Source organism: Saccharopolyspora sp. NPDC050642 (assembly GCF_040654735.1).
GTDB lineage: Bacteria > Actinomycetota > Actinomycetes > Mycobacteriales > Pseudonocardiaceae > Saccharopolyspora > Saccharopolyspora elongata.
In genome coordinates this window covers 56357-283363 of the sequence record NZ_JBFAIN010000004.1, presented here as the reverse complement: position 1 = coordinate 283363, position 227007 = coordinate 56357, and the positions used below count along the sequence as shown (strand labels likewise).

Genomic DNA, 227007 nt, shown 5'->3' with positions numbered 1-227007 from the left:
GCGCGGCCGGGGCAGAAACCGGGCGCCGGGTGGTCCACGTCCCGGGCGGTACCGTCGAGGTGGAGGTCACCGCGACGACCTCCACGCTCACCGGCCCCGCCGTGCTGGTGGCCCGCGGGAACCTCGATCCCACCTGGTGGCAGCGGCCGTAAGGTGGGCGTCACAACAGTGCAAACGGGTAATGGCGGGCGCGACACGTGAAAATCGGTCGCGGACCGTGGGACAATGGTTTCGATATGAAAAATTCCCTGACCTGGTCCGCCGAGCCCGACCGCGACGCGGTCGAACCCGACGAATACGACCCCATCCTCACTGCGGAACCGTCCACGGGCGAGATGGAGCGCGCAGACCGTGCGTCGCTGCGGCGGATCGCCGGGCTGTCCACCGAGCTCGCGGACATCACCGAGGTCGAATACCGCCAGCTCCGCCTGGAACGCGTGGTGCTGGTCGGAGTCTGGACCGACGGCGACGCGGCGCACGCCGACGCGTCGCTGGACGAGCTCGCGCGGCTCGCCGAGACCGCAGGCTCGCAGGTGCTGGAAGGCATCATCCAGCGTCGCGACCGCCCGGACCCCGGCACCTACGTCGGCTCCGGCAAGGTGCGCGAGCTGCGCGACATCGTCGTCGCGACCGGGGCGGACACCGTCATCTGCGACGGTGAGCTCTCGCCCGGCCAGCTGCGGCAGCTGGAGGAGAAGCTCAAGGTCAAGGTGGTCGACCGGACCGCCCTGATCCTGGACATCTTCGCCCAGCACGCCCGGTCCAAGGAGGGCAAGGCGCAAGTCGAGCTCGCGCAGCTCCAGTACTTCCTGCCGCGCCTGCGCGGTTGGGGTGAGGCGATGTCCCGGCAGGCCGGTGGCCGGGCCGGGGCGAACGGCGGCGTCGGCACCCGCGGTCCCGGTGAGACCAAGCTGGAGACCGACCGGCGGCGCATCCACAAGCGCATCGCCAAGCTCCGCAAGGAACTCGCCGCCATGCGCACGGTGCGCGGCACCAAGCGCGGTCGGCGCGAATCCAACGAGGTCCCCAGCGTGGCCATCGCCGGCTACACCAACGCCGGGAAGTCCAGCCTGCTCAACGCGTTGACGGGCGCCGGGGTGCTGGTGGAGGACGCGCTGTTCGCCACCCTGGACCCGACGACCCGCAGGGCGGGCACGCCGGACGGCCGCGAATACACGCTGACCGACACGGTCGGTTTCGTCCGGCACCTGCCGCACCAGCTGGTCGAGGCGTTCCGCTCGACCCTCGAAGAGGTCGGCGGCGCGGACCTGCTGGTGCACGTCGTGGACGGCTCCGAGGCCTCGCCGCACGAGCAGGTCGCCGCGGTGCGCGAGGTGCTGAACGAGATCTCCGAGGACCACGAGACGGCGATGCCGCCGGAACTGCTGGTCGTAAACAAGATCGACTCGGTCGACGCCACCCGGATGGCCGAGCTTCGGCGGCTGTTGCCCGCCGCGGTGTTCGTCTCCGCGCGAAGCGGCAAGGGCATCGAGGAGCTGCGCGAGTCCATCGCCGAGCGGCTGCCCCGACCGGACGTCTTCGTCGACGCGCTGGTGCCGTACACCCGCGGCGAACTCGTGGCGCGGGTGCACGCGGACGGCGAAGTGGTCGACGAGGAGCACACCCCGGAGGGCACCAGGATCCGCGCGAAGGTCCGGCCGGACCTGGCCAGCGCGCTCCAGCCGTTCGTGGGAATCGGGTGAGCACTGCCGGTGCGGGTGGTGCGGCCGCCGCCGCGCTGCTGCTGTCGGTGGCGTCGGGCGTGGTTCCGGCCGCCGCCGCTGAGCAACCGCTCGCACCGGTCGAGAAGTGCCGTGTCGGGGACAAGCGCCTAGCCGAGCTGTCCGGCCTCGCGTCGGACGGTTCCGCCTGGTACGCCATCAGCGATGGCGGCAGCTCGCTGCGGGTGTTCGTGCTCGACCCGGCCGACTGCTCGGTCCGCGGAGTCCGGACGGCCTCCAACGATCCGTACGACGTCGAAGACCTCGCGCTGGGGCCCGACGGATCGCTCTGGCTGGCCGACACCGGGGACAACCGCCGCCGCCGGGACAACATCGGATTGCACGTGATGCCGCCGGGCGGCGGTGCGACGCTGTACCACCTCACCTACCCGGACGGGCCGCATGACGCGGAAGCGCTGCTGCTCGACCGGGCCGGCGTGCCGCACATCGTCACGAAGGAACCGCTCGGTACTGCCGGGGTATACCGCCCGAGCGCTCCCTTGGCGGCGGACCGCACCGTGCCGCTGGAGCGGGTCGGTTCGATCTCGCTGCGCTCCACCCAAACCCCGGGCGGTCCGGTGCGCGGTGCGTTCGGTTCGGTGCTGGTAACGGGCGGGTCCGTGAGCCACGACGGCACGCTGGTCGCCATCCGCACCTACACCGAGGCGTACGTGTACAACGCGCCGGACGGCGACCTGGTCGCGGCGTTCCAGCGCGAACCGCTGCGCATCCCGTTGCCGAACGAGCAGCAGGGCGAGGCGATCGCTTGGGAACCGGACGGTGCGTTGCTGTCCGGGTCCGAAGGAAACCAGCCGGTCCGCCACATCCCCGGAGTCGCGGCGGCCGCGCGAACGTCCGGTGCGCAGGGCGAAGACACTGCGGCTCCGCCGCCGGGCGGCCACGCGGACCAGGCCCAGCCGCCAGCCGCCCCGGGCGGTACCGGGATGTCCACGGGGCAGGCCCTGCTCCTCGCGGCCGCGCTGTCCGGACTGCTCATCTTCGTGACCCGTCGGATGCGCCGCCGCACCCGCTAGAACCGCCGACCCGAGCGGCCTTCACGGGCGCTTCCATCAATTGCGAGGTGGCCACCAGAGTGCACTCGCCGTCGCCGCTGCGGGATTCTCGGCTCATGTCGAGCCAGGGAATCCCGCAGCGAGCGTCCGGCGGGGGCGCCGGTTGGCCTGAAGCTCAGAGGCGTCGCAGCACCGCGACGACCTTGCCCAGGATCGCCGCGTCATCGCCGAGGATCGGCTCGTAAGCCGGGTTGTGCGGCATCAGCCACACGTGGTCGTCGGTTCGCTTGAACGTCTTCACGGTCGCTTCGCCGTCGATCATCGCGGCCACGACGTCGCCGTTGTCCGCGTCGGGCTGCTGGCGCACGGCGACCCAGTCACCGTCGGTGATGGCGAGGTCCACCATCGAGTCACCGACGACCTTGAGCAGGAAGAGCGTGCCGTCGCCGACGATCTCCTTCGGCAGCGGGAAGACGTCCTCGATGGACTCCTCCGCCAGGATCGGGCCACCGGCCGCGATCCGGCCCACCACCGGCACGTACGCGGGCTTGGCCTGCCCGGCCATCTCGGGGGAGTCGGGCTCGCCGCCGACGAGCACGCCGACGGTGCGTGGTCGGTGCGGATCTCGGCGCAGGTAGCCCTTTCGCTCCAGCACGCGGAGCTGGTACGCCACCGAGGACGTCGAGGTGAGCCCGACGGCGTCGCCGATCTCGCGGACGCTTGGCGGATACCCGTGCTCGCGCATCCACTTCCTAATGGCCTCCAGCACCTTCAGCTGGCGGTCGCTGAGCTCGTCGGTCCCGCTGGGCTGCTCGGGCAGGGTGTGCACGTCGGCCCGGGAGTCGTCGTCCTTGACGTCCTGTACGCGGCCCTTGATCGAGCCGGTCGCATTCCTCGCCACCGCTGCCTCCTGTCCGTGTGAACTGCTCCGTGTGAACTGCGGTGCTGATCGCGGGGGGAGTGTCGGTCCGCCCGATTTCCACAGTAGACGCGAGAAACCCAGAGATCAAACACCTGTTCGAGTTAATTTTGGGCCTTAAGTCTCGCCTTGCGGTGTGCTCGTGGTACACAATCGCACGCAGGTTCGATCGAACATTCATTCGATCATGAATTCAGGTGCGGGAGGCGTCATGACCACGTTCATCGATGCGGCGAGGCGGGCGCGTCCTGCCGAGCGGGAGGTCGCCGACCGGCGGCAGGTGGGCGAGTCGGTCGCGGCGCCGCGACCGCGCCACGGCGCCCGTCGGGCGCCCGGTCGCATCGTCTTCCGCGCGCCGGATGCGCCGGCCGAGGAGTCCGTCGCGGCGTGCGGCCGGGCTCGCCGGAGCGGCGAGTGGCTTTGGCTGACCTCGGTGGCGATCTTCACTTTCCTCATTGTCATGCTGGTGGGGTTCTTCGGGCTCGGCGACGCGCCGGTGGCGGGCGGCAACGCGGTCGTCGAAGTGCACGCCGGGGACACGTTGTGGGGGATCGCGGGCCGGGTGGCGCCGGACAGCGACCCGCGCGCCGTGGTCGCGAAGATCGTCGAGCTCAACGGGCTGGACGAGGCCGCCCTCGAGGCAGGTCGCCTGCTGGTGGTCCCGGTCGGCGATTGATCGGTGTCTGGGCCGGTGCCGGGGGTGGCGCCGACCGGTGATCGATCGACTGCCGGGCGTCGTCGGGTGGGAGTCGGTGTGATGCCGGCCGGTGGCGGCCCGGCGTCCGGGGGTCCGAGGCCGCGGCTTCGGCGGCGACCAGCGGGTTCTCGCGGTCGGTGTCGATCGACGTCGACCGGGCGTGCCGGAAGGGCGTGTCGAGTTTGCGTCGCGGTACGCCGCGGATTAGAGTCGACCACAACATCTAGTAGTTACGTCCGTGTATTTAGTCCATAGGTTGGGCTTGTAGGGTGTTCGAGCGCCCACGGACGGTGAGTTGGTCGACGGTCGCCGAGGTGTGGTCGCGGCCAAGCTGGGGAAGGGGGGTGAGGGCCGGTGCGGTGCCCGTTCTGTCGCGGCGAGGACTCCCGGGTCGTCGATTCGCGCGAGGTCGAGGAAGGCCAGGCGATCCGGCGCAGGCGATCGTGCTCGACGTGTGGTCGGCGGTTCACGACCATCGAGGAGCTGGTGCTTTCGGTGGTCAAGCGTTCCGGCGTCACCGAGCCCTTCAGCCGCGAGAAAGTGGTCCGCGGCGTGCGGCGCGCCTGCCAGGGGCGCCCCGTCGAAGAGGACGCGCTGCAGCAGCTCGCGCACCAGGTGGAGGACACGGTCCGGTCCCTCGGGGTCTCCGAGCTGCCCAGCCACGAGGTGGGGCTGGCGATCCTGGGGCCGCTGCGGGAACTGGACGAGGTCGCCTACCTGCGGTTCGCGAGCGTGTACCGGGCGTACTCCTCGGTGGAGGACTTCGAGAAGGAGATCGCCGACCTGCGCGCGGCGCGCCGCGCCGCGCAGGCCGGTGCGGAGCAGAACGCGGAGACCGGCCGTGAGTAAGCCGCGTCGGCGGACGCCCCGCCGAGGGGGCGGAAACGCAAAGCGTCAGCCGGCGGCCCAGGGTGGGGCGCCGCTGAGGATTGAGGCACGACCGAACCGGACGGGGAGCCCGGACGGGGCCGACGAAGCACGACGAGCGAGCGACACGCGCGCGATCAAGAAGGAAGAGGGTCAGGTCATGACAGAGACCGTCGGTAGCCCGGCCGGCGCATCGGGGGAGTCGGCAACAGGTGCCCGCGAGGGCATCCGGGTGCAGCGCGTCTACACCACGGAGGGGGTGCACCCCTACGACGAGGTCAAGTGGGAGCGCCGCGATGTGGTGATGACCAACTGGCGGGACGGGTCGGTCAACTTCGAACAGCGCGGGGTCGAGTTCCCCGACTTCTGGTCGCTGAACGCCGTCAACATCGTCACCAGCAAGTACTTCCGCGGCGCGGTGGGCAGCGACGAGCGGGAGAGCAGCCTCCGGCAGCTCATCGACCGCGTCGTGCTGACCTACGTCGCGGCGGGCGTCGAGCACGGTTACTTCGCGACCGACGCCGACGCCGAGATCTTCGAGCACGAGCTGACCTGGATGCTCATGCACCAGGTGTTCAGCTTCAACTCGCCGGTGTGGTTCAACGTCGGCACGAACTCCCGGCAGCAGGTGTCGGCCTGCTTCATCCTGTCCGTCGACGACACGATGGAGTCGATCCTCGACTGGTACAAGGAAGAGGGCCTGATCTTCAAGGGCGGTTCGGGCGCTGGCCTGAACCTGTCCCGCATCCGCTCCTCGCGGGAGCTGCTGTCCTCCGGCGGCACCGCGTCCGGCCCGGTGTCGTTCATGCGCGGCGCGGACGCGTCCGCGGGCACCATCAAGTCCGGCGGTGCGACCCGCCGCGCGGCGAAGATGGTGGTCCTGGACGTCGACCACCCGGACATCGAGGAGTTCATCGAGACCAAGGCGCGCGAGGAGCACAAGATCCGCGCGCTGCGCGACGCCGGTTTCGACATGGACCTCGGCGGCGCGGACTCCAACTCGGTGCAGTACCAGAACGCCAACAACTCGGTGCGCGTCTCCGACGAGTTCATGCGCGCGGTGGAGAGCGACGGCCGGTTCGGCCTGCGGGCCCGGATGACCGGCGAGGTGCTGGACACGGTGCAGGCCCGCGACCTGTTCCACAAGATGGCGAAGGCCGCCTGGGACTGCGCGGACCCGGGCATCCAGTACGACGACACGATCAACGACTGGCACACCTCGCCGGAGACGGGCCGGATCACCGCGTCCAACCCGTGCTCGGAATACATGCACCTGGACAACTCCAGCTGCAACCTGGCCTCGCTGAACCTGCTGAAGTTCCTGCGCGATGACCTGACCTTCGACGCCGAGCTGTTCGAGAAGGCCGTCGAGTTCGTCATCACCGCGATGGACATCTCGATCTGCTTCGCGGACTTCCCGACCGAGGCGATCGGCGACACCACCCGCAAGTTCCGGCAGCTGGGCATCGGCTACGCCAACCTGGGCGCGCTGCTGATGGCGACCGGCCACGCCTACGACTCCGACGGCGGCCGCGCGCTGGCGGCGGCGATCACCTCGCTGATGACCGGCACCGCGTACAAGCGGTCGGCGGAGCTGGCCGGCGTGGTCGGCCCGTACGACGGTTACGCCCGCAACGCCGAGGCTCACCAGCGCGTGATGCGCAAGCACGCGGCGGCCAACGACCTGGTCCGCACCTACCACCGCAACGACGCCGCCGTGCACAAGCTGGCGACGAAGGTGTGGCAGGAGGGCCTGGAGGTCGGCGCCCGCAACGGCTGGCGCAACGCGCAGGCCTCCGTGCTGGCCCCGACCGGGACCATCGGCCTGATGATGGACTGCGACACCACCGGCATCGAGCCGGACCTGGCGCTGGTCAAGTTCAAGAAGCTGGTCGGCGGCGGCTCCATGCAGATCGTCAACCAGACGGTGCCGCGCGCGCTGCAGGCGCTGAGCTACCAGGACGAGCAGATCGAGGCCATCGTCGAGTACATCGCCGAGCACGGCCACGTGGTCGACGCGCCGGGCCTGCGGCAGGAGCACTACGAGGTCTTCGACTGCGCGATGGGCGAGCGCTCGATCGCGCCGATGGGCCACGTGCGGATGATGGCCGCGGTGCAGCCGTTCATCTCCGGCGCGATCTCCAAGACGGTGAACATGCCGGAGTCGGCGACCATCGAAGAGGTCGAGCAGCTGTACTTCGAGGGCTGGAAGCTGGGCCTGAAGGCGCTCGCGATCTACCGCGACAACTGCAAGGTCGGCCAGCCGCTGTCGGCGGGCAAGGGCGACAAGGGCGAGTCGGAGAAGGCGGTCGAGAAGCAGATCGAGTACCGCCCGGTCCGCAAGCGCCTGCCGAAGAAGCGCCCGAGCCAGACGGTGTCGTTCACCGTCGGCGGCGCCGAGGGCTACCTGCACGCCGGTTCGTACCCGGACGACGGGCTGGGCGAGATCTTCGTCAAGCTGGGCAAGCAGGGTTCGACGCTGGCCGGTGTCATGGACGCCTTCTCGATGTCGATCTCGGTGGGTCTGCAGTACGGCATCCCGCTGGAGTTCTACGTCTCGAAGTTCCAGAACCTGCGCTTCGAGCCGGCCGGGATGACCGACGACCCGGACATCCGGATGGCCAGCAGCGTGCTGGACTACCTGTTCCGCCGGCTCGCGCTGGACTACCTGCCCTACGAGAAGCGGGCCCAGCTGGGCGTCTTCACCGTCGACGAGCGGGAGGCGCAGGTCAACGGCACCGATGTGGCGCCGGCCGGGCAGGACGCGGCCGTCGAGCTGGACACGATGCGTTCCACTGTGGACTACTCGAAGAAGTCCGCGGAGTCGAAGGCCGAGGAGCAGCGGGCGGGCAGCTCGACCGAGCTGCTGGAGCTGCGCCTGGGCAAGGCCGCGGACGCGCCGCTGTGCATGACCTGCGGCACCAAGATGCGTCCGTCGGGCTCCTGCTACCTCTGCGAGGGCTGCGGTTCGACCTCCGGCTGCAGCTGAGGCCGGGATTCATCGCGAATAGCACAACATCGGGCATCTGAAGCCAAGGCGTGAAGGTGCTGCTGGAAGGGGAGTCGGCCGATTCGGCCGGCTCCCCTTTCGCGTGCGTGGGGACTGGGCTCAACCGACCGCAAGGTGACCGCGAACCTGGCTCTCACACTCGACGGGCGTTGCAAAAGCCCGGGCGGGCAAGGCGATTTCGGAGCGATCGCCCCGTACACGACCACCGAGGTCGCGCGGATACCGCTGGCTGCGGTGACCGTTCCGCCTTCTCTTGATCAGCCTCGACGTGCTGCAGCGGCCGAACTCAACGCGCCCTGCAGCGCGCCGAGGCACGTATCCCGCAGTTCTGCGCGGGAGAACGCCTCGTTGGCCAGCCATTCCACGCAGATCGTGCGGACGAACACCAGCCACGCGTGCAGCGCTGCCGATGCGACCTCGCGGCTCAGGCCGTCGAGTTCGGCCGAATTGAGGATGCGTTGCCGGAGCTGTCCCATCTCGTCGGCGATGATCGCCTGGATCACCGGGTCGCCCGACAGCGTCCGGTTCGCGGCCAGCACGGTCTGCCGGTTCGCGACGAAGTAGTCGATGTGCGCGTCCAGGCCGGCCGACACCTGTTCGGCCATCGGGCGGGCAGGGTCGACCTTCGCCGCGTCCAGCAGTTCGTCGGCCGCGCGCTGGTAGATCGCGGCGAACAGGTCTCGTTTGCTCGCGAAGTAGCGGTACAGGTTGGCCCGGGAAATCCCGGCCAGCTCCGCTACCTCCTCCATCAGCACGTCGTCGTAGGGCCGCGTCGCGAACAGTTGCGCGCCGATATCGAGCAGCTCGCCGCGGCGCTGGTCCGGTGGCAGTCGTCGTCGTGCTCCCATGCCGGAAACATTAATTGACGCGTGTCTCGTACGGGTCGTACGCTCTTCTCGTTACGAGACATGTGTCTAGTAAGGCGGGTGCGGTGACCGGTACCGAAACAGCGAGCGGCAGGGTGAAGGCGATCGCCGTCCCCATCGACGTCAGATCGCGCGCCTCACTGCTGAACCCCGACTACCAGGACGCGTTCGCCGTCGAGACCGGCGAGGAGGTTCCTCGGGACGCCGAACGCTGGATCCGGGAGGTTTTCGAATCGGCCCCGGCGCTCGTCCGCGCCTTCCTCCGGACCGGCTGGTCGCTGTTCGGAGCGCAACTCGGCCCGTCGGGATCCCCAGCGCACGTCCTGGGTTGGCAGATCGGCGAGAACCACCCGGACTGGATTCGCCTGGAGGTCTTCTGGAAGCTCGGATTGCGGGCGAACCTGGTGTTGCGCGCGCAATCCTCCTCGATCGTTCTGGCGACCTTCGTCGAGCACCAGCGCAGGGCCGCTCGAATCCTCTGGCCCACGCTGATTCTCGTCCACCGCTGCACCCTTCGCTATCTGCTCTCCCGCGCTGCGCGGCCCACCGTCATCCGCAAGACCAGGGGCTGAGGAGTCGTTTCAGAGAGCTCCGGGAATGCCCATCCGAAGGCGACCGATGGGCGATTTCGCGCGAAATCGGCGCCTGCGCCCAGGCGGCCACGGCCCACACACCCATTCTCCAATCACCTCTAAACTGGGGGCGGGTCGTGACTGGCGTTCGGGTGGAGCACCACCGGGGAACGGCCCGGGTCGGCTGGTCGTCGGCTCGCAGCCGCGCGCCTGGGTGCCATCGGAAGACCGACGCCCGAGGAGCGAACGTGGCCGAAACCCTTGATGTCCCCCTGATGTCCGGTACCGAACCGGCACGCGAGATCATGGCTCGCGCCGCCGAGCGCGCAGCGCGATTCGAGCAGCAGACGGGCGAAAAGCCTTGCCTGGCGACAGTTCTGGTCGGCGATGACCCGGCATCGGCTACTTACGTGCGGATGAAGCGGAACCGGTGCGCGAAGCTCGGCATCGAGTCGCGGCACGTTCCCCTTCCGGCTTCCACCACGACGGAAGCGTTGGTCGCCGCGATCACCGAGTTGGCCGATGATCCTGCTGTGCACGGGATTCTGCTCCAGCACCCGGTTCCCGGGCACATCGACGAGCGCGCGGCGTTCGACGCCATCCCGGTCGGCAAGGACGTCGACGGCGTCGGCTCGTCGTCGTTCGCCGCGATGGCGTTCGGCCGGGACGGCTTCGCTTCGTGCACGCCGGCGGGGATCATGCGTCTCCTCGGCGCCTACAGCGTGGATCCGAGTGGCAAGCATGCCGTCGTGATCGGGCGCAGTCCCATCCTGGGGAAGCCGATGGCCATGTTGTTGCTGGCGCGCGGTGCCACCGTCACGGTCTGCCATTCGAAGACCGGCGATCTGGCGTCCATCGTGCGGACCGCGGACATCGTCGTCGCCGCGGTGGGAAAGCCGGAGTTCGTGCGGGGCGAGTGGCTCAAACCCGGCGCGGTCGTGGTCGATGCGGGTTACAACGAAGGCAACGTCGGGGACGTGGCGTTCGACGAGGCCGGTAACCGGGCGGGACTGCTCACCCCAGTCCCGGGCGGAGTGGGGCCGATGACGATCTCGCTGCTGATGGAGCAGACCGTCGAGGCAGCCTTCCGGCAGGCGGGACTTCTCTGACGTTCAGCGAAGGTGCCCGTACCGCTCGTTCAGGTCTTCGGCCGTGTCCGGGCTCTCCTCGCTGTCGGTGTAGCCGGACTCCCACGGCACCGCGCAGGGCGAGTTGTGCTCGGGGTCCGAGCAGATGACGCGGGTGAGCTCGTCCCTGAGGACGTCCATCTGCGGGCGGGAGGTGAGCAGGCCGACCCGGACCTGGTGGATGCGCCGGGATCCGGGGTCGGCTTCAGGGTGCCCGAACCCCCATTGCCGGGGGAGGTCCTCGTAGAACTCGGCGAGCGGCATGGCCGCCGAGTTCTCCTGGCGCGCAACGGAGAGCTGGTACGGCACTGCGCGGCCGTCCAGCAGCCGGGTCCATCCTTCGGTGAGCCGCGCTGTGTCTTCTTCGGTCGCGTAGAAGCCGATTTGGATCTCGAAGAGGCGTTCAGGCGGCACGGGTTCTCCAGGACGGGCAGCGGTTGGCGGTGCACTCGACGGTAGCGCGGAGCACGGGGCTACCGCTCGCCATTTGTTCGTTGCCCGGGTTCTCCGCCGGTTGGTGCGGTGAGGCCGAACTTCCCGCGGTACGCAGTGGGCGTGAGGCCGGTCCGGCGACGCATCTGGGCCCGCAGGTTGGCTGCCGTCCCCAACCCGCTCGCTGCGGCCACGCGGTCGAGCCGGAGCTCGCCGCGCTCGATCAACCGGCAGGCCAGCGCCACGCGCTCGGAGGTGAGCCACTCCAGCGGCGTGGTTCCCAACTCGACCTGGAACCTGCGGTGCAGCGTCGCCGGGCTCACCGCGGCTCGTTCGGCCAGGTCGGCCACCGCCATCGGCTGGTCGAGCCGTCGCTGTGCCCAGGCCAGCACCGGGCCCAGGGATGCGTCCGGCACGGCCGCGACCGGCCGTTCGATGAACTGCTGCTGGCCGCCATCGCGGTGCGCGGCGAACACCAGTCGGCGGCTCACCGCATTCGCGATCTCGGCGCCGTGGTCGCGGCGGATGAGGTGCAGGCCGAGGTCCAGCGCGGCAGCGCTGCCCGCTGCGGTCAGGACATCGCCATCGTCCACGTACAGAACATCCGGCTCCAGCCGGACTGCCGGGTAGCGGGCGGCGAACAACTCGGCCCACCGCCAGTGCGTCGTCGCCCGGCGACCGTCGAGAACGCCTGCCGCGGCCAGCGCGAAGGTCCCGGTGCAGAAGCTCACCAACCGGGCTCCCCGCTCGGCGGCCCGCCGGATGGCCTGCAGCACCGCAGGTGCCGGCGTCACCTCGGGATCGGGCCTGTTCGGGACGATCACGGTGTCGGCCGCCTCGACCGCTTCCAGGGTCGCCACCCCGGACATCGTGAACAGCCCACGGTGCATGCGCACCACCGGTTCGGCCGCGCAAAGCGTGCACTCATACCACGGTCGGTCCAGCTCGGGGCGGCGCAATCCGAACAGTTCCGTGGCCACGCCCAGCTCGAACGGGTTCGAGCCCTCGTCGACGATCACGGCCACCCGGTGCGAGGATCCTTGCGGCATGTGCAATTCCTAGCACTCCCGCAGCGACTCGCCGCCGGACAGGATCGCGTCGTGAGTGATGAACCGATCGACCTGCAAGCCGCGCTGGGGGCCTTCGATGCCCTGTGGAGCCCCAGGATCGTCACGCAGGTCAACGATTACGACGTCCGGATCGCCAAGGTGGCCGGCGAGTTCGTTTGGCACAGCCATGACCACACCGACGAGTTCTTCCTCGTCCTGGAAGGAGAACTGGGCATCGGGCTGCGTGACGCCGGCGGCGAGCGTGTCGTCACCCTGCCCCGAGGATCGGTCTTCGTCGTCCCCCGCGGCGTCGAGCACCGCCCGTTCTCGACCGGCGGTGCGTCCATCCTGATGCTCGAGCCGACCGGGACGTCGAACGTCGGCGACCGGCACGACCGGATCCCTGGCCACATCACGGCGACCACCGGACACGCGCTCGCCTGATCGGGGGAGCGGGGAGCCGTTCGGTTCCCCGCTCCCACTGGTGATCCCGTAGCCGAGGCCCGCGCGAGTCAGCGAGTTCCGGCTCATGCGAACCCCCGTCCAGCGGAGGGCGGTTCGGGTCAGGCGGCTACCGACCGCAGGCCTTCCCGGTACGTCGGGAACTGCGGCGCCCAGCCCAGCTCGCGCTTGGCCTTGCCGTTGTCCAGCCGGATGTGCGTGCCGACCAGCAGGGAATGCAGGTAGGGGGTGACGCGCAGCAGCCAGCCGGGAATCCGCCGCGGAACGGGTGCGCCGACGGCGGCCGCCACGGCGTCGAGGTAGTCGTCCATGCCGACGGGCTCGTCGTCGACGATGTTGTAGGCATGGCCGGCGCGGCCGCGTTCGAGCGCGGCGATCGTCGCGGAGGCCGCGTCGGCGATGTGGATGAGGTGCATGGTCCCCGCCGGGCGGGGCACCGGAAGCCGGCGTCGGCGGGCCATGTCCATCATCGAGAGGGTGGACCGCTCGGGGCCGTAGAACAAGCCGTAGCGCAGCGCGATGCCGTCGATGCCCGCCGCGCCGAGCGCCTGGTCCTCATTGGACCGAAGCGATCGCAGGTGGCGGTCGAATGCGCCGCGACCGGGCTGCCCGTACGGGTGCTCCTCGGTGAGGCGGGCCGGGCCGTGGTCGCGCCAGCCGTAGCCGAGGAAGAACGACTGCGTGATGAAACGGGTTGCGCCCAGGCTCCTCGCCGCGCGCAGCAGGTTGCGTGTGCCTTCCTCGCGCAGTGCATCGGTGGCGTAGAGATCGCGGTGGAACGTCGGCGTGCGGGTGATCGCCGTGGCCTGGTGGATCACCGCGTCGGCGGTTCGCCCATCGAGGGCGGTGAGCAGCGCGTCCGCATCCATCACGTCTGCGACCACGGGTTGGACCCCGGCGGCGCGCAGGCGTTCGGCTCCGCTGGTCGTGCGGGTGAGTCCGAGCACGGTATGGCCCGCGGAGAGAAGCAGGGGGAGCAGCTCGGAGCTGATCGTCGCCGTTGCACCGGCGAGCACGATTCTCATGTCAGATCTCCGTTCTGGTCGTCGAGCGGCGCAGGCTGCGCACCCGGGCCACGAGCGCGACCGCGGCGATGGCCGAAACGGCCAGCAGGGACCACCCGTCGGACGGGTGGCCGCCGCCCGTGTCGAGCATGTGGTTGATCGCATGCAGGATGTTGGTGAGCGCGAAGCCCGCTAGCACGACGGCGAGGACGTCGCGCCACCACAGCGCAGCGAGCATCATCAGACCGATGCCGATCTGGAAGACCCCGGCGTCGTGGAGGAAGTGCTCGTGGTTGGGCCAGTTGGCCCACTGCGCGAAGCTCGCGGGCGCGAAGCGGCACCAGGCGCCGAGGATCACCATCATGGCCGCCCCCAGGACGGTGATCGTCGTGATGAAGGCGTGTCTGCGGGTTCTCATCTGCTGCCCTCCCGAGTCGGGCGAAATCCGGCGTTCGTGCAACAGACGAGATCGGCCGGGCGGATGTGACAGGGCCGCGTTCCGCCTCTCGCCGAGCGGACCGGGTGTCCCGCCCGACCAGTATTGGACAGAGCGTTCCAAAAATTGATAGGGTCTCCGCATGGCACGACCGAGGTTGTTCGACGAGGAGCGAGCGCTGGAAGCGGCGATGCGCACCTTCTGGGCGAATGGCTACGAGGCCACCTCCACGCAGGACCTGTGCGAGGCGACCGGTCTCGGGCGCAGCAGCATCTACAACACCTTCAGCAGCAAGCACGACCTGTTCATGCGCGCGCTGACCCGCTACATCAACACGACCTCGGCCGTTCAGCTCGCGATCCTGGAGGATTCCGGGCGATCCGAGGTGGATCGCATCCGCGCGCTGCTCGCCGTGATCGTCGATACCGAGCTGGAGAACCGCCGCGACGGGCGCAGCTTCGGTTGCCTGACGGTCAACTCCACCGTTGAGCTCGCCGGGCGCGATCCGGAGACCGCGAAGCTGCTCGATCGCGACACCGAGGCGCGGCTGGCCGCCCTGCGGGCCGTGATCGAGGCGGGGCAGCGGGATGGCGGGATCGCGTCCGCGCGCGATGCCGATTCGCTGGCCCGCTTCCTCAACGCGGTGATCGGCGGCATGCGGATCGCCGGGCAGGCCGGTGCCGATCGGGCCGTCCTCGAGTCCATCGCCGAAACCGCCATGGACGCGTTGGCCCGCTGAAATCGCGTTCGTCCACCGCGAGTCTTTTCATGCCCAAATTTTGAACTGATCAATCCAAAATATGGAGAGCGTCATGCCACGCGCCGTCTACATACTCGCCCTTGGCATCTTCGCCATGGTGACCAGCGAATTCGTGGTCGCCGGGCTGATGCCGCAGATGGCCGAGGGACTTTCGGCCACCATCCCGCAGATCGGCTATCTCATCACGGCCTTCGCGGCGGCGATGGCCTTCGGCGGACCGTTCCTGACCGTCGCGCTGCTGAAGACGAGCCCGAAACTCGCACTGCTGGCCCTGTTCGCGATCTTCCTCGCGGGCAACCTGCTCGCGGCCACCGCCACCGGCTACAGCCTCATGCTGGTGGCCCGCATCGTGACCGGCGTGGCTTCCCAGGCGTTCTTCGGGATCGCCATCTCGCTCAGCGCGCAGCTGACCCGCCCGGAGGTGCGCGGTCGGGCCATCGCGGTCGTGATGAACGGCCTGATGCTCGGCACCTTGCTGGGCATGCCGCTGTCCACATTGGTCGGTGAGCGGTTCGGCTGGCGGGCGGCGTTCTGGGCCATCGCCGCGCTCGCCGTCATCGCCGCGCTGTGCACCGCGCTCGGCGTGCCGAAGCTGGGGCGAGCCGGCGATGAGGGGAACTTCCGGCAGGAGCTCGTCGCGTTCCGCAAGCCGAAGCTGTGGCTGGTGCTGACCACCAGCACGCTCATCATCGGCGCCACCTTCGCCGCCTTCAGCTATTTCAACCCGATCCTCACCCAGGTCACCGGGTTCAGCACCGGCGCCGTCCCGCTGCTGCTCGTCGCCTACGGCGCCGCCACGGTGGTCGGCAACACGATCGTCGGACGCCTCGCCGACCGGTACACGATCCCGGTCCTGCTCGGCGGGCTGGTCCTGAACGCGGGCTTCCTCATCGGCTTCGCGCTGCTGGCGCACCTCAGCGTGCCCGCGGTCGTCTTCATGCTCGGCATCGGCCTGGTCGGGGTCACCATGAACCCGGCGATGATCACCCGAGTGCAGCGCACCGGCAACGCCCGGCCGCTGGTCAACACGGTGCACTCGTCCTTCATCACGCTCGGCGTGATCATCGGGTCCTGGATCGGCGGGCTGGTCATCGACGGATTCGGCCTGCGAGCGCCGCTCTGGCTGGGCGCTGCCCTGGCTGCGCTCGGCATCGTCACGCTCCTGCCCGACCTCGCCCGTCGGCGGCGGCCCGCGGCGCAACCTGCCGCGGAGCCGAGCCTCGCGAGCCAGTAGTCCGCGGTCGTGAGTGGCGGTGGCCGCCCTGGCGAGCCACTGCCACTCATGCCGTCCGGCTAGACTCCGTGGCGTGATGACACCCGTTCATGCTGCTGTGGTCGGTTAGTTCCGGGCTGCTGCCCCACCGGCCGATCGACGTGCCCGTGCCCGTTGGCCGGGATGTTCGTGCTGATCCAGCGACTCCGCTGTTGCTCGCCGGGTGCTGGGGCGCAAGCCGTCCACTTCTCACCTTTCGCAGGTCACTGACCTGCGCTCGGCCGCATCAGCAGGAGCGGTTCATGAATCTTTCCCCTAGCAGTGCTGCGCGCCCGCAGCACGTCGTTTCCGAAAGCGGTGTCCTCCGCTGGCTTTCGGCGAACGGTTCCCGCCCACCGGCGCGGATCGTCGACGCGGATGACCGGATGTTCGCGAACGAGGCGCACCGGTTGGTCTCGCGAGGAACGGGCTTGCTGTGGCACGGCGACTTCCACAACGCGCGCCAACTGCTCAGCGCCGTGTCTCGCCGCCTCCAGCGGAATCGGCGAGGCGGCTCGTCCGCTGCCGAGTCGTTCCGGCTGCATCGACAGCAGCAGGCGCGCCGAGCACACGCGCTGGCGCTGGTTCTGGTGCGACTCGATCCCGGCCATGCGTTGAACCTGCGGCGCGCGCCGGATGTCCGGACGGCGTGCCAGGAGGCGTACGGCCCGGCGGACACCCCGTACGTGGTCCCGCTGCGGGAGTTGCTCGGCGTGATCGGGGCTAGCGAATGGCGCCGGAAGGGTGTTCCGGTCCCGGCGCTCGGCGCGCGAATCCACCCGCACTACGGCGTTTTCGCCCCCACCCGAAGCGAGTACGTGGACCTGGTCGCTGAAATCCCGATGCCCCCGGCGGAACTCGCCTTCGACATCGGCACCGGGACGGGTGTGCTGGCCGCGGTGCTCGCCCGCCGCGGCGTCGAACGCGTCGTGGCCACGGACACCTCGGCGCGGGCGGTCCGGTGCGCCGAGGACAACGCCGGGCGGCTGGGCCTCGCCGGGCGGATCGAGCCGGTGCAGGCCGACCTGTTCCCGCCCGGGCGCGCGGAACTTGTCGTGTGCAACCCGCCGTGGCTGCCGGCGAAACCCCATTCGCTGCTCGACCACGCCGTTTACGACCCAGGAGGACGGATGCTCCTGGAATTCCTCGCCGGGGTGCCGGGACACCTGAAACCGGGCGGCGAGGCTTGGCTGATCCTCTCGGATCTCGCCGAACGCCTCGGACTGCGCACCCGAGACGACCTGCTCGAGGCCATCAGCGGGGCCGGGCTCCGCGTCGTCGGGAGATCGGAAGCCCGGCCGAGCCATCCGAAGGCCGGGGACCCCACCGATCCGCTGCACGCCGCCCGAGCCGCCGAAGTCACGACGTTGTGGCGGCTCGCGCCGGTTGGGGACGACATCATCCGGACGTAGCCTCGGGGCAGTCGTCTTGCTGCACGCGGTTCTGAGCTGGTTGTTCGTCGCAGCGTTCGTGCGCTGGCGAGAGGCATCGGCGATTCGGTGCGGACCGCGTCGGTTCCGGCGAGGGTGCTGCAGCCGTGGCACCCTCGCCGGGCGGATGACCTGTCACATCCGGCGGGGCCGTCTCGTCCTACCGGTGACCAGCTCAGGAAGGACGGGTAAATGCAGAAGCCGATCCTGGTGACAGGCGGGACGGGCACGTTGGGCAGGGCAGTGGTGCGGCAGCTGCTCGACGCCGAGCACGAAGTGCGGGTGCTCAGCCGCGGCCCGCGCCCCGCGAACGTCCAGCACCGGTGGGCGACCGGGGATCTGCGCACGGGAGCGGGCATCGACGCGGCGACCTCCGATGTGGACGCGATCGTGCATTGCGCCACCACGTTGGGGCGCAAGGACGTGGCGGCGACCCAATGCCTGATCGATGCCGCGCGCCGCAACGACGTTCCGCACCTGGTCTACATCTCGATCGTCGGCGTGGACCGGGTGCCGATCCCGTACTACCGCGCCAAGCTCGAAGCGGAGGAGCGGGTGACGAACTCGGGGCTGCCGTGGACGATCCTGCGGACCACCCAGTTCCACGACCTGATCGCCCGCATCACCTCGGCGCAGCGCCGGTCCCCGGTGGTCGCGATGCTCGCCGGGGTGAGCTTCCAGCCCATCGACGTCCGCGACGTCGCGGAGCGCCTGGCCGAGCTCGCGGCCGGGTCACCGGCCGGCCGGGTAGCGGACATGGGCGGGCCGGAGGTCCGCAGTCATCGCGACCTGACCCGAGCCTACCTGGATTCGACCGGGCGCCGCCGAATCCTGCTGCCGGTGAAGTTGCCGGTCGCGGCGTTCGACGCCTACCGCCGAGGGGGTCACCTCGCCCCGGACAACGCCGTCGGCCGCATCACCTTCGACGACTTCCTGGCCGGGCGGTGACGGTTCGCGCGTGGCTGCGGACAGGCTTGATCTTCCTGACGTTCGTGCACGTCGCAGTGGGTTCCTGGACGTTGTTCTTCCCGCATTCGTTCTACGGCCGGGTGCCGACGGTGGGCGACTACCCGCCGTTCAACGAGCACCTCTTCCGCGATTTCGGCGCGATGAACCTCGCCATGGCCGTGGTGCTCGGCACGGGTGCGGTGCTCCTGGAACGGACACTGGTCTACGTCGCGTTGACGTCGAACCTCGTTTGGGCGGTTCCGCACCTGGCGTTCCACGCCGTGCATCCGCCGCACACCGCGGGGACGTTGCTGGTGGTGGCGCTCGTCGTGATCGCGACGATCCCGGTGGTGCTGCTGGTGCTCACCCGCGGCGCTTTGCCAGCAGGTGAGCGGCGACGGCTGTCGCGCCGGTGACGGCGAACACCGACGGCCAGGCACCGACCTTCTTGGCCAGCGGGTGCGAGCCGGCCAACGCCGCCGTGTAGGTTGCGCCCAGCGCGAGGGCCGGCGCCACTCCGGTCCGGCGGCGGCACACCTCCATCGCGCCCAGGCCGGCGCCCGCGGCCACCACACCGCCCCAGTGCCGGTGCTTGGTCGCGCGGGCGACCGCGAAGCCGCCGATCAATCCGGCCGAGGTCAACAGGCTGGACGGAATGGACATGCTCGCTCCTCGCGGGTTCGGTTCCGGCTCCCCGCTCCGACTCTACTGGGCGGCACGCGGTGGGTTCTGGCGTAAACCCGCCGGGGGAGTGTTTGACTTCGCGTTCCGCTGTAAGAAAAGTGCTGGTGTCGATTTCCCTCCGGTCCCCGGGAGCCTGCATGCGACGCGTTCGGATGGGTCTGCTGGCGGCGGTTTGCGTCCTGCCGCTCACCGGGATGCCGGCTCTCGCGGAACCACCGCAGGGCCCGGTGTTCCAGGACGGCGAGGCACAACCGGTGTTCGACCCGGCGCAGGCGGTGCGCGAGGACCTGTTCGTCACCGCGCCGGTGGACAGCGATCGCGACGGGCAGGACGACGTCGTGCACGTCCAGGTGGTGCGGCCGGCGGAAACGGCGCAAGGCCTGCGGGTGCCGGTCGTCTACCAGGCCAGTCCGTACTTCTCCGGCGGGAACGACGTCCCGAACCACAACGTCGACACCGAGCTGCACGTGCCCGAGAAACCGGGCAACCGGACCATCCGCACCGCCGGCGGTGACGAACGCGTCGCGGCGGCAGCCGACATCAGCTGGGCCTACGAGGAATACCTGCTGGCCAGGGGATATGCGGTGGTGTACGGGGAATCGCTGGGCACCGGGCTGTCCACCGGTTGCCCGACCACCGGTGCCGAGAACGAGACGATCGGCGCCAAGTCGGTGGTCGACTGGCTGAACTCCCGCGCACCCGGGCACGACGCCTCCGGCGCGCCGGTCGAGGCGGCCTGGGCGACCGGCAAGGTCGGCATGATGGGCGTCTCCTACAACGGAACCCTGCCGAACGCGGTGGCCAGCACGGGCGTCGAAGGGCTGGAGGCGATCGTGCCGATCGGCGCGATCTCGAACTGGTACGACTACTACCGCTCCGACGGAGCGGTGGTGGCGCCCGGCGGCTACCAGGGCGAGGACGCCGACGTGCTGGCCAAGTACGTGCACACCCGGGCGGACCGGGAGCCGTGCCGGACGGTGCTCGACCAGCTCACGGCGGACCAGGACCGGATCACCGGCGACTACAGCCCGTTCTGGGACGAGCGGAACTACCTCGACGACGTCGACAAGGTCCATGCCGCGGTGCTGTCCGTGCACGGGCTCAACGACTGGAACGTCAAGACCCGGCAGGCCGCGCAGTGGTACGCGGCGCTGCGGGAACACGATGTGCCGCACAAGATCTGGTGGCACCAGTCGGGGCACACCGATCCGCTCCGGCTGCGGGAGCAGGAGTGGCTTCGCACGTTGAACCGGTGGTTCACCCGGTACCTGTACGACGTGCCCAACGGCGTCGAGGGCGAGCCGAGGGCCACCGTGCAGCGGGAGGACGGCAGCTGGGCGGACGAGGCAGAGTGGCCTGCGCCGGACGCCCGCGAGGTGACCTTGCGGCCCGCCCCGGGTGGCCCCGAGCGAGGCGGGCTCACGGCCGCGCGGGTTCCGGGCCGGGTTTCGGAGGGTCTGCGCGACGACGCGGGCCAGTTGGCGGAAGACCTGGCGGCGGCGCCGAGTTCGCCGGACCGGCTCGCCTACTTCGGCTCCCCGTTGGCGGCTCCGGCCCGGGTCAGCGGCACGGTTCGGGCCGAGCTGGCGCTGACCTTCGACCGGCCGGCCGCCAACGTGACGGCGCTGCTGGTGGACCAGGCGCCGGACGGCGCGGTCACGGTGGTCACCCGGGGCTGGGCGGATCCGCAGAACCGGCACGCGATCGACCGGACGTCGCCGATCGAGCCGGGGAAGAACTACTCGATCAACGTGGTGATGCAGCCCGACGACTACGTGTTCGCGCCGGGGCACCGGCTCGGGATCGTCGTGCTGTCCAGCGACCACGACTTCACGTTGCGCCCGAAGCCGGGTGCCGGGCTGGAGCTCGACCTGTCCCGCACTCGGTTCCGGCTGCCGATCGTCGGGTCGGTCGAGTAGGCCGATCGCGACGAAGATTCGCGATTGAGGCGTGGAAACGGAGAGTTAGCGTCGAAGTAGTGATGCGATTGGCCCGGCTGATCGTCACTCCATAGTGGATATTTCGGCCTATGTCGGCCGAGTTGTCCACAGCGGACGGATCTGTCCACAAATTCCGAAAATGCCCTTTCGTCGACGCGGGTTCGGCGTCGATCGTTGCGGCATGACAACACGACTCAACGCCACCATCGCGCTGACCGAGCCCGCCGACCTGATCGCCGCCGTGCCGCACATGCTCGGGTTCCACCCGGCGCATTCGCTGGTCGTGCTGACCCTGCACGACGTGGCGGAAACGCCGACGTTCGGCGTGACGCTGCGCACCGATCTGCCATGCCCGATGGGTGTTTGCGGCTTCGGCGAGCACCTGCTCGACGGGCCATTGGGCCAGCGGCGGATAGAAGCCGTGATCCTGGTCGTCGTCGGGGAGAAAACCAGCACCGCGGCCTGCGGCGACGCCTGCGGCGGGCGGTGCGAAAGCCTCGAACGATCCACAGTGGATGATCGCGATACCGGTCCGCCGCACGCCGACCTGATCGAAGTGATCCGCGACGCGTTCCACCGCGCCGGGGTCGTGACGGCCCACGCGTTGTGGGTGCCGGAGATCCGAGCCGGTGCCGAGTGGGAGTGCTACGCCGATCCGGGCTGCTCCGGTGTGATCGCCGATCCGAGGGGTTCCGCGGTCGGCGCGGCGCTGGCCGCGGAGGGGGCGGTGACCTTCGGCAGCCGCGATGAGCTGCGGACGCTCGTCGCGCCGGAGTCCGACGAGGTCTTGGCGCGCTGGTCGGCGAAGCTCGACCTGCTGGCCGAGGAACGCGCCGAGGGCTACGACCCGGGAAAGGTCGCCCGCGACGTCCGGACCGTCTTCGCGGCGATCGAGCGCGTCGGCGCCGGTGCCGCGCTCACCGAGGACGACCTGCTGCGCGTGCTGGTCGCGGTGTCCGACACCAGGGTCCGCGACATCGCCCTGGGCACAGCGCTGGGCGATGCGGCCAGGGCAGCCGAAGAGCTGTGGCTGACCCTGGTCCGCAAGGCCCCCGACCCGGAACTGCCCGAGGTCGCCGCGTTGCTGGCGTTCTCCGCCTACCTGCGGGGCGAAGGGGTGCTGGCCGGTGCCGCATTGGAGCGGATCGAGCGGGCCCAACCCGACCACCGGCTCGGGATCCTGCTGCGGCAGGCCATCGAAGCCGGCATCTCACCGGCCGACCTGGCGGTCATCGCCCGCGACGCCGCCGAAGATGCCCAGATCATGCTTGAAGAGGACGGAGCCTGGTGATGAATCACGATGAGACGATCCGAAGCGAAATGCCTTGGCGGCGTTCAGGATCCCTGGCGCTGCCGGGTGAACTCCCAAGCGTCCCGCACGATCACCTCGAGGTCGGCGCGCCGCGGCGTCCAGCCCAGTTCCTCCCGCGCGCGCTGGCTCGACGCCACCAGCGTCGCCGGGTCACCGGCCCGGCGCGGCGCGACCTTCGCCGGGATCGGGTGGCCGGTCACCTCGCGACAGGTGTCGATCACCTGCTTGACGGAGAAGCCGGTGCCGTTGCCGAGGTTGTAGATCCGGTGCCGGCCCGGGGCTGCGCTCTCCAGCGCCAGCAGGTGGGCGTCGGCGAGGTCGGTGACGTGGATGTAGTCGCGGACGCAGGTGCCGTCGGCGGTGGGCCAGTCCTCGCCGAAGATCTGCACCTGCTCCCGCTGGCCGAGCGCGACCTGCAGCACGATCGGGATCAGGTGCGTCTCGACCGTGTGCCGCTCGCCGAACGCCCCGTGCGCGCCGGCGACGTTGAAGTACCGCAGGCTGACCGCGCCGATGCCGTGGGCGGCGGCGTAGGACGTGATCGCGTGGTCGATCGCCAGCTTCGTCGCGCCGTAGGTGTTCGTCGGGCGCGTCGCGGTGTCCTCGGTGATCGGCGTGACCTCCGGCTCGCCGTAGGTCGCGGCGGTGGAGGAGAACACCAGCCGCGGCGTGCCGTGCTCGCGCATCGCGTCCAGCAGCCGCAGCGAGGTGACCACGTTGCCCTGCCAGTACTTCTGCGGATCCTGCATGGATTCGCCGACCAGCGACTTCGCCGCGAAGTGCAGCACGCCGTCGAACGGCTCCGAGAGCAGCTCGCTCGCCGCCGTCGAGATGTCGGCCTCGACGAACTTGCAGCCGTCCGGGATCGCGTCGGCGTGCCCGGTGGACAGGTCGTCGACCACGACGACCTCGTGGCCGGCTTCCACCAAGCGCGCCGCGCACACGCTTCCGACGTAGCCTGCGCCGCCTGTGACGAGGAGCTTCACCTGCGTACTGCCTTCCGTGGGAGATCTTCTGAGGGCGCCGTCAACCGGCAGGCGGGAGCGGTCGCCCGGTGGTCACCGGTCCCGCCCCGCACCGGCGGAGGGTACCGCTGTGAACAAGCGGGGCGCCGCGAGGTGCCGCCCCTCGAAAGCGTCCCGGACAGCGCGCTCGATGCGGTGCCTGTCGTCGACCCGCACCAGCGCGATCGCCGAGCCGCCGAAGCCGCCGCCGATCATCCGGGAGCCCAGCGCACCGGCGGCCAACGCGCTGTCCACCACGAGGTCCAGCTCGGGGCTGGAAACCCGGTAGTCGTCGCGGAGGCTGGTGTGGGAGGCGATCAGCAGCGGGCCGATCTCGGCGTACCGCCCGGCGCGGAGTTCGTCCACAGTGGCCAGCACCCGGCCGTTCTCGGTGACGACGTGCCGGACAAGCGGTCGGAGTTCTTCCGGAAGCTTCGGCAGGGTCGTCGCGAGGTCATCGCCGGGCACGTCGCGAAGTGCTTTGATCCCCAGCAGTTCCGCCGCGCGTTCGCAGCCCTGCCGCCGCTGTCCGTAACCGGACTCGCTGTGCGAGTGCTTCACGCGAGTGTCGATCACCAGCAGCTCCAGGCCGGCGCTGCGGGGATCGAACGGGATCTGCTCGGAGTCGCCGGAGCGGACGTCGTAGAACAGCGCATGTTCCGCGGTGCAGGCCAGCGACGCGGTCTGGTCGAGCAGGCCGGTCGGCGCCCCGGCGAAATCGTTCTCCGCACGCTGGACCAGGCGCGCGATCTCGCCCAGGCTAGGGGCGTTCGGCTCGCCAGGCGCCAGCCGCGCGGTGTCGAGCAGCGCCAGCGCCACCGCGCATTCCAGGGCGTGGGAGGACGACAGGCCGGCACCGGTCGGCACCTCGCCGACGATCACCAGGTCGGCGCCGCCGAGCGGGAACCCGGCCTCGCGCAGGGCCCATGCGACGCCGGCCGGGTAGGCGACCCAGCCGGTGGTGGTGCCGGGGCTCAGCTCGTCGATCGACACGACGGGCGCGCGGTGCACTCGTCCGTCGCTGCCGAGAGTGGCGACGGAGAGGAGCCGGTCGGGACGGGGACGGATCGCGACGGCGGTGCGGTGCGGCAGGGCGAAGGGGAGCACGAACCCGTCGTTGTAGTCGGTGTGCTCCCCGATCAGGTTCACCCGCCCAGGGGCGGACCAGACCGCGCTCGCCGCGCCGCCGTGCTCGTCGGCGAACAACGCCGCCGCGCGGTCCGCCGGATTCACTTGGTGCGCACCATGACCGCGTGCGCGATGCTGACCGACAGCTCGGTGCTGCCGTTCTGGCCGCGGACCTCGATCGGCTTGTTCGGCCCGACCACCGACATGATCTCCACCTCGTTGCCCGGCACGACGCCGACGTCCTTCAGTTCGGTCATCAGGTCGGGGTCGAGCTGGACGTGCTCGGCGATGCGGCGGATGACTGCGCGGCCCCCGCCGTTGCGGGCGATCTCGTCGACCCGCTGCAGGTCGCCGTCGGCCGGCGCCTCGACGTGGTCCACGCCGAGCTCGTCGAGCCCCGGGATCGGGTTGCCGTAGGGAGAGGTCGTGGGACCACCGAGCAGCTTGACGAGCTTGCGCTCGACGGCTTCGCTCATCACGTGCTCCCAGCGGCACGCTTCATTGTGGACGTGCTCCCACTCGAGGCCGATCACGTCGACGAGAAGCCGTTCGGCGAGGCGGTGCTTGCGCATCACGCTGATCGCGCGGGCGCGGCCGGCCTTGGTGAGCTCGAGGTGGCGGTCCTCGGCGACGGTCAGCAGCCCGTCGCGTTCCATGCGGGCGACCGTCTGGCTCACCGTGGGGCCGCTCTGCTCCAACCGTTCGGCGATGCGGGCCCGGAGCGGAACCACGCCCTCTTCTTCGAGGTCGTAGATGGTGCGGAGGTACATCTCAGTGGTATCGATGAGATCGTTCACGTCGGCTCCCCATTCAGTCCCAACCACGATGCTAGTCGCCCCGGGCGACAGCGGTCAGTGGTCCGGGAGTTGACTTCCAGGATTTCCGACAGACCTCGTCGCCGGGCTACGAAAGGGCCGTCATGCATCCTTTGATCAGTACTGATGATCTCATGGCCGCGTTGCGGCGGCAGCCGCCCCCGACGCTCCTCGACGTCCGGTGGTCGCTGCTCGGGCCGCCGGGCCGGGAGGACTACGAAAAGGGGCATCTGCCCGGTGCGGTGTTCGTCGATCTGGACGCCGAGCTCGCGGCCGAACCAGGCCCCGAGGGGCGCCACCCGCTGCCCGACCCGGCCGACCTGGAGGCGGTGTTCCGCAGGGCGGGCGTCGACGCCGAGCGCCCGGTGGTCGTCTACGACGCGGACAACGGTTCGGTGGCGGCCCGCGCTTGGTGGCTGCTGCGTTGGGCGGGGCACGAGTCGGTGGCGGTGCTCGACGGCGGCTACGCGGCCTGGGTGGCGGCGGGGCGAACCACGACGACGGACCTGCCGCAGCCCGCGGAGGGCGACTTCCGGGTCCGGCCGGGCTCGATGCCGGTGGTGGACGCGGACGCCGCTGCCCGGCTCGCCAGGGAAGGCACGCTGCTGGACGCCCGTGCGCCGGAGCGCTACCGCGGCGACGTCGAGCCGGTGGATCCGCGGGCCGGGCACATTCCGGGCGCGCTGAACGCGCCGTTCGCGGCGCACGTGGCGGAGTCCGGCCGGTGGCGGTCCCCTGCGGAGCTGGCGAAGCACTTCGCCGACCTGGGCGTCGATGCGGCAGGCCCGGTCGGGGCGTACTGCGGGTCGGGCGTGACCGCATGTTCGGTCCTGCTCGCGTTGGAGCACGCGGGCCTGTCCGACCGGCGGCGTCCGGCGGTGCTGTACGCCGGCTCGTGGTCGAACTGGTCGGCGGACCCGGAGAGGCCGGCCGCGACCGGATCGGAGGCCGGATGACAGATCGTTCCGCCGGTGCGCGCGGGTGACTCGGAACACTGTGTTGGTCGACACAGGGCAGGTAGCGTCCGGGGCATGGGTTCTCAGTGCGCGGTCGTGTGGGACGAGTCGGTGCTCGGCTACGACCTGGGTGGGCAACACCCGCTGCATCCGATCAGGCTGGAGCTGACGATGCGGCTGGCCCGTGCGCTCGGGGTGCTCGACGGCGTCGAGACGATCAAGCCCGAACCGGCCACCGACGCGGACCTGGAGCGCGTGCACACCGCCGAATACATGGCGGCGGTGCGCTCGGCGCCGATGGCGGGCTGGGAGGTCGGCCACGGGCTGGGCACCGACGACAACCCGATCTTCGACCGGATGCACGAGGCATCGGCGCTGATCGCGGGCGCCTCGATCCGGGCGGCCGAGCAGATCGTGTCGGGCAAGGCAGACCGGGCGGTCAACATCGCCGGCGGACTGCACCACGCGATGGCCGACCGTGCGGCGGGCTTCTGCGTCTACAACGACTGCTCGGTGGCCATCGCGTGGATGCTGGAGCAGGGCGTGGAGCGCATCGCCTACCTCGACGTCGACGTGCACCACGGGGACGGCGTGCAGGCGTCGTTCTACGACGACCCGCGGGTCATGACCATCTCGTTGCACCAGCACCCGCTGACGCTCTGGCCGGGCACCGGGTTCTCCACGGAGATCGGCTCCGGCGGGGCCGACGGCACCGCCGTCAACATCCCGCTGCCGCCGGGCACGGGTGACGCCGACTGGCGACGGGCCTTCCACGCCGTGGTGCCGTCGGTGCTCGACGCGTTCCGGCCGCAGGTGCTGGTGACGCAGTGCGGCGCGGACGCGCACCGGGAAGACCCGCTGGCGGACCTGTCGATGAGCGTCGACGGGCAGCGCGCGACCTACCAGGACCTGCGGGAACTCGCCGACAGCTACGCTGGCGGCAAGTGGCTGGCGCTGGGCGGCGGTGGCTACTCGCTGTTCCGGGTGGTGCCGCGCGCCTGGACGCACCTGCTGGCGACGCTGCTGGACCGCGACCTCGCCCCGGAGACGACCATCCCGGAGGACTGGATCGCGCACACCGTGCGCGTCGCGGACAACGTTCCGCTGCCGACTTCGATGACCGACGGGGCCGACCCGGCCTTCCAGCGGTGGTCGGGGGTCACCGCGTCCGCGGTGGACACCTCGATTCGCGACACCCGGCACGCGGTGTTTCCGTTGCATGGTCTCGACCCGGTCGACAGCCGCGACTGAGGAGTCCGAAGTGGACGGAGTAGTGGAGCAGCAGGAAGCAGCCACCCCGCGGGCGGACTACCCCCGCCGGTGGGAGGCGGACGTGGTGCTGTCCGACGGCGGCACCGTGCACCTGCGGCCGATAACCGAAGCCGATGCCGAGAAGCTGGTGGCCTTCCACGGGCGGCTCAGCGACCGGACCAGGTACTACCGCTACTTCGGCCCGTACCCGCGGATGCCCCAGCGCGACGTGGAGCGGTTCACCCGCGTCGACTACGTCGACCGCGTCGCGCTGGTGGCGCTGCTCGGCGACGACATCGTGGCGGTGGGCCGCTACGACAGGCTCGGCGAGCAGCAGTCGGCCGAGGTCGCGTTCGTGGTGCAGGACCAGCACCAGGGGCGCGGCTTGGGTTCGATCCTGCTGGAGCACCTGGCCGCCGCGGCGCGGGAACGCGGGCTGCGGCGCTTCGTGGCCGAGGTGCTCGCCGAGAACTCGACCATGGTCCGGGTCTTCCGCGACGCCGGTTACCAGGTGAGCCGGGCCATGGAAGAGGGCGTGGTGCACCTGGAGTTCGACATCGACCCGACCGAGGAGTCGGTGGCCGTGGCCCGCGCCCGCGAGCAGGCGGCCGAGGCCCGCAGCGTGCACAACCTGCTGCGGCCGCGTTCGGTGGCGGTGATCGGGGCGTCCACCGATCACGCCAAGATCGGTCACGCGGTGCTGACCAACCTGCTCACGGCGGACTTCACCGGCCCGGTCTACCCGGTCAACCCGGAGCACCGCTCGGTGCGCGGCGTGCGCGCCTACGCCTCGGTGCTCGACATCCCCGACGAGGTCGACCTGGCGGTGGTGGCGATTCCGGCCGCCGGCGTGACCGGGGTGCTCGACGACTGCCTGGCCAAGGGCGTGAAGGCCCTGGTCATCGTCAGCGCCGGGTTCAGCGAGGCCGGCCCGGACGGCCGCGAGGTGGAACGCGAGATGGTGCGGGCTGCGCGCGTGCACGGCATGCGCGTGGTCGGCCCCAACGCGCTGGGGGTGGTCAACACCGACCCTGAGTTCCGGCTGAACGCGAGCCTGGCGCCGCAGCTGCCCGGCCGCGGCCGCACCGGCTTCTTCTGCCAGTCCGGTGCGCTCGGGGTGGCGATCCTGGCCACCGCGACCGAGCGCGGCCTCGGGCTGTCGACGTTCGTCTCGGCGGGCAACCGCGCCGACGTGTCCGGCAACGACCTGCTGCAGTACTGGCAGACCGACCCGGCCACCGATGTCGTGCTGCTGTACCTGGAGTCCTTCGGCAACCCGCGCAAGTTCGGCCGGTTGGCGCGGCGGCTGGCCCGCAGCAAGCCGGTCGTGGTGGTGAAGTCGGGTCGCAACGCGGTGCGTCCCGGCTTGGCGGCCACGTCGGTGCAGATCGACGAGACCAGCGTGCAGGCGTTGTTCGAGCAGTCCGGCGTCATCCGGGTCGAGTCGGTTGCGCAGATGTTCGACACGGCGCTGCTGCTGGCGCACCAGCCGCTGCCGCAGGGCGACCGGGTCGCGATCGTGGGCAACTCCTCGGCGCTGGGCATGATCGCCGCCGACGTGGCGCAGGCGCAGCAGCTGGAGCTGGCCTGCGACCCGGTCGACGTGGGGGCGTCGGCGGGGCCGGAGGAGTTCGCGGGGGCGGTCCGCGACGCCGCCCTGCGCCCGGACGTCGACGCGTTGGTGACGGTGTTCGCCCCGCCGGTGGCGGTTCCCGGCACCGCGTACGCCCGCGCCTTGCGGGAGGCGTTGCAGGAAGCCGGTGTCGCGCGTTCGAAGCCGGTGGTGACCACGTTCCTGGCGGCCGAAGGCGTGCCCGACGAGCTCGTGGTTCCCGGCCCGGACGGATTGACCGGCAAGGGCTCGGTGCCGTCCTATCCGAGCCCGGAGCGGTCGGTGCTGGCGCTCGCGCGGGTCACCAGGTACGCGCAGTGGCGCGCCGCGCCGAAGGGGCATTTCGTGCGGCCGCCGGAGATCGACGAGGACCGGGCGCGGGCACTGGTCGAGGGCTGGCTCGCGGAGGGCATCACCGACCTCGACGACGACCAGGCGGTGCGGCTGCTCGGCTGCTACGGCATCGACCTGGTGCCGTTCCGCCTGGTCACCGGAGTCGAAGAGGCCGTGGCGGTGGCGGAGGAGCTGGGCTACCCGGTGGCGCTGAAGTCGGCGAGCGATCAACTGCGGCACCGCAACGACCTGGTCGGCGTCCGCCTCGACCTGGGCAGCGCCCATGCCGTGCGATCGGCGTACGCCGATATCCGGCAGGTTTCGGGGATCGACGAGGTCTACGTGCAACGCATGGCGGCCCGGGGCACTTCGTGCGTCATCGACCTGACCGAGGACCCGTCGTTCGGCACCCTGGTGTCGTTCGGCCTTTCCGGGGTGGCCAGCGAATTGCTCGGGGACAAGGCGTACCGCGCGCTGCCGCTGTCCGATGTGGACGTCTCCGCACTGGTGCGTGCGCCGCGGGCGGCGCCGCTGCTGGCCGGGTACCGGGGCACCGAACCGGCCGATCTCGCGGCGCTGGAGGACCTCGTGCTGCGGGTGGCGACCCTGGCCGAGGACTTGCCGGAAGTCCGCGACCTGGCGTTGCAGCCGGTGCTCGCTTCGCCGACCGGTGCCGTGGTCGCCGGGGCCAGGGTCGGCATCCGGGCGTCGCCGGCGGCGCTGGACGACGGGCCGCGGCGGCTCCGCTGACGGCTTGCCACGTGGCGCACTGCCCGAAACTGGCTGGTTCCGTTAATCTGGCGGCGTGGACGAGCAGACCGTCGAGAACAACGCCGAGAACGGTTCGGGCGACCAGGCTTCCCTGGTGCTCGGGCAGGTTTCGGCCGGCGCGCACCGGCTGACCGTGCGCGCCGCCAAGCAGGACGATTCCGCCAGCCCGGTGGTCGTCCTGCTCCCCGCGATGGGCGTGCCCGCCAGGTACTACCGCCCGTTCGTCGCCGATCTCCACGCCCAGGGCCTGGCGGTGGTGACCTTCGACGTGCGCGGGCAGGGCGAGAGCAAGCCGTCGGCCGCCCGCGGCGTGCGTTTCGGCTACCAGAGCATGATCGACGACGTGGATGGCGTGCTCGATCTCGTCGACGCTGCTTTCCCGCAGGCGCCGCGGTTCCTGCTCGGGCACAGCCTGGGTGGCCAGATCGCGCTGCTGCACGCGGCATGCCGCCCGGACCGGGTGCAGGGCGTGGCACTGGTGGCTTCCGGTTCGGTGTGGTTCGGGAGCTTCCCCGGGATGTACAAGCTCCGCACCCTGTTCGGCACGCAGCTGGTGGCGGCCACGTCGGCGCTGCTCGGCTACTGGCCCGGCCACCGGTTCGGCTTCGGCGGCCGCCAGGCGACCGACCTGATGCAGGACTGGGCGCGGCAGGCCCGCACCGGCCGTTACCGGCTCAACGGCTCGACGACCGAGTACGAGGCGGCGCTGCGGGAACTCCGGCAGCCGCTGCTGACCGTCAGCGTCGCGGGCGACCGGCTGGCCCCGAAGTCCTCAGTGGACCACCTGGCGGCGAAAGCGGGGCGGGCGCCGCGCACTGACAAGCACTACACCCGGGCGGCGTCTGGCGCGGAGAACCTCGGCCACTTCAACTGGGTGCGCAACGGCGGCGAACTGTCCCGCTGGGTCCGGGACTGGATCGCCGCCGTCGATTCCTCGGTCCGCGCCTAGCGAGGTCGCGGAAGCCGATCGCTTCGGTGGGGCGGGAAATCCGCCCCACCGGGCGTCAGCAGACCGAGTCGGTCGGCTTGGGGACGTCGAGCCCGAACAGCGGGCGCAGCTTCAGCCCGACCCAGGTGCCGACCAGCGCCAGCAGGCCCCAGGCCCAGCCGTGCAACGAGAACGAGGCGATCCCGGAGAAGTAGGCGCCGATGTTGCAGCCGTACGCCAGCCGCGCGCCGTAGCCCATCAGCAAGCCGCCGATCACGGCAGCGAGCACGACCTTCGCGGGCAACCGCTTGGCCAGCACGAAAGCGCCCGACGCCGCCGACGCCACGAGTGCGCCGACGATGATCCCGAAGTCCAGCACCGAGGTGGAGTCGGCCAGCACCGGACCGGTCAGGGCCGCTGCGCGTTCCCCTTGCCAGTACGGCCAACTCGCCACGTCCACGCCCACCGCCTGGAGAGCCTTCGAGCCCCACAGCACGAACGCCGAGGTGATGCCCCACGGGCTGCCGCGGGTCAGCAGCACGACCGCGTTGAGCCCGGCCAGCACGATCGCCCCGACCCAAAGCGGCCACGAGCCGCGCAGCACGCGCCAAAGCCCGCGCGACGTCGGCGGGCGGCCCGCCGGAGGCGCGTTGTGCCGCCGAGCCCATCGCGTTGCGGCGTAGCCGATCGCGCCGAGCACGGCGAGCTGAACCACCAGTGCGCCGAAGTAACCGAGCCCGGTGTCCTCGGCGAGGGAGAACGATCCGAGGGTGATCGCGTCCGAGGTCCACAGTGGAAGGTGCAGTGCGCCGAGCACCGAACCGCAGATGAAGAAGAAGAGCGTGACCACCAGCAAGGTGTTCCCGCCGCCGACGGCGAACAAGGTGCCCGATGCGCACGCGCCCCCGAGCTGCATCCCGATGCCGAACAGGACCGCGCCGACGACCAGTCCGAGCCCGAGCGGTTCGACGTTTCCCTTCGGCGTGGCGCCGAAGAACGTCACACCGCCGGCCAGGATCGGGGCGAACAAGATCGACGCCGCGCCGAGCATCAGCAGGTGAGCCCGGACTCCCGACGTCTGTCCAACCGAGACGAGTTGCCGCCAGGCCGAGGTGAAACCGAAGCGGGAGTGGAAAAGCGTCAGCCCGAGCGCGAGGCCCAGTCCGGCCAGCACGGCGGACTTCACGCCGACCACAACGGCCGCAGCGGTCACGAGCGCCACGGCCGCGATCACCCCGACGGTCAGCGGAACCCACTGCGGCTTGCCCTGCGGTGCTGGGCCCGCGTCGGCGGATGTGGCAGGTGTGGCGGTGGTGGACATTCCTCACTCCCGAATGTGAAGCGGATTCGTCGACGAAACCACGCGCAGGCCGTCGACCACCAGCCGTTTCGAAATGTGGGAAAGATGTGGATCCAACTCGGTGCGGATTTCGCGCAACCGGCCACGCGGGGCGCTCCGTCCTTAGGGCATGAGACGCCTACAAACCGCAGTGGGCGCGGGTGTTCTGCTCGTAGCGTTGGCAGCCTGCGCCCAACAGCCATCCAATGAAGTTGGTTTCGGTGGCCAGCCCCCGGCTCCGCCCGGCCCGGTGCTGCCGAAACCCGAACAGGAACGCACGCAGGTCGCCGAGACCGCGGTCGACGTGTCGTTGCTACCCAAGGGATATCCGAAGAAGGTCTGGACCCAGGACGGCGGAGCGGTCGTCGTGGCCACCGGTCAGGAAGGCGGCTGCAGCAAGGTGCACGCCGAGCTGGCCGAACAGACCGCCGACCACGTGAAGGTGGTGCTGGTCGAAGAAACCCCGGAACCGCCGGGAATGTGCACGATGGACCTTCGCTACCCGCCGGTGGCGGTGCAGCTCGACGCACCGCTGGACGCGCGGAAGGTCGTTCTGGAACAACGAGATGTCAAGGTTCCCCGCTGATCGGTGACCGCGTGATACCTGCCAATCGCGTCGATCGGCTGAGCTGAAACCGGTACTCCCGCAGGAGGTGGGGCTCCTGCGGGAGTACCGGTGTGTGGTCAGCGGCCGAAGGAGATCTGCAGGGTCGGCTTGGTGGAGTTGGCGAAGAAGTCGTTGCCCTTGTCGTCGACCACGACGAACGCGGGGAAGTCCTCGACCTCGATGCGCCACACCGCTTCCATGCCGAGCTCGGGGTACTCCAGCACCTCGACCTTGCGGATGCAGTCCTGGGCCAGGCGCGCGGCGGGGCCGCCGATGGAACCGAGGTAGAAGCCGCCGTGGGTGTGGCAGGACTCGGTCACCTTCGCCGACCGGTTTCCCTTGGCGAGCATGACCAGCGAGCCGCCCGCGGCCTGGAACTGCTCGACGTAGGCGTCCATGCGACCGGCGGTGGTGGGGCCGAACGAGCCGGAGGCGTAGCCCTCCGGCGTCTTGGCCGGGCCCGCGTAGTACACGGGGTGGTCGCGCAGGTATTCGGGCATCGGCTCGCCGGCGTCCAGCCGCTCGGCGATCTTGGCGTGCGCGATGTCGCGGGCGACCACCAGCGGTCCGGTCAGCGACACGCGCGTCTTGACCGGGAGCTTGGACAGCTCCGCGCGGATCTCCGCCATCGGCCGGTTCAGGTCGATCTTGACGACCTCGTCGGAGAGCTGCTCGTCGACCACGTCCGGCAGGTAGCGGGCCGGGTCGCGCTCCAACTGCTCCAGGAACACGCCCTCCGGGGTGATCTTGGCCTTGGCCTGGCGATCCGCGGAGCAGGACACCGCGACACCCACCGGCAGCGAGGCGCCGTGCCGCGGCAACCGGATGACCCGCACGTCGTGGCAGAAGTACTTGCCGCCGAACTGCGCGCCGATGCCGAACTGCCTGGTCATCTCCAGCACCTGCTGCTCCATCTCGACGTCGCGCAGGGCGTGCCCGGAGGCCGAGCCCTCCCGCGGCAGCTCGTCGAGGTAGCGGGCCGAGGCGAGCTTCGCGACCTTGAGGTTGAACTCGGCGGACATGCCGCCCACCACGATCGCCAGGTGGTACGGCGGGCAGGCCGCGGTGCCCAGCGAGCGCAGCTTCTCCTCCAGGAACCGGCCGAGCCGCGTCGGGTTCAGCAGCGCCTTGGTCTCTTGGTACAGGAACGTCTTGTTGGCGCTGCCGCCGCCCTTGGCCATGAACAGGAACTCGTAGGCCGGGTCGGTGCCGGGCTTGTTGTACAGCTCGATCTGCGCGGGCAGGTTGCTGCCGGTGTTGCGCTCGTCCCAGAAGTTCAGCGGCGCCATCTGCGAGTACCGCAGGTTGAGGTCCTGGTAGGCGTCGAAGACGCCCCTGGCGATCGCCTCTTCGTCGCGACCGCCGGTGAGCACGGTCTCGGTGCGCTTGCCGATGACGATCGCGGTGCCGGTGTCCTGGCACATCGGCAGCACGCCGCCGGCGGACACGCACGCGTTGCGCAGCAGGTCGGTGGCCACGAACCGGTCGTTGGGGCTGGCCTCCGGGTCTTCGACGATCGCGCGCAGCTGCGCCAGGTGGGACGGGCGCAGCAGGTGCTGGATGTCCTTGATCGCCTCGGTTGCCAGGGCGGTGAGCGTGGTCGGCTCGACTTCGAGGAATCGTCGCCCGGCCGCCTCGACGACTCGGATGCCTTCGGTGGTCACCAGGCGGTAGTCGGTGTTGTCGGGGCCGAGGGGGAGCACCTCGGTGAAATCGAACGTGGTGGGCACGTCGCGGCTCCTTTGCGCGCGTTCGGGTTACGCGATGACCAATAAAACCGCGCGGTCGATCAGCGCGTCCACGGGGGTAGCCCAGGTGTGACGGATCGCCTGCCCTGGTGGCGCGGCGGAGCACCTGCGAGGCTGGCGGTCGAACGTCTCATCGCACCCCGGAAGCGGGGCCGGAGCAACGGAGGTCGCCTTGCCGACGACAGATCCCCTCGATGCGCTGGTCAACCTTCGTGACCTGGGCGGGCAGCCCGCCGGTGACGGCGTGGTGACGAGGGCCGGCGTGGTGTTCCGGAGTGACGCTCCGCACAGCGGCGACCGGGTGCCGGAGGGAGCGTCGCCGTGGCCGCCGAAGGTCGTGGTGGACCTGCGGGATTCGGTGGAGACCCGTGACCAGGAACACCCGCTCGCGTCGGTGGCCACCGTGCACCACGTGCCGCTGCTGGAGGAGGCGCGGGACGCGGACATCGATGTCGACGAGGCGGCCCACGAGCTGACGGCGCTGTACCAGTCGATCCTGCAGGGCGCCCCGAAGAAGCTGGTCGAGGTGTTCCGCATCGTTCTGGAGGCGGACGGCCCGGTGCTGATCCACTGCGCGGCGGGCAAGGACCGCACGGGAGTGGTCTCGGCGATGCTGCTGGGCGCGGTGGGAGTCCGCCGCGACGCGATCGTGGCGGACTACGTGCGCACGGACCGGAACATGTTCCGCGTCCTGCAGCGCCTGAACGTGGCGCCGGAGCTGCCGCCGGGCGTGGACGAGGAGATGGTCCACGAGCTCCTGTCGACGCCGACGGAGGCGATCGAGAGCGTCCTGAGCGCCTTCGAGACCCACGAGGAGGGTGCGAGGGGCTGGCTGCGGACGCACGGGGCCACGAACGAAGAACTGGACCGCTGGCAGGCCAAGTTCATCGGCTGAGCCAAGGCGGCGAGAAGCCTGCAGCGAACGGCCTGTTCACCTCGGAAGAAGAGGTGAACAGGCCGTTCGCGTAGAAGCGGTGCGTGGATCGGGAAAAGAGGTCGGGAGGCCGGACCCGCCCCGACGACGAGTCCGCCCTCCCGTGGCGAGCGGCGAACCCGCCGCTAAGACCGAAGCGGAAGAACAAAAAAGGGGGGAAGAACGATGTTCCCGCCGAAACCCAACAAGGTCAACAAGCCATCCGGGTGTACAAAACCCCGAACAACAAAAGAACGAACTCCCCAACCCGAAGGCCCGACCCAGACGCCCACAAGATCGAGAACCGAACGCAAAGCCCCGAACCTCGAACCAGAACCCGGAAGCTCAGAACCCCGAAAACCCAGAACCCAAAAGGTTCAGAACTACGAAGGTTCAGAGCGAGGAAGGTTTGGAGCGAGGAAGGTTCAGAACCCCCGAAGACGACCACCGCACCGTGGGGGTCTGCGGGGGCTCGGCCCCCGCAAAATCATCCTGACCGCGCCGTGGTCCGCGCTTTCCGCGGACACACGACGCCCAAAAATCGCGCGGTCAGCTCGCGTACGCGCGCAGGCGGTCGGCGCGGTCGCCCTGGCGGAGCTTCGCCATGACTTCCCGCTCGATCTGCCGGACCCGCTCGCGGGACAGCCCGAACGACTTGCCGATCTGGTCCAGGGTGCGCGGCTGGCCGTCGTCGAGGCCGTAGCGCATCCGGATCACCGCCTGCTCGCGCTCCTCGAGCGTGGCCAGCACGCGGCGCAGGTCGTCCTGCAGGAACCCGGAGATCACCGCGTTCTCGGCGTCGGCCGATTCGGCGTCCTCGATGAAGTCGCCGAGCGGCGCGTCCTCCTCGGCCCCGACCGGCATGTCCAGGCTGACCGGGTCGCGGGAGTGGTCCATCAGGTCGAGGATCTTCTCCACCGGGATGCCGGCCTCTTCGGAGAGCTCCTCGTCGGTGGCCTCGCGGCCGAGTTTCTGGTGCAGGTCGCGCTTGATCCGGGCCAGCTTGTTGACCTGCTCGACCAGGTGGACGGGCAGCCGGATGGTGCGGCTCTGGTCGGCCATGCCGCGGGTGATGGCCTGCCGGATCCACCAGGTCGCGTAGGTGGAGAACTTGAAGCCCTTGGTGTAGTCGAACTTCTCCACCGCGCGGATCAGGCCGAGGTTGCCCTCCTGGATGAGGTCCAGCAGCGGCATGCCGCGGCCGGTGTAGCGCTTGGCCAGGCTGACCACCAGGCGGAGGTTGGCCTCCATGAGGTGGTTCTTCGCCCGGCGGCCGTCTCGGACCACGGCGCCGAGGTCGGAGCGCCGCTCGGGGGAGAGGTTCTTGCTGGTCTCCAGCAGGTGCTTGGCGAAAACCCCGGCCTCGATCCGCTTGGCGAGGTCGACCTCTTCCTGTGCGGTGAGCAGCGCGGTGCGCCCGATGCCGTTGAGGTAGACGCGCACCAGGTCGGCCGATGGGCCCTGGGTGTCCAGGTCTTCGGTGACGGTGACGTCTGGCTTGGTGGTCTGCGGGACGGTCATTGAGCTCCCTCCCTGGCGGGCTGGCTTGGCGGGCGCAAATCACACTCGCGCGCCGTTGCGCGGTGTGGAGGACGCGTACGCTCGGTTGTACGGGCTCCGCGTCGACGTCTTCTCCGGCGCTGCCGATGGGTTCGTTGGTGGCCTGTCGGCATGGCCGTCGAAGCTTCGTTACCTGGAAAACGACCGGCGTGCCGAATTCGTTCCCGAAGTTCTAGACGAAGAGACGTCATGGCGGTCACATCCGTTGCGCCGCCAAGCCTGAGGATTTCCTGAGAGCCCTCGTTACATTTAGACCTCAACCAAAAGTGTGAATGGCCCGTCGTTCAGGCTCTCCACCGCCATCATCGCCCCGAACACCCCGGTGGCCACTCGCGCACCCCGCTCGCGCAGCGCCGCCACAACCCCGTCCACCAGCGGTTCGGCCTGTTCCGGGCGGGCCGCCTCGGTCCACGACGGACGGCGTCCCTTCTTGGTCGACCCGTAGAGCGTGAACTGGCTGACGACGAGCAGCGGTGCCCCGGTCGTGGCGCAGGACTCCTCGTCCCGCAGCGCCCGAATCTCGTGCAGTTTGCGCGCCATATTGACGACTTCTTGAGGCCCGTCGGAATGCGTCACACCCAATAGCACTAACAGCCCGGGTTCTTCGATCTTGCCGACCACGACGCCGTCGACAGTTACCGAGGCGCGAGTGACTCGGGTGACGATTGCTCTCATTGGTCGCCGCCCGCCCATTCCGCCGGCAGCAGCATTCCGTGCCGAACGAGTTCGCGCACCATCGGGATCGCGGCCCGGGTCAGGTCTTCGGAGTCCTCGCCATAGCCCATCGCGAGCAGTTCGAGGAGTTCGCCGAGCGGCAGCGCCCCGCGGCACCCGGCGAGCAGCCGCACGCCCAGCTCGTCGATCTCGTGCTGCCAGCCCGGTCCGTCGGTGCGGTGCAGCCGGTGCACGAGCGGCTGCCAGCCTTCGTCGCCGGGCTCGGAGACCGCTTCCAGCACGGTGCTGTCGGCGGTGACCAGGCGGGCCGCCAGCAGGGCCTCGGCGGACTCGTGGGCGCGCAGCCAGTCGACGCGGCGCAGCCACTGGTCCGATTCCGGGCCCAGCGGGTCGTCGAAGGCGTGCCGGAGGTCCTCGCAGACGACCTCGCCGCGCGCGTCGGTGCGGCGCAGCGTGACGAACCCGAAGCCGATGCCGATCACGTCGTTGGCCTCGAACCAGTCCAGCCACTCGGCCGCCTTCTGCAGGCCCTGCGGGGACCGCAGGTCGTACCCGGCGTCGCGCAGCCAGGTGCCCACGTAGAGGGCTGGGTCGGCGACGTCGCGCTGCACGAACCAGGCATCGACCCCGGCGCCGGGCGGCAGCCAGCGAGACACCCGGTCCTGCCAGTCCTCGCCGTCCCGGTGCACCCAGGAGGCCAGCAGCTGCCCGGTGCCGCCCTCGGCGAGGAAGCCGGGCAGCTGCCGCACGACCAGCGCGCTCGCGTCGTCCCCGGCCAGCCCCGAGTCGCGGTAGGTGAAGTCGGTGCGCGGCGGGCCGACGACGAACGGCGGGTTGCACACGACCTGGTCGAACTTGCGTCCCCGGACCGGGTCGAACCACTCGCCCTCGGCGAGCTCGACGTCGACGCGGTTGAGCCGGAACGTCGCCTCGGCCAGCGCCAGCGCCCGCTTGGACACGTCGGTCGCGGTGATCCGTTGCGCGTGCGTGCTCGCGTGCAGAGCTTGCACGCCGCAACCGGTGCCGAGGTCGAGCACCGAGCCCACCGGTCGCCGCGAGGTCGCCCGGACCAGGCTCAGCGACGCGTGCCCGACGCCGAGCACGTGGTCGGCCTCCACCGGGCGGCCGCCGCGCAGGTCCGAATCCAGGTCCGAGACGACCCACCACGATTCGTCGTCGACGCCGTGCGGGCGGACGTCGAGCCCGGCGCGCAGCCGGTCGCCGTCGTCGACGAGCAGCCCAGCGGCCTTCGCCTCGGTCAACGGCAGCGGGGCGAGCGCGGCTTCGACGGCGGCCTGCGACTCGGCCTGGCCGAGCAGGAACAAGCGGACCAAGGTGCCGAGCGCGCCGGCGTCGCTGGTGGCGCGCAGCGCCGGAACGGGCTCGCCTCGGCCCAGTGCGGCGTGCGCTTCGGGACCGAGGAGCTCCACGACGCCGTCGGCGTCGTAACCGGCGGTTTGGAAGGCGTCGCGAAGTCGATCGATGCGGTCATGGGACAGGTCTGGAATCACGATCCCGATCCTCACACGGCCACCCGTTCGCGCATCTGGGCGCACCCGCGGCGCGGAGCTCCGGAAAACCGATCGCGCCCCGTGCTCGCCCTGCACGAACATGGGTGGATGAGACCTGTGATCGGTGCCGCCCTCGTCCGGTGCGGCGAATGCGGCGGGCACGAATACAGCGGCGCGCCCGATTGCACCCGCTGCCGGACGCTGGTGGACGACGTCGTCGAAGAGGAATGGCGGCGCTTCCGCGCCGAGTGGGCGGAGGAACCGGAGGCGGAGGTCGCCGGGCTGGTGGTGGCCGAGCCGGACCGGCACGACTGGCGGGTGGTGGACGCCGCGCTCGACCGGATCGCCTGCGACGAATGCGGAGGCCGGCTCGGCCGCGGACCGATGGACTGCGCCGCGTGCAACCTCGCCCACGGCTTCCGGTACGCCGCCGTCGAGACCGATCGTCCCGGTGCTTCGCCGCTCAACGAGCACGCGGTTCGCGTGAACGTCTCGGTCGTCCGCAGACCGCAGATGACGTCGGCGCAGGAACTGCTCGTCAGGCGGCTGCTGCTGCCTGCGCTGCTGGTCGGCTTCCTGCCGACGACCGCGGAGGCCCAGCGCGTGAGCGCCTTGGTCAAAGGAGGAGCCACACAGGACCGGGTTGTCGAGCTGATCGACGACTGGCTCGGAGCGTGGCGCCCAGGAGGGCCGAGCGCGACTCACCCGTGAGGCAAGAAGCCTGGGGAATCAGCAGATCGCGAGAAGGCTTCGCCCGGCACCGATGGGGGCCTGCCCCATTCGCTTGGCTGAGCACCTCGTCTCCGAGGTCGATTGGCGACGGCATCCATTGCTGCGCCGATACCGCATCGATCATTTACGCCTACTTACTTTTTGGTGCGTACCGCACTAAGTAGTGGGTACTTGTCGGCCCCGTGCCCGGAGGTGACGATCTGCAGGCTTGCTGGAAGTGGAATTGAAGGAGCGATTCACGATGACCAAGTCCTCGCCGGTTCCGATCGCGGTCCTCGGTCTCGGCGCCATGGGGCGAGCTCTGGCGAATGCGTTCTTGCGCGGCGGCCACCCCACCGCGGTGTGGAACCGCACGCCGGGCAGGGACGCCGAACTCGTCGCCGCCGGAGCCACCACCGCCGCGACGGTCGACGAGGCGGTCGCCGCCGGTGGCCTGATCGTCGCCTGCCTGCTGGACCACGGATCGGTGCACGACGTCCTCGACCCGGTGGCCGGTGACCTCGCCGGGCGAACCGTCATCAGCCTGACCTCCACCGCGCCGAGCGATGCGCGGGAACTTGCCGCCTGGGCGGAGCGCCACGGCATCGACTACCTCGACGGCGGCATCATGGCCAGTCCGGCCATGATCGGCCGGCCGGAGTCGTTCCTGCTGTACAGCGGCGCGAAAGAGGTGTTCGACGAGAACAGGGCGGTACTGGAGCTGCTGGGTTCGGCCGAGTACTTCGGTGCGGACGCGGGTATGGCCTCGCTCTACGATTTCGCATTGCTGACCGCGATGTACACCATGTTCGCCGGGTTCTCCCACGGTGCGGCCATGGTGCGCACCGAAGGCGTCCCGGCCACCGAGTTCGCGAAGTACGCGCAGCAGTGGCTCTCGGCGATGGTGCAGGTCATCCCGCTGAGCGGGGAAGCCATCGAGGCCGGTGCGGAGGCCGATGGGCAGAGCCTCGACTTCACCAAGGCAGCCCTCGACGCCATCGTCCGGGCGAGCCGGGAAGCCGGGGTGGGGCTGGACGTGGTCGGTCCGCTCAAAGCCCTGGTCGACCGCCAGGTCGCCGACGGACACGGCGCGAAGGCCTTCGACGCGGTGTTCGAAGGGGTCAAGGCGCCCGGTTCCGAGTGAGCCGCCGCGGCGACCGCCGTCGCGCCTGACGTTCGAAAATGAGGCGCATGTCCAACATGCTGCACCTCACCGGCGACGCCGACGCCGACAAGCTGCTCAGCGACGACTCGTTCGCCCTGCTCACGGGCATGCTTCTGGATCAGCAGGTCGCGACACCCCGAAGGTGAATCGGGTGCCTGATCACCTGGCCGATCTCGACGTGCCCGTGCAGCGGCGTGCGCGTCATGACTGCGTCCGGAAACTGGTGTCTCCTCCGGAGTCGGCAGCCAGTGCGGTGGCCAGGGTGTTGAGTCGACCGAAGGCGCGGGCCATACCCACATGGTCGGCGTAGTCGCGTGATTCGACGATGACTCCGTCACGTACCCGTGCCACGAAGATGCACGGCACCGTGAACGGATGGCCGTTCGCCGAACCGACGTAGCTGAACTCGAAGATGACCACTTCGGGATCCGCGGTTTCGTGGACGTGGCCCACGGGCTCGAACCGGTCGACTCCTGGCGCTCGGGCTGGTCCTTCGGCGAAGTGCTGGCGAAGTTCGGCACGGGTTCGCAGTGGTGTGTCGCCCGTTGGCGCGAATGGGTGTCGGACGTCGGTGTGTTCGGCGTACAAGCCGGCCAGGTGGTCGAGCTGTCCCTGTGTCTCCTGCTCGGTGAGATTGCCGGCGATCAGCCGGCTGACTCCCGTCGCGACGGTGCGGACAACATCGGCTGGTGATGACGGCACTACACCCTCCAAAGAGCTAATCGGAGTCTGAACTCCGGAAGCGTATCGAAGTCTGGACTCCGGTTAAAGTGGTCCGCACCGAGTCTTGAAGGGGGCTGGATGCGGCAGGACGCGCGGGAGAACCGGGAACGGATCCTGGCGGCGGCCGAGGAGGTTTTCGGCTCGCGCGGGGCCGCCGGGTCGACCGAGGAGGTGGCCCAGCGGGCCGGCGTCGGCATCGCCACGGTCTTTCGCCACTTCCCGACCAAGGAGGAGCTGATCGAGGCAGCGCTGCTGCGGCATTTCGATCAGCTCACCGAACGGGCCTACGCTCTTGCCGCCGGGGAGGACCCGGCCACAGCGTGGTGCGGCCTCGTGCGGGCGATGATCGAAACCGGCGCCACGAAACTGACGCTCGCCTCAGTGCTGGCCGATCGCGAGGGAGTTCCGGACAGTGCCGGCGCAGCGTCGAACCGGTTGAAGGTTGCCGTCAGCGAGATCCTCAGTCGGGCGCAGGACGCCGGAACCGTCCGACCCTCGGTCACGATCGAGGAGGTCTACCTGCTCATCCGCGGGCTCGCTCAAGCGTCAGCGACGATGCGGCCTCGGTCCGACGTTCTGGAACGCGCCATCGACGTCGTGCTCACCGGACTGTCGCAGTCCGGTCGCCTGCCTGTGGACGACGGCTGACCGGCCGGATCGAAACGAACGCACTCGGCCAACGGTGGTTCGGCCGAAACCCAGGATGTACGCCCCTCGGCACCGGACATCGGTGGGTTCGGTTGCGTGCCAGGATGGTGGCATGTCCAACATGCTGCACCTCACCGGCGACGCCGACGCCGACAAGCTGCTCAGCGACGACTCGTTCGCCCTGCTCACGGGCATGCTTCTGGATCAGCAGGTCGCGATGGAGGTCGCGTTCGCGGGGCCGAAGAAGATCGCCGACCGGATGGGCGGGTTCGGCGTCACCAAGATCGCGGAATCCGATCTGGACGAGTTCGTCGAGCTGTGCGTGCAGAAGCCGGCGATCCACCGGTACGGCGGGTCGATGGGGCGGCGGGTGCACGCGCTGGCCCAGTACGTCGTCGAGCACTACGACGGCCGGACCGAAGCGATCTGGACCGAGGGCGACCCGGACGGCAAGGAGGTGCTGAAGCGGCTCAAGACGCTGCCCGGTTACGGCGACCAGAAGGCGCGGATCTTCCTCGCCCTGCTGGGCAAGCAGCGGGGTGTCCAGCCCACCGGGTGGCGCGAGGCCGCCGGGGCCTACGGCGAGGACGGGTCGAGGCGCTCGATCGCCGACGTCGTCGACGAGCAGACCCTGAACGAGGTCCGGTCCTGGAAGAAGGAGCAGAAGGCCGCGGCCAAGGCCGCCAAGGGCTGACTCCCGGAATTCGCTCTCACCGCGATGCGCCCCCGCGCTAGTGTCCGGCTGGGGAGGCGTTCATGGACGAGCGAAGGCTGGTGCGGGTCTCGAAGTACCTGGCCAAGCACCTGCGCCACCAGCCCGAGCGGATCGGGATCGAGCTCGACGAGCACGGTTGGGTGGCGGTCGACGAGCTGCTGGCGGCGGCAGGGTCGCACGGGTTCCCGATTTCGCGGGCGGAGCTGGTGCGGGTCGTCGAGGACAACGACAAGCAGCGGTACGTGATCGACGGCGACCGCATCAGGGCCAGTCAGGGGCATTCGGTCGCGGTGGATCTCGACCTGCCGGTGGCGCAGCCGCCCGCGTGGCTGTTCCACGGCACGGTCGCGCGCAGCCTGACCGGCATCCGCGCCGAGGGGCTGCGGCCGATGAACCGGCATCACGTTCACCTGTCGGTCGATCGCGAGACCGCGAAGCGCGTCGGCGGGCGGCGGGGGAGGCCGGTCGTGCTGACCGTGGACGCTGCCGGGATGCACGCGGCCGGGCACGAGTTCCGGGTCAGCGCCAACGGCGTCTGGCTGGTGGACCACGTCCGGCCCGGGTTCATCCGCTACCCGGACTGACTCGGCGGCGGCACTACGGGTGGTAACCGGATAACGCCCGGCAACGTCAACGCGGAAGCCAAGGCAGGGCCTGCGAACGCGCGGGCCTTCGCACTGGGGGATCGCCTATGACTCGCTACGCCGTTGCCGCCGCATTGTCCGGACTGATGCTCGCGATAGGGGCGTGCAGTGCTCCGCCGCCGCGTTTGCTGCCGCCCCGAGTTGCACCGTCGTCGATGCCGTTGCCGACCAAGATGTCGGCTCGGCCGGTCGCACCCGTGGCCGCTCGCGCTCCGGAGCTGACCTGCGAGCCGGACGCCGCACCGCGCTTCGACGACCCGGACAACCCGAACGCCATCACGAACAAGGCGTGCGGCTCGGTCGACGGGAACGGCACCGCACGCTCCGCAGATCCGTGGATCGACGACCAGCTGACGGCGACGCGCGATGCGCCGCCGGCCCCGTCGACCACCTCAGACCCGTGCGCCGGGCTGACCTACGAGCAGTGCCACGGCATTCCGGATCCGCCCGCGAGCTCCACGCCCGACGAACCGTCCACCGCGCCGGTCACGACGACCGCAGTGCCGACGACGAGCCACCCGCCGATCAGCTCGGCACCTGCGGAGGCGAGGACCGGTTCGCCGACCACTTCCGGATCGGCGCCCACCACGACCGGATGAGTCAGGCCGCCGCAGCGGCGCCGGGGCTCTGGTAGCGGTCGACGTACTCCTGCTCGGAAAGCTCGGCGATCGCGTACATGATCTCGTCGGTGATCGAGCGCAGCACCGGCAGCGACGACTCCATCCCGGCGTAGCGGGAGAAGTCCAGCGGGTCGCCGAAGCGGACCGTCACCGGGTGCGGCCGGGGGATCTTCTTGCCGCGCGGCTGGAGCTTGTCCGTGCCGGTCAACCCGACCGGCACCACCGGCGCGCCGGCGGCCAGTGCCAGCCGGGCCACGCCGGTCCGCCCCCGGTACAGCCGCCCGTCGGGCGAGCGGGTGCCTTCCGGGTGGATGCCGAACGCGCCGCCGTCGAGCAGCACCTGTTCGGCGGTGTCCAGGGCCTCCTTCGCGGCGCGCCCGCGGCCGCGCTCCACCGGGATCGCGCCGAGCGAGCCGAACAGCCACTTGACCAGCGCGCCCTTCGTGCCGGTGCCGTTGAAGTACTCGGCCTTGGCCAGGAACGACACCGGCCGCGGCAGCACCAGCGGCACGATGAAGCTGTCGAGCACGGCGAGGTGGTTCGGGGCGAGGATCACCGGGCCGGTCGCCGGCACCTTGTCGGCATCGATCACGGTCGGCCGGTAGATCGTCCGCGCCACCGCGCCCACGACCCGCTTGCTCACCGAGTACAGCATTCGCCCTCCCGCGCCGTTGATCCCGGTCGAATCTAACCCGGCGAGGTTTCGGCGGTGCGTCCTGCCGGTCAACCTCTGGGTCAGGCCGGTCGGCCCGGCGCCCGGGGTCGCGGGACACGCGAACCCGGGGTATCCGAGGACGCGATCGGGTGGCAGCATGGGAGGCGGAGGTAGCGTCGTGAACAGCTCACATCGTGACGACACCCCGGTGCTGATCACCGAGGCACAGCCGTCCTACGACGATCAGCAGGCGCAGCGGCGCCGCAGGTACGCGATCATGATGGCCAGCCGGATTCCGTGTCTGGTGATCGCCGCAGTGGTGTTCCAGCTGTGGCAATTGTGGTGGTTGTCACTGATCATCCTGGCGATTTCCATCCCGCTGCCGTGGATGGCGGTGCTCATCGCCAACGACCGCCCGGCCAAGAAGAGCGAGCACGTGAACCGGTTCCGCCGTTCACCGCACTCGATCGAATCCCGCAGCCACCAGGTCATCGAGGGCGCCTGACGGGGAACACCCGGCCGGATGCGGACATGCGTCGATGCCGTGCGGCATCATTGGGGGCATGAGCACGATGACGATGCCGGAGACCGATACCCGGACCGAGACCACTGATCAGACCAGTGACGACCGTCCGGAGATGTTCCACTACGTGCAGAAGGACAAGATCGCGGAGAGCGCGGTCATGGGCACGTTCGTGGTCGCGCTGTGCGGCGAGGTCTTCCCGGTCACCAAGTCGCCGAAGCCGGGCTCGCCCGTCTGCCCGGACTGCAAGGAGATCTTCGCGTCCCTCCCCCCAGGCGGCAAGGACTGACCTTCCGGACCCGCGCGGCGGCCCTCAGCCGCCGTGCGGTTCGGCCTGCTTGTCGGTCGGTTTCTTCGGTAGCGGCGCGCCGTTGCGCGGCCGCTCCGCGGGCGGGCTCGGCTCCTCGCCCTCCTCGGCCTGGCCGTTGCGCCACGCGCGGTAGCCCTCTTCGGTGTGCATCCGCTGCGCGAGCCGCTTCATCTCCAGGCGCCGCCACCTCCGGCGCTCCCGGCGGGTCATCTTCGCCGGCCACATCTCCTGGATCGCGTTGTTGAACTGCGCGCCCATGATGATCGCCAGCCCGATGAAGAACGCGAACAGCAGGAACGCGATCGGGGTGGCCAGCGCGCCGTAGGTGTAGCCGGTGCCGGTCACCCACGTGATGTAGAGCCGCAGGCCGATGCTGGCGCACAGGAAGATCGCCATCGCCAGCAGCGCCCCGGGCAGGCCGCGATGCCACGGCAGCTTCCTGGGCAGCGCCACCTTGTACAGCGTCGCCAGCGCGACCGCCAGGCCGATCCCGGTCGCCGGGTAGTAGAACGCCTGGATCAGCCAGGCGATGTCGTCCTGGAAGTCCTGCGGGAAGAGAGTCGGCAGCCAGTCCGGGCCCAGCGCGACCACCGGCAGCCCGACCACCGCGAGGATCAGGCACACCAGGTACAGCAGCAGCGCGAAGATCCGCTGCCAGACGCTGTTGCGCACCAGGTACTGGTCGTAGGCGAGCGTGATCGAGTCGACCAGCGACGCCAGCGCCGACGAACCCGCCCACAGCGAGATCAGGAAGCCGACCGAGACTATCTCGCTGCGCCCCTTGGTGAGGATGTCGGCGACGGTCGGGCCGATGATCTGGTCCACCACGTTCGCCGTGAACACCGAGCGGGAGAACGCGAGGATCTTGTCGTGCACGGCGTCGACGACCTCGGGGCCGAACCAGTCGCCGACGAAGCCCAGGCTGCCCAGCAGCCCGAGCAGCAACGGCGGCATGGACAACGTCTGCCAGAACGCGGCGGCTGCCGATTCCGAGAAGATGTTGTCCCACCACGCCTTGTCGAGCGTGCGCATGACCAGGCGCAGTGGCCCGCGCCGCACCGGAGCTTCCCGTGGTGCGACGGTCGCACTGCGCCCCTGGCGGTCTGGTGGACTCGGCTGACCCATGGCACCCATAAGGATGCTGCATCGGCTGGCGCCGCGGGCGTCGGCCCGTCAAAACCGCCGGGAACACGGAGTGTCGCGCACCTCTCGTCCGGGCAAGCCGGTGCCCGCCGGACTCGAAAGGTAGGCTGCACGACGGCCCGCTTCGAGTCGATCGACGCTGAACGCGCGTGCGGGCGGTCGCGGGGCAGCGCAGGGCGCGCCCTCACCATCCAGCAGGGGAGCAAGAAGGAAGGGGCGGCGACCCGGCGTGTCCGAAGCGCAACTCGACCATTCCGTTCGATCCGTGCTCAGCGACCCCTCGCAGGCTCCATCCCGGCCACTGCGCGCCTGGCAGCGCCGGGCGCTCACCAAGTACCTGTCGAGCAAGCCCCAGGACTTCCTGGCGGTGGCGACGCCGGGCGCGGGCAAGACGACGTTCGGCCTGCGGGTCGCCGCGGAGCTGCTTGCCGACCGCACGGTCGAGGCGGTGACCGTGGTTGCGCCCACCGAGCACCTCAAGCACCAGTGGGCCATGGCCGCCGGCGGCGCGGGCATCCCGCTGGACTCCAACTTCCGCAACAGCGACGGCATCACCTCCAGCGACTACCGCGGCGTCGTGGTCACCTACGCGCAGGTCGCGGCGCACCCGACGCTGCACCGGGTGCGCACCGAGCGCCGCAAGACGCTGGTGATCCTCGACGAGGTGCACCACGCGGGCGACGCGAAGTCCTGGGGCGACGCGATCCGGGAGGCGTTCACCCCGGCCGTGCGGCGCCTGTCGCTGACCGGAACGCCGTTCCGCAGCGACGACTCGCCGATCCCGTTCATCGGCTACGAGCCCGACGCCGACGGCTCGCTGCGCAGCCGGGCGGACCACTCCTACGGCTACTCCGACGCCCTCAACGACGGCGTCGTCCGGCCGGTGCTGTTCCTGGCGTACTCCGGTGAGGCCCGGTGGCGGACGAACGCCGGCGACGAGTTCAGCGCCCGCCTCGGCGAGCCGCTGACCGCCGAGCAGACCGCGCGGGCCTGGCGCACCGCGCTGGACCCGTCGGGCGAATGGATCCCGGCGGTGCTGCAGGCCGCCGACACCCGGCTGACGCAGCTGCGCAACGGCGGCCTCCCGGACGCCGGCGGCCTGGTGATCGCCACCGACCACGTCACGGCCAAGGCCTACGCGAAGGCCCTGCACCGGATCACCGGGCACGATCCGGTGGTGGTGCTCTCCGACGATCCGCAGGCGTCCGGCCGCATCGCCGACTTCGCCGAGTCCGAGGACCGCTGGATGGTCGCGGTCCGAATGGTGAGCGAAGGCGTCGACGTGCCGCGGCTGGCCGTCGGCGTCTACGCCACGAGCGCCTCGACCCCGCTGTTCTTCGCCCAGGCCATCGGCCGCTTCGTGCGGTCCCGGCGGCCCGGCGAGACGGCGAGCATCTTCCTGCCGAGCGTCCCGGTGCTGCTGGAGCTGGCCAGCCAGCTGGAGGCGCAGCGCGACCACGTGCTCGGCAAGCCGCACCGGGAGAAGGACGGCTGGGACGACGAGCTGCTGGCCGCGGCCAACAGCAAGCGCGACGAGCCCGGCGAGGATGAGAAGGCGTTCACCTCGCTGGGTGCCGAGGCCGAGCTGGACCAGGTGATCTACGACGGCTCGTCGTTCGGCACCGCGGCGTTCAGCACCTCCGAGGAGGAGCAGGACTACCTCGGCCTGCCCGGCTTGCTGGAACCGGACCAGGTGCGGGCGCTGCTGAGGCAGCGCCAGGAGCAGCAGCTGGAGGACGTGGGCAAGCGCGAAGCGGTCGCGAAGGCGGCGAAGGCCGCCGAGCAGGCGGAGCAGCGCGCGCGGCCGCAGACCGTGCAGGAGCGGCTGCAGAAGCTCCGCAAGGAGCTGAACACGCTCGTGTCGCTGCACCACCACCGCACCCGGAAGCCGCACGGCAAGATCTACAACGAGCTGCAGAAGTCCTGCGGCGGCCCGCCCACCGCGATGGCCACCGTGGAACAGCTCGAGGAGCGCATCGCCACCCTGCGCTCCTGGTGATATCGGCCCCGAACGGCGCAGCGCGATCGGTTTGGTCGCCGATCCGGGTCTCATAGGGTCGGGGCATGGCTTTCGACGTGGAGAAGATCCGGGCCCAGTACCCGGCGCTGGCGGACGGTCGGGCGTGGTTGGACGGCGCGGCGGGCACCCAGGTCCCGCAGTCGGTGATCGACGCGGTGAGCGACGCCTACCGGGTGGGCGCGTCCAACGTGGGCGGCCCGTACGAGTCCAGCCGCCGCTCCGCCGGGATCGTCGCCGAGGCGCGGGCGGCCGTCGCCGACCTGGTCGGCGCCCCGGAGCCCAGGTGCGTGGCGTTCGGCCCGAGCATGACCGCCCTGACCTATCGGTTCGCCGGCGTGTTCGCGGCGGGCTGGCGGCCCGGCGACGAGATCGTGGTGACCCAGCTGGACCACGACGCCAACGTGCGGCCGTGGGTTCAGCACGCGCGGCGGGCGGGCGCCGCCGTGCGGATGGCGGAGCTCGACCCGGCGACGGGCGAACTGCCCGTCGAGAACGTCACCGGACTCATCGGCGAGCGCACCAAGCTGGTCGCCGTCACGGCGGCCTCCAACGTGCTGGGCATCATGCCCGACCTGCGGGCGATCACCGACCGGGCCCGGCAGGTCGGCGCCGTGTCCTACGTCGACGGGGTGCAGCACTGCCCGCACGCCCACGTGCGGCTGGATGAGCTGGGCGCGGACCTCTACGCGACCAGCGCCTACAAGTGGGCCGGCCCGCACCTGGCCGCGGTGGTGGCCGCCGACCCGTGGTCGCTGGAGAACCTGCACCCGGACAAGCTGGCGCCGTCGCCGGACACCTCGCCGGAGCGGTTCGAGCTCGGCACCAACCCGTTCGCCGCGATGGCCGGTGCGGTGGCCGCGGTGGAGCACCTGGCCGGCCTGGACAGCGACGCCGACGGCAGCCGCGCCGAGCGGCTGGCGACCTCCCGCCGGTCCGTGCAGGCCCACGAGGACGAACTGGCCAGGGAGCTGTTCGACGGTCTCGCGGCTCTGGACGGCGTAGTGCGCTACGGCGCTCCGCAGGGCTCGTGCACTCCTACGGCGTTCTTCGGGCTTCCGGGCAAGGAACCCTCGGATGTGGCAGAGCAGCTGGCTGAGCGCGGTCTGAACGTCTCTCACGGCCATTCCTACGCCTGGGAGACGGTGCACGCCCTCGGCATCGGCCCGAAGGGCGGCGTGCGCGCCAGCCTCTCGCACTACACGAGCCAGGCGGAGGTGCGGCGGCTGCTCGACGCCTTGGCGGAGATCAGCGGATGACCGGACGCCCCTAGTCGGAAAACGACCGTGCCCCCGCAGGGCTCCTGCGGGGGCACGGTCTTCTCGGTCTGACGGGTGTTTACTGCTCGTCCTGCTGGAGGTCGGCCTGCGCGTCGCGCAGCCCCGCCTCGTACGCACGGGCGTGGTGCCCGCAGAACAGAAGCTCGCTACCGGATGGCAGTACGGCGCGAAGCTTCGCAGCGGCCCCGCAGCGGTCGCAGCGGTCGGCGGCGGTCAGCTCGGGGCGGGTGAGCGTTCCCGGCATCGTGATCTCCCTCCGTCCCGGCGTCGGAATCACCCGACGCCCTCGATCCTGCTACGACCACCGTTGGCCCACTGGCTGCGGGAGCGGTGCTCGTTGGCTCCACTCTTCCAGACGCTCGGGCCCGAGTCAGTGTTCCCGCGCCGGGTGGCGACGGTCGTCACGATGAAGCACCCGGTTGCAGCAGCGCCGGGTGCGGAGCGTGATCAACACCGTGAAAAGCCTTGTGACATGGGGAAATAAGCCATCGCGGGCCGGGCGGCGGGAAAGCGGAGTCGATCGACAACCGGACATTCAGTGGTTCAGATCACAGATCGGGCGCCGTTGCGGGCCCGTCATTTCCGCTGGAAGCGAACAGGAAATCCCACCAGGCGGACCGATTTTCGGCGTTTTCCGGCCCGAAAGCGCTGTCGCGGACGCGAAGAGGGCCGCCGACCGGATCGGTCGGCGGCCCTCTTCGGTGCCGTGTTCGTCAGTCCAGGTAGTCGCGGAGCACCTGGGACCGGGACGGGTGGCGCAGCTTCGACATCGTCTTGGACTCGATCTGCCGGATCCGCTCCCGGGTCACCCCGTAGACCTGGCCGATCTCGTCCAGCGTCCGCGGCTGGCCGTCGGTGAGCCCGAACCGCAGCCGGACCACGCCGGCCTCGCGCTCGGACAGCGTCGCCAGCACCGACTGCAGCTGGTCCTGCAGCAGCGTGAAGGACACCGCGTCGACCGCGACGACCGCCTCGGAGTCCTCGATGAAGTCGCCGAGCTGGCTGTCGCCCTCATCGCCGATCGTCTGGTCCAGGGAGATGGGTTCCCGGGCGTACTGCTGGATCTCCAGCACCTTCTCCGGGGTGATGTCCATTTCCTTGGCGAGCTCTTCGGGCGTGGGCTCGCGGCCCAGGTCCTGCAGCAGTTCGCGCTGGATGCGGCCGAGCTTGTTGATGACCTCGACCATGTGCACCGGGATGCGGATGGTGCGGGCCTGGTCGGCCATGGCGCGGGTGATGGCCTGCCGGATCCACCAGGTCGCGTAGGTGGAGAACTTGTAACCCTTGGTGTAGTCGAACTTCTCCACCGCGCGGATCAGGCCGAGGTTGCCCTCCTGGATGAGGTCCAGGAACGCCATGCCGCGGCCGGTGTAGCGCTTGGCGAGGCTGACGACCAGGCGGAGGTTGGCCTCCAGCAGGTGGTTCTTCGCCCGCTCACCGTCGCGCACGATCCAGCGCAGGTCGCGGCGCATCTGGGTGGTCAGCTGCTCGCCGGCCTCCTCGACCTGCCGCAGCCGCTCCGCGCCGTAGAGCCCGGCCTCGATGCGCTTGGCGAGCTCGACCTCTTCCTCGGCGTTGAGCAGCGCGACCTTGCCGATCTGCTTCAAGTAGGCGCGGACCGAGTCGGCGGAGGCCGTCAGCTCGGCGTCCTTGCGAGCCTGCCGGAGCGCCTCGGATTCCTCTTCGTCCCAGACGAAGTCGCCGGACTCCTTGGTCTCCTCCTCCGGAACGGGCTCTTCCGGGATTTCCACCTCGACGTCGGCGAGGTCGCCGACGTCCGGGGACGTCAGGTCGGTCTCGATCGGTTCATCGATCTCCATGCCCTCGCCGCTGCCCTTGGCGGAGGCCGACTTCGTCGACTTCTTCGCCGGGGCCTTGGCGCCCTTCTTGGCCCCCGCCGACTTCGCGGCGGCGGTCTTGCGGGCCGTCGGCTTAGCCCCCGTCGAGCTCTTGCGCGCGGCGGTGGACTTCGTCTGCTCGGTGTCAGACGAAGCAGCCGCCTCCGAAGCTGGGGTGGCCTGGGACTGGCCCGACTGGGACTGGGCACCGCCGGTTGTTGCAGCGGAGCGTCGGGTTGCTGTTTCTGCGGCTGCCACGTACGCCCTTTCGCGACGGTCGATCAGGGCAGGCCGGAGGGCGCGAAACCTCGGCCGCCGAAGGTCGGGGAACAAACCCACTGGATCCAGCCCTGCGGCTGATGAGGAATCACCCGGTGCCTGCCTCGGTGTTTCCTCGACGAGGACTTCGAATCAAGTGGGCCGCGTTCCATTGTAGCCGCGATGCGGGGGTGCGGTTCCGCTGCAAGGCGGAGTCCGCGCGTCCCGCGATGTGCTAGGAGGCCGGAAGATCAGGCGTTGTGCCTGGTCGCGGCCGCCGTCGCGGCACCGACGATGCCCGCGTCGTTGCGGAGCGCCGCGGCGACGACCGGCGTGCGTGTCTCCAGCCGCGGAATCCACTTGTGCCCCTTCTTGCTGACCCCGCCACCGGCGATGATCAGGTCGGGCCAGAGGAACTTCTCCAGCCCCTGGATGTAGTTGCTGACCCGCGGCGCCCACTCCTCGTAGGTCAGCTCCAGGTCGTCCTTGACCGAGGCCGCGGCCTGCGTCTCCGCGTCGTGGCCGTCCACCTCGATGTGCCCGAACTCGGTGTTGGGCACCAGCTTTCCGTCGATGAACATCGCGCTGCCGATGCCGGTGCCGAAGGTCAGCACCACCACCAGGCCGCGGTGCCCGGCGCCGGCCCCGGAGCGCATCTCGGCGGTGCCGGCCGCGTCCGCGTCGTTGAGCACCAGCACGTCGTCCCGGGTGCGGCCGAGCCGCTCGGCGAACAGCTCCTGGGCGTCGGTACCGATCCAGCCCTTGTCGACGTTCGCCGCGGTGAGCGCGGTGCCGTCCTTGATCACGCAGGGCAGGGTGATGCCGACCGGACCGGTCCAGGCGAACTTCTCGACGATCTCCGCCACGGCGTCCGCCACGGCGGACGGGGTCGAGGGCTGCGGGGTGGGGATCCGCATCCGCTCCTCGGCCAGCACACCACCGTCGATGTCGACCGGACATCCCTTGATGCCGGACCCGCCGATGTCCACGCCGAAACCGCGGGCAGTCGCCATGGCTGAATCCTTCCTATTCGATTCAGATGAAGGTGTGCAGACCTTAACCGGGTTGTGTTGCGATGTGTACGTGGGATTGGCAGCAGAAGTAGATGCGAAAGCCTTGTGCCAGGTAGCGGTGCGGATCGCCCGCGAAGCCGCGGAACTGGCGCGCACGGTGCGTGACGAAGCAGTCACCGATGGTGCGGTAGACACGAAGAGTACCGAGACCGACGTCGTCACCGCAGGTGATCGCGCGGTGGAGCGGCTCGTGCGGGAACGGCTGGCGGAGTTGCGCCCCGGCGAATCGGTGCTGGGGGAGGAGGAAGGCGGCGAAGGCGCGCTGGACGGGCTGCGCTGGGTCGTGGACCCGATCGACGGCACGGTCAACTACCTGTACGGCTTCCCCTGGTACTCGGTCTCGCTGGCCGCGCAGCTCGACGGGGTTTCGGTGGCGGGCGCGGTGGTGGAACCGGTGTCCGGCCGGGTGTGGAGCGCCGCGGCCGGGCACGGCGCGTTCCTGGACGGCCGCCGGCTCCGGGTCTCGTCCGCCGACCGGCTCGACCTGTCGCTGATCGGCACCGGATTCGCCTACGCGGTGGAGCGCCGCACGGCGCAGGCCGAGGTGCTCGGCCGGCTGCTGGGCCAGGTGCGCGACATCCGGCGGGCCGGGGTGGCGTCGCTGGACCTGTGCGCGGTCGGCGCGGGCTGGCTGGACGGCATGTTCGAGGTCGGGCTCAACCGGTGGGACTGGGCGGCGGGCGCGCTCGTCGCCGCCGAGGCCGGTGCCCACCTGCGGCTGCCCCAGCAAGGGTCGTCGGACGGGCTGGGCGACGGGATGATCGTCTGCGCCGCACCGGGCATCGCCGGTGAGCTGACCGAGGCGCTGCTCCGCGCCGACGCCGGCCGCGTCTGAGAGTGGCCCTGAGACGCGAAGGGCGCCTGCGACCGGTGTGGCCGCAGGCGCCCTTCGGACGGTCGTCAGCAGTGCACTTCGCGGGCCTTGTTGAGGAGATCGTTGCTGATCTGCGGCGGGGTCACCTCTTGGTGGGCGCCGTCCTGGTGGTCCCGCTGGGGCACCCAGTTCTCCAGCTCCTGGAGCACCTGCTTGGCCTCCGAGGTGGTCTTGATGTCCTTGAAGTCCGCCCCCAGCGCGAGATCGACGGAGGCGTCCTGGCGTTCGTCGCGCACCAGCTGGGCGCACGGCGCGATCAGGCTCAGCGTCCGCGCCGCGCTCACCCCGGCGCCGCCGAAGCGGATCTGGCCGTGGCACTTCAGGTCGTAGTTGACGTAGACCGGGTCGTTGTCCGCGCCGCCCTTGGCGAAGCCGAGGCTGGCGAGCTCGTCGCTGACCAGCGACGCCTGCCGGGCCTCGCCGTTGCCGTTGAGCACCCGCACCTGCACGTCCTGCTGCGGGATCGGGTTGGTCGAGTCGAGCGCGTTGCGCGGCAGCATCGACCCCAGCGGAACCGGCTCCGGCGCGGCGCCGCCCTGCGGCGCGGCCGTCGGCGTGCTGGGCGGATTGCAGGTCGTCGCCGCCTCGATGTCCTTCACCGAGTCGAAGACCCGGGTCCACAGCAGGCCCGACAGCAGCACGAGCGCGACCAGCACCACCAGGGCGGGCACCGGCCGACGCCGTCGGTACCGGGCTCGTCGACCCGACCTTGCACTCACGGCTGACACGTCCCGCCCCTCCCTGGATCCTTCGACCAGCCCGGCTTCACTAGATCAGCCTAGGCGCACAACCGGCGCCGTGCGGCGCTGGACGCCCCCGCCATGTCGGAGCCGTCCGCGACGGGCCGCTGAATCGATGCCGAGCGGCGAACTTCCTGGGCACCGCTTCGCGAGGCGAGGTGCCGGGCAACCGAAGAAGGCGACCGGGCGGCATCCGGGGATTGATCTTCGGCGGTCGGCGGATGCAGCGAACACCACACCTATGGGTGACCTGATGCGTGCGCGCACTCGGCATGAGCTACCCTCTCGGCGCCTCACGGAGTGCCGGATGAGGCGAGTCGCTCATTACGGGGGAACTGAACGCGTTGCAGGGCGAGACCACGATCACTGCGCCAACGGGCACAAATCCTGGTCCTGGAACGTTTACCAGCGGCACACCATTGCAGTCTCCACTAACGCAGGGGTGAATCACGATGGCGACCGACTACGACGCTCCGCGCCGCGAGTCCGAAGACTTGGCAGAGGACTCGTTGGAGGAGCTGAAGGCGCGACGCAACGATGCGCAATCCGGCGTCGTCGACGAGGACGAAGGGGCGATCGCGGAGAACTTCGAATTGCCGGGCGCGGACCTGTCCGGCGAGGAGATGACCGTCAAGGTGCTCCCGAAGCAGGCTGACGAGTTCACCTGCTCGAGCTGCTTCCTCGTCCACCACCGCAGCCGGCTGGCCGAAACCCGCAACGGCCAGTTCGTCTGCCGCGACTGCGCCGCCTGATCCAGGCGGCCAGGAGTCGACGAGACCGGGAAGTGGCTGGGCACACGCTGACGGCGTGTGCCCAGTTGTTTTCGGCGGTTGTACTCGCCTTGCGTGGCGGAACCTCAGGTGCCTTCTCGGCGCCGGGATCCCCGGCACACGTATGTCCTGATACGTCGTGGCGGGGCTGTCCTCGCGAGAAGGCACCTGAGAACCCGCGGCGGTGCAAGTGGCGAGGGTGGGCTGAGCGGCTGCGCCGTTTCGAAGACCTCATGCGCAGGCGGCAGGACCTGCTCTCCGGCCCGGATCGGTCAGGACTTCTTCAGGGCGGCGATGAGCAGTTCGGGGCGGCGCGTGCTGATCACCCAGTACGGCGTGGGGTCGTCCGGGTCGTTCAGCCAGATCCGCACCGAGGTTCGGATCGACGACCGGTGCACCATGAACGCCGCCGGGTCCAGGTCCGGGCCGAGCGCCCGGCGCTGCTCGGCGGGGGTGATGACCTCCGCGTCCTCGACGAACCGCAGCGGCAGGTGCGCGTCGCCCACCCAGAGCTCGCCGTCGACGACCTCGATCTTGGTGCGACCCAGCCAGAGCGGGATCGCGATGGCCAGCGGGATGAGCACGGCGTAAGGCAGCCATGCGCGCACGCCCGGGTAGCCCATGTGCACCGTGGCGGCCATGATCGCGGCTCCGATGACCGGCAGCGGCCACGCCCACCAGGACGTGTACAACCGCTCGCGGAACACCGGACGCCCCTTCGAATTCGCCTGACCGGGCACGTCCCCGGCGATGCTGGCCGCTTCTACGCTTTCCGACACGTCTTCAGGGTAGTCTCGCCGCCCGTGTCGAACGTGAAGGTCCTGCTGACCCGACTTGACCCCGATGTGCCGCTGCCCGCGTACGCGAAACCAGGCGACGCCGGCGCGGATCTGGTGACCACCAGCGACGTGGTGCTCGAACCCGGCGAACGCGTCGTGGTGGGCACGGGGATCGCGCTGGCCCTGCCGGAGGGCTACGCGGGCTTCGTGCACCCGCGTTCGGGCCTGGCGGCCAAGGCGGGGTTGAGCGTGGTCAACGCACCCGGCACGGTGGATTCCGGGTACCGCGGTGAGGTCAAGGTCTGCCTGATCAATCATGATCGTGCACAACCGCTGTCGCTGCGGCGCGGCGACCGGATCGCCCAGCTCGTGGTGCAGAAGGTCGAGCACGCGGTGTTCGAGGAGGTCGACGAGCTGCCGGCGTCGCAGCGGGGTGCCGGGGGCTACGGGTCCACCGGCGGGCACGAGGTGCTGGCGGTCTCGGGGGCCGAGGCCGGTCACAGGACGGAGGTCTGAGGGGATGTTCGGGTGGGGCCGGAAACGGGACGAACGTGAGGCCGCGGACGAGGCGCTGAACGCCGAGGAAGCGGAAGTCGTGGAGGGCGGCCCGTTCGACTCGAACGAGGCGCCCGACGACGAGGTCGAGCGGCTCGACCTCGGTTCGGTGCGGGTGCCGGTGCCCGAGGGCGGCCAGCTGCAGGTCGAGGTCGACCCGGCCGGGCCGGTGCGCGCCGTGCACCTGGTCACACCGGTCGGCCGGCTGACCGTCAGCGCGTTCGCGGCGCCGCGCAGCAGCGGGCTGTGGACCGAGGTCAGCGCCGAGCTCGCCGAGCAGCTGCGCAAGGACGGCGCCCGGGTGTACGCCGAAGAGGGCGACTGGGGCTCTGAACTGGTTGCGGACTCGCCGAACGCGGCGCTGCGGTTCGTCGGGGTCGACGGGCCGCGCTGGCTGCTGCGCGGCGTCGCGGCCGGGCCGGCGGAGCACGCCGAGGAGTGCGCGAAGCTGCTGTACGCGGTCCTCGACGAGACCATCGTGGTCCGCGGCGACGACCCGCTGCCGGTGCGCACGCCGCTGCCTATCCAGCTGCCGGAAGCGATCCTGCGCCACATCCAGCAGGCCCAGAACAACGGCCAGCAGGGCTAGGGGAGTCGGCCTCGGGTGCCGCCGGAGAACCGGGACGGCGCCCGAGGCGACTTCGGCGCAGCCGAGACCGGATCGGTTCGGGTGCGGGAATTTTTCGCTTTTCACCGGAAAGAACCAGTGCGAAGCCGAACACCCAGCGTGGCCGTGTTGATCAAGGTTTAGCCGATCGGGCGGGTCAAGTCGGTTATCCCGCCGGGTCCGCGACTGCGCCGTTCTGGACGGCTACGCTGGGGGTGCACGGGCTTCGAGTCGAGCCCCGGAAGCGCACGGGAGCGCTAGATGAGCAAGACCGACGGCGGCTACTGGCGTCGCCTCGTACGCCGCTTGACCAGCGACGTCGCCGAGTTGGACGCCGATGACCTCTCGGAACGGTCCCAAGCCGGCGGAGCCCAGCGCGCCAGCGACTGCCAGTGCGGGCAGGAGGCCGTGGTGCTCGGCCGGGTGCGCAGCGTGGGCCTGTGCCCGAAGGCGTCGGCACCGACGCTGGAGGCCGAGTTGTACGACGGCACCGAGGACGTGACCCTGGTCTGGCTCGGGCGCCGCCGGATCGCCGGCATCGAACCCGGGCGGATCATCAAGGCCCGGGGCCGGATCGCGGTCCGCGACGGCCGCAAGGTGCTTTACAACCCCTACTACGAGTTGCAGAACACCGCATGAGCGAACGCGACGCATCCGCCGCCGGGACACCAGCCCAGGACGCGGCCGACAACCAGCAGGACCCGACCGCGCAGCGGGCCGGCGATCCCGAGAAGACCCTGCTCGAGCAGATGGGCGGCGTCGGCGGGCTGGCCTACTCCGCGGTCCCGATCGTGGTCTTCGTGCTGGTCAGCTCCTTCACCTCGCTGATGCCGGCGATCTGGTCGGCGATCGGTGTCGCGATCGCGATCGCGATCTTCCGGCTGGTGCGCAAGGAGCCGCTGCAGCCCGCCATCTCCGGCGTGCTCGGGGTGGCGGTGTGCTCGTTCATCGCCTACCGCTCGGGCGATGCCAAGGGCTTCTTCCTGCTGGGCATCTGGACGAGCCTGATCTACGGCGGCGTGTTCCTGGTGTCGGTGCTGGCCCGCTGGCCGCTGGTGGGCGTGGCCTGGTCGGCGCTGAACGGGCTGGGCTTCTCCTGGCGCAAGCAGCGCCGGGCGCTGCGCGGCTACGACCTGGCGACGCTGGCCTGGACCGTGGTGTTCGCCGCGAAGTACGTGGTGCAGCAGTGGCTGTACGACTCCGACCAGACCGGCTGGCTGGCGTTCGCGCGGATCGCGATGGGCTACCCGCTGACCGGCCTGGCGCTGATCGTCACGGTGTGGGCGATCCGCCGCGCTTCGAAGGTCGCCGAGCAGGAGAAGGCCGAAACTCTGCCGGAGCCCGGAGCCATCGATTCCAAGCCTTCGCTGGGCTGACCCGCCCGGTTCGTCGATCCAATCGGCAGGGCCGCCGGTCTCGCGCGAGACCGGCGGCCCTGCCGATTGCATCCCGTCAGTCGGTGGGTTGGCGGTCGTGGATGATCGCCCGGATCTGCTGCTCGACGTCCGCGATGGCCACGAACAGCATCTCGTCGCCGGCTTCCAGCGGGTCGTCGGCCTGCGGCACGATCACCCGGCCGCCGCGCAGGATGGTGACCAGTGCCGCGTCGGACGGCAGCTTCAGGTCGCGGACCCGGCGGCCCGCCAGCGGCGTGGAATCCGGCAGCGTCACCTCGACCAGGTTGGCCTGGCCCTGCCGCAGCGTCATCAGCCGCACCAGGTCGCCGACGTTGACCGCTTCCTCCACCATCGCGGCCAGCATCCGCGGCGTGGACACCGCGACGTCGACGCCCCAGGCCTCGGTGAACAGCCATTCGTTGAGCGGGTCGTTGACGCGGGCCACCACGCGACGCACCGCGAACTCCGTCTTCGACAGCAGCGACACCACCAGGTTGACCTTGTCGTCCCCGGTGGCGGCGATGACCACGTCGCAGGACTCCAGCCCGGCTTCCTCCAGCGACGCCAGCTCGCAGGCGTCGGCGAGCATCCATTCGGCGCCGGGGATGTTCTTCGGGTGGTAGTTCTGGATGCTCCGCTCGATCAGCAGGACCTCGTGGTCGCCTTCGAGCAGCTCCCGTGCGATGGACTGGCCGACCGCGCCGGCGCCCGCGATCGCGATGCGCATTACTCGCTCTCCTCGGGGGTGCGGCGGGCCGCCGCCGTGACGTCGGTGACGGTGCCCGACAGCGCCGCCACGTAGACGGTGTCGTCGGCTTGGATGACGGTCTTGGCGTCCGGCAGCACGCCGTTGCCGAACCGCATGATGAACGCGACCCGGGCACCGGTGGCGGACTCCAGCTCGGCGACCCGGCGGCCGACCCAGCCGTCGTCCAGCGGCAGCTGCAGGACCGCGACGGTGCCGGAGGGCTCGCGCCACGCCGTGGCGACTCCCTCGGGTAGCAGCATGCGCAGGAACCGGTCGGTCGTCCACGGCACGGTGGCCACCGTCGGGATGCCCAGCCGCTGGTAGACCTCGGCGCGCTTGGGGTCGTAGATGCGTGCCACGACGTGCTCGATGCCGAAGGTCTCGCGGGCGACCCTGGCCGAGACGATGTTGGAGTTGTCCCCGTTGGACACCGCGGCGAACGCGGCCGCCCGTTCGATCCCCGCCTCGACCAGGATGTCCCGGTCGAAGCCGTTGCCGGTGACCTGCTGGCCGCGGAAGTCCTTGCCCAGGCGGTGGAACGACTGGGGGTTCTTGTCGACCACGGCCACGGTGTGATCGAGCCGTTGCAGGGCCGTGGCCAGGGAGGCCCCGACCCGGCCGCAGCCCATGATCACCACGTGCACGACCTTGTCTCCTCGCTGCGGGGGGTGTGGGGTTGTCGGCCACGACCTCGCGATCGTCTGCCGACCGTACCGGCACGGGCGCTGATCCGGTCCGGTTCGCGCCCATCGGTTCCGGGCTGGTGCACCGTACCGGGTGAGACGCCCCCGGGGGCAGGGCGGCGCGCAGGATGTGACCTGAGAGCAATTCCGGCAGCCAGGGTCGCCAGCCGACCCGCCTTTGCGCTTACGCTCTGTGCCGTGTCCAAGCTCGCAACCGCGGCGAAACGGTTGATCGTAGGTCGGCCGTTCCGCAGCGACCGCCTTTCGCACACGCTGCTGCCCAAGCGCATCGCCCTGCCGATTTTCTCGTCGGATGCGATGTCCAGCGTTGCTTACGCGCCTGAAGAGATCCTGCTGGTGCTCTCGGCGGCCGGTGTGTCGGCGTTCGCGGTGAGCCCGTGGATCGGGATCGTCGTCGCGCTCGTGATGATCACGGTCGTCGCCTCCTACCGGCAGAACGTGCGCGCCTACCCCTCCGGTGGCGGCGACTACGAGGTCGCCACCGTCAACCACGGCCGCCGGTTCGGCCTGGTGGTGGCCAGCGCCCTGCTGGTCGACTACATCCTCACCGTCGCGGTGTCGATCTCCTCGGCCGCGGCGAACATCGGATCGGTCATCCCGTTCGTGGCCGAGCACAAGGTGCTGTTCGCGGTCGGGGCGATCGCGCTGCTGACCGCGATGAACCTGCGCGGCGTCCGGGAGTCCGGATCGCTGTTCGCGGTCCCGGTCTACGCCTTCCTCATCGGTGTGCTCGGCATGATCGCCTGGGGGTTCTTCCAGGCGTTCGTGCTCGGCCGCGAGCTGCGCGCCGAGAGCGCGAGCTTCCAGATCCTGCCCGACGAGACGCAGATGGCCGGCGTGGCGTTCGTGTTCCTGGTGTTGCGGGCGTTCTCCTCCGGTAGCGCTGCGCTGACCGGTGTCGAGGCGATCAGCAACGGGGTGCCCGCGTTCCGCAAGCCGAAGTCCCGCAACGCGGCCACCACGCTGGCGCTGATGGGCGGCTTCGCCATCGCGATGTTCCTCGGCCTGATCGTGCTGGCCCAGCTGACCGGCGCGGTGATCGCGGAGAACCCGGCGCACCAGCTGATCGGCGCGCCGCCGGGCTACGAGCAGAAGACGCTGGTCGCCCAGCTCGCCAACGCGGTGTTCATGGGCTTCCCGCCCGGCGTCTGGTACCTGGTGTTCTTCACCGGCCTGATCCTGGTGCTGGCCGCCAACACGGCGTTCAACGGCTTCCCCGTGCTGGGTTCGATCCTGGCGCAGGACCGGTTCCTGCCGCGCCAGCTGCACACCCGCGGCGACCGGCTGGCGTTCTCCAACGGCATCCTGTTCCTGGCCGCCGGGGCGATCATCCTGGTGTTCGCCTTCGAGGCCGAGGTGACCCGGCTGATCCAGCTCTACATCGTCGGCGTGTTCGTGTCGTTCGTGCTCAGCCAGAGCGGCATGATCCGGCACTGGAACAGGTTGCTGCGCAAGGAAACCGATCCGCAGGCCCGGCGGCGGATGCGGCGCGCGCAGGCGATCAACTCCTTCGGCCTGTTCATGACGGCCAGCGTGCTGGTGATCGTGCTGATCACCAAGTTCACCCACGGCGCCTGGATCGCGATCGCCGCGATGGCCGCGATCTACGTGCTGATGACCGCGATCCGCCGCCACTACGACCGCGTCGCCGACGAGCTCAAGCAGCAGGAGGCGGACGCGGTGCTGCCGTCGCGCAACCACGCGCTGATCCTGGTCTCCAAGCTGCACCTGCCGACCATGCGCGCGATCGCCTACGCCCGCGCCACCCGGCCGGACGTGCTCGAAGGCGTCACCGTCAACGTGGACGACGAGGACACCCGCGAGCTGACGAAGCGGTGGGAGGCGGAGAATCTCCCGGTGCCGTTGAAGGTGCTGGAGTCGCCGTACCGGGAGATCACCCGGCCGGTGCTCGAATACGTCAAGCGGATCCGGCGGGACAGCCCCCGCGACGTGGTCACCGTGTTCATCCCCGAATACGTCGTCGGCCACTGGTGGGAGCAGCTGCTGCACAACCAGAGCGCGCTGCGGCTGAAGAGCCGCCTGCTGTTCCAGCCGGGCGTGATGGTCACCAGCGTGCCGTGGCAGCTGGAGTCGTCCGCGCGGGTCCGCCAGAAGCAGCTCACCTCGATGCCGGGCGCGGCCCGGCGCGGGCTGGGTACGAACGGGAAGGTGAACAGTGACCGAAAGGCCGGACTGGACAGGTAGGCGGCTGGAGGTCGAGATCGGGCCGGTCGCGCACGGCGGCCACTGCGTGGCCCGGCACGAGGGCCGGGTGATGTTCGTCCGCCACGCGCTGCCCGGCGAGGTCGTCGTCGCGGAGGTCACGGAGGACGCCGGCGGCGGTTTCTGCCGCGCGGACGCGGTCGAGGTGCTGACCGCGGCGCCGGGGCGGGTCAGCCCGCCGTGCCCGATGGCGGACATGGCGCTCGGCCGCGACCGGTGCGGCGGCTGCGACTGGCAGCACGCCTCCGGCGAGGCGCAGCGGGAATTGAAGGCCGCGGTGATCGCCGAGCAGCTGCAGCGGATCGCCGGGCTCGACTGGCCGGTCCGGGTGCAGGAACTGCCCGGCGGGCTGCTGCGCTGGCGCAGCCGGGCGCGGCTGGCGGTGGACCGCAAGGGCCGGGCGGGGTTCCGCGCGCACCGCAGCCACCGGGTGATCCCGGTGGAGGACTGCCCGATCACCGTCGAGGGCGCGCTGGACGAGGTCACGAACCGCCGGTGGCGTCCGGGCGCGGAGCTGACGGTGGCCGCCGATGCCACCGGTGAAGTGCACGTCACGGCCGTGGACCACAAGCCGCAGCGGCGGCACGGGCGGGCCGTCGCCCGGCAGGTGCAGGGTGGCGGGGTGGCCCGCGAATCCGCCGGCGGGCGGTCCTTCGACGTCGCGGTGCAGGGCTTCTGGCAGGTGCACAAGGCCGCCCCGGACGTCTTCACCGAGGTCGTCGCGCGGCTGGCGGCCGCGCCGGTGGGTGGCGTGGCGTGGGACCTCTACGGCGGGGTCGGCCTGTTCGCGGCCGTGCTCGCCGAGCAGGTCGGCCCGGCGGGTTCGGTGGTGCTGGTCGAGTCGTCGAAGCGCGCGGTGGAGGACGCGGTGGCGAACCTGCGGGACCTGCCGCAGGTGTCGTTCCGGGCGGGCACGGTCGAGGCGGTGGCCACCGACGAGGGCCTGCAGGCGCCGGACGTCGTGGTGCTGGACCCGCCGCGCAAGGGCGCGGGCCGGGACGTGGTGGAGTCGGTGACCGCGCGCCGCCCGGCGCGGATCGTGCACGTCGCGTGCGATCCGGCGGCGCTGGCGCGGGACGTCGGCCTGTTCGCGGAGCGCGGCTACCGGATGACCGAGCTGGAGGCCTTCGACGCCTTCCCGATGACGCACCACATCGAATGCATCGCACTGCTGGAGCCGGATCCGCGCTGAGCCGGGCCGGGGCCGGGAACGGGATCATGAGATGACGCAACGCGAACACGTGCCGGAGGTCCTCCCGGCCCCGCCCGCTACCGGGACCGCGGTGCAGCCCGTCCCGGCACCGGGGACGACGGCGCCGGACGCCGTGCCAGGGCGTCGGGCGACCGCGTTTCTGTTGGCGGCGCTGGGAATCGTGCTGGTCCCGGCCGGTCTGCTGCTGCTCGGTTCGTCCACTGTGCCCGGTTATTTCACCGGGTGGGCCGTGGGCTGGATCGTGGTCGCCGCGGCGGCGTGGCTGGCCGACTCCCGCACGCCGCGCCGCTGGCCGGGCTGGGCGCTGCTCGCAGCCGTGCCGCAGGCGATCGTCAACGTCATGTTCGCCGCGCCGATCGGCCTGGTCTCGCTGGTCGCCGTGATCGCCTCGCCCGCCCTGGCGGTGCTGGCGCACCGCCGGCTCGTCAGGCTCGCGGAGGATCTCGCGGAGCTGGACGTCGAGATCGCGGTGCCGCTCGACGCGCTCGGCAGCGGGCGGCTGTTGATCGGCCGGGACCGGATCGTGCTCGACCGGACCGGCAGCGCCGGACGGGTCCGGCAGGCGCTGCCCCTGGCCGAGCTGGCCTTCGCACAGGCAGGGGAGATCAGCGGGGAATCGGGCGGCTGGTGGCCGCTGCCCGGCGGCGCCGGCATCCGCCTGCGCAGCGGCCCGGCGCTCCGACTGGTCGCCGGGCCGCAGCAGTGGGTGGTCCACGTCGCCGATCCGCAACTGGTCGCCGCGATCGTCCGGCGGCGCGCCACCGCGGCGTGGCCGCTGCGCACCGGCCCGCAGGACCTCGCCGCCTGGCACCGGCTGCGCGGCTGGGCCGCCGCTCGCACCACGACGGTGCGGGGCGGCAGCCGGGCGCAGGCCTACCCGGGGTTCCGGATCCTGCTCGGCGGCGTGCTGGCGGTGTTCGGCTCGATGCTGCTGACCACCGCGATCGGCCGGGGCATCGGCGACCCGGCGTTGTGGATCATCGCAGTGGCCGTGCTGGGCGCGGGCGCGTTCCTGGCCGTCGACTGGCTCCGGGTGCGGCGCCGCCTCGACCAGGCCGAACTGCACCAGCTGCCGCCCGGCAGCCCGCCATGGGGAGACCTCCGCCCGGATCACGCCCCGCTGCCCGAGTGGCGGCCGTTCTCGAGGTGATGACCCCCACAGCGCTGGTCGCCGCCGGGTGAGCAGGGCGGAAAACCGTTCGCGCGGGGCCGGGTCGATCGCTCCGGCCGCATCGGGCGGTCCGCGGGGCGCCGCTGACCCCAGCGGTTCGGCGGAATGCGCAGGTGGTGCTCCGGGTAGCCGCGCGGTTGCGCACGGTGCCGCGCACCACGCCGGGCCGTCGGCAGCCCCCTCCGTAGACTGGGACGCGCTATGCATCGCGGCGGAGCCAGGCAGCCAGCCCGGCCCCGGCATGCGAATGAACCCGACCGGCACGACGAGTGAGGTGGAACGGTGACGCTGCTGGGGTCCGTGCACAGTCCGGCCGATGTGAAGCGCCTGACGCACCCTGAGCTGGCGCAACTGGCTTCGGAGATCAGGCGGTTCCTGATCGAGAAGGTGTCCCGCACGGGCGGGCACCTGGGGCCGAACCTGGGCGCGGTGGAACTGACCCTGGCCGTCCACCGGGTCTTCGACTCGCCGCAGGACGCCATCGTGTTCGACACCGGGCACCAGGCGTACGTGCACAAGATCATCACGGGTCGGCAGGACGGATTCGACCAGCTGCGCAAGCGCGATGGCCTCTCCGGCTACCCGTCGCGCACCGAGAGCGCCCACGACTTCGTGGAGAACAGCCACGCCTCCACTGCGCTGTCCTACGCCGACGGCCTGGCCCGTTCCTTCCAGCTCGGCGGCAAGCCGCAGCACGCGGTGGCGATCGTCGGCGACGGCGCGCTCACCGGCGGCATGTGCTGGGAGGCGCTGAACAACATCGCCGCGGACCAGGAGCGTCCGGTGGTGATCGTGGTCAACGACAACGGCCGGTCCTACGCGCCGACGATCGGCGGCCTCGCCGAGCACCTCGCCGCGCTGCGGCTGAACCCCAGCTACGAGAAGGCGCTGGAGAGCGGCCGTCGCACGCTGCGCAACCTCCCGGTCGTCGGGCGCTCGCTCTACACCGGACTGCACGCGGCCAAGAGCGGCATCAAGGACGCGATCAGCCCGCAGGTGATGTTCTCCGACCTCGGCATCAAGTACCTGGGCCCGGTCGACGGCCACGACCTGCGCGCGATGGAGCACGCGCTGCAGATGGCCAAGTCCTTCGGCGGCCCGGTGATCGTGCACGCGGTGACCCGCAAGGGCAACGGGTTCGCGCCGGCCGAGAACGACCAGGCCGAGCAGATGCACCAGGTCAAGGTCATCGACCCGGAGACCGGACTGCCGACCAAGCCGGCCCCGAAGAGCTGGACGGACGTCTACGCCGAGGAGCTGGTGCGCATCGGTGCCGAGCGCCCGGACGTGGTGGCCATCACCGCGGCGATGCTCGGCCCGACCGGGCTGAAGAAGTTCGCCGAGGCGTACCCGGACCGCTGCATCGACGTGGGCATCGCCGAGCAGCACGGCATGACCGCGGCGGCCGGGATGGCGATGGGCGGCCTGCACCCGGTGTTCGCGGTGTACTCGACGTTCCTGAACCGGGCGTTCGACCAGCTGCTGATGGACGTGGCGCTGCACAAGCAGCCGGTCACGGTCACGCTGGACCGCTCCGGCGTCACCGGTGACGACGGCGCCAGCCACAACGGCATGTGGGACCTGTCGATCCTGGGTCTGATCCCCGGCATCCAGGTCGCCGCGCCGCGCGACGCCGTGACGCTGCGCGAGGAGCTGCGCGAGGCAGTCGCCGTCGACGACGGCCCGACCGTGATGCGGTTCTCCAAGGGCTCGGTGATCGAGGAGGTCCCGGCCGTGGAGCGGGTCGGCGGCGTCGACGTGCTGCGCCGCTCGGGGGGCGCGGACGACGTGCTGCTGGTCGCGGTCGGCGCGTTCGGCAAGCTGGCGGTCGCCGCGGCGGAGCGGCTCGCCGCGCAGGGCATCGGGGTGACCGTGGTCGACCCGCGCTGGGTGCTGCCGGTCCCGGAGCAGATCGTCGAGATGGCCGCGCAGCACCGGCTGGTGGTCACCCTGGAGGACTGCGGTCGGCACGGCGGGTTCGGCTGGGCGCTGGCGGCGGCGCTGCGCGACGCGGAGCTGGACGTGCCGCTGCGCGACCTGGCGGTGCCGAACCGCTTCCTGACGCACTCCTCGCGCGAGGAGGTGCTGGCCGACCTCGGCCTCACCGAGCAGGACATCGCCCGCCGGATCACGGAGTGGGTCGCCAAGCGCGGCGACGGGCGCGTCCCGCTGCGGGTCGCGGCCGACCCGGACCGCCCGGAAGCCGCCAACGGCTGACCGCTCGGCGACCGATGCCGTTCCGTTCTCGTGCGGTGGCGTCGGTCGCCGTGGCGGTGCCGGTACCCGTCGAGACTTCGGGCGAGTGGTGGGCTCGTCCGTCCTTGCCGCAGATCAGCGGGTGATGCCTCGACCGGGCAACACCCGCTGATCGCGCGTTCACGAGGCCCTGGACTCGAGCAGGCAGCCAGGGCAGACCGAAGGGCTCACGGCCCCGTGCGTGCCAGGTGGTCGGAGAGGTTCCAGGAGCGCCAGCCCTCGTCGAACAGGTCCTCGGTGATCTCCGCGACGACCGGCCCGCGAGCCTCCTCCGGCAGGCCCTGCAGCGCGGGAAGCGCGTCCGCCGACAGCCTCTCCAGGTACTCCTGGTCGAGCTTGCCGGTCGCCTCGAAGCGGGCGATGTTGCGCTCGGCGATGAACGCGTCGGGGTTGAGCGCCGCCAGCCCGAGCAGCGCCGCCATCGCCGTGCCGACCACCGCGGCGGGCAGCCAGCCTGCCCGCAGCCGGGCGCCGGCCGCGATGACCAGCAGGTACACCACGCCCAGCCACAGCTCGCAGGACATCACCAGCAGGCGCATCACGGTGTAGCCGTAAGCGTCCTGGTAGGCCCACATGCGGATCAGCGCGGAGAACACGATGAGCAACGTGAGGACCGCGAGCGCACCGCCCAGCCCGCGCAGCAGGTTGCGATCAAATTGGGTGCTCTTGGGCGCCCAGCGCGCCGCGGCGCCGATGATCGGCAGGGTGAGGATCGTGACGAACGTCAGCTGCCAGAAGCCGCTGCGGGCGTAGCCCGCATAGGTCAGCTGCTCGGTGTGCTGAACGTGCTGCTCGCCGCCGAACATCGGAGTGCTCTGCACCGCGATGAACGCCGCGAACAGCACTACCAGCACGCCGATCGGCAGCGCCCATTCGAGCCGCCGCAGCGTCTTGACCTCGCGGGTCGTCTCCGCCGGTTCCGGTGGGCGGAGCAGGGTGAAGGCGGCGCCCAGGGTGGACGCTCCGAACACGACCAGCACGAACGTCCAGCGGAAGAAGGACTCCCCGTCGAGGCGCGGCAGCACGGCCGAGGCCAGCGCCGCGAAGTTCTCGTCGGCTCCGGCGAACAACGCGCCGAAGATCAGCAGCAGTAGGACCGTGACCGCCAGCGACGCCACTAGCCGCAGGCCGACCGAGCCGCGGCCGCGTTCGCGCATGCCCCGCACCGCCCAGGGCAAGGCTCGGAGGGCTGCTACCGGGATCGCGATGGCGGCCAGCCCGAACGTCCGAACGCTCCGCCCGCCGGTCACCGCGAGCACTCCGGCGACCCCGGCGGTCAGCACGCACCACGCCGTGAGCCAGTCCGCCGACCGGAAGGCGCACACCGACAGCAGCAGCAAGGCCACCACCGCCCAGCACACCTGTCCGATGTGGACCTTCCGTTCCGCCTTGCGGCCCACCAGGACCATCCCGGCGGCGATGGTCAGGCCGAGCAGCGGCCAGCCGATCCCGGGCCCGCCCAGCGGCACGAAGATCGCCGCGGCGGCGCCGCCGATCACCGCCGCGAGCAACGCCACGGGAGCGCCCGAGACCCCCGGCCGCGGCCAGAAGGCATCGAACAGCGGCGGCGGTGGAGCGAATGGCTGGGGTGGGGCGTACGGCGGATGGGGTGGCGGATAAGGAGTTCCCGCGGGCATCGGCAGCTGCGCCATCGGGGCCATCGGCACCGGAGCTCCCTGCACCGGTTGCATCGGCGGCAACGGCGTGCTTTGGGCGGCCGGGGGAGGACCCGGCTCGGGGGCTTCCGGAGCGGCGGCTGGTTGATCGGGTTCGCCCGCCGGCTGTTCATCCGGTTCGGCCGCGGTGTCGTCACCTGGTGCGGTTTCCGCGGACGATCCGTCCGGCGTGTCGGGCTCGCCGGCCTGCCGCCCGTCCTCCTCGGGCGTCACCTCGCGCCCTGCGGCGTAATCCGGTTCCGGAGCTTGGTTCGGTTTGCCGGGCATGATCCTCCAGCGGTGCGTTGATCGCTTTTCCGTTGGACGCACGACGGTCGAATCGGTTCACTGGATTTGCCGGATTTCGGGAGGATTTTCCTCCCGGCCCCGGCCGAAGGCGTTGACGCCGGTCCGCTCGGCGGGACGGGCCCGCGACCGACCGGTCGCGCAGCCGCGCACGCCGTCCCGGCTCCGCCGCCGGGCTGTGGCAGGGTGAACAGGTGCGAATCCTGGTCGTCGAGGATGAGAAGCCGCTGGCCGATGCGATAGCTCGCGGGCTGCGCCGGGAAGGCATGGCCGTGGACGTCGCCTACGACGGCGAGAGCGGGCAGGAGAAGGCGTCGATCACCCGCTACGACGTGCTGGTGCTCGACCGCGATCTGCCGGGCATGTCCGGCGACGAGCTGTGCCGCCGGCTGGTGTCCTCCGGCGAGCTGACCCGGGTGCTGATGCTCACCGCGAGCGGCACCGTCGCCGACCGCGTCGCCGGGTTGTCCCTGGGCGCCGACGACTACCTGGCCAAGCCGTTCGCGTTCGCGGAGCTGATCGCCCGGGTCCGGGCGCTGGGGCGGCGGGCCACGCCGGCGCAGCCGCCGCTGCTCACCGCGCTGGAGCTGGAGCTGGATTCCGCGCGGCGCACCGTGCACCGGCGCAACGGCGAGGTGGAGCTGACCCGCAAGGAGTTCGGCGTGCTGGAGGTGCTGCTGTCGGCCGGCGGCGGCGTGGTCAGCTCCGAGGAACTGCTGGAACGGGTGTGGGACGAGAACGCCGACCCGTTCACCACGACGGTGCGGGTCACGATGATGACGCTGCGCAAGAAGCTGGGGGAGCCGGGCGTCATCGAAACCGTGGTCGGCTCCGGCTACCGGGTGCCGTCCGCAGGCGGCGCCGAGCAGGCCCGGGACTGAGCCGATGCGCGCGGCCGCCCGATCGATCACCCGCCGCGGTCCGGGACTGCGAACCCGGCTGACGCTGCTGGCCACGGCCCTGGTCGCCGCGGTGAGCGGGCTGCTGCTGTGGCTGGGCTGGATGCTGGTCGGCAACGTGGTCGCCGCGGTGCCCCGGCTGCCCGCCGGGACGCTGGTCCGGGTGCACGGCGTGGACGTGCCCGCCGAGCTGCTGGGGGAGGCGCTGCGCGACTCCGCGCGGCAGCAGGTGCTGTTGATCGGCGGATTCGCCTTCGTAGCAGTGGTTCTGGCGGCGGCGCTGCTGGCGTGGACGGTGACCGGCCGGGTCCTGCGCCCGCTGCACGACGTGACTGCCACGGCGCACCGGTTGTCCGCGGAGTCGTTGGACGAGCGGATCGCGCTGAGCGGCCCGCGCGATGAAGTCGCCCAGCTGGCCGACACCTTCGACGCGATGCTCGACCGGTTGCAGGCGGCGTTCGACTCGCAGCGCCGGTTCGTGGCCAACGCGAGTCACGAACTGCGCACGCCGTTGTCGGTGATCCGCACGGAACTCGACGTCACGCTGTCGGACCCGGACGCCGATGAGGCGGAGCTGCGGCGGATGGCCGATGTGGTCCGCGAAGCGACGGCCCGCGCGGAGCGGCTGGTGGAGGCGCTGCTGCTGTTGGCCCGTACCGAAGGCGTGGAGTTGGCGGTGCGGGAGCCGGTGGACCTCACGGAGCTCGTGGGCCGCGCGCTGCGCGCGGTGGAGCAGGAGGCGCGGCAGCGCGGACTGCGCATCAAGTGCTGCGAGGAACCGGCTTTCGCCGTCGGCGATCCGGCGCTGCTGGAGCGCGTCGCGGGCAACCTGCTGGAGAACGCGTTGCGGCACAACGTGGATGGCGGCTGGGTGGAGATCAGCACCGGCAGCGATCCACAGTGGACGACGCTGCGGGTCGCGTCGTCCGGGCCGCGGATTCCGGACGATCAGGTGGAATCGCTCTTCGAACCCTTCCGCCGGGCCGGCGTCCAGCGCACGGCCAGGAACGGCGCGGGTCTGGGCCTGTCGATCGTCCAAGCGGCGGCGAAGGCGCACCACGGCCGGGTCCGGGCGGAATCCCTCCCGACCGGCGGCCTCGCGGTAACGGTCCAGCTCCCCGCCGCGCCGTAGCACCGTCGGGCCGAGCCACGCTCAGACGGCGATGCGCTCTGCCACCACCTGCTGGAAGTGGGCGCACTGGGCGACGTCCTCGTGATCGCAGCCGAGGGCGCAGTCGATGAGTTCGAGGGACGCCTGCGCGGCGGCGATGCGGGAGCGGAGAGCCGCTGCCTCCTCCCGCAGGATGTCCCTTCGCTTCACCGGATCGCCGGTGGCGGCCAGCGAGCGGATGGTGTCGAGGGACAGCCCGGCCTCCTTGGCGCGCAGGATGACGGCGACGCGGGTGAGGTCGGCGGTGTCGTAGCGGCGGCGTCCGGCTGCGTCGCGCGCGGGGGCGAGGAGCCCCATGGCCTCCCAATGGCGCAGGACGTGCGTGGCCAGGCCGAAGCGACCGGCGAGGGCACCGATGCTCATCGGCTCGTGCTCGCTTGACTTCATGCCGACATTAAGACGCAGCCTGGTGCCCATGATCAAGCGATCGACGGACGACCTCATCGCACGGCTCGACGCGGCCGACCGGCTGCCGGGCGCTGCGGAACTGCGAAACCTCTCCTACGACCTGCTCGGCGTCGGCCCCGGAAGGTCGGCGGTGGACGTCGGATGTGGTGCCGGACGTGCCGTGGCGGAGCTGGCCGACCGAGGTGCGCGCGCCATCGGCGTGGACCCGGACGAGCGGATGATCGCCGTCGCCCGCGACCGGTGGCCCCACGCGGACTTCCGGATCGCCGGGGCGTGCGAACTGCCGCTGGCGGACGCCTCGGTGGACGGCTACCGGGCCGACAAGGTGTTCCACGAACTGGCCGAGCCGGAGCGGGCCTTGGCGGAAGCGCGCCGGGTTCTCGCACCCGGTGGGCGGATCGTGCTGCTGGGCCAGGACTGGGACGACATCCTCATCGACTCCGACGATCCGGTCCTCACCCGGACCATCGTGCACGCCCGCGCCGACCTGATCACCAGCCCGCGCGCCGCCCGCCGCTACCGAAACCTGCTGCTGGACGCCGCGTTCGACGACGTGGCGGTCGAGGTGCGCACCGGCGTGTTCACCGGGAAGTCGATGCTGCCCATGCTCACCGGACTCGCCGCAGGAGCCCGCTCCACCGGCGCCATCACGCGCGAGCAGGCGGACGGCTGGATGGCCGAGCAGCGTGCGCGGGCGGAGGCCGACCGGCTCTTCCTCGCGCTGCCGATGTTCGTGGCAGCGGCCGTCAAGCGAGCCGGGCCGGTGCCGAACGCTCGCGGGGCTATAGAGGCTGTTTTGGATGCCGTGGTGTGAGGTGTGGTAGCGCGGGGTTTTGCCTTTGAAGCGGCGCAGCCGCTTAGCCCGCCCTCGCAGCTTGCACCGCTGCGGGTTCTCAGGTGTCTTCTCGCGAGGACAACCCCGACGTGGTGAATTGGTCATTCATGAGTCGGGGATCCCACAGCGAGAAGGCGACCGTAATTCCCGCAGGGGGGCCGCTACCCGCACCGCCACGCAGAGCGAGTTTCGAAACAGGCTCTATAGCCGGAGTGAGGCCACATCGAGTTCGAACGGGACTGGACTGGCGGTGATCCGCGCACTCCCATGACCGGCCTTCGCGGTCGCGTCGCACACGTAGCGATCGTTCTCGAGGCGGTAGGCGGCGAGTTCGACGGGGCCGCCGTGGTCCTGGGCGACGCTCCAGAAGTACGGGATGCCGGCTCGCTCGCAGGCCTGGAACTTCTCCTGCTGCTCGCTGGAGGTGTTGCCCGGGGACCAGATCTCGCCGATGAGCAGGACGTTCCCGGGCTGGAACGACGTGCCGACGGGCGGCGTGTCGAGAACGACGAAGTCGGGGATGAGGGCGGAGCGGTAACTCGTGCTGATCTCGATCCCGATGCCACCGACCGCGTAGAGATCGGGCCGCCCGGCCGAGGTGATGGCCTGGTCGAAGAGCGAGATGATCCGCTTCTCGGCCCACTGGTGCTGCCCGGTCGGCGGCGGCGTCACGAGCCAGTACCCCTCGATGAGCTCCAGGCGCGACCCGTCCTCCCGGGCGGGCAGCGCGTGCCAGTCGGCGATCGTGAACGGCCCCAGTTCGTGCCGGACAAGCGCGGTCACCGGCCATCACCTCTTTTCCGTCCGGCTCCATCATGGCAGAACACGGCACCCGAGCTCACGCACGCGAACGGGGCCGGGGCGAAACGCCCCGGCCCCGTCGGCCGCGAATCGCCGGTCAGGCGGGCACGGAGGCCACGCCCGGGGCGAGGAATCGCTTGCCGTTGATCTTCTCCGAGACGCCGGCCCGGTCCAGGTACGGCGTGATACCGCCCAGCCAGAACGGCCAGCCCGCGCCGAGGAGCATGCACAGGTCGATGTCCTGCGCCTCGACGACCACGCCCTCCTCGAGCATGATCCGGATCTCCTCGGCCAGCGCGTTCAGCGCCCGGTCGCGGACCTGCTCGGACGTCGACGGCTTGTCGCCCTGCTCCCACAGCGCCGCGACCTCGGGGTCCACGACCTGCTTGCCGGACTCGTCGGTGATCCACACCGCGGCCTTGCGCGCGTCGACGAACCGCTGCATGTTGTCGCTGAGCCCGAACCGGCCCGGGTAGGCCGCGTGCATCGTCTCGTTGACGTGCTGGGCGACCGCCGGGCCGACCAGCTGCAGCAGCACCATCGGGCTCATCGGCAGGCCGAGCGGCTCCAGCGCGTTGTCGGCCACCTCGAACGGCGTGCCCTCGTCGATGGTCGCGATGACCTCGCCCATGAACCTGGTCAGCAGCCGGTTCACCACGAACGCCGGCGCGTCCTTGACCAGCACGCACGACTTCTTCAGCTGCTTGCCGACCTTGAACGCGGTCGCCAGCGCCGCGTCGTCGGTCTGCTCGCCGCGCACGACCTCCAGCAGCGGCAGCACCGCGACCGGGTTGAAGAAGTGGAAGCCGACGACCCGCTCCGGGTTCTTCAGCTTCGAACCCATCTCGGTGATCGACAGCGACGAGGTGTTGGTGGCCAGGATCGCCTCGGGGGAGACGTGCTCCTCCAGCTCGGCGAACACCTGCTGCTTGACCGACATCTCCTCGAAGACGGCCTCGATGACGAAGTCGGCGTCGGCGAACGCCTTCTTGTCCAGCGAGCCGGTGACCAGCCCCTTGAGCCGGTTCACCGCGTCCGGCGACAGGCGGCCCTTGGCGGCGAGCTTGTCGATCTCGCCGTGGATGTAGGCCACGCCCCGGTCGATGCGCTCCTGGTCGATGTCGGTGATCACCACCGGCACCTCGAGGCGGCGCACGAACAGCAGCGCCAGCTGACCGGCCATCAGCCCGGCGCCGACCACGCCGACCTTGGTGACGTTGCGAGCCAGCGACTTGTCCGGCGCCCCGGCGGGCCGCTTGGCGCGCTTCTGCGTCAGGTCGAAGGAGTAGAGCCCCGAGCGCAGCTCGTCGGACATCAGCGCGTCGGTCAGCGCCTCGGTCTCGGCGGCGTAGCCGGCGTCCAGGTCGTTGCCGCGGGCCAGCTCGATCAGCTCGACGGCCTTGGTCACCGCGGGGGAGGCGCCATGGGTGCGCGCCTCGACGATGCCCTTGGCGCGGGCGACGGCGTCGTCCCAGGCCTTGCCGCGGTCGATCTCCGGGCGGGTCACGGCCTGCTCGCCGTTGATCACGCGGACCGCCCAGCGCAGCGACTCCTCCAGGAAGTCCGGGCTCTCCAGCAGCTCGTCGAAGATGCCCAGCCGGCGGGCCTTCTTCGGGTTGAGCATCCGGTTCTGGCTGAGCGCGTTCTCGATGATCACCGTCACCGCGGCGTCCGGGCCGATCAGGTTCGGCAGCAGCTGGGTGCCGCCCCAACCCGGGAACAGGCCCAGGAAGCACTCCGGGAAGGCGATGGCGCCGGCGTTCGCCGCCACCGTCCGGTAGTGGCAGGACAGCGCCAGCTCCAGGCCGCCGCCGAGCGTCGCGCCGTTGACGAAGGCGAAGGTCGGGATCTTCGACTCGGTGAGCCGCCGGAACACGTCGTGCCCGGTCTGCGCGATCTGGTGGGCGTGCTCCCGCTCGGTGATCCGCCCGATGCCGGAGAGGTCCGCGCCCACGGCGAACACGAACGGCTTGCCGGTGACCGCGATGGCCGCGGGCTCGGCGGCGAACGCCTCGTCCAGCGCGGCGTTCAGGCTGGTCAGGCCGCCGGGGCCGAAGGTGGACGGCCGGGTGTGGTCGTGGCCGTTGTCGATGGTGATCAGCGCGAGCTTGCCGGCCAGGCCGGGCACGTCGACGAGCCGGGTGAACGCCTTGGTCACCACTTCGTCGGGGAACAGCGCCGCGAAGTCGTTGGTCACTGCTCGCCTCCAGCGTTGTAGTTCGGGTTCTCCCAGATGACCGTGCCGCCCATGCCGAAGCCGATGCACATGGTCGTGATGCCGTAGCGCACCTCGGGGCGCTCGGCGAAGTGCCGGGACAGCTGCGTCATCAGCCGCACGCCGGAAGAGGCCAGCGGGTGGCCGCAGGCGATCGCGCCGCCCCACGGGTTGACCCGCGGGTCGTCGTCGGCGATGCCGAAGTGCTCCAGGAACGCCAACACCTGGACCGCGAAGGCCTCGTTGATCTCGAACAGGCCGATGTCGTCGATGCTCAGCCCGGCGCGCTGCAGCGCCTTCTCGGTCGCGGGCACCGGCCCGACGCCCATGACCTCGGGCTCGACGCCGGCGAAGGAGTAACCGACCAGCCGCATCCCGACCGGCAGGCCGAGCTCGGCCGCGGTGTCGGCGTCGGCCAGCAGGCAGCCCGTCGCGCCGTCGTTGAGGCCCGCGGCGTTGCCCGGGGTGACCCGGCCGTGCGGGCGGAACGGCGTCTTCAGGCCGCTCAGCGCCTCGACGGTGGTGCCCGGACGCGGCGGCTCGTCGGTGGTGGCCAGGCCCCAGCCCTGCTCGGAGCGGGTGGACACCGGGACCAGGTCCGGAGTGATCTTCCCGGCCCGCAGCGCCTCGTCGTAGCGCTGCTGGCTCAGGGCCGCGTAGGCGTCGGTGCGCTGCTTGGTCAGCGTCGGGTACCGGTCGTGCAGGTTCTCCGCGGTCGAGCCCATGATCAGCGCCGACGGGTCGACGATCTTGTCGGAGACGAAGCGCGGGTTGGGGTCGACGCCCTCGCCCATGGGGTGGTTGCCCATGTGCTCGACGCCGCCTGCGATCGCCACGTCGTAGGCGCCGAAGGCGATGCCGCTGGACACGGTGGTCACGGCCGTCATGGCACCGGCGCACATCCGGTCGATGGCGAAGCCGGGGACCGACTTGGGCAGCCCGGCCAGCAGCGCCGCGCTGCGGCCGATGGTCAGGCCCTGGTCGCCGATCTGGGTGGTGGCGGCGATGGCGACCTCGTCGATGCGCTCCGCCGGCAGTTCCGGGTGCCGCCGCAGCAGCTCCCGGATGACCTTGACGACCATGTCGTCGGCGCGGGTCTGGGCGTACTGGCCCTTCGAACCGGCCTTGCCGAACGGCGTGCGTACGCCGTCGACGAAGACCACGTCCCGAACCGCTGGGCGGCTGCGGCTGTCGGCGGGTGCCGACGCAGGTGCGGCCACGGCGTGCTCCTCACTGGCTTGGTGGATGGTGCTGGCCGGATCGTCGGTCGATTACCGGCCGGTAACCGCACTCTAGCGCTTATTACCCGTCGGTAACCACACGGGCGGACCGTGTCGGCTGTCTCACATTCTGATCAACACCGCCGATGACGACCATTCCGGGCCGACCCCGCGTGCCGAGCCCGGATCCGCCCGCGACAGGCGACGCGTCGCGGCGCAGGCTGTGGGCATGAGCGAAACTTCCGAGCGTTACCGCGCGCTGGCCACCGAGTTCACCCGCCGCGTCGAGGCAGTGCCCGCCGGCGGGTGGTCGGCGCAATCCCCGTGCGAGGGCTGGACCGCGTTGGACGTCCTGCGCCACGTCGTCGACGTGCACCGCGACATCCCCAGCTGGGCCGGGGAGGCGATCACCCTGGCGAAGGTCGTGGACGACGACCCGCTGGGGGCGTGGCTGGAGGCCCGCTACGCGGTCCAGGCGCTGCTCGACGATCCGCAACGGGCGGGCCGCGAGTACGAAGGCATGTTCGGGCGCACCACCGCCGAGGCGACGATCGACCGGTTCCTCTGCTTCGACCTGCTCGTGCACGGGTGGGACATCGCCAGGGCCACCGGGCAGGACGAGGCGCTGCCAGCGGACGAGGTCACCAGGGTTTTCGCCGATGCCCGCGCCCTTGGCGACAACATCCGGCACAAGAGCGTCTGCGGCCCCGAGGTGCCCATCGCCGAGAACGCACCCGAGCAGGACCGGATGCTCGCGTTCCTCGGCCGCAATCCGTGACCGGCGCCCCCCGGGTGGTGGTTCGGTGCGAACCACCACCCGGCGGGCCTCAGTCGGCCGTTGCCGCAGGCGTCGCGTGGAGGGCCTTGCTGAGGTCCTCCACGGTGAGCTCGATCTGCCACTCGCGGGCGCCCTTGTCGCGCAGCAGCTCCGTCACGCCGGTGACGCTGCGGTCTTCCGGCGGCATCCAGCAGGTCCGCCGGACCAGGTCGGGGAGCAGCAGGTTCTCCACCGGCAGGTGGTGGCGCTCGGCGATCTTCGACAACGCCGAACGCGCCGCGGACAGCCGCGCCGCGGCGTCGGGATCCCGGTCGCTCCACCGGTTGGTCGGGGGTGGCCCGTCGTGCGGCGAAGCCGGTGCCGGCAGCTCGTCGTTCTCCAGCCGGCGCGCCGCCCGCAGCGCCTGCAGCCACAGCGACGCCCGGCGCCGCTGCTGCCGCCCGCCGAACACCGGCAGGGCGACCAGGTCGGCCTCGGTCTTCGGATTGGCCTGCGCGGCTTGCACGATCGAGGAGTCCGGCAGCACGCGGCCCGGCGCGAGATCGCGGTCCCGGGCGACGGTGTCGCGGGCTTCCCACAGCGCTCGAACGGCGGCGAGCTGCCGGGGACTGCGCAGCCGGTGAATCCCGGACGTGCGGCGCCACGGTTCGGCTCGCGGCGGTGCGGGTGCGGCGTTGCGGACCGCCTCGAACTCCTGGTGCGCCCAGTCCAGCTTCCCCTGCCGCTCCAGCTCGTCGCGCATCGCGTCGCGCAGGGCGATCAGCAGTTCCACGTCGAGGGCGGCGTACACCAGCCAGTCCTGGGGGAGCGGTCGGCGGGACCAGTCCGCCGCGCTGTGCCCCTTCTCCAGCCGGTAGCCCAGCATGCGTTCCACGAGCGTGCCCAGCGAGACCCGTTCGAACCCGGCGAGCCGGCCGGCCAGCTCGGTGTCGAACAACCGCGCCGGTCGAAGGTCGAGCTCGGCCAGGCACGGCAGGTCCTGGGACGCAGCGTGCAGCACCCACTCTGTGTCGTCCAGCGCCGGCGGCAGCGGATCGAGCGCACCGTCCAGCGCGATCGGGTCCACCAGCACGGTCCCGGCACCCTCTCGGCGGAGTTGCACCAGGTAAGCGCGTTGCGAGTAGCGATAACCCGAAGCGCGCTCGGTATCCACGGCGACCGGTCCGGTCCCCGCGGCGAGTGCTGTCGCGGCGGCTTTCAACGCGGCAGGTGTGTCCACCACCGGCGGCACGCCGTCGGTGGGTTCGGTCAACAACACCGGCTCCGGGCGGTCGGACCCGACGGTCTCGGGGCTTGCAGCTTCCACGGCTATCAGACCTTACGTGCTTCGGCCCGCGCCGTGGGGCTACTCCACCCGAGCTCGTCGGGTCGACCGCACCGGTGCAGGTGCGTCAGCGTCCGGTCACCGGATCACGCCGGCCCGCATGGCCAGCGCGACCATCTGCGCCCGGTCGCCGGTGCCCAGCTTGCGCCCTATCCGCGACAGGTGGCTCTTCACCGTGAGCGCGGACAGGTTCAGCGCCTCGCCGATCTCCTTGTTGGAACGGCCGTCGGCCACCAACTGGAGCACCTCGACCTCGCGCCCGGACAGCTCGCGAGGCGTGTTGTCCGTTCCCGGCACGCGGGTACCGGCGGCAAGCACCGGAGCCACGCTGGGATCGGCGTACACGCCGCCATCGAGCACGCGGCGCACACCGTCGGTGACCACCATGGGCGAGGCCGACTTCAGCAGGTACGCCTGCGCACCTGCCTGGAAGGCGGCCCGGACCGCATACGGGTCATCGGACGAAGCGAGCACCACGATCCGTGGCCAGCCCTGGCTCCGGAGTTCGGTTACCAGCTCGATGCCGGTCCCGTCCGGGAGTCCGAGATCGAGAATTGCGAGGTCGCACGGACCGGTCGCCAGGGCGCGAGCCCTGGCTTCGGCCATGGATGCGGCCTCGTGCACCGTGCCGGCGCCCATCTGCAGCAACCGGGCGGCGATTGCCTCCCGGAGCAGCGGATGGTCGTCCACCACGAGCACCGTGAACAGCTCTTCCCGCGGGTGCGGGACCATGTTGGCCGGCAAAGCGCCGGCGGGCGTGGTTCGAGCGGCCTGACCTAAGCCGACGGCAGCCACGTCACTACCTCCCTGGAGTCGGTCGTGCCCCCCGACCGGCACCGGGACTCTCGACCAATCAGCCGCGCCACTGATCGACCGAAAGTGGTGTCGTCGGGGGCAGCGTAACCGCCCAAGCGGGTCAGCGGGACGATCAATCGGGTATCTATCCCGATCGAGTTGTTACCTGAACATGATCGCATCGCTCTTTTGGGTGACTATGAGCTATCTCCGTAACGTCGGAGCGTGGCCAAGCGACGTAACACGAACGCGGATTGTGAATAACTTGCGCAATCAACGGTTTCGGCGGCCTCGCAGGGTCTTCGCGAAAGGAAATCGCGCATCGGCGTGTCGGCCGCCACGGAAACGGGATCGGTTGCGCCGAACCTTACGCGCCGGAGTCGGCCGACACAGCCGGTGATCGGGCGATCTCGCGATCAGTCGCGGTGCGCCGTCCCGGACCGCCCGCCGAGCATCGAGACGCCTTCCGGCGGCAGGCCCGCCGCGCTCGCCATCAACTCGTGGAACGCCGCCGCGTGCGGCGCCAGCTCCGCGTCGGTGGCCGTCCACGAACCGCGCAACTCCAGATCGTGGCTGCGGGCCGGGCCCGCGATGTCGCCGAAGCGGGCCGACGAGGTCAGCGTGACCGTGCCGCCCAGTGCGGTCCAGGACGCGCCGGAATCCTCCAGCGCATCGGTCAGCCACGACCAGCCGACCGCCGGCAGCAGCGGATCGGTGGCCAGTTCCGGATCGAGTTCGGCCCGCAGGTAGACGACGAGCCGCAGCACGCCCGCCCACGCCTCCTGGCCTTCCGGGTCGTAGAGCAGCACCAAGCGGGCGGTGGCCAGCTCACCGGCCGGGCCGTTCGCCTCCGCTGCGAGCGCATGAGCCCAAGGAGCGAGGCGCTTGGGCGGCCCCACCTCGGTCAGCTCTATCTCCGCTCGCGGACGCGAAGACGTCAACGCGGCAACCGCCTGCCGGAAAACCTCGGGCGCCACCGGCATCTCCGTCACGCCGCAGACTGTATGCGGCCGGGCGCGGGCGGTTGCGGAGGCACGCCGAACGGGGGATGAAGACGCTTCGCGACCGGCCTCAGAGTCGTCCTCGGCGGGGCGCCGAGGCAGGGGAAAGGGGCGGGCCGGTGCGTGCGAAGATTGCCGCGTAAGCCCGGTCGGCCCGCCGTGGCGCCGTCCCCGGGACGCCTCTCGACCTACGGACAGCGACCTCGATGACGAACTCCGCGAACCCCGCGCCGGCCTCGGCCCGCCGGAACCTGGCCGACGCCCCCCTGCTGGTTGCCGCCCGCGGCGGCACCCCCCGGCACACCCCGGTCTGGTTCATGCGGCAGGCGGGTCGTTCGCTGCCCGAGTACCGCAAGCTCCGCGAGGGCGTGCCGATGCTGCAGGCGTGCCTGACGCCGGAACTGGTCAGCGAGATCACCCTGCAGCCGGTGCGCCGGCACGGGGTCGACGCCGCGATCCTGTTCAGCGACATCGTGCTGCCCCTGTACGCCGCGGGCGTCGGGCTGGACATCGTCGCGGGCACCGGCCCCGTCGTGTCGAACCCGGTGCGCACCCCGGCCGACGTCGCGGCGCTGCCGACGCTGGACGCGGCGCAGGTCGCGCCGGTCGCCGACGCGATCGGGCTGCTGGTGCGCGAGCTGGGGCAGACGCCGCTGATCGGGTTCGCCGGTGCGCCGTTCACGCTGGCGTCCTACCTGGTGGAGGGCGGCCCGAGCCGCAACCACGAGCGCACCAAGGCGCTCATGCACTCCGACCCGAAGACCTGGCACGCCCTGCTGGACCGGCTGGCCGACACCACGCTGGAGTTCCTGAAGGTGCAGCTGGCGGCCGGGGTGGACGCGATCCAGCTCTTCGACTCCTGGGCCGGGGCCCTGTCGCTGCGCGACTACCGCGAATTCGTGCTGCCGCACAGCCGGCGGATCTTCGCCGCCGTCGCCGAGATCGCGGACGTGCCGAAGATCCACTTCGGGGTGGGCACCGGCGAGCTGCTCGGCGCGATGCGCTCCGCTGGAGCCGACGTCGTCGGCGTGGACTGGCGGATGCCGCTGGACGAGGCCGCGGCGCGGCTGCGCGCGGCGGAGCCGGATGCCGCCGCGCCGGTGGTGCAGGGCAACCTCGACCCGGCGCTGCTCTTCGCCGGATGGGACGCGATCGAGCGCGAGGTGCACCGGATCCTCGGCGAGGGCAAGGCGGCCGGCGGCCACATCTTCAACCTTGGTCACGGCGTGCTGCCCAGCACGGACCCCGAGGTGCTCACCCGCGTCGTCGAGCTGGTGCACACCGCGAGCAAGCAGCAGTGATGACGCGCCGGGTCGCAGTCGTCGGCGGCGGCATCGCCGGTCTCGTCGCCGCCTACCGGCTCCGCCGCGAGCTGGGGCCGGACGCCGAGATCGTGCTCTTCGAGCAGGGCGAGCGCCTCGGCGGCAAGCTCCGCACCGTCGAGCTCGCCGGCTGCCGCTACGACGTCGGGGCGGAGGCGTTCCTCGACCGGCGTCCGGAAGTCCGGCAGCTGGCCGAGGAGCTCGGCGTGCCGGAAGAGGTCGTGCACCCGGGCAGGGTGTCCGCGACCGTGCGCGCCGGCGGCCGGACCTGCCGGTTGCCCGGCGGAACCGTGATGGGCGTCCCGGCTTCGCCGGAGGCGGTGCAGGACGTGCTTTCCCCGGCGGGAGTGGCCGCGGTCCGGGCGGAGGCGGAACTGCCGCCGGTCCGGCTCGGCGGCGCCGACATCTCGGTGGGCGAGCTGCTGCGCGGGCGGATGGGTGACGAGGTCGTCGACCGTCTCGTCGAACCGCTGCTCGGCGGCGTCTACGCGGGCGATGCCGACCGGCTCGGCCTGCGGGCCACGATCCCGGCGCTGGCCGCAGCGCTCGACGCCGGAGCGGAGTCGATCACCGCTGCCGTGGCGGCGGCGCTGCCCGCGCCGAAACCGGCGGATGCGCCGAAGCCGCCGGTGTTCGGCGCGTTCCGCTACGGCTACCGGGAGCTGGTCGACCGGCTGCTGATCGCCGCCGGCGCCGAGGTTCGGATAGGACTCCCGGTGCGGCAGCTGGCGCGGGCGGAGCAGGGATGGCGCCTGGAGATCGGCGCCGCGCCCAGCCCGGAGTTCCTGGACGTCGACGCCGTGGTCCTCGCCGTGCCCGCTCCGGCGGCTCGGCGGCTCCTCGGTGACGTCGTTCCGGCGGCGGCCGCGAAGCTGGCCGAGGTGGAGCTGTCCTCCTCGATCGTGGTCGGGCTCGCCCTGCCGCCCGACACGCGGCTGCCGGAGGCATCGGGCGTGCTGATCGCGCGCGGCGAGCAGCACGCGGACGGAACCCCGTTCACCGCCAAGGCATTCACCTTCTCCAGCAAGAAGTGGCCGCACCTGCGCGGCGCCGAGGGCGAGCTGCTGGTGCGCGGTTCGGTCGGGCGGTTCGGCGAGACCGCCGAGCTGCGGCTGGACGACGCCGAAGTGCTGCGCCGGGTCCTGGCCGACTTCACGGAGCTGACCGGGATCTCCACGGCTCCGGTGGACTCCGTCGTGACGCGTTGGGGCGGCGGGCTGCCGCAGTACGGCGTGGGACACCTCGACCTGGTCGCCGACGTCGAGCGCGCCGTGGCCGAGGTGCCCGGGCTGGCGATCGCGGGCGCCGCGCTGCACGGGGTCGGCGTTCCGGCGTGCATCGCAACCGGGACCGCGGCAGCGACCGATATCACGCGGGACCTGCTGCAGGCCGGTCGCCGCGAGGTGGGAGCATGAACGCATGGCGCGGCTGAACTACAACGAGCTGAACGACACCATCCGCTACACCATGTGGTCGGTCTTCCGGATCGAGCAGGGCACGCTGCCCGAGGACCGGGCCAAGGCCGCGCAGCAGACCCAGGAGTACCTGGACTCGCTGGCCGAGACCGGCGTCGTGGTTCGCGGCGTCTACGACGTCTCCGGGCTGCGCGCCGACGCGGACTTCATGATCTGGTGGCACGCCGAGCGGATCGAGGAAGTGCAGGCGGCCTACACCGGGTTCCGCCGGGAGACCCCGCTGGGGCAGGCGTCCGAGCCGGTGTGGAGCAACGTCGCGCTGCACCGCCCGGCCGAGTTCAACAAGAGCCACATCCCGGCGTTCCTGGCGGGCGAGGAGCCGCGCAAGTACATCTGCGTGTACCCGTTCGTGCGCTCCTACGAGTGGTACCTGCTGCCGGACGACGAGCGCCGCACGATGCTGGCCGACCACGGCAAGGAAGCCCGCGACTACCCGGACGTCCGGGCGAACACGGTGGCGTCCTTCGCGCTGGGCGACTACGAGTGGATCCTGGCCTTCGAGGCCGACGAGCTGCACCGGATCGTGGACCTGATGCGCCACCTGCGCGGCACCGAGGCCCGCCTGCACGTCCGCGAGGAGATCCCGTTCTACACCGGTCACCGCGTCGACGTCCCCGACCTGGTCACCCGCCTTCCCTGAACGGGTACAAGGCGTCAGAGTAGCGCGATAGTAGCGCTGTTGCGCTACTGTCGCGCTATGGCGACCATTCAGATCCGGGACATCCCGGAAGAGGCTTACGAGACGATCCGCAAACGAGCGCGATCCGCTGGGATGTCGCTGCAGACGTACATGCGCGATGAGATCGTGCGCATGGCATCGCGGCGAACGAAGGAAGAAGCGCTCGCGGCTGTTGAGGCAGCACTCGCTCGCGATCGCGGTACCGGAGTGACCGTCGAAAGCATCCTCGCGGCAAAGGATGCTGATCGGCGGTGAAGGAATTCGTCGTGGACGCCTCGACTCTCGTGTTGGCAACCACCGTCGTGTCGGACGAGGCTCGCCAGCTGCGGCATCAGCTGCTGCAGAGCGAGTGCCATGCACCGCACCATGTCGACGCCGAGGTCGGGAACGTGCTTAGAAGGCAGGAGTTGGGCGGGCAGATCGAGGAGGAAGCCGCGACGACTGCGCTCCTGGCGATGAAGCACTTGATCGACCACCGCTATCCGCACGTAGGTCCGCTCAGCCAAGCTGCGTGGGAATTGCGTGGTGCCATCACGTTCTACGATGCGCTCTACGTGGCGCTGGCTGCTGGTCTGGATGTGCCACTGCTGACCGCCGATGCGAGGCTGTCCCGCGCGCCGAAGCTTCCGTGCAAGGTCGAAGTCGTCGTGTGATCTCACTCCGCCGGGGTCAGGCGGACGGCGATCGAGTTGATGCAGTAGCGCTGGTCGGTGGGGGTCGGGTAGCCCTCGCCCTCGAACACGTGGCCCAGGTGGCCGTGGCAGGACGCGCACAGGACCTCGACGCGCACCATGCCGAGCGACCGGTCCTCGCGGAGGATCACCGCGTCGCTGTCGGTCGGGTCGTAGAACGACGGCCAGCCGCAGTGCGATTCGAACTTGGTGTCGCTGCGGAACAATTCGGCCCCGCAGCCGCGGCACTCGTAGACCCCGACCGTCTTGGTGTCGACGTACTCGCCCTGCCAGGCCGGCTCGGTGGCGGCTTGGCGCAGCACCGCGTACTCGTTCGGGCTGAGCTGTTCCCGCCACTCCTGATCGGTTTTGGTGACCTTCGGGGTTCCTGCGACCGGATCCATGCCTCCACGCTAATCCGTGCGAAGATCAACTGCATCGGCGCGGTCTCAGATCGAGTCGAACGCCACCACGGCCGACTTCGCCCCTCTGGTCCCGGCCAACTGCTGGGCCTCGGTTTCCACCTCCTCGCGGACGGCGGCGCTCAGGGCGCGGAAGCCCGTCGCGTCCACCTGGAGCTTGCTGCCGGCCTTCCTGGCTCGCCAGGTGCCGACGATCTCACCGTCGGCGAGCAGGGCCCCGGGAGAGCCGACCGCCCGCCAGAGGACCTTCCGGTGCGCGGGATCCGGCAGCAGCTCCGCGCGGTCCCGGGCTTGCAGGTACGGGTCGCCGGTCGGCAGCAGCCGCACGCCCCGTGGTGACGGCGGCGAGTCGAGCGCCGCGATGGCGTCCGGCACGAACCACGACTGCTTCCCGGCGACCGAGACCTCGACGAGGTCGGTCGGCCAGACCGGCCGCAGCGCGGTGGCGCTGGTGCCGAGGAGCGCGGCAACGTCGGTGATCGAGCCGGGGCCGAGCAGGCGCAGCACGTCTTTGATCAGGTCGTCGGTCCGGGCGGGCCGCTGCGGGACGTGCCACTTCGGGGCCGCCGTGATCCGCAGCCGCCCGGATGCGCGGACGAGCCGGATGCCCGCCGCCAGCCCGGATTGCAGGTACAGCGAGTAGAAGACGTGGGTCGATTCGCAGGCCTTGCACCACGCCGAGGCTTCCGGGACGTCGCGGGTGACCGCCGCGCTCAGCGTGCCCCGGTCCGTCGGTTCGAGCGAGTGCTCGCGCATCGCCGCGACCGTTTTGCCGAACACCGCGAGCGGGGCGTCGACCGACTTCATGACCGGCATCCGCGCCACCACGTCCGCGTCCGACATCGGGTAGAGCCGGCCGGCCAGCTCCGCGAGGTCCGCGGCGCGGTGCAGGTGCGCGCTGCCGCGCACCGACCAGGCGAGGACCACCGAGTTCGGGAGCTCTGCTCCGGGGACCCGCGTGCGCACCGACTGCAGCGCCGAGCCCGCCGGGGTGTCCGGCACGCCGAGCGGCAGCACTCCGAGGTTCTCGACGGCGCCTGCGGACCGGTCCAACTGCTGGACGGCGTGCCGGTAGGCCAGGACTCGTTCGCGGTCGGTCTCGATCACGGGTACTCCGATTCGACGGCAGGCGTCGAGCATGCCCCACGGCCCCGACAGATCAGCCGAGGAAGGTGCCGAACACGAACGAGACGGCGTTCCAGACCGTGAACAGCACGCCGAACAGGATCAGCAGGACCACCGCGACGGCCATCAGCCTGCGGTGACCGTTCGCCCGGTTCACGCTCTGCGCGAAGTCGTCCACGCCGCGCAGCATGCCCTCCACGGTGGCCTCGGAGTTCGGCCGCTGCATCCGGTCGCGATGCTCAGCGAAGGCCTGCACCTCGGGATCCTCCGGGTCGAGCCCGTGCAGGTCATCACCGAGGCGCTCGGTCTCCTCATCCCGGTCGCCGCGCTCCACGGCCCCACCGTAGCGCCTCACCACGGCACCGTCGGGCGGCTATTCGCGATCCGTGCCGCGTTCGGACGAGTCGGCCATCGAGCCGGCCGTCCGCCACACGGCCCACATGGTCCACAGTGGTCGGTGCTCTTCAGATGCGGGGGCGCGCGCTCGTGGCGGACGGGCGTGCGAGGAGGCCGCTCCGCGTCCCGTCGCTGGACATGATCCAGTCCGCGATGCACGCGCCGATGCGTTGGTCGGCCGGGTTTGCCAAGACCTTCGCGATCCGGCACTCGCTTGGCACCACGGCGAATCCGTCCCTGGACACCGCGATCTGACAGGTATCCGGTCTCGTACATGTGGAGGCTCCTCCCTGCTTGTGGAATCAATCGCTCGCCGGGAAAACGCCGTGGAACGCCCGCACGTGAGCTGCCGTGCCCGCCGTTCACCAGATCGGATGACGGAGAGCGCGTGCCGCCAGCCGAATCCCGGCCGGCCCCAGGGGCGGTGGTTACAGTCGCCGCGCTCCACACCGGACTCGGGAGGCGATGATGAGCGACCAGCCCGCGGAAGCCGACGGCCTGTTCCTTCCCGAGCTGGAGGTGGTTCCCCCGGAACGGCAGCGGCGCTGGACCGTCCTATTGCGACTGCTGCTGTTGATCCCGCACTTCATCGTGCTCTGGCTGCTGTCCATCGCGGCCGCCGTCGTGGTGATCCTCGGCTGGTTCGCCGCGCTGTTCCTGGGGCGGCTGCCAGATTGGATCGCCGGGTTCCTGTGCCTGTTCGTCGGCTACCAGGCCCGGGTGGTGGCGTCGAACATGCTGCTCGTCGACGAGTACCCGCCGTTCCTGGTGCCCGAGCCGGACTACCCGGTGCAGGCCGACATCCGGCCCGGCGAGCTGAACCGGTGGGCGGTGCTCTTCCGGATCATCCTGGTGATCCCGGCCGCGATCGTGAGCGCGATCGTCACCCAGGGCTTCGGCGTGCTGGCGTTCTTCATCTGGCTGATCGTGCTGGTCCTGGGCCGCAACCCGCGGCCGGTCTTCGACGCCTCCGCGGCGGTGCTGCGCTACAGCTACCGCACGAACGCCTACTTCTACCTGCTGACCGGCGCCTACCCGAAGAAGCTGTTCGGCGATGCGCGCGCGGAGGAGAACCCGCCGCGCCAGTCGCCGGGCACGCGCCCGCTGGTGATGTCCCAGGGCGGACGGGTCCTGCTGATCGTGTTCATCGTGCTCGGCGTGATCGGTTCGGTCACCAACGGCGTCGTGCAGTCGCAGTACCAGCCTCCGGAGTACCAGGACTACTACTACGGCCGATGACGTCCCGCAGTTTCAGTTGAAACCGCGGGACAACGCGGGGCGGGATCAGATCACGGCTTCGGTCCAGGCCCGGTCGAGGATCTCCGCGACGGTCTGCTCCGGGGTCTGGTCGGAGGTGTCCAGCCACAGGCCGATGCGTGGCGTCTGCTCGTGCAGCACGGCGTTCAGCTCCGCGATCGCCCAGCTGTCGTACGCGGTCTTGCCGCGACCCGCCTCGCGCTCCGCGATCGCCGCGGTCGATGGCGCGAGGACGACCACGAGCAGCGGCCGGCTGCCGATGTTCTCGGCCATCTCCGCCAGGTGCTCGCCCAGGATCACGTCCTGAGCGACGACGGTGAACCCCGCCGCGAAGTACGAGTCCGCGGCCTGCGCGGTCAACCGGTGGCGCAACCGCAACTGGCGCAGCGCCTCGTCGGACGGCGGCGCGGACATCTCCTCGCGGCCGCCGACCACCATCCGGCGGAACGCGTCGCCGCGCAGGTGCACCGAGCGCGGGAGCTCTTCGGCGACCCCCTGGGCGATGGTGGACTTCCCGGCGGCCTGGATGCCGGTGATCAGCAGGACGGCCTGGTGGCGCTCGTCGGACACGTTTCCTCCTCGTGCGAGGAGTGGATCTTCTCACCCGGTCGGCGCAGTCGTCATGCGCATTTCGCACCCGGTTACAGATCGCTATGCGTTCATGTGTCCTGTTCAGCGGGTTGGCCCAACGTGTTTCCCTCGCCCGGCGGTGTCTCGGTTGCTCCGTCGGCGAGCACCATCGCAACCGTTGGTATTCGTCACGACGCGGGAGGCCAAGATGGTCCGCACCGAAGCCGAACGTGCACCGGAAGCCCAGGGTGGCTGCAGCTGTTGCGGCAGCTGCAGCGGTCCTTCCTGTGGCTGCTGCTCGAGCTGCGGCTGAGCCGCGGGGGTCTGTCCGGGGTGTTGCGGGATCACCCCGGGCAGGCCATGCCTTCCGTCGGCACGGTGCCCTGCACCAGGAACCGGCTGACCGCTTCGGTGATGCACGGCGACTTGCCGATGGCCCCGTGCCCGGCGCCCTGCCAGCGCAGCAGCACCCCGGTCGGCATCTGCTCGGCCATGTGATCGGTGCCCAGACCCAGCAGCTGCGGGTCGTTCGCGGTGCTGATCACCGGGATCGGTGGCAGGTCCGGGCGGCGCGGCGAGGGCAGCGGCTGCTGCGGGACCGGCCACGACCCGCACCACACCAGCCGCTGAGCGGCGGCACCGCCGAACAGCGGGAACCGGTTCACCCAGTCCAGCGCGAGCTCGCCGGTGCGTTGCGGCGGCACGCGCACCGTCGTGTCGTTGCAGCTGGTGATCAGGTCGCCGTCCAGCCACGGCGGGTTGACGCCTTGGTCGGCGACCAGCGGCGCGCTGATCGAGGCGAGACCGGCGCCGTCGCCGCGACCGGCCGCGGCCAGCGCATCGGCGAGGGCGGGCCAGGTGGCCCGATCGGAAAGCCCCAGCAGGATCGCCTGCACCACCCGGCCGGCGCCGACCGAGGTGCCCGGCGCCGGTAGCGGCGTGCCTCGGGTCCGCTCGACCAGATCGCCGACCACCTTGCGCGGCTCGGGACCCAGCGGGCAGCCGCGGCTGACGCAGTCGGCGGCGAACACGTCGAAGGCCTGCTCCGCGCTCTCCGCCTGCGATTCCGCTTGGCCGATGGCGTCGCGGGTCGGGTCGGGCGCGCCGTCGAGCACCAGCCGGCCGACCGAACCGGGGAAGCGCTCCGCGAAGGTCGTCAGCAGGCGCGCCGCTTCGCCGCGCCCGATCGCGTGCAGCCGCGGCACGCCCAGCTCCAGGCGGAGTTCTTCCAGGTCAGAAGCTGCTCGCCAGGTGTCGTAGGCCTGCAGCCGCTCGTCGAGGTCGAGCAGGCATTCCTGGCTCGCCGACAGCACCGATTCGAGCAGCCGGTCCAGCGCGGCGCGGTCGGTGGCGCGCGGGTCGAAGCCGACGATCGCATCGCGCTGCGCGGGCGGCACGCAGTCGGCCGGATCGGATTCGCCGGTGCCGCGCCGGTCCATCCCGATGATGTCGAAGGTGTTGCGCAGTTCCGCCGGCAGCTGCGTGGCCAGCCGGGCCGCGTAGGTCGTGCCCGGCTCGCCGCCGACGTCGCCCAGCACCACCAGTGGCACGTGGCCGGAACCGGCGCGGATCAGCGAGATGCGCGCGGTGCCGCGTTCCGGGGCTTCCGGGGCGTCGAGCGTGCTGATCAGCCGCGAGCAGGAGAACGTCATGCCCGCTGGCAGACCGCCGAGCTCCGTGCGCGTCTGCTCGGTGCAGTCCTCCCAGCTCTGCGCGTCGTCGCCGGGGGAGCCCAGCGGCGGGACGGGGGCCGGTTTCGGCGGCTGCGGCGCGGGGACGACCTGCTGCTCGCCGTCGTGGTAGGCGACCGCGGGCCGGTCCGACGGCCCAGCCGAACAGGCGGCGACCACCAGCAGCAGCAACGGCAGTAGTGCGGCCCCGACCCGGTGAGTGGTGCGCGGCACGGGTACTCCTAGTCGGCTGGCGCGGTGGTCGCTGGACCGGGTCAGCATCGCATGATCCGGGTGAGGCCCCGGTGAGGGCCCTGACAATCGGGTGACGGTCGCGGCCGGTAGCGGGATAACGTGCGGCGGGAAGCGGTTGGCGGAGGCAGAGGAGCATCGTGCACGTCGCGCAGGTCGGCTCGGGGGCATCGTCGAACAGGCGGTCGCTGTTCAGCGTGGAGCACGTCTCCGCGCGCGCACTCGGGGCGATCCCGCCGCCGATGCTCGTGCTGCTGGGCGTGATCAGCCTGCAGGTCGGCGCCGCGTTCGCCAAGCAGCTGTTCACCACGGCCGGGGCGTCCGGCGTGGTCGCGCTGCGGTTGACCTTCGCCGCAGTGATCCTGCTGGCGGTGTGGCGGCCGTCGCTGCGCATGGACCGCAAGACGCTGGCGGTGGTAGCCGGTTACGGCGCGGTGCTCGCCGGCATGAACGTCTGCATCTACCAGGCGTTCGAGCGGATTCCGCTCGGCGCTGCGGTCACCATCGAGTTCCTCGGCCCGCTGGCCGTGGCGGTGATCGGCTCCCGCCGCAAGCTGGACATCGTCTGGGCCGTGCTGGCCGGCACCGGCGTGGTGCTGCTGGCCCGGGTGGAGGGCGGGCTCGACTGGGTTGGGGTCGCCTTCGCGCTGATGGCCGGCGCGCTGTGGGCCGGCTACATCCTGGTCGGAGCGAAGCTCGGCAGCCGGACCAGCGGCGGATCCGGGCTGGCCCTGGGCATGGCGTTCGGCGCGCTGGTGGCGGCGCCGTTCGGCATCGCCGAGGCCGGGACGGCGCTGTTGCACCCGGCGGTGCTCATCGCCGGGCTGGTGGTCGCGCTGATGTCCTCGGTGGTGCCGTACTCGCTGGAGCTGGAGGCGCTGCGCCGGATGCCGCCGCGGGTGTTCGGCGTGCTGATGAGCCTGGAGCCCGCGGTGGCGGCGCTGGCCGGGCTGCTGGTGCTGGGCGAGATGCTGGGCGGCTGGCAGTGGGTCGCCATCGGTTGCGTCGTCGTCGCCTCGGTCGGTTCGGTCGGCGCGACGAAGGGCGGCGACGGGAAGTCCGATGAGGCGGGCCCCAAGGACACCGGCGCCAACTGACCCCGGCCGGCGAGGTCAGATGGACGGCATCCGCATCGGGCGGAGGGCGCGCATCAGGGTCAGGAGGGTCCGGTTGAGCGGGACGGGGAGGTCGTGCTCGTCCGCCGCGCGCACCAGCGCTCCGGTGATGTGCTCGTGCTCGGTCGGCAGGCCCGCCAGCCGGTCGTAGAGCATCGACGTGCCGTTGGTCGGCGGGAACTTCTCGATGTAGTCCGAGAGCACCTTCTCGGCGTCGGCGTGGGTCAGCCGGGCGCCTTCGGCGCGGGCGACGTCGACGGCCTCGGCGAGCACGCCCTTGCTCAGGTCCAGGATGTCGGGCTCGCGCAGCACGTCGAGGCGGCGCAGGGTCAGCGCGGTGATCGGGTTCGGCGCCAGGTTCGTCAGCATCTTCCGCCACGCCGCGGTGCGGAAGTCCGACGTGGTCCGGGCGCTCAGGTCGTCGGTGGAGACCAGCTCGACGAAGCGCTCGCCGATCTCGCCGGCCTCGACCTGCATGGTGGCGGGGCCTCTGCGGACCACGTGCCCGGGCCGGACCCGCTCGGCGGCCACGTAGATCAGCGCGGGCAGCACCTTGGCCTGCAGACCCAGCCCGGCGATCGATTCGCGGTGCTCGACGCCGTTCTGCACCACCACGACCGGGGCGCGCCCGTCGTCCAGCTTCCGCAGCCAGCCGGCCGCGCTCGCCGCGTCCTGGACCTTCGTCGTCAGCAGGACCCAGTCGTACTCGCCGAGCGCGCCGGGCTCGGTCACCACCGAGACCGGGATCTCCCCGGTGCGGCCCGGGGTTTCCAGCGTCAGCCGGTCGAACGGGGTCCGGACGCACATCGTCACCTGGTGCCCGGCGGAATGCGCAGCTTCCGCGAGAACCCCACCGATACCGCCCGAACCGATCACCGCGATGCGTTGTGCTGCCACGGGTCGTGACATTACCCGTCGACGCGGGCTCCCCGGTCGACATCGCCGTCGAGCACTGCTTCGAGGTCGTACCGCGTGGGCTCGTCGAGCTGGTCGTAGCGGCAGGATCCGGGGTCGCGGTCGGGGCGCCACCGCACGAACTGCGTGGTGTGCCGGAACCGGCCCGGGTGGGCGCCTTCGGTGTGGTCGTAGGAGACCTCGACGACGCGTTCCGGGCGCAGCGGCACCCACGGCTGCTCGGTGCTGCTCCAGCGGTTCACCGACCCGGGCAGCCGCCGCCCGTCCGCCGCGTCGGGCCCCAGCCACGGGTGCTCCCCGTCGGTGATCAGCTCGGCGAGCTCGGTGGCCAGCGCGCGTCGCTGCGCGGCCGGGAAGGCACCGACGACGCCGACGTGGTGCAGCACGCCCCGGTCGTCGTACAGCCCGAGCTGCAGGGAACCCACCGCGGTGCCGGGTTCGGTCTTGGCGTGCCAGCGCAGCCCGGCGACGACGCAGTCCGCGGTGCGGGAGTGCTTGATCTTGAACATGGTCCGCTTGCCCGGCACGTACTCGCCGTTGGTGGGCTTGGCGATCACGCCGTCCAGCCCCGCGCCCTCGAACACCCGGAACCACTCCGCCGCGGTGTCCGGATCGTCGGTGACCGGCGTGGTGCGCAGCCCGTCGTGGTCCAGGCCGAGGCCGGCGAGCAGCTCGCGGCGCTCGGTCTGCGGCGCTGCCGTGAGGTCCCGGTCGTCCAGCGCCAGCAGGTCGAAGGCGATGAAGGTGGCCGGCGTCTTCTCGGCGAGCACCTTGACCCGGCTGGCGGCCGGGTGGATGCGCTCGCCCAGCGCGTCCCAGTCCAGCCGGTCGCCGACGTCGTCGCGCCGGATCACCACGAGCTCGCCGTCCAGCACCGCGGGCCGGTCGAGGTGTTCGGCGACGGTCCGCAGGACGTCGGGGAAGTACCGGTTGAGCGGGCGGCCGGTGCGGGACTGCAGCAGCACCGGCTGCTCGGCCTGCGGATCGGCGAACACCAGGCACCGGAAGCCGTCCCACTTCGGTTCGAACAGCAGGCCGCCCTGCCGGGAGATGCCCTCGACCGGGCTGGCCAGCATCGGCTTCACCGGCGGTTGCAGTGGGAGCACCGGGTCCTCCTTGGTCGGTCAGTGGACGCGTTGGCGAGGCGCGCGGTCCAGCTGCAGTCGGATCGCCGTTGGCAAGGTATCCATTCCCAGCGATTCGCGAGCGCGGGAAAGCACCTTCTCGTCGAGTTCTTCCCAAACGTGGCGCACGTTGGTGCCTTCCTGCAACGACAGCGTGAGCCGCAGCGCCGGGCGCTGCTCGCTGCCCGCCATCCGGACCCGAGCCCGCTTGACCCCGGTGACCCGCTCGGCGTCGGCGCGCACGGCTTCGGTCAGCGCCGCGCTCGTCACCGCCAGGCTGCCGTTGCCGCGTTCCAGGACGAGGGACGGCCGAGGCTCCGGGCGCAGGGCCCGCACCACCCACCACAGGCCGAGCACGAACAGCACGATGCCGAGCACGATCGCCACCGCGATCGCCGCCTGCGAGTTGTCCCGCAGCCACTGCACCAGGATCGGGTCGGCCAGCGGCCGTTGCGCGCGGAAGACGCCCAGCCAACCGGTGCCGACGAGGAGCGCGATCACGCCGGCGACCAGCGCCAGCAACCCGAGCGCGATGACCACGCCGCGCTCGAAGGACTGGCCGCGCGCGACCGGCGTCGTGCTCGGTTTGATCTCCCGCCTCGTCATCGCTGCTCCTTCGGCACGGTCACCGACACCAGCACCTTCGGGGTGCTGCGCAGCGGCAGGTCCTGCACGGCGTGCTCGGCGGTCTCGGTCAGCCGGGCGCGCAGGTCGCCGGGTTCCCGGAACTGCGCGGTCGCCTTCACCTGGACCCGCTTCGAGCCCGCGGTGACCGAGGCGACCGCGACGCCGTCCTGGCCGCGCACCTGGTGCCCGACCAGCCGGGCCAGCGAGCGCCGGTCGGTGGTCACGGTGACCTCCGGCGCCGGGTCGTGCAGCCGGATGTCCTTGGCCCCGGCGTTGATCGCGATGAGCACCAGGAGCACGCCCACCACCGCGACCAACGCCGCGGTCGCGAGGACCTGCGGGTCCTGCCAGGACAGCGAGCTCAGTCCGATGTGGACCTGCTGCCAGGGCACGATGAGGCCGCCGGTGCCGGGGCGCGCCAGGACCCACACCGCCTCGATCGCCAGGAGCGCGCCGCCCGCCGCGACGGCCAAGCCCAGCAGCGTGGTGATCAGGCGTACCAACAGGCGCATGGCTCACTCCACTCGCGGCGGCACGTCGGCGGGGACGAGGGCGGACACGGTCACGTCCACGGCGCGGACCCGGAACTCGGTGAGGCGCTGGAGCTCCGCCCCGATCCGCTCCCGCATGGACGCCACGGTTTCGCGCACCGGCGACGGGTAGCGCAGCGCGACGTCGAGCCGGATCCGCAGCGCGTCGTCCGGACCGGACACCTGCGCCGTGGCACCCTGCCGGCCCCCGCCGAGGCGGTGGCGCCGCCGGGCGCTGCCGGGGTCCTGGTCGGCGGTGTGCTCGGCGATCTTGCGCAGCACCGTGCGGCTGATCTGCAACCGGCCCCGCTCGGCCGGATCGTCGTCGTGGCCGGGTTCTTCGGCCGCGGCCGGTCCGGTGGTGGCCGTCATCGGTCCCGGCCCCGGCCCAGGATGTCGCCGATCTCCAGCTCCCCGTCCAGGACCCGGCCGATCACCAGGCCGACGGCGCCGACCGCCAGCGCGATCAGGAACCCGGTGAAGCCGGCGACCGCCGCGGCGGTGCCGAGGATGAGGCCGGCGAGCAAGCCGGTCTGCGTCGCGTTCATGGGTGCAACCCTCCTGCTGAGGAACTGACTTTGATGGTCACCGGACTCGTGGTGGCCGGTTGCGGCGGGCCCGGCGGGCGCTGATCCGGTGCAGCAGCCCGCGAATCCCGCGCGGTCGGTGCACCACGACGACCGGTGCGTCGTAGCGGTCGCGCGGCCGGTGGTACCGGAGTTCGGCGAGACCGGCGGCGAAGACCTCCGGGTCACCGCCGACGTCCGGGTGGTTGGCCCGGACGAAAGCGCGGATCGCCGCCCGCGTGGTGGCCGGTTCGTGCAGCACAGGCACCATCATGCGCCTCCCCGCGGCTCGTCGGTGATCACGTCGGCCACGGTGATGTCCACCGGGACGTCGCCGAGCGCTTCGGCCAGCGCGCCGCGGATCTCGCCGAGGACCTCCGGCAACGGCCGGTCGAGGCGCAGCACGACGCCGATCTCCGCGGCACCCGACTCGGGCAACCGCACCCCGACGACCTTGCGGCCGGGCAGGTACGACGCGATCTCGCCGAACTGCCCGCCGTGCAGCCGGACCACCGAGGGGTGGGCGAGCACCCGATCGGCCAGCTCACCGGCGGAAACCTGTCCCGGCATGTCGAAGCCGCCCTCCACGAAAAACGATCGGTCCTGGTGCTACTCGACGCGGGACGTGGTCTGCTGGCCGGCTTCCTCGCCGTCCTCGTCGGGCAGGTGGATGTCGTTGACCGCGATGTTGACCTCGATGACCTCCAGCCCGGTCATCCGCTCCACCGCGGTGATCACGTTGCGCCGCACCGCCCGCGCTAGGTCCACGATGGACGCGCCGTACTCCACGACGATGTCCAGGTCCACCGCGGCCTGCTTCTCGCCGACCTCCACCTGGACCCCCGAGGTGGAGGAGGTGCCGCTGCCGCCCGGGATCCGGTCCCGGATGGCGCCGAACGCCCGGGACACGCCGCCGCCCATCGCGTGGACGCCGGAGATCTCGCGGGCCGCGATGCCGGCGATCTTCTGCACCACGGACGCGGCGATGGTGGTCTTGCCCTGGGAGGTCTCGTCGGCCAGGCGGGCGGGCGCGTTGCCGGTCCGGGTCTCCGGGATTCGCCGGCTCTCGTCGCTGCGCTCGGTCTTGGCCTGCGCGTTCTGCGGGCTCCCGCTGTTCTGGGCCATGGAAATCCTGCTCCTTCCCGGTTTCGCCGATGCCGCGTGGGCTCGGCTGGGCTCGTACGTGTTCTGATGCATCTGCTCGACGTGATCTTTCGCGGCTGTGGGCCGCACCACCCATTGTGACGATGCGGTCACCCGGCTCCCGGCGGCTCGACGTCGGCCACCCGCACCCACACCTGCGGCGCGCCCGCGCCGAGCGCTTCGCCCAGCGCGGCGGTCAGCTCGCGGTGGATCGCGTCGGCCAGCTCCGGAGCGGGCAGCGGGTAGCGGACCGCCAGGTCCACCCGCACCTCGTCGACGTCGCCGACGCAGCCGCGCAGGTGCACGCCCGGCCGCTCGGCGAGGAGCTCCAGGCACAGCCGCCGCGTCAGCAGCACCACGGCCTGCGGGGAGACGCGCAGCTTGCCGCCCTCCTGGGTGAGCTCCACCGGCGCCGCGTCGCGGCCGCCCCGCACCAGGCGCACCGCCATCAGTGTGCGCTCCACCAGCCCGTGCGGCGGCTCGATCGGCAGGTGCGCGGTTCGCCGCACCGGCGCCCAGTCGGAGTCCAGCTCGGCGAGCCTGGCCTGGCAGTCCCGGCAGGTCTGGATGTGCGCGGCGAGTTCCGGCGGGGCGCTGTCGGCGAGGAAGTCCAGCAGCATGCCGTCGGTGCGGCCGCACGGCAGCCGGCGGTCCGGATCGAAGGAGCGGTCATCCATCGCGCATCTCCTTCAGCCTGGCGAGCAGCACTGCCCGCGCCCGGTGCAGCCGGGACCGCAGCGCGGCCACCGGCACGTCGAGCATCTCGGCGATCTCCTCGTAGCTCAGCCCCTCCAGCTCGCGGAGCACCAGCGGGATGCGCTGGGAGGGTTCGAGGGTCGCGATCGCGCGGTGCACACGGGCCGCGTCCTCGGTGCGGACGACGTAGCCCTCAGGATCGACCGCGATGCGGTCGGAGATCAAATCGGCGGTCGGTCCCAGCGGGACGGTCAGCTTGCGGCGGCGCAGGGTGGCCAGGGCAGCGTTGGTGACCACCCGGAACAGCCAGGTGGTGGGCGCCGATTCGCCGCGGAAGCGGTCCAGCGACCGCCAGGCGGACACCCACGCCTCCTGGACGGCGTCCTCGGCCTCGGCGGAGTCCCCGAGGATCCGGTACGCGACCCGGTACATCTTGGCGGTGTGGCGGCGGACCAACGCGTCGAACGCCGCCGCGTCGCCGCGCTGGGCGGCAGCCACCAGGGCTTCGTCCGCGCTCGCCCCAACTGTCACGGACGCATTCTCGCGTAACGCAGCAGGAGCAGCGATTCCGCGTGCAGGGCGGACTGCAGGTGCATCCGCCGAGGCGCCTCGACACCGGCCCCCGCGGCGATCCGGCCCGCGTCGCCGCTGGCCAGCAGCGGCGACAGGGTGAGGCACAGCTCGTCGACGAGGTCCTCGTCGACGAGGTTGCCGAACAGCGTCGGGCCGCCTTCGCATCCGATGCGGCGCAGCCCCCGCGCGTTCAGCGCGTCCAGCGCCGCGTGCAGATCCACCCGTTCGTCGCCGGCGACGACGACGTCGGCGCCCGCGTCGGCGAGCGCCGTGCGCCGCGACTGCGGGGCGGCGTCGCAGGTGAGCACGATCGGCGGCACCAGGGTGTCGGTGAGCAGCGGCGACTCCGGCGGCAGCGAAGCGTGCGCGGTGACCAGCGCGATCGGCGGCACGGCGGACAGGCCGAGCCGTTCCCGGCGCTCGGCGCGGACCTCGTTGCGCTTCACGCCGCGGTAGCCCTCGGCCAGCGCCGTGCCGACGCCCACCAGCACGACGTCGGAGAGGTCGCGGATCAGCCCGAGGACCCGCTGGTCGATCGGCGCGGACAACCCGCGCGAGCTGCCCCGGACGGTCACCGCGCCGTCGAGGCTGGAGACGAAGTTCACCCGCACCCAGGGTCGTTCCAGCCGCTCGGGGTAGGCGTAAAAACCCTCGAGTTGGTCGTCCACCTGCTGCGCGCCGTCGACCGGCCAGAGCTTGTCCACCACGGGTCAATCCCACCACGCGAGCCGGTCCGGCGGGTGAGCAGGAGCACGCGCCCGCACGGCCGGGAATGCCCCGTTCGGTTATAAGGTCTGCGCATGAGTTCTCCCCGTCTGGTCGACCGCCGTCCCGAGATGACACCGGACGAGCTGGTCCAGGCGATGACGCCGCCGCCCATGTTCGACGCGGTGCGCTTCGACACCTACATCCCGAACCCGGACGAGCCGAGCCAGGAGCAGGCGGTCCGGGACTGTTCGGCGTTCGCCGACCGGATCAACGCCGCCGCCGGTGGCGGGTCCTGGCTGCGCGGGGTGTTCGGCCGGAAGAAGAACGACGACGGCAAGCGGGGGCTCTACCTGGACGGCGGGTTCGGCGTCGGCAAGACGCACCTGCTCGCATCGCTGTGGCACGCCGTCGAGGGGCAGAAGTCCTACGGCACGTTCGTCGAGGTCACCAGCCTGGTGGGGGTGCTCGGCTTCGCCGAGACCGTCGAGCGGCTCTCGAAGCACCGGCTGCTGGCCATCGACGAGTTCGAACTGGACGACCCGGGCGACACGATGCTGGTCACCCAGCTGATCGCGAAGCTCACCGACGCGGGCGTGCACATCGCCGCGACCTCCAACACGCTGCCCGACAAGCTGGGCGAGGGCCGGTTCGCCGCGGCGGACTTCCTGCGCGAGATCCACGCGATGTCCGCGCGCTTCGGCGTGGTGCGGGTCGATGGCCCGGACTACCGGCACCGCGGGCTGCCGGACGCGCCGCCGCCGATGAGCGAGGACGAGCTGTCCCGGCTCGCGGAGGCCACCGACGGCTCGACGCTGGACGACTTCGACGAGCTCTGCGACTACCTGGCCGGGCTGCACGCCTCGAAGTACGGCCGCCTGGTCGACGGGATCACCGCGGTGCACCTCAGCGGGGTGCACGCGGCGCCGGACCAGGACGTCGCGCTGCGGCTGGTCGCGCTCGCGGACCGGCTCTACGACCGGGCGATCCCGGTGCGGGTCTCCGGTGAAGCGCTGTCGGCGCTGTTCACCGACGAGATGCTGCAGGGCGGCTACCGGAAGAAGTACCTCCGCGCGATCAGCCGCCTCACCGCGCTCTCCCGGGACCTCGCCAAGTCCTGACCTGACGGGGGGGGAGCGGACGGACCGTTCGCGCCGCTTGGCGTGACGAACGGTCCGCCCCCTCGGACGTTGTGTTCGCGTCAGCTGGTGAGGACCGCTTCGATCGCGTCGAGGCCGGTGTCGAGCTCGGCGCGGGTGATCACCAGCGGCGGGGCGATTCGCAGCGTCGTGTCCTGCGTTTCCTTGCACAGCACGCCGCGCTCGGCCAGCGCCTCGCTGGCCTGGCGGCCCGTCGGCCCGCCTGCGGCGAGCTCCACGCCGGCCCACAGGCCGCGGCCTCGCACCTCGACCGCTCCGCGGCCGACGAGCTCGCCGAGCCGCGCGTGCAGGTGCGCTCCCAGCTCGCGCGAGCGCTCCTGGAACTCGCCGGTGCTCAGCATGCGCACCACGGCTCGGCCGACCGCGCAGGCCAGCGGGTTGCCGCCGAAAGTGGAGCCGTGCTGGCCGGGTTCCAGGACGCCGATGACGTCGTCGCGGCCGACCACCGCGGACACCGGCAGGATGCCGCCGCCGAGCGCCTTGCCGAGGGTGTAGAGGTCCGCGCGGATGCCGTCGTGCTCGCTGGCCAGCAGCTCGCCGGTGCGGGCGAGCCCGGACTGGATCTCGTCGGCGATCAGCAGCACGTCGTTGTCGTCGCAGAGCCTGCGCAGCCGGGGCAGGTAGTCGGCCGGCGGCACGATCACGCCCGCCTCGCCCTGGATGGGCTCGACCAGGATGGCCGCGGTGCGTTCGGTGATAGCGGCCTCGACCGCCGCGGCGTCGCCGTACTCGGTGACGATGAATCCCGGGGTGTACGGGCCGAATTCGTCGTGCGCGACCGGGTCGGTGGAGAACGACACGATGGTGGTCGTGCGGCCGTGGAAGTTGGATCCGGCCACGATGATCTCGGCCCGGTTCTCCGGCACGCCCTTGACCCGGTACGCCCACTTCCGGGCGATCTTGATGGCGGACTCGACGGCCTCCGCGCCGGAGTTCATCGGCAGCACCCGGTCGGTGCCGGTGAGTTCGGCGAGCTCGCGGCAGAACGGGCCGAGCTGGTCGTGGTGGAACGCGCGGCTGGTGAGGGTGACGCGACCGAGCTGCTCGGTGGCGGCGGCGATCAGGTCGGGGTGGCGGTGCCCGAAGTTCAAAGCCGAGTACCCGGCCAGGAAGTCCAGGTACTGCCGTCCGTCCACATCGGTCATCCAGGCGCCGGACGCCTCGGCGATCACGACCGGCAGCGGGTGGTAGTTGTGCGCGCTGTACTGCTCGTCGAGCGCGCGGTACCGCGCGGCTTGCGACGACGCTTCGAGGTGCGACGGAACGACAGTCATGGCCATTAGGTTATGTCGACGCCTGCGCAGATTTCATCCGCAAGCCGTTGCTTTGAGCAGCGATCTGTTGCGTGCTCTCGGCGGAATGCGGAGGTTCGTTGTCTCGTCGGGGGAGTGTGGCGGGCTCTTGACATCATGTGTGCGGTGAGGTTTCCGCGGACGGGAAGGCGAGGCGCTGATGCCGGACAACGGGGAGTACCGGATCTACCTGGGGGCGTACACGGGAGCGGAATCGGCGGCCGACGGGATCCGGCTGGCGATCGCCGATCCCGGCGGGGTGCTGCGGTGCACCGAGAGCGTGGCCGAGGCGTTCGATCCGTCCTTCCTCGCGATGGCACCCGATGGGGCGACGCTGTTCGCGGTCAGCGAGCTGCGGGAGGGCCGGGTCGTCGCCTTCGCGGTGCGCGCCGACGGCACGCTCGGCGAGATCAACTCCCAGCCGACGCTGGGCGCCGCGCCCTGCCACCTGAGCGTGCACCCGTCCGGCAAGTACCTGCTGACCGCCAACTACGAGTCGGGGAACCTCGTGGTGCACCCGATCGCCGAGGGCGGCGTGCTGCGCGAGCCGTGCCACGTGGTGCAGCACAGCGGCAGCGGGCCGAACCCGCAGCGCCAGGAGGGCCCGCACGCGCACCAGGTGCTGTCCGACCCGGCCGGCCGCCACGTGCTCGCCGTGGACCTGGGCACCGACTCGGTCTACGTCTACGACTTCGACGTGGAAAGCGGCCACCTGGCGCTCAAGCACGAGGTCCCGGTGCGGGCCGGTGCCGGTCCGCGGCACCTGGCGTTCCACCCGGACGGGGAACGCGCCTACGTGCTCAACGAGCTGGCGTCCTCGATCACCGAGTTCGGCTACGACCCGGCGATCGGGGCGCTGGAGCCGGGGCGGACGCTGTCGATGCTGCCGCCGGGCTACGGGCAGCCGAACCTGGCCGCCGAGGTCGTGGTGACGCCGGACGGCCGGTTCGTGCTCGGGTCGAACCGGGGCCACGACAGCATCGCGGTGTTCCGGGCGGACTCCAGCGACGGCGAGTTCCGGCTGGTCGACATCCGGCCGGCGGGAGTGGCGGAGCCCCGCCACATGGCGCTGTCGCCGGACGGCCGGGTGCTGTTCGTGGCGGGCCAGCGCAGCAACGACGTGCAGGCGTTCGGCATCGCGGAGAACGGCGACCTGACGCCGCTGAGCGAACCGGTGCCGACCCCGACCCCGGTCTGCGTCCTCCCGGCGAGGTGAAGGCTCCCGATTCCAGGCAAATCGGGAGCGCTTCGGCTCGGGGTCAGGCGTGCGTGCCGTAGCGGCCGAAGGCGTACTGGCTCAGTGCCGTTCGGGCCCTGCGCGCTTCCTGGCGGCGGGTCAGCCAGCCGCCCGTGGCCCCGATCGGGAAGACCCGGGCTCCGCCTCGGTGCGCGGGGGCGCGGTGCCACCACTTCGACGGCGGCTTCGAACCGTTGGCCAGCCACACCACCAGCGCCGCTCGCTTGCCGTTGTCGACCACGTCGACGCGGTTCACCTGGCTCCACGGGATCTCCCGGGTCAGGCCGAGGCGGGAGATCAGCAGCCCGTCGCTGTTGATCTTCAGGCGCAGGCTGGGCAGCAGCACCCGCCCGATCGACCAGAGCATGCTGACGGCCAGCAGCAGCATGCCCAGCCGGAAGATCGCGACGTGCTCGGTCGAAAGCCCGCCGTAGGTCTGGAACACCCGGTTGGCGCCGAACATGATCAACGCGCAGATCAGCGCCGACATCGCGGCGCGGAACCGGCCGCCGGTGGCGAACACCGGGCCCGGGTTGTCCTTGCGCACCCGCGCCACCGGGTGCTGGTTCTGCGCGGTCTGCCTCGGGCGCGCCGGGACGATCTTGTCCCGCATGCGTTCGGGCGCCACCGCCGCGGGAACCATGGGAGCGGGCGGGACGGGAGCGGGCGGGGCGGGAGCCGGTGCGACCGGCGCGGGCGGCGCCGCGTTCTGGGCCTGCGTGTAGGAGCGCGTCGCAGGCCTGGGCGCCGCCGGGACCTGCTGCGGCGGGGGAGTGTCCGGCAGCGGCGCGTTCGCCGTCTGCTGCAGCTGGGTGGCGTGCTGGGCGATCACGTCGCTGATCGCGGGTGGCAGCCAGGAGTTGCCCTGCGGGCTGGACTCGCCGATCTGGTCGAGCAGGTCGCCGGGCGTCGGCCGGTCGGCCGGGTCCTTCGCCAGGCAGGCCGCCAGCAGCGGCCGCAGCCCGTCGGGCACCTGGGCCAGGTCGGCCTCGGCGTGCACCACCCGGTACAGCAGCGCGGCCGTGCTCTCCTCGCCGAACGGACCGGTGCCGGTCGCGGCGAACACCAGCACCGCGCCGAGGGAGAACACGTCGCTGGGCGGGCCGACCTCGGTGCCGAGGGTCTGCTCCGGGGAGAAGAAGCCCGGCGTGCCCAGGAACATGCCGGTCGCGGTCAGGGCGTTGCCGGCCATCGCCCGCGAGATGCCGAAGTCGATCACCCTCGGCCCGTCCGGGCCGAGCAGCACGTTGGCCGGCTTCAGGTCGCGGTGCACCAGGTGCGCGCGGTGGATCGCGCCGAGCGCCTCGGCCAGCCCGGCGGCCAGGCTGCGCACCGTGGCCTCCGGCAGCGGGCCGTGGTCCACGACGGCCTGGTGCAGCGTCGGCCCGGGCACGTACTCGGTGGCCAGCCACGGCTGCTCGGCGGTCGGGTCGGCGTTGACGACCGCCGCGGTCCAGAACCCGCCGACCGAGCGGGCGGCGTGCACCTCGCGGCGGAACCGCTCGCGGAACTCCGGGTCCTCGGCGAGGTCGGCCCGGACGACCTTGACGGCCACCACGCGGCCGCCGCGGGAGCGGCCGAGGTAGACACCGCCCATGGCGCCGCGGCCCAGCCGGGCGAGCAGCCGGTAGTCGCCGACCCGCGTCGGGTCGCTGGCCAGCAACGGCTGCACGGGACCTCAGCCTCCTGCCTCGAAGATCGTGGATTCGTCCCCAATGAGCTTACGGATCCGCGGCCCCGGCGTACGCCGGTCCACCTGACTGGTCACGGCGGCGACGCACTGGTAATCGAATACTTGGCTTCGTTCCAACCTTTTCCCCGGGTGTTTGTTGTGGGTATGATCCGGCGCACTGCGAGCCCGAAGGAACGATCACGCGGATCCGATGGGAGGCGCTTCGTGACGTCCACCGAGCAGGACCGACCCGCCGTCGCGCTGCACGGCGTGGGCAAGCGGTTTCCCGGGGTGGTCGCGGTCTCCGACGTCACGCTCGCCATCCCGCCCGGCGAGGTGCACGTGTTCGCCGGGGAGAACGGGGCGGGCAAGTCGACGCTGATGAAGCTGATCGCCCAGGTCGAGCAGCCCAGCAGCGGCCGCATCGAACTGGACGGCGTCCCGGTCGCCTACCAGGGGCCCGGCACGGCCCGGCGGCTCGGCGTGTCCATGGTCCACCAGGAGTTCGCGCTGGCACCGGACCTGTCGGTGGCCGAGAACCTGTTCATCGGCCACGAACCCGGCCGCGGCGGGTGGATCTCGCGGGCCGAGGAACGCCGCGCCGCGCGGGAGCTGCTCGGTCACGTCGGCCTGGACATCGACCCGGGACGGCGGGTGGCGCTGCTGTCCACTGCGGAGCAGCAGCGCGTCGAACTGGCGAAAGCCCTTGCGGTGCAGGCGAAAGTGCTCATCCTGGACGAGCCCACGGCCAGCCTCACCGAGCGGGAGGCGGAAGAGTTGTTCGGCATCGTCCGGGAGCTGACCGCCAAGGGCATCGCGGTGCTCTACATCTCGCACCGGCTGGACGAGATCTTCGAGATCGGCGACCGGGTGACCGTGATGCGCGACGGCGCGGTCGTGGCCACCCGGCCGGTGACCGAGCTGGACGAGGCCGGGCTGGTGCAGCTCATGGTCGGCCGCGAGGTGGAGAACCTGTACCCGCGCCACCACAACCCGCCCGGCGAGGTGCGGCTGAAGGTCGACGGGCTCACCCGGGACGACGTCGTCCGCGACGTCTCCTTCGAGGTCCGGGCCGGCGAGATCGTCGGGCTGGCCGGGCTCGTCGGGGCCGGGCGTACCGAGCTGGCGCGCGCGGTGTTCGGCGCGGAGCTGCCGGACGCGGGCACGATCACCTTGGACGGCAAGCGGTTGCGCATCCGCGGCCCGTCCGACGCGATCGCCGCCGGCATCGGATACCTCACCGAGAGCCGGAAGACCGATGGTCTTGCCCTCCAACTGGGGGTGGACAAGAACATCACGATGGCGAAGCTGCCGATGCGCGCCGGCCTGATCGACCTCGCCGGCGAGCGGCGGATCGCGGAGCGGGAGCGCGACGGCTTGCGCATCCGGGTGCCGTGGGTGGGGCGCCCGGTGCGGCTGCTCTCCGGCGGCAACCAGCAGAAGGTGATCCTGGCGCGGTGGCTGGAGACCGGCGCGGAGGTGCTGTTCTTCGACGAACCCGGCCGCGGCATGGACGTCGGGGCCAAGTCGGAGATGTTCCAGCAGATGGATTCCCTTGCCGCACGCGGGAAAGCGGTGGTGTTCATCTCCAGCTACCTGCCGGAGCTGCTGAACATGTGCGATCGGATCCTGGTCATGCGCGGCGGGCGGATCACCGGGGAGGTCCGCCGTGCGGAGTTCTCCGAGGAACGCGTCGTCGCGCTCGCGACCGGAGCCCGCAATGCCGAAAACGGGGGCAACTCATGACTGAGCGGACCAAGTCACCGTCCACTGGGGACCGCGGCCTGCTGGGCGCGCTGGGCGACCGGCTCTCCGGCGCGGTCTCGCAGGTCGCCGCGGCAGGCGCGCTGATCGTCGTGTTCATCGTGCTGTCGGTCATCGCGCCGGCCTTCCTCACCGCGGACAACCTGTTCAACCTGGGCTCGCAGACCTCGGTGAACGCGGTGATGGCGGTCGGCGTGACGCTGGTGATCATCACCGGCGGCATCGACCTGTCGGTGGGTTCGGTGGCGGCGCTGTCCGGGGTGCTCGGCGTGCTGCTGATGGCCGAGTACGGCTTCAACCCGCTGGTGGGCGTCGTCGGCGGCATCCTGGTCGGCGCGGTCGCCGGGTTGGTCAACGGGCTGTTGGTGTCGGTGGTCGGGCTGCCGCCGTTCATCGCCACCCTCGGCATGCTCAGCGTCGCCCGCGGGCTGGTGCTGATCGCCACCGGCGCCGTCGCGGTGTTCGGCGCGCCGGAGTCGTTCCGGCTGCTCGGGCAGGGCGTCATCAACAGCATCCCGATCCCGGTGCTGCTCATCGCGCTCGTCGCGGTGGCCGGGCACGTGGTGCTCACCCGCACCCGCCTCGGCCGCTACGCGTACGTGATGGGCTCCAACATGGAGGCCGCGCGGCTGTCCGGCGTGCCGGTGCGGCGCTACACCACGTCCGTCTACGTGCTCTCCGGCGCGCTGGCCGGGCTCGGCGGCATGATCGCGGCGTCCCGGATCCACTCGGGCCAGCCGAACTTCGGCGAGGGCCTGGAACTCGACGTCATCGCCGCGGTCGTCATCGGCGGGGCGAGCCTGTTCGGCGGTCGCGGCACCGTGTGGGGGTCGCTGATCGGGGCCTTCCTGGTCGCGGTCATCCGCAACGGGGCGGTCCAGCTCAACATCAGCACCTTCTACCAGAACGTGCTGATCGGCGTGATCATCTGGCTGGCGGTCTGGTGGGACCGGTACCAACGGCGCAAGCTCGGCGGCGACGCCACATGAGGAATCTGCTGCAGAACTCGCTTTGCGCAGCGGAACCCCAGACGCTCCCCGGGCTGCGGGAGCCCCTTGTCCAATGCGCGGCGGAGGGGCTGTCCTCGCCAGGAAGCGTCTGAGAACCCGTGGCGGTGCGGTAAGCGGCTTCGCCGCTTCAAGACAAGACCCGAACACCAACTCAGCAAGCCGCGATGAGCAAGGGAGCTCGGCCGATGAAGAAGGTACTGACCGCGACGTGCGTGCTGCTTTCGGTTGCTGCCGCCGGGTGCAGCGTCGGGGTGCGCGAGCAGACCGGCGGCGGCGTCCAGCAGGGTGGGCCGATCAAGCTGGCCGTGGTGCCGAAGGCGATCGGTTTCGACTTCTGGGAGAAGGTGCGGGTCGGCGCCGAGTGCGCCGGGTCCAAGCACCCGGACGTGACGATCCACTGGGACGGGGTGCACGCCGAGAGCGACGTCAGCGGCCAGCAGAGCCTGCTGCAGGACCTGCTCTCGCAGGGCGACGTCAAGGGCCTGGTGTACGCGGCGACGGACGCCAAGGCGTTGGCCGACATCACCAAGTCCGCGCAGGGCCAGGGCACCACGGTGGTCAACATGGATTCCGGCACCACGCCGCAGCCGCCGGACGTGCCGGTGTTCGCGACGAACAACGTCGCCGCCGCGGAGCAGGCCACCGACGCGCTCGCCGAGCAGCTCGGCGGCCGCGGCAAGGTGGCGTTCATCGAGTTCCAGCCCGGCACGAGCACCAACGAGACGCGCGCCGAGGGCTTCAAGAAGGGCCTGGCCAAGCACCCCGGGTTGCAGCTGGTCGCGCAGCAGTCCAGCGGCAGCGACTACAACCGGGCGCTGCAGGTCACCCAGGACATCCTCACCGCGAACCCGGACCTCAACGCCATCTACGCGGCCAACGAGCCCAGCGTGCTAGGCGCGGCCGAGGCGGTGCGGCAGGCGGGCAAGGCCGGCCAGGTGAAGGTCATCGGCTGGGACACCTCGGAGGGCGAGATCCAGGGCCTGCGGGACGGCGTGATCACCGGCCTGATCGCGCAGAACCCGTTCAAGATGGGCTACGCGTCGGTGAACGCGGCGGTCGGCAAGATCCGCGGCTCGGCGGACCCGCTGCCGGACCCGGACACCGGCGCGGTGCTGATCACCAAGCAGAACGTCGACGGCCCCGACGTCCAGAAGCTCCTCAACCCCACCTGCGAGAACCCGCCCGCCTGAGCGATTTCTCGTCGCCCGATCGGCTGAGATCGGAGGGCGCGTTCGCCCGGTCCGGCCGGTCGAACGCGCCTTTTCCCCGCAGCCGGGTCGGGGAGCCCCGGCTGCGGCGGTGAGAATGTCGCGGTGGATACCGCGATCGTGAATCCGCTGGTGCAGGAGATCCTCGACCTGGTCGGGATCTTCGCCTTCGCGCTCTCCGGCGCGCTGCTCGCCGTGCGGAAGCGCTTCGACGCCGTCGGCATCGTGGTGCTCGCCGAGGTGACCGCGCTGGGCGGCGGGCTGTTCCGGGACCTGGTGATCGGCGCGGTGCCGCCGGTGGCGTTCACCAACGTCGCCTACTTCACCACTCCGCTGGTCGCCGCGGTCGCGGTGTTCTTCTGGCATCCGAGGCTGGCCCGGATCCGGCGGTTCGTGATGTTCTTCGACGCGGTCGGCCTCGGCGTGTTCTGCGTGGCGGGCAGCATCAAGGCGCTGAACTACGGCATGCATCCGCTGGCGGCGATCGCGCTCGGCGCGGCGACGGCGATCGGCGGCGGCGCGGCCCGGGACCTGCTCGCCGGCGAGATCCCGGCGCTGCTGCACCCGAAGAGCGAGATCTACGCGGTGCCCGCCCTGCTCGGCAGCGCGCTGGTGTCGATCCTGGCCGTGGCCGGCGTGCTGACGCCGATCACCAGCTCGCTCGCGGCGCTGCTCGCGATCGTCGTCAGGCTGCTCGCCCTGCGCTACGGCTGGCGGGCGCCGCTGGCCCGCGGAACAGGGCCTGCCTAGAGAGTGTTTCGAAATTGGTTTGCGTAGCGGCGCCGGTAGCGGAACCTCAGACGCCGCCTCGACTGCGGGATCCCCGACTCATGTATGTCCAATACACCACGCTGGGGCTGTCCTCGCCGAGAGCCCTTTCGGGCGGGCACAGTCTGAGAACCCGCGGCGGTGCGAGTCGAGTCCCACACCGCAAGCGGCTACCGCCGCTTATAAACCACGACCTAGGCACCCCGCCGGAGCACTTCCAGCGCGGTGTCGGCGTGCGCTGCCATCCGGAACTCGTTGCGGATCACCGCGAGCACCCGCCGCTGCTCGTCGATGACGAACGTGTGCCGCTTCACCGGGATCGGGCCGAACCGCCGCTTCACGCCGAACTGGCGGGCCACGGTGCCGTCGAAGTCGGACAGCAGCGGGAAGCCGAAGCCGTGCGCGTCGGCGAACTTCTGCTGCTTGGTGACCGAATCCGTGCTGATCCCGACCGGCTGGGCGCCGAGCTCGGCGAACTCCGCGGACAGGTCGCGGAAGTGGCAGGTCTCCGCCGTGCAGCCGGTCGTCATCGCCGCGGGGTAGAAGAACAGCACCACGGGGCCGTCGACCAGCAGGTCGGACAGCTTGCGTTCGTTGCCGCGCTGGTCGGTCAGCGCGAAGTCCGCCACCACGTCGCCTTCTCGCATACCGCCTCCTCGAAGGAATCGGGATCCACAGGGTATGCGCACCGCCGCACACCCGGACGGCCAGCCCGGCGCCGATTCGCCACCGGTCGTCGGGGGCCACCTCTACTGTGGGCGATCATGGATTTGAAGGGCAAGAAGGTATACCTGTCGGGCACCGAAGCGCCGGTTTCCCGGGAGGAGCTGGAGCGGCGGTTGGCGGAGCTCGGCGCCCGGGTGGTCGAGCCGGATGCCGCGCCGGATGTGGTGCTGTCCGGGGAAATCGTGTTCTCGGTTCGCTTACCGGACCTGGAAGAGCAGAAGCTCGGCGTGCCGATGCTGCCGGAAGCCGAGTTGTACGAGCTCTTGCTCCGAGGTGAGCAGGCCGACGGTACTTTCGCCGATCACGACGCGTTGGCGGCGGCGAACGACCCGGCGGAATTGCTCGGCCTGCTCCGGGAAGCGGACTGGGCGGCATTCGCGCCGGAGCGGGATTTGTCTTCGCTGCGGGAGAAACTGGCCGAGCTCGAACGCGAGCACGGGGTCACGCAGGCGCACCGACTGGCGACCGAGCGGTTGGTGGCACGCGGCGCTCGGTTGCGCCATCCGCACGCCCATCCCGCCTACGAGGAGGGCGGCGGGCTGCTGGACTTCGAGCTCAGCCCGTGCGGTCGGCACCTGGCCACCGGCCGGTGGGGCGAGGACGCGGAAGCGGGCACGGTGCAGATCTGGGAGATGAGCACCGGTCGCGCCGTCAACGAGATCGTGATCGACGGCGGCGTCGGCTGGCTGGGCGACCGCGACACGCTGCAGTGGTCGGCCGACGGCACGCGCCTCGCCGTCGGGTTCTGCACCAACCAGGTCGGGGTCTGGGATCCGTTCGGGCAGAGCGCCAATCCCCACGGCTACGCGGATGTGACGGACGGCAACGACTCCTCCGCGACCTTCGCGCTGGCGCCCGATGGCCGGCGCGCCTACATCAGCATGCGCACGAGCCACGAGGTGATGGGCTGCATCGCGCCGCTGGACCGGGGCGAGGTCGTCTACGCCCACCAGTTCGACCACCTCGAAGGCCCGCAGCCCGAACTGCTCCCCGAGCCGATCCCGGAGGAGGCCAGGCAGCTGCTCGGACCGTCGCAGATCGGCCGTGACGGCGAGCCGGACAGCTACGAGTTCTTCTTCGGCCAGGTGCGGTGGTCGCGCGATGGCACCCGGCTCCTGGGCGACGACGGCCCGATGGCCTGCGTCGTCGACGTGCCGGGCGGGCGGATGCGTTGGGTGGCGCGAATCGGCGATGCCAGCTGGAACGGCCTCAGCACGCCGCTCGCGTGGAGCCCGGACGACCGGTTGGTCGCCGCCGTCGCGAGCGGTGAGCCCGGCACGCTGACCGTGCTCGACGTCCGCACCGGGAACCAGGTCGGCGAATCCGTTGAGCAGACCCCGGGAATGCTGCACTGGGGCATGCGCGATGCGGACGCGCGGCTGGCGATCGTGCTGCCGGACGGCGGCGGCGTCGACGTCCGCGACGAGGACGGCCGCCGCTTCCACCTCGACATCGACACGACCAAGAAGATCGGCATGCACGATGCGGGACCCGAGCGCCCCTGGGCGTGGGATCCGTCGGGGGAGCGCGGTGCGTGCCTGACGGCCGACGGACGGGTCGAGGTGTGGTCGCTGGGTGACGAGCCGGCGTGCGTGCGGTCGATCGAGGTGCCGGCGGAGACGACGGCGGTGCTCTGGGGCGCCTCCGGGGTGCTGGCGGTGTTGGGGGAGTACACGCTGCGGTTCGTGCGCGCCCTGACCGGCGAGGTCGTCGGTGACTTCGAGTTCGGCCAGGAATCCGACGAGGAACTGCGGCCCGTTGAGGAGGGCGACTTCATCGGCGACATGTTCCAGGAGGATTCGTTCCCGCTGGACGAGTCGACCTGGTGCACCATCGCCAAACCGGCCGTGGGCCTGGCGGCGTCCTTGGTGATCGGCCCGGAGGATGCCGAGTTCGACGCCGTGCTGGCCTGGACCGTCGACCGGCGCTTCGCGTGGCCGGTGCGGTGGGGCGTCCTGGACGTCGTCGCGGATCTCGAAGCCGCCGAGGCCGCGCTGCAGCGGTGACTGCGCACCGTGGCCCCGCGCGCACGGGGCCACGGCGGCCGGTCATCGCGCCGAAATCCGGCGCTGCTGCAGGAGAAGCCCGGCGACGAGCAGCAGGGCCATCAGGATTCCCATCGTCAGCACGGAACCCGAGATGGTGAGCCGGTCCGCCAGCAGCGCCACCACCACGAGCAGCGCGCAGCCCACCCCCGTCAGCACCAGGACCAGCGAGCCCGCGTCGGCCATCCGGGAGTGCAGGACGGCCGTCGTCACCAGGTAGACGATCAGCGGGATCGCGACGGTCAGCGCTCCGGCGACGGTGCTCACGTGCGCCTGGTGGGCGTTGACGTCGATGGCCACCTCCAGCCCGGCGCCGACCGCGGCGACCGCGGCGAACACCAGGTAGTGGCCGTATCCCCAGGCCAGCGGGGCGCGCTTCGAGTCGCGCAGCTGTTCGACCGCGGAGTGCTTGAAGTAGATCCACCACATCGCGAAGATCATCAGCAGCCCGCCGATGCCGATCTCCAGCAGCTCCGGGGACCAACCGCCGTCGGAGACGTCCTCCTGGATCGCGGCGGTCACGGCCAGCACCACCTCGCCGAGCACGATGATCGTGAACAGCCCGTAGCGCTCAGCGATGTGGTGCGGGTGCCAGGGGGTCCGGTCGCGCCGCTCGGCGAACGCCGGAACCGCGAGTTCGGCCAGCACCAGCACCGCGAAACCGACCTCGGCCCACGGGTGCGGCAGCGCCAGCCGCAGGAGCCAGCCGATCTGCACCACCGAGATGCCTGCCGCGTACCGCAGCGAGCAGCCGCGGCTGTCGGGATGCTCGCGCGCGGCGCGCAGCCACTGGGCGACCATCGCCACGCGCATCACCACGTAACCGATGGTCACGATGGTGAAGTCGTAGTCGTGGAACGCGCCGGGCACCCCGGCGGCGAGCACCAGCACCCCGCCCATCTGCAGCAGCGTCAGCGCGCGGTAGAGGGCGTCGTCGGTGTCGAAGGCGGAGGCGAACCAGGTGAAGTTCATCCAGGCCCACCAGATCGCGAAGAACACCATGGCGTAACCGATGCCGAACTCGGCGAAGTGCCCCTCGGCGAGCCCGTGGTGCAGCTGCACGGCGGCCTGGCCGACGGCCGCGACGAAGCACAGGTCGAACAGCAGCTCCAAGGGCGTGGCCACGCGGTGCTGTTCTGCCGGGTCGCGCGCGACCATCACGCGGCGCAGAGGTGGGATGTTCATGGCCCGGATTCTCTCCAAGCCGAGCGGAACCCGCTAAGGGGTTCGTTCGGGAACGGGGCGTGAGACGTGACCGTCAGGAGCGCGGGGCGCGAAATCGCCACCGGTGCCGGGCGCCTGCGGGACGAGCTTGCCCGGAGCTCTTCCGGAGCGGCCGCTAGGACGGCGCGACGACGGGTAGCCGGGAGGTATGCCCGAATTGCCCGACGTAGCGGGATTTCGCCGGGTCGCGGAGCGGGCGACCGGCAAGCAGGTGCGCGAGGTGCGCGTGCACGACGCGCAGGTGTTGCGCGGCATCGGCGCGGACGCGTTCCAGCGCGCGCTGCGGCGCAGGTTCTTCGCCGAGCCGCGGCGGTACGGCAAGTGGTTGCTGATCCCGACGGCGCCCGCCGCGAACGCCTCGGCGGCGCCGCCGATCTTACTGGTGCACTTCGGGATGACCGGGAACCTCCAGTGGTGCGCCCACGACGAGGAACTGCACGTGCACGACCGGGTCGTGTTCGACTTCGCCGCCGGTGAACTCCGCTACCGGGACATGCGGAAGCTGACCGGCATGCACCTCGCGCGGGAACAGGACGAAGTGGACGGTCTGCTGGCCGACCTCGGCCCGGACGCGCAGCGCATCGACGCCGCCGAGTTCGGCTCGCGGCTCACCCGCACCCGGCGCGGCCTCAAGCCGGCGCTGATGGATCAGTCGGTGCTCGCCGGGCTCGGCAACATCTGCGCCGACGAGATCCTCTGGCGGGCACGGATCAACCCGAACCGCTCCACCGCGGAGCTCAGCGACGGCGATCTCGGCCGGCTGCACCGCGAGATGCGCGAGATGCTGCGGGTGGCGGTTCGCGCGGGCCGGGTTCCGGACGGCGCGTCGTGGCTGACCGGGCACCGCGACGAGCCGGACCGGAGGTGTCCGCGGTGCTCGTCGGCTTTGCGGCGCTTGCGGATCGGCGGCCGCAGCACCCTCTTCTGCCCGGTGTGCCAGCCGGGGTGACCAGCGCGTACCCATGCTCGGAGTGCATGCATTCATGCGCAGAGCGTGCTGTAACCTGAAAGAACTTCAGGGGGTCAGGGTCGGATCGGGGGGTCCGACCGCGCGGAGCCGGGCCCGGGGGGATCCGGCCCGGCTCCGTACGGCCCGCCCTTCCCGCGCGGCGGTGTGATCGACGTGGCCTAGCGCACTGTTCACCGGTCGGTAATCGCTGTTTTTGGCATGATCTGGCCGACGAAGGCCCTGCAGCGGCAGCGCAGCCGGAAGCGGAAGGATCGGTGTGGTGACGAAGATCGAACGCCTGGGAGTCGTCGGTGGCGGGCAGATGGGCGGCGGCATCGCCGAGGTCGGCGCCCGAGCCGGCATCGACGTGATCGTGTGCGAGGTCAGCACCGAGGCCGCGCGCGCAGGCCGGTCCAGGCTGTGGAAGTCGCTCAACCGCGGGGTGGAGAAGGGCAAGCTCACCGAGGCCGAGCGCGACGAGGCGCAGTCCCGGCTGCACTTCACCACCACGGTCGCCGACCTCGAAGACCGGGACATGGTCATCGAGGCGATCGCCGAGGACGAGGGGCTGAAGCTCAAGCTGTTCGCCGAGCTGGACAAGGTGGTGTCCGACCCGGAGGCGATCCTGGCGTCGAACACCTCGTCCATCCCGATCGCCAAGCTCGCCGGCGCCACGAAGCGCCCGCACCGGGTCATCGGCGTGCACTTCTTCAACCCGGTGCCGGTGCTCAACCTCGTCGAGCTCGTGCCGTCGCTGCTGACCGCCGAGGACACGGTCGCGCGGGCCACGGCGTTCGCCGGTGAGCAGCTGGGCAAGGAGACCATCCGGGCCAAGGACCGGTCCGGGTTCATCGTCAACGCGCTGCTGGTGCCGTACCTGCTGTCGGCGATCCGGATGCTGGAGGGCGGCTTCGCCACCGCCGAGGACATCGACAAGGGGATGGTGCTGGGCTGCGCCCACCCGATGGGCCCGCTGCGCCTGTCCGACCTGGTCGGCCTGGACACCCTGAAGGCCATCGCGGACTCGATGTACGCGGAGTACGCCGAGCCCACCTACGCGGCCCCGCCGCTGCTGCAGCGGATGCTCGATGCCGGCCTCAAGGGCAAGAAGACCGGCAAGGGCTTCTACACCTACGACAACTGACCGCTCGCGCGGTTTCGCGGCACCGGGTGGCTCTCTGAGCCGGATGCTGCTCGTAGCGCCCTCACCAGGCGTTACGGGCAGCACCGGCATTTGCCGGCGCTGTCCGCTCGACCCCGCGCCAGATCGTGCCCTTCCCGGTCAGGCGAACGCGTCGATGCCGGGGCCAGGGGCGGCGACGCGGGCCAGGACCTTGGGCCACCAGAGGTCGGGGGCTTCGAACGAGAACGGGTCCATGGCCCGCAGTCGGTCGCGCAGCTCGTGGCGGGATTTCTCGTGGACCTCCGGATCGTCGACCGGCTGCATCCGAAAGCGGTCGATCAGGTACAGGAACTCGACGAACTCCGCCAAGTTGTTGTTGACCACGTCGAATTGCGGTGGGTCGGTCCGCTGCACGAAGGTCACGAAGCCCTGCTGCGCGTCCAACGAGAAGTTGATGACGGGATCGTCCGGCACCCAGCCGAGGAGGACTTCCCGGTGCACGGAGCCGTCCTTGGTCTCGACGTCGAAGACCTCCAGGAAAGGGGGCTCGCCTTCGACGTGGTTGGTGAAGATCACCGGGCTGAACGCGGGGATCCCCACCCGCGCCAGCACCTCCGCATCGGCGTCGCGGACGCGGAGCCGTTCGACCTCGTCGGCCGGCACCGTGACGACGTTCTCCGGGCCGTAGAGCTCGACCAGGTCCTGATTCGTGATCACGAAACCTTCTTCCACCGGTGGGCGACGAACGAACGCTACCGCCACCGATCCGCGCCACTTGGCCATAACGCGAGAAGCGCCCCCTGCCCGGTACGCGGGGAGGGGGCGCTTCGGTGTCCGGTCGTAGCGCACCCGGGCCATTCGGCGCGCCCGTGGTGCGAGCCGAGTTCGAGCGGCCTTCCGTCACCCCCGGGGTGGGTTCAGGAAGGTCAGGACCTCTTCGGTGATCCGGGCCGGGTCGTCCTCCATGGGGAAGTGGCCCGCGCCGGGGATGATCGACAGCTCCGCGCCCGGGATGTCGTCGGCCAGGCGTGGCGCGTAGGCGAGCGGTTGCCAGCGGTCCCCGGCTCCCCACACGATCTTCGTCGGCACCGCAAGGGTTTTCAGCAGCGGGGCCACCCGTTGCGTCGGCGCCGAGTCGTAGTGGCGGACCTGGTGCTCGAAGAACGACGCCCGGCCCATCGGTGTCCGGTGCGGAGCGAGGTAGGCCTCCAGGGTTTCGCCGGTCATCCGGGCCGGGTCCGCCACCGTCATCGCCAGCTGGCGGGTCAGCATCGCCTCGAACTCCGCCTGGGGCATGGCGGCGTGGTCGGCGAGGTGGTCGCGGATGATCTCCCGCCAGGTGCTCGACGGCCACGAGTCGTAGCTCACCGAGTCGATCAGCACCAGGCGTTCGACGCGGTCCGGGTGGCGGGTGGCGAAGATCTGCGCCACCGCGCCGCCGATGTCGTGGGCGATCAGCGCGCAGCGCCGGATTTCCTGCTGCGCCAGGACTTCTTCGAGCAGATCCGCCTGCGCCTCGACCGAGGTGTCGCGGTTCGGCGGGCGCTCGGAGGCGCCGTAGCCCAGCAGGTCGTAGGCCAGCACGCCGTGCCCCGCGGCTTCGACGGGCGGGATCACGTTGCGCCAGATGTGGGAGTGCGACGGCGTTCCGTGCAGGAACACGAGCGTTTCGCCGGTGCTGCCGGCGGTCCGCCGGTAGGCCAGCCGGACCCCGTCGACGATCAGGTCGCGGTCCAGGATCATGGCGTGCCGTCCAGGGTGATCACGAGCTTGCCGAAGAAGTCCTTGGCGGCGAAGGCTTCCTGCGCTTCGGGCAGTTCGTGCAGCGGGTACGTCCCGGCCAGCAACGGCGTCAGCTCGCCGCGGGCGATGTGCTGCAGGAGCTGGGCGAAGTCTTCGTGGGTGCCGAACGACGAGCCGATCAGTTGCAGCTGGCGGAGGTAGACCGTGCGCAGGTCCGTTTCCACCAGCGGGCCGGCGATCCCGCCAGCGACGACGTAGCGGCCCAGCGGCCCGAGCATCCGCAGCAGCGCGGGGAAGCTCGGCCCGGCCACGACGTCGGCGACCACGTCGACCGGGCCGACCGCGGCCCGCACCGCCGCCTCCAAGTCGGCGGCGCGCCGGTCCACCGTCGCTTGCGCTCCGAGGCGCAGCGCGCGCTCCCGCTTCGCGTCGCTGGTGATCGCCACGACGCGCGCTCCGCGCAGCGTCGCGAGCTGGATCAGCGCCGAGCCGACCCCGCCGGAGGCGCCGGTGACCACCACGGTCTCGCCGGCGCCGACGGCCGCCCGGTTCAGCATCCGCATCGCCGTCGCGTACGCGGTGGGGAAGGTTGCCAGCTCCGCATCGCCGAGGTCGCTGTCGATCTGGTGGGCGTTCTGGGTGGGCACGGTGGTGAATTCGGCGAATCCGCCGTCGCGCTCGCTGCCCAGGTACGCGGTGTCGACCAGTTCTCGTTCGCCGCCGGTGTAGAGCATCGGGTCGACGATCACCCGCTCGCCCAGCCGAGATCCGGGCACGCCCGCGCCGGTCTGGTCGATGCGGCCGACCACGTCGGCGCCCTGGATGCGCGGGAACTCCAGCGGCTCCCGCCGCCAGCCCGCGCTCGCCCCCGGATCGTCGGGGGAGCCGTACGCGCCTTCGCGGGTCCAGATGTCGGTGTTGTTGATCGCCGTGGCGGCGACCCGGATGCGCACCTCGCCCGGTCCGGCCTGCGGCTCGGGCACGTCTTCCCGGTACGCCAGCTTCTCCGGCCCGCCGAAGCCGGTGAGCAGCACTGCCCTCATGGGAAACACTCCGTTCTGGGTCTCGGCGCCGGTCAGAGCAGGTATACCGACCGGTGTGGTTACCAGGGTAGGCATGTTCGGCCGTGGTGTGTCAACACACCGGTCGGTATAGTCGGGGCGTGGAGTTGTTGGAGAGGCTGACGCCGGCCGGGCGGCGGGTGCTCGACGTGGCGGCCGAGCTGTTCTACCGGCAGGGCATCCACGCCGTCGGCGTCGAGGCGATCGCCGCCGAAGCGGGCGTCACGAAGAAGACCCTGTACGCGTGCTTCGGCTCGAAGGACCAGCTGGTCACGGCGTACCTGGTCGAGCGGGACCAGCGCTGGCGCGCCTGGCTCCAGCGGTGGGTCGCCGAGCACGCGGCCACGCCGGCGGACGAGCTGCTGGCGGTCTTCGACGCGCTCGACGCGTGGATGGGCGGCGCGGACTTCCGGGGCTGCGGATTCGTCAACGCCCTGGCGGAGATCCCCGACCCGGAGAGCCCGGCCCGCGCCGTGATCATCGGCCAGAAGCGGTGGATGCGCGAGTACTTCGAACGGCTCGCCGCGGCGGCCGAGCTGACCGATCCGGCGGACTTCGCCGACAGCGCCCTGCTGCTCTACGAGGGCGCGACGGTCGCGGCCTCGGCGGGCTTCGGCGGCGCGGTCCGCCAGGCGCGCCGGACCGCGGAGATCCTGCTCCGGGCCTGAGTTCCGGCTCGATCAGTCCACTTCGGACGCGATGGTGGCGCGCAGCGCGTCGACCGCGTGCCTGCGGTGCTCGTCGAGCAGGCGCACGAGGTCGTCGGCCCGTCGGTCCGCGACCGCCGCCACGATCGAATCGTGCTCGTGGCGCACGCGCTCGCGGTTGGTGCTGGAGTTGTAGTACACCGCGCGGTAGGCGTCGGTGGCGTCCCAGAGCGTGCGCACGACGCGCAGCAGGCGGGGCATTCCGGCGGGCTCCAGCAGCGCGAAGTGGAACCGCCGGTTCGCCGCGATCATCGCGACCAGGTCGCCGCTGTCGGCGGCCTTCTCGACGTCGACCTGGGCGTCGGTGATGCGGGCCAGGCCGGCCTCGGTGAGCCGCTCGGTGGCCACCGCCGCGGCCTCCGATTCGAGCAGCTCGCGGATCCGGTAGACCTCCAGCAGGTCGCTCAGCGACAGCTCCGCCACCGAATACCCCCGGTGCGGCTGGTAGATCACCTGGCCCTCGGCTTCCAGCGTCTTCAGCGCCTCGCGCAGCGGAACCCGGCTCACGCCGAGGCGCTGGGCGATGGTGTCCTGCCGGATCGGCTGGCCCGGCGCCAGCTCCCCGGACACGATGGCTCTGCGGAGCTCGCCGAGGACGAACTCCTGGGTGGTGGGTGGTCGTTGCATCGGCTCTCCGGTTTTCGCGGTTCTCCGGCGTCTTGACCGCCGCCCGAACAACTGTATATTGGATCCAATATTGCGGCGAGGCAAGCCGCTGTTCGGGCCACCGCGCCGGATCGCGCTGGTCCGCCTGGCGGAAGGGTGGGTGCATGGAGACGCTGCCGCTGGAAGGCGTGGTCGTAGCGGACTTCAGCCGGGTGCTGGCCGGGCCGTACGCGACGATGCTGCTGGCCGACCTCGGCGCGACGGTGATCAAGGTGGAACGCCCCGAAGGCGGCGACGACACGCGTTCGTGGGGACCGCCCTGGACCGAGCACAGCTCCGCCTACTTCGAGTCGGTCAACCGGAGCAAGCGCAGCATCGCCCTCGACCTCGCCGACCCGGCCGGTCAGGAGGCCGCGCGCCAGCTCATCCGCCGCGCCGACGTCCTGGTGGAGAACTTCAAGGCGGGCTCGCTGGCCCGCTACGGCCTGGACCACGAGAGCGCGCTCGGCATCAACCCGCGGCTGGTCTACGCCTCGATCTCCGGGTTCGGCAGCAAGGAAGGTGCGCACCTGCCCGGCTACGACTTCGTGGTGCAGGCGCTCGGCGGCCTGATGAGCATCACCGGCGAGGCCGACGGCGCGCCGATGAAGGTCGGCGTGGCGCTGGTGGACGTGCTCACCGGCAAGGACGCGGCGCTGGGCATCATGGCGGCGCTGCGGCACCGCGAGCTGACCGGCCGCGGCCAGCACGTCGAGGTGAACCTGCTGTCCAGCCTGCTGGCGTCGCTGGCGAACCAGATGAGCAACCTGCTGACCACCGGGGTCGCGCCGCAGCGGATGGGCAACCGGCACCCGAGCATCGCGCCGTACGAGGCGCTGCGCTGTGAGGACGCCTTCCTGGCCGTCGCGGTCGGCAACGACGGGCAGTTCCGCAAGCTCTGCGATGCGCTGGGCCTGGTCGCGCTGCCCGACGACCCGAGGTTCGCGACCAATGCGCAGCGGGTGGCCAACCGCGAGGAACTGGCGAAGCAGCTGGAGAACGTGCTCGGCGCGCGGACCGCCGCGGACTGGCAGCGGCGCCTGCAGGGCGTGGGCATCGCGTGCGGCCAGGTCAACGACCTGTCGCGGGCCGTGCACTACGCCGAATCGCTGGGACTGCGGCCGATGGTCGATCCCGGTGGCGGTGCGGCGATGCAGGTGCGCACGCCCATCGACTTCTCCGGCCACGGCACCGCCGAGGTGGCGGCGCCGCCGCTGCTCGGCGAACACACCGAGGAAGTCCTCGCCTGGCTGGAGGACTCCGAACAACAGCTTTCCCCGCTCGTATCGAGGAGGAGCCCGCAATGAGTGCCGGTGGAAAACGTCCCGCGTTCGACCCGCGCGATCCGCTGGGGATCGACGCCGAATTCACCCCGGAGCAGCTCGCGATGCGCGACAGCGTGCGCGCGCTGTGCCGGGACCACGTGCAGCCGTACGTCGCGGAGTGGTTCGAGCGCGGCGAACTCCCGCAGGTCCGGGAGCTGGCCCGGGAACTGGGCAAGCTCGGCGTGCTGGGCATGCACCTGGAGGGCTACGGCTGCGCCGGACTGTCCGCAGTGGACTACGGCATCGCCTGCGAGGAGCTGGAGGCCTGCGATTCCGGGCTGCGCTCGCTGGTCTCGGTGCAGGGTTCGCTCGCGATGTTCGCGATCTGGCGGTGGGGCTCGGAGGAGCAGAAGCAGCACTGGCTGCCGCAGATGGCCGCGGGCGAGGCGATCGGCTGCTTCGGCCTGACCGAGCCCGACCACGGCTCCGACCCGGCCTCGATGCGCACCGCCGCGCGCCGCGACGGCTCCGACTGGGTGCTCAACGGCCGCAAGATGTGGATCACCAACGGCACGGTCGCCTCGGTCGCCGTGGTGTGGGCGCAGACCGATGAGGGCGTGCGCGGCTTCGTCGTGCCGACCGACACGCCGGGCTTCTCGGCGCCGGAGATCAAGCACAAGCTTTCGCTGCGGGCGTCGGTGACCAGCGAGCTGGTGCTCGACGACGTCCGGCTGCCCGCCGACGCGGTGCTGCCGGAGGTCACCGGGCTGCGCGGGCCGCTGTCCTGCCTGAACGAGGCGCGCTACGGCATCGTGTGGGGCGCGGTCGGCGCCGGGCGCAGCTGTCTGGAGGCGGCGCTGGACTACGCGACCACCCGCGAGCAGTTCGGCCGGCCGATCGGCGGTTTCCAGCTCACCCAGGCCAAGCTCGCCGACATGGCGGTGCGCGTCCAAAACGGACGGTTGCTGGCGCTGCACCTCGGCAAGCGCAAGGACGCCGGCGAGCTGATCCCGCAGCAGGTGAGCTTCGGCAAGCTGGACAACGTCCGCGGTGCGCTGGAGGTGGCCCGCACGGCCCGGACCATCCTGGGCGCCAACGGGATTTCGCTGGAGTACCCGGTGATCCGGCACATGACGAACCTGGAGTCGGTGCTGACCTACGAGGGCACCAGCGAGATGCACGCCCTGACCATCGGCCAGGCCCTGACCGGCCTCGCCGCCTTCCGCGGCTGACCTACCCGCAGTTTCAATTGAAACCGACGGACAGTTTCAATTGAAACCGACGGACAGTTTCAATTGAAACCGACGGACAGTTTCCGTTGAAACCGACGGACAGTTTCAATTGAAACTGCGGTGGGTTGCCCACATCCTCCGGCATGTCGTGGGGCGACACGCCGGAGGGGCGCAATTTCCATTGAAATTGCGGTCCGGGCCCGATGGGGGTCAGCGGAGCATGGGGGGTAGGACGCGGTGGGTCCAGTCGGTGGCCTGCTCGTAGGCGTGCGCCAGTTGCAGGAGCGGCCACTCCGCGTGGTTCCGGCCGATCAGCTGGACCCCCATCGGCAGCCCGGACTCGCTGAAGCCGACCGGCAGGTTGACGATCGGCAGCCCGGACAGCGTCCACGGCGCGACCGTCTCCATCCAGCGGTGGTAGGTGTCCATCGACCGGTCGCCGATCTGCTGCGGCCAGCGCTGCCCGGCCTCGAACGGGAACACCTGCGCGCTCGGCGCGAGCAGGAAGTCGTAGTCCTCGAACAGCCCGGCCACCGCGGCGTACCACTCGTCGCGGCCGGTAAGGGCGCGCGCGATGTCGTCGACCGTCAGCCGCCGGTAGCCCTCGATCTCGAAGATCAGTTCCGGTTTGAGCAGCTCCCGGGTGGTCGGGTCGGCGTGCAGTTCGGCGTTCTTGCGCCCGACCGTCCAGGCCCGCCACAGCAGGAACGTCTCCCAGGCCTGCTCGACCGGTAGCCGGCGCGACACCGGCCTCACCTCGCAGCCGATCTCGGCGAAGGCGCCGAAGGACGCCGTGCACAGGTCGAGCAGCCCCGGCTCGGTGGCCAGGTAGCCGTCGAAGTCGCCGATCCAGCCGATCCGGGCCCCGCCGAAGTCGTGTTCCAGGTTCCCGGTGAACAGCTCCGGGTCCTGCTCGATGCTCAGCGGCGCGCGCTCGTCCGGACCGGCCATTGTGGACAGCAGCATCGCGATGTCCCGCACCGTGCGCCCCATCGGGCCGACCACCGCGGGCTCGCTCAGGAAGCCCTCGCTCGGGATGCGGCCGAAGCCGGGGCGCAGCGACACGAGGTTCCCCCACGCCGCGGGGTTGCGCAGCGATCCCATGAAGTCGCTGCCGTCGGCGACCGGCAGCATCCGCAGGGCCAGCGCGGCACCGGCGCCGCCGCTGCTGCCGCCCGCGCTGCGCGTGGTGTCGTAGGCGTTGAGCGTGGTGTCGAACACCGGGTTGAAGGTGTGCGAGCCCAGGCCGAACTCGGGGACGTTGGTCTTGCCGACGACGATCGCGCCGGCCTCCCGCATCCGCCGCACGTGCAGGTCGTCGGTCGTCGCGACCTGGTCGGCGAAGATCGGCGAGCCCATCGTGGTGGGGAACCCGTTCGCGTGGGAGAGGTCCTTCACCGCGATCGGGAAGCCGTGCATCCAGCCGGTGGGGTCGCCGCGGTCGAGTTCCTGGTCGCGCTGCCGCGCCTGCTCGACGAGCTCGGCCTCGTCGGCGCGGGACACGATCGCGTTCACCGCCGGGTTGAGCCGGTCGATGTGCCGGAGGTAGGTCTCCATCACCTCGACGCAGGTGATCTCCCGGCGGCGGATCAGCCAGGACAGCTCCACCGCATCCAGCAGCACCAGGTCGGGGACCTCCGGAGCGGGTAGCCGGGAACCGGGCGCCACGACCACGCTGTCTTCCTGTTGTCGACCCACGCTGTCGACCTTTGCGCCTCGGCCGGGGCGCGTCAACCAGACGGTCGGGGAGGCGTGCGTCACGTTAGCGTTGCTAAAAATCCGACCGCTTCGCACGCTGGTAAGACCACCGCACCGCAACGTGCCGCGAGGAGGACGCATGCCCGCAGTGGCCGTCGCCGAGCAGGCTCCGCGGACCATCGGGATCCCGCGGGTGCTGTCATCCGTGGCCGCGGTCGTGACGGTCGGGGTGTTCCCGGTGTTCCTCGTCGGCGGCATGGGTGTGCAGCTGCAGCAGGACCTCGGGTTCGGCGCGGCGCTGCTGGGCGTGGGCGCGGCGGGCTTCTTCGGCGTCGCGTCGCTGTCGTCCCGGACGATGGGGTGGGTCGTCGAGCGGATCGGTGCCCGAAAGGGCATGCGGTTGGGTGCGCTCGGCAGCTCGGTCTGCCTGTTCGGACTGGCCCTGGCGCCCGGCGTGCCCTGGCTGCTCGGCCTGCTGTGGGTGGCCGGACTGCCGAACTCGCTGGCCCAACCGGCCTCCAACCTGCTCATCGCGCAAGGCATCCCGGCCAACCGCCGGGGCATGGGCTTCGGCGTCAAGCAGTCCTCCATCCCGGCCGCGACGCTGCTGGCCGGGGTCGCGGTGCCCGCCGTGGCGCTGACCGTCGGCTGGCGGTGGGTGTTCGTGATCGCCGGCGTGGTCGGCCTGGTCGCCGCCGTCGCGGTGCCGCGGCTGCCGGACGCCGAGCGGTCCGTTGCGCGCAGTGCCGATTCCGGCGGGCGCGACGCGGGCCGCGGCGCGCTGCTGTTGCTGGCGATCTCCGGCGGCCTCGGTTCGGCGGCGGCCAACGCGCTCGGCGCGTTCGTCACCACCACCGCCGTCGAGGTCGGGTTCAGCCCGTCCGCGGCGGGATTGGTGCTGTCGCTGGGATCGGCGACCGGGCTGACGATCCGGTTGTGCGCGGGCGTCATCGCGGACCGCAAGAACCCGAACCTGGTGCGGATGATCACCGCGATGCTGCTGATCGGTTCGATCGGCTTCGGGCTGATGGCGGTGAACTCGCCGGTGGCGTTCCTGATCGGCGTGTCCATCGGCTTCGGCGCGGGCTGGGCCTGGCCCGGGCTGCTGAACTTCGCGGTCGCCAAGATCGCCCCGAACCGGGTCGCCAGCGCCACCTCGTTCACCCAGACCGGCATCTACCTCGGCGGCAGCCTCGGGCCGCTGCTCTTCGGCGTCCTGGCGGAGCAGGCGGGCCTGGCGGGGGCCTGGCTGGCGGCGGGAATCGCGGCGATCCTCGCGGGCGTCCTGCTGCTGTTCATCCGCCGCTAAAGCCCGCGACACCGCAATTTCCATTGAGGTTTTTCCAACCTCGTTTTGGGTGGCGGTGCGGGTGGCGGAACCTCAGAGGCTCCCTGGTCTGTGGGTGCCCCTCCTGATGTATGTCCAATACACGGCGGAGGGGCCGTCCTCGCCAGGAAGCCTCTGAGAACCCGCGGCGGTGCGAGTGTCGTAGGTGGGTTATGCGCCTGCGGCGCATGCGGCACCCCATCGACGTGCAGCTTTGCGACCCGCGACTGCGGGCCGAACAGGATGCGTCCGGGGGTCAGTGCTTCCGGGCGACTCCGCCGTAGAGCAGGCGGTAGGGGCGCTTCGCCGCGGTCCGGCCGGGTTCCGGGCGCCAGTCCGACAGGTACGTCGTTCCCGGCGGGACGACCTCGAAGTCGCCGAACTGCTTCTCGATCCACTCCACTTCGCGCGGGTGCAGCGGGTCCGTCGTCTCCTCGTAGCGTCCCGCCAGGATGCGCATCTCGTCCGGGTGGTGGCTGCCGGTCAGGTGCGAGATCACCAGGTGGCTGCCGGGAACCAGCGCGTCGCGGTAGGCATCGACCAGCGCGACCGGGTCGTCGGAGTCGGGGACGAAGTGCAGCACCGCCGCCATCAGCAGCCCCACCGGCTGGTCCAAGTCGAGCAGCTCGGCGGCTTCCGGGGAATCCAGGACCGCCTGCGGGTTCCGGCAGTCCACCCGGATGATCTCGGCGCGCGGCTCGCCGGCCAGCAGCGGCTTGCTGTGCGCGACGGTGAGCGGCTCGTTGTCGACGTACAGCACCCGGAAGTCGCGGGTCCGGCGCCGGGCCACCTCGTGCACGTGGCCGATGGTGGGGATGCCCGAGCCGAGGTCGATGAACTGGCGGACGCCGTGCGCGAGCAGGTACTCCACGGAGCGCCGGACGAATGCCCGGTTCTCCCGGTACGACTCGCCGATGTGCGGCAGCTCCCGCTCCAGGTCTTCCATGAAGGCCCGCTCGCAGCCGAGGTTGTGGCTGCCGCCGAGGAAGGCGTCGTAGATCCGGGCTGCGCAGGGCCGGGCGATGTCCATTTCCCGGACCGGCGGAATGCGCATGTCGGTCATGATCATCCTCCCCCGCTCACCGAAATCGTACAGTAGTCAATCAGTGACGGAGCGTGTTCACGATCGATCCGGTGTCGCTCTTGCTGACGGTCGAGCGCGCGTACGACGATGGTGGTCGAAACGACGATCTGCTGGAGGTGCTCGTGGCCGACGACGTCCGCGCGGTGGTGGCGACCGGGAAAGGCGCACCGGTCGAGGTGGTGACCATCCGCGTTCCGGATCCGGGACCCGGCGAGGCCGTGGTGCGGGTGCAGGCGTGCGGGGTGTGCCACACGGACCTGCACTACCGCGAGGGCGGTATCAGCGATGAGTATCCGTTCCTGCTCGGGCACGAGGCCGCGGGCATCGTCGAAGCGGTCGGCGAGGGCGTGCGCGACGTGCAGCCCGGCGACTTCGTGATCCTCAACTGGCGCGCGGTGTGCGGGGTGTGCCGGGCCTGCAAGCGGGGCCGGCCGCAGTACTGCTTCGCCACCCACAACGCCGCGCAGCCGATGACGCTGACCGACGGCACGCCGCTGTCGCCGGCGCTGGGCATCGGGGCTTTCGCGGAGAAGACGCTGGTGCACGCCGGGCAGTGCACCAAGGTCGATCCCGCGGCGCGCCCGGCGGTGGCCGGGCTGCTGGGCTGTGGCGTGATGGCCGGGATCGGGGCCGCGGTCAACACCGGCGGCGCCGGGCCGGGGGACACCGTCGCGGTGCTGGGCTGCGGTGGCGTCGGCGACGGCGCGATCGCCGGGGCGAGCATGGTAGGGGCGCGGCGGATCATCGCGGTGGACCGGGATCCGAAGAAGCTGGAGTGGGCGCGGCAGTTCGGCGCCACGCACACGGTCAACGCCGCCGAGACCGATGCCGTCGAGGCTATCCGGGAGCTCACCGGCGGGTTCGGCGCCGACCTGGTGATCGACGCGGTCGGCCGCCCGGAGACCTTCGAGCAGGCCTTCTACGCGCGCGACCTGGCCGGCACCGTGGTGCTGGTCGGCGTGCCGACGCCGGAGATGAAGCTGGAGCTGCCGCTGCTGGACGTGTTCGGCCGCGGCGGCGCGGTGAAGTCCAGCTGGTACGGCGATTGCCTGCCGGAACGCGACTTCCCGATGCTGATCGAGCTCTACCTGCAGGGCCGGTTGCCGCTGGAGAAGTTCGTCAGCGAGGAGATCGCGCTGGACCAGGTGGAGCAGGCGTTCGAGAAGATGCACCGCGGCGAGGTGCTGCGTTCGGTGGTGACCTTCGGATGACGCCGCGCATCGACCACACGACCACGTCGGGCACGTTCTCGCTGGACGGCCAGACCTTCGACGTCGAGAACAACGCGTGGGTGGTCGGCGACGACCGCGAGTGCGTGATCATCGACGCGCCGCACGACGTCGAGGCGATCCGCCGGCTCGTCGGCGACCGCCGCGTGCTGGGCGTGGTGTGCACGCACGCCCACGACGACCACGTGCGCAGGGCTCCGGAGCTGGCCGACGCGGTCGGCGCGCCGATCTTCCTGCACCCCGACGACATGGTGCTGTGGAACCTGGTGCACCCGGACCGCGAGCCGGACCGGGAGCTCGCCGACGGCCAGGTGATCGAGGTCGGCGGCGCGAGCCTGCGGGTGCTGCACACGCCCGGCCACGCGCCGGGCGCGGTCTGCCTGTACTCGCCCGAACTCGGCGTGGTGTTCACCGGCGACACGCTGTTCGCCGGCGGGCCCGGCGCGACCGGACGGTCCTATTCGGACTTCGACGTCGTCGTGGCGTCGATCCGGGACCGGCTGCTGCCGCTGCCCGAGGACACCGAGGTCCGGACCGGGCACGGGGAGAGCAGCACGATCGGCGCGGTCCGGCCGCAGTTCGACGAGTGGGTCGCGCGCGGGTACTGACCGTTCCAGGTAGGTCGGCGGCGGCGAACGGTAGGTTCGCCGCTACGACTTTCGCCGGATGAAGCGCGTCGGCGCGGTGGTACACGATCTTGGTTCTCGTGAGTGTTCGTTCCGGTGAGAACCGGAATTCCCGCTCACGAGCCGATCTGCGCCGACGCGCTGACGGCTTCAGGAACGGTCTCGAGGCAGGTTCGATTGGTCGATCACGCAATTGGCCGCGCCGCGGTCGTCGAGCGGCGGACCGGCGTGCTGGCGTGGGCCACCGCGCATCGCGCCATGCTCGGCGATCTCGCCTTCGTGCTGGTGCTCTCGGTGCTGCACGGCTTCGACCTGACCATCGGCGACCATCCACCGTGGATGGACTGGTGGTGGCCGCTGCTGGTGAGCGTGCCCGCCACCAGCCTGCTGCTGCTGCGCCGGCGGGCGCCGTGGCTGGTGCTGTTCGCGCTGCTGGCGGTCGCCGTCGGGCTCACCTTGCTGCAGCTGAACATCGGCGGGCTGAACCTGGTGATCCTGGTCGCGGTCTACTCCGTCTGCGTGCGCCACTCGGTGGTCGGCGAGGTGGGCGCCGCGACGATCGCGATGGTCTACCCGGTCAGCGAGCTCGTCGTCTACGAGCTGACGCCGGTGGAGGGGCTGCTGCGGATCTCCGGCGCGGTGGTGAACCTCGTGATGGTGGTCGGCTGGGCCCGGGCGGTGCGGATCGGCCGTCGGCGGGCTGCGCAGCTGGAGCAGACCATGGCGCTGCTGGACGAGGCGCGCGATCAGCTCGCCGCCGACGCCGCGGTCGTCGAAAGGGCCCGCATCGCCCGCGAGTTCCACGACATCGTGTCGCACAACCTGTCCGTGGTCGCGCTGCGGGCGGGCGTCGCTCGCGCGCTGATCGACCGCGATCCGGATCACGCCCGGCAGACCCTGCAGGAGCTCGAACAGACCTCGCGCGGCGCGCTGGGGGAGATGCGCAACCTGCTCAACGTGCTGCGCGATCGCAACCCGGCCGGTCAGGACCCGATGGACTGGCAGCCGACGCCCAGCCTGGACGGGGTGGACGCGTTGGTCGAGTCGGTCCGCGGCGGGAACGTGGTGTGGACGCTGGACCGGCGCGGCCAGGTCCGCGAGCTCGGCTCCGGCGTGGAGATGACCGCGTACCGGATCGTGCAGGAAGCGATGACGAACGTGCTCAAGCACGCCGGGGCCGGCCGGGCGCGGGTGTTGCTGGACTACGGGGCCGATGCGCTGCGGATCGAGGTGACCAACAGGATCAGCGGGATCGACGCGGTGGATGGCAGGCCCGTCTCCCAACAGTCGGGACATGGGCTGATCGGCCTGCGGGAACGCGTTGCGCTGCTGGGCGGAACCTTGACCGCACATCCGGTTTTGAACGGATTTCACCTTGAAGCCGTGCTACCGTGCCCGGAAAATTCGGACCTGGCCTGAGTCGGAATTCAGGCCGTCCGGACCGAGGAGGCCCGGCGTGGAAACTGCGGACACGACTGTCCTGGTAGCCGATGACCAAGCGATGATCCGCGCGGGACTGGTTGCCCTGTTGTCCAACGAGCCGGGCCTGCGGGTCCTGGCCGAGGCCGCCGACGGCGATGCGGCGTTGGCGGCGGTGCGCCGCCGACGGCCCGACGTGGTGCTCATGGACGTGCGGATGCCCGGCAAGGACGGCATCGCGGCGGCCGGCGACATCATCGCGGAGACCGGCGGCGAGACCTCGGTGATCATGCTCACGGTGCACGATCTCGACGAGTACGTCTACGCCGCGCTGCGCGCCGGGGCCAGCGGTTTCCTGCTCAAGGACGCCACGCCGGAGGAGTTGGTCAAGGCCGTGCACACGGTCGCGGCCGGAGACGCGCTGCTGTCGCCGCGGGTCACCAAGCGGCTCCTGCAGCGCTTCGCGGCGCTGGGCGTCCGCGACGCGCGCAGCGAGCTGAGCGTGCTGACGGAGCGGGAGCTGGACGTGCTGCTGGAGGTCGCGCGCGGCGGGTCGAACGCCGAGATCGCCCGCAACCTCGGTTTAGCGGAGCTGACGGTCAAGTCGCACCTCTACCACGTGATGCAGAAGCTGCACCTCAGTTCGCGCACCCAGTTGGTGATCACGGCCTACGAGACCGGCCTGGTCTGCCCCGGCCAGGCCGAGGTGCGCCCGCGCCAGGCCTCGGCCTGACCCCGGTGCCGCAATTTCCATTGAGGTTTTTCCAGCCTCGTTTTGGGTGGCGGTGCGGGTGGCGGAACCTCAGAGGCTCCCTGGTCTGTGGGTGCCCTGACTTATGTATGTCCGATACACGGCGTCAGGGCCGTCCTCGCCAGGAAGCCTCTGAGAACCCGCGGCGGTGCAAGTGTCGTAGGTGGGTTATGCGCCTGCGGCGCATGCGACACCCCGTCGACGTGCAGCTTTGCGGCCCGCGGCTGCGGGCTGACCAGGATGAAAAACGCTCATTGAAATCGGACCTTCGATTTCCATTGAAATTGCGGCCCCGCTGGGGCGGGGCGCGGCCCCGCTGGGGCGGGGTTGGGCCTGGCGGCGGTCTAATGGGGACATGGGTTCTGCACTGCGAGTCGGACTTGTCGGATATGGTGTCGGCGGCGCGATCTTCCACGCGCCGCTGATCGCCGCCCACCCGTCGCTGCGGCTGGACGCGGTCGTCACCGCCAACCCGGAGCGGCAGCAGCAAGTGCGTGCCGAGCACCCCGACACCGCGGTGGTCGGCGACATGGACGCGCTGCTGGCGCGCGAGCCGGACCTGGTGGTGATCGCCAGCCCCAACCGCACCCACGTCGAGCTGGCCACCGCCGCGCTGGACGCGGGGCTGCCCGTGGTGGTGGACAAGCCGTTCACGCCGACCTCGGTCGAGGGGCGGCAGCTGATCGAGCACGCCGCGGCGAAGGGGCAGCTGCTGACGGTCTTCCAGAACCGCCGCTGGGACAACGACATGCGCACCGTGCGCAGGCTGCTCGACGACGGCGAACTGGGCCGGGTGCACCGCTTCGAGTCGCGGTTCGAGCGCTGGTCGCCGACGCCGAAGCCGACCTGGCGCGACTCCGGCGGGGCGGAGGACGTCGCGGGCGTCCTCTACGACCTGGGCAGCCACCTGATCGACCAGGCCCTCCAGCTGTTCGGCCGGGTCGCGGCGGTCTACGCCGAGATCGACTGCCGGCGCGACGGGGTGCGGGCGGACGACGATTCGTTCATCGCGCTGACCCATGCCAACGGGGTGCGCTCGCACCTGTGGATGAGCAAGGTCGCGGCGCAGCAGGGCCCGCGCTTCCGGGTGCTCGGCGACGCCGCGACCTTCACCAAGTACGGCCTGGACCCGCAAGAGGCCGCGCTGCGCGCCGGGCGGCTGCCCGTCGACGACACGTGGGGCCGGGAGCCCGAGGAGATGTGGGGCGTCCTGGGCGTCGGCGACGAGGCCCGCCGGGTGCCCAGCGAAGCGGGCGACTACCTGGCGTTCTACGACGGAGTCGTCGCGGCGCTGCGCGACGGCGCGCCGCCGCCGGTGGACCCCGCCGACGCGGTGGCCGCGCTGGACATCATCGCGGCGGCGAGCCGCTCTGCGGCCGAGATCACCGTCGATCGCCTGCTGTAGCACGGTTTCCGCTGCTCGGGGCCCGTGCGAACGTTGCGTTGCCATGGCAGCACAAAGTAAGCACGGGCGGTCACCAGGCGAAACGATCGTCCACGTTGGTCAGAACCGGTAGGTGCGGGTGACCGCGATGCGGTCGCCGTCTTCGCGGGTGCCCGCCTCGACGCCCGGTGGCCTCGGGCGGAAGCCGGGGGCCGCGGCGAGGCCGTGGGTTTCGTCGATCGCCGTCACCTGGACCTGGTTCCCGCGAGCGCGGAAGGTGATGTCCGCGCCTTCCGGTGGCAGGTCGCGGAAGCGGATCTCACCGGGCCACGTTCCGGCGCGAGTGCCGGACACCTGTACCGACACCGGGGCGCTGCCGGGGGCACGAGCCGTGACGTCGGTGATCGGCCGGTCCACGCGCAGCACCAGGTTCACCGCACCGCGGCCGGAGGACACGTGCAGGGTCACGGTGTCTCCGGCGCGGGATCCGGTCACGCGCGGTCCGTCGACGTCGAGCGGTTGCGCCGGGCCGGTCCACAGGTCACCACGCGTATATCCGGCTGGGAGCCGGTCGGTGTCGCGGGTGCCGACGAACTGCTTGGTCCAGTCGGTCGGCTCGTCCTCGGCGCTGACCCAGCTCGCGGTGTTCGCATCCGCGTCCAGCACGTAGGCGAGATGGGAGCGGCGGGGGTGCTGCGCGTCGAAACCGTCCGCGGCAAGACCTCCACCCACCAAGGCGCAGGCGACTGCGAATGCCGACAGCAGGATGACTGCGACGCTTCGACGGCGTAGTGCGCGGTCGGGGAAGAACAGCTCGCCGATCGGCAGCAGCACCAGTCCGAGCAGAACGACCAGCAGCGCGCCGGCACCGCCGAGGGCCAAGCCCACGCCGTGGAAGACGTTGCGCGTGACGGCAGGCAGCACCATCGCGGACACCAAGGCACCGGCGGAGACCGGAACGAGAGCCCACCTCGGGAACATCATCGCGACGAGCGCGCCGAGAGCTCCCGCCAGCGCCGGAACGGTGAACACGAACGACGCCCCCGGCGCGAACGCGGCGCACGCGATGCCCAAGGCCGTCGGCCAGGCCAGGCCGCCGAGCGCGAGTGCCGCCTGGCCGAGCCGGTTGCGCAGCGGCAGGTACCAGCAGAGCAGGGCGAATCCGGTGAGCGCGACGATGGCGACCTGGAAGATCAGCGGGCGGTGCACCAGACCGCCCATCAGGTCGTAGCCGGGGCGCACCGCCACCATCAGCGACCACATCGCCTGCGCGAGCACGACCGAAGCGCCGATCGGGAGCAGCGCGGACAGCGCGCTCACCAGCACCTTCGGCAGCGAGACCAGCCGCCGGTACCGCGCCAGCGCCACGGCGCCCACCAGCAACAACGCGGCGAGCCCGGCCAGCGGCCAGACCAGCGTGTCGGGGTAGGTGATCGTCATGCCGAGCGCGCGGAAGTAGATCAGGTCGTGGTCCGAACGCAGCCCGGCGAGATCGGCGCCGCCGAAGGCGCGGGCCAGGGCGAGCATGTTCTCGCCTTGGTGCTGGAGGCTGCCCGGCGCCAGGTTCGCGATCGAGTCGCCCGCGGTGTGGTAGCGCGACGAGCCCTCGATGTACGCCGAGTTGAGGCCGGCGAAACCGGCCTGGGTGAAGGCGGTGAAATCGGTGTTGTTCGGCAGCATCCGATACATCGCGACCATCGAGGAGTCGCCTCGCGGGTGCGCGACCGCGGTGGTGAACGTTTCGACCAGACGCGCGTTGTCCTTCGACGTCTCGAACATCAGCGACGGGCCGTCGACGCCCCGTGCCTCCCAGTTGAGGACCACTCCGCCGCGAAGGGCGAGCGGGTGCTCCCGGACGAACGCGTTCGCGCCGAGCAAGCCGTCCTCCTCGCCGTCGGTGATCACCAGCACGAGGTCGTTGCGCAGCGGCCCGTCGGCCCGCAGCGCCCGGACGGTCTCCAGCATCGCCGCGACGGAGGAACCGTCGTCCGACGCCCCGGGGCCGACGGCCGCCGAGTCGTAGTGGGCGGCGAGCAGGACCGATCCGGTGGATGCGCTGCCGGGCAGCGTCGCCACCACGTTGTCCACCCGGCCGAACGTCGCCAGCCCGGTGGCCGAGCGCGCGCCCACCGAGTGCTGGACCTGCACCTGCAGTCCTTCCGCGCGCAGCCGCTCGACGAGGTGCTCCTTGGCCCGGTCGCTCGCCGGGCTGCCCATCGGACGGGGCTCGGTGGCGAATCTGCCGAGCTCGGAAACGGCGCGCTCGGCGCTGAACTCGCCGGCGGGTGCCGAGGCCGGGGCAGGCTGCTGGGTGCTCGCACCGCCCAGTACGGACAACGCGAGCACCACCAGCACGGCGAGCGCGCTCGCGACCCCGGCCGCGGGCGGGAAACGCTTGTTGATCAACTTTCCGGTCACGATGCGCAAAGCTATGGCGCCGCGGCGCGCCGCGGAATGCGGTGCACAGCACTCATCGACTGCGGTTTTCCGCAGATACCCGGATCAGTGCTGGTCCCGCGCCGCCGAGTTGCGAACCGGCCGGTGCCGCCCACGCTGGTTGGCGGGTGTCGAGCTTGAGGAGCCGGGATGAGCAGCGAGACCAGCACCGCGACCGGGGCCACCTGGACGACCACGCCCGCCGTGTCCGAACACCTGGACGCCGCGGAACTCGACGGCTTGCAGCTCTGGTGGCGGGCGGCCAACTACCTGTCCGTCGGGCAGATCTACCTGATGGACAACCCCCTCCTGCGGGAGCCGCTGCGGCCCGAGCACGTCAAACCGCGGTTGCTCGGGCACTGGGGCACCACGCCGGGCCTGAACTTCGTCTACTCCCACCTCAACCGGGCGATCCGGGTCCGCGACCTGGACATGATGTACGTGATCGGGCCGGGGCACGGCGGGCCGGGGCTGGTCGCGGCCGCGTGGCTGGAGGGCACCTACAGCGAGGTCTACCCGGACGTCGCGCAGGACTACGACGGCCTGCGCCGCCTGGTCACCCAGTTCTCCTTCCCCGGCGGCATCCCCAGCCACGTCGCGCCGGAGACGCCCGGCTCGATCCACGAGGGCGGCGAGCTCGGGTACTCGCTCTCGCACGCCTTCGGCGCCGCCTTCGACAACCCCGACCTGATCGTGGCGTGCGTGATCGGTGACGGCGAGGCCGAGACCGGTCCGCTGGCCGCCGGCTGGCATTCCAACAAGTTCCTGGACCCGGTGAGCGACGGCGCGGTGCTGCCGATCCTGCACCTCAACGGCTACAAGATCGCCAATCCGACGGTGCCGGCGCGCATCCCGGACGAGGAGCTGTTCAGCATGCTGCGCGGCTTCGGCTACGAGCCGTACCTGGTGTCCGGCTCGGTGCCGGAGCCGATGCACCACCTGTTCGCCGCGACGCTGGACCGGTGCCTGGACGAGATCGCCGCGATCCAGCGCCGGGTCCGCCGGGACGGCCGGGTTCAGCGGCCGCGTTGGCCGATGATCGTGCTGCGCACCCCGAAGGGCTGGACCGGTCCGGCCACTGTGGACGGAAAACGGGTGGAGGGAACCTGGCGGTCGCACCAGGTGCCGATCAGCGATCCGCGCCAGAACGAGGAGCACCTGCGCCAGCTCGAATCCTGGCTGCGCAGCTACGAACCCGCCGCGCTGTTCGAGGCGAGCGGTGCGCCGGTGCAGCGGATCAAGGACCACAACCCGGTGGGCACCCGGCGGATGAGCGACAACCCGCACGCCAACGGCGGGATCCTGTTGCGAGCGCTGCGGATGCCCGACTTCCGGGACTACGCCGTGCGGGTCGACGAGCCGGGCGCGACCACCGGCGAGGCCACCCGGGTGCTGGGCGGCTTCCTGCGCGACGTGATGCGCCTGAACGAGGGCGAACGCAACTTCCGGGTCTTCTCGCCCGACGAGAACAACTCCAACCGCCTCAACGCGATCCTCGACGCCACGTCGCGCGCCTGGGACGCGGAGACCGAACCGGGCGACGACGCGCTGGCCCCCGACGGCCGGGTGATGGAGATCCTCTCCGAGCACACCTGCCAGGGCTGGCTGGAGGGCTACCTGCTCACCGGCAGGCACGGGTTCTTCTCCTGCTACGAGGCGTTCGCGCACGTAGTGGACTCGATGGTCAACCAGCACGCCAAGTGGCTGAAGGTCACCCGCGGGCTCGCCTGGCGCGCGCCGATCGCATCGCTGAACTACCTGCTGACCTCGCACGTCTGGCGGCAGGATCACAACGGCTTCTCCCACCAGGACCCGGGATTCATCGACCACGTGATGAACAAGAAGGCCGAGGTGGTGCGGGTCTACCTGCCGCCGGACGCGAACACGCTGCTGTCGGTGGCCGATCACTGCCTGCGCAGCCGGAACTACATCAACGTGGTGGTCGCGGGCAAGCAGCCCGCGCCGCAGTACCTGGACATGGACGCGGCGATCGTGCACTGCACCAAGGGGATCGGGATCTGGGACTGGGCCAGCAGCGCTCAGGACGGCGATCCGGACGTGGTGATGGCGTGCGCCGGGGACGTTCCGACGATGGAGACGCTGGCCGCCGTCGACCTGCTCCGCGAGCGCTTCCCGGACCTGCGCATCCGGGTGATCAACGTGGTGGACCTGATGCGGCTGCAGGACGAGCGCGAGCACCCGCACGGGTTGTCCGACGCCGACTTCGACAGCCTGTTCACCCGCGACCGGCCGGTGATCTTCAACTTCCACGGCTATCCCTGGCTGATCCACCGGCTGACCTACCGCAGGCACAACCACGACAACATCCACGCCCGCGGCTACAAGGAGGAGGGCACCACGACCACGCCGTTCGACATGTGCGTGCTCAACCAGATCGACCGGTTCAACCTCGCCATCGACGTGATCGACCGGGTGCCGCGGCTGGGGCCGAGCGCGGCCTACGCGCGAGAAGCGTTGCAGGCCAAGCTGATCGAGCACCGCAACTACATATCGACGTACGGCGAGGACATGCCGGAGATCCGGGACTGGGCCTGGTCGGCGCGATGAGGGTGCTGACCGTGAACGCGGGTTCCAGCAGCCTGAAGCTCGGTCTGCTGGACGGCGACGAGGCGATCGCCGAGGAGACCCTGGAGCGCTGGGAGGGCGGGGCGGAGCCGATCCGCCGGTTCCTCGACGAGCACGGCGCGGACGCCGTCGGGCACCGCGTGGTGCATGGCGGCACCCGGATCGTCGCGGCGACCGTGGTCGACGACGAGGTGCTGGCCTACCTGGATTCGCTGACCGAGCTCGCCCCGCTGCACCAGCCGCGCGCGATCGCCGGGATACGCGCAGCCCTGACCGCCGCGCCACGCACGCCGTCGGTGGCGTGCGTCGACACCGCGTTCCACGCCGGGCTTCCGGTGGCCGCAGCCACTTACGCGCTGCCCCGGGAGTGGAACCGGCAGTGGTCGTTGCGCCGCTACGGTTTTCACGGCCTGTCGCATTCCTATGCCGTGGTCCGCGGCGCGGAGGTGGCGGGGTTGCCGCCGCGGGAGGGGCGGGTGCTGTGCTGCCACCTCGGGGCCGGGGCCTCGATGGCGGCGGTGCGCGACGGCCGGTGCGTGGACACGACGATGGGCTTCACCCCGGAAGAGGGGCTGGTCATGAACACCCGCAGCGGCACGGTCGATCCGGGGCTGCTCGGCTGGCTGATGACCACGAAAAGCGTTGCGCCGCAGGAGTTGTTCGAGGTGCTGGCGACGCGGTCGGGACTGGCAGGTCTGGCCGGCGGCTCCGGCGACCTGCGCGACGTGCTGGCGGCCCGCGAGCGCGGCGACGCGGACGCGGCGGTGGCCTTCGACGTGTACCGGCACAGCCTGGTCCGGTTCGCGGGGGCGATGGTCGCGGTGCTCGGCGGGCTGGACCTGCTGGTGTTCACCGGCGGCATCGGCGAGCACCAGCCGCCGGTGCGGGCGGCGGTCTGCGAGGCGCTGGGATTCGCCGGCGCGGCGGCGGATCCGGTGTTGAACGCGGCGGCGTCGGGCGACGCCGACATCACCGCGCCCGGCGCAGCGGTGCGCACGGTGGTGGTGCAGGCCCGAGAAGACCTGGAGATCGCCCGCGAAACCCGCGCGGCGGCAACGGTCACCTGGTGACGCGGCTCGGCTTGCGGGCGGCGGAGTTCCAGAGGACGCATTCCTCGCAGTAGCCGTTGCCCGGCTTTCGCCACCACTGGCAGCAGGTGGTCCGGCGTGGCCAGGTGTCCCGCCGCTCGTCGATGTCCAGCAGGCGCTCGCGGCCGGTGGCCGCGCGCAGCTCGCGGGCCGTGGCGATCGCGTCGCCGGGCAGTCCGGAGCGTTGCAGGCGCCAGAGCACCGTGCCGATGGAGCCGACCGGATTTCCCCAGTACTCGTGGTTTTCCGGGGCCGGGCCGCCGAGCGCGTGCAGCGCCTCGGTCAGCGGCTCGAACGCCCTGCGGAGCTGGTCCCACCACAGCTGCGGGCTGCTCTCGCCGAGCTCGCCGGTCGGGCGGAGTCCGGAGAGGCGGCCTTCGGCCGTGATCGCGACGCGCAGGTCGTCCAGCGCGGGCAGCGGCGCCCCGAGGTGGTACTCCGGCACCGTGGCGCAGCAGGCGAGCCAGCCGAAGCGGAACGCCACCAGCACGATTCCCGCCCTGCGGTGCCGGAATTCGCCGCGTTCCTGCCATTCCTCGACGCAGCGCGCCAGCCACGGCCCGGCCGGATCGCAGAACTCCGCCCAGGGCACCGTCGGCAGGGTGGGGGAGCGGATGGTGCCCGGTCTCGGGAGCAGCCGGTCGCACTCCCGCAGCCGTCCGTGCAGCACGGCCGGGGAGCAGGGCTCGGTGGTCATGGTGCGCTCCTGGTCGTCCGGGACGATCACAGGGTACCCCGACCTTTCGGACTGCTTCGCCTTGCGAAGGGAGGACATTGTGGACGGCCGTCCAACTCCGGGCGGCGAGCGGAAGTTCGCCGGATCGGCGCAGCGGAAATGCCGCGCCGGGGCGGTCGGTGCCCTGCTCGGCCCGCGTTCTTTGGTGCGTTTGCGCTGGCGGTTCGGCATCTTGCGAGCTTTCGTACCGCTGAGCGGCCGAATCCGGAGGTTGCGCATTGTCAACAATCCGTTCATTGACAGCGTCAATCGGGCGACCTAGCGTCTCTGCCCAACGCATCACTCGATTGGGTGATGCTCGCGAGGGAGGCGTGAGCCGATGCGCAGATCCGAAATCTCCCGACGACAGTTGTTCCGCGGTAGTGCGGCGGCGGCCCTGGCCCTGCCGGCGGCCGGTCTCCTCACCGGATGCAGCTTCACCCAGCCCGGCACCGGGCAGCAGGGGTCCACGTTGGACCAGATCAAGGCGCGGGGCTCCGCCCGCATCGCCATCGCGAACGAGCCGCCGTACACGCAGATCAAGCCGGACGGCACGGTCACCGGCGCGGAGCCGGACGTGGTCGCCGCCGTGCTCAAGCGGATGGGCATCCCGAGCATCGAGGGCGTCGTCACGCCGTACGAGTCGATGATCCCCGGGCTCAACGCCAACCGGTGGGACATCATCGCCGCCGGGCTGTTCATGAAGCAGTCCAGGTGCGGCCAGATCCTCTACTCCGAGCCGGAAATCGTGTCGACGGAGTCGTTCGCGGTGCCCGCGGGGAACCCGAAGAACCTCACCAGCGTGGCCTCCGTCAAGGCCGATCCCGCGGTGAAGGTCGCCGTGCTGCCAGGCGGTTTCGAGGACGGCGCGCTGAAGACGCAGAACGTCCCGGCCGCCCAGATCGTCAACATTCCCGACGGGCGCAGCGGGATCGAGGCGGTGCTGGCCGGGCGCGCCGACGCGTTCTTCCTGCCGACGCTGTCGCTGAACTCGCTGAAGGCCGACGGCATCGACATCACCCCGGCCATCCAGGACGTGCAGCAGACCGGCTCGGGCGCCGGTTTCCGCAAGACCGACCAGGACCTGGTCAACGCCTACGACGAACAGCTGCGCGCGTTGAAGGCGAGCCCCGAGTTCGACGAGATCCTCTCGAGGTGGGGCTTTTCGGCGGACGCGGCCCGGGGTGTCACCCGCGACCAGCTCTGCGCCGTCGCCGGCTGACCCGGGAGCGCTGGGCGCATGTCGCAGATCCTGCCGTTCTTGCCGCTGCTGCTCAACGGGTTGCTGATCACGCTCGCGCTGACCGCGGTGGGCGTGGTGATCACCGTGCTGGTCGCGTTCGCGGCCGGCCTGTGCCGCATGTCGCGGCGGCGCTGGCTGAGCTGGCCGGCCGGGGTGTTCATCGAGATCTTCCGCGGCACGTCTATGCTGGTCCAGCTGTTCTGGCTGTTCTTCGCCCTGCCGTTCTTCGGGGTCCAACTGGTGCCGTTCGCCGCGGCGGTGCTGGCGCTCGGCCTCAACGAGGGCGCCTACGGCGCGGAGATCGTGCGCGGTGCCATCACGGCGCTGCCGCGCGGGCAGCGCGAAGGGGCGATCGCGCTGAGCCTGACGCCCTACCAGCGGATGCGGTACGTGATCCTGCCGCAGGCGATCCCGGCGATGATCCCGCCGTTCGGCAACGTCTTCGTCGACCTGCTGAAGAACACCTCGCTGGTGTCCCTGGTGACCGTCGCGGACCTGACCTTCCGGGCGCAGATGGTGCGCGCGACCACCGGCGCCACCACCGCGGTCTTCGGCACCATCCTGGTGCTGTACTTCGTCGCCGCGTACGTGCTGTCGGTCGGGATGGGCCGGCTCGAACGCCGGATGGATCCGGGGCGGCCCGAGCTGCGGCCCACGCTGCTGCAGCGCTTGTTCCGGCGGGGTGGGGTGGTCGGCTCATGATCTGGGACTGGGCCTTCGCCGCGAGCATCGTTCCGTCCCTTTTGGACGGACTGTGGGTGACCGTTCAGGTCACGCTCGTCGGCACGGCGATCGCGCTGCTGCTCGGGCTCGGGGTGGCCGTCGTCCGCTACTCGCGGATTCCGCTGCTGGGCAGGCTGTTCGACTTCTTCGTCCTGTTCGTGCGGGGCACGCCGCTGCTGGTGCAGGCGTACTTCGCGTTCTACGTGCTGCCCAACGTCGGGGTGCAGTTCTCGCCGCTGGTCACCGGGATCATCGTCATCGGCATCAACTACAGCGCCTACACCGCCGAGGTCTACCGGGCCGGGATCCAGAGCGTGCCCGCCGGGCAGTGGGAGGCGTCCACGGCGCTGAGCCTGTCCGCCGTGCAGCGCTGGCGGTTCGTGGTGCTGCCGCAGGCGGTGCGCGACGTGGTGCCGGCGCTGGGCAACTACGTGGTGCAGATGTTCAAGGACTCGGCGATCCTGTCCGCCATCACGGTTTTCGAGCTGCTCAGCCACGCGACGTCGATCGGCTCCGGCAGCTACCGCTACCTGGAGCCGCTGACCATCGCGGGCCTGCTGTTCCTGGCGGTGAGCCTGCCGGCCGCGAAGCTGATCAAACGATTGGAGCTGCGCCTTGCGCATCCGCGATGAGGACGTCCAGCCGATGATCTCGTTCTCGGGCGTGGGGAAGTCGTTCGGCGACAACCACGTGCTCCGCGAGCTCGACCTCGACGTGGCGGCGGGGGAGAAGGTCTCCATCATCGGGCCCAGCGGCTCCGGGAAGACCACGATCCTGCGGCTGCTCATGACGTTGGAGGAGCCGGACAGCGGCCTCGTCGAGGTCGACGGCGAGCCGCTGTGGGACCGCCGCGGCGGCGCGGTGGCGGACACCCGCGGCCAGGCGGCGGTGCGGCGCAAGATCGGCATGGTCTTCCAGCACTTCAACCTGTTCCCGCACATGACGGTGCTGAACAACGTCGCGCTCGCGCCGGTCCAGGTGCTGGGGATGTCGCGGGACGACGCCGAGCACCGCGCGGTCGACCTGCTGCGGATGGTCGGGCTGCAGAAGCACCTGCGGCACAAGCCGGGGCAGCTCTCGGGCGGCCAGCAGCAACGCGTGGCGATCGCGCGGGCCTTGGCCATGCGCCCCAAGGTGATGCTCTTCGACGAGGTCACCTCCGCGCTGGACCCGGAGCTCATCGGCGAGGTCCTCGCGGTCATCCGGGACCTCGCCCACACCACCGCGATGACGATGCTGCTGGTGACCCACGAGATGCGGTTCGCGGCGGAGATCTCGGACCGGGTCCTGATGTTCGACTCCGGCGCGGTGATCGAATCCGGCCCGCCCTCGAAGATCTTCGAGGACCCCCAGCACGAGAGGACCCAACGCTTCCTCAAAGCGGTCCTCGAACGCAAGTGACCCCCCGGGCCCGGCCCGCAGTTTCAATTGAAACTGTCGGTCCGGGCCCCGGGCGTGTCACGGCCCGACATGCCGGGGACTGTGGACAACCCCGGACGGCTGTGGACAACTTCCGCAATTTCAATGGAAATCGGACCTTCGATTTCCATTGAAATTGCGGACCTCCGGCGTGTCGGACCCCGACACGCCGGAGGGTGTGGACAACTTCCGCAGTTTCAATTGAAACTGCGGTCAGCGGAGGAGGGGGACGACCTGGTCCTGGAAGCGTTGCATCTGCTCCGCCGCCATCGCGTAGGTGTGGCCCGGGAAGTGGGGGAAGATCACCAGGTGTTCCAGGCCTAGGGAATCCTTGTGGAACTGGACGGTTTCCGCGACTTCCTCGGGAGTGCCGATCGCCCACATCTTCTGGTCCGTCGACTGCTCCAGCGTCGGCACCAGGCCGGGCTTGGCGGGCTTGCCGTCCTCGCCCCGGTAGCCGCGGCTCCAGCCGAACGGGGCCAGCAGGTTCCAGAACTCGTCGTGGCCCGCGCCGCCGATCCGCCACGCCGTCTCGTGGTCGTCGGCGATGTGCACCGGCAGCACCAGGATTCGCTTGGCGCCGCTGGAGAGATCGACGTCGTGGTGCTGCCGGTAGAGCTCCGCGTAGCGCTCCCACTGGTCGCGCACGAAGCCGTGGTACTGGTTCCACCAGACGCAGCCGTGGCCGACCTCGGCGGCGTAGCCGAGGGTGGGTGGGCTGGTCACGGCCTGCCAGATCTCCACCGGGTGCAGCGGGCCGGGCAGCAGCGTGAGGGTGTCCACCGCGCCGTCCGGGCCGTTGGTGTCCGGCGGCGGCAGCTCGAAGAACTTGCCCTTGTAGGAGAAGGTCTCGTTGGCCAGCGCGGTGCGCACGACCTCCATGTACTCGGCGAAGACCTCGCGGTTGTGCGCGTCGATGGCCTTGCTCTTCTCCTCGGATTCCAGGTAGCCCATGTCCGCCTGGTGCAGGCCGAGGCTGCGCAGCTCCCGGGGCACCGTGCCGCGCCCGACGCCGAGCACCGCGCGCCCGCCGGAGAGGTTGAGCAGCGTGCTGAAGTCCTCGGCCAGCCGCAGCGGATGCCACTGCGGGACGATGTTGAACATCGCGCCGACCTGGATGCGCTGGGTGCGGGCGACCAGGTTCGACTGCAGCATCAGGGAGTTGGGCACGATCTCGTAGCCCTCGTGCTGGAAGTGGTGTTCGGCCAGCCAGTAGCTGTCGTAGCCGAGATCTTCCGCGCGCACTCCCATGTCGATCAGGTGCTCGGTGGCCTCCCACACCTGCTGCCGGGTGGCGCGGCGCTGACCGGCCGGCAGCGGGTTCCCGGCCAGCACGTCGGGCATCTCCACGGAGCCGAAGAAGAACACGCCGTACCGCACGGGTACCTCCATCCTGCCCGGCTGTCCGGGCCGCTGACGAGCAAATGTAAGTAGTATCAACATTGCCTGCGGATCAGTTTCCTCCGGATTTCCGCTTCGTCAAGTCCCGTTTCGGCTCTTGACTCCGGAGCCGTCGCGGCTCACGATCCCCGGTGAATGTTCGCCACATCAACATCCGGCCTCATCCGCCGCCCGGCGAACACCAACCCATCGGTGCGTCCCCGGGAGGACCCCATGGTCGAAGACGCTGCCCAAGCCGCACCCGCCGTGGCCGGCCAACCGCCTCGAGGCGGGGTCGAGCACAAGGGCATCGAAGCGGTCCGCGACGACGAGCGGCACGGATCGCCGCTGTCCGCGTTCACCCTGTGGTTCGCGGGAAACCTGCAGTACTCGGCGCTCGTGGTGGGCGCCATCCCGACCGCGTTCCTCGGCCTGAGCTTCGCGCAGGCCGCGCTCGCGCTGGTCGTCGGCACGCTGATCGGCAGCCTGCTGCTGGGCGTGGCGGCCACCATGGGGCCGCAGGCCGGCGCCCCGCAGATGGTCCAGTCGCGCGGCCCGTTCGGCTACTTCGGCAACTTCGTGCCGGTGTTCCTGCTGTTCCTGACCGGATTCGGCTACTTCGCGGTGAACACCGTGCTCGGCGCCTACATCGTCCGGCAGCTGTTCGGGATCCCGTTCCTGTGGGCGCTGATCGCCGTCGCGGTGGTGGAGATCGTCATCGCCATCATCGGGCACGACTTCGTGCACCGCATCGAGCGGATGCTGCTCGGCGTGATGGCGGTGCTGTTCGTGCTCATCACCTGGTACGGCATCGCGCGCGGCGACGTCGGCGCGGTCGGCGATCCCGGCGAGAAGACGCTGACCGGGGCGCTGCTGATGACCGTGGCCGTCAGCTCCTCGCGTACCTTCGGCTGGGCGATCGGCGCATCCGACTACACGCGCTACCTGCCGCGCGACACCAGCCGGGCGCGGCTGGGCTGGTCGGCGTTCCTCGGCGCGGCGATCGCGGGCCTGTGGATGCACCTGCTCGGCGCGGCGATCGGCACCGTCATCTTCCCGAACAGCCCGACCGACCTGGTGACGCAGCTGATCCCGTCGGGCCTGGCGATCATCGCGCTGATCGCGCTGCTGGCGTCGACGATCGCGGGCAGCGTGCTGGACATCTACTCCGGCTCGCTGGCCCTGCTGATGGCCGACATCCCGTTGCGCCGCTGGGTTTCCGCGCTGCTCACCGGCGTGCTGGGCACCGCGCTGGGCTGGTGGGCCGGGCACGTCGAGGGCGAGGCCTTCGGCAACTTCCAGAACTTCCTGTTCGTGGTCGGCTACTGGATCGGCCCGTGGCTCGGCGTCACGCTGGTGGACTTCCTGGTGCACCGGCGCGACGGCGTCGAGGTGGCCACGTTCTACGACCGGTCGCGGCGGCTCGGGCCGGGGCTGGCGGCGTTCGCCATCGGCGTGGTCGCGTCCGTGCCGTTCATGAGCCAGAGCCTCTACACCGGCCCGCTGGCGGCCGCGTTCCCGCAGCTGGGAGACATCACGTACTGGGTCGGCGGGGTCGTCGCGGCCGTCGCGTACTACCTCATCAAACGAGTCCGGGAGTCGAAGTGAAACGTGGTTTGGGCCCACTGTCCTACGGGGACGCCGTGCAGCCGTGGGGAAGGGGCGCCGCGGCAGGCGGTTTCGTGTTCCTCAGCGGGATCGACGGGGCGACCGACGACACCGGCGCGCCGGTCGACGGCATCGCCGAGCAGACGCGGATCACGTTGGACAGGGTCCGGCAGTTGCTGGCGGACGCGGGCGCCGAGCTCGCGGACGTCGTGCAGCTGGACCAGTTCGTCGCCGATCCCGCCGAACGGGCTGAGTACATGAAAGCCCGCGACGAGTGGCTCGCGGAGCACGCGCCCGCGCTGCTCGACGAGCGTTCTTACGCCTCGCTGTTGATCTACCCGGCGCTGGCCACGCCGCAGATGCGGGTGGAGATCCGGGCCGTTGCCTACGCAGGGGAGAAGTCGTGATCACATCCCGCGAGTTCGCCGAACTGAGCGTCGCCGACGTCGCCGGTGCGTGCGGCGAGTCGTCGATCGCGGTGGTGCCGGTCGGCGCGATCGAGCAGCACGGGCCGCACCTGCCGCTGGTCACCGACGCGCTGGTCGCCGAGGCGGCGGCGCGGGCGGCCGTGGCCGAGCGGGGCGAGGAGCTCGACCTGTGGTTGTTGCCGACCCTGTCCTACGGCCGCAGCGTCGAGCACGTCTGGGCGGCGGGCACGCTTTCCCTGTCCACCACCACGTTCGCCGCGGTGCTCGACGACATCGGTCGGTCGGTGGCCGCGGCCGGCTTCCGGCGCATCGTGTTCGTCAACGGCCACGGCGGCAACATCTCGGAGATCCAGACCGCGCTGCGCGACATCCGGCACCGGCACGGGCTGCTGACCTTCGCCGCCAACACGTTCGTGCCGGTCGAGAAGGACGAGTCCTTCGCCGGGACCGAGCAGGGCCTCGGGATCCACGGCGGCGCGATGGAGACGTCGCTGATGCTGCACCTGCGGCCGGAGCTGGTGGACATGTCCGCCGCGAGGACGCGGGTGCCGAGCAGCATGAACGACAACCGCCACGTCCGGTTCGGCGGCAGCGTCGCCTTCGGCTGGCTCTCCGACGACTTCGGCCCGGACGGCTACCTCGGCGACCCGACGCGCGCGACGCCGGAGGCGGGCAAGCGCGGTTTCACGGCCCTCGTCGACGTGCTGGGCGACCAGCTGGCCGAGGTGTCCCGGTTCGACTTCGCCAACTACCAGTGAGGTGTTCGCCATGCAGGACAACGAGAAGCTCGTGCGCGACGGCTCCGCTCCGCTGATCGTCGGGCTGGGCGGCACGACTCGCGCCGGATCGAGCAGCGAGCGGGCGCTGCGGTTCGCGCTGGCCGCCGCGCGGGAGCACGGCGCGGAGACGCTCCTGTTCGGGGCCGACGAGATCAACCTGCCCATGTACCAACCGGATTCGGGCGATCGGACCTCGCGGGCGGCCGACCTGGTGACGGCGTTGCGCCGCGCGGACGGGGTGATCATCGCCTCGCCCGGCTACCACGGCGCGCTGTCCGGTCTGGTGAAGAACGCCCTCGACTACGTCGAGGACCTCCGGGGCGACGACCGGCCATACCTCGACGGCCGGGCGGTCGGCTGCATCTCGACGGCGGCGGGCTGGCAGGCCCCGGCGGCGACCCTGGGCCAGCTCCGCGCGATCGCCCACGCCCTCCGGGGCTGGCCGACGCCGCTGGGCGTGGCGATCAACTCCGCGCAGCCCTGCTTCGCGGAGGACGGCGACCCGACGTCGCCCTACGCCGACCAGCTGCGCACGATGGCCCACCAGGTCGTCGACTTCGCCTGCCGCCCCGCACTGCCCCTCGCCGGCTAGGCGAGCGCGGGTCCGGCCAGTCCCGTGAGCACTTCGTGCCGCTATAACGCTCCAAAGTGCTCACGGGTAGCCGGCGGTGCAAATTCGGTCGCCGTGCTCCGCTGGGCTCTGGCAGGCTGACGGACATGGTCGACCTGCAGTTCTCCGATCATCGGCTCGCGGCGCTCTACGACCTCTACTGCCCGACGGACGAACGTTCGGACTTCGGGTTCTACCTGCCCCTGGTGATGTCCGCGCGGTCCGTGCTGGACGTGGGGTGCGGGACGGGCACGCTGCTGGGCATCGCGCGGGACAACGGCCATCAGGGGCGGCTGTGCGGCCTGGACCCGGCCGCCGGGATGCTGGACGTGGCGCGGGCGCGCTCGGACATCGAGTGGGTTCTCGCCGATCTGGCCGGGGCACCGGCCTGGGACCAGGAGTTCGACCTGGTGGTGATGACCGGCCACGCGTTCCAGGTGCTGCTCGGCGACGACGAGCTGCGCGTCGCGCTCACGACGATCGCGGCGGCGCTCACCGACCGCGGCGTGTTCGCGTTCGAAACCCGGAACCCGCTCGCGCGGGAATGGGAGGACTGGCACCTGCGGTACTCGGGCGGCGTGGTGGATCCGGCGGGCGTCGCGGTGCACTGCGAGTGCGAGGTGCTGCTGGTGGCAGGCGACCTCGTCACCGCCACGCACACCTACACCGGCCAAGGGTGGGACCGGCCGCTGCAGAGCCGGAGCACGCTGCGATTCCTCGGTCCGGAGGCGTTGGCGGCGTTCCTCGCCGACGCGGGCCTGGCGGTGGCCGAGCAGTTCGGGGACTGGGACCGCAGCCCGTTGCGCGACGACAGCCCGGAGATCATCACCGTCGCACGCCGCTGCTGACGAAACCGAGCTGGAGCGCGAAGCGCGGTCGGCGGCGGGCGCGCCTAGCCTGGTGGGGTGGCTTCGGCGTTGCATGTGCTGAAGCGGCTGGTGCTGGGGCGTCCGGTGCGCAGCGACCGGCTGCGGGAGACGCTGCTGCCGAAACGGCTCGCGCTGCCGATCTTCGCCAGCGACCCGCTCTCGTCGGTCACCTATGCGACGCAGGAGATCCTGCTGATCCTGTCGCTCGGCGGCTTGGCGCTGCTGCACCTGACGCCGTGGGTGGCGCTGGCCGTCGTGGTGCTGCTGGCCGTCGTCGTCGCCTCGTACTGGCAGGTCGTGCACGCCTATCCCAGCGGCGGCGGGTCCTACGAGGTCGTGGCCCGCAACCTCGGCCGCGATCCGAGCCTGGTGGTGGCCGCCGCGCTGGTGGTCGACTACGTGATGACCGTGGCGGTGTCGGTCGCCGCCGGGGTGGACAACCTGGTGTCGGCGGTGCCTGCGCTGTACCCGCAGCGGGTGTGGATCGCCGTCGTCGCCGTCGTGCTGCTGATCGCGGTGAACCTGCGCGGAATCCGCGAGTCCGGCCGGGCGTTCGCGATGCCCACCTACCTGTTCGTCGCGGCGATCGGCCTGACCGTCGCAGTCGGTCTCGGGCAGGCCGCGGCGGGGCACCCGCCGGTCGCGGAGAGCGCCGGTTGGGGCATCCGGCCGGAGCAGGTCGACGTCACCGGACTGGCGCTGATCTTCCTGCTGCTGCGGGCCTTCTCCTCGGGATGCACGGCGCTGACCGGCGTGGAGGCGATCTCCAACGGGGTGCCCGCGTTCCGGCCGCCGAAGGACGTCAACGCCGGCCGCACCATGATCATCATGGGCGCCTTGGCGATCGGCCTGTTCAGCGGCGTGACCGCGCTGGCGATGATCTCCGGCGTGCGGGTCGCGAACCACCCGTGCGACCTCATCGGCTTCCCCGCGGACTGCAACAGCACGGGGCAGCGCACCGTCATCGCGCAGATCGCGGGCGCCGTGTTCGGGGTGAACAGCGTGCTGTTCTTCGTCGTGCAGGCCGGTGCGACGCTGATCCTGCTGCTCGCCGCGAACACCGCCTTCAACGGCTTCCCGATGCTCGGCTCGCTGCTCGCGCAGCGCCGGTACCTGCCGCGCCAGCTGCACACCCGCGGCGACCGGCTGGCGCACTCGAACGGCATCGTGGTGCTCGGGTTGGTCGCCATCGCGCTCATCGCGGCGTTCGAGGGCTCCGTGACCGGGCTGATCCAGCTCTACATCATCGGGGTGTTCACGTCGTTCACGCTGAGCCAGGTCGGCATGGTGAAGCACTGGAACCACCTGCTCGCCACCGGCGACGCCGCGCACCGGGCGCGGTACCACCGGTCCCGCCTGGTCAACGCGGTCGGCGCGGTGCTGACCGCGACGGTGCTGGTGGTCGTGCTCTTCACGAAGTTCACCCACGGTGCCTACCTCGTGGTGATCGCGATCCCGCTGCTGTACCTCATGATGCGGGCGATCCACCGGCACTACGGCGACGTGCGGCGGGAGCTCGAACCGGAGGTCGACGGCATGACCTTGCCCAGCAGGGTGCACGCGGTGGTGCTGGTGTCCACATTGCACAAGCCGACGCTGCGTGCGCTGGCGTTCGCCCGCGCCAACCGGCCGGACACGCTGACCGCGCTCACCGTCAACGTCGACGAAGCGGACACGCAGCTGCTGCGCAGCGGGTGGGATCGGCACGGCATCGGTGTGCCGCTGAAGGTGGTGGAGTCGCCCTACCGCGAGATCACCCGGCCGGTCATCGACTACATCAAGCGGATCCGCCGGGAGGGGCCGCGCGACCTGGTGTGCGTGTACATCCCGGAGTACGTCGTCGGCCACTGGTGGGAGAACCTGCTGCACAACCAGAGCTCGCTGCGGCTGAGCTGGCGGCTGCGGTTCGAGCCGGGAGTGATGGTGGTCAGCGTGCCGTGGCAGCTCGACTCCAGCCACCGCCGGGACGTCGACCGCATCCACCACGTCCCCGGCCACACCCGCCGCGGCATCACCCCACCCACCTGAGCGCAGGCGCGAAATCGCCCCGTCCGGCGTCAGATGAGGGCGGCGAGGCGGCGGTAGGAGTCGAGGCGGTCGGCGGGGTCGTAGGCCGTGGTGGTCACCAGGAGCTCGTCGGCCCCCGTGCGGGCGGTCAGCTCCTTCAGCTCGACCGCGACCTCGTCCGCGGTGCCGAAGACGTGGCCCCGCAGCGCGCGCTCGAACTGGGTGCGCTCGCGCTCGGACATCTCGCGCGCCAGCACCTGCTCCGGCGGTTCCAGCGACGGGAACTCGCCGCGGATGCGGGATTCGGCGGTCGCCCACGCCTCGGGCACGAGCAGCCGTCGGGCCTGCTCCGCGGTGTCGGCGACCGCGACGGACCGGGCGAGGACCACGTACGGCCGCGCCGCCCAGGCCGACGGGCGGAAGCGCTCGCGGTAGGCGTCGATGGTGTCGGTCATCCGGTCGTCGCCGTGGACCGCGGCGATCACCAGCGGCAGCCCGAACTCGGCGGCGGTGTCGGCTCCCGACCCGGTGGCCAGCAGGAACACCGGCATCGACAGCTCCTCGGCCGCGACCGCGTGCACCCCGGGGAACCTGCCCGGCTGCCCGGACAGGTAGCCCAGCAGTTCGACGAGCTGCTCGCCGAACCGGTCGGCCGCGTCCTTGTCGCGTCCCAGCGCGCGCCGGATGCCGCTGGTGAAGCCCACCGAGCGCCCCAGCCCGACATCGACGCGGTCCGGGAACAGCGAGCCGAGCACGCCGAACTGCTCGGCCACCACCAGCGGCTGGTGGTTGGGCAGCATGACGCCGCCGGTGCCGACCCGGATGCGGGTGGTCGCGGCGGCGATGGCGGCGGCGAGCACGGTCGGCGCGGCGCCGGCGACGCCGGGCACGCTGTGGTGCTCGGCCACCCAGAACCGGTGGTAACCGAGGGCCTCGGCCTGCTGGGCGAAGCGAACCGTCTCCTGCAGGGCATGCTGCGGACTCCGCCCCTGCATGGTGTGCGAGCGGTCCAGCACGGAAAGGCGCAAAGTCACACCCGTGCAAACCGCCCGGCGTGCCGCAAGATTCCGGCTCCGGATGAGGCGGAGCCCACGCCGCGATTCCGCGATGCGAAACCCCATCAGCCGGGAGCTCCGCGACATGCCACGGCTTGCGGAGCGGCGTTCCCGCAGGCATGGGGCCGTGAGCGGTTTGTGCTGCTGTAGCGAGAGGGCGACCGCAATTCCCGCAAGGGGGCCGCTAGCCGCACCGCCACGCAGAGCGGGTTTGGAAACAGGCTCTATGGCACCCCAAACCGCTCACGGGTCCTGACCAGCGGAGACCGTCACTCCGCCCGGGGCATCAGCAACCACAGGCCCAGGTAGATCAGGAACTGCGGGCCGGGCAGGACGCAGGAGAGCACGAACACCAGCCGCACCAGGCCGACGCGCCAGCCGAAGCGGTTCGCGATCCCGGCGCACACCCCGGCGATCAGCGCCCCCTCGCGAGGACGTTCCAAAACCGTCATGCGCCCAGCCTGCGGCGTCCGGCCGCATCGCGCACGCCGCGCCGACGTGGCACGTTGATCCCGTGGAGTTGGAGGAACTCGCCCGCGAGCTGTACGCGGCGGATCCGGCCGAGTTCATCCCGGCCCGCGACCGCCACGCGGCAGCGGCGGTCGAACGCGGCGACCGGGATCTCGCCGCGCAGCTCAAGAAGCTGCGCAAGCCCACCGCCGCGGCCTGGGCGGTGAACCTGCTCGCCAGCCGGGATCCCCGCAGCGTCACCGAGCTCCTGGAACTGGGCGAGAAGCTGCGAGCGGCGCAGCGCGAACTGCGCGGCGACGACCTGCGAGCCCTCGCAGCAGACCGCACCCGCGTCCTGCGCGAGATCACCGGCAGGGCCGCGGAACTCGCCGAACAGCACGGCCACCGGCTCGCCGAACCGACCCGGCAACAAGTCGAGCAGACCCTCACCGCGGCGCTGTCCGATCCCGAAGCAGGCCGCGCGGTCCGAACCGGAACCCTCATCAAACCCCTGGAATACAGCGGGTTCGGCCTCGACGAACTCGCCGTCGCCGCCATCCGCCGCACCGCCGCGCGCCCCAAACCCCAACGGGAACTTCGCGAGCTCCGCGAGCAGTTGCGGCACACCGATGAGCACCTGGGCGAAGCCACCGGCGCGGAGGAGCGCGCCGAGACCGCGGAGCGCGAAGCCGAGCAGCGCTGCGAGGAGCTGCGCGAGGCGCTGCAGCAGGCGGAAAGCGAGCTCCGCGAGCACCGCCGCAACGCGAAGACGGCGCGTCAGCGCCGCGAGCGCGCGCAGCACGACCGCGACGCGGCAGCGGAGCGGCTGCGCCGCGCCGAGGCGCGGGAGCGCTGAGCCCGCGGTATCCGCGTAGCGGATGGCGGGTATTTGAAAAGTGCGCTTCTCCCGGATGGGACGCCTGCTTAGGGTCTAGCCCCAGGAGCCGACGGACGATCCCGGAACGGCTCCGGTCTTTCGCGCACGTTGGCTCCAACTCCGACGAAGTCGTCGAGTCTCGGGGGAACCGGAATGAGTCCACCGCGGAGCATCCGCCGGATGCGCTTCGTACTGCTCGTCATGCTGCTGCTCATCGGCATCGTCAACTACGTCGACCGCAGCACGCTCGCCATCGCCACCCACAGCGTCCAGGACGAGTTCGGCATCGGCCCCACCGAAATGGGCTTGCTGCTCTCGGTCTTCTCGTGGGCTTACGCGTTCGCCCAGCTGCCCGCCGGTGGCCTGCTCGACCGGTTCGGGCCGCGCAAGGTGCTCGGCGGCGGGCTGCTGCTGTGGTCGATCGCCCAGGCGTTCTGCGGGATCGCCGCCAACTTCAAGCAGATGCTGTTCGGCCGGTTGTTCCTCGGGCTGGGCGAGGCGCCCGCCTTCCCCGGCGGCGCCAAGGTGGTTTCCGACTGGTTCCCGCGCGAATCGCGGGGCACGCCGATCGGGCTGTTCAACACCGCCTCCACGCTCGCCCCGGCGATCGCTCCGCCGCTGCTGACCTGGCTGATGCTCAGCTACGGCTGGCGCGCCATGTTCGTCGTCGCCGGGCTGGCGGGCATCGTGCTCGCGCTGGTGTGGTTCGTCGTCTACCGGGACCGCAAGCAGCTCTCCGGCGAGCCGCAGCCCGCCGCGGAGCCGGTGTCGGTGCGGGAGTGGCTCGGGCTGCTGCGGCATCGCACCACGTGGGGCATGATCCTCGGGTTCTCCGGGGTGATCTACTCGATCTACCTGTACCTGACCTGGCTGCCCGCCTACCTGGAGAGCGAGCGCGGCCTGAGCGTGGCCGACACCGGGATCGCGCTGATCGTGCCCTACCTCGCCGGCACGCTCGGCATGCTCGCCGGCGGCGGCGTCGGCGATCTCCTGGTGCGGCGCGGGGTTCCCACCATGCTCGCGCGGAAGGTGCCGATCTGCGGCGGGTTGCTGATCGGCGGCCTGTGCACCATTCCCGTCGCGCTCACCCCGAGCACCGCGCTGGCGCTGGTGTCCATCTCCGCGTCCCAGTTCTTCATGAACTCCGCGAGCGCCGGTGCCTGGTCGCTGGCGACCACGGTGGGCAGCGAGCGCATCACCGCGTCGCTGGGCAGCCTGCAGAACTTCGGCGGCTACTTCGGCGGGGCGTTCGCGCCGCTGATCACCGGCATCATCGTGGACGAGACCGGTTCGTTCGTGCTCGCCCTGCTGGCCGCCAGCGGCATCGCGATCGCCGCCGCGCTCAGCTACGCGTTCCTGGTCCGCAAGCCCGTCGGGATCCCGGAATCCGCCATGGCAACGCAATCCGGAAGGGACTGATCGCCGTTGTCCACCCTGCGAGCCGATGCATTCGCCGGGAAGTCGGTGCTCGTCGTCGGCGGCACCAGCGGCATCGGCGCGGCGGTCGCCAACGCTTTCGCCCGCCACGACGCCGAGGTCCGCGTCACCGGAGTGGGCGAGCCATCGCCGGAACTGGACACGACCATCGACGCGTTCGATTCCGACGTGACCAGCCCGGGCGGCATCAAGACCATTGTGGACGATCTGGTCCGGCTGGACGTGCTGGTGAACTGCGCGGGAATCATCCGCCGTGGCGCGGAATTGGAGCCGGAGGCGTTCGCGCGGGTCGTCGACGTCAACCTCACCGGCACCATGCGGGCCTGCGCGGCGGCCCGCGCGCTGCTCGCCAGCTCCGGCGGCTGCATCGTCAACACCGCTTCCATGCTCAGCTTCTTCGGCGGCGCGCAGGTGCCCGGCTACTCGGCCAGCAAGGGCGGCGTGGTGCAGCTGACCAAATCGCTGGCGGCAGGCTACGCGGCCGACCGCATCCGGGTCAATGCGGTGGCGCCGGGCTGGATCCGCACCGCGCTGACGGGAGAACTGCAATCCGATCCCGAAGCCGATGCGCGCATCCTCGCCCGGACCCCGCTGGGCCGCTGGGGAACCCCGCAGGACGTGGCGCGCGCGGTCCTCTTCCTCGCCTCCGCGGAGGCGGAATTCATCACCGGGACGGTCCTCCCGGTCGACGGCGGCTACCTGGCCGTCTGAAAGCTCTCGTCGAACTCGTCTTGCGTGGCGCGCGGCTGCGTCGCTCGAGCAAGAACCCGAAACCAGTTGGGAGTGAGCGAAATGCCGTCCGAGTTCCAGGTGCTGCCGTCGCCGGCGATCCCGCCCGAGGTGGCGATCGCGGCGGTGCCCGAGGACGACCGGGTGTGGGTGCCGCAGGCGCCGGACGTCTGGTTCCGGCCGCTGATGTTCAACACCGTCGTCGGCCAGTGGTGCAACCTGTTGTGGGTGACCAAGTCCGGCATCGTGTCCCGGCACCGCCACCCCGGTGCGGTGCACGGCTACGTGATCAAGGGCAAGTGGCACTACCACGAACACCCGTGGACGGCCGAGACCGGGCACTACGTGTACGAACCGCCCGGTGAGATCCACACCCTCGCGGTGCCCGCCGATTGCGACGAAATGGTCACGTTCTTCAACATCACCGGTGCGATGATCTACCTTGACGAGGCCGGTCACCAGGTGGGCTACGAAGACGTGTTCACCAAGATCGAAATGTGCCGCGAGCACTACGAGAAGGTCGGACTCGGCGGCGATTTCGTCGACCAGTTCGTGCGTTGACCCGCCGCCGGGCCGACCGGTGGCGGCGGCCCGGCGCCTCGGTGATCGGCAGCTGTGCTGAACCGGCGAGCCACGAACGAAGGTGTCCAGATGGCCGACGCGAGCATCCCCGATCCAGCCGGAGCCTTTCCCGACAAGCACATCCCGCGCCCCCAGGTCCGCGATCTCCCCGAGCCGCCCGGCAAGCAGTGGCGCCTCATCGGCCCGGGCATCGTCGCCGCCGGGGTCGGCCTGGCCAGCGGCGAGTTCATCCTCTTCCCGTACATCACCTCGCAGGTCGGCCTGACGTTCGTCTGGGCGGCCGTGCTGGGCCTGGTGACGCAGTACTTCCTGAACATGGAGATCGAGCGCTACACCCTGGCCACCGGGGAGACCGCGGTCACCGGCTTCAGCCGGTTGTGGAAGCACTGGGGCCTGGTGTTCGCGATCTTGGCCTACTTCGCGAACCTCTGGCCGGCGTGGGCGACGAGCTCGGCGACCCTGGTCAGCTACGTCGTCGGCGGCAACGTCGCGGTGATCTCCGTGGTGATCCTCGTGATCGTGGCGCTGATCCTGACCCTGGCGCCGGCCGTCTACACCGCACTGGAACGCGCGCAGATGCTCAAGGTCGCCGCGATCCTGCTGCTCATCGTGATCGGCTCGCTGTTCGTCATCGGCGCCAACACCTGGGCGGCGCTGCCCAGCGTGGTCACGCAGCCGCGATTCCCCGCCGCGGAACTGGGTTTCGCCGTGCTGATGGGCGCCCTCGCCTTCGCGGGCGCGGGCGGCGGGCAGAACCTGGTGCAGAGCAACTGGATCCGGGACAAGGGGTTCGGGATGGGCCGCTACGTCCCGAAGATCGTCTCGCCGCTGACCGGCGAGGCGGAGGCGCGCGGCCAGGCCGGGTTCATCTTCCCGGCCACCGAGGAGAACCTGGCCCGCTGGCGGGTGTGGTGGCGGTTCGCCAACAAGGAGCAGCTGCTCACCTTCGTCGCCATCACCTTCCTGTCCATCATGTTCATGTCGTTGCTGGCCTACGCCACCGTCTTCGGCGGCGACGTGTCCAACGACGTGTCGTTCCTGCGCGCCGAGGGCGAGCAGATGATGGCCACGGCCGGCGGCTGGTTCGGCTACTTCTTCTGGATCGTGGGTGCCTTCTCGCTGTTCGCGGCGGCGCTGGGCATCGTCGACTACACCAGCAGGCTGGCCGCCGACGTGCTGAAGACGACGTACTTCCCGAACGCCTCCGAGAGCAAGATCTACGCCGGGCTGGTGTGGGGCCTGGTGCTGATCGGCGCGCTGGTCGTGGCGGCGGGCCTGGGCCAGCCGCTGCTGCTCGCCACCATCGCGGCCTGCGTCGGCGGGGTCATGATGTTCGTCTACTCAGGACTGCTGATCGCCATCAACCGCAAGATGCTGCCCGCCGCGATCCGCGTCCGCGGCTACCGGCTGGCCGCGCTGATCTGGTCCATCCTGCTGTTCGGCGTGCTCGCGGTGCTGACCGTGAACCAGCAGCTGGACAAGTTGTTCGGCTGAGCAGCATGAACGCACGACGGGACGCGAGGTGGTGGCGGTGAAGCCCGGCGAAGCCTACCGCTACCGCCTCGACTGGTTCGTCAGCTTCGTGTCCGTAGTGGAGCACGGCGGGTTCTCCGCCGCGGCGCAGGCGCTGTTCCGGTCGCAGTCCCGGATCAGCACGCACGTCTCGGAGTTGGAGCGGGCGTTGGGCGTGCAGCTCTTCGACCGCTCGCACCACCCCGTGGCGCTGACCGCCGAGGGCCGCGCGCTGCTCCCGCACGCGCGAGGCATCCTGCAGCACCTGCGGGCCGCCAGCGAGGAGGCCGGGCGCGCCGCCCACCGGGTGCGCGGCCGCGTCCGGCTCGGCGCCTATCCCAGCGCGGCGGCGCATCTGTTCCCGTTCCTCTTCGAGCGCAGCGCGGCGCAGTTCCCGGGCATCGAGCTGGAGCCGTGGGAGGGCGCGACGCTGGAGCTGGAGGCCGCGCTGATCGCCGGCGACATCGACCTGGCGGTCCGGCCGGTGCTGCCGGTGGCGGCCGGCGACGCGCTGACCTTCCAGCCGCTGTGGCGGGAGCCGCTGGTGGCGGTGATGGCCGCCGGCGAGGACCGGCCCGCCGGGAAGCTGCGACTGGCGGACCTGGCGGCGAGGCCGCTGATCACGATCGGCGAGAACACCGACCGCGAGAACGGCCACTTCGAGTCGAGCCTGGCGTTCGAGCAGGCGGGCCTGGTGCCCGACGTCGTCTTCCGCACGAACCAGCCCCAGACCCTGATCGCCCTGGTGCGGCGGGGGATCGCGGTGGGCGTGACGAACGCGCTGGCGATGGTCATGGCGAACACCTCGGGAGTCCGCCTGATCCCGATCAGCGACGTGCCGCAGGGGCGGGAGGTGGCCCTGTGGTGGCGGAAGGACGCAACCCCGACGGAAGCCCGCGAAGCGATCCGGGCCCTGGTGGCGGAGGCGCCGCGCCCGGACTTCACCCACCTCGACGCCTGACGGTCAGCGCGATGCGGTTTCGGCGGCGAAACCGCGCAGGAGGGCCCCGGTGGTGTCCGGGGCCTCGAACATGGGTGTGTGGCCGACACCGTCGAGGATCTCGATCCGGGCGTGGGGGATTCGGCGGTAGTCCTGTGCGGACGACGGCTGCCACCGCCGGTCCTGGGCGCCGAAGATGACGAGGACCGGCAGGCCGAGGCCGGTGAGCCGGTCGGGGACGGGCCGTTCCGCCAGGAACGCGTCGACCGCCTCGTCGGTCGCGGTGAGGCTGCGGTAGGTCATGCCCCGGACGTCGGCGACGAGCTGCTCGGGGATCCGCACCTCGCGGGTGAACGCGGTGCTCATCGCGCCGTGGAGCGCGCCGTCGGTGCGCAGCCGCCAGATCAGTTCCCCCACCACCGGCGTGGTCATCAGGTCGGCGACGAAGCTGTCGCCGAGGAACGCGTCCGCCCGCGGGCCGGTGTCGACCAGCGCGACCGCCGCCACCAGGTCGCGGCGCTGCTCGGCCAGCGATGCGGCGACGGCGCCGCCGGTGGAATGCCCGACGACGGTCGCACGGCGCACCCCGAGCCGATCGAGCACCGCCCCCACCCGGCCCGCTTGCGCCGCGATGTCGTAGCCATCGGTCGGCTTGGCCGATCCGCCGTGCCCGAGCAGGTCCACCCGCACCACGCGCAGGTCCCGCAATGCCGGCAGCACCGGCTCCCACCACGCCGCCGATCCGGCCAGGCCGTGCAGGAGCACCACCGCGGGCGCGCCGGGCGGTCCTTCCTGCACGACGCGGATGTCCCCGCCGGGAACGCGCACGATCTGCTCGCCGGAGGCTTCGGCCGTCTCCGTGCGCACTGACACCGTGTTCCACGCCAGCAGGACGGCCAGCCCACCGGCGGCCAGCAGCGTGATCCGCCGCCGTCGGCTCCACGACCGCCGGCCGCGGTGGTGCGGGATGGTCGTCTCGTCCATGGCTCCTCCGCCCGTCGTTCCGGGGTCACCCTTCCGGCGTCCGGCACGACGGGTATTGGAGAAATGTCATCACCGTGGTCCCGCCGCCGAGCCGCTCGTACAGTTGACGCGTGCGATCAGTTCGCCGGACGGCAGGTTCCACCGCTGACTGGGAGATCGCGCGACCGTCGCGGGCAACCGCGCTGCCCGGAGTCGACATGGCGGGATTCCGCATTCGCGGTCCCGTCGAACTGCGCGCCATCCCCCACCCGGCCGTCACCGTGGCCGTCGAGTTCGGCGACCGCCCGTTCGACATCCACGGCGCGACCGGCCGGATGCGGTTGGAGAGCCTGGCCGCCGGGCTCGCCTTCCGCGCGTTCCAGGCGCGCGCCGAGGGCGTCGCGTGCATCCAGATCCGCCTGTCCCCGCTTGCCGCTTACTCCGTGCTCGGGCTCCCGCTCGCGGAGTTGCGCGGGAGCGTCGTCGCGCTCGATGACCTGTGGGGCCGCGACACACCGCGCCTGCGGGAGCGGCTGCACCAGGCGCGGACCTGGCGGGAGCGCTTCGCCCTGATCGACGCGGAGCTGTCCGGCCGGCTCCACGCGGGCCGGGTGGTCGAGCCCGAGGTGGCCTGGGCATGGCGCCAGATCGTCGCCGGTCACGGCCGCGCCCGGGTGCGCGACCTCGCGGCCCGGATCGGATGGAGCCGGCAGCGCCTGTGGTCGCGCTTCGGCTCGCAGATCGGCCTGACCCCCAAACGCGCCGCCATGCTGGTCCGCTTCGACAACGCCATCCACCGCCTGGTCAGCGGGCATGCCCCGGCGCAGGTGGCGGCGGACGGCGGCTATGCCGACCAGTCCCACCTCCACCACGACGTCCGCGCGTTCACCGGGACGACCCCCACCGCCGCCGCGAACGAGCCGTGGCTGGCCGCCGACGACACGGCCTGGCCGGCCCACGGCCTGACCCGCTGATGCCGGTCGTGAGTGGTAATGGTCGTTGGAACGACCATTACCACTCACCATGAATCACCCTTTTGCCAAACGAGATCTGAACGAAGCGCGCTGTGCAGTCCGAGCCGCCTCTCAGCCAACGGGCGCGGGCGCCGGGATGCGGAAGCCTCCGGCCGCTGGGGTCGGAGGCTCCGCCGGGCCGGGAAGTTCGAAAGCTCCACGTGCCAGCGCAGGGCGCCCGGCCGGCACCTCCAGGGTAGCGCTCAGTCGCCTTCGCCGGGACCGCCCCAGCCGCCTCCACCTGGGGTTTCGATGCGGATCCGGTCCCCTCGGCGCAGCGGCCAGGTGCCCTTGGCCGGGAGCCCTTCCTCGGTGCCGTCCGCCCGGACCAGGACGTTGCGGCCCACCGCGCCGGGCTCGCCGCCCCGGGCTCCCCGCGGGGCGTGTTCGCGGCGTTCGGACTGGATCGTCAGGGTGCAGTCGGCGAGCGCTTCGATCTCCCGCACCAGGCCGTCGCCGCCCGGGTGCCGTCCCGCGCCGCCGGAGGACGGCCGGAGCTCGTAGCGCCAGACCCGCAGCGGGTAGTCCAGCTCCATCGCTTCCGCCGGCGTGTTCTGGGTGTTGGTCATGCCCGTGTGCACGCCCGACATCCCAGCGCGGGTGGGAGTGCCGCCTTCGCCGCCGCCCAGCGTCTCGTAGTAGCTGAACGCCGGGTCGCCGCCGCCGATCAGCAGGTTGTTCATGGTGCCCTGGCTCCCCGCCGGGACGCGGTCGGGGATCGCCTGCGCGAACGCGCCGAGCAGCACGTCCACGATGCGCTGGCTGGTCTCCACGTTGCCCGCCGCAGTCGGGGCCGGGAACGTCGGGTTCACCACCGTGCCCTCCGGCGCTTCGACGCGCAGCGCCCGGTAGCAGCCGGCGTTGGGCGGGGCGTCGGGGTCGGTGAGCATCCGGAGCACGAACATCGACGCCGACAGCGTCACCGCGAACACCGCGTTGCAGTTCACCGGGATCTGCCGCGCCGTGCCGTCGAAATCCACCAGCACCTCGTCGCCGGAGACCGTCACCGCCGCCTTGATCGGGATCCCGTCGCCGATCTCCAGCACGTCCTCGCTGCGGTAGCAGCCGTCGGGGATGTCGCGGATCGCCGCGCGCACCCGGCGGTCCGAGTAGTCGCACACCGCCGCCATCGCCGTGCGCAGCCGCCGCGATCCCATCCGGGCGGCCAGTTCGCGCATCCGCACCGCGCCGACGTGGTTCGCCGCGAACTGGGCGCGCAGGTCGCCGCGGCGTTCCTCGGGGGTCCGCGAATTCGCCGCGATCAGCCGGACCACGTCCTCGCGCTCGCCGGTCGCGTCGGCGATGCGGACCGGCGGGATGCGGACGCCCTCCATCGCGATCTCGGTCGCGGTCGCGGGCATCGAGCCCGGCGCGGCGCCGCCGACGTCCGCGTGGTGGGCGCGGTTGGCCACGTACCCCAGCAGCCGGTCGCCGTCGCCGACGGCGGCGACGATCGTCAGGTCCGGCAGGTGGGTGCCGCCGAGGTAGGGGTCGTTCACGCAGACCTGCTCGCCCGGTTCGAGCCGCCCGCAGGTCTCCAGCACGGCGCGGACGCTGGCGGGCATCGCGCCCAGGTGGACCGGGATGTGCTCGGCCTGCGCGACCATCTCGCCGTCGGGGTCGAACACCGCGGCGGAGCAGTCGGCGCGTTCCTTGATGTTGGGGGAGTAGGCGGCGCGGCGCAGCGCCACGCCCATCTCGTCGGCGATGCCGGCCAGGGCGTGGCGGAACACCTCCAGCTCGACGGCGGTCAGCTCGGTCATGTCAGCCGCACCACCAGGTTCCCAGATTCGTCCACTGTGGCCACTTCGTCCTCGGCGAGCAGCGTCGTGGTGTCCGGCTGCTCGATCAGCGCCGGCCCGGCGACCTCGTCGCCCGCCTGCAGCGCGGCCCGGGACACGATCCGCGCGCGCACCGACCGGTCGCCGATGCCGATCTCGCGATCCGGTTTGCGCTCCGGTTCGCCCTGGTCCCAGTCCCGCGGCGAATCCGCGAGGATCGGCTCGCCGCGGGCGATGACCCGCAGCGTGACGACCTCGACCCGCTCATCGCGCATCGCGTACCCGTACGACTCGCGGTGCGCGTCGTGCAGCAGCTCGGCGAGATCGGCCTGCTCGGTGACGTCGATCCGCAGCTCGTGGGACTGTCCCGCGTAGCGCATGTCGGCCACTTTGGACAGTGATATTCCCGTTGTGACGCCTTGCTTTTCAAGCTCCCGATGAGCTTCGGTGCCCAGTTCCTCCCACGCCTGCGACAGGTCTTCGCCGGCGTCCACCAGCACCGTTCGCGACGCCTCGAAGCGCGGCGGAGCCAGCAGCAGGCCGAGCGCGCTGAGCACGCCGGGCGCGGGCGGCACCACGACGGCGGGGCAGCCGAGTTCCCGCGCCAGCGCGGTCGCGTGCAGTGGGCCCGCGCCGCCGTAGGCGACCAGGGCGAGCCCGGCCGGATCGATGCCGCGCTCGGTGCTGACCCTGCGCAGCGCCCGCGCCATCGTCGCGCGCACGACGGCCAGCACTCCGGCGGCCGGCTCGGGCAGCGTTTCCAGCGCTCGGCGTGCGGCGTCGGCGTCCAGCCGGAGGCCGCCGCCGAGCTCGCGAGCGGGGTCGAGGTGGCCGAGCGCGCAGTGCGCGTCCGTCACCGTGGGTTCCTCGCCGCCGAGGCGGTAGCAGGCCGGGCCGGGGTCGGCGCCGGCCGACTGCGGACCGACCCGCAGCGCGCCGCCGGTGTCCACCCACGCGATCGACCCGCCGCCGGCCCCGACGGTGTGGATGCCGACCGCCGGGGTCCGGAACGGCAGCCCGGCGATCTCCGACGACGTCGACACCTCCGGGCGGCCCTCGCGGATCAGGCACACGTCGGTGGACGTGCCGCCCATGTCGAACGCGATCGCGTCCTCGAACCCGGCCGAGCGCGCGACCGCTCCGGCGGCCACCACGCCCGCAGCCGGGCCGGACAGCAGCGTGTGCACCGGGGCCGCCGCGGCGAAGTCCACGCCCGCCGTGCCGCCGCTGGAGGTCATCACGGTGATCGTCGGGCCGGGCAGCCGGGTGGTCAGGTTGGACAGGTAGCGGCGCATCACCGGCTCGACGGCGGCGTTGAGCACGCAGGTCGACGCCCGCTCGAACTCGCGGAACTCCGGCAGCAGCGAGCTGGAGCGGGTGATCGGCACGCCGATCTCGGCCAGCGCCGCGCACAGCCGGCGCTCGTGGTCGTCGCAGGCGTAGGAGAACAGCAGGCACACGGCGATCGACTCGGGTTCGAGGCGGCGGACCGCGGCCACCACCCGGTCGATCTCGGCATCGGTGAGCTCGACGACCGCCTCGCCCCGCGGGCTCATCCGCTCGGCGACGGTGACCGACCGCTCGTGCGGCACCAGCGGTTCCGGCTTGGTGGCGGACAGGTCGTAGAGGGCGGGCCGGTTCTGCCGCCCGATCTGCAGGACGTCGGTGAAGCCGTCGGTGGTGACGAAGGCGGTGCGGGCGATCTTGCGCTCCAGCACGGCGTTGGTGGCGGTGGTGCTGCCGTGCGGCAGCAGCCGGAGCGACCCGCCGGGCAGGCCTTCGGCGATGCCGCGCTGCACCCCTTCGGCCTGGTCGGCCGGGGTGGTGGGCACCTTGACGGCCCGGGGGCGGCGGCCGGGGGAGTGCACGACGACGTCGGTGAACGTGCCACCAACGTCCACCCCGGCACACGCCTCGGCCTTTCCGGTCATCGCAGTCACCCGCGCTCAATCATCGCGCAGCGGTCCGCACCCGGCAGGAACGCCGCCGGTCCGGGGCCCAGTGAGCCCCCGTTCTGGCTGCTGTCGAGGCCGTTCTGGAGGTGGCGACGTGCGGGCGTGCCGAGGCGGTCTCGCATGGGGCGGGCTTTCGCGCGAAATCGTCGTCCGCGTGCCTGGGGAACGCCGGTTTCGCGCGAAAGCGTCACCTGGCAGGCGTGGGGACGCCGTTCTCGCGCGAAAACGGCGCGCAAAGGACGCACGGCATCGCCAGCGGGGACGACCGCGGGCCCTTGGGAGGGGCGAGGAGGAACGCGCTCAGCGGGACGGAAGTGTCTACTGTGGATTTGCCAGCTGGTCGAAGGTGGGCTGGCGGCTGGCCGCCACGTGCTCCAGGGCGATCCGGGCCGCTGCTTCGGCGTTGCCCGCGGCGATCGCGTCGAACAGATCGGTGTGCTCCCGGCAGAGCATCTCCGGGTCGGTCGCGCTGGTGAGCCGGAACAGCCAGCGGACCTTGCTGTTCAGCGGCGCCATCATCGAGTGCAGCAGCTCGTTGTCGGCGAGGTCGATGATCGTCGCGTGGAACGCCGCGTTGGCGCGGGCGATGCCGTCCTTGTCCGCGGCGGCCGTGGTCGCCCGCGCCTCGTCGAGGTGCGCCCGCAGCCGCTGCAGGCCCTGCCGGTCGGCGCGCTGCGCCGCGAGCCGGGCGGCCAGCGATTCCAGGCTCTCCCGGATCTCGAACAGGTTCTCGACGTCCTTCGCCGTCATCGAGGCGACCACCACGCCGCGCCGCGGCAGCGCGCGCACCAGCCCTTCCGACTCCAGCTGCCGGAACGCCTCGCGCAGCGGGATCCGCGAAACCTCCAGCTGCTGCGCGAGATCGCGCTCCACCAACCGGAAGTCGGGCGGGTAGGCCCCGGAGATGATCCGCTCCCGCAGCTCGTCGGCGATCGAGTCGCGCAACGAACGATGCGCCGACCCGACGGAAGGTCGCGCTTCCAGCGACACCTGGCACCTCCTGGCCGCGGTCCGGCTCCCGCGCGGCCCATCGTATTCCGCCTACTCGGGCAGCGAGATCTCGATCCCGATGCCCTTGTCGCGCGCCCGGTCGACGAGGATCCGGGCGGTCGCGAGATCCTGGATCGGCACGCCCACCGAGTTGAACAGGGTGATCTGCGCGTCGTCGCGGCGGCCGGGCTTCGCGCCGGTGAGGACCTCGCCGAGCTCGTCGCGGACGTGGTCGACCGTGATGGCGCCTTCGTCGAGCGCGATCGACACGGCACCCGATTCGGCGAGCGCGGTGTCCAGCGAGTCCACCACGACGCGGGCGCGCGCGATGCCGTCGGTGTCGATCTCCCGGTGGTCCCGGCGCGGCGGCGCCCCGACGGCGTTGACGTGCAGGCCCTCACTGAACCAGCGACCGGCGACCACGGGCGTCGCCGCCGGGGTGAGGGTGCAGAGGACGTCCGAGCCGCGGACGACCTGCTCGGGGCTGCCGGCGAGCTCGATGTCCACGCCGCTGTCGGCCACGGCATCCCGGAAGGCCCGGGCGCTGGCCTCGGTGCGGCTCCACACCAGCACTCGGTCGATCGGCCGGACCCGCGTGATCGCCGCGAAGTGGCTGCGCGCCTGCGCGCCCGCCCCGATCAGGCCGAGCACGCGCGCGTCGGGGCGGGCCAGGCAGCGGGTCGCGACGGCGGAGGCGGCGGCGGTCCGGTACTGGGTGATCGCGCCGCCGTCGAGGAATGCCTCGCAGACCCCGTTCTCGGGGTTGACCAGGACGATCGTCGACTGCTGCCGGGGCAGCGCGCGGGCCGGGTTCGCGGGCACGTCGGCGAGCAGCTTGACGCCACCGGCCTGGCCGTCGGCGAGCGCCGCCGTCATCGGGATCAGGTGCGCGTCGGTGCCGGGCGTGCGGGCGGGGTGCCGTTCGGGCTGGTCGGCGCGGCCGAGGGCGAGGTCCTCGTGCGCCTGCTGCACCGCATCGATCACCTCGTCCATCGAGATCAGCGAGCGAACGTCGGACCGGGTCAGGATGCGCACCATCGGGACCTCTCCGTCGAGAAAGGAGTGTTGGTCTATGGTATACCATATTGTGAGCCCGGGTTTCGATCTCCGCCCGGGCGGGCGAGCTCAGTTCACCGGCGCCGCCCGGCCGCCAGCGGGACGATCCGGCCGCGGCGCTCCAGCTTCTGCCACGGCAGCCGGGCGCCGGCGAGGGCGGTGATCACCGACTGCACCACGACCAGGTACATCAGCTGCCGGTACACGATCTGCTGCAGCGGAAGGACCAGCAGTGGACGCAGCGGCTCGCCGTCCAGCCGGAAGGCGATCACGCCGGGAACCGCCTGCAGCGCCAGGAACCCCAGCCAGGTCAGCGCTACCGTGCCGGCGTCCTCGGTGAACAGGGCGAAGCACGCGGTCACGTCGACCACCGGGGAGATCACCTGCAGCAACACCTGGAAGATGAGCAGGTAGGGCAGGCCGCGCCGACCGAGCCGTCCCGCTGCGCCGCGCTCGACGACGGCCCGCCGGTGCTTCCAGATCGCCTGCAACGTCCCGTAGCACCACCGATAGCGCTGCTTCCACAACTGGCCGTAGGTGGCCGGCGCCTCGGTCCACGAGATCGCGTTCTCCTCGTAGACCACCCGCCACCCGTCGCGCTCCAGGGCCATGGTCAGGTCGGTGTCCTCGGCGAGGGTGTCGTCGCTGACGCCGCCGATGTCGAGGATCGCCGAACGGCGGAAGGCGCCGAGCGCGCCGGGCACCGTCGGCGTGCAGTGCAGCACGTCGTAGACGCGGCGGTCGAGGTTGAAGCCGATCACGTACTCGATGTGCTGCCAGCGGCCCAGCAGGCTGCGGCGGTTGCCGACCTTGACGTTGCCGGACACCGCGCCGATCGACGGGTCGGTGAAGCGCGCGACCATCCGCCCCACCGCATCGGGTTCGAGCACCGTGTCGCCGTCCACCATGACCACCAGCTCGGAGTTCGCCGCGGCCAGCCCGGTGTTGAGCGCCACGGACTTGCCGGAGTTCTCCTGCTGGATCAACCGGATGCGCGGGAACCGCTCCTGCAGCCGCTCGACCACCTCGACGGTGCGGTCGGTGGAGCCGTCGTCGACCACGATCACCTCCACCGGATGCTCGGAGGCGAGGATCGAGCGCACCGTGTTCGCGATGCCGGCTTCTTCGTTGTACGCCGGGACGATCACGCCGACGCGCTGGCTGATCGGCCACGGCGGTTCCCACCGGCGGGAACGACGCACGTGGATGGGCACGACGAGCAGCACGAACACACCGCGCAGCGCGACCAGCGCGGTCGCTGCCAACAGCAGCACGCGCAGCGCGTCCGACAGCCGGGCGGACGACCAGATGGTGGTGGCGAGCAGGGTGCCTGCGATGCGGTCGACGATCCCGGCCTCGTTCATCGTGCCGGGGAGCTGGAAGGTGCCGCCGACCGAGTCGACCTGCCAGCCGGAGCGCTGCAGATCGGGCAGCAAGCGGTCGAGCGCCTCGGCGGTCGCCGGGCCGGCGGTGCCGCTCATCATCAGCACCGCGCCGCGGTCGTCGCGGGGCGTCGAGTTCGCCAGCACGGCCGCCGCGTCGGGTTGCCGCCAGTCCTGCGAGTCCAGATCGGCCAGCACCACCTGGCGGCCGTGGTTGCCGATGCGCAGGAACGCCTTCCACGCGTCGTAGTCCAGCGATCCGGTGGTCGCGTACGGAGGCTGGACGAGGTCCGTCGTGATGCCGGCGGCGCTCGCCAGCACGAGGTCGGTGGCCTGCAGTTCCAGCTGCACCCGCAGGTCGCCGGCCTGCCGCAGGTCGGTGCGGGTGAGGGTGCGGTTGCCGATCTCGTGCCCGGCGTCGACGATCCGGCGGACCAACCCCTGGTTCTCGGCGGCCTGCGCGCCGGTCACGAAGAAGGTGGCGTGCACCTGATGCCGGGCCAGCACGTCCAGCAGCATCGGTGTCCACTGTGGATCAGGTCCGTCGGCGAAGGTCAGCGCCAGGTGGCGGTCCGGCGGGTGCTGCACCACCGGCTCGCGCGGATCGATCACGGAACCGCCGGCGAACGCGGATTCGGGCACGAACTGCCTGCTGCCGCTCGGCGTGCTCGGCGCGCCCGCGCGGCTGAGCACCGAGTCGAGGCCGAGCAGACCGCACAGCACGAGGAGCACCAGGCCGAGCAGCAGCCAGTGCGCCCGGGGAGTTCGGGGGATTTGCGAGCGACGCGGCAAAAGTTGTTCCTGCTCTAGGAGTTGACGCCTGCGGTGGTCGGCAGCGGCGGGGCGGGGGCGCGCGAGTCGAGCATCGCCGCGGCGAGGAAGACTCCGAGGCACACGAGCACGAGGCTGATCGCCAGGACGAACCGGCGGAACGTGCGGCGACGGCGACCGCTGCTGTCGACGAAGACCGGCTCCGCGGGGTGGTGCACCCGGTGCACGCTCCGGTCCGGGCGCACGTCGAGGGTGGTTTCGCCGCTATGTCTCCGCCGTCCGGAGTGTCCGGTGTGGACCACGACGGTTCCAGGGCTGCCGCGGCGCCGGTGCCTGGCGTGGACTTCTTCCGAGCCGCTACGGGGTCGCTGGCGGCCTCGTTGGGGCATCACTACTCCGGTTGTTGGAAACGTCGATCACTCGAATGGGTAAGTCGGGGCACCGTACGATAACGTTACGGTCACTCTGGACCAAGGCACGTCGTTTGTCGGGGACGCGTGCGAGTGATCTGAACACGCGGAGTGAACACGGATCGTGAGAGTTTTCTTGCGGCGCACCGCCCGACTGGTGTCGCTGGCCCTGGCCGGCCTGGTCGTGCTCGTCGCCGCCGTTGCGCTGTACCTGGACTTCTCGCTGGGCAGGGTGCCCGCGTTCACCGACTACGCCGGTCGCACCGCGCCGGCGCAGGGCACGAACTGGTTGCTGGTCGGCTCGGACAGCCGCGACGGTCTTTCCCCGCAGCAGGAACAGGATCTGGTCACCGGCGGCGCGGCCGACGCGGCCGGATCCCGCACCGACACGGTCATGCTGCTGCACATCCCGGCCGGTGCGGGTGCGCCGACGCTGGTCAGCCTGCCCCGGGACTCGCTGGTGCCGATCGAGGGCCACGGTCCGAACAAGCTCAACGCGGCTTACGCCTACGGGGGTCCGACGCTGCTGTCCCGGACCGTGGAGGAGGCCACCGGGCTCCACATCGACCACTACCTGGAGATCGGCCTGGGCGGTTTCGCCGGGGTCGTGGACGCGGTCGGCGGCGTGCGGATGTGCCTGCCGCAGCCGATCCACGACCCGAAGATCGACCTGACCCTGGCGGCCGGCTGCCAGCAGCTGACCGGCGCGCAGGCACTCGGATTCGTCCGCACCCGCGCCTTCGAGCGCGGCGACCTCGAACGCGCGGAGCACCAGCGGGAATTCCTCACCTCGTTGGTGCACAAGGCGACCAGCCGGGAGGTGCTGTTCAACCCGGTGCGCTCGGTGCCCATGGCTTGGGGGCTCGCCGATGCCGTCACCGTCGCCGACGGCGATCACCTGGACGACCTCGGGCAGCTCGGCTACCAGGCGAGCACCGCGGGTGAGGGGTTGATCACGGCGACCGTGCCGACCAATGGCGGGATGGACATGCCGGGCGTCGGCTCGGTCCTGTTCTGGGACAAGGCGAAGTCGGCGGAGCTGTTCACCGCCCTCAGACAGGACCTGCCGGTGCCCCGCGAGGCGCTCTCGGGTGCCCGGTGAACGATCAGTCCGGGTCGGTCGGCAGCGAGCCGACCTGGCAGTCCTTGACGCCGACGGCGTCGCGGGTGAACGTCTCGACGTTCTTCTGCGCCCGCTCCGGGTCGTTGACCCACATCCGGTAGAAGTCGAACGGGCAGTCCGCCACGCCCTTGTCGCCGTCGCCGGCGGCGTGCACCCCGGTGTAGCCGCGGTGCAGCAGCTTGAAGAGGTGGTTCTGGGACTGGTCGTGGCGGCGCGCGTCGCGGATCGCCGACACCGACAGCTGCGCGTACTGGATGCCGTACTCCTCCTCGCCGGTCTCGCCGAGGGTGCGGCCGTCGAAGCCGATGATCGCGGAGTGCCCGAAGTAGGAGTAGACGCCGTCGAAGCCGGCGGCGTTGGCGACCGCGACGTAGCAGTTGTTCGCCCACGCCATCGCCTTGGACATCAGCACCTGCTGGTCCTTGGCCGGGTACATGTAGCCCTGGCAGCGCACGATGAGCTCGGCGCCCTTCATCGCGCAGTCCCGCCAGATCTCCGGGTAGTTGCCGTCGTCGCAGATGATCAGGGAGACCTTCATGCCCTTCGGGCCGTCGACGACGTGCGTCGTGTCGCCCGGGTACCAGCCCTCGATCGGGCACCAGGGCAGGATCTTGCGGTACCGCTGCACGATCTCGCCGCGATCGTTGATCAGCACGAGCGTGTTGTACGGCGGCTTGTCCGGGTGGTCCTCGTGGCGTTCGCCGGTGATGGAGAAGACGCCCCAGGTCTCGGCGCGGCGGCAGGCTTCGGCGAAGATCTCGGTCTCCTCGCCGGGGACCGTGGACGCGGTCGCGAACATCTCGTCGGGGTCGTACATGATGCCCTGCGTCGAGTACTCCGGGAACACCACCAGGTCCATGCCCGGCAGGCCGGTCTTCATGCCGGCGACCATGTCGGCGATCTTCCGCGCGTTGGCGATCACTTCCGCCTTGGTGTGCAGGCGCGGCATCTTGTAGTTGACCACCGCGACGCCGACGGTGTCCGGGCTGGCGGCGATGTCCCCGTGTCGCATCGGTTGCCTCCTCGAGCGAGATGATTCCTGCTGAAATAGTTCCATGTGAAAATAAAACGGTGTGCGAAGCGAGTCAAGCGATGGGCGGCCTCGCCGCGAACGTCGTTCGGAGATCAAGGAAATCGAGCGGCCCCTGCGCCAGTGCCGAGCAGCTGGAGTGAACGGCCTGTTGGTCTCGTCTAGCGAGGTGAACGGTCCGTTCGCGCACGGACCCAGTGCCATGGGGGTGAGGTGAACGGCCTGTTCGTATCGATAGGCGAGGTGAACGGTCCGTTCGCTCGTTGCCGTCGCGGATGTGCCGCCGCGCGAACGAGATCCGGGTTCGAGGTCAGAGGCGGGTGATGACGTCGAAGTCGTAGCCGTCGGCCACCGCCAGGTGGACGTGCTGGGCCGCCTGGTGGCCGCGGAACTCGACCGTGCCGCGCGGGCCCTGGTAGGCGGTTCCGTCGATGGCCGCGTTGAACTCCGCCATGCGGGCCGAGCCCGCTCGCCGCGCCAGCTTCGCCAACGTGCGCAGGCCCTCGTAGCAGGATTCGGCGGCGTTGTTCAGCGGCGGCGCCGACGGGCCGTGCAGCCGGGTGTACGCGCCGAGCAGGTCCATCGCGTCCGCCGTGGCCAGCGACCGGAAGTATCCCGCCGAGACGAACAGGTTCCGGGTCGCGTCCAGGCCGCTGGCGAGCAGCATGCTCTCCTCCATCAGCGGGCTGAAGCGCACCAGGCGTTCGTGCAGGCCCTGCGCGGCGAAGGCGCGGTTGAACCGGACGGCGTCCTGCCCGACGAGCAGCATCAGCACGCCGTCGCACGGGGAGTCGGCCAGTTGCCTGGTCACCTGCCGCATGTCGCCGGTGCCCAGGCCGACGAAGGTCTCGCCGACGATCCGCAGGTCCAGTTCGCGCGCGAAGGCGCGGACCGCGGCGGTCGAGCCGCGCGGCCAGACGTAGTCGTCGCCGACCACGAACCAGCGGCGCACGCCGGCGTTGTCGCGCAGCCACCTCAGTGCCGGGGCGATCTGGAAGCGCGGCGTCTCGCCGGAGCAGAAGATGCCGGCGCGCCGCTCGCCGCCTTCGTAGAGCGAGGTGTAGACGTAGGGCACGCGGTCGGCCACGGTCGGCGCGATCGCGTGCCGCACCGAGGAGATGTGCCAGCCGGTGACCGCGTCGATCTCCCCGGCCGCGACCAGCCTGCCGACCTCCGCGGCGACCTCGCGCGGCGGCGCGCCGCCGTCCACGACGTGCACGGCCACCTCGCGGCCGAGGATCCCGCCGGCGTCGTTGAGCTCCTGCACCGCGAGTTCGGTGATCGCCTCGCAGGACGGGCCGAACAGGCCGGCCGGGCCGCGCAGCGGGATCACCATGCCCACGCCCCACCTCGCGGCGCGTTCGCGCACCGCTGGGCCGAATGCCATTCGCGGCTCCGAAAATGGCGAGAGTCTCGATCGCTTCCAGGTGGAAGTCTTACGATTCTCGCGGGGTAGCGCAAGAGTGAGGATCGGGGAGCATGGCAGCAGGTGACGTCGCGGCGAGTCCGCCGCTGACCAGGACGCTGGCCCGGGCCGCGCGCGCGGTCACCGCGAGCGTCGAGCAGGTCGTCCGGCCGGCGGGGCTGACCTTCGACCAGTGGCTGGTGGTGGAAACCCTGGCGGCGGAGGGAAGTCTGGCGATGGCCGAGCTCGGTGAGCGCACCATGATCACCGGACCGACCCTGACCCGGCTGGTGGACCGGCTGGTCACGACGGCCCTGGTGTACCGGGAGGTGGACCCGGCGGACCGCCGCAAGGTCCTGGTGCACCTGAGCCGCCGGGGCGAGGGGCTGCACCGGGAGGTGGCGCCGAAGGTCGCCGAGGTCGAGCAGCACCTCCTGGGCGGTCTCAAGCGCGCCGGGTCGGTGCTGGAAGCCCTGGAGGGCATGGCGGAGCGCTGACGCGTCAGCGCGAGCGGGCGAGCCGGAACCCGAGGTCGTCGGTGCGCAAGGTCGGGTGGCTCTTGCGGCGGCACGACGCGCGGCATCCCCGTGGCGGGTCGCACCAACCGCCGCCGCGGAACACCCGGTACGGGCCGTAGACCTCGGGCTCGTAGACGTCCCAGCACCATTCCCACACGTTGCCGATCATGTCGTGGAGGCCCCACGCGTTCGGCGCCCTGGTCGCGACCTCGTGCACCTCGTCGCCGGAGTTGCCGCGGTACCAGGCGATCTCGTCCAACTCTCCATAGTGGACCCCGGAGGTCCCGGCGCGGCAGGCGTGCTCCCACTCGGCCTCGGTCGGGAGCCGGTAGCCGTCGGCGGACCAGTCGCAGGTCGCCTCCCGCGCGTCGGGGTCGTCGCCGATCGAGTAGCAGGGTTGGAGTCCCGCCGCTGCCGAGAGCAGGTTGCAGAACCGGACGGCCTCCTGCCAGCAGACCTCGGTGACCGGCGTCCGCGGCCCCGCCGGACTCGCCGGCGCGTCGCCGGTGACGGCGCGGTACAGCTCGCGGGTCACCGGGTGCGCCGCCAGCAGGAAGTCGCCGACCTCGACCGGCCAGTTCGTCTTCGTGCCCTCGTCCCGCAGGACGATTTCCCCGCCCGGGACGGCGATCATGCGCGCCGCCATCCTCAGATTTGCTGGTGGCTCAGGCATCGTCGGGCTCCCCGGCGAGCAGCCCGTTGTCGCCTTCGAGCACGGCGTCGAGCAGGTGCAGCAGCTCGGCGGTCGCGGCGGCGCCGCCGAGGATCACGATCTTCAGGCGGCTGCGCTCCTCGTCGTGGACGGTCTGGATGCGCAGCGGGTGCGGGGCGCCGTTCGCTTCGGCCTGGACGAGCGTGCCGATGCGGTCGGCCGCGGCGCGGTCGACGCCGTCGATCTGCACGATGCTCGACACCTCCACTGCCCCGGCGGGCCGGCCGGATGGGGGCTGCGGGCGGCCGGTCAGCGCCTCCAGGTCGGCGCGGGCGATCCGGTACTGCTTGCCGATCCGCACCGCCTTGAGCCGCCCCGAGCGGATGTAGCCGCGCACGGTGCGCACGTGCAGCCCGAGCCGATCGGCCACCTGCTCGGCTGAGTACATTTCTTCCTTCATCATTACTCAACATAGGTCACATAGGGAGCGATGGGGAAGTATTCGGCACTATGGCGCGCGTCATGAGGGGCTGTGTGCGGGGGCGCCGGTTTCGCGCGAAACCGGCGCGCAGACCAAGTCCCCGGCGGTCTCCACGGCGGCACGAAGACCTGCCGACGGCGTCAGTCGAGGGCGATGTTCTTGGTCTCCGGCATGCGGTACGCGACCACGGCGCTGATCAGCAGCAGGATCACCGCGTAGCCGAGGAACACGTCGCCGCGGCCGCTGCTGGCCAGCCAGGTCTGCAGGTACGGCGCGCTGCCGCCGAACGCCGCCGTCGCGATGGCGTACGGGAAGCCGGCGCCCGCCGTCCGCATCCGGGTCGGGAACAGCTCCGCGTACACCGTGGGCATGATCGCCGGCCCCGGGGCGATGACCAGCAGCGCGATGATCATCGCGACCGCGAACTGCCAGATCTGGTCCTGGATCAGCCAGCTCAGCGGGTAGATGACCATGGCGCTGCCCACGAAGGACATCAGCAGCACGGGCCTGCGGCCGATGCGGTCCGAAAGCGCCCCGAACAGCGGCAGGACGAGGATGAACACCGCGTTCGCCAGGGCGCCGACCCACAGCGCCGCGGACGGGTCCAGGTGGTGGACGCTGATCGCCTGCGCGGGCGCGGAAACCACCCAGGTGTAGAACACCACGGTGCCGCCGACGGTCAGCCCGATCACCCGCAGGCACGCGGTGCGCTGCTCCCAGAAGCTCCGCCACAGCGGCGGCCGGTCCGTCGCCCGCTGCCGGTCGAAAACCTGCGTCTCGGCCAGCCGCAGCCGCATCACGAGGGTGTAGAGCCCGACGACGCCGCCGAGCAGGAACGGCACCCGCCAGCCCCAAGCGCTCATCGCGCCCGGCGGCAGCACGCCCGCCAACGCGGCGGCGAGCGCGGAGCTCGCCAGGATTCCGCAGGTTCCAGAGGTGTAGACGAGGCTGGACCAGATCCCGCGCCGGCCGCGCGGCGCCATCTCCGCGATGTAGGTCTGCACCGCGGGCATCTCGCCGCCGTGTCCGAGCCCCTGGCACAGCCGGGCGACCACCAGCAGCAGCGCCGCCCCGATGCCGATCGACTCGTACGTCGGTGCGATGCCGATCAGCAGGCTGCCGCCGGAGGCCAGCGCGATGGAGCCGACCATGGCGGAGCGGCGGCCGATCCGGTCGCCGAACCAGCCGAACAGCAGCCCGCCCAGCGGCCGCATCAGGAACCCGACGGCGAAGATCGCCAGGCTGGACAGCACGGCGCTGGTGCTGTCGTGGGCGGGGAAGAACTGCGCGGCGAAGAACGGCGTGAAGACGGCGTAGGCGTTCCAGTCGAACCACTCCAGCGCGTTGCCCGCTCCGGTGCTGACGATGGTCCGCCACTTCCGGGGCGTTGCGCGTTCGGCCTCGGTGATCAAGGCTGCCTCCCGGCCAGGCGGCGGATGGCGAGCTCGGCGTAGAGCGCGGCGCCGTCGGCGAGCACGCTGTCGTCGAAGACGGCGAACGGGGAGTGGTTGTCCGGCGCGGTGGCCGGATCGCGGTCCGGCGGGCACGCGCCCAGGAAGATGAACGCGCCCGGAACCTGTTCCAGCACGCGGGAGAAGTCCTCGCCGCCGGTGACCGGGCGGTCCAGCCAGGAGAACCGGTCGCCGTGGGCGTCCGCCGCGACCTGCGCGGCGAACTCCGCCTCGGCGTCGTCGTTGATCGTGGCGCGCACGTACTCGGTGAGGTCCACGTCGACCTCGACGCCGTGGGCCGCCGCGATGCCGTTGCACACGGCGGAGATGCCCGCCCAGACCGCGTCCCGCGAAGGGGCGGAGAACCAGCGCAGCGAGCCGTCGAAGACCGCTTCGCCGGGGATCACGTTGCCCGCGTCCCCGGAGTGGAAGCTGCCCACCGTCAGCACCACGGTCTCGAACGGATCCACGGTGCGCGCGACCAGCGCCTGCAGCGCGCCGACCATCTCGCAGGCCGGGGCGATCGGATCCTTGGCGCGGTGCGGGGTGGACCCGTGGCCGCCCGCGCCGCGCACCGTCACCCGGAGCAGGTCGCCGCCCGCCATGAGCGGGCCGCGCCGGGTGGTGAAGGTCCCGAGGTCGTGGCGCGCGGCCTGGACGTGCATGCCGTACGCGGCAACCGGGTGCGATCCGGAGGCCTTCAACACGCCTTCGGTGATCATCTTCCCTGCGCCGTCGCAGCCCTCCTCGCCGGGCTGGAACATCAGCACCACGTCGCCGGCCAGCTCCGCGCGCCGCTCGGTCAGCAGCCGTGCGGCGCCGACCAGCATCGCGGTGTGCAGGTCGTGCCCGCAGGCGTGCATCCGGCCGTCGATCCGGGAGGCGTAGTCCACGCCGGTCTGCTCGGTCACGGGCAGGGCGTCCATGTCGGCCCGCAGCAGCACCGTCGGGCCCGGGCGCGCGCCGCGCAGCACCGCGGTGATGGAGCTCAGCCCGCTACCGGTGGTGATCTCCAGCGGCAGGCCGTCCAGCGCGGCCAGCACTTTTTCCTGGGTTCGCGGCAGATCCAGCCCGACCTCGGGTTCGGCGTGCAGCTGCCGCCGCAACCGCACCAACTCGTCCTGCAGCTCGCGTGTGGACAACGGCAGTCCCCTCATCTCATGATCACGTCACGGTCAGGATGACCGCCCGCCGCCCGGGGGGCACCAGAATGTCGGGAAACCGTTGCGGAAGCGCGGTTGCGTGCAGGAAAACGATCAGGACAGCGACAGGCCGAGCTCTTCGAGCGATTCCTGCAGCCGGGACAGCGCCTTCGGCCCCATGCCGTGGAGCTTCTTCAGCTCGGCGGCCGGAACGCCGTCGAGCTGCCGCAGTTCGGTGTAGCCGGCCGCGTTCAGCGCCCTCGTCGCGGGCGCGCCCACACCGCGGGGAAAACCGGAGTCCGCCATGCCCGAGATCGTAGCGCCACCTGACCGGCATCTTGTGTGCCAGATCACCCTTGCGTAGGCTGTAACCATACCGACTGGTCGGTACCGACTTGTCCGGGCGACACCGCCGTTCCCCGAACCGACGGAGTGGGCATGGGATTCAACCTGGCGACGATGCTGCGCGAATCTGCGACCGAGCGGCCCGAGCGGCCACTCCTGCACTTCGGCGCGCGGTCCATCACGTACCGGGAGGTCGACGAGCTCAGCGGGCGCGTCGCGGCCGGACTGCAGGCGGCCGGGCTGCGCCGCGGCGACAAGGTCGTCGTGCACCTGCCGAACGTGCCCGAGTTCCTGTTCGCCTACCTGGGCATCCTCAAGGCCGGCCTCGTGATGGTGCCGCTGAACCCGATGCTGCGGGCGTCGGAGATCGCCTACCACCTCGCCGACAGCGAAGCCACGCTGCTGATCACCTTCGAGTCCTTCGCGGACGAAGCAGTCAAGGCCGCGGACGGGATACCGGTCTACGTCGTCGGCTCGGCGGCTCCCAGCGGTACGAAGCCCTTCGAGGAGCTGTGCGCGACCGAGGACACCGGCGAGATCACCGCCGTGGAAGCCGACGACACGGCGGTCGTGCTCTACACCAGCGGCACGACCGGTCAGCCGAAGGGCGCCGAGCTGACGCACTTCGAGCTGTTCATGGCCTGCACCGTCGGCGGCGAGCGGTTCGGCGTCTCCGAGGACGACGTGAGCGTCGTGGTGCTGCCGCTGTTCCACGTGTTCGGGCTGGTCACGGTGCTCGGCCCGGTGATCAGGTTCGGCGGCTCGGCGGTGCTCATCCCCAAGTTCGAGGCCGGAGCCGTCCTGGACGCGATCGAGCGGCACCGCTGCACGATCTTCTCCGGCGTGCCGACGATGTACTTCGCGCTGCTCGGCGCGGATCTCGCCGGCCGGGACCTCTCCTCGCTGCGGGCCGGGATCTCCGGCGGCGCGGCGATGCCGGAGGAGGTGCTGCGGGAGTTCGAGCGGAAAGTGCCGGGCATCGTGGTGCTGGAGGGCTACGGCCTGTCCGAGACCGCCGCCGTCGCGACGTTCAACTGCAGCGCGGCGGAGCGCAAGATCGGCTCGATCGGCCGGCCGCTGTGGGGCGTCGAGGTGAAGATCTTCGACGAGGACGACCGCGAACTGCCGCCCGGCCCCGAGCACATCGGCGAGGTGGTGATCCGCGGCCACAACGTCATGAAGGGCTACTACAAGCGCCCGGAGGCGACCGAGGCGGCGTTCCGCAGCGGCTGGTTCCACACCGGCGACCTCGGCTACCGCGACGAGGACGGCTTCTTCTTCGTCGTGGACCGGAAGAAGGACCTGATCATCCGCGGCGGCTACAACGTCTACCCGCGCGAGGTGGAAGAGGTGCTCTACGCCCACCCGGCGATCCGCGAGGCGGCCGTGATCGGCAAGCCCGACTCGCGCATGGGGGAGGAGATCGTCGCGGTGGTCGCGTTCCAGCCCGGCAGCAGCCCGGACGCGGACGAGCTGATCGCGTTCAGCCGCGAGCGCCTGGCCGGGTACAAGTGCCCGCGCGAAGTCCGGGTCCTGGACGAACTCCCCAAGGGGCCGAGCGGCAAGATCCTCAAGAAGGCCCTGCGGTAGCGGCGAGGGCGGCGGTTTCGCGCGAAACCGCCGCCCGCACCCGAACGGTCGGGTGGGGTCACATCTTCGCGGCGCCGGACTTGATCGCCTCGCGGATGCGGAAGTACGTGCCGCAGCGGCAGATGTTGCGGATCCCGTCGATGTCCGCGTCGGTGATCTCGCGGCCTTCCGCGGCGGCCCGGCGGACCAGCGCCACGGCGGCCATGATCTGGCCCGGCTGGCAGTAGCCGCACTGCGCGACGTCGTGCTCCAGCCACGCCTCCTGCATCGGGTGCAGGTCCTCGCCGGCGAGGCCTTCGATCGTCGTGATCTCTCGCCGGGCCCGACGTCCTTGACCTGCACGGAGCACGGGTTGAACGCCTTGCCGTTGAGGTGGCTGGTGCACGCCTTGCAGACGTTGATCCCGCAGCCGTACTTCGGTCCGGTCACGCCGAGGACGTCGCGCAGCACCCACAGCAGCCGCACGTCGTCGGCGACGTTCACGGTGACCTGCTCGCCGTTGAGTCGAAAGGTGTGCTCTGGCACGGGATCTCCTTGGCGTCAGCGCGCGTGGTCGAGGCCGTCGGTGGGCGACTGCGGGATCGGCGGCACGGTCGGCTTGGGCTCGAAGCCGAGGGTGCCGTGGTTGATCGGGAAGTTGGTGGGCATCTTCCCGGTGGCGCGCCCGTAGGCGCAGGCGACCGCCGCCATCGACGCGGCGACGCCGAGCTCCCCGGCGCCGCCTGGCTCGCCGGTCGTCGGCGGCATCACGATCACCTTCAGCTCCAGCGGGGTGTTCCACTGCCTGGTGTAGAAGTGGTTGTCCCAGCTGGCTTCGAGGAAGTGCCCGTCCCGCAGGTGCATGCTGGAGGTGAGCGCCAGGGCGATGCCGTCCATGACGCCGCCCATCATCTGCGCTTCGAGCCCGCGCGGGTTGACCGCGAGCCCGACGTCGACGGCGAAGATCGCCTTGGTGACGCGCGGCCCGGCCACCCCGTCGCGGATCGGGCGGTCGACGGTCTCCGGCGGGCAGTCGATCTCGACCAGCGCCGCCTCACGCCGTGGTACTCGGCGTGGAAGGCGATTCCCTGCGCCATGCCCGCGGGCATCTCCCGGCCCCAGCCGCCGGCCTCGGCGACCTCGTCCAGCACGGCCCGCGAGCGCTGGTCCTGCAGGAAGTCGCGCCGGAACCGGTAGGGGTCCTTGCCCATTCGCGCCGCGAGCTCGTCGACGATCAGCTCCCGGGCGCAGGTCACGTCGGGGGAGTAGATGTTGCGCATGCTGCCGGTGTTGAAGCCCTTGTCGGTCTCGTTGAGCAGCTGCGTGGCGACGCCGAAGTCGTAGGGCATCGACTGGGTGAGCTGGAAGATGGTCTGGGCGAAGGTGAAGTCGCCGACGGGCAGCTGCGCCGACATGGCGGTGAGCACCTCGCCGAGACCGTGCCGTCGTCGTTGACCGCGACGGTGATCAGGTTCGAGGTCGGCCGGGCGGCCTCCGTCAGCAGGTCGTTGAGGTCGAGCAGCTCGGCCACGCCCGGCGACGGCAGGACCGCCTCGGCGCGCGGCGAGAGGCCGAGTTCGGCGGCGGCGACCAGGGTGGGCGCGGCCAGCACGTAACCGAGGAACCGCCGTCGCCCGAGGACGTTCGCGCCGGATTCCTGGGGTCCATGATCAACACTGGTCATCGGCGATCCCCTCCGCCGGGCGGGCACCCCGTTGGGCCCGGCAACCGAACGCGAGCCGAGCAGACGGCGCAACGCCGTTCGGCCAGCGGAACTGTAACGACGATCATTGTCGAGGTCAACGCGCCGCTGGAAGGGTGCGCCGTGCGTACTTCGTGCTGCTATGGCAACACGAAGTGCGCACGGGTCCGTCAGGCTTCCGGAACCCGCACGGCGGAGAAGTACAGCCGGTGCCGCAGCCGGAAGCCCATCGACTCGTAGAGCCGGATGGCGCCGGTGTTGGAGGCGACCGTGTGCAGCAACGGCTTCTCGCCCCGGGCCCGGATGCCGGCGACGACGGCCCGCATGAGCCGGGTGGCCAGGCCCTGCCCGCGGAACGCCGGGTCGGTGCAGACCGCGCTGATCTCCGTCCAGCCGGGCGGGTGCAGCCGCTCGCCGGCCATCGCGACGAGCTCGCCACCGCGCCGGAACCCCAGGTACGTGCCGAGTTCGACGACGCGCGGCAGGAACGGCCCGGGCTGGGTGCGTTTGACGAGGTCGAGCATCTCCGGCACGTCCGCCGCGTTGAGCCGCACCGCCTCGTCGTCCTCGGCCCCGACCACGCCGTCGTCGACCAGCTGCACGCCGGGGAGCCGCTCCACGACCTCCCAGCCGGGCGGGGGCGTTCGCGCCCGCCCGGAGAAGGGGACCACCGCGCCCGGCCCGGCCAGCGCAGCGACGTCCCGCCAGCCGTCGTCGCCGAACTCGTCCGGAATGGCCAGGAACGGCGCCATGTCGACGGGGTAGCGCAGCACCTGCCCGTGCTTCTCGGCGAAGCCGGCGTGCGGGCCGGTGAGCGAAGCCCACGCGGGGTTGTCGAGCGGCGACGTGGTCATCGACCACTCCTTCCGGCGAAGTGTTCGGTGCCGCCACATTTTCGCGCAGCGGCGCGTGGTTCGAGCATCCCCGGTCTTGCCGTACCAACACGTGAGAACCCAACTGCGGGACGGATGATCGGGCTCGGTTGCTCGGGGACGACGCGCCCCGTACCTGACTGTGACCCGGGGCAAACGCGCTTGACGCGCCGGACCCCGTCGTGATCTGATCCGGTCAGCGTCGCGTGTCGGTGGCAGGCTGTGCCAGGCATGGAGGCGCGGGTTCGAAAGGTCTTCATGACCACTCTTTTCAATCACACGATCGTCGCCGCGCGCGACAAGCAGGAATCGGCGTCCTTCTTCACGGAGATGTTCGACCTCCCGCCTGCGGAGCCGGGCGGCCCCTTCCTCACGGTCCACCTGGACGCGGGCGTGACGCTCCAGTTCGCGGAGCCGGGCATCGAATTCCCGCCGCAGCACTACGCATTCCTGGTCGCCGAGGAAGATTTCGACGGCATCTACGCCAGAATTCAGGCGGCGGGCCTCGAACACTGGGCGGACCCGCAGAGGAAGCTCCCGCAGCAGTACAACACGAACCACGGCGGCCGTGGCGTCTACTTCTGCGACCCGTCGGGTCACTACCTGGAGGCGATCACCCGACCGTACGGCGCGGATCTGAACTGATCTAAGTGGACGGTCGAACGCGGCCCGCCCGGTCCTCGCGCCGGGCGGGCCGCGCGGCTGGTAGCGTCCGGTGAACTCCGGCCGAAGGGACTGGTTCGCGATGACCGCCGAGCACCCCGAGGTTCCGCCTGACGGGGAACGCGATCACAGCCTGCTGATCAGCGAGGAGCGGCAGCGGGATCTGCTCTCCCAGCTCGTCGAGATCGAGCACGAGATCCGCCGGGTCACCCTCGACGCGGCCGGGAACGGCCCGGCCAACCGCGCGGCCGCCGAAGCTCACCTCGCCGAGTTCACCGAGTTGACGAAGCGTGCGCGTCGTGCCGTCCGCAACGCGGTCACGGTCGAAGAGCGGATCGCCCACCTCGACTTCGACGTCGACGAACGGCCCTGAAGCACCGGAACGAACGCGCCCCGAGGCCGCTGCACCGAGACTGTCGGCACTGGGTGCTAGAACCCGTCGGAAACGATCACCGATCTGAACGGGCGCATTCCAATGGGACGTCATCGGCGGGAAGCCGACACCACCGAACTGCTCAGCGGCATGGCCGCCCGGGTCGCGGAGAACGCTCCCGAGGGATGGCGGCGAGCGTGGGCGAGCGTTCACCGGGACGAGAACAGTGCCCGCAGCAGTGGCATGCAGTACGAGCTGGCCGACGGCGAGCTCCGCGACGGTGGTGTGGATCTGTTCAAGGAAGCGGGAGCCCTGTTCTTCGCGACCAAGCCGTGGCCGGATCACCTGGCCGTCGAGCTGGCCGTCGAGCCGTCGGGCGAGTTCGAGGCGATCACCAGCCGGTCGCTGATCCGCACGCAGCACCAGCCGGATCGCCTGCTGCTCGTGCTCAAGCCGGATGTCCTGCCCGCCGAGCCAGGGAACGAGCAGGAGGGCCCTGCGGACCCGACGTTCGCGGGTGATCCGGACGAGGCCGTGCGGCTGCTCCAGGAGTACCTCCGGCTGCGCGCGGAGATCTTCGACGACGGGGAGGAGGAAGAGGAACTGCCTCCTCCGCTGGACGAAGCGACGCGCGCCGAGCTCATGGCGGGCCTGGACGTCGCTCTGCCTCCCGATCTGGTCGCCCTGTACGGCGTGGCCGACGGCGACGACGGCGAGGACCTCAACATCTTCGACACGCACTCGTGGACCGGCCTGGAATTCGTGGCCGACCACCCCCACCACCGGCACGACGGCGACTGGACCGACGATCCGCTGACCGTTGCGGCGTTCGAGGCGATACCGCCGGGGAAGGTGCGCCGGTCGATGAGCCGCGATGGGTGGATCGTGATCGGGGTCAACGGGGACGGGGACTTCCTCGCCGTCGACATGGACCCGGGCCCCGCGGGCCGCCCGGGACAGGTGATCATCATCGGCGGCGAGTACGAAGGAGCTCCCGTCTACGTCGCCGACTCGGTGACGACGCTGCTGCGCCGCCAGGTGGAGGCGCTCGAACGGGGCGACTACGAGTTCGACCACGGCCGCCTGTTCGTCGACGCCGACACCCCGCGCAAGTGGGAGTACCTGGAGTCGCTCTCGTGGAATGCCGACGACCACGGCGGCTCCCTGACCGGAATGCCCGGGGAAGTCCAACGCGTCACGGCCTGGAAGGCCGACGGGATCGACCTGGAGCCGGCGCGCCACGCGCCCCTCCTGCGGGACGTGGTGCTGCGCGGCCAGGGCGCACCCGACCTGAGCCCGCTCCGAGACGCGTCCCTGGAGAGCCTGACGCTGGAACTGGGCTCGATCGACCCGACTCCGCTGTCCGGCCACCCGACGCTGCGCAACCTGACGATCCGCTCGCAGAGCCCGGTGGACGTCGCCGTGCTACCAACACTTCCGCGGCTCCAAGGCCTCGACCTGGCCCGCGCCGAGGTGACCGACATGGCGCCGGTCGCGAGGCTGGAAGGACTGCTGCTCCTGTCCCTGACCTACGAGCAGTGGGCGCGGCTCTGGGAACTCGGCGCCGAGCTGCCATCGCTGGCGGCGGTCGCGCTGGGAGGAAACCCCACGCCGAACCAGATCGACGAGTGGACGAACCACTTCACGGGAACGCTCCCGAAAGACCACGAAAAGCACACCGGCCGCTACGAAATCCGCTTATGACCAGCCAAAGAACAACGTGAAGGCGAACTGCGCCCGGCCGGTCGGTCATGCCGGGCGCAGCACCCATCAGCCGCTGAACCTGTCGGCCTTGATGGCGTCGAGGAACACCGCCCATTGGTCGGCCGTAGCGGTTAAGTACCCGGCAGCACGGTTCTTCGTGTCTCGGACACCAGCTCCACCAGCAACGCGCCCAACCTCAACGCACTGCTGAGCTCCACCGCTGTAGCTCGACTTGCGCCAACCGGCACCACTCGTTGACATGCTCTTCCTGCCTCCCCGTTGCTACTGCATGTTCGTGCGGTAGCGATCGAGCAACGCAAGCGTCTCCGTATCGGACAGTGCGTCGCTCTGCGCCTGATCGAAGGCGAGGTTATACGCACCAGTGGTCTTCACGTAGTCCGCGCCGGTCAGCGTCTCGACGTAGGCGATAGTCGCTTGCGCTCGCTCGATCCAGAGCAAGGTGAACGGGCAGCTCAGGCCAGCGTGCGGACCACGATCCAACGGAACGATGCGCAGGGAGACATTCGGTAGCTCGGCGATATCGCGAAGCCGTGCGAGCTGTGCGTTCATGACGTCCGGGGTCCCGACGCGGCGCAGCAGCGCTTCTTCGCCAAGTACTACCCAGACTTGCGGTGCGTTCTGCCGGAAGAGGCGGTTGCCGCGCTCTTCGCGAGCCTCGGCCATCCCCTCGATGTCGGCGGCGAGCACAACGGGAGAACGCGACAGTTGTGTCTTGGCGGTGCCCTTTGTTTGGAGCAGTCCTGGAATCTCGCTGTAGACCATACGGATCTCGGTAGCGGCCCGTTCCAGAGGAATGTATTGCTTGGCCCAGTCGTTGACGCGTTCTGGTGCCGCCCGACGCCGGGCCTCGGTGGCTAGCCGCATGACCTGCGAGGATTCGCGCCCTTGAACCCCGTAGCACGCAAGTAGTGTTGACAGCTCGCGCTCTGTGAGGCCGAGCATCCCATTCTCGATCTTGGAAAGCTTGCCTCGGTACCAGTTCAGGCGGCTGTTGGCATCGTCCAGGCTGATCCCCTTGGAGTCCCGCAGGGCGCGTAGCCGCTCGCCAAGGATGAGCCGTTGGACGACGGGGCCTGGATCTTCATCGTGCATGAACACAGTCTGCATGATCCGCTGACGCCCACTCAGCGTTGTCGGTTGAGTCTCAAGTTCACCCTATGGAGAGGCTGTATCTGCCGCTGAAAATTGAGTCTCAGTTGTAGTCTCAATACCACTGGAGATGTGGGGCGTACGGAGGTGGTTTGGTGCTCATTCCAGAGGCGCACGAGCGTCACTACTGGCTTCCGGTTCCGCGTGCGGGCGAGAGCCTAGGTGTCCGACATGCGTTCCGCGGCGCGCGTTGGGATGGCCGCCCTTCGGACACTGCTGTTTGCGGCACGAAGGTCGCGATGGCGAAACCGTCCGAAGTGGACTGGTACATGTTTCCAACCTGCATTGACTGCAACGAAACTTTGAAGTCGGAGCAGTGAACGATCGCCTGGTGCTCGCTGGATCGCAGCTGGTCTGTGGAGGGGCGGCAACGGGATCGGTAAGACAATCGTCTCAATTGGAAGGATCCGATGATGGTGTCCAGTGCCTGGATTTCCGTGTGTTGCTTGGTGGTTCTTTCGGCGTCATGGGGCTCGGTCTTGTTTCACGCGCAGCGGCCTCAGCACGCCGGGGCCGGGGAAGGTACGACCACGGTGTGGCAGTTGAAGGCGCAGATCGAGGCAGAGAACGCGCAGCGGGAACGGGTCGGGCGACATCGGCTCCGCGAGCCTGTCCCGGAGTCCATATCGGACAATCAAGCCGCCGGTGAGCGCGGTGAACCCTGGTCGGCTCCACCGCTGGAGTTGCAGCGACGCGTTCTGGAAGGACTCAGACGCATCTGAGACTCGGCTCGACGCCGTGCGCCCCTCCCCAATTCGGCGTCGAGCCTGCGGGCCGGGAGGTGCTCTGCCCCCGAAGCACCTCCCGGCCACCCCGAAGAACGTCACACGCTGACCGGGAAGTCGGGAACGAATGCATGCGCATACATGCCGAGAGGCTATCGAGGCCGGTTCGGGAAATCGTGCTGAGGTGAACGGACCGTTCGTGCCAGTAGACGGGGCGAACGGTCCGTTCACCTCACCAACCGCAGCGCTGGGCATCGCGCCTAGAGGGGCCGTGGTGCGTCGAACTTCTGGCGGACCTCCTCGGCCACTCCGGGGTTCCCGGCCGCTTCGATCAGCCGCGCGAAGCGGTGGGCCGTCAGGGCGCGCACCGGGTTGTCCCCGTACAGGCCGATCCGGTCCAGGACCACGCCGACGTGGTCGCTGGTGGTCCTGTTCCCGTGCATCAGCTTCCGGTAGACCCCGTACAGAATCGCGCCGAACAGCGGCACCGTGACCCAGGCCGGCCATCCCAGCAGCAGGCCGAGCAGGAGCGGGACGGCTGCCGCCAGCGCCAGGCCACCGTAGAGGATCCGGTTTTCCTTGCTCATCGAACGGCCTCCTCAGGCACGTGGTCGAACGTGTAGTCGGTCGAGTGCAGGCCCTGCGCCATGTCGATCAGCTGGGACAACCGGACGAAGACATCGGCGCGCCCGCTCGCGGTCCGGCTCCAATCGCGAGCGAGGACGTGCAGCGAACCGAGCAGGTGGAGGTGCTGGCTCGCCGCGTCCACCAGGATGCCGAGCAGCAGGTCGTGCGGCGCGGTCCGGCCGGCGGCGTCGAACCAGTGGCAGACGCGCTGCACGACGAGGTCCGGGCGGGCGAGCATGGTCTCACGCCAGCAGGAGCCCAGTTGGGAACGGACCGTGTGGTCTGCCGCGAGTGGCTGCGAACGCATGCTGGTGTCGGCCAGCCGCAGCGGATCCGCGATGGCGAGGAACAGGAAGTGGTCGACGGGCCAATGCTGCTGCTGATTCGCCAGGTCCGTCGTGAGTCTCTCGAGCAGCAGCCGCAGCAGTATCGGATCGCGCGAGGTCAGCTCGACGAGCGCCTGGTACGCAGTCGGGTTGCCAGTGCCGTTTTCGCGGCGGGCCCGGTGGTGCAGCCGGACCAGAGCTTGTTCCGGGTAGGTCGGTGCGATCACCTCGGTGCACACGTCCACCAGGATCTGCCCGACGTCATGGGGGAGGTCGTTGCGCCGCGACCACTCGTACACCAGGCGCCGGAAGAAGTAACCGTGGCGCTCGTTCCTCAGGCCTGTCAGGAGAGCTAGCACCCCGTAGTCACGCAGTGGGTTCGACGCTCCGTTCTGCCTGGGAAAGACCCACCGGTCGATCAGCCATTTCACGTGCCCCGGCGAGTTGGTGCGCAGCGCCTGCTCCACGAACCGGTCCACCAAGCTCTCCCGGTCCCGCCTGGTGAACTGCTCGATGCGGATGATGTCGTCCACCCACCGGCAGAACGGCTCCCGGAGATCCGGGTAGTTGTCCCAGAAGTGTTCGCGCAACGCCCGGTCGTAGCTGAGCCGGCTGAACTCGATCCGGTTGTTCCGCGCGACGTCGATGCTGAGATCGATGAGCTGGATGCGGTAGCCCTCCTGCTCCATCCGGGGCTCCTCGCGTCCGTCGAGGCTCAGCGCGCTCACCAGGCGGTGAGAGGCGAAGAAGACCGCGTCGCTCGACGCTCCACGGCACATAGCCGCGGCGAGCAGCACCGTCCGCCGACGACCGCCCGGCACCTTGCTCAGCTGTTCCGCCACCTCGTTGCTGCGGTCGATCCGGGCGGAAACCGCTTCGCTGAGCCAAGTCGAGACGTCGCCGCTGCGGTTCGTGTCCCGGGCTTGCACGACCATCTGCGCGAGGTTGGCGATCTCCGACATCGGTGCGGACAGGCTGCGTGCGAGTTCCTCCGAGGCCAGCTGCTGGACCGAGGGGAAGATCGACTCCTGTTCCAGGTGCCATCGCAGCACCGAGGCACCGCGCGGCCGGCCGATCCTGGCCTCGAACTGCGCCAGGTCCGAATCCAGTTGGTGCTTGCGGGAATCGGGCACGACTACGGCGAGGTAGCCGTTGCGCTGCTGGAGGATCGTGCGGAACGAAAGGAGATCTCGCTGCCGGGCGTGGAACACGTCCTCGCCGCTGTCCGAGAGGTCGAGGACGAACAGGTGGCCCGGCTGGACCTTTACCTCGTCCAGGCCCGGGTTCTGCGTGCGCGCCTCGTCATCGAGCACGGTGAAGGGGGTGCGGTCGTCGGCGAGCTCGTTCAGGAGCATCTTCGCCGCTGTGCGCCGACCGCTTCCCGGCGGCCCGGTGAGCACGACGGTGCGGGACTGCCGCAACATGTCCCGCGCTGCACCAAAGTTCTGCGGCGGCTCGAACCGGCGCTTGAGCCAACTCAGGTCGCCCTTCAGCGTCAACCGTGGCCCGCGAGCCTGCTCCTGGACGCTCTCGTGGATCGTGAAGTAGATCGGGTTGATGTTCTGATCGCCGGAGCCGGCGTGGATCGGGCTGCCCTGCGTGTCGTGGAACTCGTTGTTCGTTTCGGTCACCGGTCTTCACCCCGCTCCCGCTTCGAGCTGAACTTCTGGCGGATTCCGCCGGTGTTCTTGCCCGCGATGTAGTTCGCGCCGTCGCCGTAGAAGATGTTCTGGTCACCTTCGCCGCTGCTCACCGGTCCCGTCGGGCCGTTGAACGTCGTGGTGGTGATCGATCCGCCGTGCAGGTCGCGGAGCTGGATGGCGTTCCCGCTGACATGGCCGGTGATGGCGTTGTGCACGCCGTTGCTCGAAGGCGCTTTCGTCCACCGGTCCGGGAGATCCGGCACCAGGTCGAGGAGCTCGGCGGCGATCCGATCGAGGTCGTCCCCGGCGCTTCCGGTGTCGTAGGTGAGGGACTGGAGGTCGGCGAGCGATGTCAGAGCACGTGGCAGGTCGGCGGCCACCAGCCGAGGCAGCTTCCGTCCACACAGGATCGGGATGATCCGGGCTCCGCCGCGCTTGGCGTTCAGGATTTCCTTGCGGGTCCAGTCATCCTTGTTCTCAAGTGCGGGATTTCCGTCCCGATCACGAGCATCGAGCCACTTCGGTCCGATCAGCGCAAGCAGCACGCGTGCGCTGGAGGACGCCGTCGACAGCTCGGTGCGGAAGTTATCGCCGGGGCGGATGGACTTGCTGGCGCGGAATACCCGCTCGCGGCCGAACCGCGCCGACAGGTATTGCTCGATCGCGACCGCGGCATGTTCGCAGTCTCCGGTGCGGTAGTTGATGAAGATTTCAGGCATACGGGTACCTCACTTTTGTGGAAATGGCGGATTCTCAGGCAGTCTGGGTGTGCAGCGCGGCGACCAGCCGGGGTTGGAGCTCACGAACCGAGGGCGCGGTGTGGAACCGCGAGAGCACGCGCGCCACTCGCCGGAGATCGGTGCCGATGGTGGCGGAACTGACGGTGTCGACCACCCCGAGGACCTGCCCGAGCAGGGCGCAGGCGTGGTCGATGTCGCCCGCCGTGGCGTGCGCGAGGGCGCGTCGGACGCCGTAGCGCGCTTGGGAACGAAGGGCGTGCGACGGAACTCGTTCGACTTCCCGGTCGAGGATCAGCACCGCATCCCGTGGACGCCCCAGGTCGTGAAGACACCACCCCGAGACCATCGCGACGGGATCGGTCAGGTTCGACGTGCCGAGTACCGGTCCGGCATCGGGTTGGGCCGCGCTGAGCAGGTCGCGAGCTCGGTCGAGGCTCCGCATGCAGGCGTCGTAGTCTCCGGCCAGCGCGTGGCCCTGTGCCTCGCGCTGCGCCGCGAGTCCGCGAATTCGGGCCGACGTCGCGGTCCGCTGGGCTTGCTGAGCGAGGCCGATCGTCTCCCTTGCGTCTTCTTGGTACAGCGTGACCAGTGCTCTGCGGACCAGGGAGTACGCGGCCAGTGACCGGTCCTGTCCCGCGTCCGCGAGCTCCACGGCGCGGTCGGTCCACCACAGGGCGGCCGCGTCGTCACCCGACTCCTGAGCCATCCAGCCTGCGAACTCGGCATACCGCGCGCCGAGCACCAGAAGTTCCGCACTCGCTGCGGGTTTGGCGCGGGCGGCGAGTTCGCGGAGGGTGTGGGTCTGCGCGATGAGCGCGGGCAGCACCACCGAGGGGCTTGCCGTCTGCCCCAGCCTGCGGAACTGGTCGAACATGGTGCGGAACGTCGAGACCGTGCCGTCCTCGGCGATCGCGTGACCGCCGCCCATGCCGAAGGCGAGCACCGAGGCCGCGCCCGCCGCCAGCACCTGCCGCCGGTCCATCGGCCGGAACCAGCTCTTCCCGCCTGAATCGAGACTCATCAACCACACCTCACCGTCGCCGTTCACCTCGGGCAGCGGTGCTTCGGAAGACCGCGCGGGAACCAGGCCCGCGAGTTCTCCACCGGCTTCGAGGATCGAATCGCAACGCCGGGCGAAATCCGGTGTCGGCCGTTTCCCGCCGGTTTCGATCTTGCTGACGTAGCCCTTGCTGTAATGCAGCAGCGCGGCCATTCGAGTGAGCGAAAGACCGGCCGCGGTGCGCAGTCTTCGAAGCTCTGCCCCGAACAGTGTGGGCTGTTCAGTCACATCGTCCTCCGGGTTTCCCGTTGCCCGGTTCAGCGGGCGACGGGAAACGGCTGTTGGTCCCGACCGGTTTTCGCGCACGGTGAAACGTGCCGGTCCGGCGACTGGGAGGCCGGGCCACCGGCAGACCTTAGGAGAAGAGATGATCAAGGACGAGCTCGTCCGAGAATCGATACCCGAACAGCGCAATCCGTCCCTGGCGAGGTCGCTCGGACGGGTGATGCTCGCATTCGTGTTCACCGCAGTGCTGGTGTGGGCGGCGATCGTGCTCGCCGGCATCGCCCTATCCGGTGTTGAGCTGTTCGCCCTGGTGCTGGTGCTCTCCGCCGCATTCATCGCAGTCCTCGACGCCTGGAGGGAAATCCGGTTCGGCGCGGCCGCGCGCCGTTCGTCGGAGGATTGTGGCGGAGATTCGGATGCCGGAGCCGGGAAATAGAGCCGTTTCCCGTTTCCCGTTGGAGGAGTCAACGGGAAACGGTGTGCCACCGGACGGTTTCGGATGTGCGCGCGCGAGCCTCACTCGGCAGGGACGTGCGGTTTCGTGATGAGGACGGTTGCGTTGATCAGGATGCCCGTCTTCGCTCCTTGTGGCGAGGTGACCGGTGGTGATGTTGCTCGACGATGGCGCAGTGGCCTCGCTCCCGCACTCGGAGTGAGGCTACTGCGCCATCGAGCAGTCGGATCGGCCGGACAGGCCGTCGGGACGGGCGCTAGCCGTTCTCCTTCGCGATCGCTTCGCGCACGGCCGGGACGATTTCGCCGGCCCAGCGGCCGAGGGAAACGCCGTCCTGCGTTCCGCCGCCCGCCGAGAACAGCGTGAAGCCCGACGCGCCGTGTTCGAGCACGGCACCGGTCAGCTCCTCGACCCACTGGTCGACGGAACCGCCGATCCAACGGTCATCCTCGCCGCGCGTTGCGGGCAGCGGCCGGTCGGTGATGCGCCCAGGGAAGTTGAAGACCGTGCGGATCTCGCGCGGATCGCGGCCGACGGCCGCCGCCGCTTCGTCGATGACCGGCCGCGACTTCCGGTAGCGCTCGCTGAGCCAGTCCGCCGCGTGGCCCGGGATCCAGCCGTCGGCCACCCGCCCGGTGGCGGCCAGGGACTTCGGGCCGACCGATCCGGTCCACACCGGGGGCGCGGCCACCGGCGACGGCTCGATCTCGGTCACCTCGTAGTGGTGGCCCCGGTAGGTGACCGGCGGACCGCCGCCCGACAGCATCTTGACCAGGACGATCGCCTCCTCGAAGGCCTCCACGGCTTCGGCCGGTGACAGCCGCGGTACCCCCATGTCGGAGATCCGGTCCCACAGCCCGCCCGCGCCCATGCCGAGCACGACGCGGCCGCCCGAGAGCGCCGACAGCGACGTCACCGTCCGGGCCAGCATGGGAGCAGGCCGGGTCGGCAGGTTGGTGACGTTGGCGAAGCCCGCGATGTGCTGCGTGCGCCCGAGGAGGAATCCGAGGGAGGCGTAGGCGTCCAGGCGCTCGCCGAGGTAGGGGTGGTCCGACAGCGAGAAGATGTCGAGCCCGTCGCGGTCGGCCTGTTGGACCATGCGCAGCAATTCCGGCCCGTCGCCGATGCCGCTGTGCGCGCCGAAACCGAAGACGACTTCTTGTGCGGTCAATGCTCTGCCTTCCATTCGATGGGGCTATGTCGCCGCATTGTCCGCAGTGGACGGTTCCAGCCCCGACTCCCATGGCGAACCACCGCAGGGTGCATCGAAGGAGTCGCGGTACGGATGTCCTCTTGGGATGGTCTTGAGGGCGCCGGCTGCGAGCGGGAACGCTGCCGTTCAGGCGGTGGGGCCGAACTGCTCGATGAAGCGGCCGGTGAACAGGTCCGCGCCCTTGTACTCGGCGACCATCGCGGCCGGCGCGGCGGTCGGGCCCTCGGGAGAGGGCAGCTGTCCGACACCGCCGCTGCGGCCGAGCGGGAGCAGGATCGAGAGGGCCGGCTGGGGAGCGTAGGTCGTCGCGGGGCGTTCTCCGCTCAGCTGAGCGGAGATGTTCTTGACGACCACCTCGGCGTGCTGCATCGCGTGAGCTGCCATCTTGGCCTCGGCGACGTCGGTGATGTCGCCGACCGCGTAGACGTGGTCGTGCCCCACGACGTTGAGGAATTCGGTGACGGGAACCTGGCCCTGCGGCGTGCGGGTCGTGAGCTTGCCGTCGGCGAGGTAGTCGCTGTTGGTGCTCGTCCCGTAGGCGCGGAACCAGATGTCGGCGGCGATCTCGCCGCCGCCGGTGGTGGTGGCGGTGAAAGCACCGGCCCGGCCCGCCTCGGTGCTCGGCGGCGCCGCCAGACCGGTGCCGAGGCGCACGTCGACACCGAGCGCGTCGAGCTGGCGGCGCAGGTCCTCGACCACCTCCGGCTCGAAGCCGGGGAGCAGCTCCCGGGCCGGGTCGACGATGGTCACGTGCTTGTCCGGCCAGGCGTCCTTGATCTCGCCGGCCAGTTCCAGGCCGACCGGGCCGGCACCGAGGATCAGCACCTTGCCGGCCTGGCGGAGTTCCTCGTTCGTCCGGCGGAGGTCGTCCAGCGCGTCGCCGACCGAGTCGGAGCCGGGCTTGGCCGGGTAGGCGTAGCTGGAGCCGGTGGCCAGGACCACGTAGTCCGCCGGGACGTGCTCGCCCGATGCCAGGGTGACGCCGCCGGGGTCCACCGAGACCGCGCGGTCGCGGATCACCTCGCCCTGCGTGAGCAGCGTTTCGAAGGGGAAGAACATGTTGCCCGCCCAGTCGGGCCGGGTCAGCGCGCGCAACGATGCGGCCGCGTTGACGAACGCGTCCCGGGGGTCGATGAGGACGACGTCGGCCTCGGACTGCAGTGCCTTGGCGACCGCGGCGCCCCCGTAGCCTCCGCCGATTACCGCGACGGTACGACTCATGATTCCACGCTCCACAAAAAGATCGAGTTCGTGGTACGAACTGTAATAGTTCGTACCACGAACTCAAACGATTGTGTCGCGGGACACATCATTTGCGGCTCAGCTGTCGCGGGCGCCCTCGTCCGGTTCCATGAAGACCACCGGAACCTCGTTGCTCAGCACGACGCGGCCCAGCAGGTCGGCGAGCGTGTTGCGTTCCGCAGGGCCGAGGCTCGCCGGCAGCTCCTCGATCCGCCTGCAGGTCTCGGCGTAGAACTCGTCCGCGAGCTTGCTGCCCTGCGCGGTGAGCGCGACCCGCACCGCGCGCGTGTCCTGCGGATCCGGCTCGCGGCGGACCAGGCCGTTGCGCTCGGTGCGGTCCACCAGGCCGGTGAGGCTCGACTTGGCCAATCCCAGCATCGCCCCCAGTTCGCTCATGCCGCGCGAGCACGACATCAGCACGCACAGCAACTGCCCCTGTTGCGGCGTCAGCCCGTATTCCCGGCCCGACTTGGCGTACACGGCATCCACCAGGAACGCGGACCGCACCAGCGCGGCCGCCATTCCCATCTGGCCATCTTCTTGATTGCCCACACCGCCAGATTAACATCGGACGCCTTGATAATTCGCGCAACGAACTGCGGTTTGCGCGGGGGATCGGCCGGTCACCCGGGCGGGCGCTCGGCGGCCAGTTCCAGGATTCGCTCGGCCGCCGCCGCGTCGGTGATGAGGGTCGTGACGATGCCGGAGCGCAGGACCGCGTCGATCGCTTCCGCCTTCGGTTCGGTGTAGCCGAGGGCGATCACCTCCGGGACCTGGCGCAGCTGTTCGTGGGTGATCGCCAGGACGTGGTGGGCCAGGCCCGTCGACAGGGCGTTGCCGTTCTCGTCGAAGAGGCGGGCCGCGATCTCCGCCGTCGCGCCGCGTCGGCCGATCGAGTCCCGTTCGCTCGGGGTCAGCGCGTCGTACACCGTCGATTCGCCCGGCTGCCAGGCGCCGATGCTCACCACGGCCTTGGTCAGGTGCTGGAACTGGTCGAAGGTCTCCGCGATGCCCGGCTGCTTGCGCAGGATGTCGGTGGTCCGGCGGTCCGGCAGCACCAGCGGGCCGTAGATCGGGTAGGGGTCGCCGCCGCCGACCGCCGCGACCCGGCCCACTGTCTCCACCGACCGGTCGCGCATGTCCATGCCCGCCTGCACCCCGCACAGCTGCACGATCGGGCACTTCGGGAGCGAATCGACGGCTTCGGCCATCGCGTTCACCGAACGCGCCCAGGCCAGGCCGATCACGTCGTCCGGCGTGGCGAGCTCGGTCAGCAGCTGCGCCGCCAGCGAGCCGATCCGGCGGCGCAACTCCGGCCGGTCGGCCTTCGATTCTGCTCGATTGAGCACCAGGACCCGGCGGAGCCCGTAGGCGGCGCGGACCTCGTCCGACATCGGCAGGTCCACCGGCACCGGCAGGTCGAACTCGATCCGGACCAGGCCGGTTTCCTGTGCCGCGGCCAGGATGCGCGCCGCTTTGAAGCGGCTGATCCCGAACTCCTCGGCGATCTCCAGCTTGGACCGGCCCTGGACGTAGAACCGGTGCGCGATCGACGCCGCAGTGATCGTGTCGGTCATCCGGATCCTCTTGGTGCTCATATGAGCACGATAGCTCGAAATCCGGTCCAAAGGTTGACGTATCTCGGCATGAAGTCCTTGAATGCTCCGCGTATTGCGGGACGCCCGCGATGAAAAGTGCTCATATGAGCAGACCGGAATGGAGTGTCATGCGCGCCGCGATCATCGACCAGCCCGGTTCGATCAGGGTTGGCGACGTGCCGGATCCGAAGCCGGGGGACGGGCAACTGGTGATCAAGGTCGGTGCGTGCGGGATCTGCGGCACGGACCTGCACATCGCCGACGGCCACTTCCCGCCCACGCCTTACCCGATCGTGCCGGGCCACGAGTTCGCCGGCGAGGTCGTCGAGATCGGCGCGGAGGTGCCGGGGGACTGGAAGGCCGGCGACCGCGTTGCGGTGGATCCCTCGCTGTTCTGCGGTTACTGCACGCCCTGCCGCTCCGGCCACGGCAATCTGTGCGCGAACTGGAACGCCACCGGCGACACCGTGGACGGCGCGTTCGCCGAGTACGTCGCCGTCCCGGCGGCCACCTGCTACCGGATGCCGGACGAGATGACCTGGCAGCAGGGTGCGCTGGTCGAACCGGTGTCGTGCGCGGTGCACGGCGTCCGGCAGATCGGCGTCGAAGCGGGCGAGCGGTTCCTCGTGGTCGGCGCGGGCACGATGGGGCTGCTGATGCAGCAGCTGCTCCAGCGCGGCGGCGCGCACGTCACGGTCGTCGACCGCAACGAGGCGCGGCTGGGCCGGGCGATCGAGCTCGGCGCGGTGGCGGTCGGCACCGACGTCGCCGAGCTCGACGACCGGTTCGACGCCGCGGTCGACTGCACCGGTGCCGCGCCCGCGATCGAAGCCGCCTTCGACTCGCTGCGCCGCGGCGGCCGGCTGCTGGTGTTCGGCGTGGCCCCGGAAGAGGCCCGCGTGTCGCTCTCGCCGTTCCGGATCTACAACGACGAGATCAAGATCGTCGGCTCCATGGCGGTGCTCAACAGCTTCGGCGCCGCGCTGAACCTGGTGGCATCCGGCGCGATCGACACCGCCGCGCTGCTCACCGACACCCTGCCGCTGGAGGAGTTCCCCGCGGCGCTCGACCTGATGCGCAGCGGTGCCGGGCTGAAGGTCCAGGTGCTGCCGGGAGGCGTTGATGCATAGGCGAATGAGGAAGCTCGCACTGCTCGCGTGCGCCGCGCTGCTCACGCTCACCGGCTGTGCCGGCGCCGGGGCGCTGGGCTCCGGCGGGCGGACGCTGGTGGTCGCGATCGTGTCGAACCCGCAGATGGAGGACGCGATCGCGCTGTCGGACCAGTTCGAGCGGGACAACCCCGGCATCAAGCTGAAGTTCGTGCAGCTGCCCGAGAACCAGGCGCGCGCCAAGATCACCGCCTCGACCGCCACCGAGGGCGGCGAGTTCGACGTGGTGATGATCAGCAACTACGAGACGCCGCAGTGGGCGGCCAACGGCTGGCTGGAGAACCTGCAGCCCTACATCGACGGCAGCGAGGGCTATGACCCGGGCGACTTCATCCCGAGCATCCGGGACTCGCTGTCCCACCAGGGATCGATGTACGCGGTGCCGTTCTACGGCGAGTCGTCGTTCCTGGCCTACCGCAAGGACCTGTTCGAGCAGGCCGGGCTGACCATGCCGGAACGCCCGACCTGGCAGCAGATCGCCGACTTCGCGGCGAGGCTCGACAACAAGGCCGCGGGCGTGTCCGGCATCTGCCTGCGCGGCAAGCCGGGCTGGGGCGAGAGCCTCGCGCCGTTCACCACGGTCGCGAACACCTTCGGGGCGCGCTGGTTCGACGAGAACTGGAACGCGCAGCTGACCTCGCCGGAATTCCGCTCCGCCGCCGAGTTCTACGTGAACCTGGTGCGCGAGCACGGCGAGGTCGGCGCGTCGAGCGCGGGCTTCTCCGAATGCGGTACGCGCTACGGGCAGGGCCAGGCGGCGATGTGGTACGACGCCACGGTCATGGCCGGCACCAACGAGGACCCGGAGAGCAGCAACGTCGTCGGCAGGTCCGGCTACGTCGCGGCCCCGGTCGAGCGCACCGCCAGCAGCGGCTGGCTCTACACCTGGTCGCTGGCCATGCCGAAGGTCGCCGAGGACAAGGACGCCGCCTGGCGGTTCATGCGCTGGATGACCGACAAGGACTTCGTGCGCAACGTCGGCACCACCTTCGGCTGGAACCGGGTTCCGCCCGGCTGCCGCCTGTCGACGTACCAGATCCCCGAGTACCAGCAGGCCGCCCAGGCCTACGCACCGGCCACTTTGGACGGAATCGACCGCGCCCAGCAGAGCAACTCGATGCTGCACCCGGTGCCGTACCCGGGAATCCAGTTCGTCGGCATCCCGGAGTTCCAGGACCTCGGCACGCGGGTCAGCCAGCAGCTGTCCGCCGCCATCGCGGGGCAGATCACGGTCGACGAGGCGCTCCAGCAGTCCCAGGAGTACGCCGAATCGGTCGGCGCGGCATACCGGGAGACCAGATGACCCAGACCGCCACGACACCCGTCACGATGCCCGCCCAGGTGCGCAAGCCGGTCGGCAAGTGGTCCGGCACCGCCTGGCTGCGCCGGGCCCCGCTGCTGCCCGCCCTGCTGTTCACGATCCTGGTCACGCAGATCCCGTTCGTGCTCACCGTGATCTACTCGTTCCAGTCCTGGAACCTGGTGCGGCCGGGCTCCCGCCACTTCGTCGGACTGCGCAACTACGTCGACGTGTTCACCGACAGCCAGTTCCGCGGCGCGATGCTGACCACGGTGCTGCTGACCGTGGTCTGCGTGCTGGTTGCGATGCTGCTCGGCCTCGGGCTGGCGCTGCTGCTGGACCGGCAGTTCGTCGGCCGCGGGGTGGTCCGCACGCTGCTCATCACGCCGTTCCTGATCCTCCCGGCGGCCGGCGCGCTGCTGTGGAAGACGACGATGTTCGACCCGACCTTCGGCCTGCTGAACTTCGTCTTCGGCGGCGACACCGACTGGCTGTCGGAATTCCCGCTGGCGTCGGTGATGGCGCAGATCGTCTGGCAGTGGACGCCGTTCATGATGCTGCTGATCCTCGCGGGCCTGCAGGGGCAGTCCAAGGAGGTGCTCGAAGCCGCGGCGGTGGACGGCGCGGGCCGGTGGCGCATCTTCGCGTCGATCACCCTGCCGCAGCTGACCCGCTACCTGCAGCTGGCGATCCTGCTCGGCGCGATCTACATCGTGAACAGCTTCGACGCGATCTTCCTGATGACCCAGGGCGGCCCGGGCACCGCCAGCACGAACCTGCCCTACTACATCTACCAGCGCGCCTTCGAGGGCTTCGACATCGGGCAGTCCTCGGCGATGGGCGTCATCGTCGTCGTGCTGACCCTGATCGTGGCGACGTTCGCGCTGCGCTTGATGTTCCGGACCTTCGGCGTGAGCGAGGTGCGATGATGCGTGCCGGAAACCCGGCCGGCAGGTGGGCGCTGACCGCGTTCACCTGGCTGGTCGCCATCCTGTTCGTCTTCCCGCTGCTGTGGATGGTGATCACGGCGTTCAAGCAGGAGGCCGACGCCTACACCGACCCGCCGCGGCTGGTGTTCACCCCGACGCTGGACCAGTTCGCCGGCGTCCTGGAACGCGGTTTCCTGCCGTACCTGGGCAATTCGGCGTTCGTCACGGTGGTGTCGACGCTGCTGGTGCTGCTGATGGCGGTCCCGGCGGCCTACGCGCTGTCGATCGCGGCGGTGCCGGGCACCCGGGACGCGCTCGGGTTCTTCCTGTCCACCAAGATGCTGCCGGTCGTCGCCGCGATCATCCCGCTGTACGTGATCTCGCAGAACCTGAAGCTGCTGGACAACGTCTGGGTGCTGGTCATCCTCTACACGGCGATGAACCTGCCGCTGGCGATCTGGATGATGCGCTCGTTCTTCCTGGAAGTGCCGAAGGAGATGGTGGAGGCGGGCCGCGTGGACGGCGCGAAGCTGCCGACCCTGCTGTTCAAGGTCATCCTGCCGGTGGTCGCCCCAGGCATCGCGGCGACGGCGCTGATCTGCGTGATCTTCTCCTGGACGGAGTTCTTCTTCGCGGTGAACCTGACGGCGGCCCAGGCGGGCACGGTGCCGGTGTTCCTTGTCGGCTTCATCACCAGCGAGGGCCTGTACTGGGCCCAGCTGTCGGCGGCGGCCCTCCTGGCGTCGCTACCGGTGATGATCATCGGCTGGGTGGCCCAGAACCACCTGGTCCGAGGCCTCTCCATGGGAGCCGTGAAGTAAGACTCCCAGAACGCTCCCCCTGCCGCCCACTCCCTCGCGGCAGGGGGAGTTCTCTTTTGCGAGGTGTCGTCGGATTGCCGGCCATTCCGGAGTCCGGAATTACTTCCCAGGGAAGTGAGTTCCGGGCTCCGGTTCGTTGCAGTGGCCGTCGACGCTGGGGCAGCGCGCATCTTGCGGAATTGCCTCGTCGAACACACCCGGTTGGGTTGAGTGGGAAGAAAGCGAAGGCGATCACGTCACTTGTCATGGCAGATCTGCGGCGGATGGTGGGAAGGTTGGGCTTCCTAGCTTCGTGCGGGTGCATGTGGAGGTGGGGTGCACGTGTCGTCGTGGGGGAAGAGGCGGGCCGGTCGCGATGCGATCTCGGCCGCGGAGAACCTGCTCACCGGGAGCGTCGCAGGTCCCGTGGTCCAGGCGGGCAGCGTGAGCGGCGGGATTCACTTCCACCAGTTCGCCTCCGCCGAACCTGTGATCCCACGCCAGTTGCCGACGCCGCCCGCGTACTTCACCAACCGGGACAGCGAGCTCACGGCATTGGAGCAGACGTACACGTCGAGCCGTGATCGCGGCGGTCTCGCCGTGCTGTCCGGGCTGGGCGGGGTGGGCAAGACCGCGGTGGCCCTCCGGTGGATGTATTCGGCTCAGGAACGCTTCGCCGATGGTCAGTTCTACGCGGATCTGGCCGCCGGGGACGGCGGGGAGCCCGCTGCACCGGGAGCGGTACTGGGCGGTTGGCTTCGGGCGCTCGGCGTCCCGGCGGAGGCAGTGCCGGCCGACCTCGAACAGCGGGCGGCCTGGTGGCGGTCCTTGGTCGCGGACAAAGCGATAGGAATTCTGCTGGACAACGCATGGACCGCTGCGCAGGTTCGCGCCATGCTGCCCGCGTCACCGCGAAGCATGGTGCTGGTCACGGCTCGTCGGCAGTTGGCTTCCCTGCGGATGGACGGCGCGCAACTGGTGTTCGTGCCCCCGCTCAGCACCGGGGACGGGGTTCGGCTGCTCGACAGGACCATCGGCGACGACAGGGTGCGGTCCGCTGAGACCGAGGCCGGCCGGCTGGTCGATCTGTGCGGCGGTCTGCCTATCGCGCTGTCCGTCATGGGGGCGCGACTGGCTTCTCGTCCACGTTACGGCGTGGCGCAGGCAGTGGCCGAGTTGCAGCACGAACGCGGTCGGTTGCGGATTCTCTCGCGGGAAGAGGAGGTCTCGGTGAGCTCGGTGTTCGACTTGTCCTACAACGGATTGCCCGCGGAAGCACGTCGCACCTACCGGACCTTGGGCATGCATCCTGGTCGGGAGATGAGCATCGAGACGGTGCTCGCGGCGACGGATCTTCCGCCGGCGGTGCTCGACGAGCACCTCGATGCTCTGCTGGAGGCCCACCTGCTCGAAGAGGTGAACATGGGCCGTTACCGCCTGCACGACCTGCTCCGGTTGCACGCCGGAGAACGCGCCCGTGAGGAGGACTCCTCCGAGGACAGGGCGACTGCGCTGCTTCGCATCATCGAGAGCTACATCCGCAGTGCGGAAGGCGCATGCCGGCTCCTCACCCCGCACCTGCGAGGAGCCGACTACTCCTTCACCCATCCGGAAGTCACTGGGAAGGTGTTCGAGGAGCGTGCCGCCGCGCTGGCCTGGTTGGAGGCCGAGTGCGCCAACATGATCAGCTGCATCCGGACGGCTGTCGACCGCCGGTGGTGGGCTGCGGCGTGGTACCTGGCATACGTCATGTGGCCGCTCTTCCGCTATGCGGGCCACCACCAGGAGCGATTGGTCGTCGATGAGCTCGCCGTGCGGTCGGCGAAGGAGCTGGGCAACTTGGAGTGGGAGGGCCGGGCGACACGGAGGCTCGCGTTGCTGCACAACTTGAGAGGGCAGCGCGCGGAGGCTGATGAACTGCTTCATCGATGCTTCGAGGTGTTCAGCGAGCTGGGTGACGAGTACGGGGTGGCGAACACGAGGGATGCCCAGTCGGTGATCGCACTCGCAGCTGGAGAGCACCAGCGGGCCGTGCGCTTCGCCGAGCAGGCGCGCGCGGGCTTTGCCGCGTTGGGCAGGGAACGCAAGGCGATCCTGTCGTTGCTCGTCGTCGGCCAGGCCAAGGTCGCTTCAGCTGCTATCGGTGAGGGGATCGCGCTGTTACGCGAGGTGCAGCGCGAACTCGCGACATCTCGTGAATCCGACCCGTACAACGCAGCTCGCGCGGAGCTCGTCCTAGGCGAAGCGCTGGTCCGGGTCGGTGACACGGCTGAGGCTGAAACCTGGCTGTCGGCCGGGGAAACGGCGATGCAAACCATCGGCTCCGTCGAGGGGAAGGCGTTCGCCCATCAGGCGTGGGCCGACTTCTACCGGTCCCAAGGCGATGCCGCAGCGGCAGAGGAGCACTTGGCGGCGGCGATCCGTCACTTCGACCACCAAGGCGATGCCGCCGCCGATGTGCTGCGCCGACGCCTCACGGACTGGCGGGCGCAGGCTGAGTCCGGTCCCACCGGGAGAGCTTGACCCGCACCGGATTCCGCGACCGCAAGTTCGCCAGGTCGGCTTCGCCGAGGAGCACCCCGGACGGGAACCGGTGCCCGATGCGCCAGCCGGCGTAGACGACGGCGTCGGACAGCGCCTCGACCGGATTGCCGGTCGCCAACCAGCTGTGCAGGAACGAAGCGAAGAGCGAATCCCCGGCGCTCGAAGTGTTGCACACCCCGAGCGGAGCCACCGCGTCGGCTTGGACCAGGCGCCCATCTCGTAACCCGAGCAGACAGCCGCGGCCACCTCTGCTCACCGCGGTCAGCAGGCAACCCGGGTAGCGTCGGAACACCTGCGCTATCCATTCCTCGGCCGGGCACGGCAACCGTTCGTGGCTGCAGAACACGATGTCGGCCACTTCGAGCCACGGCCCGTAGCGGTCATCGTCGATGTCGGCGATCACGTTGACGTCGACGGCGATCGGCACACCTTGCAGCACTGCGGCAGGAAGCAACGGCCGGGTGAAGTCGATGCTGGTCAGGACCGCGAGGTCGGCACCCCGCACGGCCTCCTGGAACGTCTCGACGGGGTACTGGACCGCAGCGATGCTCGTCATGTGGGAGTAGACGACCCGGTCGCCGCTGGGAGCGACCAACACCACCGCCAGCGCGGACGAAGCGCCCTCGACGACCTCCGGCCCGTTGAGGTTCCTGTCGTCCAGCTCTCGGCGGATCAGCGCTCCGGTCCGGTCCCCGCCCACCACGGTGCACAGCGAAACGTCGTCGCCGAGCCCGGAGAGGATCGTCGAGATGTGCCCGCCCGCGCCGCCGACACCGGACTCCAGCCAGCGCGGGTACCAAGGCCCCTCCTTCGTGATGCGCGTCGGATCCTGCACGCCGACGTTGATCGCGAGACTGGCGACCCCGGCGACTACGATCTTGCTGGCCATGATTCCTCCGCTTGTCGCTCGTCGGCCGGGAACGGGCCGACGAACCCAACGTTGGCGGGGCGGACTTGACGATCCGGTTTCGGTGAACTGGCCGATCCGGTCGAATCGGCAGCTGAGAGGGCCGTCGCTCGTTCCGTCGGGCATGCGATGACTTCGCGGAGGCATTGGCATATTCCGCTCGATGTCGGGCTGTTGCCAGTTCGCTTGCAGAACGCTTGTGCTGGCGATGGCCGACCGCGGCGAGGAACCGTAATGGAGTAGGTACTTACGGCGATCGGATGCTGTGGCCGAGTACGAGATCGCGCACACTCGATGCACAGGGGGAGGGCGACCAGCGAAAGGGGCGCTGGTGGACTTCAAGATATTCGGCCAAGTGCGGCTGCGGTTGGCCGGAACGTGGCAGGACGACTGGCAGGCGACGAAGATCCGCGGTCTGCTGGGAGTTCTTCTGACCAGGCCGGGGAAGACGATCCCGATCAGCCTCGTGGTCGACTGGTTGTGGGGCAGGGAAGCGGACCCGGCCCGGCACGCCAAGACGCTTCAAACGTACGTGACCCGGCTCCGCGGGGTCTTGAACACGATGGAGTCGTCCGCAACCGTGAAGAACGTGAACGCGGGCTACCGGTTGAACATCGACCGCGAACGCGTTGACTACCACTACGTGCGCGACCTCCTCGTGGATGCCCAGCGCGCGGCTCGCCACGGCGATCACGAGTTGGTCTGCGAGTTGCTTCCCGAAGCTCTCGAACTTTCGGCGGAACCGCCGCTCGTCGATCTCGACACGGATCTGGCCGACGCCTTTCGGCGGCAGGCGTTGGCGACGCTGGTCATGCCCGCCCACTACACGTTGATGGAAAGCCAGTTGGCGCTCGGCAACCCGGAGCAAGTTCTGGCGACGACGGAAGAACTGCAACCGGAGCACGAGCTCAACGTCACCCTCGCCAAGAAGCGGATTCAGGCCTTGCGAGCAGCGGACCGCGACTACGAGGCGACCGAGTACTTCTTCCACCAGCGGAGGCTTCTGCAATCGCACGATCTGGTCGAAGAAGCCGACGAACTACGCACCTTCTTCGACCAGATACGGTTGCCGGTCCCGTCGCCCCGGCGAGGGGGCGAGGACGTCGCGCCGCAGTCCAGCGGCCCGCCCAGAAAGCTGCCTCGGGATCTACGTGATTTCGGTGGACGAGCAGATCTCGTCGATGTGCTGGACGAGTACACCGAGAACGGCACCGGTGCAGGGCTGCTCGTGCTGGTGGGTACTGCCGGGATCGGCAAGACCGCGCTGAGTGTTCATTGGGCGCACCACGCCCGTCAGCAGTTCGCAGGGGGCGACTTCTACCTTGACATGAACGGCTTTTCGCTTCATCCCCCGTTGAGCAGCGCGGACCTGGTACGCGCGTTGCTTTCCTCGTTCGGCGTGTCGGCAGACCTCTTGGGCGACACTCGCGACCAGTGGGCGCAGTTGTCCACGTTCATGAGTGACCGCCACATGCTGTTGTTGCTCGACAACGTCGCTGATGTGGGCCAGATCGAGCCGCTGCTGGATGTTGCTCACGAGGCCGTCATCCTCGTCACGAGCAGGCATCACCTCGATCGGTTGCTGCTGCACCACGGTGCTCAGGAGATCCATGTTCCGCTGTTGGATGAGGCGACGGGAACGCGTTGGTTGCGCGAAACCATTGGTGTTCGCTGCGACCGGGAACCCGATGCGGTCCAAGAGCTGGTCGGACTCTGTTCCGGAATTCCCCTGGCGCTGCGCATCGTCGGTCACTACGCCCGGGAACGCCGCGAGGTCTCCCTCTCGGACATCGCCGGATTTCTTCGCGAAGAGCACCGGATCCTCAAGGTCGGGGACAGTCCCAACGGTGACCACACGAGTGTGCGAGCAAGCTTTGCGCTGTCCTACCGGACGCTTCCCGGGCTCGCGAGGCGGATGTTCCGCTTGCTCGGCCTGCATCCCGTTGCGCAGACGGGTTTGGAGACCGCGGCTGCATTGGCCGGCTCGACACCGCAACAGGCTCGCGAAGACTTGGACGTCTTGGTGCACTCGCACTTGATCGAGCAGAAGGCCGAGCACTACGAGCTGCACGACCTGATTCACGAGTTCGCGGCCGAGCGGGCCGAGGAGGACGAGGACCCCGTTGACCGCGCGGAAGCGCTGGTCCGAATGCTGGACTGGTACCTCCACACGGCAGGAAATGCGGAGGCGAAGCTCTTCCCGTACCGCCCGGGCGTGCCGATGCTTCCCCTCGACGACCAGGTCACGCCGAAGGAGTTCGAAGACGACCAGGACGCGATGCGGTGGTTCTTGCAGGAACGACGTGCCTTGCTGGCCATGGTTCGGGTTGCCGCGGACCACGGCCAGGACCGGTACACCTGGCGATTGGCGAACACCATAAACGAGCCGCTGAAGCGCCTCGGTCGGTATCAGGAAGCCCTCGATTCCCTGGGCCTGGCTCTCACCGCCACGCGTGCGCTCGGAGAGCGCGAAGGGGAATGCATTTGTTTGAACAATATTGGATACATCTGCCTGAGCATCCGCGAGTTCAACCGGGCCTACGACCACTTCTCGGAGTCTTATCGCATATGCCGGTCTCTCGGGCTCGTGCTCGGGTCTTCGGTGGCATTGCACAACATGGCTTGTCAGTGGTTTCGGATCAATGACTGGGATGCGTCCGAGCGCCTGTTCACGGATGCGCTCGAGGTCCAGCTCCTGCACGGATTTGAGTTCGCCCGCGCCGGAACGCTGCGTCGGTTCGGAGAGTTGCGGCACAAGCAGGCCGACTATGCGGAAGCAAGCGTCCTGTACCACGAATCCCTTGCACTGCATCGAAAGGTGGGGAATGCACACGGCGCGGGCGAAGTCCTCGGGCAGCTAAGCCAGCTCCACCTGGATCGCGGTGATCTGCAGGTGGCGATCGATTTCGGGGAGCAGGCGCTGGTCTGCCACCGGCGCAGCAGTGACCTGGTTTCCCTCGCGGTGACGATCTGCGTCCTCGGCACGGCGCACTTCCGGAGGGGGCAAGTCGCCGAGGCCGTCGAGTACGCGAGGGAGAGCGTCCGGATTTGTTGGCGGACGAACGATGTCGAAACCGAGGCCCGGGCGCTGGAGCTGCTGGCCGCCGCGTTGTTCTCGGCCGGAAGTCGGGACGCGAGCGTCGAAGGATGGGAGCGGGCCAGCGATCTGTACCGCAGCTGCGGCAACGATGGCTGGGTCGCCATCCAGGAACGCCTCGCGGAGCTCGGCCACCGCTGACCTTCCGGGTCAAGCGGCCGGTTGCGCGGCAAACCGGGCAAGCGTAGCCGACCGCTTTTGGCTTGATCACTGCGACCCCGGATCCTAAGCCCAGAAGATGGAACCCATAATTACGCAGAACGGGCGAATAAAGATCGCTCAGCGTCTGTCAACTCTTCAAGAATCCTTTGGAGTAGAACCAAATGAGTTCCACCCTTCGGGTGATGGTTTGTTCTCTGTGTCTCGCTGCGCCGTTGGTTGTTGCCGTGGGCGTCGGCGGTGCCTTCGTTGCATCGTCGGAGGCTGTCGCGGCGAGCGCGGACGAGACGGTCGCGGCAAGCGTGAAGGAGAGCTGCTGGGGGCAATACGGCGCCCCTGAGGGGGATGGTCGCGACTTCAGGGCGACTGATCTCTGATTCTCGACGCGTCTTTCAGGTACGATTGAGTATCGATACTTCGGTCGGCCGGAATTTCTCAAATCTGCCTAGGATCCGTGATCCACTGGTGTTGCTCATCGCACTGGGAGAGCCGAGCCTTCGCAGGCTGTCCTGGTGATCGCGATTGTGGTTGCCTCGCGCCGTCCGCGAGAACTCCCCTGCCGCTCGAACCCATCACGGCAGGGGAGTTCTCTTTCACGTGGCGTCAGAGGGACTTGCGAAGGGCTTTGATGAGGTTGTTGGCCCTGGCGTCTCCGTGGCCGATCATTCTGTTGGCCACGCAGGCGAAGCCCACTCCGGATTCTTCGTCGCCGAATGCGAACTGGCCTCCCGCTCCGTCGTTGCCGAAGCTGGTTTCTCCCAGCATCGGGCGGAAGGACGGCGAGTCGAGCAGGAAGCCCGAGCCCCAGCGCGTCCCGGCGTCGGAGCCCAGCTAGCCCTGGCCGGACGACACCTCTCGGACCGCGTCCGCCACGGTGGCCGGTGTGAGCAGCCGCCGGCCGCCGTCGATGCCGGTCACCGCCGCCGCGTACAGCCCGGCGAGGCCGCTCGCCGATGCCGTCGCGCCCGCGCCGGGCAGCTCCATGCCCAGCAATGCCGGGTCGTTCCAGCCGTGCGGTACGTCGACGCCGGGGAAGACCAGTGCGCCGTTCATCGTCACGATGCGGGTGAGCAGGTGCTCGGGTCCCGGCATCTCGGGGCGTCCTTCGCCCTCCACGAGCCGGGCACGGCCCTCGAACTCTTCGGCGGGCAGGCCGATCCAGGCCCGCAGGCCCAGCGGGTCGCCCGCCGCCTGGCGGAAGTACGCGCCCGGGGTGAGGCCGGTGATGCGGCGGATGACCTCGCCGATGAGGACGCCGAACACGTGGCCGTGGTACTCGTACGCCGTTCCCGGCTCCCACCGCGGCCGCAGTTCCTCGATGGCGCCGATCACCGGTTTCCAGGCCGCGATCTCGTCGAAGGCCAGCTCGCCGTCCAGAGCCGGGACGCCCGCCCGGTGCCCGAGGACCATGCGGCAGGTGATGGCCTCCTTGCCGTGCCGCGCGAACTCCGGCCAGTACCACGCCACCGGGGCATCGAGATCGAGGCGCCCCTCCTGCGCGAGGAGGTGCGCGCAGAGGCTCACGATCCCCTTCGCGCTTCTCCTCCCGAACTCACCCGGTGCTCGCGCGGCCGCCAGGCCGGGCGGTATCAATGGGCGGGTGAGCGAAGGTGGCGCGATCCGGGTGGCGGTGCTGGGGCCGATTCGGGCCTACGTCGATGGATCGCCGGTCGGCATCCCCGGTGCCCGGGTCCGCCTCCTGCTGGCCCGGCTGGCGCTGGCCCGCGGTCGGCTGGTGCCCGCCGAGATGCTGATCGACGACCTGTGGGGCGCGGATTCGCTCGCAGACCCGGCCAATACCTTGCAGGCGCTGGTATCGCGGTTGCGCAAGGTCGTGGGCACCGCGGCGGTGGAGCTGACGAGTGGGGGTTACCTGCTCAGGGCCGATGTGGACGCATCGCGGTTCGAGGAGCTGGCCGCGCGGGGCCGCCGGGAACTGGCCGCCGACCACCCTGCCGCCGCCATCACCAGCCTCGGCACCGCGTTGGGCCTGTGGACCGGCCCGGCGCTGAGCGACCTGCCGGACGCCCCGTTCGTCCGCACGGCGACCGCGCGGCTGGAGGAGATGCGGCTGGCGGCCGCTGAGGATCGCTTCGAGGCGGCGTTGGGTCTGGGACGTCACGGCGAGGTGCTGGCCGAGTTGGAGGCGTCGGCCGGGGAGCATCCACTGCGGGAGCGGCTGGCCGCGCTGCGGATCCGTGCGCTTCACGAGGCGGGGCAGCAGTCGGAGGCGCTCGCCGCGTACGAGAAGGTTCGCGGCGCGCTCGCCGAGCATCTCGGTGTCGATCCCGGGGCCGAACTGCGGCAGATCCACCTCGCCATGCTGCGCGGCGAACTCGCCCCGCTGGTGGCGCGCCCGAAACTCGTGCCTGGCCGGCTGCCCGCGCAACGCACCAGTTTCACCGGGCGGGACGCGGAGCTGGGTTTGCTCGCCGGACAACTCGCGGCCAGCCGACTGGTGACGATCGTCGGGCCGGGCGGCGTGGGGAAGACCCGGCTGGCCATCGAGACGGCGACCCGGCACCCGGCCCACGATCAGGGCCGGGTGTGGTTCGCGCCGCTGGCCGGTGCGGCGGGCGAGGTCGCCGGGGCCGTGCTGGGAGTGCTCAGTGCCGCCAGCGCGCGTCTCGGCGGGGGACGGCAGGGGATGCTCGACCAACTGGTGGAGCTGATCGGCCCCGATCCGGCGATGCTGGTGCTGGACAACTGCGAGCACCTGGTGGCCGCCGCCGCGGAGTTCGCCGACCGGCTCCTGGAACGGCTGCCGCGACTGACGATCCTGGCCACCAGCCGGGAACCGCTGGCGATCACCGGCGAGTCGCTGTGCCGGCTCGGCCCGCTGGAACTGCCGACGGGGACCGCCACGGCGGGTGACTCGGCTGCGGTGCGGCTGTTCGTCGATCGGGCGCAGGCCGTACGGCCCGGCTTCACGCTGGATGAGTCGACGGTGGGGCTGGTCGTCGATGTCTGCCGACGGCTGGACGGCCTGCCGCTGGCCCTGGAGCTGGCCGCCGCACGGCTGCGCTCGATGACCGCCGAGCAGATCGCGCACCGGCTTGATGACCGGTTCCGGCTGCTCACCTCGGGAAGCCGGACGGCGTTGCCGCGGCACCGGACGCTGCTCGCGGTGGTCGAGTGGAGCTGGGAGCTGCTGACCGAGCAGGAGCGGGTGCTTGCCGGACGGCTCTCGATCTTTCCCGGCGGGGCGACGGTGCCCGCCCTGGAGGCCATCTGCGCGGATGGGACGCTGCCCGCCGACGACGTCGTCTACGTGCTCGGTTCGCTGGTGGAGAAGTCCCTGGTGCAGTGGGACGGGCAGCGGTACCGGATGCTGGAGACCATCCGCGAGTACGCGAGCGAGCGGCTGGGCGAGCGGAACCCCATCGCCGATCGGTTCATGCGGTATTTCCTGGCGTTGGCCGAGGAGCACGAGCCTCGCCTGAGGTCTCGGGAGCAGCTCGCCTCATTGCGGTGGTTCGACGCCGAGTACGACAACCTGCTGTCCGCGTTGCGAGCGGCCATCGACGACGGCGTCGCGGACATGGCGGCGCGGCTGGTCGGCTCGCTGGTGTGGTACTGGCAAACGTTGCGCTTCGACGCCCGGGCGGACGGGTTCGTGGCCGAGGTGCTCCGTTTCGGCGATGCCATCCCCGACCACAGCCGGGCCGCCCTCACCGCGCTGTACCAGCTGAACAGGAGCGACGGAACGGCCACCGACCCCGAGCAGGTGCGCTCGGTCATCGAGGACTGCATCAGCACCGGCGCGCTGGAGCACCACCCGATGTTGTTGATGGTGACGGCCCCGATGGCCTACTTCATGGGACACGTCGAGCTGGCCGAGCGCCTGCTGCACGGCGCCGAAGATCATCCGGACCGAGGGGTGGCGGCCATCGCGGCCTGGGCGCGGTCGGTCTTCCGGAACGACCAGGGTGACTGGTCGGGCGCGGCTGCGGAGCGGGCACGGGCGCTGCGCGGGTTCGAGGAGGTGGGCGAGCGCCTCGGCCTGGCGTTCATCCTGGCCAGGGTGGCGCAGGACCACGCCCTTCAGGGAGAGCACGACCAGGCGATCGCCGCCCTGGAGCGGTGCGTCGCGCTCGCGGCCGAGATCGGCTGGGCGGAGGAGATCGCGTACCGGGCCCAGCTGGGGGCCCAGCGATTGCGCGCGGGCGACCTGGACGGGGCTCGGCGGGAGTTGGACACCGCCCTGCGGCAGGCCGTCGAGCGCGGCCAGCCGCACCTGCGGATCGAGCCGCTGGTGGGCCTGGCCGACCTGCACCGCCGCGCGGGCGAACCGGATCGCGCCGAGCAGACGCTCCACCACGTGGAGTCGATCGCTCACGGTCAGCCCGGTGCCGAGCAGGCCGCCGCGATGCTCATCATCCCGGTCCGGATGGCCGGTCGGCTCGACACCGGGCAGCTCGCGACGGCGAGGGAGCTGCTGCCCTGGGTGGTGGCGGTGGCGGAATCGGCCGTGCGAGATCTGGCGGCACCGGGCGCGGAACTGCTGGCCCGGTTGCTGGCGCAGGAGGGGGACGCGGCCGGGGCGGCGACCGCGCTCGGCATGAGCCAGGTCATTCGCGGGACGTTCGACCGGGGCGATCCGGAGCTGCGCGAGCTGACCGACGATCTCACCGCACGGCTCGGCGCAACGGCCTACGCGCAGGCGTTCGACCGGGGAGCCGGGATGCCGCGAGCAGAGGCGCTCGGCCGGCTCCGAGCACTCTGACAGCCGCCATCAGTCGCCTTTCAGCACGCGGTCAGCGCGTCTGGGCAGGGTGGATCTCACGTGATCATCCCGCTCGGAAAGGCATCGACATGGCAGGCAGCAGGCACGAGAAGGTGCAGGAGGCGCTGGAACGGGTGGTGGCCGAGGGCAGCGCCCCCGGAGCCGTCGCCGAAATCCGGGACGCCGACGGCACCTGGTTCGGCTCGGCCGGGGTCGCCGACCTCGAGACCGGCCGCCGCCGCGACCCGGGGGACCGGTTCCACACCGGCAGCATCAGCAAGGCGTTCATCGCCAGCGCGCTGCTGACATTGGAGGCCGAGGGCAGGCTGAGCCTCGACGACACTGTGGACACCTGGTTGCCCGGCGTGGTCCGCGGTAACGGCAACGACGGCCGCAAGATGACCATCAGGCAACTGCTCTCCAACACCAGCGGTCTGGGGATGACCGGCATCAGTCCCGAGATCGTGCGCAGGTACCACACGCGGTCCGGGTTCGCCGAGAACCGCTACCACGCCTGGACCACGGACGAGTTCCTGAGACTCCAGATGTCCATCCCGCCGGTGTTCGCGCCGGGCGAGGGCTTCGCCTATTCCAATGGCGGCTTCCAGATCGCCGGCGCGATCATCGAGAAGGCGACCGGTCGCACCTATGTGGACGAAATCGACCGGACGGTCGTCCAACCGCTCGGGCTGACCAACACCTACGCGCAGACCCTGGACGAGTGGCAGTTCCGGGGGCAGCACTGCAAGGCGTATTCGAAAGGACTGTTCATCAGGGACGATGTCGACCCGGACAGCCTCACGGCGGAGAATTACACGTCCCTTCTAGAAGGCACCGATGGCGATCCGATGGACATCACGGACCGGACCTACTTCGAGGGAGCCGCCGGTTGCGTCGTCTCGACCTCGGGCGACCTGCTCCGGGTCGCGGAAGCGCTGATAACCGGCTCCCTGCTGCCGCCCGCGCAGCATCGTGCGATGTGGACCACCGGCCCCACCTCGGACTGGATCCCCAACGCCCGGTATGGCCTCGGGGTGTCGCAGTGGCCGCTGGCCGACGGCCGCCTGCTGCACGTCCTGTCCGGCATGACGGGAGGTACCGCCTGCGTAGCCCTGGGCACTTCCGACGGTGAGCTCATCGTCTCCATGCACGTCAACGGCGACTGGAACTGGTACCTGGCCTGCTACCAGATCGCCGAGGCGGCGTTCGGCTCTCCCTTCCTCGTGACTCAGTAGCGCGCCAGGCAGTTTGTTATCGCGGCGATTGCCCGGCGCACTAGCCGTCGATCTCGCGGGCGATGCGGTCCGCACCACGGGCTGCTCACGATCACCGCGCTCCGGCTGCGCCACGAAAAGCCATGCACGGCGGCATCGTGATCCGCCCGCGCGTGACCTCATTTCCCACGAACGGAAACGAAATTCCCATGACCATCGACCTCCGTCAACCCGCGCTCGCGGCGACCGCAGTGCGCAAGGCGTACGGCGACCACGTGGTGCTGGACGGCATCGACCTCGACATCCCCGCGGGAACTGTCTTCGCGTTGCTCGGCCCGAACGGCGCCGGCAAGACCACCATGGTGCAGCTCCTGTCCACGCTCATCCGCGCCGACGCGGGGGAGATGCGGGTCGCCGGCCACGACGTGCTCCGGGATCCGGACGCGGTCCGTGCCGCGATCGGCGTCACCGGCCAGTTCTCGGCGGTGGACGGCTTCCTCACCGGCGAGGAGAACCTCCGGCTGATGGCCGACCTGAACCACCTGCCCCGCCAGGAACGGCGGCGGTGCGTCGCGGACCTGCTGCAACGGTTCGATCTGGTGGATGCGGCCAAGAAGCCCGCGGCGACGTATTCCGGCGGGATGGGCCGCCGCCTGGACCTCGCGATGACGCTGGTCGGCAGGCCGCAGGTGATCTTCCTCGACGAGCCGACCACCGGACTGGACCCGCGCAGCAGGCGGACCATGTGGGAGATCATCCGCGGGCTGGTGACCGACGAGGGCGTCACGATCTTCCTCACCACCCAGTACCTGGAGGAGGCCGACCGGCTCGCCGACCGGATCGCCGTTCTGCACCGAGGAAAACTGGTCGCCCAAGGCACGGCGGAGGAGCTCAAGCGACAGGTCGGCGGCGGCCACGTCACCCTGCGTTTCACCGATCCAAGAGGCTACGACCGGGCGTCCCGGACGCTGGAGGTGTTGTCCCGCAACGATGAGACGCTCACCCTGCAGATCTCCAGCCGGGGCGATGTCCGGTCGTTGCGCGCGCTGCTCGACCGCCTCGACCGCGCTTCGCTCGCAGTGGACGAATTCCAGGTCCACACCCCCGATCTCGATGACGTCTTCTTCGCCCTGACGGGAAACCCGGCCGCGGAACAGGAGCCCACCCGATGAGTACCGCTTCCAGTGGTGTTTCCGCCGCTTTCACCGACTCGGCGACCATGTTCCGCCGCCAGCTGCGGCACATGCTGCGCTATCCGACGCTCACCCTGACGGCCGCCGGGGTTCCGGTGATCTTCCTGCTGCTGTTCGTCTACGTCCTCGGCGGCATCCTCGGGAGCGGCCTCGGCGGACCGTCGGGCGGCCGGGATGCCTACGTGAACTACGTCGTCCCCGGCATCATCCTGATGACCGCGGCCACCGCGGCCCAGGGCACGGCGATCTCGGTGGCCATCGACATGACCGAGGGCATCGTCGCCCGGTTCCGCACCATGGCCATCGCCCGGGTCTCGGTGCTCACCGGTCACGTGCTGGGCAGCCTGGCCCAGACCCTGCTGAGCATGGCCATCGTCACCGGGGTCGCGCTGCTGGTGGGCTTCGAGCCCACCGCGGACTTCGGCGAATGGCTAGGTGCGGTCGGCGTGCTCGTGATGATCATCTTCGCGCTCACGTGGCTGTCGGCCGCATTGGCCATGATGGCCAGGAGCGTCGCCACCGCGAGCAACATGCTGACGCCGCTGATGATCCTGCCGATGATCGGCAGCGGGTTCGTCCCCACCGACTCGATGCCCGCCGGATTGCGCTGGTTCGCCGCGCACCAGCCGTTCACCCCGTTCATCGAGACCCTGCGCGGGCTGCTGATGGGCACCCCGATCGGCAACAGCGCGATCCTCGCCATCGGCTGGTGCGCCGTGATCGCCCTGGGCGGCTACCTGTGGGCGAAGAAGCTCTACAACCGCGAACCCACCCGATGAGCAGCTTCGCCCGGCGGCAGTGATCGGCACATCGGGTGATCTTGGCGCGATCCATTTTCCGGGTCGCCGGCGGCCGGGCGCCGGGCTTCGAAAGTGAGGACGAAGGTCCTGGCGAGCGGCGGCCGGATCCGGGCATGCTGGCTTTGGTCGCCGCACCCGGACAACGTCGCCCGCCGCGGCGTTTTCGCTTGCTCGCGAGGAGGTTGATGATGAACGACATTCGGATCGACGAGCCGACTCGGTTTTGGCCGGTCCCCGCCACGGCGGGGCAGCAGGTGCCGGCGCCACGCGCGCCCGAGGCGCGCAGCGGGCGCGCCCGGCTCGTGATCAGCCGCGGGCCCGACGCGGGCACCGGGTTCACGATCGGCATGCCGCGCACCACGATCGGGCGCGGCCGCGACTGCGACATCGTGGTCGACGACGTCACCGTCTCGCACGTGCACGCCGAGCTGCGCGAGGAGGGCGGCCGGTGGGTGCTCGTCGACGGCGGGTCGCTCAACGGCACCTACCTCAACCGGCTGCCGGTGGACGCCGCCGTGTTGGCCGATGGCGACGAGATCTGGGTCGGCAAGGTCCGCTTCACCTTCCGCACCGACGCCTGAGGCCGGCGAAGAGCACCGGGCAGCGACCCGGGTGCGCTCGTAGCCTGGACGGGTGGATGACACCCGGTCCGGCAAGACGACGGTGTTCCTGGTCGACGACCACGAGGTGGTGCGGGTCGGACTGGCCGACCTGCTCAGCGCCGAGCCAGACCTCGAAGTCGTGGGCCAGGCCGCCACGGCGAGCGAGGCGGAGGCCCGCATCCCCGCCCTGCGGCCGGACGTGGCCGTGCTCGACGTGCGGCTCCCGGACGGCAACGGCATCGAGCTCTGCCGGGAGCTGCGGTCCCGGCTGCCCGGGCTGAACTGCCTGATGCTGACCTCGTTCTCGGACGAGCAGGCCATGCTGGACGCGATGCTGGCCGGCGCCGCCGGCTACGTGGTCAAGAACATCAGGGGGATGGAGCTGGCGTCGGCGGTGCGCACGGTCGGATCGGGCCGGTCGCTGCTCGGCGAGCAGGGCACCGTGGAGCTGGTGAACAAGCTGCGCGCCAAGCTGGACAGCGCCGCGGCGCTGCCCGACCTGACGCCCCAGGAGCGCATCCTGCTCGACCTCATCCGCCAGGGGCTGACCAACCGGCAGATCGCCGACCGGATGTACCTGGCGGAGAAAACGGTCAAGAACTACGTGTCCCGGCTGCTGTCCAAGCTGGGCCTGCAGCGCCGGACCCAGGCGGCGGTCCTGGCCACCCAGCTGCACCACCGGCCGAAGCGGACCTGAGATCCGTCAGCTGCGGGCCGGCTCGCCGTTGACCACGTCGTCCAGGGAGCGTCGCGGCGTCGCGGGCACCGGCGATCCGTAGCCGATGCGCAGCACGGCCTGCGGCCACAGGCCGCCGCCGATGAGTTCGCGCAGCTCTTTGCGGGTGGTGGGCACCTCGACGATCTGGGAGATGAACGAGCTCGACAACCCGGCGGCGGTGGCGGCCAGCAGCACGCGCTGCATCGCCATCCCTGCGTGCAGCTGCGCGGACACCCCGTCCTGGAACGAACCGAGCACGCAGATCAGCGGCTCCGGCTCGAAGTCCTTGCCCGCCACCCGGATGTTCGCCTGCCCGCGGCTGTAGTCGCGCAGCACCCATTCGTCCTGCGGCTCCGGCAGCGGCCCGCTGCTGCTCACGAGCACCCCGTCGGGCGAGCCCGAGTTGCGGCCCGTCCAGAACCGCAGCTCCGCCGTGAACTCCGCATCCGAGAGCTGTGCGTCGTGCGCCTGCTGGGCCAGCGCCTGCAGCTTCGGCAGCTGTTCGCGCTCCGGGATCGCCAGCCACGCGCGCTCGGCCTCCGCCGCCTGCCGCAGCTGGCTGTGCAGCGACCCCGGGACCGCCGTGGGCAGGAACGGCTTGCGATTGGTGCGGCGTCGCGGGATCGCGGCCGCGAGTTCGACATCCGTGGGCGTCGCGGGGCGCCGCCTGGCGGGGCGCACCATCGCGAGAAGATCCGGTGTGCAGCGGTGCGGCAGCACGTTCACGTCCGGCTGCACCCCGGCCGCCCGCACCGCCAGCCGCAGGTTCAACAGCGCCGCGCCGCAGGCGAGCACCAGTTCGCGGTGCTCCGGGTCGGCCACCGACACGGCGCGGGACCGGTCCGCGTGCAGCGCGATGGTGTCGGCCGTGCAGTGGAATCGCCAGGGCTGGCTGTTGTACAGCGATGGTGCGGAAGTGGCCTTGAGCAGAACATCCCGAACCTGGTCGGCCGTCAGGCACCCCACCGCGCCGATCGGCGTGTTCATCGGGTCTCCCTCCAGTCGCCTGCTGCCAGCGTGCCGGTGGCGGGCGCGGCGAACCAGAGTCGATCGTCCCCACTGGCATCCGGTGCGAATCGGTCGGACGTGCCACAGTAGACGCGTGAGCAGGGCGGACGCGCCGAAACCCGGCGAGCCGCAGGACCCGTCGAGGTCGGTCGCGGATACGTTCTCCCGGTTGCGGCTGAGGGAGCTGTTGAACCAGGTCCAGGTGCGCATCGAGGAGATCATCGGGCTGCGCGACCGAATGGACGGCCTGTTGTCGGCGGTGCTCGCGATCTCGTCGGAACTCGAACTCGACGCGGCGCTGCGGCGCATCGTGCACGCCGCCATGGAGCTGGTCGACGCCCGCTACGGCGCCATCGGCGTGCTGGGTCCTGGCGGGGAGCTGTCGCAGTTCGTGTACGAGGGCATCGACGAGCCGATGCGGGAGCGCATCGGCTCGCTGCCCACGGGGCACGGCGTGCTCGGTGTGGTCATCGAGGCGGACAAGCCGCTGCGGCTGGACAACATCTCCGCCCACCCGGCCTCGGTCGGGTTCCCGCCGCACCACCCGCCGATGCGCGGCTTCCTCGGCGTGCCGATCCGCGCCCGGCAGGAGACGTTCGGGCGGCTGTACCTGACGGAGAAGCGCGGCGGTGGGGAGTTCACCGAGGACGACGAGGTCGTCATGCAGGCGCTGGCCGGCGCGGCGGGCATCGCGGTGGACAACGCCCGGCTGTTCGAGGAAGTCCGCCGCCGGGAGCGCTGGCTGGACGCCACCAGCGAGATCACCGCGGAACTGCTGGCGGGCACCGATCCCATCGACGCGCTGCAGATGATCGCCGAGCGGGCGGCGGAGCTCACCTCCGCCGACTACGTCCTGGTCGCGGTGCCCGCGGCTGGCGAGGACGCGGCGGAGGTGACCGACCTCGTCATCACCGTGTCCGTCGGGCTGGACATCGAAGCCCTGGCGCACCGCACGATCCCGGTCAGCGGTTCCACCACCGGGCAGGTGTTCCGGGAGCGGTTGCCGCGCAACGTCTCGAACCTCGCCTTCGACATCACCGAGGGCAATGCCGTGCAGTTCGGCGCCGCGCTCGCGGTTCCGATGCGGGCCGACGAGACCACGTCCGGCGTGCTGCTCACCGCGCGCGAGGCCGGGGCGCCGGGATTCGACGAGCACCAGCTGCAGGTGGTGTCCTCGTTCGCCGACCAGGCGGCGCTGGCCCTGCAGCGCGCCGAAGCGCAGGCCGCCCGCCGGGAGCTCGACGTGCTGGCCGACCGCGACCGCATCGCGCGCGACCTGCACGACCACGTCATCCAGCGGTTGTTCGCCATCGGCATGGCGATGCAGGGCACGCAGCGCCGTGCGAAGGTGCCGATCGTGGCCGCCCGGCTGACCGAGCACATCGACCAGCTGCACGAGGTGATCCAGGACCTCCGCGCCAGCATCTTCGACCTGCAGGCCACCGCGGAGAGCGCGGTGCGGTTCCGGGCGCGGGTGCAGCGCGTCGTCACCGACGTGGTCGGCGACAGCCCGATCCGCATCACCGTGCGGATGGCGGGCCCGCTCGACGTGCTGCCGCCGAAGCTGGCCGAGAACGCCGAAGCGGTCGTGCTGGAGGCGGTGAGCAACACGATCCGGCATGCGCGGGCATCGGAGCTGTCGGTCGCGATCGCCCTGGACGACACCCTGTCGATCGAGGTGACCGACAACGGCATCGGCATCCCGGACGACGTCACGCCCAGCGGCCTGCGAAACCTCGCGGAGCGCGCGGGCCAGCTGGGCGGGCAGTGCACGGTTCAGCCGCTGCCGACGGGCGGAACCAGCGTGCGCTGGAGCGCGCCCCTGCGCTGATCGCCGTCGACAGCGGTCATGTTCGTGCTGTCCGTCCGCAATTTCCATTGAAATCGAACCTTCGATTTCAATGGAAATTGCGGCTGAAACCGGGCCCAACCGTGCGTCCACCTGGCGTTTCGTGCCGCAGGCGTTGGCCCTTGGCATCTAGGTGAGCCAAAGTGGCTTGATTGGGTGCCAATGTGGTGCCATAGTGATGCCATCGATCTCGTGGGGTCGCGGAACCGGCGGTCGACCCGGTGATCGCGATCAACGCGTTGCTACGACGAAAGGAGGGGGCATGGCTGGGCGATCCGCCATCGCGGTCCGCGGGCTGCGGAAGTCGTTCGGGGACAAGGTCGTGCTCGACGGCATCGACCTGGACATCCCGCAGGGCAGCATCTACTCGCTGCTGGGCCCCAACGGCGCGGGCAAGACCACCACCGTGCAGATCCTGTCCACGCTCATCCGCGCCGACGCCGGGCACATCCGCGTCGCCGGGCACGACCTGGCCGCCGATCCCGACGCGGTGCGCGCCGCGATCGGCGTCACCGGCCAGTTCTCGGCGGTCGACAACCTGCTCACCGCCGAGGAGAACCTGCTCCTGATGGCCGACCTGCACCACCTGCGCCGCCCAGTCGGCCAGCGGCGGGCCGCGGAGCTGCTGGAGCGGTTCGACCTGGTCGAGGCGGGCCGGAAGCCGGCCGCGACCTGCTCCGGCGGCATGCGGCGGCGGCTCGACCTCGCGATGACGCTGGTAGGCGATCCGCGCGTCATCTTCCTCGACGAGCCGACCACCGGGCTGGACCCGCGCAGCCGCCGGACCATGTGGCAGATCATCCGAGACCTGGTGGCCGGCGGCGTCACGATCTTCCTGACCACGCAGTACCTGGAGGAGGCGGATCAGCTCGCCGACCGGATCGCCGTGCTCGACCACGGGCGGCTGGTCGCCGAAGGCACCGCGGCCGAACTCAAGCGCCGGATCCCGGGCGGCCACGTCAGCCTGCGGTTCGCCGGCACCGCCGAGCTCGCCGCGGCGGCCCGGAACTTCCGCGACGTCGCCCGCGACGACGAAGCGCTCACCCTGCAGATCCCCAACGACGGCAGCATTCCGGCGCTGCGCGGCCTGCTGGACCGCCTCGACGCCGAGTCGATCAAGCCCGACGCGCTGTCCGTGCACACCCCCGACCTCGACGACGTCTTCCTCGCCCTCACCGGCCGCCCCGACAACGAGAAGGAGCCGCTTCGATGAGCACCCTCGCCCATGCCGCGAGCGATTCGATGACGATGCTGCGCCGGAACCTGCTGCACGCGCTGCGCTATCCGGGCATGTCGTTGTCGGTGATCGGCATGCCGATCGTGATGATGCTGCTGTTCGTCTACGTCCTCGGCGGCGTGCTGGGCGCCGGGCTCGGGGCCGCGGCAGGGGGCGCCGGGTACATCGACTACGTCGCGCCCGGGATCATCCTGATGGCCGCGACGTCCGGGTCCGTGGCGGCGTCGGTGTCGGTCTGCGTGGACATGACCGAGGGCATCATCAACCGGTTCCGCACCATGGCGATCTCCCGGTCGTCGGTGCTGACCGGGCACGTGGTCGGCAGCGTGATCCAGACGATGATCAGCGTCGTGCTGGTCGTGCTCGTCGCGCTGCTGCTGGGTTTCCGGCCCACCGGCGGCCCGCTGGCGTGGCTCGGCGCCCTCGGCCTGCTCGCGCTGCTGGCGCTCGCGCTCACCTGGGTGTCGGTCGCGATGGGCCTGGTCGCCAGGAGCGCCGAGACGGCGAGCAACGTCGGCCTGCCGTTGATGTTCCTGCCGTTCCTCGGCAGCGCGTTCGTGCCCACCGACTCGATGCCGGCCGGGTTGCGCTGGTTCGCCGAGCACCAGCCCTTCACCCCGATCATCGAGACGGTGCGCGGACTGCTGATGGGCACCCCGGTCGGCGCGAACGCGGTGCTCGCCGTCGCCTGGTCGGTCGCGATCGCGCTCGCCGGCTACCTGTGGGCGCGGGCGGCGTTCCGGCGCGAGCCCACCCGCTGATCAGGGTTCTTGATCTTTGTCTTTGAAGCGGCGCAGCCGCTTGGGCTACTGGGCGAGGCCAGTCCCCGATGCCGCGTATTGGTCATGCGCAAGTCGGGGATCCCACAGCCAGGCGGCGTCTGTAACTCCCGCAGGGGGGCCGCTACCCGCGCCGCCACGTGGAACGAGCCTGGAAATGGGCCTCGATCAGGCCGGGACCAGGCCGCGGACGTCGGCGAGGAGTTCGAGCGAGCGGCGCCAGGCCCCGCGGGCGGGCGCCGCGGACACGACGATCAGCTCGTCGGCCTGGGACCGCTCGGCGAACCGGTCCAGGTAGTCGTCGACCTCGTCGGGCGTGCCGACCGCCGTGTACTTGGCCATCTGCAGGACCTGTTGCCCGGCCGGGGAAGCGAGGATGGCGTCCGCCTCGTCCGGGGTGAATTCCCTGCCCTGGCCGAGCATTCGGGCCACCCGGTAGCGCTTCGCCGCCTGGAAGTGCTCCTCGGCCTCGTCGGTGGTGTCCGCCGCGATCACGTTGACCCCGGCGATCACGTACGGCTCGGCGAGCTGCGCGGACGGCTGGAACTCCTGCCGGTACAGCGAAACGGCGGCCTCCAGCGCGTCGGGCGCGAAGTGCGAAGCGAACGAGTAGGGCAGGCCGAGCAGCGCCGCGAGCCTGGCGCCGAACAGTGAGGAGCCGAGGATGTACAGCGGCACGTTGGTCCCCGCGCCCGGCGTCGCGTTGATCCCGGGGATCCGGGTCTCGCCCGACAGGTAGCCCTGCAGTTCCAGCACGTCCTGCGGGAACGTCTCGGCCGAGGACGGGTCGCGGCGCAGCGCCCGCATCGTCTTCTGGTCGCTGCCCGGGGCCCGGCCGAGGCCGAGGTCGATCCGCCCCGGGAACAGCGTTTCGAGGGTGCCGAACTGCTCGGCGATGGTCAGCGGCGCGTGGTTGGGCAGCATCACGCCGCCGGCGCCGAGCCGGATGGTCTTGGTGTGCGCGGCCACGTGGCCGATCAGCACGCTGGTGGCCGACGATGCGATCGACGACATGTTGTGGTGCTCGGCGTACCAGACCCGCCGGTAGCCCAGCGATTCGGCGCGTTGCGCCAGGTCGACGCTGGCGGTGAAGCTGTCGGCGGCCGTCTCCCCAGGGCCGATGTGTGCCAGATCGAGAATGGAGAGGGCAACGGCCACGGCGGCATCAGCCTTTCATCGCGTGCGACAGGCGCGAGGCAGCCGCCCCGCGCAGCAGGGATAACGGAACAGCCGCCCCGGTTATTCCACGATCGCCGGGCAGTGGGGCTCGTCACGTCGCCGCTCGTGAGTGCGTTGTGCTGCTGTAGAGGCTGTTCGGGAGTGCGGCAGGGCGGGTCTTCATCTTTGAAGCGGCGCAGCCGCTTAGCCCACCTGCGCAACCGGCGCCGCCGTGGGGTCTCAGGGGCCTTCTCGCGAGGACCGCCCCGACGCGACGTATTGGTCATACGAGTGTCGGGGATCCCGGAGTCGAGAAGGCCCCTGAGGTTCCGCTACCCGCACCGCCGCGCAGAACGAGTTTGAACCGGTTATCGGGTGAGGCCGGCCTTCTTGGAGCAGACGGGCCAGGCCTTCGGGCCCTGCTTCTTGAGGACCTTCTCGGCGACCGCGATCTGCTGTTCGCGCGTTGCCTGGGAGGCCTTGGGGGCGTAGGCCTTGCCGCCGAACGCGGCCCAGGTGGACGGGGTGAACTGCAGGCCGCCGTAGTAGCCGTTGCCGGTGTTGGCCTTCCAGTTGCCGGAGCTCTCGCACTTCGCCACGGCGTCCCACGTGGACGCCGAGGCGGCGCTGGCGGGGATGGCCGTGGCCAGGGGAGCGGCGGCGATCAGGCCGGCGAGCGCCACTCGGGCGGCGATGCGGGCGGCCGTGCGCTTCGGGGTACGCGTCATGGGCGGTCTCCTGCTGCGCCTGCGAGCGGGCACGTTCGTGCCGCGGGTGGGCGTGCGGGGGCGCCGCCGGAACCCGGTTCGGGGTGCTCGCCCCTGCCCAGTCGTTCGTTCGGGGGTGGGAAGCCGCGCGGGGCAGGGTTCGGCGCTGCGAGCTTCCGCGTCGGTTCGGGGATCCGACTGGCGGACACGCTACGTAGTCAGTGCTGGTGGGCCAACCCTGAAATCCCGCAGTCATCGCAGCGGGAAGCGCCACAAGATCCCGATGATCTGGCGTTCCTGCTGGTGAATGACGAAATACCCGTCGACTACAGTTAGTGATGTTCAGTCTGACATTCACTCATGTGGGTTACATGGGTGCGACGTGGGCGTCCGGCGGTTCGGGTGACGCCCCTGGACGCCGGCCGCCGGAATCCGGTAGATCTGGCCTTCCGCCGCCGGAAGGGAACGATCATGGTCGGGAGATTTCCCGCCGTGGCCTTGTTGGCGGCGGCGCTCGTCGTGGCTTCCGCGCCCCCAGCAGCAGCCGCGGCCATCTGGGACGGCGACGCCGCGCACGGCAAGGGCGTGTTCGCCCACATCGGCTCGGAATGCGCCGCGCCGGGCAGCGTCACGGCCGTCGACGATCCGGAGCACGGCGCGGTGTGGCGCTACGACAAGCCCGCCGAGAGCAGGCGGTGCGAGAGCCGCGGCATCGCCATCGACGGCAAGGAGCACGACTTCGAGAACGGCTCCACCTACTACCTCGGCTGGCGCAGCAAGCTTTCCAGCACCGTCGACAACAACGCCACCTTCCAGTGGAAGTCCTACGGCAGCCACGTCCAGAACTACCCGGTCGTCCTCAAGGTGATCGACGGCAAGCTCTCGCTGCTGCAACGCCAACCGGACGGGACGCGCATCATCTGGGAGCACCCGATCGCGGCGGGGGAGTGGCACAGCATCGTCTTGGGACTGCACCTGTCCGACGAGACCACCGGCGGCTGGGTCGAGTTCTGGTTCAACGGCGAGCAGCAGACCTTCAGCGACGGCTCGAAGCGCTGGGCGTGCCGCACCTTCGACAGCGAGAACCACCCGAAGTGGGGCGTCTACGGGGCCGAGGGCGACGCCGTGGTCAACGAGATCGATGCGCTCAAGGTCGGCACCGACTACGCCGACGTCGCGCCCTGACTGCTGCTTTCGTCGGTATCTACCGGTCGCGCGGCTGGCTAGGTTCTTCGCATGAAAATGCGTTGGTTAGCCGGGGTGCTCGGCATCATGCTCACCGCGGTCACGATGGGCGCCGCGGAGGCCCAGCCGCAGCAGTGGTCGAGTCCGCGCACGATGTGCGAGTACATCCCGACACCGGAGAACCCGGCCGCGCGACCGGTCCGGCCGCCGCATCCCGCGGCCAAGAACGAGGGCACGGTCCGCGCCACGATCCGGACCAACCACGGCGACGTGGTCGTCGAGCTCGACCGCGCGAACGCGCCGTGCGCGGTGCACAACCTCGTGCACCTGGCCCGCAAGGACTTCTACGGCGACTCCCGCTGCTGGCGGCTGACCAACTCGGCGCGGCTCGGCGTGCTGCAGTGCGGCGACATCTACTCGGTGGAGAAGGGCGGCCCGGGCTACCGCTTCGCCGACGAGGTCACCGGCGCCGAGACCTACCCGCGCGGCACCATCGCGATGGGCAACCAGGGGCCGGACACCAACGGCAGCCAGTTCTTCATCGTGCACTCGCACGCCAACATCAAGCCCGCGTACACGGTGCTGGGCCGGGTCGTGGAGGGCATGGACGTGCTCGACGAGATCGTCGCGGGCGGCATCATCCCGGGCGAAGGCGGCGACCAGGACGGCGAACCGGTCCTGCCGGTGGAGATCGAGAACATCAAGATCCGCCGCTGACCAAGAGATTTTTCAGAACGGGGCTTGCGCGGCGGTGCGAGCTGAGTCCCACACCGCATGCGGCTCACGCCGCATTCCGAACCCCTAAGGCGAACCGGGGCCGAACCACGTGGTCAGGGCCTCGCGGAGGCTGCGTCGCTCCTGGGCGTCCGGTTGCGCCGAACTCGACGCCCAGGCGACGTAGCCGTCCGGCCGCAGGAGCATCGCGGTCGGCGAGGTTCCGGTGCGGCCGCTGACCACCTCCACCCGGTCGCTCCAGCCGGCGAGGTCTCCGGACAGCCCGGCGCCTTCGGTCATGTCCAGCAGGAGTGGCCGGGCGTTCGCGGTCAGCTCGGCGAGCCGGACGCTGCCGGTCCCGGTTTCGAGCACCAGGTCGGGTGCCCACCGGCCGATCAGCGGGTGCGTGGCGGAGGTTCCCATCTCGTAGCGGATGTCCGCGCCCGCCATCATGTCCGCGATGTGCTTGATGTTGCGCGGCTCGTGGAGGAGCTCGCCGAAGAGCTCCCGCAGCGCGGTGGTCTCGCCACCGGGCGCGAGCAGCGCCGACTGGGCCTGGGTGTGCATGACCACTCGCCGGGCCACCGGCCGCCGCTCGGCCTCGTAGCTGTCCAGCAAGCCGGGTGGCGCCCAGCCCTGCAGCTCGGCGGCGAGCTTCCAGCCCAGGTTCGCGGTGTCCTGCAGGCCCAGGTTCAGGCCGGGGCCGCCGATCGCCGAATGCACGTGGGCGGCATCGCCGACCAGTAGCACCCGCCGGTCCCGGTACCGGTCCGCGAGCCGGGTGTTGCCGCCCGTCAACCGGCGCGTGAGGTGCGGGCCGTCGCCTTCCGGCGGCTCGAGCGGCAGGTCCACCCCGAGCACCCGGCGGGCGCTCGCGCGCAGTTCGTCCAGCGTCAGCGCGGTTTCGTCCGCCCCGGCCGAGCCCCACTCCATTGTGGACACAGCCGTTCGGCCGTCGAGGAAAGGCGCGTACGCCAGCACTCCTCGCTCGGTGCGGTGGTGCATGAACGGCGGGATGACGCCGTAGCCGGGGACGTCCAGGCCGCCCGTCGCCAGATCGACCAGCGAGCTCGGAATGCTGACGTGCGCGAGGCGTGAGACGACGTTCTCCTTGGTGACGCCGGAGAAACCGATGCCGGAGAGCTTGCGCGTCGGACTGTGCCCACCGTCTGCGCCGACCAGGTAGCGGGCGCGCAGCCGGTAGTGGCCGTCCGGGCCGGCGACGTCGATGGCGACCGCATCGTCGTCCTGGGCCAGTCCGACGAGTTCGTGCCCCCAGCGGATTTCCACGCCGAGCTCGACGGCGCGTTCTTCCAGGGCCTGCTCGATGCGGCGTTGCGGCATCTGCATCAGGTACATCGGGTTGTCCTCGATGGCGCTCAGGTCCAGCGGCATCGCGCCGAACACGAACACCGGAGCGGGCTGCGGCGGCTCGGGGCTCCCGCTGAAGCGCTGGTGCAGACCCCGGCGGTCGAGCATCCGCACCACCTGCCCGACCAGGCCGTTGGCCCGCTGCGTGGCCGCGCGCTCCGGGAGGCGTTCGAGCACCAGCGGCTTCGTTCCGGCCAGGCTCAGCTCGCAGGCCAGCATCAGCCCGTTCGGGCCGGCGCCCGCGATCACGACATCGGCGATCACGACTTTTCTCCTTTCTGTGGCGGAAAAAGGCATGGTCGATCGACCCGGCGGCGCCGGGTCGTCCGGTTGTGGGGTTGTCAGGGGACGGGCAGCCCATTGGCGAGCTGCCGGAACGCGTCGCGCAGCACCGGAGCCATCGGGGTGGGTTCTTCGGCGCTCAGCCAGTGCTCGATGGATGCGGCGATCGCGACTCCGACCGCGCCGGCCACCAATCGCGGGTAGATGTCGCGCGCCGGGTCGGTGCCGGTGCGCTCGGCGATGGCGGCGGCGAGCTCGGCCTCGGCCGTGGCGTTGGCCCTGACGAACTCGCCCTGGAGCGCCGGTTCGGAAACCATCAGCCGAACGCCGTCGACCCACTGCCGGTCCGGTTGGTCCTCGCCGGTGCCCTGCCCGAGCGCGAAGCGGGCCATCGCGGCGTTGGTGATGGCCTCCCACAGCGGCTCGGATTCCGGTCGCGCGCGCAGCTCTACCGAGATCTGTCGGGCCCGTTCCAGGTGTCGTGCGGCGATGGCCTCGCCCTTGCCCGCGAAGTAGTTGTTGAAGGTGCGCGGGGATACGCCGACCTCGGCGGCGATGTCCTCGACGCGCACGTTGTCGAATCCCCGCTCCACGGCGAGGCGGATGGCCGCCCAGCTCAGGGCGAGGCGGGTCTCCTGCTTCTTGCGTTCCCGCAAGCCCGGCCGCTCGCGCTCCTCGGCACCCATGACGACCACGCTACTGGAATTTTGCGGACCACGCAAAAATGCGTGATCAGAAATAATCTTTCCGGCCATCCCGGGTGCTCGGAGGTGGCGTTTTCGCGCGAAAACGCCGCCCGGCGAGGTGCCGGGCGGCGGATGGGGCCTGGGACTGCGGATCGGGTCCGCAGTCCCAGGGTGTCAGGATCGGACGGCTTCCTCGGCGGGCGCGGGTTCGGCCGCCTCGGCCCTCTTCGTCTGGTCGAACAGCGCGCCCACGCCGATGAACAGCGCCCCGGCGACGAACAGCAGCGAGACTCCCCAGGTGGCGTGCGTGGGCGACGCCGTCACCAGCGCCAGCGCTGCGAGCGGGGCGAGGCCGCCGGAGAAGGCCCCGCCGACCTCCCGGCCGGTGCCGAGGCCGGACACCCGCACCTTGGTGGGGAACTGCTGGGAGAGGAACGCGCCCTGCGCGGCCAGCATCGCGGGCACCACCACGCCGGTGGCGAGGATCAGCGCGATCCAGATGTAGAGGCTCTGGCCCGAGTCGAGCAGCCAGAAGAACGGGAACGCCAGCGCCGCCGTGGCGATCGCGCCGGTGATGATCACCTTCTTGGCGCCCACCGAGTCGCAGATCCGGCCCGCGATGGGCACGGTGAGGATCGCGCACGCGCTGGCCAGCGAGATGCCGAACGCGCCGACGTTGGCCGCGACGTCGCGGAATTCGCTGAGGTAGGACAGCGAGAACGTCTTGAAGATGTAGCTGACGCCGTTGTAGCCGATGGTGATCGCCATGACCACGGCCAGGCCGCGCCAGTCCGACTTGATCAGCGAGCGCAGCGGCTTGGCCTTCTTGCGGGCCGAGGTGTCGCGCGCGATCTTCTCGAACTCCGGCGTCTCGGGCATCTGGCGGCGCACCCAGAAGCCGAGCGCGACGAGCAGGAAGCTGGCGATGAACGGGATGCGCCAGCCCCAGTCGTAGAGGAACTCGTTGCCGAAGCTCGTCAGCACCGTCACGGTGAGCGACGAGACGAACAACCCGATGTTGACGCCCAGCGCCGGCCACGAGCCCAGCCTGCCGCGCGACTTCTCGTCGGCGTGCTCGTAGGCCACCGCGATCGCGCTGCCCAGCTCGGCGCCCGCGCCGAGGCCCTGCAGCAGGCGCAGGACCACCAGCAGGATCGGCGCGACGATGCCCGCCGAGGAGTAGGTCGGCAGCAGGCCGATCAGCCCGGAGGAGATGCCCATCAGCAGGAACGTCGCCGACAGCACGATCTTGCGCCCGTACTTGTCGCCGAGGATCCCGAAGACGATGCCGCCGAACGGGCGGGCGAGGAAGCCGACCGCGAAGGTCGCCATCGCCGCCAGGGTGGCGGTGGTGGGGTTGCTCGCCGGGAAGAACAGGCGCCCGAACACCAGGGCGGCCATCGAGGCGTAGAGGTAGAAGTCGAACCACTCGAGGGCGGATCCGATCACTACGGCGGGTCCGACGGCCTTGCGGGAGGACGGCTCGGGGCGAGCCGTCGCGCCATTGTGCAGCGTCATTGCTTGGGTCCCTCTTGACGGGTGGTCGTCGATGCGTGGTCGATCGCGATGTGCGATTGTTCGGATATAGGAACTGCGGCGAATCTAGGAAGTGAACCGGGTCACTGTCAAGCGGTTCGCCGCGGGTAGTCGGCCGACTCCTGATTTGTGCTGGTTTTCGTCGATCTTCGTGCGCCTCAGGGCTGCGATCCGACGGTTGACAGACCGGGTGCCGGTCGATCATCGTGTCCCGATAGCTGGATTCGTTGTTCGTATTTAGGAACAGATCGATCGCGTGGCCGATCCGCGGCCCGGGTCGGTCGACGTGTCGCCGCTGGTACGGGCACCAGGCACGCCGGAAAGGAAAGCGCCATGCACTTCGAACTGACCCCGGACCAGCAGTCCCTGCGGGCGGGCGCGCGCGAACTGGCGCGCAGCTTCCCCGACGAGTACTGGGCCGAGCGCGACGTGAACAACGAGTTCCCGTGGGACTTCTACAACGCCTTCGCCGAGGGCGGCTGGCTGGGCATCGCCATCCCCGAGGAGTACGGCGGCGGCGGGCTCGGCATCCTCGAAGCGGCGCTGCTGCTGGAAGAGGTGGCCGCCTCGGGCGCCGGGATGAACGGCTGCAGCACCATGCACCTGACGATCTTCGGCCTCAACACCATCGTCAAGCACGGCAGCGAGGAACTGCGCAAGGAGGTCCTCCCGGCGGCGGCCGACGGTTCGCTGCACGTCTGCTTCGGCGTCACCGAGCCCGACGCGGGCACCGACACGACCCGGATCTCCACGTTCGCCAAGCCGGTGCCCGGCGGCTACGTCATCAACGGCCGCAAGGTGTGGATCACCAAGGCGGGCGACTCGCAGAAGATGGTGCTGATCGCCCGCACCACCCGGCGCGAGGAGGTCGAACGCGCGACCGACGGG

General features: G+C 70.5%; 214 protein-coding genes and 4 pseudogenes (2 of these 218 only partly in view). 117 read left to right on the top strand and 101 right to left on the bottom strand.

Annotation, left to right across the window (positions count from 1 at the left end):
• From dapF to AB0H93_RS09860, 3 genes are all read left to right on the top strand, one after another.
• A protein-coding gene (gene dapF, locus AB0H93_RS09870; RefSeq protein WP_358570193.1) for a diaminopimelate epimerase crosses the window boundary here: on the top strand, window positions 1-152 show its 3' portion. It extends 691 nt beyond the left edge of the window; the window shows 152 of its 843 coding nt (coding positions 692-843); the start codon falls outside the window, past its left edge; its stop codon occupies window positions 150-152.
• 183 nt (window positions 153-335) lie between these two features.
• Window positions 336-1703: a GTPase HflX gene (hflX, locus tag AB0H93_RS09865; protein WP_358570565.1), complete on the top strand. Its 1368-nt coding sequence runs from the start codon at window positions 336-338 to the stop codon at window positions 1701-1703.
• The gene (locus AB0H93_RS09860; RefSeq protein ID WP_358570190.1) at window positions 1700-2755 is read left to right on the top strand and encodes a hypothetical protein; all 1056 of its coding nucleotides are present in this window, start codon (window positions 1700-1702) and stop codon (window positions 2753-2755) included. Before hflX ends, AB0H93_RS09860 begins: the two co-directional genes overlap by 4 nt.
• A gap of 154 nt (window positions 2756-2909) precedes the next feature.
• Here the strand turns inward: AB0H93_RS09860 and lexA are convergent, their stop codons facing one another.
• The gene (gene lexA / locus AB0H93_RS09855; RefSeq protein WP_358570187.1) at window positions 2910-3635 is read right to left on the bottom strand and encodes a transcriptional repressor LexA; all 726 of its coding nucleotides are present in this window, start codon (window positions 3633-3635) and stop codon (window positions 2910-2912) included.
• Between the two features lie 229 nt (window positions 3636-3864).
• Between lexA and AB0H93_RS09850 the strand changes: the two genes are divergently transcribed.
• From AB0H93_RS09850 to AB0H93_RS09840, 3 genes are all read left to right on the top strand, one after another.
• Window positions 3865-4329: a LysM peptidoglycan-binding domain-containing protein gene (locus AB0H93_RS09850; protein ID WP_358570184.1), complete on the top strand. Its 465-nt coding sequence runs from the start codon at window positions 3865-3867 to the stop codon at window positions 4327-4329.
• A gap of 375 nt (window positions 4330-4704) precedes the next feature.
• Window positions 4705-5199 (top strand): transcriptional regulator NrdR, encoded by a 495-nt coding sequence (gene nrdR / locus AB0H93_RS09845; protein WP_132482893.1) that lies wholly within the window; start codon window positions 4705-4707, stop codon window positions 5197-5199.
• Window positions 5200-5377: 178 nt separating this feature from the next.
• Complete coding sequence (locus AB0H93_RS09840; RefSeq protein ID WP_358570180.1) at window positions 5378-8206, top strand: vitamin B12-dependent ribonucleotide reductase; 2829 nt, start codon at window positions 5378-5380, stop codon at window positions 8204-8206.
• 278 nt (window positions 8207-8484) lie between these two features.
• Here the strand turns inward: AB0H93_RS09840 and AB0H93_RS09835 are convergent, their stop codons facing one another.
• Window positions 8485-9075 carry a TetR/AcrR family transcriptional regulator gene (locus AB0H93_RS09835; RefSeq protein ID WP_358570177.1) on the bottom strand — a complete coding sequence of 197 codons (591 nt, stop codon included), beginning with the start codon at window positions 9073-9075 and terminating at the stop codon, window positions 8485-8487.
• 83 nt (window positions 9076-9158) lie between these two features.
• On the opposite strand from AB0H93_RS09835, the gene AB0H93_RS09830 reads away from it, so the two are divergent.
• Window positions 9159-9665, top strand: a complete 507-nt coding sequence (locus AB0H93_RS09830) for a hypothetical protein (RefSeq protein WP_358570174.1) — start codon at window positions 9159-9161, stop codon at window positions 9663-9665.
• A 248-nt stretch (window positions 9666-9913) separates the two neighbouring features.
• Window positions 9914-10774, top strand: coding sequence for a bifunctional 5,10-methylenetetrahydrofolate dehydrogenase/5,10-methenyltetrahydrofolate cyclohydrolase (locus tag AB0H93_RS09825; protein WP_358570171.1), 861 nt, complete (start codon window positions 9914-9916; stop codon window positions 10772-10774).
• A 3-nt stretch (window positions 10775-10777) separates the two neighbouring features.
• Here the strand turns inward: AB0H93_RS09825 and AB0H93_RS09820 are convergent, their stop codons facing one another.
• Together AB0H93_RS09820 and AB0H93_RS09815 are read right to left on the bottom strand one after the other, a co-directional pair.
• Window positions 10778-11206: a hypothetical protein gene (locus AB0H93_RS09820; protein ID WP_358570169.1), complete on the bottom strand. Its 429-nt coding sequence runs from the start codon at window positions 11204-11206 to the stop codon at window positions 10778-10780.
• Window positions 11207-11265: 59 nt separating this feature from the next.
• Window positions 11266-12273: a helix-turn-helix domain-containing protein gene (locus AB0H93_RS09815; protein ID WP_358570166.1), complete on the bottom strand. Its 1008-nt coding sequence runs from the start codon at window positions 12271-12273 to the stop codon at window positions 11266-11268.
• 51 nt (window positions 12274-12324) lie between these two features.
• On the opposite strand from AB0H93_RS09815, the gene AB0H93_RS09810 reads away from it, so the two are divergent.
• Window positions 12325-12717 (top strand): cupin domain-containing protein, encoded by a 393-nt coding sequence (locus tag AB0H93_RS09810; protein ID WP_358570163.1) that lies wholly within the window; start codon window positions 12325-12327, stop codon window positions 12715-12717.
• A 119-nt stretch (window positions 12718-12836) separates the two neighbouring features.
• Here AB0H93_RS09810 and AB0H93_RS09805 read toward each other — a convergent pair whose 3' ends face one another.
• On the bottom strand, window positions 12837-13760 hold the full coding sequence (locus AB0H93_RS09805) for an NAD(P)-dependent oxidoreductase (RefSeq protein ID WP_358570160.1): 924 nt from the start codon (window positions 13758-13760) through the stop codon (window positions 12837-12839).
• Window position 13761: 1 nt separating this feature from the next.
• Window positions 13762-14157, bottom strand: coding sequence for a hypothetical protein (locus tag AB0H93_RS09800; RefSeq protein ID WP_358570157.1), 396 nt, complete (start codon window positions 14155-14157; stop codon window positions 13762-13764).
• Between the two features lie 160 nt (window positions 14158-14317).
• Between AB0H93_RS09800 and AB0H93_RS09795 the strand changes: the two genes are divergently transcribed.
• From AB0H93_RS09795 to AB0H93_RS09775, 5 genes are all read left to right on the top strand, one after another.
• Window positions 14318-14914 (top strand): TetR/AcrR family transcriptional regulator, encoded by a 597-nt coding sequence (locus AB0H93_RS09795; protein ID WP_358570154.1) that lies wholly within the window; start codon window positions 14318-14320, stop codon window positions 14912-14914.
• 73 nt (window positions 14915-14987) lie between these two features.
• On the top strand, window positions 14988-16169 hold the full coding sequence (locus AB0H93_RS09790) for an MFS transporter (protein WP_358570151.1): 1182 nt from the start codon (window positions 14988-14990) through the stop codon (window positions 16167-16169).
• A gap of 281 nt (window positions 16170-16450) precedes the next feature.
• On the top strand, window positions 16451-17599 hold the full coding sequence (locus AB0H93_RS09785) for a class I SAM-dependent methyltransferase (protein WP_358570148.1): 1149 nt from the start codon (window positions 16451-16453) through the stop codon (window positions 17597-17599).
• A 210-nt stretch (window positions 17600-17809) separates the two neighbouring features.
• Window positions 17810-18565: an NAD(P)H-binding protein gene (locus AB0H93_RS09780; protein ID WP_358570145.1), complete on the top strand. Its 756-nt coding sequence runs from the start codon at window positions 17810-17812 to the stop codon at window positions 18563-18565.
• Window positions 18566-18591: 26 nt separating this feature from the next.
• Window positions 18592-18981, top strand: a complete 390-nt coding sequence (locus tag AB0H93_RS09775; RefSeq protein ID WP_358570142.1) for a hypothetical protein — start codon at window positions 18592-18594, stop codon at window positions 18979-18981.
• On the opposite strand, the gene AB0H93_RS09770 is transcribed toward AB0H93_RS09775, so the two are convergent.
• On the bottom strand, window positions 18929-19228 hold the full coding sequence (locus tag AB0H93_RS09770; protein ID WP_093265065.1) for a hypothetical protein: 300 nt from the start codon (window positions 19226-19228) through the stop codon (window positions 18929-18931). The genes AB0H93_RS09775 and AB0H93_RS09770 overlap by 53 nt on opposite strands.
• 158 nt (window positions 19229-19386) lie before the next feature.
• On the opposite strand from AB0H93_RS09770, the gene AB0H93_RS09765 reads away from it, so the two are divergent.
• Complete coding sequence (locus tag AB0H93_RS09765; protein ID WP_358570139.1) at window positions 19387-21168, top strand: Xaa-Pro dipeptidyl-peptidase; 1782 nt, start codon at window positions 19387-19389, stop codon at window positions 21166-21168.
• A gap of 202 nt (window positions 21169-21370) precedes the next feature.
• Window positions 21371-22480: a DUF4192 domain-containing protein gene (locus AB0H93_RS09760; RefSeq protein WP_358570137.1), complete on the top strand. Its 1110-nt coding sequence runs from the start codon at window positions 21371-21373 to the stop codon at window positions 22478-22480.
• A 44-nt stretch (window positions 22481-22524) separates the two neighbouring features.
• Here AB0H93_RS09760 and galE read toward each other — a convergent pair whose 3' ends face one another.
• The 3 genes from galE to AB0H93_RS09745 form a co-directional block, all read right to left on the bottom strand.
• On the bottom strand, window positions 22525-23487 hold the full coding sequence (galE, locus tag AB0H93_RS09755) for a UDP-glucose 4-epimerase GalE (protein ID WP_358570134.1): 963 nt from the start codon (window positions 23485-23487) through the stop codon (window positions 22525-22527).
• A gap of 72 nt (window positions 23488-23559) precedes the next feature.
• Window positions 23560-24738 (bottom strand): galactokinase, encoded by a 1179-nt coding sequence (gene galK / locus AB0H93_RS09750; RefSeq protein WP_358570131.1) that lies wholly within the window; start codon window positions 24736-24738, stop codon window positions 23560-23562.
• Window positions 24735-25430, bottom strand: coding sequence for a metal-dependent transcriptional regulator (locus AB0H93_RS09745; RefSeq protein WP_132482934.1), 696 nt, complete (start codon window positions 25428-25430; stop codon window positions 24735-24737). The genes galK and AB0H93_RS09745 overlap by 4 nt, the downstream gene beginning before the upstream one ends.
• 122 nt (window positions 25431-25552) lie before the next feature.
• Here AB0H93_RS09745 and AB0H93_RS09740 point away from each other — a divergent pair, with 122 nt between their 5' ends.
• The 4 genes from AB0H93_RS09740 (at window position 25553) to AB0H93_RS09725 (ending at window position 31320) form a co-directional block, all read left to right on the top strand.
• Window positions 25553-26404 (top strand): sulfurtransferase, encoded by an 852-nt coding sequence (locus AB0H93_RS09740; protein ID WP_358570127.1) that lies wholly within the window; start codon window positions 25553-25555, stop codon window positions 26402-26404.
• Window positions 26405-26479: 75 nt separating this feature from the next.
• Window positions 26480-27655 (top strand): acetoin utilization protein AcuC, encoded by a 1176-nt coding sequence (locus AB0H93_RS09735; protein WP_358570124.1) that lies wholly within the window; start codon window positions 26480-26482, stop codon window positions 27653-27655.
• Window positions 27624-30350: a GNAT family N-acetyltransferase gene (locus tag AB0H93_RS09730; protein WP_358570121.1), complete on the top strand. Its 2727-nt coding sequence runs from the start codon at window positions 27624-27626 to the stop codon at window positions 30348-30350. The genes AB0H93_RS09735 and AB0H93_RS09730 overlap by 32 nt, the downstream gene beginning before the upstream one ends.
• Window positions 30351-30405: 55 nt before the next feature.
• Complete coding sequence (locus AB0H93_RS09725; protein WP_358570118.1) at window positions 30406-31320, top strand: alpha/beta fold hydrolase; 915 nt, start codon at window positions 30406-30408, stop codon at window positions 31318-31320.
• A 55-nt stretch (window positions 31321-31375) separates the two neighbouring features.
• Here AB0H93_RS09725 and AB0H93_RS09720 read toward each other — a convergent pair whose 3' ends face one another.
• Complete coding sequence (locus tag AB0H93_RS09720) at window positions 31376-32620, bottom strand: YeeE/YedE family protein (protein WP_358570115.1); 1245 nt, start codon at window positions 32618-32620, stop codon at window positions 31376-31378.
• 268 nt (window positions 32621-32888) lie between these two features.
• Between AB0H93_RS09720 and AB0H93_RS09715 the strand changes: the two genes are divergently transcribed.
• Window positions 32889-33224, top strand: a complete 336-nt coding sequence (locus tag AB0H93_RS09715; protein ID WP_358570112.1) for a hypothetical protein — start codon at window positions 32889-32891, stop codon at window positions 33222-33224.
• A gap of 98 nt (window positions 33225-33322) precedes the next feature.
• On the opposite strand, the gene AB0H93_RS09710 is transcribed toward AB0H93_RS09715, so the two are convergent.
• Window positions 33323-34975 carry a fumarate hydratase gene (locus AB0H93_RS09710; protein ID WP_358570109.1) on the bottom strand — a complete coding sequence of 551 codons (1653 nt, stop codon included), beginning with the start codon at window positions 34973-34975 and terminating at the stop codon, window positions 33323-33325.
• Window positions 34976-35165: 190 nt separating this feature from the next.
• Here AB0H93_RS09710 and AB0H93_RS09705 point away from each other — a divergent pair, with 190 nt between their 5' ends.
• Entirely contained in the window at window positions 35166-35888 is a 723-nt protein-coding gene (locus AB0H93_RS09705; protein WP_132482940.1) for a tyrosine-protein phosphatase, read from the top strand.
• A 567-nt stretch (window positions 35889-36455) separates the two neighbouring features.
• Here the strand turns inward: AB0H93_RS09705 and AB0H93_RS09700 are convergent.
• The 3 genes from AB0H93_RS09700 to AB0H93_RS09690 all read right to left on the bottom strand — a co-directional run bounded on the left by AB0H93_RS09700 (window position 36456) and on the right by AB0H93_RS09690 (window position 39652).
• Complete coding sequence (locus tag AB0H93_RS09700; RefSeq protein WP_358570106.1) at window positions 36456-37427, bottom strand: sigma-70 family RNA polymerase sigma factor; 972 nt, start codon at window positions 37425-37427, stop codon at window positions 36456-36458.
• 288 nt (window positions 37428-37715) lie between these two features.
• Window positions 37716-38141, bottom strand: coding sequence for a D-aminoacyl-tRNA deacylase (dtd, locus tag AB0H93_RS09695; RefSeq protein WP_358570103.1), 426 nt, complete (start codon window positions 38139-38141; stop codon window positions 37716-37718).
• Complete coding sequence (locus AB0H93_RS09690; RefSeq protein ID WP_358570100.1) at window positions 38138-39652, bottom strand: class I SAM-dependent methyltransferase; 1515 nt, start codon at window positions 39650-39652, stop codon at window positions 38138-38140. Before AB0H93_RS09690 ends, dtd begins: the two co-directional genes overlap by 4 nt.
• A gap of 108 nt (window positions 39653-39760) precedes the next feature.
• Here AB0H93_RS09690 and AB0H93_RS09685 point away from each other — a divergent pair, with 108 nt between their 5' ends.
• The 3 genes and pseudogenes from AB0H93_RS09685 to AB0H93_RS09675 all read left to right on the top strand — a co-directional run.
• The gene (locus AB0H93_RS09685; RefSeq protein WP_358570098.1) at window positions 39761-40363 is read left to right on the top strand and encodes a hypothetical protein; all 603 of its coding nucleotides are present in this window, start codon (window positions 39761-39763) and stop codon (window positions 40361-40363) included.
• A gap of 262 nt (window positions 40364-40625) precedes the next feature.
• Window positions 40626-41507, top strand: a complete 882-nt coding sequence (locus AB0H93_RS09680) for an NAD(P)-binding domain-containing protein (RefSeq protein ID WP_358570095.1) — start codon at window positions 40626-40628, stop codon at window positions 41505-41507.
• Between the two features lie 47 nt (window positions 41508-41554).
• Window positions 41555-41659 (top strand): annotated as a pseudogene (locus AB0H93_RS09675) (Fe-S cluster assembly protein HesB); the annotation flags it as partial.
• Window positions 41660-41729: 70 nt separating this feature from the next.
• On the opposite strand, the gene AB0H93_RS09670 reads toward AB0H93_RS09675, so the two are convergent.
• Window positions 41730-42230: a nuclear transport factor 2 family protein gene (locus AB0H93_RS09670; RefSeq protein WP_358570092.1), complete on the bottom strand. Its 501-nt coding sequence runs from the start codon at window positions 42228-42230 to the stop codon at window positions 41730-41732.
• Window positions 42231-42329: 99 nt separating this feature from the next.
• On the opposite strand from AB0H93_RS09670, the gene AB0H93_RS09665 reads away from it, so the two are divergent.
• The 4 genes from AB0H93_RS09665 to AB0H93_RS09650 all read left to right on the top strand — a co-directional run bounded on the left by AB0H93_RS09665 (window position 42330) and on the right by AB0H93_RS09650 (window position 44857).
• The gene (locus tag AB0H93_RS09665; protein ID WP_358570089.1) at window positions 42330-42899 is read left to right on the top strand and encodes a helix-turn-helix domain-containing protein; all 570 of its coding nucleotides are present in this window, start codon (window positions 42330-42332) and stop codon (window positions 42897-42899) included.
• Between the two features lie 112 nt (window positions 42900-43011).
• Window positions 43012-43593 carry an HhH-GPD-type base excision DNA repair protein gene (locus AB0H93_RS09660; protein WP_358570086.1) on the top strand — a complete coding sequence of 194 codons (582 nt, stop codon included), beginning with the start codon at window positions 43012-43014 and terminating at the stop codon, window positions 43591-43593.
• A 62-nt stretch (window positions 43594-43655) separates the two neighbouring features.
• A complete protein-coding gene (locus AB0H93_RS09655; protein ID WP_358570083.1) occupies window positions 43656-44198 on the top strand; it encodes an RNA 2'-phosphotransferase in 543 nt (180 codons plus the stop codon).
• 215 nt (window positions 44199-44413) lie between these two features.
• Window positions 44414-44857: a hypothetical protein gene (locus tag AB0H93_RS09650; RefSeq protein ID WP_358570080.1), complete on the top strand. Its 444-nt coding sequence runs from the start codon at window positions 44414-44416 to the stop codon at window positions 44855-44857.
• Window position 44858: 1 nt separating this feature from the next.
• On the opposite strand, the gene AB0H93_RS09645 is transcribed toward AB0H93_RS09650, so the two are convergent.
• Window positions 44859-45533, bottom strand: a complete 675-nt coding sequence (locus tag AB0H93_RS09645; protein WP_132482956.1) for a lysophospholipid acyltransferase family protein — start codon at window positions 45531-45533, stop codon at window positions 44859-44861.
• A gap of 157 nt (window positions 45534-45690) precedes the next feature.
• Between AB0H93_RS09645 and AB0H93_RS09640 the strand changes: the two genes are divergently transcribed.
• Window positions 45691-46038, top strand: coding sequence for a DUF3099 domain-containing protein (locus tag AB0H93_RS09640; protein ID WP_132482958.1), 348 nt, complete (start codon window positions 45691-45693; stop codon window positions 46036-46038).
• A gap of 58 nt (window positions 46039-46096) precedes the next feature.
• On the top strand, window positions 46097-46345 hold the full coding sequence (locus AB0H93_RS09635; RefSeq protein WP_132482960.1) for a DUF3039 domain-containing protein: 249 nt from the start codon (window positions 46097-46099) through the stop codon (window positions 46343-46345).
• 24 nt (window positions 46346-46369) lie between these two features.
• On the opposite strand, the gene AB0H93_RS09630 is transcribed toward AB0H93_RS09635, so the two are convergent.
• Window positions 46370-47398 carry a YihY/virulence factor BrkB family protein gene (locus tag AB0H93_RS09630; protein ID WP_358570562.1) on the bottom strand — a complete coding sequence of 343 codons (1029 nt, stop codon included), beginning with the start codon at window positions 47396-47398 and terminating at the stop codon, window positions 46370-46372.
• A gap of 376 nt (window positions 47399-47774) precedes the next feature.
• Between AB0H93_RS09630 and AB0H93_RS09625 the strand changes: the two genes are divergently transcribed.
• Together AB0H93_RS09625 and AB0H93_RS09620 are read left to right on the top strand one after the other, a co-directional pair.
• On the top strand, window positions 47775-49508 hold the full coding sequence (locus tag AB0H93_RS09625; protein WP_358570075.1) for a DEAD/DEAH box helicase: 1734 nt from the start codon (window positions 47775-47777) through the stop codon (window positions 49506-49508).
• A 65-nt stretch (window positions 49509-49573) separates the two neighbouring features.
• Window positions 49574-50785, top strand: a complete 1212-nt coding sequence (locus tag AB0H93_RS09620; protein WP_358570072.1) for a cysteine desulfurase-like protein — start codon at window positions 49574-49576, stop codon at window positions 50783-50785.
• Between the two features lie 79 nt (window positions 50786-50864).
• Here the strand turns inward: AB0H93_RS09620 and AB0H93_RS09615 are convergent, their stop codons facing one another.
• From AB0H93_RS09615 to ppgK, 3 genes are all read right to left on the bottom strand, one after another.
• Window positions 50865-51050 carry a hypothetical protein gene (locus tag AB0H93_RS09615; RefSeq protein WP_093265227.1) on the bottom strand — a complete coding sequence of 62 codons (186 nt, stop codon included), beginning with the start codon at window positions 51048-51050 and terminating at the stop codon, window positions 50865-50867.
• A gap of 469 nt (window positions 51051-51519) precedes the next feature.
• Window positions 51520-52929 (bottom strand): RNA polymerase sigma factor, encoded by a 1410-nt coding sequence (locus tag AB0H93_RS09610; RefSeq protein WP_358570559.1) that lies wholly within the window; start codon window positions 52927-52929, stop codon window positions 51520-51522.
• Window positions 52930-53153: 224 nt separating this feature from the next.
• Window positions 53154-53915: a polyphosphate--glucose phosphotransferase gene (gene ppgK, locus AB0H93_RS09605; protein WP_358570069.1), complete on the bottom strand. Its 762-nt coding sequence runs from the start codon at window positions 53913-53915 to the stop codon at window positions 53154-53156.
• A 64-nt stretch (window positions 53916-53979) separates the two neighbouring features.
• Between ppgK and AB0H93_RS09600 the strand changes: the two genes are divergently transcribed.
• Complete coding sequence (locus tag AB0H93_RS09600) at window positions 53980-54810, top strand: inositol monophosphatase family protein (RefSeq protein ID WP_358570553.1); 831 nt, start codon at window positions 53980-53982, stop codon at window positions 54808-54810.
• Between the two features lie 65 nt (window positions 54811-54875).
• Here AB0H93_RS09600 and cei read toward each other — a convergent pair whose 3' ends face one another.
• Window positions 54876-55568, bottom strand: coding sequence for an envelope integrity protein Cei (cei, locus tag AB0H93_RS09595; protein WP_358570066.1), 693 nt, complete (start codon window positions 55566-55568; stop codon window positions 54876-54878).
• A 473-nt stretch (window positions 55569-56041) separates the two neighbouring features.
• Here cei and AB0H93_RS09590 point away from each other — a divergent pair, with 473 nt between their 5' ends.
• Entirely contained in the window at window positions 56042-56341 is a 300-nt protein-coding gene (locus AB0H93_RS09590; RefSeq protein ID WP_093265014.1) for a DUF4193 domain-containing protein, read from the top strand.
• Between the two features lie 290 nt (window positions 56342-56631).
• On the opposite strand, the gene AB0H93_RS09585 is transcribed toward AB0H93_RS09590, so the two are convergent.
• Window positions 56632-57138, bottom strand: coding sequence for a DUF3093 domain-containing protein (locus AB0H93_RS09585; RefSeq protein WP_358570063.1), 507 nt, complete (start codon window positions 57136-57138; stop codon window positions 56632-56634).
• Window positions 57139-57162: 24 nt separating this feature from the next.
• Between AB0H93_RS09585 and dut the strand changes: the two genes are divergently transcribed.
• The 4 genes from dut to AB0H93_RS09565 all read left to right on the top strand — a co-directional run bounded on the left by dut (window position 57163) and on the right by AB0H93_RS09565 (window position 59676).
• On the top strand, window positions 57163-57654 hold the full coding sequence (dut, locus tag AB0H93_RS09580) for a dUTP diphosphatase (protein ID WP_132482976.1): 492 nt from the start codon (window positions 57163-57165) through the stop codon (window positions 57652-57654).
• Window positions 57655-57658: 4 nt separating this feature from the next.
• Window positions 57659-58282: a DUF3710 domain-containing protein gene (locus AB0H93_RS09575; RefSeq protein WP_358570060.1), complete on the top strand. Its 624-nt coding sequence runs from the start codon at window positions 57659-57661 to the stop codon at window positions 58280-58282.
• A gap of 279 nt (window positions 58283-58561) precedes the next feature.
• Window positions 58562-58939 carry an OB-fold nucleic acid binding domain-containing protein gene (locus AB0H93_RS09570; RefSeq protein ID WP_093265007.1) on the top strand — a complete coding sequence of 126 codons (378 nt, stop codon included), beginning with the start codon at window positions 58562-58564 and terminating at the stop codon, window positions 58937-58939.
• A complete protein-coding gene (locus AB0H93_RS09565; RefSeq protein ID WP_358570057.1) occupies window positions 58936-59676 on the top strand; it encodes a DUF3159 domain-containing protein in 741 nt (246 codons plus the stop codon). The genes AB0H93_RS09570 and AB0H93_RS09565 overlap by 4 nt, the downstream gene beginning before the upstream one ends.
• Window positions 59677-59752: 76 nt before the next feature.
• Here the strand turns inward: AB0H93_RS09565 and AB0H93_RS09560 are convergent, their stop codons facing one another.
• Window positions 59753-60424: a TrkA family potassium uptake protein gene (locus tag AB0H93_RS09560; protein WP_132482984.1), complete on the bottom strand. Its 672-nt coding sequence runs from the start codon at window positions 60422-60424 to the stop codon at window positions 59753-59755.
• Window positions 60424-61089 (bottom strand): TrkA family potassium uptake protein, encoded by a 666-nt coding sequence (locus tag AB0H93_RS09555; RefSeq protein WP_358570053.1) that lies wholly within the window; start codon window positions 61087-61089, stop codon window positions 60424-60426. Before AB0H93_RS09555 ends, AB0H93_RS09560 begins: the two co-directional genes overlap by 1 nt.
• Before the next feature lie 237 nt (window positions 61090-61326).
• Here AB0H93_RS09555 and AB0H93_RS09550 point away from each other — a divergent pair, with 237 nt between their 5' ends.
• The 4 genes from AB0H93_RS09550 to dxs all read left to right on the top strand — a co-directional run bounded on the left by AB0H93_RS09550 (window position 61327) and on the right by dxs (window position 67973).
• Entirely contained in the window at window positions 61327-63354 is a 2028-nt protein-coding gene (locus AB0H93_RS09550; RefSeq protein WP_358570050.1) for an APC family permease, read from the top strand.
• Window positions 63326-64564 carry a TRAM domain-containing protein gene (locus tag AB0H93_RS09545; RefSeq protein WP_358570047.1) on the top strand — a complete coding sequence of 413 codons (1239 nt, stop codon included), beginning with the start codon at window positions 63326-63328 and terminating at the stop codon, window positions 64562-64564. Before AB0H93_RS09550 ends, AB0H93_RS09545 begins: the two co-directional genes overlap by 29 nt.
• Before the next feature lie 31 nt (window positions 64565-64595).
• Window positions 64596-65735 carry a hypothetical protein gene (locus AB0H93_RS09540; protein ID WP_358570044.1) on the top strand — a complete coding sequence of 380 codons (1140 nt, stop codon included), beginning with the start codon at window positions 64596-64598 and terminating at the stop codon, window positions 65733-65735.
• A gap of 303 nt (window positions 65736-66038) precedes the next feature.
• Window positions 66039-67973 carry a 1-deoxy-D-xylulose-5-phosphate synthase gene (gene dxs / locus AB0H93_RS09535; RefSeq protein WP_358570041.1) on the top strand — a complete coding sequence of 645 codons (1935 nt, stop codon included), beginning with the start codon at window positions 66039-66041 and terminating at the stop codon, window positions 67971-67973.
• A gap of 206 nt (window positions 67974-68179) precedes the next feature.
• Here the strand turns inward: dxs and AB0H93_RS09530 are convergent, their stop codons facing one another.
• Window positions 68180-69955 (bottom strand): DUF4173 domain-containing protein, encoded by a 1776-nt coding sequence (locus AB0H93_RS09530; protein WP_358570038.1) that lies wholly within the window; start codon window positions 69953-69955, stop codon window positions 68180-68182.
• Window positions 69956-70167: 212 nt separating this feature from the next.
• On the opposite strand from AB0H93_RS09530, the gene AB0H93_RS09525 reads away from it, so the two are divergent.
• A complete protein-coding gene (locus AB0H93_RS09525; protein WP_358570035.1) occupies window positions 70168-70854 on the top strand; it encodes a response regulator transcription factor in 687 nt (228 codons plus the stop codon).
• 4 nt (window positions 70855-70858) lie between these two features.
• On the top strand, window positions 70859-72004 hold the full coding sequence (locus AB0H93_RS09520) for a HAMP domain-containing sensor histidine kinase (RefSeq protein ID WP_358570032.1): 1146 nt from the start codon (window positions 70859-70861) through the stop codon (window positions 72002-72004).
• 21 nt (window positions 72005-72025) lie between these two features.
• On the opposite strand, the gene AB0H93_RS09515 is transcribed toward AB0H93_RS09520, so the two are convergent.
• Window positions 72026-72430, bottom strand: a complete 405-nt coding sequence (locus tag AB0H93_RS09515) for a MerR family transcriptional regulator (protein WP_358570029.1) — start codon at window positions 72428-72430, stop codon at window positions 72026-72028.
• A 28-nt stretch (window positions 72431-72458) separates the two neighbouring features.
• On the opposite strand from AB0H93_RS09515, the gene AB0H93_RS09510 reads away from it, so the two are divergent.
• Window positions 72459-73265 (top strand): methyltransferase domain-containing protein, encoded by an 807-nt coding sequence (locus tag AB0H93_RS09510; protein ID WP_358570026.1) that lies wholly within the window; start codon window positions 72459-72461, stop codon window positions 73263-73265.
• Window positions 73266-73487: 222 nt separating this feature from the next.
• On the opposite strand, the gene AB0H93_RS09505 is transcribed toward AB0H93_RS09510, so the two are convergent.
• The 3 genes from AB0H93_RS09505 to AB0H93_RS09495 all read right to left on the bottom strand — a co-directional run bounded on the left by AB0H93_RS09505 (window position 73488) and on the right by AB0H93_RS09495 (window position 77522).
• Window positions 73488-74069, bottom strand: a complete 582-nt coding sequence (locus AB0H93_RS09505) for a Uma2 family endonuclease (protein ID WP_358570023.1) — start codon at window positions 74067-74069, stop codon at window positions 73488-73490.
• A 115-nt stretch (window positions 74070-74184) separates the two neighbouring features.
• Window positions 74185-76284, bottom strand: coding sequence for a 3-hydroxyacyl-CoA dehydrogenase NAD-binding domain-containing protein (locus AB0H93_RS09500; RefSeq protein WP_358570020.1), 2100 nt, complete (start codon window positions 76282-76284; stop codon window positions 74185-74187).
• The gene (locus AB0H93_RS09495) at window positions 76281-77522 is read right to left on the bottom strand and encodes a thiolase family protein (RefSeq protein ID WP_358570017.1); all 1242 of its coding nucleotides are present in this window, start codon (window positions 77520-77522) and stop codon (window positions 76281-76283) included. The genes AB0H93_RS09500 and AB0H93_RS09495 overlap by 4 nt, the downstream gene beginning before the upstream one ends.
• Before the next feature lie 229 nt (window positions 77523-77751).
• Between AB0H93_RS09495 and AB0H93_RS09490 the strand changes: the two genes are divergently transcribed.
• Window positions 77752-78300, top strand: coding sequence for a TIGR03086 family metal-binding protein (locus AB0H93_RS09490; RefSeq protein ID WP_358570014.1), 549 nt, complete (start codon window positions 77752-77754; stop codon window positions 78298-78300).
• A 49-nt stretch (window positions 78301-78349) separates the two neighbouring features.
• Here the strand turns inward: AB0H93_RS09490 and AB0H93_RS09485 are convergent, their stop codons facing one another.
• The 3 genes from AB0H93_RS09485 to AB0H93_RS09475 form a co-directional block, all read right to left on the bottom strand.
• Window positions 78350-79612 (bottom strand): ribonuclease D, encoded by a 1263-nt coding sequence (locus AB0H93_RS09485; RefSeq protein ID WP_358570549.1) that lies wholly within the window; start codon window positions 79610-79612, stop codon window positions 78350-78352.
• 90 nt (window positions 79613-79702) lie between these two features.
• A complete protein-coding gene (locus AB0H93_RS09480) occupies window positions 79703-80419 on the bottom strand; it encodes a response regulator transcription factor (protein ID WP_093264979.1) in 717 nt (238 codons plus the stop codon).
• Window positions 80420-80835: 416 nt separating this feature from the next.
• Window positions 80836-81402 carry a DUF3000 domain-containing protein gene (locus tag AB0H93_RS09475; RefSeq protein ID WP_358570546.1) on the bottom strand — a complete coding sequence of 189 codons (567 nt, stop codon included), beginning with the start codon at window positions 81400-81402 and terminating at the stop codon, window positions 80836-80838.
• A gap of 224 nt (window positions 81403-81626) precedes the next feature.
• On the opposite strand from AB0H93_RS09475, the gene hemE reads away from it, so the two are divergent.
• From hemE to AB0H93_RS09450, 5 genes are read left to right on the top strand one after another with little or no spacing between them, the layout of a single operon-like run.
• Entirely contained in the window at window positions 81627-82721 is a 1095-nt protein-coding gene (gene hemE, locus AB0H93_RS09470; protein WP_358570011.1) for a uroporphyrinogen decarboxylase, read from the top strand.
• Entirely contained in the window at window positions 82721-84157 is a 1437-nt protein-coding gene (gene hemG / locus AB0H93_RS09465) for a protoporphyrinogen oxidase (protein ID WP_358570008.1), read from the top strand. Before hemE ends, hemG begins: the two co-directional genes overlap by 1 nt.
• Window positions 84158-84161: 4 nt before the next feature.
• Window positions 84162-84857, top strand: a complete 696-nt coding sequence (gene hemQ, locus AB0H93_RS09460) for a hydrogen peroxide-dependent heme synthase (protein ID WP_132493784.1) — start codon at window positions 84162-84164, stop codon at window positions 84855-84857.
• Between the two features lie 57 nt (window positions 84858-84914).
• Window positions 84915-85151 (top strand): antitoxin, encoded by a 237-nt coding sequence (locus AB0H93_RS09455; RefSeq protein WP_358570005.1) that lies wholly within the window; start codon window positions 84915-84917, stop codon window positions 85149-85151.
• A complete protein-coding gene (locus AB0H93_RS09450; RefSeq protein ID WP_358570002.1) occupies window positions 85148-85549 on the top strand; it encodes a type II toxin-antitoxin system VapC family toxin in 402 nt (133 codons plus the stop codon). Before AB0H93_RS09455 ends, AB0H93_RS09450 begins: the two co-directional genes overlap by 4 nt.
• A 2-nt stretch (window positions 85550-85551) precedes the next feature.
• Here the strand turns inward: AB0H93_RS09450 and msrB are convergent, their stop codons facing one another.
• From msrB to AB0H93_RS09435, 3 genes are read right to left on the bottom strand one after another with little or no spacing between them, the layout of a single operon-like run.
• Window positions 85552-85971, bottom strand: coding sequence for a peptide-methionine (R)-S-oxide reductase MsrB (gene msrB / locus AB0H93_RS09445; RefSeq protein WP_132493781.1), 420 nt, complete (start codon window positions 85969-85971; stop codon window positions 85552-85554).
• Between the two features lie 45 nt (window positions 85972-86016).
• Entirely contained in the window at window positions 86017-87096 is a 1080-nt protein-coding gene (locus AB0H93_RS09440; protein ID WP_358569997.1) for a crosslink repair DNA glycosylase YcaQ family protein, read from the bottom strand.
• 52 nt (window positions 87097-87148) lie between these two features.
• The gene (locus AB0H93_RS09435) at window positions 87149-87448 is read right to left on the bottom strand and encodes a hypothetical protein (protein ID WP_358570543.1); all 300 of its coding nucleotides are present in this window, start codon (window positions 87446-87448) and stop codon (window positions 87149-87151) included.
• A 134-nt stretch (window positions 87449-87582) separates the two neighbouring features.
• Here AB0H93_RS09435 and AB0H93_RS09430 point away from each other — a divergent pair, with 134 nt between their 5' ends.
• Both AB0H93_RS09430 and AB0H93_RS09425 read left to right on the top strand, forming a co-directional pair.
• Window positions 87583-87765, top strand: a complete 183-nt coding sequence (locus AB0H93_RS09430) for a hypothetical protein (protein WP_358569994.1) — start codon at window positions 87583-87585, stop codon at window positions 87763-87765.
• 213 nt (window positions 87766-87978) lie between these two features.
• Window positions 87979-88749: a DUF4389 domain-containing protein gene (locus AB0H93_RS09425; RefSeq protein WP_358569991.1), complete on the top strand. Its 771-nt coding sequence runs from the start codon at window positions 87979-87981 to the stop codon at window positions 88747-88749.
• Window positions 88750-88794: 45 nt separating this feature from the next.
• Here AB0H93_RS09425 and AB0H93_RS09420 read toward each other — a convergent pair whose 3' ends face one another.
• Window positions 88795-89337 carry an AAA family ATPase gene (locus AB0H93_RS09420; protein WP_358569990.1) on the bottom strand — a complete coding sequence of 181 codons (543 nt, stop codon included), beginning with the start codon at window positions 89335-89337 and terminating at the stop codon, window positions 88795-88797.
• A gap of 344 nt (window positions 89338-89681) precedes the next feature.
• Complete coding sequence (locus tag AB0H93_RS09415) at window positions 89682-91241, bottom strand: alpha/beta hydrolase (protein WP_358569988.1); 1560 nt, start codon at window positions 91239-91241, stop codon at window positions 89682-89684.
• Between the two features lie 158 nt (window positions 91242-91399).
• Between AB0H93_RS09415 and AB0H93_RS09410 the strand changes: the two genes are divergently transcribed.
• Window positions 91400-92356 (top strand): DMT family transporter, encoded by a 957-nt coding sequence (locus AB0H93_RS09410; RefSeq protein ID WP_358569985.1) that lies wholly within the window; start codon window positions 91400-91402, stop codon window positions 92354-92356.
• Between the two features lie 15 nt (window positions 92357-92371).
• Here AB0H93_RS09410 and AB0H93_RS09405 read toward each other — a convergent pair whose 3' ends face one another.
• The 12 genes from AB0H93_RS09405 to AB0H93_RS09350 form a co-directional block, all read right to left on the bottom strand.
• The gene (locus AB0H93_RS09405; protein WP_358569983.1) at window positions 92372-93271 is read right to left on the bottom strand and encodes a 2-dehydropantoate 2-reductase; all 900 of its coding nucleotides are present in this window, start codon (window positions 93269-93271) and stop codon (window positions 92372-92374) included.
• An 11-nt stretch (window positions 93272-93282) separates the two neighbouring features.
• On the bottom strand, window positions 93283-94395 hold the full coding sequence (locus AB0H93_RS09400) for an ATP-dependent DNA ligase (RefSeq protein ID WP_358569981.1): 1113 nt from the start codon (window positions 94393-94395) through the stop codon (window positions 93283-93285).
• An 18-nt stretch (window positions 94396-94413) separates the two neighbouring features.
• Window positions 94414-95019 (bottom strand): alkaline shock response membrane anchor protein AmaP, encoded by a 606-nt coding sequence (amaP, locus tag AB0H93_RS09395; protein WP_358569979.1) that lies wholly within the window; start codon window positions 95017-95019, stop codon window positions 94414-94416.
• Complete coding sequence (locus AB0H93_RS09390; RefSeq protein WP_358569976.1) at window positions 95016-95552, bottom strand: DUF6286 domain-containing protein; 537 nt, start codon at window positions 95550-95552, stop codon at window positions 95016-95018. The genes amaP and AB0H93_RS09390 overlap by 4 nt, the downstream gene beginning before the upstream one ends.
• Before the next feature lie 3 nt (window positions 95553-95555).
• Window positions 95556-95942 carry an Asp23/Gls24 family envelope stress response protein gene (locus AB0H93_RS09385; protein ID WP_358569973.1) on the bottom strand — a complete coding sequence of 129 codons (387 nt, stop codon included), beginning with the start codon at window positions 95940-95942 and terminating at the stop codon, window positions 95556-95558.
• Window positions 95939-96118 carry a hypothetical protein gene (locus tag AB0H93_RS09380; protein ID WP_093264953.1) on the bottom strand — a complete coding sequence of 60 codons (180 nt, stop codon included), beginning with the start codon at window positions 96116-96118 and terminating at the stop codon, window positions 95939-95941. Before AB0H93_RS09380 ends, AB0H93_RS09385 begins: the two co-directional genes overlap by 4 nt.
• 37 nt (window positions 96119-96155) lie before the next feature.
• Window positions 96156-96410 (bottom strand): hypothetical protein, encoded by a 255-nt coding sequence (locus AB0H93_RS09375; RefSeq protein WP_358569970.1) that lies wholly within the window; start codon window positions 96408-96410, stop codon window positions 96156-96158.
• The gene (locus AB0H93_RS09370; RefSeq protein WP_358569967.1) at window positions 96407-96706 is read right to left on the bottom strand and encodes a hypothetical protein; all 300 of its coding nucleotides are present in this window, start codon (window positions 96704-96706) and stop codon (window positions 96407-96409) included. Before AB0H93_RS09370 ends, AB0H93_RS09375 begins: the two co-directional genes overlap by 4 nt.
• A gap of 39 nt (window positions 96707-96745) precedes the next feature.
• Window positions 96746-97261 (bottom strand): Asp23/Gls24 family envelope stress response protein, encoded by a 516-nt coding sequence (locus tag AB0H93_RS09365; RefSeq protein WP_358569964.1) that lies wholly within the window; start codon window positions 97259-97261, stop codon window positions 96746-96748.
• A gap of 128 nt (window positions 97262-97389) precedes the next feature.
• Complete coding sequence (locus tag AB0H93_RS09360; protein ID WP_358569961.1) at window positions 97390-97956, bottom strand: hypothetical protein; 567 nt, start codon at window positions 97954-97956, stop codon at window positions 97390-97392.
• On the bottom strand, window positions 97949-98506 hold the full coding sequence (locus AB0H93_RS09355; protein WP_358569958.1) for an RNA polymerase sigma factor: 558 nt from the start codon (window positions 98504-98506) through the stop codon (window positions 97949-97951). Before AB0H93_RS09355 ends, AB0H93_RS09360 begins: the two co-directional genes overlap by 8 nt.
• Window positions 98503-99255 carry a pyrimidine reductase family protein gene (locus AB0H93_RS09350; protein ID WP_358569955.1) on the bottom strand — a complete coding sequence of 251 codons (753 nt, stop codon included), beginning with the start codon at window positions 99253-99255 and terminating at the stop codon, window positions 98503-98505. Before AB0H93_RS09350 ends, AB0H93_RS09355 begins: the two co-directional genes overlap by 4 nt.
• Window positions 99256-99348: 93 nt before the next feature.
• Here AB0H93_RS09350 and zapE point away from each other — a divergent pair, with 93 nt between their 5' ends.
• A complete protein-coding gene (zapE, locus tag AB0H93_RS09345; protein ID WP_132493767.1) occupies window positions 99349-100374 on the top strand; it encodes a cell division protein ZapE in 1026 nt (341 codons plus the stop codon).
• An 80-nt stretch (window positions 100375-100454) separates the two neighbouring features.
• Here zapE and rocD read toward each other — a convergent pair whose 3' ends face one another.
• Window positions 100455-101687 (bottom strand): ornithine--oxo-acid transaminase, encoded by a 1233-nt coding sequence (rocD, locus tag AB0H93_RS09340; RefSeq protein WP_132493766.1) that lies wholly within the window; start codon window positions 101685-101687, stop codon window positions 100455-100457.
• A gap of 178 nt (window positions 101688-101865) precedes the next feature.
• Between rocD and AB0H93_RS09335 the strand changes: the two genes are divergently transcribed.
• Window positions 101866-102921 (top strand): lactonase family protein, encoded by a 1056-nt coding sequence (locus AB0H93_RS09335; protein ID WP_358569951.1) that lies wholly within the window; start codon window positions 101866-101868, stop codon window positions 102919-102921.
• A 43-nt stretch (window positions 102922-102964) separates the two neighbouring features.
• Here AB0H93_RS09335 and AB0H93_RS09330 read toward each other — a convergent pair whose 3' ends face one another.
• Window positions 102965-104614: a serine/threonine-protein kinase gene (locus tag AB0H93_RS09330; RefSeq protein ID WP_358569948.1), complete on the bottom strand. Its 1650-nt coding sequence runs from the start codon at window positions 104612-104614 to the stop codon at window positions 102965-102967.
• A 225-nt stretch (window positions 104615-104839) separates the two neighbouring features.
• Here AB0H93_RS09330 and AB0H93_RS09325 point away from each other — a divergent pair, with 225 nt between their 5' ends.
• The 4 genes from AB0H93_RS09325 to AB0H93_RS09310 all read left to right on the top strand — a co-directional run bounded on the left by AB0H93_RS09325 (window position 104840) and on the right by AB0H93_RS09310 (window position 109346).
• Window positions 104840-106360, top strand: a complete 1521-nt coding sequence (locus tag AB0H93_RS09325; protein ID WP_358569946.1) for a sugar ABC transporter ATP-binding protein — start codon at window positions 104840-104842, stop codon at window positions 106358-106360.
• On the top strand, window positions 106357-107367 hold the full coding sequence (locus AB0H93_RS09320; RefSeq protein WP_358569943.1) for an ABC transporter permease: 1011 nt from the start codon (window positions 106357-106359) through the stop codon (window positions 107365-107367). Before AB0H93_RS09325 ends, AB0H93_RS09320 begins: the two co-directional genes overlap by 4 nt.
• A 206-nt stretch (window positions 107368-107573) precedes the next feature.
• The gene (locus AB0H93_RS09315) at window positions 107574-108578 is read left to right on the top strand and encodes a substrate-binding domain-containing protein (RefSeq protein WP_358569940.1); all 1005 of its coding nucleotides are present in this window, start codon (window positions 107574-107576) and stop codon (window positions 108576-108578) included.
• 123 nt (window positions 108579-108701) lie between these two features.
• Window positions 108702-109346: a trimeric intracellular cation channel family protein gene (locus AB0H93_RS09310; protein ID WP_358569937.1), complete on the top strand. Its 645-nt coding sequence runs from the start codon at window positions 108702-108704 to the stop codon at window positions 109344-109346.
• A gap of 212 nt (window positions 109347-109558) precedes the next feature.
• Here AB0H93_RS09310 and AB0H93_RS09305 read toward each other — a convergent pair whose 3' ends face one another.
• A complete protein-coding gene (locus AB0H93_RS09305; RefSeq protein WP_358569934.1) occupies window positions 109559-110011 on the bottom strand; it encodes a peroxiredoxin in 453 nt (150 codons plus the stop codon).
• A 117-nt stretch (window positions 110012-110128) separates the two neighbouring features.
• Here AB0H93_RS09305 and AB0H93_RS09300 point away from each other — a divergent pair, with 117 nt between their 5' ends.
• Window positions 110129-112096: a hypothetical protein gene (locus tag AB0H93_RS09300; RefSeq protein ID WP_358569931.1), complete on the top strand. Its 1968-nt coding sequence runs from the start codon at window positions 110129-110131 to the stop codon at window positions 112094-112096.
• A 42-nt stretch (window positions 112097-112138) separates the two neighbouring features.
• Here the strand turns inward: AB0H93_RS09300 and AB0H93_RS09295 are convergent, their stop codons facing one another.
• Entirely contained in the window at window positions 112139-113320 is a 1182-nt protein-coding gene (locus AB0H93_RS09295; RefSeq protein WP_358569928.1) for a low temperature requirement protein A, read from the bottom strand.
• 187 nt (window positions 113321-113507) lie between these two features.
• Here AB0H93_RS09295 and AB0H93_RS09290 point away from each other — a divergent pair, with 187 nt between their 5' ends.
• Both AB0H93_RS09290 and AB0H93_RS09285 read left to right on the top strand, forming a co-directional pair.
• Complete coding sequence (locus AB0H93_RS09290) at window positions 113508-114308, top strand: DNA-formamidopyrimidine glycosylase family protein (protein WP_358569925.1); 801 nt, start codon at window positions 113508-113510, stop codon at window positions 114306-114308.
• A gap of 280 nt (window positions 114309-114588) precedes the next feature.
• A complete protein-coding gene (locus AB0H93_RS09285; RefSeq protein WP_358569922.1) occupies window positions 114589-115452 on the top strand; it encodes a 3-hydroxybutyryl-CoA dehydrogenase in 864 nt (287 codons plus the stop codon).
• A 138-nt stretch (window positions 115453-115590) separates the two neighbouring features.
• Here AB0H93_RS09285 and AB0H93_RS09280 read toward each other — a convergent pair whose 3' ends face one another.
• The 3 genes from AB0H93_RS09280 to AB0H93_RS09270 all read right to left on the bottom strand — a co-directional run bounded on the left by AB0H93_RS09280 (window position 115591) and on the right by AB0H93_RS09270 (window position 118217).
• Complete coding sequence (locus AB0H93_RS09280; RefSeq protein WP_358569919.1) at window positions 115591-116148, bottom strand: SUKH-4 family immunity protein; 558 nt, start codon at window positions 116146-116148, stop codon at window positions 115591-115593.
• Window positions 116149-116331: 183 nt separating this feature from the next.
• Window positions 116332-117174: an alpha/beta hydrolase gene (locus tag AB0H93_RS09275; RefSeq protein ID WP_358569916.1), complete on the bottom strand. Its 843-nt coding sequence runs from the start codon at window positions 117172-117174 to the stop codon at window positions 116332-116334.
• Window positions 117171-118217, bottom strand: a complete 1047-nt coding sequence (locus AB0H93_RS09270; protein WP_358569913.1) for an alcohol dehydrogenase family protein — start codon at window positions 118215-118217, stop codon at window positions 117171-117173. The genes AB0H93_RS09275 and AB0H93_RS09270 overlap by 4 nt, the downstream gene beginning before the upstream one ends.
• Window positions 118218-118342: 125 nt before the next feature.
• Between AB0H93_RS09270 and AB0H93_RS09265 the strand changes: the two genes are divergently transcribed.
• Window positions 118343-118903: a TetR/AcrR family transcriptional regulator gene (locus tag AB0H93_RS09265; protein ID WP_358570540.1), complete on the top strand. Its 561-nt coding sequence runs from the start codon at window positions 118343-118345 to the stop codon at window positions 118901-118903.
• A gap of 12 nt (window positions 118904-118915) precedes the next feature.
• Here AB0H93_RS09265 and AB0H93_RS09260 read toward each other — a convergent pair whose 3' ends face one another.
• Window positions 118916-119569: a GntR family transcriptional regulator gene (locus AB0H93_RS09260; protein WP_358569910.1), complete on the bottom strand. Its 654-nt coding sequence runs from the start codon at window positions 119567-119569 to the stop codon at window positions 118916-118918.
• A 143-nt stretch (window positions 119570-119712) separates the two neighbouring features.
• On the opposite strand from AB0H93_RS09260, the gene AB0H93_RS09255 reads away from it, so the two are divergent.
• Both AB0H93_RS09255 and AB0H93_RS09250 read left to right on the top strand, forming a co-directional pair.
• Window positions 119713-120894, top strand: a complete 1182-nt coding sequence (locus AB0H93_RS09255) for a CoA transferase (RefSeq protein ID WP_358569907.1) — start codon at window positions 119713-119715, stop codon at window positions 120892-120894.
• Window positions 120891-122084: an acyl-CoA dehydrogenase family protein gene (locus AB0H93_RS09250; RefSeq protein WP_358569904.1), complete on the top strand. Its 1194-nt coding sequence runs from the start codon at window positions 120891-120893 to the stop codon at window positions 122082-122084. Before AB0H93_RS09255 ends, AB0H93_RS09250 begins: the two co-directional genes overlap by 4 nt.
• Window positions 122085-122294: 210 nt before the next feature.
• Here AB0H93_RS09250 and AB0H93_RS09245 read toward each other — a convergent pair whose 3' ends face one another.
• Window positions 122295-123782, bottom strand: a complete 1488-nt coding sequence (locus tag AB0H93_RS09245; protein WP_358569901.1) for an amidase — start codon at window positions 123780-123782, stop codon at window positions 122295-122297.
• Between the two features lie 139 nt (window positions 123783-123921).
• Here AB0H93_RS09245 and AB0H93_RS09240 point away from each other — a divergent pair, with 139 nt between their 5' ends.
• Window positions 123922-125091, top strand: coding sequence for an MFS transporter (locus AB0H93_RS09240; RefSeq protein WP_358569898.1), 1170 nt, complete (start codon window positions 123922-123924; stop codon window positions 125089-125091).
• 274 nt (window positions 125092-125365) lie between these two features.
• Here AB0H93_RS09240 and AB0H93_RS09235 read toward each other — a convergent pair whose 3' ends face one another.
• A complete protein-coding gene (locus tag AB0H93_RS09235; protein WP_358569895.1) occupies window positions 125366-126172 on the bottom strand; it encodes an SAM-dependent methyltransferase in 807 nt (268 codons plus the stop codon).
• Window positions 126173-126315: 143 nt separating this feature from the next.
• On the opposite strand from AB0H93_RS09235, the gene AB0H93_RS09230 reads away from it, so the two are divergent.
• From AB0H93_RS09230 to AB0H93_RS09210, 5 genes are all read left to right on the top strand, one after another.
• The gene (locus AB0H93_RS09230) at window positions 126316-127404 is read left to right on the top strand and encodes an S-(hydroxymethyl)mycothiol dehydrogenase (protein ID WP_358570537.1); all 1089 of its coding nucleotides are present in this window, start codon (window positions 126316-126318) and stop codon (window positions 127402-127404) included.
• Window positions 127401-128030 (top strand): MBL fold metallo-hydrolase, encoded by a 630-nt coding sequence (locus tag AB0H93_RS09225; protein ID WP_358569892.1) that lies wholly within the window; start codon window positions 127401-127403, stop codon window positions 128028-128030. Before AB0H93_RS09230 ends, AB0H93_RS09225 begins: the two co-directional genes overlap by 4 nt.
• Before the next feature lie 195 nt (window positions 128031-128225).
• Window positions 128226-129467, top strand: coding sequence for a sensor histidine kinase (locus tag AB0H93_RS09220; RefSeq protein WP_358569889.1), 1242 nt, complete (start codon window positions 128226-128228; stop codon window positions 129465-129467).
• 37 nt (window positions 129468-129504) lie between these two features.
• Entirely contained in the window at window positions 129505-130200 is a 696-nt protein-coding gene (locus AB0H93_RS09215; RefSeq protein WP_132494405.1) for a response regulator transcription factor, read from the top strand.
• Window positions 130201-130573: 373 nt separating this feature from the next.
• Window positions 130574-131623, top strand: coding sequence for a Gfo/Idh/MocA family oxidoreductase (locus AB0H93_RS09210; protein WP_358569886.1), 1050 nt, complete (start codon window positions 130574-130576; stop codon window positions 131621-131623).
• Window positions 131624-131722: 99 nt separating this feature from the next.
• Here the strand turns inward: AB0H93_RS09210 and AB0H93_RS09205 are convergent, their stop codons facing one another.
• The gene (locus tag AB0H93_RS09205) at window positions 131723-134020 is read right to left on the bottom strand and encodes a M20/M25/M40 family metallo-hydrolase (protein WP_358569883.1); all 2298 of its coding nucleotides are present in this window, start codon (window positions 134018-134020) and stop codon (window positions 131723-131725) included.
• Window positions 134021-134188: 168 nt separating this feature from the next.
• Between AB0H93_RS09205 and AB0H93_RS09200 the strand changes: the two genes are divergently transcribed.
• Together AB0H93_RS09200 and AB0H93_RS09195 are read left to right on the top strand one after the other, a co-directional pair.
• Entirely contained in the window at window positions 134189-136606 is a 2418-nt protein-coding gene (locus tag AB0H93_RS09200; RefSeq protein ID WP_358569880.1) for a phosphoketolase family protein, read from the top strand.
• Entirely contained in the window at window positions 136603-137694 is a 1092-nt protein-coding gene (locus AB0H93_RS09195; RefSeq protein ID WP_358569877.1) for an acetate/propionate family kinase, read from the top strand. Before AB0H93_RS09200 ends, AB0H93_RS09195 begins: the two co-directional genes overlap by 4 nt.
• Here AB0H93_RS09195 and AB0H93_RS09190 read toward each other — a convergent pair.
• Complete coding sequence (locus tag AB0H93_RS09190) at window positions 137684-138409, bottom strand: hypothetical protein (protein ID WP_358569874.1); 726 nt, start codon at window positions 138407-138409, stop codon at window positions 137684-137686. The two genes, AB0H93_RS09195 and AB0H93_RS09190, sit on opposite strands and share 11 nt — an antisense overlap.
• Before the next feature lie 358 nt (window positions 138410-138767).
• On the opposite strand from AB0H93_RS09190, the gene ehuB reads away from it, so the two are divergent.
• The 4 genes from ehuB to ehuA are packed head-to-tail and all read left to right on the top strand — an operon-like array spanning window position 138768 to window position 141794.
• Entirely contained in the window at window positions 138768-139649 is an 882-nt protein-coding gene (gene ehuB, locus AB0H93_RS09185) for an ectoine/hydroxyectoine ABC transporter substrate-binding protein EhuB (protein WP_358569871.1), read from the top strand.
• Window positions 139650-139667: 18 nt separating this feature from the next.
• The gene (ehuC, locus tag AB0H93_RS09180) at window positions 139668-140372 is read left to right on the top strand and encodes an ectoine/hydroxyectoine ABC transporter permease subunit EhuC (protein WP_132494510.1); all 705 of its coding nucleotides are present in this window, start codon (window positions 139668-139670) and stop codon (window positions 140370-140372) included.
• Window positions 140369-141025: an ectoine/hydroxyectoine ABC transporter permease subunit EhuD gene (ehuD, locus tag AB0H93_RS09175; protein ID WP_358569866.1), complete on the top strand. Its 657-nt coding sequence runs from the start codon at window positions 140369-140371 to the stop codon at window positions 141023-141025. The genes ehuC and ehuD overlap by 4 nt, the downstream gene beginning before the upstream one ends.
• A 13-nt stretch (window positions 141026-141038) precedes the next feature.
• Window positions 141039-141794 (top strand): ectoine/hydroxyectoine ABC transporter ATP-binding protein EhuA, encoded by a 756-nt coding sequence (ehuA, locus tag AB0H93_RS09170; RefSeq protein ID WP_358570534.1) that lies wholly within the window; start codon window positions 141039-141041, stop codon window positions 141792-141794.
• A gap of 231 nt (window positions 141795-142025) precedes the next feature.
• Here the strand turns inward: ehuA and AB0H93_RS09165 are convergent, their stop codons facing one another.
• Complete coding sequence (locus AB0H93_RS09165) at window positions 142026-143192, bottom strand: LLM class flavin-dependent oxidoreductase (RefSeq protein ID WP_358569863.1); 1167 nt, start codon at window positions 143190-143192, stop codon at window positions 142026-142028.
• A 234-nt stretch (window positions 143193-143426) separates the two neighbouring features.
• On the opposite strand from AB0H93_RS09165, the gene AB0H93_RS09160 reads away from it, so the two are divergent.
• From AB0H93_RS09160 to AB0H93_RS09135, 6 genes are all read left to right on the top strand, one after another.
• Entirely contained in the window at window positions 143427-144800 is a 1374-nt protein-coding gene (locus AB0H93_RS09160; RefSeq protein WP_358569860.1) for a cytosine permease, read from the top strand.
• A complete protein-coding gene (locus AB0H93_RS09155) occupies window positions 144797-145207 on the top strand; it encodes a RidA family protein (protein ID WP_358569857.1) in 411 nt (136 codons plus the stop codon). The genes AB0H93_RS09160 and AB0H93_RS09155 overlap by 4 nt, the downstream gene beginning before the upstream one ends.
• Entirely contained in the window at window positions 145204-145986 is a 783-nt protein-coding gene (locus AB0H93_RS09150) for a creatininase family protein (RefSeq protein ID WP_358569855.1), read from the top strand. The genes AB0H93_RS09155 and AB0H93_RS09150 overlap by 4 nt, the downstream gene beginning before the upstream one ends.
• A 10-nt stretch (window positions 145987-145996) precedes the next feature.
• Window positions 145997-146599 carry an NADPH-dependent FMN reductase gene (locus AB0H93_RS09145; protein WP_358569852.1) on the top strand — a complete coding sequence of 201 codons (603 nt, stop codon included), beginning with the start codon at window positions 145997-145999 and terminating at the stop codon, window positions 146597-146599.
• A gap of 125 nt (window positions 146600-146724) precedes the next feature.
• A complete protein-coding gene (locus tag AB0H93_RS09140; protein ID WP_358569849.1) occupies window positions 146725-147465 on the top strand; it encodes a methyltransferase domain-containing protein in 741 nt (246 codons plus the stop codon).
• A 57-nt stretch (window positions 147466-147522) separates the two neighbouring features.
• Window positions 147523-149514: an APC family permease gene (locus AB0H93_RS09135; RefSeq protein ID WP_358569846.1), complete on the top strand. Its 1992-nt coding sequence runs from the start codon at window positions 147523-147525 to the stop codon at window positions 149512-149514.
• 29 nt (window positions 149515-149543) lie between these two features.
• Here the strand turns inward: AB0H93_RS09135 and AB0H93_RS09130 are convergent, their stop codons facing one another.
• Window positions 149544-150488, bottom strand: a complete 945-nt coding sequence (locus AB0H93_RS09130) for an LLM class flavin-dependent oxidoreductase (protein ID WP_358570531.1) — start codon at window positions 150486-150488, stop codon at window positions 149544-149546.
• A gap of 329 nt (window positions 150489-150817) precedes the next feature.
• Complete coding sequence (locus AB0H93_RS09125) at window positions 150818-151000, bottom strand: PspC domain-containing protein (RefSeq protein WP_358569843.1); 183 nt, start codon at window positions 150998-151000, stop codon at window positions 150818-150820.
• Window positions 151001-151062: 62 nt separating this feature from the next.
• On the opposite strand from AB0H93_RS09125, the gene AB0H93_RS09120 reads away from it, so the two are divergent.
• The 6 genes from AB0H93_RS09120 to AB0H93_RS09095 all read left to right on the top strand — a co-directional run bounded on the left by AB0H93_RS09120 (window position 151063) and on the right by AB0H93_RS09095 (window position 157096).
• Window positions 151063-151854, top strand: a complete 792-nt coding sequence (locus AB0H93_RS09120) for a hypothetical protein (RefSeq protein ID WP_358569841.1) — start codon at window positions 151063-151065, stop codon at window positions 151852-151854.
• 201 nt (window positions 151855-152055) lie between these two features.
• Window positions 152056-153294: an MFS transporter gene (locus tag AB0H93_RS09115; protein ID WP_358569838.1), complete on the top strand. Its 1239-nt coding sequence runs from the start codon at window positions 152056-152058 to the stop codon at window positions 153292-153294.
• Between the two features lie 6 nt (window positions 153295-153300).
• Window positions 153301-154023: an SDR family oxidoreductase gene (locus tag AB0H93_RS09110; RefSeq protein ID WP_358569835.1), complete on the top strand. Its 723-nt coding sequence runs from the start codon at window positions 153301-153303 to the stop codon at window positions 154021-154023.
• Window positions 154024-154104: 81 nt separating this feature from the next.
• Complete coding sequence (locus AB0H93_RS09105; protein ID WP_358569832.1) at window positions 154105-154602, top strand: 2,4'-dihydroxyacetophenone dioxygenase family protein; 498 nt, start codon at window positions 154105-154107, stop codon at window positions 154600-154602.
• Window positions 154603-154692: 90 nt separating this feature from the next.
• On the top strand, window positions 154693-156117 hold the full coding sequence (locus AB0H93_RS09100; RefSeq protein WP_358569830.1) for an Nramp family divalent metal transporter: 1425 nt from the start codon (window positions 154693-154695) through the stop codon (window positions 156115-156117).
• Between the two features lie 37 nt (window positions 156118-156154).
• Window positions 156155-157096 carry a LysR family transcriptional regulator gene (locus AB0H93_RS09095; RefSeq protein ID WP_358569827.1) on the top strand — a complete coding sequence of 314 codons (942 nt, stop codon included), beginning with the start codon at window positions 156155-156157 and terminating at the stop codon, window positions 157094-157096.
• A 3-nt stretch (window positions 157097-157099) separates the two neighbouring features.
• Here AB0H93_RS09095 and AB0H93_RS09090 read toward each other — a convergent pair whose 3' ends face one another.
• A complete protein-coding gene (locus AB0H93_RS09090; RefSeq protein ID WP_358569824.1) occupies window positions 157100-158059 on the bottom strand; it encodes an alpha/beta fold hydrolase in 960 nt (319 codons plus the stop codon).
• A 110-nt stretch (window positions 158060-158169) separates the two neighbouring features.
• On the opposite strand from AB0H93_RS09090, the gene AB0H93_RS09085 reads away from it, so the two are divergent.
• Complete coding sequence (locus AB0H93_RS09085) at window positions 158170-159012, top strand: helix-turn-helix domain-containing protein (protein ID WP_358569821.1); 843 nt, start codon at window positions 158170-158172, stop codon at window positions 159010-159012.
• 242 nt (window positions 159013-159254) lie between these two features.
• On the opposite strand, the gene AB0H93_RS09080 is transcribed toward AB0H93_RS09085, so the two are convergent.
• The 6 genes from AB0H93_RS09080 to AB0H93_RS09055 all read right to left on the bottom strand — a co-directional run bounded on the left by AB0H93_RS09080 (window position 159255) and on the right by AB0H93_RS09055 (window position 167231).
• The gene (locus AB0H93_RS09080; protein ID WP_358569819.1) at window positions 159255-160814 is read right to left on the bottom strand and encodes a hydantoinase B/oxoprolinase family protein; all 1560 of its coding nucleotides are present in this window, start codon (window positions 160812-160814) and stop codon (window positions 159255-159257) included.
• Entirely contained in the window at window positions 160811-162763 is a 1953-nt protein-coding gene (locus AB0H93_RS09075; protein WP_358569816.1) for a hydantoinase/oxoprolinase family protein, read from the bottom strand. The genes AB0H93_RS09080 and AB0H93_RS09075 overlap by 4 nt, the downstream gene beginning before the upstream one ends.
• 342 nt (window positions 162764-163105) lie before the next feature.
• Entirely contained in the window at window positions 163106-163777 is a 672-nt protein-coding gene (locus tag AB0H93_RS09070) for a GntR family transcriptional regulator (RefSeq protein WP_358569813.1), read from the bottom strand.
• 51 nt (window positions 163778-163828) lie between these two features.
• Entirely contained in the window at window positions 163829-164815 is a 987-nt protein-coding gene (locus AB0H93_RS09065; protein ID WP_358569810.1) for an ornithine cyclodeaminase family protein, read from the bottom strand.
• Window positions 164816-164907: 92 nt separating this feature from the next.
• Window positions 164908-167007 (bottom strand): bifunctional polysaccharide deacetylase/glycosyltransferase family 2 protein, encoded by a 2100-nt coding sequence (locus AB0H93_RS09060; RefSeq protein WP_358569807.1) that lies wholly within the window; start codon window positions 167005-167007, stop codon window positions 164908-164910.
• 14 nt (window positions 167008-167021) lie between these two features.
• A complete protein-coding gene (locus AB0H93_RS09055; protein WP_358569804.1) occupies window positions 167022-167231 on the bottom strand; it encodes a hypothetical protein in 210 nt (69 codons plus the stop codon).
• Between the two features lie 289 nt (window positions 167232-167520).
• Here AB0H93_RS09055 and AB0H93_RS09050 point away from each other — a divergent pair, with 289 nt between their 5' ends.
• Window positions 167521-168498, top strand: a complete 978-nt coding sequence (locus AB0H93_RS09050; protein ID WP_358569801.1) for an LCP family protein — start codon at window positions 167521-167523, stop codon at window positions 168496-168498.
• 4 nt (window positions 168499-168502) lie between these two features.
• On the opposite strand, the gene AB0H93_RS09045 is transcribed toward AB0H93_RS09050, so the two are convergent.
• Together AB0H93_RS09045 and AB0H93_RS09040 are read right to left on the bottom strand one after the other, a co-directional pair.
• Window positions 168503-169531 carry an aliphatic amidase gene (locus tag AB0H93_RS09045; protein ID WP_358569798.1) on the bottom strand — a complete coding sequence of 343 codons (1029 nt, stop codon included), beginning with the start codon at window positions 169529-169531 and terminating at the stop codon, window positions 168503-168505.
• A gap of 328 nt (window positions 169532-169859) precedes the next feature.
• Window positions 169860-170936: a substrate-binding domain-containing protein gene (locus AB0H93_RS09040; RefSeq protein WP_358569795.1), complete on the bottom strand. Its 1077-nt coding sequence runs from the start codon at window positions 170934-170936 to the stop codon at window positions 169860-169862.
• A 92-nt stretch (window positions 170937-171028) separates the two neighbouring features.
• Between AB0H93_RS09040 and AB0H93_RS09035 the strand changes: the two genes are divergently transcribed.
• The gene (locus tag AB0H93_RS09035) at window positions 171029-171451 is read left to right on the top strand and encodes a MarR family transcriptional regulator (RefSeq protein ID WP_358569792.1); all 423 of its coding nucleotides are present in this window, start codon (window positions 171029-171031) and stop codon (window positions 171449-171451) included.
• 4 nt (window positions 171452-171455) lie between these two features.
• On the opposite strand, the gene AB0H93_RS09030 is transcribed toward AB0H93_RS09035, so the two are convergent.
• From AB0H93_RS09030 to AB0H93_RS09010, 5 genes are all read right to left on the bottom strand, one after another.
• Complete coding sequence (locus AB0H93_RS09030) at window positions 171456-172106, bottom strand: formylglycine-generating enzyme family protein (protein ID WP_358569789.1); 651 nt, start codon at window positions 172104-172106, stop codon at window positions 171456-171458.
• A 31-nt stretch (window positions 172107-172137) separates the two neighbouring features.
• A complete protein-coding gene (locus AB0H93_RS09025; protein WP_358569786.1) occupies window positions 172138-172584 on the bottom strand; it encodes a helix-turn-helix domain-containing protein in 447 nt (148 codons plus the stop codon).
• Window positions 172585-172745: 161 nt separating this feature from the next.
• The gene (locus AB0H93_RS09020; protein ID WP_358569783.1) at window positions 172746-174017 is read right to left on the bottom strand and encodes an MFS transporter; all 1272 of its coding nucleotides are present in this window, start codon (window positions 174015-174017) and stop codon (window positions 172746-172748) included.
• Window positions 174014-175198 carry a M20 family metallopeptidase gene (locus AB0H93_RS09015; protein WP_358569780.1) on the bottom strand — a complete coding sequence of 395 codons (1185 nt, stop codon included), beginning with the start codon at window positions 175196-175198 and terminating at the stop codon, window positions 174014-174016. Before AB0H93_RS09015 ends, AB0H93_RS09020 begins: the two co-directional genes overlap by 4 nt.
• Before the next feature lie 114 nt (window positions 175199-175312).
• Complete coding sequence (locus AB0H93_RS09010; protein ID WP_132493631.1) at window positions 175313-175504, bottom strand: DNA-binding protein; 192 nt, start codon at window positions 175502-175504, stop codon at window positions 175313-175315.
• A 132-nt stretch (window positions 175505-175636) separates the two neighbouring features.
• Between AB0H93_RS09010 and AB0H93_RS09005 the strand changes: the two genes are divergently transcribed.
• A complete protein-coding gene (locus tag AB0H93_RS09005; protein WP_358569777.1) occupies window positions 175637-177133 on the top strand; it encodes a long-chain fatty acid--CoA ligase in 1497 nt (498 codons plus the stop codon).
• 58 nt (window positions 177134-177191) lie between these two features.
• Here the strand turns inward: AB0H93_RS09005 and AB0H93_RS09000 are convergent.
• From AB0H93_RS09000 to AB0H93_RS08990, 3 genes and pseudogenes are all read right to left on the bottom strand, one after another.
• A pseudogene (locus AB0H93_RS09000) lies at window positions 177192-177658 on the bottom strand ((2Fe-2S)-binding protein).
• Window positions 177659-177673: 15 nt separating this feature from the next.
• A pseudogene (locus AB0H93_RS08995) lies at window positions 177674-178554 on the bottom strand (molybdopterin cofactor-binding domain-containing protein); the annotation flags it as partial.
• 430 nt (window positions 178555-178984) lie between these two features.
• Window positions 178985-179668, bottom strand: a complete 684-nt coding sequence (locus AB0H93_RS08990) for a GNAT family N-acetyltransferase (RefSeq protein ID WP_358569774.1) — start codon at window positions 179666-179668, stop codon at window positions 178985-178987.
• A 276-nt stretch (window positions 179669-179944) separates the two neighbouring features.
• Between AB0H93_RS08990 and AB0H93_RS08985 the strand changes: the two genes are divergently transcribed.
• From AB0H93_RS08985 to AB0H93_RS08975, 3 genes are all read left to right on the top strand, one after another.
• Complete coding sequence (locus tag AB0H93_RS08985; protein ID WP_358569771.1) at window positions 179945-180331, top strand: VOC family protein; 387 nt, start codon at window positions 179945-179947, stop codon at window positions 180329-180331.
• 100 nt (window positions 180332-180431) lie between these two features.
• Window positions 180432-180722, top strand: coding sequence for a hypothetical protein (locus AB0H93_RS08980; RefSeq protein WP_358569769.1), 291 nt, complete (start codon window positions 180432-180434; stop codon window positions 180720-180722).
• A 102-nt stretch (window positions 180723-180824) separates the two neighbouring features.
• Window positions 180825-182426, top strand: a complete 1602-nt coding sequence (locus AB0H93_RS08975) for an SMI1/KNR4 family protein (protein WP_358569766.1) — start codon at window positions 180825-180827, stop codon at window positions 182424-182426.
• Between the two features lie 66 nt (window positions 182427-182492).
• On the opposite strand, the gene AB0H93_RS08970 is transcribed toward AB0H93_RS08975, so the two are convergent.
• From AB0H93_RS08970 to AB0H93_RS08945, 6 genes are all read right to left on the bottom strand, one after another.
• Window positions 182493-182687 carry a DUF397 domain-containing protein gene (locus AB0H93_RS08970; protein WP_358569763.1) on the bottom strand — a complete coding sequence of 65 codons (195 nt, stop codon included), beginning with the start codon at window positions 182685-182687 and terminating at the stop codon, window positions 182493-182495.
• 21 nt (window positions 182688-182708) lie between these two features.
• Window positions 182709-183539, bottom strand: a complete 831-nt coding sequence (locus tag AB0H93_RS08965) for a helix-turn-helix transcriptional regulator (RefSeq protein ID WP_358569760.1) — start codon at window positions 183537-183539, stop codon at window positions 182709-182711.
• A gap of 1042 nt (window positions 183540-184581) precedes the next feature.
• Window positions 184582-184908 carry a hypothetical protein gene (locus tag AB0H93_RS08960; RefSeq protein ID WP_358569757.1) on the bottom strand — a complete coding sequence of 109 codons (327 nt, stop codon included), beginning with the start codon at window positions 184906-184908 and terminating at the stop codon, window positions 184582-184584.
• The gene (locus AB0H93_RS08955) at window positions 184905-186905 is read right to left on the bottom strand and encodes a hypothetical protein (protein ID WP_358569754.1); all 2001 of its coding nucleotides are present in this window, start codon (window positions 186903-186905) and stop codon (window positions 184905-184907) included. The genes AB0H93_RS08960 and AB0H93_RS08955 overlap by 4 nt, the downstream gene beginning before the upstream one ends.
• Window positions 186902-187636, bottom strand: a complete 735-nt coding sequence (locus AB0H93_RS08950) for a toll/interleukin-1 receptor domain-containing protein (protein WP_358569752.1) — start codon at window positions 187634-187636, stop codon at window positions 186902-186904. Before AB0H93_RS08950 ends, AB0H93_RS08955 begins: the two co-directional genes overlap by 4 nt.
• A gap of 34 nt (window positions 187637-187670) precedes the next feature.
• Window positions 187671-188870 carry a helix-turn-helix domain-containing protein gene (locus tag AB0H93_RS08945; RefSeq protein WP_358569749.1) on the bottom strand — a complete coding sequence of 400 codons (1200 nt, stop codon included), beginning with the start codon at window positions 188868-188870 and terminating at the stop codon, window positions 187671-187673.
• A 214-nt stretch (window positions 188871-189084) separates the two neighbouring features.
• Between AB0H93_RS08945 and AB0H93_RS08940 the strand changes: the two genes are divergently transcribed.
• On the top strand, window positions 189085-189378 hold the full coding sequence (locus tag AB0H93_RS08940; protein ID WP_358569746.1) for a hypothetical protein: 294 nt from the start codon (window positions 189085-189087) through the stop codon (window positions 189376-189378).
• 274 nt (window positions 189379-189652) lie between these two features.
• On the opposite strand, the gene AB0H93_RS08935 is transcribed toward AB0H93_RS08940, so the two are convergent.
• The 4 genes from AB0H93_RS08935 to AB0H93_RS08920 all read right to left on the bottom strand — a co-directional run bounded on the left by AB0H93_RS08935 (window position 189653) and on the right by AB0H93_RS08920 (window position 193449).
• A complete protein-coding gene (locus AB0H93_RS08935) occupies window positions 189653-190567 on the bottom strand; it encodes an LLM class flavin-dependent oxidoreductase (protein ID WP_358569743.1) in 915 nt (304 codons plus the stop codon).
• A gap of 168 nt (window positions 190568-190735) precedes the next feature.
• Complete coding sequence (locus AB0H93_RS08930; protein WP_358569740.1) at window positions 190736-191830, bottom strand: FAD-dependent oxidoreductase; 1095 nt, start codon at window positions 191828-191830, stop codon at window positions 190736-190738.
• A gap of 99 nt (window positions 191831-191929) precedes the next feature.
• Complete coding sequence (locus AB0H93_RS08925; protein WP_358570528.1) at window positions 191930-192379, bottom strand: MarR family transcriptional regulator; 450 nt, start codon at window positions 192377-192379, stop codon at window positions 191930-191932.
• 95 nt (window positions 192380-192474) lie between these two features.
• Window positions 192475-193449 carry a sugar-binding domain-containing protein gene (locus tag AB0H93_RS08920; protein ID WP_358569737.1) on the bottom strand — a complete coding sequence of 325 codons (975 nt, stop codon included), beginning with the start codon at window positions 193447-193449 and terminating at the stop codon, window positions 192475-192477.
• 128 nt (window positions 193450-193577) lie between these two features.
• Between AB0H93_RS08920 and AB0H93_RS08915 the strand changes: the two genes are divergently transcribed.
• From AB0H93_RS08915 to AB0H93_RS08895, 5 genes are all read left to right on the top strand, one after another.
• Window positions 193578-194579, top strand: a complete 1002-nt coding sequence (locus AB0H93_RS08915; RefSeq protein WP_358569734.1) for a zinc-dependent alcohol dehydrogenase family protein — start codon at window positions 193578-193580, stop codon at window positions 194577-194579.
• Window positions 194580-194583: 4 nt separating this feature from the next.
• On the top strand, window positions 194584-195921 hold the full coding sequence (locus AB0H93_RS08910) for a sugar ABC transporter substrate-binding protein (RefSeq protein ID WP_358569731.1): 1338 nt from the start codon (window positions 194584-194586) through the stop codon (window positions 195919-195921).
• Between the two features lie 26 nt (window positions 195922-195947).
• Entirely contained in the window at window positions 195948-196847 is a 900-nt protein-coding gene (locus AB0H93_RS08905) for a sugar ABC transporter permease (protein ID WP_358570525.1), read from the top strand.
• A complete protein-coding gene (locus tag AB0H93_RS08900) occupies window positions 196844-197668 on the top strand; it encodes a carbohydrate ABC transporter permease (protein WP_358569728.1) in 825 nt (274 codons plus the stop codon). Before AB0H93_RS08905 ends, AB0H93_RS08900 begins: the two co-directional genes overlap by 4 nt.
• Window positions 197669-198073: 405 nt before the next feature.
• Window positions 198074-200170 (top strand): tetratricopeptide repeat protein, encoded by a 2097-nt coding sequence (locus AB0H93_RS08895; protein ID WP_358569725.1) that lies wholly within the window; start codon window positions 198074-198076, stop codon window positions 200168-200170.
• Here AB0H93_RS08895 and AB0H93_RS08890 read toward each other — a convergent pair.
• Window positions 200121-201080: a carbohydrate kinase family protein gene (locus tag AB0H93_RS08890; protein WP_358569722.1), complete on the bottom strand. Its 960-nt coding sequence runs from the start codon at window positions 201078-201080 to the stop codon at window positions 200121-200123. The genes AB0H93_RS08895 and AB0H93_RS08890 overlap by 50 nt on opposite strands.
• A gap of 349 nt (window positions 201081-201429) precedes the next feature.
• Between AB0H93_RS08890 and AB0H93_RS08885 the strand changes: the two genes are divergently transcribed.
• Window positions 201430-204336: a tetratricopeptide repeat protein gene (locus AB0H93_RS08885; protein WP_358569719.1), complete on the top strand. Its 2907-nt coding sequence runs from the start codon at window positions 201430-201432 to the stop codon at window positions 204334-204336.
• A 621-nt stretch (window positions 204337-204957) separates the two neighbouring features.
• Here the strand turns inward: AB0H93_RS08885 and AB0H93_RS08880 are convergent.
• Together AB0H93_RS08880 and AB0H93_RS08875 are read right to left on the bottom strand one after the other, a co-directional pair.
• Window positions 204958-205119 carry a hypothetical protein gene (locus AB0H93_RS08880; protein ID WP_358569716.1) on the bottom strand — a complete coding sequence of 54 codons (162 nt, stop codon included), beginning with the start codon at window positions 205117-205119 and terminating at the stop codon, window positions 204958-204960.
• A 66-nt stretch (window positions 205120-205185) separates the two neighbouring features.
• Window positions 205186-205878, bottom strand: coding sequence for a serine hydrolase domain-containing protein (locus AB0H93_RS08875; RefSeq protein WP_358569713.1), 693 nt, complete (start codon window positions 205876-205878; stop codon window positions 205186-205188).
• A gap of 76 nt (window positions 205879-205954) precedes the next feature.
• Between AB0H93_RS08875 and AB0H93_RS08870 the strand changes: the two genes are divergently transcribed.
• The 6 genes from AB0H93_RS08870 (at window position 205955) to AB0H93_RS08845 (ending at window position 213586) form a co-directional block, all read left to right on the top strand.
• Window positions 205955-209080 carry a BTAD domain-containing putative transcriptional regulator gene (locus tag AB0H93_RS08870; RefSeq protein WP_358569710.1) on the top strand — a complete coding sequence of 1042 codons (3126 nt, stop codon included), beginning with the start codon at window positions 205955-205957 and terminating at the stop codon, window positions 209078-209080.
• A gap of 89 nt (window positions 209081-209169) precedes the next feature.
• Window positions 209170-210315 carry a serine hydrolase domain-containing protein gene (locus tag AB0H93_RS08865; protein WP_358569707.1) on the top strand — a complete coding sequence of 382 codons (1146 nt, stop codon included), beginning with the start codon at window positions 209170-209172 and terminating at the stop codon, window positions 210313-210315.
• Between the two features lie 188 nt (window positions 210316-210503).
• Window positions 210504-211466, top strand: coding sequence for an ATP-binding cassette domain-containing protein (locus tag AB0H93_RS08860; RefSeq protein WP_358569705.1), 963 nt, complete (start codon window positions 210504-210506; stop codon window positions 211464-211466).
• Window positions 211463-212266 (top strand): ABC transporter permease, encoded by an 804-nt coding sequence (locus AB0H93_RS08855; RefSeq protein ID WP_358569702.1) that lies wholly within the window; start codon window positions 211463-211465, stop codon window positions 212264-212266. The genes AB0H93_RS08860 and AB0H93_RS08855 overlap by 4 nt, the downstream gene beginning before the upstream one ends.
• Before the next feature lie 209 nt (window positions 212267-212475).
• The gene (locus tag AB0H93_RS08850) at window positions 212476-212868 is read left to right on the top strand and encodes an FHA domain-containing protein (protein ID WP_358569699.1); all 393 of its coding nucleotides are present in this window, start codon (window positions 212476-212478) and stop codon (window positions 212866-212868) included.
• Between the two features lie 52 nt (window positions 212869-212920).
• Complete coding sequence (locus AB0H93_RS08845; protein WP_358569696.1) at window positions 212921-213586, top strand: response regulator transcription factor; 666 nt, start codon at window positions 212921-212923, stop codon at window positions 213584-213586.
• Window positions 213587-213592: 6 nt separating this feature from the next.
• Here the strand turns inward: AB0H93_RS08845 and AB0H93_RS08840 are convergent, their stop codons facing one another.
• The gene (locus tag AB0H93_RS08840) at window positions 213593-214594 is read right to left on the bottom strand and encodes a nitroreductase family protein (protein WP_358569693.1); all 1002 of its coding nucleotides are present in this window, start codon (window positions 214592-214594) and stop codon (window positions 213593-213595) included.
• Between the two features lie 115 nt (window positions 214595-214709).
• Between AB0H93_RS08840 and AB0H93_RS08835 the strand changes: the two genes are divergently transcribed.
• The 3 genes from AB0H93_RS08835 to AB0H93_RS08825 all read left to right on the top strand — a co-directional run bounded on the left by AB0H93_RS08835 (window position 214710) and on the right by AB0H93_RS08825 (window position 218462).
• The gene (locus tag AB0H93_RS08835; RefSeq protein WP_358569690.1) at window positions 214710-216446 is read left to right on the top strand and encodes a GAF domain-containing protein; all 1737 of its coding nucleotides are present in this window, start codon (window positions 214710-214712) and stop codon (window positions 216444-216446) included.
• A 280-nt stretch (window positions 216447-216726) separates the two neighbouring features.
• The gene (locus AB0H93_RS08830) at window positions 216727-217677 is read left to right on the top strand and encodes an ATP-binding cassette domain-containing protein (protein ID WP_358569687.1); all 951 of its coding nucleotides are present in this window, start codon (window positions 216727-216729) and stop codon (window positions 217675-217677) included.
• The gene (locus tag AB0H93_RS08825) at window positions 217674-218462 is read left to right on the top strand and encodes an ABC transporter permease (RefSeq protein WP_358569684.1); all 789 of its coding nucleotides are present in this window, start codon (window positions 217674-217676) and stop codon (window positions 218460-218462) included. The genes AB0H93_RS08830 and AB0H93_RS08825 overlap by 4 nt, the downstream gene beginning before the upstream one ends.
• Before the next feature lie 186 nt (window positions 218463-218648).
• On the opposite strand, the gene AB0H93_RS08820 is transcribed toward AB0H93_RS08825, so the two are convergent.
• Both AB0H93_RS08820 and AB0H93_RS08815 read right to left on the bottom strand, forming a co-directional pair.
• Window positions 218649-219638: an LLM class flavin-dependent oxidoreductase gene (locus AB0H93_RS08820; RefSeq protein ID WP_358569681.1), complete on the bottom strand. Its 990-nt coding sequence runs from the start codon at window positions 219636-219638 to the stop codon at window positions 218649-218651.
• 380 nt (window positions 219639-220018) lie between these two features.
• Window positions 220019-220366, bottom strand: a pseudogene (locus tag AB0H93_RS08815) (transglycosylase family protein); the annotation flags it as partial.
• A gap of 471 nt (window positions 220367-220837) precedes the next feature.
• Here AB0H93_RS08815 and AB0H93_RS08810 point away from each other — a divergent pair.
• Together AB0H93_RS08810 and AB0H93_RS08805 are read left to right on the top strand one after the other, a co-directional pair.
• Window positions 220838-221530, top strand: a complete 693-nt coding sequence (locus tag AB0H93_RS08810; RefSeq protein ID WP_358569678.1) for a heparin lyase I family protein — start codon at window positions 220838-220840, stop codon at window positions 221528-221530.
• A 51-nt stretch (window positions 221531-221581) separates the two neighbouring features.
• The gene (locus tag AB0H93_RS08805) at window positions 221582-222247 is read left to right on the top strand and encodes a peptidylprolyl isomerase (protein WP_358569675.1); all 666 of its coding nucleotides are present in this window, start codon (window positions 221582-221584) and stop codon (window positions 222245-222247) included.
• A gap of 84 nt (window positions 222248-222331) precedes the next feature.
• Here AB0H93_RS08805 and AB0H93_RS08800 read toward each other — a convergent pair whose 3' ends face one another.
• The 3 genes from AB0H93_RS08800 to AB0H93_RS08790 form a co-directional block, all read right to left on the bottom strand.
• Entirely contained in the window at window positions 222332-223876 is a 1545-nt protein-coding gene (locus AB0H93_RS08800) for an FAD-dependent monooxygenase (RefSeq protein ID WP_358570522.1), read from the bottom strand.
• Window positions 223877-223956: 80 nt separating this feature from the next.
• Window positions 223957-224583, bottom strand: coding sequence for a TetR family transcriptional regulator (locus AB0H93_RS08795; protein WP_358569672.1), 627 nt, complete (start codon window positions 224581-224583; stop codon window positions 223957-223959).
• 174 nt (window positions 224584-224757) lie between these two features.
• Window positions 224758-226101 (bottom strand): MFS transporter, encoded by a 1344-nt coding sequence (locus tag AB0H93_RS08790; RefSeq protein ID WP_358569669.1) that lies wholly within the window; start codon window positions 226099-226101, stop codon window positions 224758-224760.
• A 351-nt stretch (window positions 226102-226452) separates the two neighbouring features.
• On the opposite strand from AB0H93_RS08790, the gene AB0H93_RS08785 reads away from it, so the two are divergent.
• Window positions 226453-227007, top strand: partial view of an acyl-CoA dehydrogenase family protein gene (locus AB0H93_RS08785; RefSeq protein WP_358569666.1) — the start only. The gene runs 612 nt beyond the window's last position; only the first 555 of its 1167 coding nucleotides appear in the window; its start codon is at window positions 226453-226455; the stop codon falls past the right edge of the window.

Bases quoted from the DNA above. Each gene is read 5' to 3' on its own strand.
- AB0H93_RS09290 (WP_358569925.1), top strand. From the start codon at position 113,508: ATGCCCGAATTGCCCGACGTAGCGGGATTTCGCCGGGTCGCGGAGCGG.
- AB0H93_RS09275 (WP_358569916.1), bottom strand. From the start codon at position 117,174: ATGATCCTGGACCGCGACCTGATCGTCGACGGGGTCCGGCTGGCCTAC.
- AB0H93_RS09490 (WP_358570014.1), top strand. From the start codon at position 77,752: ATGAGCGAAACTTCCGAGCGTTACCGCGCGCTGGCCACCGAGTTCACC.
- AB0H93_RS09805 (WP_358570160.1), bottom strand. From the start codon at position 13,760: ATGAGAATCGTGCTCGCCGGTGCAACGGCGACGATCAGCTCCGAGCTG.
- AB0H93_RS09195 (WP_358569877.1), top strand. From the start codon at position 136,603: ATGAGGGTGCTGACCGTGAACGCGGGTTCCAGCAGCCTGAAGCTCGGT.
- AB0H93_RS09455 (WP_358570005.1), top strand. From the start codon at position 84,915: ATGGCGACCATTCAGATCCGGGACATCCCGGAAGAGGCTTACGAGACG.
- AB0H93_RS09740 (WP_358570127.1), top strand. From the start codon at position 25,553: ATGCATCCTTTGATCAGTACTGATGATCTCATGGCCGCGTTGCGGCGG.
- ppgK (WP_358570069.1), bottom strand. From the start codon at position 53,915: ATGGCGACTGCCCGCGGTTTCGGCGTGGACATCGGCGGGTCCGGCATC.
- AB0H93_RS09045 (WP_358569798.1), bottom strand. From the start codon at position 169,531: ATGCGACACGGGGACATCGCCGCCAGCCCGGACACCGTCGGCGTCGCG.
- AB0H93_RS09850 (WP_358570184.1), top strand. From the start codon at position 3,865: ATGACCACGTTCATCGATGCGGCGAGGCGGGCGCGTCCTGCCGAGCGG.
- AB0H93_RS09295 (WP_358569928.1), bottom strand. From the start codon at position 113,320: ATGAACATCCCACCTCTGCGCCGCGTGATGGTCGCGCGCGACCCGGCA.
- AB0H93_RS09780 (WP_358570145.1), top strand. From the start codon at position 17,810: ATGCAGAAGCCGATCCTGGTGACAGGCGGGACGGGCACGTTGGGCAGG.
- AB0H93_RS09365 (WP_358569964.1), bottom strand. From the start codon at position 97,261: ATGGCCCAGAACAGCGGGAGCCCGCAGAACGCGCAGGCCAAGACCGAG.
- AB0H93_RS09140 (WP_358569849.1), top strand. From the start codon at position 146,725: ATGGTCGACCTGCAGTTCTCCGATCATCGGCTCGCGGCGCTCTACGAC.
- AB0H93_RS09255 (WP_358569907.1), top strand. From the start codon at position 119,713: ATGGAGACGCTGCCGCTGGAAGGCGTGGTCGTAGCGGACTTCAGCCGG.
- AB0H93_RS09025 (WP_358569786.1), bottom strand. From the start codon at position 172,584: ATGAAGGAAGAAATGTACTCAGCCGAGCAGGTGGCCGATCGGCTCGGG.
- AB0H93_RS09260 (WP_358569910.1), bottom strand. From the start codon at position 119,569: ATGCAACGACCACCCACCACCCAGGAGTTCGTCCTCGGCGAGCTCCGC.
- AB0H93_RS09380 (WP_093264953.1), bottom strand. From the start codon at position 96,118: ATGAACGCGACGCAGACCGGCTTGCTCGCCGGCCTCATCCTCGGCACC.
- AB0H93_RS09250 (WP_358569904.1), top strand. From the start codon at position 120,891: ATGAGTGCCGGTGGAAAACGTCCCGCGTTCGACCCGCGCGATCCGCTG.
- AB0H93_RS08920 (WP_358569737.1), bottom strand. From the start codon at position 193,449: ATGAGCACCAAGAGGATCCGGATGACCGACACGATCACTGCGGCGTCG.
- AB0H93_RS09560 (WP_132482984.1), bottom strand. From the start codon at position 60,424: ATGCGCATCGCGATCGCGGGCGCCGGCGCGGTCGGCCAGTCCATCGCA.
- AB0H93_RS09390 (WP_358569976.1), bottom strand. From the start codon at position 95,552: ATGCGCCTGTTGGTACGCCTGATCACCACGCTGCTGGGCTTGGCCGTC.
- ehuC (WP_132494510.1), top strand. From the start codon at position 139,668: ATGTCGCAGATCCTGCCGTTCTTGCCGCTGCTGCTCAACGGGTTGCTG.
- AB0H93_RS09645 (WP_132482956.1), bottom strand. From the start codon at position 45,533: ATGCTGTACTCGGTGAGCAAGCGGGTCGTGGGCGCGGTGGCGCGGACG.
- AB0H93_RS08850 (WP_358569699.1), top strand. From the start codon at position 212,476: ATGAACGACATTCGGATCGACGAGCCGACTCGGTTTTGGCCGGTCCCC.
- AB0H93_RS09565 (WP_358570057.1), top strand. From the start codon at position 58,936: ATGAGCGAACGCGACGCATCCGCCGCCGGGACACCAGCCCAGGACGCG.
- AB0H93_RS09635 (WP_132482960.1), top strand. From the start codon at position 46,097: ATGAGCACGATGACGATGCCGGAGACCGATACCCGGACCGAGACCACT.
- AB0H93_RS09130 (WP_358570531.1), bottom strand. From the start codon at position 150,488: ATGCAGGGGCGGAGTCCGCAGCATGCCCTGCAGGAGACGGTTCGCTTC.
- AB0H93_RS09075 (WP_358569816.1), bottom strand. From the start codon at position 162,763: ATGACCGGAAAGGCCGAGGCGTGTGCCGGGGTGGACGTTGGTGGCACG.
- AB0H93_RS08980 (WP_358569769.1), top strand. From the start codon at position 180,432: ATGACCGCCGAGCACCCCGAGGTTCCGCCTGACGGGGAACGCGATCAC.
- AB0H93_RS08950 (WP_358569752.1), bottom strand. From the start codon at position 187,636: ATGCCTGAAATCTTCATCAACTACCGCACCGGAGACTGCGAACATGCC.
- AB0H93_RS08945 (WP_358569749.1), bottom strand. From the start codon at position 188,870: ATGGCCGCGCTGCTGCATTACAGCAAGGGCTACGTCAGCAAGATCGAA.
- AB0H93_RS09735 (WP_358570124.1), top strand. From the start codon at position 26,480: ATGGGTTCTCAGTGCGCGGTCGTGTGGGACGAGTCGGTGCTCGGCTAC.
- AB0H93_RS09570 (WP_093265007.1), top strand. From the start codon at position 58,562: ATGAGCAAGACCGACGGCGGCTACTGGCGTCGCCTCGTACGCCGCTTG.
- AB0H93_RS08900 (WP_358569728.1), top strand. From the start codon at position 196,844: ATGATGCGTGCCGGAAACCCGGCCGGCAGGTGGGCGCTGACCGCGTTC.
- AB0H93_RS09315 (WP_358569940.1), top strand. From the start codon at position 107,574: ATGAAGAAGGTACTGACCGCGACGTGCGTGCTGCTTTCGGTTGCTGCC.
- AB0H93_RS09700 (WP_358570106.1), bottom strand. From the start codon at position 37,427: ATGACCGTCCCGCAGACCACCAAGCCAGACGTCACCGTCACCGAAGAC.
- AB0H93_RS09335 (WP_358569951.1), top strand. From the start codon at position 101,866: ATGCCGGACAACGGGGAGTACCGGATCTACCTGGGGGCGTACACGGGA.
- AB0H93_RS09770 (WP_093265065.1), bottom strand. From the start codon at position 19,228: ATGTCCATTCCGTCCAGCCTGTTGACCTCGGCCGGATTGATCGGCGGC.
- AB0H93_RS09360 (WP_358569961.1), bottom strand. From the start codon at position 97,956: ATGGATGACCGCTCCTTCGATCCGGACCGCCGGCTGCCGTGCGGCCGC.
- AB0H93_RS09790 (WP_358570151.1), top strand. From the start codon at position 14,988: ATGCCACGCGCCGTCTACATACTCGCCCTTGGCATCTTCGCCATGGTG.
- AB0H93_RS09685 (WP_358570098.1), top strand. From the start codon at position 39,761: ATGAGACCTGTGATCGGTGCCGCCCTCGTCCGGTGCGGCGAATGCGGC.
- ehuB (WP_358569871.1), top strand. From the start codon at position 138,768: ATGCGCAGATCCGAAATCTCCCGACGACAGTTGTTCCGCGGTAGTGCG.
- ehuA (WP_358570534.1), top strand. From the start codon at position 141,039: ATGATCTCGTTCTCGGGCGTGGGGAAGTCGTTCGGCGACAACCACGTG.
- AB0H93_RS09720 (WP_358570115.1), bottom strand. From the start codon at position 32,620: ATGTCCACCACCGCCACACCTGCCACATCCGCCGACGCGGGCCCAGCA.
- AB0H93_RS08795 (WP_358569672.1), bottom strand. From the start codon at position 224,583: ATGGGTGCCGAGGAGCGCGAGCGGCCGGGCTTGCGGGAACGCAAGAAG.
- AB0H93_RS09540 (WP_358570044.1), top strand. From the start codon at position 64,596: ATGACGCAACGCGAACACGTGCCGGAGGTCCTCCCGGCCCCGCCCGCT.
- AB0H93_RS09010 (WP_132493631.1), bottom strand. From the start codon at position 175,504: ATGGCGGACTCCGGTTTTCCCCGCGGTGTGGGCGCGCCCGCGACGAGG.
- AB0H93_RS08925 (WP_358570528.1), bottom strand. From the start codon at position 192,379: ATGGGAATGGCGGCCGCGCTGGTGCGGTCCGCGTTCCTGGTGGATGCC.
- AB0H93_RS09080 (WP_358569819.1), bottom strand. From the start codon at position 160,814: ATGACCGAGCTGACCGCCGTCGAGCTGGAGGTGTTCCGCCACGCCCTG.
- AB0H93_RS08830 (WP_358569687.1), top strand. From the start codon at position 216,727: ATGGCTGGGCGATCCGCCATCGCGGTCCGCGGGCTGCGGAAGTCGTTC.
- AB0H93_RS09835 (WP_358570177.1), bottom strand. From the start codon at position 9,075: ATGGGAGCACGACGACGACTGCCACCGGACCAGCGCCGCGGCGAGCTG.
- AB0H93_RS09235 (WP_358569895.1), bottom strand. From the start codon at position 126,172: ATGACCGACATGCGCATTCCGCCGGTCCGGGAAATGGACATCGCCCGG.
- AB0H93_RS09650 (WP_358570080.1), top strand. From the start codon at position 44,414: ATGCCGTTGCCGACCAAGATGTCGGCTCGGCCGGTCGCACCCGTGGCC.
- AB0H93_RS09125 (WP_358569843.1), bottom strand. From the start codon at position 151,000: ATGACGGTTTTGGAACGTCCTCGCGAGGGGGCGCTGATCGCCGGGGTG.
- AB0H93_RS09575 (WP_358570060.1), top strand. From the start codon at position 57,659: ATGTTCGGGTGGGGCCGGAAACGGGACGAACGTGAGGCCGCGGACGAG.
- AB0H93_RS08910 (WP_358569731.1), top strand. From the start codon at position 194,584: ATGAGGAAGCTCGCACTGCTCGCGTGCGCCGCGCTGCTCACGCTCACC.
- msrB (WP_132493781.1), bottom strand. From the start codon at position 85,971: ATGGATCCGGTCGCAGGAACCCCGAAGGTCACCAAAACCGATCAGGAG.
- AB0H93_RS08855 (WP_358569702.1), top strand. From the start codon at position 211,463: ATGAGTACCGCTTCCAGTGGTGTTTCCGCCGCTTTCACCGACTCGGCG.
- AB0H93_RS09040 (WP_358569795.1), bottom strand. From the start codon at position 170,936: ATGGCATTCGGCCCAGCGGTGCGCGAACGCGCCGCGAGGTGGGGCGTG.
- AB0H93_RS08965 (WP_358569760.1), bottom strand. From the start codon at position 183,539: ATGCACGATGAAGATCCAGGCCCCGTCGTCCAACGGCTCATCCTTGGC.
- AB0H93_RS09515 (WP_358570029.1), bottom strand. From the start codon at position 72,430: ATGAAGTCAAGCGAGCACGAGCCGATGAGCATCGGTGCCCTCGCCGGT.
- AB0H93_RS09105 (WP_358569832.1), top strand. From the start codon at position 154,105: ATGCCGTCCGAGTTCCAGGTGCTGCCGTCGCCGGCGATCCCGCCCGAG.
- AB0H93_RS09190 (WP_358569874.1), bottom strand. From the start codon at position 138,409: ATGACCACCGAGCCCTGCTCCCCGGCCGTGCTGCACGGACGGCTGCGG.
- AB0H93_RS09655 (WP_358570083.1), top strand. From the start codon at position 43,656: ATGGACGAGCGAAGGCTGGTGCGGGTCTCGAAGTACCTGGCCAAGCAC.
- AB0H93_RS08970 (WP_358569763.1), bottom strand. From the start codon at position 182,687: ATGTCAACGAGTGGTGCCGGTTGGCGCAAGTCGAGCTACAGCGGTGGA.
- AB0H93_RS09430 (WP_358569994.1), top strand. From the start codon at position 87,583: ATGCGGGGGCGCGCGCTCGTGGCGGACGGGCGTGCGAGGAGGCCGCTC.
- ehuD (WP_358569866.1), top strand. From the start codon at position 140,369: ATGATCTGGGACTGGGCCTTCGCCGCGAGCATCGTTCCGTCCCTTTTG.
- AB0H93_RS09520 (WP_358570032.1), top strand. From the start codon at position 70,859: ATGCGCGCGGCCGCCCGATCGATCACCCGCCGCGGTCCGGGACTGCGA.
- AB0H93_RS08825 (WP_358569684.1), top strand. From the start codon at position 217,674: ATGAGCACCCTCGCCCATGCCGCGAGCGATTCGATGACGATGCTGCGC.
- AB0H93_RS09320 (WP_358569943.1), top strand. From the start codon at position 106,357: ATGACTGAGCGGACCAAGTCACCGTCCACTGGGGACCGCGGCCTGCTG.
- AB0H93_RS09200 (WP_358569880.1), top strand. From the start codon at position 134,189: ATGAGCAGCGAGACCAGCACCGCGACCGGGGCCACCTGGACGACCACG.
- AB0H93_RS08990 (WP_358569774.1), bottom strand. From the start codon at position 179,668: ATGACCACGTCGCCGCTCGACAACCCCGCGTGGGCTTCGCTCACCGGC.
- AB0H93_RS09370 (WP_358569967.1), bottom strand. From the start codon at position 96,706: ATGCCGGGACAGGTTTCCGCCGGTGAGCTGGCCGATCGGGTGCTCGCC.
- AB0H93_RS09375 (WP_358569970.1), bottom strand. From the start codon at position 96,410: ATGATGGTGCCTGTGCTGCACGAACCGGCCACCACGCGGGCGGCGATC.
- AB0H93_RS09615 (WP_093265227.1), bottom strand. From the start codon at position 51,050: ATGCCGGGAACGCTCACCCGCCCCGAGCTGACCGCCGCCGACCGCTGC.
- AB0H93_RS08985 (WP_358569771.1), top strand. From the start codon at position 179,945: ATGACCACTCTTTTCAATCACACGATCGTCGCCGCGCGCGACAAGCAG.
- AB0H93_RS09005 (WP_358569777.1), top strand. From the start codon at position 175,637: ATGGGATTCAACCTGGCGACGATGCTGCGCGAATCTGCGACCGAGCGG.
- AB0H93_RS09305 (WP_358569934.1), bottom strand. From the start codon at position 110,011: ATGCGAGAAGGCGACGTGGTGGCGGACTTCGCGCTGACCGACCAGCGC.
- AB0H93_RS08975 (WP_358569766.1), top strand. From the start codon at position 180,825: ATGGGACGTCATCGGCGGGAAGCCGACACCACCGAACTGCTCAGCGGC.
- AB0H93_RS09240 (WP_358569898.1), top strand. From the start codon at position 123,922: ATGCCCGCAGTGGCCGTCGCCGAGCAGGCTCCGCGGACCATCGGGATC.
- AB0H93_RS09225 (WP_358569892.1), top strand. From the start codon at position 127,401: ATGACGCCGCGCATCGACCACACGACCACGTCGGGCACGTTCTCGCTG.
- AB0H93_RS08790 (WP_358569669.1), bottom strand. From the start codon at position 226,101: ATGACGCTGCACAATGGCGCGACGGCTCGCCCCGAGCCGTCCTCCCGC.
- AB0H93_RS09090 (WP_358569824.1), bottom strand. From the start codon at position 158,059: ATGGACGAGACGACCATCCCGCACCACCGCGGCCGGCGGTCGTGGAGC.
- AB0H93_RS09840 (WP_358570180.1), top strand. From the start codon at position 5,378: ATGACAGAGACCGTCGGTAGCCCGGCCGGCGCATCGGGGGAGTCGGCA.
- AB0H93_RS09630 (WP_358570562.1), bottom strand. From the start codon at position 47,398: ATGCGCACGCTCGACAAGGCGTGGTGGGACAACATCTTCTCGGAATCG.
- AB0H93_RS08915 (WP_358569734.1), top strand. From the start codon at position 193,578: ATGCGCGCCGCGATCATCGACCAGCCCGGTTCGATCAGGGTTGGCGAC.
- AB0H93_RS08960 (WP_358569757.1), bottom strand. From the start codon at position 184,908: ATGAGCAAGGAAAACCGGATCCTCTACGGTGGCCTGGCGCTGGCGGCA.
- AB0H93_RS09620 (WP_358570072.1), top strand. From the start codon at position 49,574: ATGGCTTTCGACGTGGAGAAGATCCGGGCCCAGTACCCGGCGCTGGCG.
- AB0H93_RS09660 (WP_358570086.1), top strand. From the start codon at position 43,012: ATGTCCAACATGCTGCACCTCACCGGCGACGCCGACGCCGACAAGCTG.
- AB0H93_RS08930 (WP_358569740.1), bottom strand. From the start codon at position 191,830: ATGAGTCGTACCGTCGCGGTAATCGGCGGAGGCTACGGGGGCGCCGCG.
- AB0H93_RS09475 (WP_358570546.1), bottom strand. From the start codon at position 81,402: ATGCCGGTGGCGCCCGAGGTTTTCCGGCAGGCGGTTGCCGCGTTGACG.
- AB0H93_RS09760 (WP_358570137.1), top strand. From the start codon at position 21,371: ATGACAACACGACTCAACGCCACCATCGCGCTGACCGAGCCCGCCGAC.
- zapE (WP_132493767.1), top strand. From the start codon at position 99,349: ATGAGTTCTCCCCGTCTGGTCGACCGCCGTCCCGAGATGACACCGGAC.
- AB0H93_RS08860 (WP_358569705.1), top strand. From the start codon at position 210,504: ATGACCATCGACCTCCGTCAACCCGCGCTCGCGGCGACCGCAGTGCGC.
- AB0H93_RS08880 (WP_358569716.1), bottom strand. From the start codon at position 205,119: ATGCTGGGAGAAACCAGCTTCGGCAACGACGGAGCGGGAGGCCAGTTC.
- AB0H93_RS08840 (WP_358569693.1), bottom strand. From the start codon at position 214,594: ATGAACACGCCGATCGGCGCGGTGGGGTGCCTGACGGCCGACCAGGTT.
- AB0H93_RS09065 (WP_358569810.1), bottom strand. From the start codon at position 164,815: ATGGTGCGCATCCTGACCCGGTCCGACGTTCGCTCGCTGATCTCGATG.
- AB0H93_RS09640 (WP_132482958.1), top strand. From the start codon at position 45,691: ATGGGAGGCGGAGGTAGCGTCGTGAACAGCTCACATCGTGACGACACC.
- AB0H93_RS08940 (WP_358569746.1), top strand. From the start codon at position 189,085: ATGATCAAGGACGAGCTCGTCCGAGAATCGATACCCGAACAGCGCAAT.
- AB0H93_RS09680 (WP_358570095.1), top strand. From the start codon at position 40,626: ATGACCAAGTCCTCGCCGGTTCCGATCGCGGTCCTCGGTCTCGGCGCC.
- rocD (WP_132493766.1), bottom strand. From the start codon at position 101,687: ATGACTGTCGTTCCGTCGCACCTCGAAGCGTCGTCGCAAGCCGCGCGG.
- AB0H93_RS09210 (WP_358569886.1), top strand. From the start codon at position 130,574: ATGGGTTCTGCACTGCGAGTCGGACTTGTCGGATATGGTGTCGGCGGC.
- dtd (WP_358570103.1), bottom strand. From the start codon at position 38,141: ATGAGAGCAATCGTCACCCGAGTCACTCGCGCCTCGGTAACTGTCGAC.
- AB0H93_RS09100 (WP_358569830.1), top strand. From the start codon at position 154,693: ATGGCCGACGCGAGCATCCCCGATCCAGCCGGAGCCTTTCCCGACAAG.
- AB0H93_RS08805 (WP_358569675.1), top strand. From the start codon at position 221,582: ATGAAAATGCGTTGGTTAGCCGGGGTGCTCGGCATCATGCTCACCGCG.
- AB0H93_RS09160 (WP_358569860.1), top strand. From the start codon at position 143,427: ATGGTCGAAGACGCTGCCCAAGCCGCACCCGCCGTGGCCGGCCAACCG.
- AB0H93_RS09145 (WP_358569852.1), top strand. From the start codon at position 145,997: ATGCAGGACAACGAGAAGCTCGTGCGCGACGGCTCCGCTCCGCTGATC.
- AB0H93_RS09035 (WP_358569792.1), top strand. From the start codon at position 171,029: ATGGCAGCAGGTGACGTCGCGGCGAGTCCGCCGCTGACCAGGACGCTG.
- AB0H93_RS09270 (WP_358569913.1), bottom strand. From the start codon at position 118,217: ATGAGGGCAGTGCTGCTCACCGGCTTCGGCGGGCCGGAGAAGCTGGCG.
- AB0H93_RS09590 (WP_093265014.1), top strand. From the start codon at position 56,042: ATGGCGACCGACTACGACGCTCCGCGCCGCGAGTCCGAAGACTTGGCA.
- amaP (WP_358569979.1), bottom strand. From the start codon at position 95,019: ATGACGAGGCGGGAGATCAAACCGAGCACGACGCCGGTCGCGCGCGGC.
- AB0H93_RS09510 (WP_358570026.1), top strand. From the start codon at position 72,459: ATGATCAAGCGATCGACGGACGACCTCATCGCACGGCTCGACGCGGCC.
- AB0H93_RS09115 (WP_358569838.1), top strand. From the start codon at position 152,056: ATGCGCTTCGTACTGCTCGTCATGCTGCTGCTCATCGGCATCGTCAAC.
- AB0H93_RS09385 (WP_358569973.1), bottom strand. From the start codon at position 95,942: ATGACGGCCACCACCGGACCGGCCGCGGCCGAAGAACCCGGCCACGAC.
- hflX (WP_358570565.1), top strand. From the start codon at position 336: ATGGAGCGCGCAGACCGTGCGTCGCTGCGGCGGATCGCCGGGCTGTCC.
- hemQ (WP_132493784.1), top strand. From the start codon at position 84,162: ATGGCGCGGCTGAACTACAACGAGCTGAACGACACCATCCGCTACACC.
- AB0H93_RS09785 (WP_358570148.1), top strand. From the start codon at position 16,451: ATGAATCTTTCCCCTAGCAGTGCTGCGCGCCCGCAGCACGTCGTTTCC.
- AB0H93_RS09795 (WP_358570154.1), top strand. From the start codon at position 14,318: ATGGCACGACCGAGGTTGTTCGACGAGGAGCGAGCGCTGGAAGCGGCG.
- AB0H93_RS09300 (WP_358569931.1), top strand. From the start codon at position 110,129: ATGGATTTGAAGGGCAAGAAGGTATACCTGTCGGGCACCGAAGCGCCG.
- AB0H93_RS09730 (WP_358570121.1), top strand. From the start codon at position 27,624: ATGGTCTCGACCCGGTCGACAGCCGCGACTGAGGAGTCCGAAGTGGAC.
- AB0H93_RS08905 (WP_358570525.1), top strand. From the start codon at position 195,948: ATGCCCGCCCAGGTGCGCAAGCCGGTCGGCAAGTGGTCCGGCACCGCC.
- hemE (WP_358570011.1), top strand. From the start codon at position 81,627: ATGACGAACTCCGCGAACCCCGCGCCGGCCTCGGCCCGCCGGAACCTG.
- AB0H93_RS09665 (WP_358570089.1), top strand. From the start codon at position 42,330: ATGCGGCAGGACGCGCGGGAGAACCGGGAACGGATCCTGGCGGCGGCC.
- AB0H93_RS09030 (WP_358569789.1), bottom strand. From the start codon at position 172,106: ATGATCGCCGTCCCGGGCGGGGAAATCGTCCTGCGGGACGAGGGCACG.
- AB0H93_RS09530 (WP_358570038.1), bottom strand. From the start codon at position 69,955: ATGCCCGGCAAACCGAACCAAGCTCCGGAACCGGATTACGCCGCAGGG.
- AB0H93_RS09765 (WP_358570139.1), top strand. From the start codon at position 19,387: ATGCGACGCGTTCGGATGGGTCTGCTGGCGGCGGTTTGCGTCCTGCCG.
- AB0H93_RS09800 (WP_358570157.1), bottom strand. From the start codon at position 14,157: ATGAGAACCCGCAGACACGCCTTCATCACGACGATCACCGTCCTGGGG.
- AB0H93_RS09815 (WP_358570166.1), bottom strand. From the start codon at position 12,273: ATGCCGCAAGGATCCTCGCACCGGGTGGCCGTGATCGTCGACGAGGGC.
- AB0H93_RS08865 (WP_358569707.1), top strand. From the start codon at position 209,170: ATGGCAGGCAGCAGGCACGAGAAGGTGCAGGAGGCGCTGGAACGGGTG.
- AB0H93_RS08890 (WP_358569722.1), bottom strand. From the start codon at position 201,080: ATGGCCAGCAAGATCGTAGTCGCCGGGGTCGCCAGTCTCGCGATCAAC.
- hemG (WP_358570008.1), top strand. From the start codon at position 82,721: ATGACGCGCCGGGTCGCAGTCGTCGGCGGCGGCATCGCCGGTCTCGTC.
- AB0H93_RS09425 (WP_358569991.1), top strand. From the start codon at position 87,979: ATGAGCGACCAGCCCGCGGAAGCCGACGGCCTGTTCCTTCCCGAGCTG.